Source organism: Acidimicrobiales bacterium, assembly GCA_016716005.1.
Taxonomy (GTDB): Bacteria; Actinomycetota; Acidimicrobiia; order Acidimicrobiales; family JADJXE01; genus JADJXE01.
Genome location: JADJXE010000001.1, coordinates 729896 through 960581, shown reverse-complemented (window position 1 = coordinate 960581; position 230686 = coordinate 729896). Strand labels below are relative to the sequence as shown.

211 protein-coding genes, 3 tRNA genes, 12 pseudogenes and 2 riboswitches (2 of these 228 cut by a window edge) are annotated in these 230686 nt (G+C 73.3%); of the genes and pseudogenes, 134 read left to right on the top strand and 92 right to left on the bottom strand.

The annotated features are described in order from the left end of the window. Positions 1-229: the start of an acetyl-CoA hydrolase/transferase family protein gene (locus tag IPM45_04655; protein ID MBK9178854.1), read on the bottom strand. The gene continues 1055 nt to the left of window position 1, outside the view; the window shows 229 of its 1284 coding nt (coding positions 1-229); its start codon is at positions 227-229; its stop codon lies beyond the left edge, outside the window. A 75-nt stretch (positions 230-304) separates the two neighbouring features. Between IPM45_04655 and IPM45_04650 the strand changes: the two genes are divergently transcribed. From IPM45_04650 to IPM45_04640, 3 genes are all read left to right on the top strand, one after another. Next, entirely contained in the window at positions 305-1126 is an 822-nt protein-coding gene (locus IPM45_04650; protein ID MBK9178853.1) for a 2,3,4,5-tetrahydropyridine-2,6-dicarboxylate N-succinyltransferase, read from the top strand. Positions 1127-1191: 65 nt separating this feature from the next. Next, on the top strand, positions 1192-2253 hold the full coding sequence (locus IPM45_04645) for a succinyl-diaminopimelate desuccinylase (GenBank protein MBK9178852.1): 1062 nt from the start codon (positions 1192-1194) through the stop codon (positions 2251-2253). 86 nt (positions 2254-2339) lie between these two features. Next, entirely contained in the window at positions 2340-2804 is a 465-nt protein-coding gene (locus IPM45_04640) for a peroxiredoxin (GenBank protein MBK9178851.1), read from the top strand. A gap of 11 nt (positions 2805-2815) precedes the next feature. Here the strand turns inward: IPM45_04640 and lexA are convergent, their stop codons facing one another. After that, a complete protein-coding gene (gene lexA, locus IPM45_04635; protein ID MBK9178850.1) occupies positions 2816-3448 on the bottom strand; it encodes a transcriptional repressor LexA in 633 nt (210 codons plus the stop codon). A gap of 214 nt (positions 3449-3662) precedes the next feature. On the opposite strand from lexA, the gene IPM45_04630 reads away from it, so the two are divergent. Continuing rightward, positions 3663-4040 (top strand): LysM peptidoglycan-binding domain-containing protein, encoded by a 378-nt coding sequence (locus tag IPM45_04630; protein MBK9178849.1) that lies wholly within the window; start codon positions 3663-3665, stop codon positions 4038-4040. A 54-nt stretch (positions 4041-4094) separates the two neighbouring features. After that, positions 4095-4556, top strand: a complete 462-nt coding sequence (gene nrdR, locus IPM45_04625; protein MBK9178848.1) for a transcriptional repressor NrdR — start codon at positions 4095-4097, stop codon at positions 4554-4556. Between the two features lie 43 nt (positions 4557-4599). Here nrdR and IPM45_04620 read toward each other — a convergent pair whose 3' ends face one another. The 4 genes from IPM45_04620 to IPM45_04605 all read right to left on the bottom strand — a co-directional run bounded on the left by IPM45_04620 (position 4600) and on the right by IPM45_04605 (position 9468). Then, positions 4600-7077, bottom strand: a complete 2478-nt coding sequence (locus IPM45_04620; GenBank protein ID MBK9178847.1) for an FtsX-like permease family protein — start codon at positions 7075-7077, stop codon at positions 4600-4602. Positions 7078-7086: 9 nt separating this feature from the next. Beyond that, a complete protein-coding gene (locus tag IPM45_04615) occupies positions 7087-7758 on the bottom strand; it encodes an ABC transporter ATP-binding protein (GenBank protein ID MBK9178846.1) in 672 nt (223 codons plus the stop codon). 146 nt (positions 7759-7904) lie between these two features. Then, a complete protein-coding gene (locus tag IPM45_04610; protein ID MBK9178845.1) occupies positions 7905-8597 on the bottom strand; it encodes a dihydrofolate reductase family protein in 693 nt (230 codons plus the stop codon). 4 nt (positions 8598-8601) lie between these two features. Beyond that, the gene (locus IPM45_04605; GenBank protein ID MBK9178844.1) at positions 8602-9468 is read right to left on the bottom strand and encodes an SDR family NAD(P)-dependent oxidoreductase; all 867 of its coding nucleotides are present in this window, start codon (positions 9466-9468) and stop codon (positions 8602-8604) included. Positions 9469-9576: 108 nt separating this feature from the next. Here IPM45_04605 and IPM45_04600 point away from each other — a divergent pair, with 108 nt between their 5' ends. Continuing rightward, a complete protein-coding gene (locus IPM45_04600; GenBank protein ID MBK9178843.1) occupies positions 9577-11835 on the top strand; it encodes a molybdopterin oxidoreductase family protein in 2259 nt (752 codons plus the stop codon). A gap of 63 nt (positions 11836-11898) precedes the next feature. On the opposite strand, the gene IPM45_04595 is transcribed toward IPM45_04600, so the two are convergent. From IPM45_04595 to IPM45_04585, 3 genes are read right to left on the bottom strand one after another with little or no spacing between them, the layout of a single operon-like run. Further along, on the bottom strand, positions 11899-13149 hold the full coding sequence (locus IPM45_04595; protein ID MBK9178842.1) for a flippase-like domain-containing protein: 1251 nt from the start codon (positions 13147-13149) through the stop codon (positions 11899-11901). A 7-nt stretch (positions 13150-13156) separates the two neighbouring features. Further along, positions 13157-13858 (bottom strand): VIT family protein, encoded by a 702-nt coding sequence (locus tag IPM45_04590; GenBank protein MBK9178841.1) that lies wholly within the window; start codon positions 13856-13858, stop codon positions 13157-13159. A gap of 50 nt (positions 13859-13908) precedes the next feature. Beyond that, positions 13909-14400 (bottom strand): MarR family transcriptional regulator, encoded by a 492-nt coding sequence (locus IPM45_04585; GenBank protein MBK9178840.1) that lies wholly within the window; start codon positions 14398-14400, stop codon positions 13909-13911. Between the two features lie 105 nt (positions 14401-14505). Here IPM45_04585 and IPM45_04580 point away from each other — a divergent pair, with 105 nt between their 5' ends. Next, complete coding sequence (locus tag IPM45_04580; GenBank protein MBK9178839.1) at positions 14506-15096, top strand: YceI family protein; 591 nt, start codon at positions 14506-14508, stop codon at positions 15094-15096. Positions 15097-15605: 509 nt separating this feature from the next. After that, positions 15606-20114: a hypothetical protein gene (locus IPM45_04575; protein MBK9178838.1), complete on the top strand. Its 4509-nt coding sequence runs from the start codon at positions 15606-15608 to the stop codon at positions 20112-20114. Between the two features lie 75 nt (positions 20115-20189). On the opposite strand, the gene IPM45_04570 is transcribed toward IPM45_04575, so the two are convergent. Continuing rightward, positions 20190-21431: a hypothetical protein gene (locus IPM45_04570; protein MBK9178837.1), complete on the bottom strand. Its 1242-nt coding sequence runs from the start codon at positions 21429-21431 to the stop codon at positions 20190-20192. A 238-nt stretch (positions 21432-21669) separates the two neighbouring features. On the opposite strand from IPM45_04570, the gene IPM45_04565 reads away from it, so the two are divergent. Continuing rightward, positions 21670-22302: a hypothetical protein gene (locus IPM45_04565; GenBank protein ID MBK9178836.1), complete on the top strand. Its 633-nt coding sequence runs from the start codon at positions 21670-21672 to the stop codon at positions 22300-22302. Between the two features lie 278 nt (positions 22303-22580). Here the strand turns inward: IPM45_04565 and IPM45_04560 are convergent, their stop codons facing one another. Further along, on the bottom strand, positions 22581-23318 hold the full coding sequence (locus IPM45_04560) for a hypothetical protein (protein MBK9178835.1): 738 nt from the start codon (positions 23316-23318) through the stop codon (positions 22581-22583). A 464-nt stretch (positions 23319-23782) separates the two neighbouring features. Here IPM45_04560 and IPM45_04555 point away from each other — a divergent pair, with 464 nt between their 5' ends. The 3 genes from IPM45_04555 to IPM45_04545 are packed head-to-tail and all read left to right on the top strand — an operon-like array spanning position 23783 to position 26143. Beyond that, positions 23783-24184, top strand: a complete 402-nt coding sequence (locus IPM45_04555; protein ID MBK9178834.1) for a YbjN domain-containing protein — start codon at positions 23783-23785, stop codon at positions 24182-24184. Continuing rightward, positions 24177-25145 (top strand): serine protease, encoded by a 969-nt coding sequence (locus IPM45_04550; GenBank protein MBK9178833.1) that lies wholly within the window; start codon positions 24177-24179, stop codon positions 25143-25145. Before IPM45_04555 ends, IPM45_04550 begins: the two co-directional genes overlap by 8 nt. A gap of 26 nt (positions 25146-25171) precedes the next feature. Further along, on the top strand, positions 25172-26143 hold the full coding sequence (locus tag IPM45_04545) for an NADPH:quinone oxidoreductase family protein (protein ID MBK9178832.1): 972 nt from the start codon (positions 25172-25174) through the stop codon (positions 26141-26143). Positions 26144-26182: 39 nt separating this feature from the next. Here IPM45_04545 and IPM45_04540 read toward each other — a convergent pair whose 3' ends face one another. Continuing rightward, the gene (locus tag IPM45_04540; GenBank protein MBK9178831.1) at positions 26183-26821 is read right to left on the bottom strand and encodes a TetR/AcrR family transcriptional regulator; all 639 of its coding nucleotides are present in this window, start codon (positions 26819-26821) and stop codon (positions 26183-26185) included. Positions 26822-26965: 144 nt separating this feature from the next. On the opposite strand from IPM45_04540, the gene IPM45_04535 reads away from it, so the two are divergent. Further along, entirely contained in the window at positions 26966-27676 is a 711-nt protein-coding gene (locus IPM45_04535) for a hypothetical protein (protein ID MBK9178830.1), read from the top strand. Positions 27677-27758: 82 nt separating this feature from the next. Here IPM45_04535 and IPM45_04530 read toward each other — a convergent pair whose 3' ends face one another. The 3 genes from IPM45_04530 to IPM45_04520 all read right to left on the bottom strand — a co-directional run bounded on the left by IPM45_04530 (position 27759) and on the right by IPM45_04520 (position 31076). Next, positions 27759-29036, bottom strand: coding sequence for an anaerobic sulfatase maturase (locus tag IPM45_04530; protein ID MBK9178829.1), 1278 nt, complete (start codon positions 29034-29036; stop codon positions 27759-27761). Between the two features lie 130 nt (positions 29037-29166). After that, positions 29167-30090, bottom strand: a complete 924-nt coding sequence (locus tag IPM45_04525) for a hypothetical protein (protein ID MBK9178828.1) — start codon at positions 30088-30090, stop codon at positions 29167-29169. Then, on the bottom strand, positions 30087-31076 hold the full coding sequence (locus IPM45_04520; protein ID MBK9178827.1) for a hypothetical protein: 990 nt from the start codon (positions 31074-31076) through the stop codon (positions 30087-30089). Before IPM45_04520 ends, IPM45_04525 begins: the two co-directional genes overlap by 4 nt. 120 nt (positions 31077-31196) lie before the next feature. Between IPM45_04520 and trxA the strand changes: the two genes are divergently transcribed. Continuing rightward, complete coding sequence (trxA, locus tag IPM45_04515; GenBank protein MBK9178826.1) at positions 31197-31580, top strand: thioredoxin; 384 nt, start codon at positions 31197-31199, stop codon at positions 31578-31580. Between the two features lie 64 nt (positions 31581-31644). Beyond that, on the top strand, positions 31645-32628 hold the full coding sequence (locus tag IPM45_04510) for a cell wall-binding repeat-containing protein (protein MBK9178825.1): 984 nt from the start codon (positions 31645-31647) through the stop codon (positions 32626-32628). A 22-nt stretch (positions 32629-32650) separates the two neighbouring features. On the opposite strand, the gene IPM45_04505 is transcribed toward IPM45_04510, so the two are convergent. Then, positions 32651-34273, bottom strand: a complete 1623-nt coding sequence (locus tag IPM45_04505) for a molybdopterin-dependent oxidoreductase (GenBank protein MBK9178824.1) — start codon at positions 34271-34273, stop codon at positions 32651-32653. Positions 34274-34438: 165 nt separating this feature from the next. Here IPM45_04505 and IPM45_04500 point away from each other — a divergent pair, with 165 nt between their 5' ends. Together IPM45_04500 and IPM45_04495 are read left to right on the top strand one after the other, a co-directional pair. Next, positions 34439-34903: a CoA-binding protein gene (locus IPM45_04500; protein MBK9178823.1), complete on the top strand. Its 465-nt coding sequence runs from the start codon at positions 34439-34441 to the stop codon at positions 34901-34903. A 42-nt stretch (positions 34904-34945) separates the two neighbouring features. Beyond that, a complete protein-coding gene (locus tag IPM45_04495) occupies positions 34946-35809 on the top strand; it encodes an aldo/keto reductase (protein ID MBK9178822.1) in 864 nt (287 codons plus the stop codon). Positions 35810-35812: 3 nt separating this feature from the next. Here the strand turns inward: IPM45_04495 and IPM45_04490 are convergent, their stop codons facing one another. Further along, positions 35813-37195, bottom strand: coding sequence for a carotenoid oxygenase family protein (locus IPM45_04490; protein ID MBK9178821.1), 1383 nt, complete (start codon positions 37193-37195; stop codon positions 35813-35815). Between the two features lie 65 nt (positions 37196-37260). Here IPM45_04490 and IPM45_04485 point away from each other — a divergent pair, with 65 nt between their 5' ends. Continuing rightward, positions 37261-37689: a YccF domain-containing protein gene (locus IPM45_04485; protein ID MBK9178820.1), complete on the top strand. Its 429-nt coding sequence runs from the start codon at positions 37261-37263 to the stop codon at positions 37687-37689. A gap of 3 nt (positions 37690-37692) precedes the next feature. After that, on the top strand, positions 37693-38376 hold the full coding sequence (locus IPM45_04480) for a hypothetical protein (GenBank protein ID MBK9178819.1): 684 nt from the start codon (positions 37693-37695) through the stop codon (positions 38374-38376). A gap of 24 nt (positions 38377-38400) precedes the next feature. On the opposite strand, the gene IPM45_04475 is transcribed toward IPM45_04480, so the two are convergent. Genes IPM45_04475 through IPM45_04465 form a run of 3 tightly spaced genes read right to left on the bottom strand, consistent with a single transcriptional unit; the run spans position 38401 to position 40918 of the window. Beyond that, positions 38401-38919, bottom strand: a complete 519-nt coding sequence (locus IPM45_04475; GenBank protein MBK9178818.1) for an adenylate/guanylate cyclase domain-containing protein — start codon at positions 38917-38919, stop codon at positions 38401-38403. Next, a complete protein-coding gene (locus tag IPM45_04470; GenBank protein ID MBK9178817.1) occupies positions 38916-39605 on the bottom strand; it encodes a DUF4097 family beta strand repeat protein in 690 nt (229 codons plus the stop codon). The genes IPM45_04475 and IPM45_04470 overlap by 4 nt, the downstream gene beginning before the upstream one ends. Before the next feature lie 59 nt (positions 39606-39664). Beyond that, complete coding sequence (locus IPM45_04465; GenBank protein MBK9178816.1) at positions 39665-40918, bottom strand: cytochrome P450; 1254 nt, start codon at positions 40916-40918, stop codon at positions 39665-39667. 107 nt (positions 40919-41025) lie between these two features. Here IPM45_04465 and IPM45_04460 point away from each other — a divergent pair, with 107 nt between their 5' ends. Continuing rightward, positions 41026-42210: an MFS transporter gene (locus IPM45_04460; GenBank protein ID MBK9178815.1), complete on the top strand. Its 1185-nt coding sequence runs from the start codon at positions 41026-41028 to the stop codon at positions 42208-42210. Then, positions 42207-43289, top strand: a complete 1083-nt coding sequence (locus IPM45_04455; GenBank protein MBK9178814.1) for a plasmid partitioning protein — start codon at positions 42207-42209, stop codon at positions 43287-43289. Before IPM45_04460 ends, IPM45_04455 begins: the two co-directional genes overlap by 4 nt. A gap of 116 nt (positions 43290-43405) precedes the next feature. Here IPM45_04455 and IPM45_04450 read toward each other — a convergent pair whose 3' ends face one another. Further along, positions 43406-43849 carry a VOC family protein gene (locus IPM45_04450; protein MBK9178813.1) on the bottom strand — a complete coding sequence of 148 codons (444 nt, stop codon included), beginning with the start codon at positions 43847-43849 and terminating at the stop codon, positions 43406-43408. Positions 43850-43888: 39 nt separating this feature from the next. Between IPM45_04450 and IPM45_04445 the strand changes: the two genes are divergently transcribed. Next, a complete protein-coding gene (locus IPM45_04445; protein ID MBK9178812.1) occupies positions 43889-44248 on the top strand; it encodes a hypothetical protein in 360 nt (119 codons plus the stop codon). Between the two features lie 137 nt (positions 44249-44385). Next, entirely contained in the window at positions 44386-45006 is a 621-nt protein-coding gene (locus IPM45_04440; GenBank protein ID MBK9178811.1) for a DsbA family protein, read from the top strand. A gap of 113 nt (positions 45007-45119) precedes the next feature. Here the strand turns inward: IPM45_04440 and IPM45_04435 are convergent, their stop codons facing one another. Continuing rightward, a complete protein-coding gene (locus IPM45_04435) occupies positions 45120-45761 on the bottom strand; it encodes a hypothetical protein (protein MBK9178810.1) in 642 nt (213 codons plus the stop codon). A gap of 97 nt (positions 45762-45858) precedes the next feature. Here IPM45_04435 and IPM45_04430 point away from each other — a divergent pair, with 97 nt between their 5' ends. The 4 genes from IPM45_04430 (at position 45859) to IPM45_04415 (ending at position 51011) form a co-directional block, all read left to right on the top strand. After that, positions 45859-47403, top strand: a complete 1545-nt coding sequence (locus IPM45_04430) for an alpha/beta fold hydrolase (GenBank protein ID MBK9178809.1) — start codon at positions 45859-45861, stop codon at positions 47401-47403. Between the two features lie 40 nt (positions 47404-47443). Continuing rightward, positions 47444-48661 carry a S49 family peptidase gene (locus IPM45_04425; protein MBK9178808.1) on the top strand — a complete coding sequence of 406 codons (1218 nt, stop codon included), beginning with the start codon at positions 47444-47446 and terminating at the stop codon, positions 48659-48661. A gap of 1444 nt (positions 48662-50105) precedes the next feature. Continuing rightward, on the top strand, positions 50106-50444 hold the full coding sequence (locus tag IPM45_04420) for a hypothetical protein (protein MBK9178807.1): 339 nt from the start codon (positions 50106-50108) through the stop codon (positions 50442-50444). Positions 50445-50522: 78 nt separating this feature from the next. After that, on the top strand, positions 50523-51011 hold the full coding sequence (locus IPM45_04415; GenBank protein MBK9178806.1) for a glutathione peroxidase: 489 nt from the start codon (positions 50523-50525) through the stop codon (positions 51009-51011). 75 nt (positions 51012-51086) lie between these two features. On the opposite strand, the gene IPM45_04410 is transcribed toward IPM45_04415, so the two are convergent. Both IPM45_04410 and IPM45_04405 read right to left on the bottom strand, forming a co-directional pair. Then, positions 51087-52652: a cell wall-binding repeat-containing protein gene (locus IPM45_04410; protein MBK9178805.1), complete on the bottom strand. Its 1566-nt coding sequence runs from the start codon at positions 52650-52652 to the stop codon at positions 51087-51089. Between the two features lie 167 nt (positions 52653-52819). After that, positions 52820-54655: a M3 family oligoendopeptidase gene (locus IPM45_04405; GenBank protein ID MBK9178804.1), complete on the bottom strand. Its 1836-nt coding sequence runs from the start codon at positions 54653-54655 to the stop codon at positions 52820-52822. A 632-nt stretch (positions 54656-55287) separates the two neighbouring features. Here IPM45_04405 and IPM45_04400 point away from each other — a divergent pair. Next, complete coding sequence (locus IPM45_04400; GenBank protein ID MBK9178803.1) at positions 55288-56544, top strand: cytochrome P450; 1257 nt, start codon at positions 55288-55290, stop codon at positions 56542-56544. Here the strand turns inward: IPM45_04400 and IPM45_04395 are convergent. Both IPM45_04395 and IPM45_04390 read right to left on the bottom strand, forming a co-directional pair. Next, complete coding sequence (locus IPM45_04395; protein ID MBK9178802.1) at positions 56531-56887, bottom strand: Rieske 2Fe-2S domain-containing protein; 357 nt, start codon at positions 56885-56887, stop codon at positions 56531-56533. The genes IPM45_04400 and IPM45_04395 overlap by 14 nt on opposite strands. Before the next feature lie 123 nt (positions 56888-57010). Continuing rightward, positions 57011-57646, bottom strand: a complete 636-nt coding sequence (locus IPM45_04390; GenBank protein MBK9178801.1) for a hypothetical protein — start codon at positions 57644-57646, stop codon at positions 57011-57013. 148 nt (positions 57647-57794) lie between these two features. On the opposite strand from IPM45_04390, the gene IPM45_04385 reads away from it, so the two are divergent. The 3 genes from IPM45_04385 to IPM45_04375 are packed head-to-tail and all read left to right on the top strand — an operon-like array spanning position 57795 to position 60294. After that, on the top strand, positions 57795-58481 hold the full coding sequence (locus tag IPM45_04385) for a response regulator transcription factor (protein MBK9178800.1): 687 nt from the start codon (positions 57795-57797) through the stop codon (positions 58479-58481). Beyond that, positions 58478-59869, top strand: coding sequence for a HAMP domain-containing protein (locus IPM45_04380; protein MBK9178799.1), 1392 nt, complete (start codon positions 58478-58480; stop codon positions 59867-59869). Before IPM45_04385 ends, IPM45_04380 begins: the two co-directional genes overlap by 4 nt. A 32-nt stretch (positions 59870-59901) precedes the next feature. Then, positions 59902-60294, top strand: a complete 393-nt coding sequence (locus IPM45_04375; protein MBK9178798.1) for a carboxymuconolactone decarboxylase family protein — start codon at positions 59902-59904, stop codon at positions 60292-60294. Between the two features lie 131 nt (positions 60295-60425). Here the strand turns inward: IPM45_04375 and IPM45_04370 are convergent, their stop codons facing one another. Then, entirely contained in the window at positions 60426-61247 is an 822-nt protein-coding gene (locus IPM45_04370; protein MBK9178797.1) for a beta-lactamase family protein, read from the bottom strand. 38 nt (positions 61248-61285) lie between these two features. On the opposite strand from IPM45_04370, the gene IPM45_04365 reads away from it, so the two are divergent. Continuing rightward, complete coding sequence (locus tag IPM45_04365; GenBank protein MBK9178796.1) at positions 61286-63397, top strand: S9 family peptidase; 2112 nt, start codon at positions 61286-61288, stop codon at positions 63395-63397. Positions 63398-63531: 134 nt separating this feature from the next. Then, complete coding sequence (locus IPM45_04360) at positions 63532-65046, top strand: hypothetical protein (GenBank protein ID MBK9178795.1); 1515 nt, start codon at positions 63532-63534, stop codon at positions 65044-65046. A gap of 10 nt (positions 65047-65056) precedes the next feature. Here IPM45_04360 and IPM45_04355 read toward each other — a convergent pair whose 3' ends face one another. The 4 genes and pseudogenes from IPM45_04355 to IPM45_04340 form a co-directional block, all read right to left on the bottom strand. After that, a complete protein-coding gene (locus IPM45_04355) occupies positions 65057-65284 on the bottom strand; it encodes a hypothetical protein (GenBank protein MBK9178794.1) in 228 nt (75 codons plus the stop codon). After that, positions 65281-66096 (bottom strand): SURF1 family protein, encoded by an 816-nt coding sequence (locus IPM45_04350; GenBank protein ID MBK9178793.1) that lies wholly within the window; start codon positions 66094-66096, stop codon positions 65281-65283. Before IPM45_04350 ends, IPM45_04355 begins: the two co-directional genes overlap by 4 nt. 40 nt (positions 66097-66136) lie before the next feature. Next, the gene (locus IPM45_04345) at positions 66137-67027 is read right to left on the bottom strand and encodes a hypothetical protein (GenBank protein MBK9178792.1); all 891 of its coding nucleotides are present in this window, start codon (positions 67025-67027) and stop codon (positions 66137-66139) included. 9 nt (positions 67028-67036) lie between these two features. Beyond that, positions 67037-67845: pseudogene (locus IPM45_04340) on the bottom strand (phytanoyl-CoA dioxygenase family protein). Between the two features lie 76 nt (positions 67846-67921). Here IPM45_04340 and IPM45_04335 point away from each other — a divergent pair. Genes IPM45_04335 through IPM45_04325 form a run of 3 tightly spaced genes read left to right on the top strand, consistent with a single transcriptional unit; the run spans position 67922 to position 68826 of the window. Then, entirely contained in the window at positions 67922-68116 is a 195-nt protein-coding gene (locus IPM45_04335) for a hypothetical protein (GenBank protein MBK9178791.1), read from the top strand. Then, complete coding sequence (locus tag IPM45_04330) at positions 68113-68625, top strand: hypothetical protein (protein ID MBK9178790.1); 513 nt, start codon at positions 68113-68115, stop codon at positions 68623-68625. The genes IPM45_04335 and IPM45_04330 overlap by 4 nt, the downstream gene beginning before the upstream one ends. Positions 68626-68661: 36 nt before the next feature. Next, positions 68662-68826 (top strand): hypothetical protein, encoded by a 165-nt coding sequence (locus IPM45_04325; GenBank protein MBK9178789.1) that lies wholly within the window; start codon positions 68662-68664, stop codon positions 68824-68826. A gap of 24 nt (positions 68827-68850) precedes the next feature. Here the strand turns inward: IPM45_04325 and IPM45_04320 are convergent, their stop codons facing one another. From IPM45_04320 to IPM45_04310, 3 genes are read right to left on the bottom strand one after another with little or no spacing between them, the layout of a single operon-like run. Then, complete coding sequence (locus IPM45_04320) at positions 68851-70059, bottom strand: hypothetical protein (GenBank protein ID MBK9178788.1); 1209 nt, start codon at positions 70057-70059, stop codon at positions 68851-68853. 4 nt (positions 70060-70063) lie between these two features. Continuing rightward, complete coding sequence (locus IPM45_04315) at positions 70064-71299, bottom strand: glycosyltransferase family 1 protein (protein MBK9178787.1); 1236 nt, start codon at positions 71297-71299, stop codon at positions 70064-70066. 11 nt (positions 71300-71310) lie between these two features. Beyond that, the gene (locus IPM45_04310) at positions 71311-71727 is read right to left on the bottom strand and encodes a PPOX class F420-dependent oxidoreductase (protein MBK9178786.1); all 417 of its coding nucleotides are present in this window, start codon (positions 71725-71727) and stop codon (positions 71311-71313) included. A 40-nt stretch (positions 71728-71767) separates the two neighbouring features. Here IPM45_04310 and IPM45_04305 point away from each other — a divergent pair, with 40 nt between their 5' ends. Both IPM45_04305 and IPM45_04300 read left to right on the top strand, forming a co-directional pair. Beyond that, on the top strand, positions 71768-72196 hold the full coding sequence (locus tag IPM45_04305) for a hypothetical protein (protein MBK9178785.1): 429 nt from the start codon (positions 71768-71770) through the stop codon (positions 72194-72196). Beyond that, on the top strand, positions 72193-73089 hold the full coding sequence (locus tag IPM45_04300; GenBank protein MBK9178784.1) for an MFS transporter permease: 897 nt from the start codon (positions 72193-72195) through the stop codon (positions 73087-73089). Before IPM45_04305 ends, IPM45_04300 begins: the two co-directional genes overlap by 4 nt. Here IPM45_04300 and IPM45_04295 read toward each other — a convergent pair. The 3 genes and pseudogenes from IPM45_04295 to IPM45_04285 form a co-directional block, all read right to left on the bottom strand. Further along, positions 73019-74479, bottom strand: coding sequence for a DUF885 family protein (locus tag IPM45_04295; protein MBK9178783.1), 1461 nt, complete (start codon positions 74477-74479; stop codon positions 73019-73021). The genes IPM45_04300 and IPM45_04295 overlap by 71 nt on opposite strands. A gap of 50 nt (positions 74480-74529) precedes the next feature. Then, a pseudogene (locus IPM45_04290) lies at positions 74530-75752 on the bottom strand (saccharopine dehydrogenase NADP-binding domain-containing protein). A 9-nt stretch (positions 75753-75761) separates the two neighbouring features. Beyond that, the gene (locus IPM45_04285) at positions 75762-76316 is read right to left on the bottom strand and encodes an SET domain-containing protein (protein MBK9178782.1); all 555 of its coding nucleotides are present in this window, start codon (positions 76314-76316) and stop codon (positions 75762-75764) included. 162 nt (positions 76317-76478) lie between these two features. On the opposite strand from IPM45_04285, the gene IPM45_04280 reads away from it, so the two are divergent. From IPM45_04280 to IPM45_04270, 3 genes are all read left to right on the top strand, one after another. Then, positions 76479-77681, top strand: a complete 1203-nt coding sequence (locus tag IPM45_04280) for a DEAD/DEAH box helicase (protein ID MBK9178781.1) — start codon at positions 76479-76481, stop codon at positions 77679-77681. A gap of 127 nt (positions 77682-77808) precedes the next feature. Then, complete coding sequence (locus IPM45_04275) at positions 77809-78744, top strand: ATP-binding cassette domain-containing protein (protein ID MBK9178780.1); 936 nt, start codon at positions 77809-77811, stop codon at positions 78742-78744. A gap of 76 nt (positions 78745-78820) precedes the next feature. Next, complete coding sequence (locus IPM45_04270) at positions 78821-79585, top strand: ABC transporter permease (protein MBK9178779.1); 765 nt, start codon at positions 78821-78823, stop codon at positions 79583-79585. Between the two features lie 24 nt (positions 79586-79609). Here IPM45_04270 and IPM45_04265 read toward each other — a convergent pair whose 3' ends face one another. Then, positions 79610-80203, bottom strand: a complete 594-nt coding sequence (locus IPM45_04265; protein MBK9178778.1) for a TetR/AcrR family transcriptional regulator — start codon at positions 80201-80203, stop codon at positions 79610-79612. A gap of 103 nt (positions 80204-80306) precedes the next feature. On the opposite strand from IPM45_04265, the gene IPM45_04260 reads away from it, so the two are divergent. The 5 genes from IPM45_04260 (at position 80307) to IPM45_04240 (ending at position 85632) form a co-directional block, all read left to right on the top strand. Then, positions 80307-81437: a peptide ABC transporter permease gene (locus IPM45_04260; GenBank protein MBK9178777.1), complete on the top strand. Its 1131-nt coding sequence runs from the start codon at positions 80307-80309 to the stop codon at positions 81435-81437. A gap of 2 nt (positions 81438-81439) precedes the next feature. After that, the gene (locus IPM45_04255) at positions 81440-82543 is read left to right on the top strand and encodes an ABC transporter permease (protein ID MBK9178776.1); all 1104 of its coding nucleotides are present in this window, start codon (positions 81440-81442) and stop codon (positions 82541-82543) included. Positions 82544-82557: 14 nt separating this feature from the next. Beyond that, positions 82558-83241 carry an ABC transporter ATP-binding protein gene (locus IPM45_04250; GenBank protein MBK9178775.1) on the top strand — a complete coding sequence of 228 codons (684 nt, stop codon included), beginning with the start codon at positions 82558-82560 and terminating at the stop codon, positions 83239-83241. An 11-nt stretch (positions 83242-83252) separates the two neighbouring features. Next, positions 83253-84287, top strand: coding sequence for an aminoglycoside phosphotransferase (locus tag IPM45_04245; protein MBK9178774.1), 1035 nt, complete (start codon positions 83253-83255; stop codon positions 84285-84287). Between the two features lie 580 nt (positions 84288-84867). Continuing rightward, positions 84868-85632, top strand: coding sequence for an SH3 domain-containing protein (locus tag IPM45_04240; protein ID MBK9178773.1), 765 nt, complete (start codon positions 84868-84870; stop codon positions 85630-85632). 137 nt (positions 85633-85769) lie between these two features. Here the strand turns inward: IPM45_04240 and IPM45_04235 are convergent, their stop codons facing one another. Next, positions 85770-85973 carry a hypothetical protein gene (locus tag IPM45_04235; GenBank protein ID MBK9178772.1) on the bottom strand — a complete coding sequence of 68 codons (204 nt, stop codon included), beginning with the start codon at positions 85971-85973 and terminating at the stop codon, positions 85770-85772. A 75-nt stretch (positions 85974-86048) separates the two neighbouring features. Here IPM45_04235 and IPM45_04230 point away from each other — a divergent pair, with 75 nt between their 5' ends. The 3 genes from IPM45_04230 (at position 86049) to IPM45_04220 (ending at position 87858) form a co-directional block, all read left to right on the top strand. After that, positions 86049-86753, top strand: a complete 705-nt coding sequence (locus IPM45_04230) for a DUF433 domain-containing protein (GenBank protein MBK9178771.1) — start codon at positions 86049-86051, stop codon at positions 86751-86753. Further along, positions 86728-87153, top strand: coding sequence for a hypothetical protein (locus IPM45_04225; protein MBK9178770.1), 426 nt, complete (start codon positions 86728-86730; stop codon positions 87151-87153). The genes IPM45_04230 and IPM45_04225 overlap by 26 nt, the downstream gene beginning before the upstream one ends. Before the next feature lie 249 nt (positions 87154-87402). Further along, the gene (locus tag IPM45_04220; protein MBK9178769.1) at positions 87403-87858 is read left to right on the top strand and encodes a hypothetical protein; all 456 of its coding nucleotides are present in this window, start codon (positions 87403-87405) and stop codon (positions 87856-87858) included. Here IPM45_04220 and IPM45_04215 read toward each other — a convergent pair. Continuing rightward, positions 87771-88583 (bottom strand): aminotransferase class V-fold PLP-dependent enzyme, encoded by an 813-nt coding sequence (locus IPM45_04215; GenBank protein ID MBK9178768.1) that lies wholly within the window; start codon positions 88581-88583, stop codon positions 87771-87773. The genes IPM45_04220 and IPM45_04215 overlap by 88 nt on opposite strands. 92 nt (positions 88584-88675) lie before the next feature. On the opposite strand from IPM45_04215, the gene IPM45_04210 reads away from it, so the two are divergent. The 7 genes from IPM45_04210 to IPM45_04180 all read left to right on the top strand — a co-directional run bounded on the left by IPM45_04210 (position 88676) and on the right by IPM45_04180 (position 97679). Beyond that, positions 88676-90292 (top strand): acyl-CoA synthetase, encoded by a 1617-nt coding sequence (locus IPM45_04210; GenBank protein MBK9178767.1) that lies wholly within the window; start codon positions 88676-88678, stop codon positions 90290-90292. A 68-nt stretch (positions 90293-90360) separates the two neighbouring features. Then, complete coding sequence (locus tag IPM45_04205; GenBank protein ID MBK9178766.1) at positions 90361-91170, top strand: isocitrate lyase/PEP mutase family protein; 810 nt, start codon at positions 90361-90363, stop codon at positions 91168-91170. An 84-nt stretch (positions 91171-91254) separates the two neighbouring features. After that, positions 91255-91376: riboswitch (SAM riboswitch) on the top strand. A gap of 102 nt (positions 91377-91478) precedes the next feature. After that, positions 91479-92666 (top strand): homoserine O-acetyltransferase, encoded by a 1188-nt coding sequence (locus IPM45_04200; GenBank protein ID MBK9178765.1) that lies wholly within the window; start codon positions 91479-91481, stop codon positions 92664-92666. Positions 92667-92692: 26 nt separating this feature from the next. Continuing rightward, positions 92693-93853: an aminotransferase class I/II-fold pyridoxal phosphate-dependent enzyme gene (locus IPM45_04195; protein MBK9178764.1), complete on the top strand. Its 1161-nt coding sequence runs from the start codon at positions 92693-92695 to the stop codon at positions 93851-93853. Positions 93854-93903: 50 nt separating this feature from the next. Then, a complete protein-coding gene (locus tag IPM45_04190) occupies positions 93904-95556 on the top strand; it encodes an amidohydrolase family protein (protein MBK9178763.1) in 1653 nt (550 codons plus the stop codon). Between the two features lie 45 nt (positions 95557-95601). Then, a complete protein-coding gene (locus IPM45_04185; protein ID MBK9178762.1) occupies positions 95602-96387 on the top strand; it encodes a formamidopyrimidine-DNA glycosylase in 786 nt (261 codons plus the stop codon). 155 nt (positions 96388-96542) lie between these two features. Then, positions 96543-97679 (top strand): hypothetical protein, encoded by a 1137-nt coding sequence (locus IPM45_04180; protein MBK9178761.1) that lies wholly within the window; start codon positions 96543-96545, stop codon positions 97677-97679. A 19-nt stretch (positions 97680-97698) separates the two neighbouring features. On the opposite strand, the gene IPM45_04175 is transcribed toward IPM45_04180, so the two are convergent. Continuing rightward, positions 97699-98985, bottom strand: coding sequence for an MFS transporter (locus IPM45_04175; GenBank protein MBK9178760.1), 1287 nt, complete (start codon positions 98983-98985; stop codon positions 97699-97701). 8 nt (positions 98986-98993) lie between these two features. Between IPM45_04175 and IPM45_04170 the strand changes: the two genes are divergently transcribed. The 14 genes and pseudogenes from IPM45_04170 (at position 98994) to IPM45_04105 (ending at position 110872) form a co-directional block, all read left to right on the top strand. After that, positions 98994-99233: a hypothetical protein gene (locus IPM45_04170; protein MBK9178759.1), complete on the top strand. Its 240-nt coding sequence runs from the start codon at positions 98994-98996 to the stop codon at positions 99231-99233. A 105-nt stretch (positions 99234-99338) separates the two neighbouring features. Further along, on the top strand, positions 99339-101003 hold the full coding sequence (locus tag IPM45_04165) for a wax ester/triacylglycerol synthase family O-acyltransferase (GenBank protein MBK9178758.1): 1665 nt from the start codon (positions 99339-99341) through the stop codon (positions 101001-101003). 271 nt (positions 101004-101274) lie between these two features. Continuing rightward, a complete protein-coding gene (locus IPM45_04160; GenBank protein ID MBK9178757.1) occupies positions 101275-101697 on the top strand; it encodes a PPOX class F420-dependent oxidoreductase in 423 nt (140 codons plus the stop codon). 55 nt (positions 101698-101752) lie between these two features. Continuing rightward, positions 101753-101828 (top strand) — tRNA-Gly (locus IPM45_04155). Positions 101829-102284: 456 nt separating this feature from the next. After that, positions 102285-102485, top strand: a complete 201-nt coding sequence (locus IPM45_04150) for a hypothetical protein (protein MBK9178756.1) — start codon at positions 102285-102287, stop codon at positions 102483-102485. Continuing rightward, complete coding sequence (locus tag IPM45_04145; GenBank protein MBK9178755.1) at positions 102482-103045, top strand: hypothetical protein; 564 nt, start codon at positions 102482-102484, stop codon at positions 103043-103045. The genes IPM45_04150 and IPM45_04145 overlap by 4 nt, the downstream gene beginning before the upstream one ends. A 73-nt stretch (positions 103046-103118) precedes the next feature. Then, a riboswitch (cyclic di-GMP riboswitch) is annotated at positions 103119-103200 on the top strand. Between the two features lie 89 nt (positions 103201-103289). After that, positions 103290-104468, top strand: a complete 1179-nt coding sequence (locus IPM45_04140; protein MBK9178754.1) for a hypothetical protein — start codon at positions 103290-103292, stop codon at positions 104466-104468. Between the two features lie 452 nt (positions 104469-104920). Further along, positions 104921-106486: pseudogene (locus tag IPM45_04135) on the top strand (IS21 family transposase). Next, complete coding sequence (locus IPM45_04130) at positions 106483-107295, top strand: ATP-binding protein (protein ID MBK9178753.1); 813 nt, start codon at positions 106483-106485, stop codon at positions 107293-107295. The pseudogene IPM45_04135 and the gene IPM45_04130 overlap by 4 nt, the downstream one beginning before the upstream one ends. 183 nt (positions 107296-107478) lie before the next feature. Continuing rightward, positions 107479-108054, top strand: coding sequence for a GNAT family N-acetyltransferase (locus IPM45_04125; protein ID MBK9178752.1), 576 nt, complete (start codon positions 107479-107481; stop codon positions 108052-108054). Positions 108055-108261: 207 nt separating this feature from the next. Beyond that, positions 108262-109365 carry an AAA family ATPase gene (locus IPM45_04120; protein ID MBK9178751.1) on the top strand — a complete coding sequence of 368 codons (1104 nt, stop codon included), beginning with the start codon at positions 108262-108264 and terminating at the stop codon, positions 109363-109365. After that, positions 109362-109856, top strand: coding sequence for a WhiB family transcriptional regulator (locus IPM45_04115; protein MBK9178750.1), 495 nt, complete (start codon positions 109362-109364; stop codon positions 109854-109856). The genes IPM45_04120 and IPM45_04115 overlap by 4 nt, the downstream gene beginning before the upstream one ends. Before the next feature lie 56 nt (positions 109857-109912). Continuing rightward, positions 109913-110317, top strand: coding sequence for a hypothetical protein (locus tag IPM45_04110; protein ID MBK9178749.1), 405 nt, complete (start codon positions 109913-109915; stop codon positions 110315-110317). A 15-nt stretch (positions 110318-110332) separates the two neighbouring features. After that, positions 110333-110872, top strand: a complete 540-nt coding sequence (locus IPM45_04105; GenBank protein MBK9178748.1) for a flavodoxin — start codon at positions 110333-110335, stop codon at positions 110870-110872. 49 nt (positions 110873-110921) lie between these two features. Here the strand turns inward: IPM45_04105 and IPM45_04100 are convergent, their stop codons facing one another. Beyond that, on the bottom strand, positions 110922-111611 hold the full coding sequence (locus IPM45_04100; GenBank protein MBK9178747.1) for a hypothetical protein: 690 nt from the start codon (positions 111609-111611) through the stop codon (positions 110922-110924). 199 nt (positions 111612-111810) lie between these two features. Here IPM45_04100 and IPM45_04095 point away from each other — a divergent pair, with 199 nt between their 5' ends. The 11 genes and pseudogenes from IPM45_04095 to IPM45_04045 all read left to right on the top strand — a co-directional run bounded on the left by IPM45_04095 (position 111811) and on the right by IPM45_04045 (position 119178). Next, on the top strand, positions 111811-112416 hold the full coding sequence (locus IPM45_04095; GenBank protein MBK9178746.1) for a ParB N-terminal domain-containing protein: 606 nt from the start codon (positions 111811-111813) through the stop codon (positions 112414-112416). Further along, the gene (locus IPM45_04090) at positions 112353-113090 is read left to right on the top strand and encodes a site-specific DNA-methyltransferase (GenBank protein ID MBK9178745.1); all 738 of its coding nucleotides are present in this window, start codon (positions 112353-112355) and stop codon (positions 113088-113090) included. The genes IPM45_04095 and IPM45_04090 overlap by 64 nt, the downstream gene beginning before the upstream one ends. Continuing rightward, positions 113087-113335: a hypothetical protein gene (locus tag IPM45_04085; GenBank protein MBK9178744.1), complete on the top strand. Its 249-nt coding sequence runs from the start codon at positions 113087-113089 to the stop codon at positions 113333-113335. Before IPM45_04090 ends, IPM45_04085 begins: the two co-directional genes overlap by 4 nt. A 56-nt stretch (positions 113336-113391) precedes the next feature. Beyond that, a pseudogene (locus IPM45_04080) lies at positions 113392-114520 on the top strand (IS3 family transposase). An 88-nt stretch (positions 114521-114608) separates the two neighbouring features. Continuing rightward, entirely contained in the window at positions 114609-114824 is a 216-nt protein-coding gene (locus tag IPM45_04075) for a WhiB family transcriptional regulator (GenBank protein MBK9178743.1), read from the top strand. Between the two features lie 708 nt (positions 114825-115532). Next, entirely contained in the window at positions 115533-115976 is a 444-nt protein-coding gene (locus tag IPM45_04070) for a hypothetical protein (GenBank protein MBK9178742.1), read from the top strand. Positions 115977-116085: 109 nt separating this feature from the next. After that, on the top strand, positions 116086-116691 hold the full coding sequence (locus tag IPM45_04065) for a ParB N-terminal domain-containing protein (protein ID MBK9178741.1): 606 nt from the start codon (positions 116086-116088) through the stop codon (positions 116689-116691). Next, positions 116646-116921, top strand: coding sequence for a site-specific DNA-methyltransferase (locus tag IPM45_04060; protein MBK9178740.1), 276 nt, complete (start codon positions 116646-116648; stop codon positions 116919-116921). The genes IPM45_04065 and IPM45_04060 overlap by 46 nt, the downstream gene beginning before the upstream one ends. Beyond that, positions 116903-117397: a site-specific DNA-methyltransferase gene (locus IPM45_04055; protein MBK9178739.1), complete on the top strand. Its 495-nt coding sequence runs from the start codon at positions 116903-116905 to the stop codon at positions 117395-117397. The genes IPM45_04060 and IPM45_04055 overlap by 19 nt, the downstream gene beginning before the upstream one ends. Continuing rightward, the gene (locus tag IPM45_04050) at positions 117378-117836 is read left to right on the top strand and encodes a hypothetical protein (protein MBK9178738.1); all 459 of its coding nucleotides are present in this window, start codon (positions 117378-117380) and stop codon (positions 117834-117836) included. The genes IPM45_04055 and IPM45_04050 overlap by 20 nt, the downstream gene beginning before the upstream one ends. Further along, positions 117829-119178 carry a DNA-packaging protein gene (locus IPM45_04045; GenBank protein MBK9178737.1) on the top strand — a complete coding sequence of 450 codons (1350 nt, stop codon included), beginning with the start codon at positions 117829-117831 and terminating at the stop codon, positions 119176-119178. Before IPM45_04050 ends, IPM45_04045 begins: the two co-directional genes overlap by 8 nt. A 360-nt stretch (positions 119179-119538) precedes the next feature. On the opposite strand, the gene IPM45_04040 is transcribed toward IPM45_04045, so the two are convergent. Further along, on the bottom strand, positions 119539-120747 hold the full coding sequence (locus IPM45_04040; GenBank protein ID MBK9178736.1) for an APC family permease: 1209 nt from the start codon (positions 120745-120747) through the stop codon (positions 119539-119541). A gap of 83 nt (positions 120748-120830) precedes the next feature. After that, entirely contained in the window at positions 120831-121124 is a 294-nt protein-coding gene (locus IPM45_04035; GenBank protein MBK9178735.1) for a helix-turn-helix transcriptional regulator, read from the bottom strand. 617 nt (positions 121125-121741) lie between these two features. On the opposite strand from IPM45_04035, the gene IPM45_04030 reads away from it, so the two are divergent. Both IPM45_04030 and IPM45_04025 read left to right on the top strand, forming a co-directional pair. Continuing rightward, positions 121742-121981: a hypothetical protein gene (locus IPM45_04030; protein ID MBK9178734.1), complete on the top strand. Its 240-nt coding sequence runs from the start codon at positions 121742-121744 to the stop codon at positions 121979-121981. Next, positions 121978-122292: a DUF1360 domain-containing protein gene (locus tag IPM45_04025; GenBank protein MBK9178733.1), complete on the top strand. Its 315-nt coding sequence runs from the start codon at positions 121978-121980 to the stop codon at positions 122290-122292. Before IPM45_04030 ends, IPM45_04025 begins: the two co-directional genes overlap by 4 nt. A gap of 141 nt (positions 122293-122433) precedes the next feature. On the opposite strand, the pseudogene IPM45_04020 reads toward IPM45_04025, so the two are convergent. The 3 genes and pseudogenes from IPM45_04020 to IPM45_04010 form a co-directional block, all read right to left on the bottom strand. Further along, positions 122434-123142 (bottom strand): annotated as a pseudogene (locus IPM45_04020) (ATP-binding protein). Further along, complete coding sequence (locus IPM45_04015) at positions 123139-124710, bottom strand: IS21 family transposase (GenBank protein ID MBK9178732.1); 1572 nt, start codon at positions 124708-124710, stop codon at positions 123139-123141. The pseudogene IPM45_04020 and the gene IPM45_04015 overlap by 4 nt, the downstream one beginning before the upstream one ends. A 105-nt stretch (positions 124711-124815) precedes the next feature. Continuing rightward, on the bottom strand, positions 124816-125037 hold the full coding sequence (locus IPM45_04010; GenBank protein ID MBK9178731.1) for a hypothetical protein: 222 nt from the start codon (positions 125035-125037) through the stop codon (positions 124816-124818). 541 nt (positions 125038-125578) lie between these two features. Between IPM45_04010 and IPM45_04005 the strand changes: the two are divergent. Together IPM45_04005 and IPM45_04000 are read left to right on the top strand one after the other, a co-directional pair. Next, positions 125579-126300: pseudogene (locus IPM45_04005) on the top strand (transposase family protein). A gap of 77 nt (positions 126301-126377) precedes the next feature. Then, complete coding sequence (locus IPM45_04000; GenBank protein ID MBK9178730.1) at positions 126378-127667, top strand: ISL3 family transposase; 1290 nt, start codon at positions 126378-126380, stop codon at positions 127665-127667. A 16-nt stretch (positions 127668-127683) separates the two neighbouring features. On the opposite strand, the gene IPM45_03995 is transcribed toward IPM45_04000, so the two are convergent. The 3 genes from IPM45_03995 to IPM45_03985 are packed head-to-tail and all read right to left on the bottom strand — an operon-like array spanning position 127684 to position 131340. Next, entirely contained in the window at positions 127684-129321 is a 1638-nt protein-coding gene (locus IPM45_03995; GenBank protein MBK9178729.1) for a SulP family inorganic anion transporter, read from the bottom strand. A 31-nt stretch (positions 129322-129352) separates the two neighbouring features. Continuing rightward, positions 129353-129745 (bottom strand): SHOCT domain-containing protein, encoded by a 393-nt coding sequence (locus IPM45_03990; protein ID MBK9178728.1) that lies wholly within the window; start codon positions 129743-129745, stop codon positions 129353-129355. Between the two features lie 53 nt (positions 129746-129798). Next, positions 129799-131340: an arylsulfatase gene (locus tag IPM45_03985; protein ID MBK9178727.1), complete on the bottom strand. Its 1542-nt coding sequence runs from the start codon at positions 131338-131340 to the stop codon at positions 129799-129801. Between the two features lie 106 nt (positions 131341-131446). Between IPM45_03985 and IPM45_03980 the strand changes: the two genes are divergently transcribed. Beyond that, positions 131447-131998, top strand: coding sequence for a hypothetical protein (locus tag IPM45_03980; GenBank protein ID MBK9178726.1), 552 nt, complete (start codon positions 131447-131449; stop codon positions 131996-131998). 36 nt (positions 131999-132034) lie between these two features. Here IPM45_03980 and IPM45_03975 read toward each other — a convergent pair whose 3' ends face one another. Both IPM45_03975 and IPM45_03970 read right to left on the bottom strand, forming a co-directional pair. Continuing rightward, the gene (locus IPM45_03975; protein ID MBK9178725.1) at positions 132035-132349 is read right to left on the bottom strand and encodes an SHOCT domain-containing protein; all 315 of its coding nucleotides are present in this window, start codon (positions 132347-132349) and stop codon (positions 132035-132037) included. After that, entirely contained in the window at positions 132346-132825 is a 480-nt protein-coding gene (locus IPM45_03970; GenBank protein ID MBK9178724.1) for a DUF1269 domain-containing protein, read from the bottom strand. The genes IPM45_03975 and IPM45_03970 overlap by 4 nt, the downstream gene beginning before the upstream one ends. Positions 132826-132984: 159 nt before the next feature. On the opposite strand from IPM45_03970, the gene IPM45_03965 reads away from it, so the two are divergent. The 8 genes and pseudogenes from IPM45_03965 (at position 132985) to IPM45_03930 (ending at position 141468) form a co-directional block, all read left to right on the top strand. Next, positions 132985-135585 (top strand): AAA family ATPase, encoded by a 2601-nt coding sequence (locus tag IPM45_03965; GenBank protein MBK9178723.1) that lies wholly within the window; start codon positions 132985-132987, stop codon positions 135583-135585. 93 nt (positions 135586-135678) lie between these two features. Beyond that, positions 135679-136401 carry a hypothetical protein gene (locus IPM45_03960; protein ID MBK9178722.1) on the top strand — a complete coding sequence of 241 codons (723 nt, stop codon included), beginning with the start codon at positions 135679-135681 and terminating at the stop codon, positions 136399-136401. A 67-nt stretch (positions 136402-136468) separates the two neighbouring features. After that, positions 136469-137719, top strand: a complete 1251-nt coding sequence (locus IPM45_03955) for an aspartate aminotransferase family protein (GenBank protein MBK9178721.1) — start codon at positions 136469-136471, stop codon at positions 137717-137719. A gap of 262 nt (positions 137720-137981) precedes the next feature. Further along, entirely contained in the window at positions 137982-138209 is a 228-nt protein-coding gene (locus IPM45_03950; protein ID MBK9178720.1) for a hypothetical protein, read from the top strand. Positions 138210-138335: 126 nt separating this feature from the next. Beyond that, positions 138336-139730 carry an IS1634 family transposase gene (locus tag IPM45_03945; protein MBK9178719.1) on the top strand — a complete coding sequence of 465 codons (1395 nt, stop codon included), beginning with the start codon at positions 138336-138338 and terminating at the stop codon, positions 139728-139730. A gap of 63 nt (positions 139731-139793) precedes the next feature. After that, positions 139794-140090, top strand: a complete 297-nt coding sequence (locus tag IPM45_03940; protein MBK9178718.1) for a helix-turn-helix domain-containing protein — start codon at positions 139794-139796, stop codon at positions 140088-140090. A 68-nt stretch (positions 140091-140158) separates the two neighbouring features. After that, positions 140159-141154: a transposase gene (locus tag IPM45_03935; protein MBK9178717.1), complete on the top strand. Its 996-nt coding sequence runs from the start codon at positions 140159-140161 to the stop codon at positions 141152-141154. 119 nt (positions 141155-141273) lie between these two features. Beyond that, positions 141274-141468, top strand: a pseudogene (locus IPM45_03930) (transposase). A 512-nt stretch (positions 141469-141980) separates the two neighbouring features. Here the strand turns inward: IPM45_03930 and IPM45_03925 are convergent. The 3 genes and pseudogenes from IPM45_03925 to IPM45_03915 all read right to left on the bottom strand — a co-directional run bounded on the left by IPM45_03925 (position 141981) and on the right by IPM45_03915 (position 143947). Further along, positions 141981-142505: a DUF1211 domain-containing protein gene (locus tag IPM45_03925; GenBank protein MBK9178716.1), complete on the bottom strand. Its 525-nt coding sequence runs from the start codon at positions 142503-142505 to the stop codon at positions 141981-141983. Between the two features lie 48 nt (positions 142506-142553). Further along, positions 142554-143683 (bottom strand): annotated as a pseudogene (locus tag IPM45_03920) (IS3 family transposase). 87 nt (positions 143684-143770) lie between these two features. Then, positions 143771-143947 (bottom strand): annotated as a pseudogene (locus tag IPM45_03915) (DUF1211 domain-containing protein). A 359-nt stretch (positions 143948-144306) separates the two neighbouring features. On the opposite strand from IPM45_03915, the gene IPM45_03910 reads away from it, so the two are divergent. The 3 genes from IPM45_03910 (at position 144307) to IPM45_03900 (ending at position 145960) form a co-directional block, all read left to right on the top strand. Beyond that, entirely contained in the window at positions 144307-144603 is a 297-nt protein-coding gene (locus IPM45_03910) for a ParB N-terminal domain-containing protein (protein MBK9178715.1), read from the top strand. A gap of 261 nt (positions 144604-144864) precedes the next feature. Continuing rightward, positions 144865-145317, top strand: a complete 453-nt coding sequence (locus tag IPM45_03905) for a hypothetical protein (protein MBK9178714.1) — start codon at positions 144865-144867, stop codon at positions 145315-145317. 109 nt (positions 145318-145426) lie between these two features. Continuing rightward, positions 145427-145960: a hypothetical protein gene (locus tag IPM45_03900; protein MBK9178713.1), complete on the top strand. Its 534-nt coding sequence runs from the start codon at positions 145427-145429 to the stop codon at positions 145958-145960. Positions 145961-146087: 127 nt separating this feature from the next. On the opposite strand, the gene IPM45_03895 is transcribed toward IPM45_03900, so the two are convergent. Next, complete coding sequence (locus IPM45_03895) at positions 146088-147557, bottom strand: hypothetical protein (GenBank protein ID MBK9178712.1); 1470 nt, start codon at positions 147555-147557, stop codon at positions 146088-146090. Positions 147558-147786: 229 nt separating this feature from the next. Here IPM45_03895 and IPM45_03890 point away from each other — a divergent pair, with 229 nt between their 5' ends. Further along, positions 147787-148134, top strand: a complete 348-nt coding sequence (locus tag IPM45_03890) for a DUF1801 domain-containing protein (protein ID MBK9178711.1) — start codon at positions 147787-147789, stop codon at positions 148132-148134. A 533-nt stretch (positions 148135-148667) separates the two neighbouring features. Here the strand turns inward: IPM45_03890 and IPM45_03885 are convergent. After that, positions 148668-149342, bottom strand: coding sequence for a DUF998 domain-containing protein (locus IPM45_03885; GenBank protein ID MBK9178710.1), 675 nt, complete (start codon positions 149340-149342; stop codon positions 148668-148670). A 49-nt stretch (positions 149343-149391) separates the two neighbouring features. Here IPM45_03885 and IPM45_03880 point away from each other — a divergent pair, with 49 nt between their 5' ends. Continuing rightward, positions 149392-150534 carry a methylglyoxal synthase gene (locus IPM45_03880; GenBank protein MBK9178709.1) on the top strand — a complete coding sequence of 381 codons (1143 nt, stop codon included), beginning with the start codon at positions 149392-149394 and terminating at the stop codon, positions 150532-150534. Positions 150535-150745: 211 nt separating this feature from the next. Then, positions 150746-152458: a SulP family inorganic anion transporter gene (locus tag IPM45_03875; GenBank protein ID MBK9178708.1), complete on the top strand. Its 1713-nt coding sequence runs from the start codon at positions 150746-150748 to the stop codon at positions 152456-152458. A gap of 84 nt (positions 152459-152542) precedes the next feature. On the opposite strand, the gene IPM45_03870 is transcribed toward IPM45_03875, so the two are convergent. After that, on the bottom strand, positions 152543-152932 hold the full coding sequence (locus tag IPM45_03870) for a VOC family protein (protein MBK9178707.1): 390 nt from the start codon (positions 152930-152932) through the stop codon (positions 152543-152545). A 416-nt stretch (positions 152933-153348) separates the two neighbouring features. Here IPM45_03870 and IPM45_03865 point away from each other — a divergent pair, with 416 nt between their 5' ends. From IPM45_03865 to IPM45_03850, 4 genes are all read left to right on the top strand, one after another. Next, positions 153349-154320 (top strand): NAD(P)-dependent alcohol dehydrogenase, encoded by a 972-nt coding sequence (locus IPM45_03865; GenBank protein ID MBK9178706.1) that lies wholly within the window; start codon positions 153349-153351, stop codon positions 154318-154320. A gap of 345 nt (positions 154321-154665) precedes the next feature. Beyond that, complete coding sequence (locus IPM45_03860; GenBank protein MBK9178705.1) at positions 154666-154968, top strand: antibiotic biosynthesis monooxygenase; 303 nt, start codon at positions 154666-154668, stop codon at positions 154966-154968. Further along, a complete protein-coding gene (locus tag IPM45_03855; GenBank protein ID MBK9178704.1) occupies positions 154961-155806 on the top strand; it encodes an RNA polymerase sigma factor in 846 nt (281 codons plus the stop codon). Before IPM45_03860 ends, IPM45_03855 begins: the two co-directional genes overlap by 8 nt. Beyond that, positions 155803-156540, top strand: a complete 738-nt coding sequence (locus tag IPM45_03850) for a DNA alkylation repair protein (GenBank protein MBK9178703.1) — start codon at positions 155803-155805, stop codon at positions 156538-156540. Before IPM45_03855 ends, IPM45_03850 begins: the two co-directional genes overlap by 4 nt. A gap of 173 nt (positions 156541-156713) precedes the next feature. On the opposite strand, the gene IPM45_03845 is transcribed toward IPM45_03850, so the two are convergent. From IPM45_03845 to heR, 3 genes are all read right to left on the bottom strand, one after another. Beyond that, the gene (locus IPM45_03845) at positions 156714-158288 is read right to left on the bottom strand and encodes a cation:proton antiporter (protein ID MBK9178702.1); all 1575 of its coding nucleotides are present in this window, start codon (positions 158286-158288) and stop codon (positions 156714-156716) included. Positions 158289-158461: 173 nt separating this feature from the next. Next, positions 158462-159313 carry a hypothetical protein gene (locus IPM45_03840; protein MBK9178701.1) on the bottom strand — a complete coding sequence of 284 codons (852 nt, stop codon included), beginning with the start codon at positions 159311-159313 and terminating at the stop codon, positions 158462-158464. Positions 159314-159370: 57 nt separating this feature from the next. Beyond that, positions 159371-160150 carry a heliorhodopsin HeR gene (gene heR / locus IPM45_03835; GenBank protein MBK9178700.1) on the bottom strand — a complete coding sequence of 260 codons (780 nt, stop codon included), beginning with the start codon at positions 160148-160150 and terminating at the stop codon, positions 159371-159373. 467 nt (positions 160151-160617) lie between these two features. On the opposite strand from heR, the gene IPM45_03830 reads away from it, so the two are divergent. The 4 genes from IPM45_03830 (at position 160618) to ppk2 (ending at position 167407) form a co-directional block, all read left to right on the top strand. Further along, positions 160618-162225, top strand: a complete 1608-nt coding sequence (locus IPM45_03830) for an MFS transporter (protein MBK9178699.1) — start codon at positions 160618-160620, stop codon at positions 162223-162225. A gap of 82 nt (positions 162226-162307) precedes the next feature. Beyond that, positions 162308-164023, top strand: coding sequence for a SulP family inorganic anion transporter (locus tag IPM45_03825; protein MBK9178698.1), 1716 nt, complete (start codon positions 162308-162310; stop codon positions 164021-164023). Positions 164024-164132: 109 nt separating this feature from the next. Beyond that, positions 164133-166418, top strand: coding sequence for a LuxR family transcriptional regulator (locus IPM45_03820; GenBank protein ID MBK9178697.1), 2286 nt, complete (start codon positions 164133-164135; stop codon positions 166416-166418). A 221-nt stretch (positions 166419-166639) separates the two neighbouring features. Then, positions 166640-167407 carry a polyphosphate kinase 2 gene (gene ppk2 / locus IPM45_03815; GenBank protein ID MBK9178696.1) on the top strand — a complete coding sequence of 256 codons (768 nt, stop codon included), beginning with the start codon at positions 166640-166642 and terminating at the stop codon, positions 167405-167407. Between the two features lie 54 nt (positions 167408-167461). On the opposite strand, the gene IPM45_03810 is transcribed toward ppk2, so the two are convergent. From IPM45_03810 to IPM45_03795, 4 genes are read right to left on the bottom strand one after another with little or no spacing between them, the layout of a single operon-like run. Next, on the bottom strand, positions 167462-170128 hold the full coding sequence (locus IPM45_03810; protein ID MBK9178695.1) for a glucosidase: 2667 nt from the start codon (positions 170126-170128) through the stop codon (positions 167462-167464). Positions 170129-170151: 23 nt separating this feature from the next. Beyond that, positions 170152-171087, bottom strand: coding sequence for an SMP-30/gluconolactonase/LRE family protein (locus tag IPM45_03805; GenBank protein ID MBK9178694.1), 936 nt, complete (start codon positions 171085-171087; stop codon positions 170152-170154). A gap of 2 nt (positions 171088-171089) precedes the next feature. Further along, complete coding sequence (locus IPM45_03800; GenBank protein MBK9178693.1) at positions 171090-172136, bottom strand: glucose 1-dehydrogenase; 1047 nt, start codon at positions 172134-172136, stop codon at positions 171090-171092. Beyond that, positions 172133-173884 (bottom strand): FAD-dependent oxidoreductase, encoded by a 1752-nt coding sequence (locus IPM45_03795; GenBank protein ID MBK9178692.1) that lies wholly within the window; start codon positions 173882-173884, stop codon positions 172133-172135. Before IPM45_03795 ends, IPM45_03800 begins: the two co-directional genes overlap by 4 nt. 75 nt (positions 173885-173959) lie before the next feature. On the opposite strand from IPM45_03795, the gene IPM45_03790 reads away from it, so the two are divergent. Beyond that, positions 173960-176242 (top strand): LuxR family transcriptional regulator, encoded by a 2283-nt coding sequence (locus IPM45_03790; GenBank protein MBK9178691.1) that lies wholly within the window; start codon positions 173960-173962, stop codon positions 176240-176242. Between the two features lie 121 nt (positions 176243-176363). Here the strand turns inward: IPM45_03790 and IPM45_03785 are convergent, their stop codons facing one another. Further along, positions 176364-177395 (bottom strand): alpha/beta hydrolase, encoded by a 1032-nt coding sequence (locus IPM45_03785; protein ID MBK9178690.1) that lies wholly within the window; start codon positions 177393-177395, stop codon positions 176364-176366. A 226-nt stretch (positions 177396-177621) separates the two neighbouring features. Between IPM45_03785 and IPM45_03780 the strand changes: the two genes are divergently transcribed. Then, positions 177622-178761 (top strand): hypothetical protein, encoded by a 1140-nt coding sequence (locus IPM45_03780; GenBank protein MBK9178689.1) that lies wholly within the window; start codon positions 177622-177624, stop codon positions 178759-178761. Between the two features lie 24 nt (positions 178762-178785). Here the strand turns inward: IPM45_03780 and IPM45_03775 are convergent, their stop codons facing one another. Beyond that, on the bottom strand, positions 178786-179382 hold the full coding sequence (locus IPM45_03775; protein ID MBK9178688.1) for an oleate hydratase: 597 nt from the start codon (positions 179380-179382) through the stop codon (positions 178786-178788). Between the two features lie 394 nt (positions 179383-179776). Here IPM45_03775 and IPM45_03770 point away from each other — a divergent pair, with 394 nt between their 5' ends. After that, on the top strand, positions 179777-180877 hold the full coding sequence (locus IPM45_03770) for a DUF222 domain-containing protein (GenBank protein MBK9178687.1): 1101 nt from the start codon (positions 179777-179779) through the stop codon (positions 180875-180877). Between the two features lie 70 nt (positions 180878-180947). Here the strand turns inward: IPM45_03770 and speB are convergent, their stop codons facing one another. The 3 genes from speB to IPM45_03755 all read right to left on the bottom strand — a co-directional run bounded on the left by speB (position 180948) and on the right by IPM45_03755 (position 184228). Next, complete coding sequence (gene speB, locus IPM45_03765) at positions 180948-182096, bottom strand: agmatinase (GenBank protein MBK9178686.1); 1149 nt, start codon at positions 182094-182096, stop codon at positions 180948-180950. Next, the gene (locus IPM45_03760; GenBank protein MBK9178685.1) at positions 181990-183189 is read right to left on the bottom strand and encodes a saccharopine dehydrogenase NADP-binding domain-containing protein; all 1200 of its coding nucleotides are present in this window, start codon (positions 183187-183189) and stop codon (positions 181990-181992) included. The genes speB and IPM45_03760 overlap by 107 nt, the downstream gene beginning before the upstream one ends. Before the next feature lie 271 nt (positions 183190-183460). Continuing rightward, entirely contained in the window at positions 183461-184228 is a 768-nt protein-coding gene (locus IPM45_03755) for a TetR/AcrR family transcriptional regulator (GenBank protein ID MBK9178684.1), read from the bottom strand. On the opposite strand from IPM45_03755, the gene IPM45_03750 reads away from it, so the two are divergent. Further along, the gene (locus tag IPM45_03750) at positions 184227-185468 is read left to right on the top strand and encodes an acyl-CoA dehydrogenase family protein (GenBank protein MBK9178683.1); all 1242 of its coding nucleotides are present in this window, start codon (positions 184227-184229) and stop codon (positions 185466-185468) included. The genes IPM45_03755 and IPM45_03750 overlap by 2 nt on opposite strands. A 20-nt stretch (positions 185469-185488) precedes the next feature. On the opposite strand, the gene IPM45_03745 is transcribed toward IPM45_03750, so the two are convergent. Beyond that, positions 185489-186127 (bottom strand): nucleoside monophosphate kinase, encoded by a 639-nt coding sequence (locus tag IPM45_03745; protein ID MBK9178682.1) that lies wholly within the window; start codon positions 186125-186127, stop codon positions 185489-185491. 113 nt (positions 186128-186240) lie between these two features. On the opposite strand from IPM45_03745, the gene IPM45_03740 reads away from it, so the two are divergent. The 5 genes from IPM45_03740 (at position 186241) to IPM45_03720 (ending at position 194547) form a co-directional block, all read left to right on the top strand. Next, positions 186241-187935, top strand: coding sequence for an alpha/beta-hydrolase family protein (locus IPM45_03740; GenBank protein MBK9178681.1), 1695 nt, complete (start codon positions 186241-186243; stop codon positions 187933-187935). Positions 187936-188078: 143 nt separating this feature from the next. Then, complete coding sequence (locus IPM45_03735) at positions 188079-188450, top strand: SRPBCC family protein (GenBank protein ID MBK9178680.1); 372 nt, start codon at positions 188079-188081, stop codon at positions 188448-188450. Continuing rightward, a complete protein-coding gene (locus tag IPM45_03730) occupies positions 188450-189994 on the top strand; it encodes a sulfatase-like hydrolase/transferase (GenBank protein ID MBK9178679.1) in 1545 nt (514 codons plus the stop codon). The genes IPM45_03735 and IPM45_03730 overlap by 1 nt, the downstream gene beginning before the upstream one ends. Beyond that, on the top strand, positions 189991-192252 hold the full coding sequence (locus IPM45_03725; GenBank protein ID MBK9178678.1) for an arylsulfatase: 2262 nt from the start codon (positions 189991-189993) through the stop codon (positions 192250-192252). Before IPM45_03730 ends, IPM45_03725 begins: the two co-directional genes overlap by 4 nt. Before the next feature lie 21 nt (positions 192253-192273). Then, positions 192274-194547, top strand: a complete 2274-nt coding sequence (locus IPM45_03720) for a molybdopterin-dependent oxidoreductase (GenBank protein MBK9178677.1) — start codon at positions 192274-192276, stop codon at positions 194545-194547. Positions 194548-194562: 15 nt separating this feature from the next. Here IPM45_03720 and IPM45_03715 read toward each other — a convergent pair whose 3' ends face one another. Continuing rightward, positions 194563-194865, bottom strand: coding sequence for a hypothetical protein (locus IPM45_03715; protein ID MBK9178676.1), 303 nt, complete (start codon positions 194863-194865; stop codon positions 194563-194565). Between the two features lie 59 nt (positions 194866-194924). On the opposite strand from IPM45_03715, the pseudogene IPM45_03710 reads away from it, so the two are divergent. Further along, a pseudogene (locus IPM45_03710) lies at positions 194925-196648 on the top strand (thiamine pyrophosphate-binding protein). Positions 196649-196742: 94 nt separating this feature from the next. On the opposite strand, the gene IPM45_03705 reads toward IPM45_03710, so the two are convergent. From IPM45_03705 to IPM45_03680, 6 genes are all read right to left on the bottom strand, one after another. Further along, positions 196743-197117, bottom strand: coding sequence for a hypothetical protein (locus IPM45_03705; protein MBK9178675.1), 375 nt, complete (start codon positions 197115-197117; stop codon positions 196743-196745). A gap of 99 nt (positions 197118-197216) precedes the next feature. Then, the gene (locus IPM45_03700; GenBank protein MBK9178674.1) at positions 197217-197723 is read right to left on the bottom strand and encodes a hypothetical protein; all 507 of its coding nucleotides are present in this window, start codon (positions 197721-197723) and stop codon (positions 197217-197219) included. A 52-nt stretch (positions 197724-197775) separates the two neighbouring features. Continuing rightward, positions 197776-198789, bottom strand: a complete 1014-nt coding sequence (locus IPM45_03695) for an acyl-CoA desaturase (GenBank protein MBK9178673.1) — start codon at positions 198787-198789, stop codon at positions 197776-197778. A 98-nt stretch (positions 198790-198887) separates the two neighbouring features. Then, complete coding sequence (locus IPM45_03690; GenBank protein MBK9178672.1) at positions 198888-199433, bottom strand: GNAT family N-acetyltransferase; 546 nt, start codon at positions 199431-199433, stop codon at positions 198888-198890. 11 nt (positions 199434-199444) lie between these two features. Then, the gene (locus IPM45_03685) at positions 199445-200440 is read right to left on the bottom strand and encodes an NAD(P)H-dependent glycerol-3-phosphate dehydrogenase (GenBank protein ID MBK9178671.1); all 996 of its coding nucleotides are present in this window, start codon (positions 200438-200440) and stop codon (positions 199445-199447) included. Between the two features lie 13 nt (positions 200441-200453). After that, positions 200454-201707, bottom strand: a complete 1254-nt coding sequence (locus IPM45_03680) for a hypothetical protein (protein ID MBK9178670.1) — start codon at positions 201705-201707, stop codon at positions 200454-200456. On the opposite strand from IPM45_03680, the gene IPM45_03675 reads away from it, so the two are divergent. Both IPM45_03675 and IPM45_03670 read left to right on the top strand, forming a co-directional pair. After that, positions 201706-202512 carry a PIG-L family deacetylase gene (locus IPM45_03675; GenBank protein MBK9178669.1) on the top strand — a complete coding sequence of 269 codons (807 nt, stop codon included), beginning with the start codon at positions 201706-201708 and terminating at the stop codon, positions 202510-202512. The two genes, IPM45_03680 and IPM45_03675, sit on opposite strands and share 2 nt — an antisense overlap. A gap of 51 nt (positions 202513-202563) precedes the next feature. Next, a complete protein-coding gene (locus IPM45_03670) occupies positions 202564-203475 on the top strand; it encodes a DNA-3-methyladenine glycosylase 2 family protein (protein MBK9178668.1) in 912 nt (303 codons plus the stop codon). Positions 203476-203485: 10 nt separating this feature from the next. On the opposite strand, the gene IPM45_03665 is transcribed toward IPM45_03670, so the two are convergent. Beyond that, complete coding sequence (locus tag IPM45_03665; protein ID MBK9178667.1) at positions 203486-204190, bottom strand: DsbA family oxidoreductase; 705 nt, start codon at positions 204188-204190, stop codon at positions 203486-203488. A gap of 114 nt (positions 204191-204304) precedes the next feature. Here IPM45_03665 and IPM45_03660 point away from each other — a divergent pair, with 114 nt between their 5' ends. Further along, complete coding sequence (locus IPM45_03660) at positions 204305-204751, top strand: DUF4214 domain-containing protein (protein MBK9178666.1); 447 nt, start codon at positions 204305-204307, stop codon at positions 204749-204751. Here the strand turns inward: IPM45_03660 and IPM45_03655 are convergent. Both IPM45_03655 and IPM45_03650 read right to left on the bottom strand, forming a co-directional pair. After that, positions 204723-205236 (bottom strand): annotated as a pseudogene (locus IPM45_03655) (LLM class flavin-dependent oxidoreductase). The gene IPM45_03660 and the pseudogene IPM45_03655 sit on opposite strands and share 29 nt — an antisense overlap. A 173-nt stretch (positions 205237-205409) precedes the next feature. After that, positions 205410-206243: a hypothetical protein gene (locus IPM45_03650; protein MBK9178665.1), complete on the bottom strand. Its 834-nt coding sequence runs from the start codon at positions 206241-206243 to the stop codon at positions 205410-205412. A gap of 163 nt (positions 206244-206406) precedes the next feature. Here IPM45_03650 and IPM45_03645 point away from each other — a divergent pair. Further along, positions 206407-206481 (top strand) — tRNA-Cys (locus IPM45_03645). A 210-nt stretch (positions 206482-206691) separates the two neighbouring features. After that, positions 206692-207483, top strand: coding sequence for an alpha/beta hydrolase (locus IPM45_03640; GenBank protein MBK9178664.1), 792 nt, complete (start codon positions 206692-206694; stop codon positions 207481-207483). 399 nt (positions 207484-207882) lie between these two features. On the opposite strand, the gene IPM45_03635 is transcribed toward IPM45_03640, so the two are convergent. Beyond that, on the bottom strand, positions 207883-208242 hold the full coding sequence (locus tag IPM45_03635; GenBank protein ID MBK9178663.1) for a hypothetical protein: 360 nt from the start codon (positions 208240-208242) through the stop codon (positions 207883-207885). Between the two features lie 100 nt (positions 208243-208342). On the opposite strand from IPM45_03635, the gene IPM45_03630 reads away from it, so the two are divergent. From IPM45_03630 to IPM45_03610, 5 genes are all read left to right on the top strand, one after another. Then, positions 208343-208543, top strand: a complete 201-nt coding sequence (locus IPM45_03630; protein MBK9178662.1) for a hypothetical protein — start codon at positions 208343-208345, stop codon at positions 208541-208543. A gap of 201 nt (positions 208544-208744) precedes the next feature. Beyond that, a tRNA-Val gene (locus IPM45_03625) sits at positions 208745-208817 on the top strand. Between the two features lie 262 nt (positions 208818-209079). Further along, positions 209080-210807 (top strand): acyl-CoA dehydrogenase, encoded by a 1728-nt coding sequence (locus tag IPM45_03620; protein MBK9178661.1) that lies wholly within the window; start codon positions 209080-209082, stop codon positions 210805-210807. Positions 210808-211165: 358 nt separating this feature from the next. Beyond that, positions 211166-211525 carry a nitroreductase family deazaflavin-dependent oxidoreductase gene (locus tag IPM45_03615; GenBank protein MBK9178660.1) on the top strand — a complete coding sequence of 120 codons (360 nt, stop codon included), beginning with the start codon at positions 211166-211168 and terminating at the stop codon, positions 211523-211525. Positions 211526-211787: 262 nt separating this feature from the next. Then, a complete protein-coding gene (locus tag IPM45_03610; GenBank protein ID MBK9178659.1) occupies positions 211788-213194 on the top strand; it encodes a hypothetical protein in 1407 nt (468 codons plus the stop codon). Between the two features lie 31 nt (positions 213195-213225). Here IPM45_03610 and IPM45_03605 read toward each other — a convergent pair whose 3' ends face one another. Beyond that, positions 213226-214179, bottom strand: coding sequence for a fatty acid desaturase family protein (locus IPM45_03605; protein MBK9178658.1), 954 nt, complete (start codon positions 214177-214179; stop codon positions 213226-213228). A gap of 31 nt (positions 214180-214210) precedes the next feature. Here IPM45_03605 and IPM45_03600 point away from each other — a divergent pair, with 31 nt between their 5' ends. Beyond that, positions 214211-215050: a PaaX domain-containing protein, C- domain protein gene (locus IPM45_03600; GenBank protein ID MBK9178657.1), complete on the top strand. Its 840-nt coding sequence runs from the start codon at positions 214211-214213 to the stop codon at positions 215048-215050. A gap of 21 nt (positions 215051-215071) precedes the next feature. On the opposite strand, the gene IPM45_03595 is transcribed toward IPM45_03600, so the two are convergent. After that, complete coding sequence (locus IPM45_03595) at positions 215072-215992, bottom strand: cation transporter (GenBank protein ID MBK9178656.1); 921 nt, start codon at positions 215990-215992, stop codon at positions 215072-215074. Between the two features lie 168 nt (positions 215993-216160). Here IPM45_03595 and IPM45_03590 point away from each other — a divergent pair, with 168 nt between their 5' ends. The 3 genes from IPM45_03590 to IPM45_03580 all read left to right on the top strand — a co-directional run bounded on the left by IPM45_03590 (position 216161) and on the right by IPM45_03580 (position 220412). Continuing rightward, the gene (locus IPM45_03590) at positions 216161-219067 is read left to right on the top strand and encodes an ATP-dependent DNA helicase UvrD2 (GenBank protein MBK9178655.1); all 2907 of its coding nucleotides are present in this window, start codon (positions 216161-216163) and stop codon (positions 219065-219067) included. Positions 219068-219173: 106 nt separating this feature from the next. Next, entirely contained in the window at positions 219174-220100 is a 927-nt protein-coding gene (locus tag IPM45_03585) for a hypothetical protein (GenBank protein MBK9178654.1), read from the top strand. Between the two features lie 57 nt (positions 220101-220157). Beyond that, entirely contained in the window at positions 220158-220412 is a 255-nt protein-coding gene (locus IPM45_03580; GenBank protein MBK9178653.1) for a hypothetical protein, read from the top strand. A gap of 15 nt (positions 220413-220427) precedes the next feature. On the opposite strand, the gene IPM45_03575 is transcribed toward IPM45_03580, so the two are convergent. Then, entirely contained in the window at positions 220428-220778 is a 351-nt protein-coding gene (locus tag IPM45_03575) for a hypothetical protein (protein MBK9178652.1), read from the bottom strand. A 115-nt stretch (positions 220779-220893) separates the two neighbouring features. Here IPM45_03575 and IPM45_03570 point away from each other — a divergent pair, with 115 nt between their 5' ends. After that, positions 220894-222192, top strand: a complete 1299-nt coding sequence (locus IPM45_03570; protein ID MBK9178651.1) for an alpha/beta hydrolase — start codon at positions 220894-220896, stop codon at positions 222190-222192. 6 nt (positions 222193-222198) lie between these two features. On the opposite strand, the gene amrA is transcribed toward IPM45_03570, so the two are convergent. The 3 genes from amrA to amrS are packed head-to-tail and all read right to left on the bottom strand — an operon-like array spanning position 222199 to position 224779. Further along, the gene (gene amrA, locus IPM45_03565; protein ID MBK9178650.1) at positions 222199-222798 is read right to left on the bottom strand and encodes an AmmeMemoRadiSam system protein A; all 600 of its coding nucleotides are present in this window, start codon (positions 222796-222798) and stop codon (positions 222199-222201) included. After that, positions 222795-223640 carry an AmmeMemoRadiSam system protein B gene (gene amrB, locus IPM45_03560; protein ID MBK9178649.1) on the bottom strand — a complete coding sequence of 282 codons (846 nt, stop codon included), beginning with the start codon at positions 223638-223640 and terminating at the stop codon, positions 222795-222797. The genes amrA and amrB overlap by 4 nt, the downstream gene beginning before the upstream one ends. Positions 223641-223681: 41 nt before the next feature. Beyond that, positions 223682-224779 (bottom strand): AmmeMemoRadiSam system radical SAM enzyme, encoded by a 1098-nt coding sequence (gene amrS, locus IPM45_03555; GenBank protein MBK9178648.1) that lies wholly within the window; start codon positions 224777-224779, stop codon positions 223682-223684. 111 nt (positions 224780-224890) lie between these two features. Between amrS and IPM45_03550 the strand changes: the two genes are divergently transcribed. Continuing rightward, positions 224891-225385: a DUF4395 domain-containing protein gene (locus IPM45_03550; protein MBK9178647.1), complete on the top strand. Its 495-nt coding sequence runs from the start codon at positions 224891-224893 to the stop codon at positions 225383-225385. A gap of 27 nt (positions 225386-225412) precedes the next feature. Here IPM45_03550 and IPM45_03545 read toward each other — a convergent pair whose 3' ends face one another. The 4 genes and pseudogenes from IPM45_03545 to IPM45_03530 all read right to left on the bottom strand — a co-directional run. Continuing rightward, a complete protein-coding gene (locus IPM45_03545; GenBank protein ID MBK9178646.1) occupies positions 225413-225598 on the bottom strand; it encodes a hypothetical protein in 186 nt (61 codons plus the stop codon). Positions 225599-225701: 103 nt separating this feature from the next. Then, complete coding sequence (locus IPM45_03540) at positions 225702-226073, bottom strand: hypothetical protein (protein MBK9178645.1); 372 nt, start codon at positions 226071-226073, stop codon at positions 225702-225704. A gap of 235 nt (positions 226074-226308) precedes the next feature. Beyond that, positions 226309-229599: pseudogene (locus IPM45_03535) on the bottom strand (UvrD-helicase domain-containing protein). Next, positions 229592-230686, bottom strand: the end of a protein-coding gene (locus tag IPM45_03530) for a PD-(D/E)XK nuclease family protein (GenBank protein ID MBK9178644.1). Its footprint extends 2076 nt past the window's final position; only the last 1095 of its 3171 coding nucleotides appear in the window; the start codon falls outside the window, past its right edge; the stop codon is at positions 229592-229594. The pseudogene IPM45_03535 and the gene IPM45_03530 overlap by 8 nt, the downstream one beginning before the upstream one ends.

Sequence of the window (230686 nt, the reverse complement as noted above, 5' to 3'; positions counted from 1 at the left end):
CCACGTAGCGGAGCTGGTCGCCGCACGTGCCGTGCAGGTAGGGCCGGTCGTGCAGGGCGTGCATCTGGTGGACCCGCACCCCGTGGAGCCGGTCTGCGTGGGCCTCGATCGCGTCCATGAGGGCCACCGGCTCGCCGTTGGCGAGCGGGATGACGATGTCGGCGCCGTCGCCGATGTGGCTCAGGACGTCGTCGGGGCTCGTCGCACGGATGGCGTGGATCCGTGTCATACCTCTCCTCGTGATGGGGCCGGCGGCCCGGTGCCCCCGGGGTCGCCCCCGCGCGGCCACGGTAGCCTGCCGCCCATGGCCGACCTCCAGTCGCAGCTCGAGGAGCTCTGGCAGCACCGCAACGAGCTCGAACCGGGCGACAGGCACGCGTCCGCCCTCGTCCACGAAGCCATCGACCTGCTCGACAACGGCGCGGCCCGGGTCGCCGAGGTCGTGGCCGGCCGGGTGGTCGTGCACGAGTGGCTGAAGCTGGCGATCCTGCTGCTGTTCCGGGTGTCGAAGATGAAGACCACCGAGCTCGGGCCGTTCGAGTTCGCCGACAAGATCCCCCTCAAGTCCGGCTTCAAGAAGGCGGGCGTGCGGGTGGTGCCGGGTGCGTCGGCGCGCTACGGCTCGTTCCTCGACCGGGGGGTCATCCTCATGCCGAGCTACGTGAACATCGGCGCGCGCGTCGGGGCCGGCACCATGGTCGACACCTGGGCCACCGTGGGCTCCTGCGCCCAGGTCGGCGCCAACGTGCACCTGTCCGGCGGCGTGGGCATCGGCGGCGTGCTGGAGCCCCCGCAGGCCGCGCCCGTGATCGTCGAGGACGACGCCTTCGTCGGGAGCCGGAGCATGGTGGTCGAGGGCGCTCGGGTCGGGCGGGGCAGCGTGCTCGGCGCCGGCTGCATCCTGTCGGGCTCGGTGCCCGTGATCGACGCGACCACCGGCGACGAGCTCAGCCGCGGGGTGGTGCCCCCCAACACCGTCGCCGTCACCGCCACCCGGCCCCGCGACTTCCCGGGCGGGCAGTACGGTCTGCCTTGCGTGCTGGTGATCCGGCATCTGCACGAGGGGGAGCGCCACGACAAGGCGCAGCTGGAGGCCGTCCTGCGCGAGCACGGCGCCACCACCTGAGGGCGGGCGGTCGTGGGGCGGCACCTGGTCGGCGTGCCCGGGCACGCGTCCCTGCCGTGAGCGATCTGCTCGAGCTCACCGCCGAGCTCGTCGACATCCCCTCGCCGTCGCACCACGAGGGCGCCATCGCCGACCACCTCGAGGCCCGGCTGCGGCGGGCGCCGTGGCTCACGCTCGAGCGCGTGGGCGACAACCTGGTCGCCCGGACGCGCCTCGGTCGCCCGCTGCGCCTCGTCCTCGCCGGCCACACCGACACGGTCCCGGCCAACGGCAACGAGCGGGCGCGGGTCGACGGCGAGGTGCTCTGGGGGCTGGGCTCGTCCGACATGAAGAGCGGCCTGGCGGTGATGCTCGAGCTGGCCACCACCCTGGCCGATCCCGCAATCGACGTCACCTACGTCTTCTACGTGGCCGAGGAGGTGGAGGCCCGCTTCAACGGGCTCGGCATCCTGGCCGCCGAGCGTCCCGACCTGCTGGCGGGGGACGCGGCCCTGCTGGGCGAGCCCACCGGGGGCGCGCTGGAGGCGGGCTGCCAGGGCAGCCTGCGCCTGGCCCTCACCCTCACGGGGGCGCGCGCCCACAGCGCCCGGCCGTGGACGGGGCGCAACGCCGTGCACCGCCTGGCCCCGGTGCTGGGACGCCTGCAGGCCTACGAGGAGCGCCGGCCGGTGATCCACGGCTGTGAGTTCCGTGAGGCCCTGCAGGCCGTCGGCGTCGAGGGAGGGGTCGCCGGCAACGTCGTGCCCGATCGGGTGCGGCTCACCCTCAACCACCGCTTCGCGCCAGACCGGTCGGCGGCCGACGCCGAGGCCCACGTGCGGGAGGCGCTGCGCCTGGCCGAGGTGCTCGAGGACGGCGACTCGCTGGAAGTGGTCGACGTCGCGGCCGGCGCCCCGCCGTCGTTGGACCACCCCCTGCTCGCCGAGCTCGTTCGGCGCAACCGGCTGGTGGTGCGGGCCAAGCTGGGCTGGACCGACGTGGCCCGCTTCGCGGCGCTCGGTGTGCCGGCCGCCAACCTGGGCCCGGGCGACCCCACCCTCGCCCACACCGCCGGCGAGCGGGTGGAGCGGGCGGCGATCGAGCGGGTGCACGGCGCCCTCGCCGAGCTGCTCACGTCCGGGGCCTGACGCCGGCGGGCGCCACGGCGCCGTCGCCGCCCGGGGCCGGTAGGCTCGCCGTACCCGAAGCCCAATACCAGAAAGGACGCCCACCCATGGCGATCGAGGCCGGTCGGCAAGCCCCCGATTTCGAGCTGAAGGACCAGGACGGCAACACCGTCACGCTGTCGGGCTTCCGCGGCGACAAGGCGGTGGTGCTGGTGTTCTACCCCTTCACCTTCACGTCGGTGTGCGAGGGGGAGCTGTGCCAGCTCCGCGACGACCTGTCCCGGTACGAGTCCGCGGGGGTGCAGGTGCTGGCCGTGTCGTGTGACAGCCGCTTCGCCCAGAAGGTGTGGGCCGAGCAGCAGGGCTACACCTTCCCGGTGCTGGCCGACAACTGGCCCCACGGTGCGGTGGCACAGGCGTACGGGGTGTTCAACGAGGCCCTCGGCTGTGCCAACCGGGGCACGTTCGTGATCGACTCGAGCGGCACGATCGTCGACGTGTTCGAGTCGCCGAACCTCGGCACCGCTCGCGACAAGGCCGCCTACGAGGCGGCACTGGCCAAGCTGGGCTGACGGGGCGCGGGTCAGAGGCGCCGCAGCACGCTCACGACCCGGCCGAAGATGGTGACGTCGGCCGGGTCGTAGACCATCGGCGACAGGCGCTCGTTGGCCGGCACCAGCACGACCTTGCCGCCCTTGCGGGTGAAGGTCTTGACGGTGGCCTCCTCGCCCGGGATCCCGGCCACCACGATCTGGCCGCTGCGGGCCTCGTCCTGCTGGCGGACGACGACGAAGTCGCCGTCGAGGATGCCGACGTCGACCATCGAGTCGCCGCGGACGCGCAGCATGAACAGGTCGCCGTCGCCGGTGAAGTCCTCGGGGAGGGGCAGCAGCTCCTCGACGTTCTCCTGGGCCAGCACGTCGCTGCCGGCGGCCACGTCGCCCACGAGGGGCACGTGGCGCACCGGCCGGCGCTCCACCGCGCCCCCCGACGACGGGTCGTAGCGAACCTCGATGGCGCGCGGCTTGGTGGGGTCGCGCCGGAGGTAGCCCAGCCGCTGGAGCGTGGCCAGGTGGCTGTGCACGGTGGAGGGGGAGGTGAGGCCGACCTCGTCGCCGATCTCGCGCACCGAAGGCGGGTAGCCGTGCTCGCGCATGTGGCGATCGATGACCTCGATGATCTCCCGCTGGCGGGCGGTGAGGTGCTGCTCGGTCATGAGGTGCCTCCGATCGGCCCCACGGGCCCGGCGGTGACCGGCCCGGGCCGCCCCGGACCGAACACGTGTTTGTCGACCTGACCGTACCGGGCCGGCCGCCGCCAGTCAAACATCTGTTCGATCCGGGCCTTGACATCGAACGGGCGTTCGTGGTCACATGGTTGCCGAACAGACGTTCGAGCTCATCCGTTCGACCTGATCGGAGCGCCCGCCAATGGCTGCCGTGGTCTGCGACCGCCGCTTCACCCGCCACCCGGACGAGCTGTCACCCTACGTGGGCGCCCCGGCTCCGGCCGCCCTGTACCGGCGGCGCCGGCTGGCGGCGGTGTTGGTGGCCGTCGTGGTGCTGCTGGCGCCCATCCTCGCCGTCCGCACCCTGGCGGCGACCCTCGGGGGCGTGCCCGCCTCCGCCCCCGAGGCACCCCTCGACGCGCCACGTGTCCACGTGGTGCAGCCCGGCGACACGTTGTGGGCCGTGGCGGCCGAGCTCACCCCGTCCGGGGGCGACGTTCGCGCCACCGTCGACCTGCTGGCCGACCTGAACGGCGGCGCCGCCACCCTCCAAGTAGGACAGCGCCTGCTGCTGCCCTGACCCGGCCCGGCGGTGGCGTCCGCGCCCGGCGCGGGCGGGCGGTACCGTCTCGGCGTGCGGTGCCCCGTGTGCGCGAGCCTCGACGACAAGGTGGTCGACTCGCGCCAGGCCGACGACGGCGACGCCATCCGTCGCCGTCGCGAGTGCCTCGGCTGCGGGCGGCGGTTCACCACCTACGAGCGGATCGAGGAGGCGCCGCTGCTGGTGGTGAAGAGCTCGGGCGAGCGCGAACCGTTCGAGCGGGCCAAGGTCGTGGCCGGGGTGAGGGCGGCGGCCAAGAACCGCCCGGTGACCGAGGAGCAGCTGGAGGAGCTGGCGGCCGAGGTCGAGGAGGAGATGCGCCTCGAGGCCCCGGAGGTCACGAGCGAACGGATCGGGCTGGCCGTGCTGCGGCGCCTGGCCCAGCTCGACCAGGTCGCCTACGTCCGCTTCGCCAGCGTGTACAAGGAGTTCGCGAGCCCCGGCGACTTCGAGCGCGAGGTCGGGCTCCTGCGCAAGGCCACCCCCTCCGGCTGACCGGTGGGCACCGACCCCGGGTCCGGCCACCGGGGTCCGGGCGCTACTCGACGACGCGCAGCGCGGAGGGCAGGTCGGTGCGGCGCAGCTTGCGGATCGTGAGCAGGGGCGCCACGGCCACGGCCAACACGCCGAGGACGACGGCGGTGGCGATGGTGACGGGCGTCAGGTGGGCGATCACGCCGAGATCGGGCATGGTGTCGCCGGTGAGGCCGTAGACGACCCAGCGCATCACGAGCGTGCCGAGCAGCAGCCCGAAGGCGGTGCCCAGCAGGCCCGTGGCGAGGCCCTCGGTCATCGACATGCCCACCACGGTGCGGACCCGCACGCCGAAGGCGAACATCGTGGCGTGCTCTCGGACCCGCTCGTCCACGCTGATGCTCGTGGCGTTGAAGGCGATGAGCAGCGCGAGCAGGAGGACGAGCGCGGCCGCCAGCTGCATCACGGCGATGATCTGGTCCATGGAGTCCTGCAGGTAGTCGGCGGTGGAGGCGACCGACCGCACGCTGCTCACTCCCGGCAGGCCGAACAGGGCCCGGAGGGTGTCGTCGGGCGTCGATCCCGGCGCGGGCTCCAGCTGGACGGCGTTGGCCACGCCCTCGGCGCCGAACAGGCTGGCGGCGGCGGTGTCCATGAAGGCGTAGGGCCGCAAGGGCAGCGGGTGGAGGCCGGCGACCACGACCGGGTCGTCGACGACCCGGATGCCGAGACCCTCGCGCCTCGGATGGCGCAGGGTGACGACGTCGCCGGGTTCGACGCCGAGGTCGCGGGCCGCCTTCTCGGCCAGGATGATGCCGGCCCGCCCGCCGAGGTCGGCGGGATCGACCGCGTCGACGATCCGCGGCTGCCAGCCGTCGCCCGACAGCGGGAGCACCTCGACCAGGGCCTCCAGCTCGTCGCCGCGGTCGTTGGTGAGCAGCGCCCCCACGTCGAGGATCGTCTGGGCGTCCGCCGCCGCAGGGGAGCCGGTGACCGCCCGGACCGTGGGCGAGTCGACCGGCTGGTAGCTGTCGAGCACCACGATGAGGCGGTCGGGCCGCCCGCCCAGCAGCTCGGTCTCGGCCGTGTCCAGGGTGAACACGAACGAGTCGATGGTCCCGAAGGTGGCCACCATCACGGTGATGGCCGCGCCGATGCCGAGGGCGGTGAGCAGCGTCCGCCGGGGCGACCGCAGCACGTTGCGGACCGGCATCTGGGCCAGGCTGCCGCCGGGCACCCGGATGCGCCGCAGCAGCCGGGACGGGCCCCGCGTGGCGAGATGGCCGGTGCGGATGGCGGCCACGGGCGGCACGCGCACGGCCCGCCACACCGGGTAGACGGTGGCCAGCACGGGCAGGAGCAGGCCGATGAGCGCGGCCTGGAGGAACACGTCCGGCTGGAACGTCGTGATCCACACGGGCATCGGGAGCAGGCTGACGAAGAGCTGCTTCATCGCCTGGGTGAGCAGGTAGCCCACCACCACCCCCAGCACCACGCCGAGCAGGGCCACCTCCACGCCCACGAGCATCGGCCGGATGGCCAGGCTCGCCCGGCGGGCGCCCAACGCCATGCCCACGCCGATCTCCCGCCGCTGGGACTCGACGATCCGGCTGATCAGGTTGAAGGCGGCGACAGCCGCGCCGGCCAGGATCAGGAAGGCGAAGACGTTCCAGAACCGCTGGTCGTTGGCGATGTCGTCGTAGAGGATCCGGCGCCCCTCGTCGTCGGCGATCGTGAGCACCGTGGCGCCGGCGTCCGGCAGTCGCGACGCGAAGGCGCGCTCGACGTCGGCCGCCAGGGCATCGACGTCGGTGCCCGGGGTGGCCCGCAGCACGAGGTCGTTGACCCCGTCGGGGTTCCCGGTGATCTCCTGGGCCGTGGCCAGCGGGACGAACACGATGGCGTAGTTGCCGGCCGAGAGGAGCTCCCGGCTCGACCCCAGCACGAGGAAGTACTCGGGCGTGATCGCCCACCCGACTGCCTCGAGCGCGCTGGCCCCGGCGCTGCCGCCGGTGAGCTCGATCGAGAGGGGCAGGGGGAGGTCGTGGGTGTCGGCGAACTTGGCCTCGACCAGCGCGACCGGCCGGCCGTCGTCGGCCTGGTCGAGCCCCCGACCCCCCTCCACCTCGATCAGGTCGACGTGTGGGCCCCCGTCGACCACGTCGACCCCGACGAGGCGGCCGGGCACGAGGATCGCCTCGTCGCCGGTGGAGGCGTCGAGCTGGGTGGGGAGGACCAGGCGCTCCTCGGCCACCGCCACCCGGTCCGGGTCGGCGATCGACCCGACCACCCCGAGCAGGTCGCCGGCCGGCACCACGCTGCCCTCGGCCAGGCTCACCTTCAGCTCGTGGGCGTCGAGGGCGGCGTAGCTGGCGTCGTTCGACCGGTACCGCCACTCGGCGGTGCTGCCCAGCCCGGCGTAGGCGCCGGTTCCGATGGCGATGATCAGGGCGATGGCGGCCACCAGCACCCAGCGCCGCCGCAGGTCGCGGAGCGACCAGCGGACCCAGAGGCGAACGCGGCGCGCGCGCGCACCGGCCATGGTGGCCTCCTACCAGTGCAGATCGGCGATGGCGGCCCGTCCCCCGGCGGGTGGGCCGTCGTGCACGATCCGGCCGCTCGACAGCTCGATCACGCGGTCGGCGATCCGCGAGATCTCCCGGTTGTGGGTGACCACCAGCACGCTCCGCCCGGCCTCGGCCTGCGCGGCGAGCAGCTCGAGGATCTGCACGCCGGTGCGGAAGTCGAGCTCGCCCGTCGGCTCGTCGGCGAGCAGGACGGGGTTCCCGGTGGCGAGGGCCCGGGCGATGGCCACTCGCTGCTGCTCGCCGCCGGACAGCTCGTGGGGGAAGTGCCGCAGCCGGTCGCCCAGGCCGACCTGGTCGAGCACGGACGCGGCCCACTGGTGGTCGTTGCCGCGTCCGGCCACGTCCGCCCCGAACTGCACGTTCTCCAGCGCGGTCAGCCCCGGGAAGAGGTTGAAGCTCTGGAAGATGAAGCTCACCGTCTCCCGCCGGATGCGGAACAGCTCGGAGCGCCTGGCGCCCGTGACCTCCCGTCCGGCGACGGTGATGCGGCCCTCGGTGGCGGTGTCGAGCGCCCCGATCAGGTTCAGCAGGGTCGTCTTGCCGCTGCCCGACGGCCCGAGCACAACGACCAACTCGCCGGGGTCGACCTCGAGGTCGACCCCCTCCAGCGCGACCACCGTCACCTCGCCGCCCATCGTGTAGCGCTTCGCGACCCCCTCCAGCAGGATCGTGGGGGTGCTGCCCGGCCGGTGACCGGGATGCGGCGGTGCGACGACGGCCGTGTCGCTCACGCCTCCAGGGAACGCCAAGGGCCGTGCCCGGGCCAGAGGCGAAGGTCCCCCTAGGGCGCGAGGTAGCGGAGGAACAGGACGCCGTCGGCGTCGAGCACCTGGTCGAGCCGCAGGGCCACCGGCGGGTCGATGGGGGGCCCGCGCACGACGCGCGGCGCGTCGCCCCCGGCCACCAGCGGGGCCACGGTGATGCACCACTCGTCGACCAGGCCGGCCGCCGCCAGCTGCCCGTTGAGCGTGGGGCCCCCCTCGCAGAGCACGATCCCGACGCCCCGGTCGAGCAGCGCGGCCAGGGCCAGGGAGCAGTCGACGCCGGTCGCGCCGGCTCGGATCACCTCGACCGGCGCGGCGTTCGGCACGGCCGCTCCGTCGGTGGTGACGAGGTAGGGAAGGGGGTCGTCGGTGAACATCGGGAGCGACCAGTCCACCGACAGGCGGCCGCTCACCACGGCGAGCCGGGGGCGCCGGCCGTCGGGGCCGGGCCGGGCCGGGCGGTACCCCTCGGCGTTGGCGGTGCCCGCGCCCACGAGCACGACGTCGGCGAGCGACCGCAGGGCGCGGAACACGGCGCGGTCGGCCGGACCGCCCAGCCCGCCCGACCGCCCGGCCACGGCGCTGGCACCGTCGAGGCTGGCGACCATGTTCACCAGGACCCACGGGCGCCCGTCGTGCGGGCCCCGCGCCGGGTCGGCGTAGGCGTCGGCCGCCTCCAGGGGCGTCGTCGGCGCCGCTCGCCGCAGCACCCGCTCAGCCCTCGTCGGCGAGCAGCCCCAGGAGGTCGGCCCGCTGGGGGTTGCGACCCTCCTCGACGAAGCGGTGGCGTGCGCGGATGACCGGCACGAAGGCGTCGTCGGTGTACAGGTAGAAGCGGTTCTCGAGCACGGCGTCGTGCACCAGGTCGGCCACCTCGGCGGGCGGCTTGGCCGCCTGGATGAGCTCTTTGAACACCTGGAGGCGCAGCTCGTCGTCGGGCGTCGGTTCCCACGAGCTGGTGCCGATGAGCCGCTCCGGGCGGTTGCGCTCCGACTCCATGATGCGGGTCGCCACCAGCCCGGGGCACAGCACCGTGACGCCGACGTTGGAGCCGGTGTCCTGCAGGTGCCAGTACACCGCCTCGGCCAGCGCGACCACGCCGAACTTGGAGACGGCGTAGGGCCCGCCCACGCCGCCCACCAGCCCCGCCACCGAGGCGGTCATCACCAGGTGACCCTCGTCCTGCTCGAGCAACGACGGGAGGAAGGCCCGCACCCCGTGGATGACACCCCACAGGTTCACGCCCAGGGTCCAGGCCCAGTCGTGCTCGGTGAGGTGCGGCAGGGGCACCATCGGGCCGCCCACCCCGGCGTTCAGGCACACCACGTGCGCACCGCCGAGCTCGTCACGGGCCCGCTGGGCGAGGGCGTCCATGGCGGCACCCTCGGACACGTCGGTGACCACGCCGATGGCGGTGGCCCCGCCGGCCTCCAGCTCGGTCACCGCCTGCCGCAGGGTCGGCTCCTCGACGTCGGCCAGGGCGACCTTCATGCCGGCCGCCGCGAACCTGGTGGCGAAGGCCCGGCCCATGCCGCTGGCGGCCCCGGTGATGACGGCGGTCTTCCCTACGAGCGAGTCCACGATTCCCCCTTGCGGTCGATGGCCGGCCCAGCCTGCCATCCCTGCGGGCGGGCGACCGTCGGGAGCAGGTGAGAGGATGGGCGGACGTCGCCACCGAGGGGGGCCACCGTGACCGTCGTCGACGAAACCAGCGCGGCCAGCCGCGTCGCCATCCGGACCTGCCCGCTCTGCGAGGCCGGGTGCGGCCTCGAGATCCAGGTGAGCGGCGAGCAGGTGGTGCGCATCCGCGGCGACCGCGACGACGTGTTCAGCCACGGCTACCTGTGCCCGAAGGGATCGTCGCTCAAGCAGCTCCACGAGGATCCCGACCGCCTGCGCGCCCCGCTCGTGAAGCGCGATGGGGTGTTCGTGGAGGTGACCTGGGACGAGGCCTTCGCCGAGGTCGAGCGCCGGCTCCTGCCGGTGCTGGAGCAGCACGGCCGCGACGCGGTGGCCACCTACCTGGGCAACCCAGGTGCCCACAACCTGTCGGCGATGCTGTTCAACCGGGTGCTCCTGAAGGCCCTCGGCACCCGCCAGCGCTACTCGGCGAGCACGGTCGACCAGCGTCCCAAGGAGCTCTCGTCGGGCTTCCTGTTCGGCACCGGCGGCACCATCCCCGTGCCCGACCTCGACCGCACCGACCACCTGCTGGTGCTGGGCGCCAACCCGTACGCGTCCAACGGCAGCATCTGCACCGCCCCCGACTTCCCCGGCCGGCTGGAGGCGTTGCGAGCCCGCGGCGGGCGGCTGGTGGTCGTCGATCCCCGCAGGAGCCGCACGGCCGAGGAGGCCGACGAGTGGGTCGCCATCCGACCCGGCACCGACGCCCTGCTGCTGATGGGCATCGTGCACGCCCTGTTCGAGCAGGATCTCGTGCGGCTGGGTGGGGCCGAGGGCCTGGTCGAGGGGCTCGAGCAGGTGCGCGACGTGGCCAAGCGGTTCCCGGCGGAGGTGGTCGCGCCGGCCTGCGGGATCGAGTCCGACACGGTCGGCCGGCTGGCGCGGGAGCTGGTCGAGGCCCCCACGGCTGCGGTCTACGGGCGGATCGGCACCTGCACGCAGGAGTTCGGCACCCTCGCCTCGTGGCTGGTCGACGTGGTCAACATCCTCACCGGCAACCTCGACCGTCCGGGCGGGGCCATGTTCAACCTCCCCGCTGCGGGCAGCGCCACCACCCGCGGCAAGCCGGGCACGGGCAAGCCGTTCGTGGTGGGGCGGAGCCACACGAGGGTGCGGGGCCTGCCCGAGACCCTCGGCGAGTACCCGGTGGCCGCGCTGGCCGAGGAGATCGACACGCCCGGTGAGGGCCGGATCCGGGCCCTGGTCACGGTGGCCGGCAACCCGGTGCTGTCGTGCCCGAACAGCGGCCGGCTCGATGCGGCCCTCGCGACGCTCGAGTGCATGGTGAGCGTCGACATCTACCTCAACGAGACCACCCGCCACGCCGACGTGATCCTGCCGCCCCCGTCGAGCCTGCAGCGCTCCCACTACGACCTGGCCCTGCTGGCCTTCGCCGTCCGCAACGTGGCCAACTACTCGCCCCCGGTGTTCCCCCTCGAGCCCGGCCAGCCCGACGAATGGGAGATCCTGGCCCGGCTGGCGCTGATCGCGCAGGGCCAGGGGGCCGCAGCCGATCCCGCTCTCGTCGACGACCTCACGATCGCGGGGATGGTGCAGGGGGCGGTGAGCGATCCGTACTCGCCGGTGCACGGCCGCAGCGCCGACGAGCTGCTGGCGGCGCTGGCGGGGCGCCGCGGCCCCGATCGCATCCTCGACCTCATGCTGCGGACCGGCCCGTACGGCGACGCCTTCGGGGTGGTGCCCGACGGGCTGTCCCTCGACGTGCTCGAGGCCAACCCGCACGGCGTCGACCTGGGGCCCCTCGCTCCCCGGCTGCCGGAGGTGCTGCGCACGCCGTCCGGCCGCATCGAGCTGGCCCGCCCGGAGCTGATCGACGACTGCGACCGGCTGGCCGAGGCGGCCGAGCGGGCCGGCGACGGCTTCGTGCTGGTGGGCCGGCGGCATCTCCGCTCGAACAACTCGTGGATGCACAACCTGCACGTGCTGGTGAAGGGCAAGGAGCGGTGCACGCTCCAGATCCACCCCGACGACGCCGGGCGCCTCGGCCTGACCGACGGGGCATCGGCGCTGGTGGCGTCGCGCGTGGGCCAGGTGGTGGCGCCGGTGGAGGTGACCGACGGCATCCTCCCGGGGGTCGTGAGCCTGCCGCACGGGTGGGGGCACGATCTCGACGGCGTCCGCCTGGGCGTCGCGTCGGGCCGGCCCGGCGTGAACTCGAACCTGCTGGCCGACGACGAGCTGATCGACGCGCTGTCGGGCAACGCGGTGCTCAACGGCATCCCGGTCACGGTCGCGCCGGCGTAGCCCTCGGCCCGCAGGGCCGCCGGGTCGTCCCGTGCCCGTCGTGGGCGCCTGGCAGCCCTGATCTCAGCCCGCAGGGCCGCCGGGTCGTCCCGTGCCCGCCGGGCCGGTGTTGCCGGCCGCGCCCGGGGTGTCACCGGGCCCGGCCCGGATGCCCACCCGCTCGGCCCACTCGGCCCGGGTCTCGGCCTCGGCCAGCGCCTCCTCGGCCAGGCGGCGCAGCTCGGCCCGGCGCTCCTCGCGGCGGCGGTGGCGGTCGATCGACACCGGCCCCACGTGCAGCGACAGGTAGGCCAGCGCGCCGAGGGGGATCGGCAGCCAGAAGCTGGCCAGGCGGAACGTGACCACCCCCAGCAGGGCCTCGCCGCGGGGGATGCCGAACCCGACGAGCGTCGAGGTCATCACCACCTCGACGATGCCGACCCCGCCGGGTGTGAGCGGGATGGCAGCGCTCACGTTGGCCAGCCCGAAGGCGATCACCAGCCCGTCGAGCGGGACCCGGTGGCCGTAGGCGGCCACGAACACCCACAGCGACGCCATGCTCAGCGCCCAGTTGAGCGACGACCACCCGATGGCCCGCCACAGGAGGGGCGGGTCGGCGGCCAGGGTCTGCAGCCGCTCGGCCAGGTGCCGGGCGATCCGCACCAGCGCCTCGGAGTCGACGAGGGGGATCCGGCGGCCCACGGCCCGAAGCCCCCGCTCGGCCCGGTCCTGGCCTCGCACCAGGAGCAGCACGGCGGCGGCGAAGCCGCCGATGAGGACGACGCCGACGATCGCCACCGTGCCCGACACCGGCTGGAAGCCCCGCAGCGGGATGGAGAGCAGGAGCCCGAGCCACAGCAGCACGTTGAGCACCACCGCCGAGCCGAGGCCGGCCGTGGCCAGGGCGAAGGTGGCGTCGGTGAGGGACACCCCGAGCCGGTTCAGGAGCCGCACGCCCAGGGCGCCGCCGGCGGCCGAGCCACCCGGTACCAGGTTCGTCACCGTGAGCGTCGACAGCTGGATCCGCAGCAGCGGGTCGACGCGGGGATGCGGCTCCGGCAGCAGCGACCGGGTGAAGAGCGTGTAGGTGACGATGGCCGCGGCCTGCAGCGCCAGGCCGAGCAGCACGAGCCAGGGGTTCAGGTCGACCAGCACGGTGGCGGCCTGGCGGGCACCCGCGACCTGGGGCAGGACCAGGTAGTTGAGGGCGAGCAGGAACACAAGCGCGAGGGCCGTGCGGCGCAGCGGCCGGGGCACCCGTTGCCGCCGCCGTCGACGGGGCGGGTCGGCGGCCGGGGCGTCGGCCGGCTCGGGCGAGGCCGGGTGGTCGCTCACGCGCCCGCTACACGGCCACCGACACGAGCCGCCCCACGAGGGCGGTGATGCCCATGGCCAGGGTGCCGCCGATGAGCACCCGGATGGCCGCCCGGCCCTTCGGGGCGCCACCGAGCTGGGCGCCGACGGCGCCGAGGATCCCGAGGGCGGCGAGCGCCACCGCCACGGTGACGACCACCCGGGCGGAGGCGCCGATCGCCAGCACGGTCAGGATCGGGAGGAGCGCGCCGATCGCGAAGCTGAGCGCCGACACCACCGCGGCCTGGACCGGCCGGGCCAGGACGTCGACGTCGAGGTTCAGCTCGTCCCGGGCGTGCACCGCCAGGGCGTCGCCCTGGGACAGCTCCCGCGCGACCTGACCGGCCAGCTCGGGGGACAGGCCGCGGTCCCGGTAGATGGCGGCGAGCTCGCGGAGCTCGGCCTCGGGGGCGGTGGCCAGCTCCTCGCGCTCTCGGGCCAGGTCGGCCAGCTCGGTGTCGCGCTGCGAGCTGACCGACACGTACTCGCCCGCAGCCATCGACAGGGCGCCGGCGGCCAGCCCGGCGACGCCGGCCGTGAGGATCGCGCTGCGGGCGCCGGCGGCCGCAGCCACACCCAGCATCAGGCTGGCCGTCGACACCAGCCCGTCGTTGGCGCCGAGCACGGCGGCGCGCAGCCAGGCGGCCCGACCGCTGAGGTGGCGTTCTCGGTGCCCGCGTCGGATGGCCATCGGCCTGCTTCCCCCGTGGTGGTCGGTGTCAGGCTAGGCCCGGGCCGGGATCAGGGCCGCTCCTGGTCGTCGTCGCCGACCTGGCGTCGGCCGTCGTCGCGCACCTTGCGCAGCGCGCCGGTCAGGTCGGCCAGCTCGCCGGGCGAGAGCAGCCCGGTGAGGTGCTCCTCGACGCCCCGGAGGTGGAGGGGGGTCGCCTCGCGCAGGCGCGCCTCGCCCTCGGGCGTGAGCACCGCGAACCATCCCCGGCGATCGGTGGGGCACGACTCGCGCCGCACCAGCCCGGCCGTCTCGATCCGGTCGATCAGGCGGGTCAGGCCGCTGGTGGAGATCGACATCTGCTCGGCCAGCTCGCTCATCCGGAGGTGGCGGCCCGGCGAGCGCCCCAGGCGGACGAGCACCCCGTACCACGACAGCGGGAGACCGGCACCCTCGAGCAGCTCGTGCTCGAGGACCCGCGACAGGTGGGCGTGGGCCTCGATCAGGAGGCCCAGCGCCGTCAGGCGCTCGTCGTCGAGCAGCTCGTCCACCGGTAGCAGGATAGGCGACTAGGCCGCGAGGTACGAGGTTGCGATGACAACCATCGTTGCTAGAGTGATTGCTGTTCACAACAACTCGCACCACAACGACACCGAGGAGCACGACCCATGAGCACGAGCACGAGCACGAGCGCAGCCACGAGGACGGTCGACGGGGTGGAGCTGCCCGTCGCCGGGACCTGGGCCATCGATCCGTCGCACTCCACCGTCGGCTTCGTGGTTCGCCACCTGATGGTGGGCCGGACCCGCGGTCGCTTCGGCGCCTTCGACGGCGTCGTCACGGTCGCCGAGGACCCGACGGCGTCGTCGGTGGAGGTGACGATCGACGCGGCCAGCATCGACACCCGTGACGAGACCCGCGACGGCCACCTGCGATCGCCCGACTTCTTCGACGTCGAACGGCACCCGTCGCTCACCTTCGAGAGCACCGGCGTGGTCCCGGTCGGTGCGGGCCGCTGGTCGGTGACGGGCACGCTGACCATCCGTGGTGAGGCCCGGCCGGTCACGCTCGACGTCGAGTACGAGGGGACCGAGGTCGATCCGTGGGGCAACCAGCGGGCGGCGTTCACCGCCCGTACCGAGGTCGACCGCGAAGCCTGGGGCCTCACCTGGAACCAAGCCCTGGAGACGGGAGGCGTGCTGGTCGGCAAGAAGGCCCGGATCGAGCTCGAGGTCGAGGCCGTCCTGCAGCAGGGCTGACCGGTGGGCCGGCGGTGCCCACCGCCCGGACGGGCAAGCGGCCCGGGGCTGTCCACAACCTGTGGAACGTTCGCCCGAAATCCACCGGCAATTCACAGGGTTGTTCCCCTTCCTCTCCACAGGGCGGGTCCCGTAGGTTCGCCTTCGTGCACCGGCCGCAGCGCCGGCGAGCGGATGGGTGGAGCGGCCCGGCCGTGGGCGGACGGGCGAGCCACGGGGGCGGCAGCCGGGGGAGGACCCAGGGCGCCCGCGAGGCCCCCTGACCTGCTCGCTGGCGCTGCGGTGTCAACCGCTCCGGGGCCCGGGACGACCCGGGGGCCGGAGCGGTTGACAGCGGTGTAATTCCGGTGGTGTAATCTGCAACATATTGTGGCCCGGAGGCGTTGCCCCGCTCCAACACCACGACATGTAGTGGCTAGCAGGTCGTGGGTTCAGGGGCGGCGCCCCGGGCCCTCCAACGTGTCGAGGCCGGGGTGGTGGCCGACGGTCAGCCCCGGGAGGAGGGTCCGATGGCACTGGCGCCCGAGCAGACCGGCATCGGCATCCGCCGACACTTCACGTCGCCGGGCGTCGACCCCTACGACGAGGTGACCTGGGAGCGCCGCGACGCCCGGCTCACCAACCTCCGCGACGGGACCGTGGCCTTCGAGCAGCTGGGGGTCGAGTTCCCCGCCACCTGGTCGCTGAACGCCACCAACATCGTGGCCCAGAAGTACTTCCGCGGTCACCTGGGCTCACCCGAGCGCGAGTCGAGCGTGCGCCAGATGATCGACCGGGTCGTCGGCACCATCGCCCGCTGGGGCGAGGCCGGCGGCTACTTCGTCGACGCGGCCGAGGCGCAGGCCTTCCGGGCCGAGCTCACCTACCTCGTCCTCACCCAGCGGGCGTCGTTCAACTCGCCGGTGTGGTTCAACATCGGCGTGGCGGGCCGCAGCCAGCAGGCCTCGGCCTGCTTCATCCTCTCCGTCGACGACACCATGGAGTCGATCCTCAACTGGTACGTCGAGGAGGGCACGATCTTTCGCGGAGGGTCCGGCTCGGGGGTGAACCTGAGCCGCATCCGCGCCTCCACCGAGGCGCTGCGCGGTGGCGGGACCGCGTCGGGGCCGGTGAGCTTCATGCGGGGCGCCGACGCCTCGGCCGGCACCATCAAGTCGGGTGGCACCACCCGGCGCGCGGCCAAGATGGTCATCCTCGACGTCGACCACCCCGACGTCGAGGAGTTCGTGTGGTGCAAGGCCGTCGAGGAGCGCAAGGCGAGGGTGCTGCGCGACGCCGGCTTCGACATGGACCTCGACGGCAAGGACAGCTTCTCGGTCCAGTACCAGAACGCCAACAACTCGGTGCGGGTGAGCGACGAGTTCATGCAGGCCGTCGAGCGCGACGAGGCCTGGGAGCTGCGAGCCCGCACCACCGGCGAGGTGGTGCGCACCGTGCGGGCCCGCGAGCTGTTCCGGGAGATCGCCGAGGCGGCGTGGGAGTGCGCCGACCCGGGCGTGCAGTTCGACACCACCATCAACCGCTGGAACACGGTGTCGAACACGGGCCGCATCAACGCCTCCAACCCGTGCTGCTTCGTGGGCGACACCCTGGTCGACACCTCCGACGGCCCGGTCCGCATGGAGCTGCTGTGCAAGGCGGGCGACGCCGGCGAGCGGCTGCCGCTCGCCCACTCGCTCGACCTCGACGCCGGCCGCTTCGGGCTCTACGAGATCACGCGGGTGTGGGTCGCCGGCCACGCCACCGAGCTGGTCGACGTGGTCACCGCTGGGGGGCTGCGGCTGCGCTGCACGCCCGAGCACCGCTTCCTCACCCTGGCCGGTGCGTGGGTCGAGGCCCGGGCGCTGCAGCCCGGCACGGCCGTGAAGGCCGTCGACGACCTGGGGCAGCCCGTCCACGACGCGGTCGCCGAGGTCCGCCGGGTCGTGCTCGACGAGCCCGTCGCGGTCTACGACCTCGAGGTCGAGGGGGCCCACAACTTCGTGGTCACGAGCGAGGGCGATCTCGAGCACGCCGTGGTGGTGCACAACAGCGAGTACATGCACCTCGACGACTCGGCCTGCAACCTGGCCAGCATCAACCTGCTGTCGTTCCTCGAGCGCGACGGCACCTTCGACGTCGACGGCTTCCGCCACGCCGTGGAGGTGGTGTTCGCCGCCCAGGAGATCCTGGTGGGCAAGGCCGACTACCCGACCGAGCGGATCGGCGAGACGTCGCGTCGCTTCCGCCAGCTCGGCCTGGGCTACACGAACCTGGGTGCTCTCCTGCTGGCCCTCGGCCTGCCCTACGACTCCGACGAGGGCCGGGCCCTGGCCGCCGCCATCACCGCGCTCATGACCGGCCACGCCTACGCCACGTCGGCGCGGATCGCGTCGCGCATGGGCCCCTTCGCCGGGTTCACCGAGAACCGCGAGCCGATGCTGCGGGTCCTGCGGATGCACCGGGACGCCGTCGCCGCCATCGACGAGGAGCGCGTGAGCCCCGAGCTGCTGGGCGCCGCCCAGGAGGCGTGGGACCGCGCGGTCGAATGGGGGTCGGCGTACGGCGTCCGCAACTCGCAGGCCACCGTTCTGGCCCCCACGGGCACCATCTCGTTCCTCCTCGACGCGGACACCACCGGCATCGAGCCCGACCTGGGCCTGGTGAAGACCAAGAAGCTGGTGGGTGGCGGCACCATGGCCATCGTCAACCAGACCGTGCCGCGGGCCCTGAGGCGCCTCGGCTACACCCCCGAGCAGGTCGACGACATCGTCGCCCACGTCGACGAGCACCACTCGATCATCGGTGCCCCGCACCTGGCCGCCGAGCACCTGCCGGTCTTCGCCTGCTCCATGGGCGACAACGTGATCGGCCACATGGGCCACGTGAAGATGATGGCTGCGGTGCAGCCCTTCATCTCCGGCGCCATCTCCAAGTGCGTCACCGGCGACACCCTGGTGCCCACCGCCGAGGGCTTGCTGCGCATCGGCAGCCTCCACCGGGGCGAGGAGCCGGACACGCTCCGCAGCGAGGTGATCGAGGTCGCCTCGCTCGGCGGCACCCAGAAGACCGACGCCTTCTACTACGGCGGCCCCAAGCCCACCCGGTCGGTGGTGCTGCGGTCGGGGCACCGCATCACGGGCACCCCCAACCACCGCCTGCTGGTGGCGACCGACGGCGGGTTCTCGTGGCGCCGCCTCGACGAGATCCAGCCCGGCGACGCCGTGGCGGTGCAGTACGGCGACGAGCTGTGGTCGTACCTGCCGGCCGAGCTCCCCCCGATGGCGGGCATGCCCGGCGAGATGAGCGCCGAGCTGGCCTTCCTGCTCGGCGCCCTGGCCGTGGCCGGCGAGGTCGACGCCGACACGGGCGGGGTGCGGATCTCCTCGGGGGTGCCTCAGGTGCGCGCCCGCCTGGCGGCCGCCTGGAGGGACCTGTTCGGGCTCGAGGCCGACCAGGTCGATGCCGGGCCCCACCCGGCCGTGCGCGTGGAGTCCGGCGCCGTCGTGGCGTTCCTCGCCGGGCTCGGCGCCGGGGCCCGGGGGAGCGCGGCGCGACTCCCCGACCCGGTGCTTCGCTCCCCACGCGAGGCCGTGCTGGCCTACGTCGAGGGCCTGGCCCTGGCCGCCCACGTGTCGCTCGGCGGCACCCCCCGCTGGTCGCTGTGCCTCGACGCCCCTGCGCTGCTCGACGACCTGCAGGCCGTGCTCACCAACCTGGGGGTGCGGCACAGCCGGCGTTCCACCGGCGCCTACGTCGAGGGCCACCCCTTCGACGAGCTGCGGGTGGAGGGCGAGCAGGCCTGGCGGCTGGTCGAGCTGGTGCCGCTGGCCGATCCCCTCGAGGCGGCCCACGCGGCCGAGCTGTCGGGCACGGCGGTGCTGGGCGGCGACGACCACGACCGCGTGCCCGGGATCGCCCCCGCCGAGCTGTACCGGCTGGTCCCCGAGGGCGAGCGCTCGCGCTTCGGCGCGCTGTGCGAGCCGGGCGCAGGTGCGGTCACCCGGCGCGACCTCGAGCGGGCCGCGGCGGTGCCCGGGGTGGTCCTGCCGCCCTGGGTGCACACCGTGCTCGACGACGACCTCCACTTCAGCGAGGTCGAGTCGGTCGCCGACGCCGGCTGGCGCGAGGTGTTCGACGTGTCGGTGCCCGCCACCCACGCCTTCGTGGCCAACGGCCTGGTCAACCACAACACGGTGAACCTGCCCGAGAGCGCCACCGTCGACGGCATCGAGGAGCTCCTCCTCGAGTCGTGGAAGCTCGGCCTCAAGGCGGTGGCCATCTACCGCGACAACTGCAAGGTCGGCCAGCCGCTCTCCACCGGGAAGAAGGCCGAGCCCGAGGCTGGGGGCGCCGAGCGGGCGCTGGCCCGCGAGGTGGAGCGCGTGGTGGAGACGATCGTGATGCGCGAGCCCGAGCGCGAGAAGCTGCCTCGCACCCGCTCGTCGAAGACGTTCTCGTTCCGCGTGGCCGACTGCCACGGCTACGTGACGGTGGGCGAGTACGCCGACGGCCGACCCGGCGAGATCTTCGTGCGGGTGTCGAAGCAGGGCTCCACGCTGGCCGGGGTCATGGACGCCTTCGCCATCTCGGTCAGCCACGGCCTGCAGTACGGCGTGCCCCTGCGGGCGTTCGTCGACATGTTCGTCAACATGCGCTTCGAACCGGCCGGCATCACCGACGACCCGGAGATCCGCTTCGCCTCGAGCCTCGTCGACTACATCTTCCGGCGCCTGGCCGTGGAGTACCTGCCCCATGGTGAGCGGGTGGACCTGGGCATCCTCACCACCGACGAGCGGCTGCAGCCCACCCTCCCGGGCGTGGAGGAGGCCGCCACCCGGAGCGTGAAGGGTCAGGACGTGGCCGCCCGCGACGAGCAGCTGCCGCTGACGGCGCCGGTGAGAGCCGTCGAGCCGGGTCCTGGCGTGGCCACCGCCGTCTCCGACGCGCCCTACTGCATGACCTGCGGCATCCGGATGGTGCGGGCCGGCAGCTGCTACGCGTGCCAGAGCTGCGGGAGCACCAGCGGCTGCAGCTGATGCGACGTCGCGCGACGAGCCGGGCTGATCAGGTGCCGATCGACCTGCCTCCGGGGCGCACGTCGGATCGGGCGGTCAGGCCGTGCCGACCCGTTGGGGGGTGGCCTCCCTTTCGGTGACGGTGCCGATGCCCAGCTGGCCTGCGGAGTTCTTCCCCCAGCAGTGCGCGGCGCCGGTGCTGCTGACCGCACACGTCGAGCCCTCCAGCGAGTGGATCGTCGTGGCCGGGGCGTCCAGGCCTTGCACCTCCACCGGCGTGGCGCGGTCGGTGGTGGTCCCGTCGCCGACCTGCCCGAACGCGTTGGCGCCCCAGCAGTAGGCGGCGCCGGCGGCGGTGAGCGCGCAGGTGGTGACGCCGCTGCTGATGGTGGTGGCCGGGCCGTCCAGGCCCGGCACGGGGGTCGGCGGGATCGCGTCGGGGGAAGTCGGGCCGGCGGGGTCGAGGCCCCAGCACCAGGCCGAGCCGGTGGTCGTGACCGCGCACGTGCTCACACCGAAGGTGCTGATGACGGCGACCGGGCCGTCCAGGCCTTGCACCTGCACCGGCGTGGCGCTCCCGATGGTGGTGCCGTCGCCGAGCTGGCCGTAGGCGTTGGCACCCCAGCACCAGGCCGAGCCGGTGGTCGTGACCGTGCACGTGGTGCCGTACCCGACGCTCACGGTGGACGCGCCGCCGATGCCCTCCACCCGCCGGGGGGTCGCCCTGTCGATCGTCGTGCCGTCGCCGACCTGGCCGGAGTCGTTCTTCCCCCAGCAGTAGGTGCTGCCGTCGGCCGTCACCGCGCAGGTCGTCTCCCCGCTCGTGCTGACGGCCGTGGCCGGGCCGTCGAGACCCTCGACCCGCACCGGAGTGCTCCGGTCGAGGGTGCTGCCGTCGCCGACCTGGCCGGTGCCGTTGGCGCCCCAGCAGTAAGCGGCGCCGGCGGCAGTGACGGCGCAGGCGGTCTCTCTTCCCGTGCTGACGGCCGTGGCCGGGCCCTCGAGACCCTCGACCCGCACCGGTGCCGACCGGTCGGTGTCCGTGCCGTCGCCGACCTGTCCCGCGGAGTTGGCGCCCCAGCAGTATGCCGTGCCGCCGGCGGTGACGGCGCAGGTCGTGATCCCCGCGCTGATGGCGGTGACCGGGCCGTCGAAGCTCGATGGCGGCGCGGTCGTCGGCGCGCTCGTGGGTGTGGTGGTGCGTGACGTGCTCGCTGTCGCGGCCGTCGTCGAGGGCGCCGTCGTCGTGGCCGCCGGCTCGTCGGGGTCGGCGCCGCAGCTCGCGGCGGCCATGGCGCAGAGCGCCAGCATCGTCGCGGACAGCGCCCGAATCCTCATGTCTCACGGCCTCCGGTCGCGCGCTCGTGGTGTCGGCTCCATGCTGAACGGTCGGCCGTGCGGTTGTGTAGGGCGGGCGTCACACCGCACCGGTCACGATCGGGCGCCTCGTTGGCAGATGGGCCGCCGGGCGCACATGCACACCGCGGATACCGGTCGACAGATGGGCCGACGGGTGCGACGGTGGCGGTTGCTTCGTGCCGGGGGGCCGAGGTGCACGAGAGCACCAGGGGGGGCGATGTTCCTGTTCAACCGTCTGACGACCCTGCAGGGCGACCTGCGTGGGGCGATGGGCTGGGCCAACGAGATCACGGGCTACGTCAACGCCAACAGCGACTTCGACGTCACGCTGTGGCAGGCCCAGTTCGGCTATCCCGTCGGCACGATGGTGTGGAGCACCTGGGTCGAGTCGCACGCCGCCCTGGAGGCCGGGTTCGCAGGGCTGCTCGCCGGCGACGGCTACTGGGACCTGATCGCACGGGGCCAGGAGTATGTGTCCGCACCCGCGCAGGACATGCTGCGTCAGGCGGTGTACGGCGGTCCCGGTGACGAGCCGCCGCCGCTGGGTGCGGCGACCACCGTCACCACCGCGGTGGCGGCGGGGGGGAAGCTCGTGGAGGTGATGGCGTGGGGAGCCGAGATGGCCGCCCACGTCGAGCAGGTCACCGGCCTGCCGACCATGTTCCTCGCCGACACCTACGGCACCTTCGGCCAGGTCACGTGGCTGAGCGGGGCGCCGGACATGGGGACCGCCGACCAGGCCGGCGAGGCGCTCAACGGCGACGCCGCGTACCTGGAGCGGCTCGGCGACATCGGTGAGCTGTTCGTGCCTGCGTCGGGCCATCGGGGCCTGGCGGTGCGCATCGCCTGATCGGCGCGCCGCCGACCCGGTCGAACCCGTGAGCTGAGCGGGGTGCACCCGCGCTCGGCGCGCCCCACCCGGGTGCGGTGTGCCATGGCGCCGTGCGCCCTGCGCCGTGAGGGCCCGAGCGCGGCCGACGACGTCGCCCTAGGTGTTCCTCGCCGGCGTCTTCGGCGCGGGCGTCGCCGGCCGGGCACGCTCGGCGGTTCTCCGTCCGAAATGGCCCGCAATGCGGGTCGATCGGGATGTAGAACCCAGGGAGCCGGACGGAGCGCACGGCGAACGGCCTACGTTGTGGCGGTCCCGGTGACGCCGACGTGTTCGTGCAGAGCTTCCGGCCCGGTGCGATCGATCGCATGGGGTTCGGCGACGCAGCGGTGCGGTCCGTGAACCCGGGGATCGTCTACCTGTCGATCAGCGGGTTCGGGCCGGACGGGCCGTACGCGGCCAAGCGGGTGTACGACCCGATCATCCAGGCGGTCACCGGCATCACCGACGTGCAGGGTGACGCCGATGGCTCGCCGGCCCTCCTCGAGACCATCGCCTGCGACAAGCTGAGCGCGGTCTACGCGGCCCAGGCGGTGACGGCCGCGCTGTTCGCCCGCGAGCGGGGTTCGGGGGGCCAGCACATCGAGCTGGCAATGATGGACGCGGCCATCGGGTGGCTGTGGCCCGAGGCCCTGTACAACCACGCCTTCGTCGACCACCCGGGGCAGATGCCCGAGTTCGCCAGCTTCTACCGGATGTGGCGGGCCGCCGACGGCTGGCTCTCGAGCATCATGATCCAGGACGCCGAGTTCGAGGGGGCCTGCCGGGCCGTCGGCCGCGACGACCTGCTCGCGGACCCGCGCTTCACCACGCTGTTCGACCGGCTGGTCAACTCGCAGGCCCTGGTGGAGATCCTCCAGGTCGAGCTGGCCCGGTGGCCGGTGGGCGAGCTGGTGGCGGCGCTCGAGGACCACGACGTGCCGGTTGCCAAGGTCAACCGGCGGGCAGACCTGGCCACCGACCCGCAGGTGGTGCACCGCGGCTCGGTGGTGGAGGTGGAGCACCCCGCCGGCGTGCGCGCCGGCCTGGGCCGGACGGCCGCGGAGATCGAGGCCCTCCGGGCCGACGGCGTGGTGCGGCGACCGGGAGCCACCACCCCGCCGGCGGGCGGAGGTAGCGTCCGGTGCCGGCGGACGGTGCCGGTGCCCGACAGTCGGGTGGAGGGGGTCGCGGGATGCAAGAGCCTCGACCGGCGTCGCAGTACCGGTTCTCGCTGGCGAACGTGCCCACGCCGATCGTCGACGCCATCCGGGGCGCGGCGTCGTTCAGCGAAGCGGTGCTCAACCAGCTGCAGGCGGGGATCGAGGAGGTGGACGGCGACGGGCGGGCGCCCGACGCGTCCGGCAACGGGGCCGCCTCGCCGCAGCCGCCCGTCCCGGGGGCGACGGGTCCGCCCGGTGGGCCGGCGATCCAGGAGCCGCTGGAGGGCTGGGTCGAGCGGGTGCTCTGCGCGGCGTTCGGGCTCGAGGCGCTCAGCCGGTCACCCGACGGCGACATCCCGATCCCCCGGGGCACGTCGCTCACCTGGGTGCGCGTCGAGGACGGCGAGTTCCCGTTCCTGCACCTGTACGCCCCCCTCGTCGTCGGCGTCGACCGTTCGCCCGAGCTCTACGAGGCGGTGAACCGGGTGAACCTGCAGGTGCCGATGGCGAAGGCGATGGTGGTCGGCGATGGTGCCACCGTGATCCTCGCCGCCGACCTGCCGGCCGACGCCCGATCCGAGAGCGAGCTGCTCTTCGCGGTCGACCTCCTCACCCGGGCCGCCGACCACTTCGACACCGCGCTGCAGGAGCGCTTCGGCGGCGCGACGTCGCTCGATCCCACTGGAGGCGGCGATTTCTGACGCGCTCGGGTCCGTGCTCACCGGGCTCAGCGACGAGCTCGCCGCGCTCGTCGCCCGGGTGCTGCCGTCGACGGCCACGGTCACCGGCCAGACCCGCGACCTCGACCGCACCAGCGGGTCCGCGTGGGTGGTCGACGAGGCCCACCTCGTCACCAACGAGCACGTGGTGGCCGGCCTGGAGGTGGTGTTCGTGCGGCGAGGGGGCGCGGCCGGCCCGGCCGGCGCCAGCGATGCCCGTCACCAGCGGGCGCGCCTGGTGGGTGCCGATCCGGTCACCGACCTGGCCGTGCTCGAGCTCGTGGACCACGGAGCCACGCCGCTCCCGCTGCGGGCGCAGCCACCCCGCCTGGGCGAGCTGTGCTTCGCGGTGGGCAGCCATCTCGGCACGTACCCGGAGACGGTCACCGCGGGTCTCGTCAGTGGCCTGCACCGCAGCATCCGCAGCCCGGCCGGCCGCCCGATCGACGACGTGGTCCAGACCGACGCGGCCATGAACCCCGGCTGCTCGGGGGGCCCGCTGCTCGACGCCGCCGGGCAGGTGCTCGGTGTCACCAGCGCGGGCGTCGACGTGGCCGCCAACGTCGGGTTCGCCATCCCGGCCGCCACGGTGGCCGACATCGTGCCCGAGCTGCTCGAGCACGGCGAGGTCGTGAGGCCGGCGCTGGGCATCACGGTCGCGGCCCACGCGGTGGAGCTCGACGGGGCGCCGCAGGCGCGCCTCGTGGTCACTGCAATCCGCACCCCGGCACCGGGCACGGCACCGGGCACGGCACCGCCGGACGGGTTCGCGGTGGGCGACGTGCTCCTGGCCGTCGCCGGCCGGCCGGTGCGCACCCGGGGCGATCTCGTCCGGCTCCTCCGTCGCGATCTGGTGGGTCGCGCCGTGCCGGTGGAGGTCCTCCGGCACGGCCAGCCCACCGAGCTGGCGCTCACGCTCCAGGCGGCCGGCCCGCGGGGGTGAGCCGGCCCATGCCGTAGCGTTCGGCCGTGCGAGCAGTCGTGTGCACGGCCTACGGGCCGCCGGAGGAGCTCGAGCTGCGGGACGTCGACGACCTGGAGCCCGGCCCGGGTCGGGTGGTGGTCGACGTCGAGGCGGCCGGGGTGAACTACGTCGACGCCCTCTTCGTGCAGGGCACGTACCAGATCAGGATCCCACCGCCGTTCACGCCGGGCGGCGAGGTGGCGGGTCGGGTCCGGGCCGTGGGTGAGGGGGTGCGAGGCGTGGCGCCCGGCGACCGGGTGATGGCGATGACGGGCCTGGGCGCCTTCGCCGAGCAGGTACAGGTGAGCGCGGGTGCGGTGGTGCCCCTGCCCGACGGGTTCGACATCGCCCGCGCCGCCGCCTTCATCCAGAGCTACTGCACGGTGTGGTTCTCGCTCACCCGCCGCACCCGCCTGGCGCCGGGGGAGACGCTCCTCGTGCTCGGTGGCGGTGGCGGCATCGGCCTGGCGGCCGCCGACGTGGGCAGGGCCCTCGGGGCCCGCGTGGTCGCGGCGGCGTCGTCGGCGGAGAAGCTCGCGGCCGCCCGAGCGGCCGGCGCGGCCGAGGTCGTCGACTACGAGCAGGAGGACCTCAAGACCCGGGTGCGCGAGCTCACCGAGGGCGGCGCCGACGTGGTGCTCGACCCGGTCGGGGGGCGCCACGCCGAAGCGGCCCTGCGCTCGACCCGCTGGTTCGGCCGCTACGTGGTCATCGGCTTCGCCGGGGGCTCCATCCCATCGCTGCCGCTCAACCACATCCTCCTGAACAACCGCACCGTGGTGGGCGTGGACTGGGGAGCGTGGGCCGGCCGCCACCCGGAGGAGAACCGCGGGCTGCTCGCCGAGCTGGTGGCCATGGTCGCGGATGGGCTCCTGCGGCCTCCGGCGCCGACCGTCGCTCCCCTCGCCGAGGCCGGACGGGTGCTCACCGACGCCCTCGACCGGCGGATCACCGGCAAGGTCGTGCTCGCCCCCTGACTCGCGGTGGCCCCGCCCGCCCCGGGTGGGCGAGGCCGGTCACCGCTCGGCGTCGGATGCGGGCCGACGCCGTCGGGGGGTGCGGGTCTCCAGCGGGGCCAGCGCCAGCCAGGCGGCGTCGGCCAGCACCGTGGCCGCACCGTCGAGGTCGTCGGGGCCGTGCCCGGCCAGCCAGTTGCGGGCCGCCTCCTGGGCCGGACCGAGCCAGAGCGGCTGGTAGAGGGCGACCGGCAGCGGCCGCAGGCGCCCGGCCGCCACCTGCGTCCGCACCCACGCCGCCAGCGGGCGGAGGAAGCGGCGGTTCTCGGCGACCAGGCCGTCCTGCCCCGCGCTGGCCACCTCTGGCTCGCGGGTGGCGAACAGGTAGCGGGCGAGGTCGCGGTGATCGGCCACCCAGGTCAGGTGGTAGCGCACCAGCGCCCGCACCCCGGCCCGGGCATCGTCGTCGTGGCGCCCGAGCAGCGCGAGGAAGCCGTCGTGGTAGGCGGTGAGGCCTTCCACGTAGAGGATGGCCGCCAGCTCGTCCTTGCTGGGGAAGTGGTGGTAGACGCTGCCGACGCTGGCGCCGCACTCGGCGCGGATGTCGGCGATGGTCGTGGCCGACACGCCCTTGTCGAGGAAGCACCGGAGCGCGGCCGCGAGGATCTCGTCGCGTCGGGAGTTCCGCCCCGCACCCATCCGGCCAGAATACCGTTCTAGAACCGCGTTCTGATCGCGCCGGGCGACCCCGAGCGGGAGCGAGCGCGAGCACGACCGGGTGGAGGCGGCGGGCCGTGCGGGGCCCCTGGGGATCGCGCCGGCCCCGCCCCTAGCCTGGCGGCGATGACCCGCCCGACCTGGCTCGACAACGTGGCCGTCGACGTCTCGGCCGCCGAGCGGCTGCCGACCTCGGTGCTCGACGCGTTCCTCCGGTCGTGGGACGGCGCCTACGGGTGCGCGGTCTGCACCCGTGCCGGCAACGCCCGCCGCGACCCCACCACGGTGGGGGCGGTGGCCGAGCCCGGCGGCCACCAGCTGTGGTTCGCCCACCGGGCCTGCCGCCCGCCGGACGAACCCGCACCGGTCGAGGGCCCACCGGTGGCGACCGGGGCCGAGCGGCTCCGGCTGGCGGTGTCGGGTTTCACCCGGCCGGGCGCGCCCCCGGCCTCGCTGGTGCTCACCGTGCGGGGCCTGGGGAGGCGCGACGCCGGTGGGGGCGACACGGTCGACGCCCTGGCCGCGACGCTCCTCGGCGCCGGCCTCGAGCTGGTGGCCAGCGACTGGTCGACGGTCGAGCTGTCCCCGGCCGCCGGGTGGGAGGTCGAGTGGGACGACACGTGGGTGGTGGTCCGGGCACCGGGGGGCGAGGCCTGGTACGACGGCCCCTGGGATCCACCCGCGGCCTGGGGCGAGCTGGCCGCCGGGGGTGCGGTCGCCCTGCTGGCCGCGGCCGACCTCGAGCTGCGGGCCCCGGTCGGCGCCCTCGACGAGGCCCTCGGGGCCGGCCGCCTCGTCGGCGGCGCGGTCGCGGTGCGGCGCCGGCCGCCTCACTGACGGCCGGCGCGGAACGGGGCCACGCCCCGACACGGCCGTGCCGGGGTCACCGGGGCCCCGGCGGGACAGGCGGCGCGCGAGGTCAGCGGGGGTGGCAGTGCTTGGCCTTGCGTCCGCTGCCGCAGGGGCACGGCCCGTTGCGGTCGGCGCGGGCGAACACCGCCATGACCTCGTCGGCGTAGCGGCCCCGGCGGAGCAGGTCGGCCATCAGCTGCATCGGGCCGTCGATGTGCCCGAAGAACGCCCGGTAGCCGGCGCACAGGTAGTTCAGCCCGGGCTCGCCGTCAGGGCTGAGCGTGAAGCGGTTCTTCGGGCACTCGCCGTTGCAGGCGAACCGCACGTCGCACCGCCGGCAGTACTCGGGCAGCGTGTCCCGCTTGGCCTGGCCGAAGGCCCGCTGCTGGGGCGAGGCGACCAGCTCCAGCAGGTGGGTCTCGGCGATGTTGCCGAGCAGGTGATCCGGCTCCACGAAGTGGTCGCAGGAGTACAGGTCGCCGTTGTGCTCGAGGGCCACGGCGTCGCCGCAGGTCTCGGCGAACACGCACACCGCTCCCGGCACCTGCAGCCAGGAGGCGAGGGCCGAGTCGAACGTCTGCACGAACACCGTGCCCACGTCGTGGCGGAGCCACTCGTCGAACACCGCGATCAGGAACCGCCCCCACGCCTCCGGGTCGACGGAGCGCTCGGTGACCGTGTCGCCCTCCTGGAACCCGGTGTCGTTGTCGCGCTCCACGATCGGTATCAGCTGCACGAAGCGGAAGCCGAGGTCGTCGCGGAGGTGCCGGTACACGTCGAGGGCGTGGTCCTGGTTGGCGGCGTGCACCGTGCAGAGGGCGTTGTGCTCGACGCCGTGGCGCTGCAGCAGCGCCAGGCCTCGGCGGACCCTCTCGTAGGTGGGGTTGCCGTGCTTGTCGACCCGGTACGCGTCGTGTTGGGCCGGCGGGCCGTCGATGCTGATGCCGACGAGGAAGCGGTGGGCGGCGAGCAGCTCGCACCACTCGTCGGTGAGGAGGGTGCCGTTCGTCTGGATCGTGTGCGCCACCACCTGGCCCGGCCGGCGGTGCCGCTCGACCGCCTCGAGCATCCGCCGGAAGAACGCCACCCCCATGAGGGTGGGCTCGCCACCCTGCCAGGCCAGCGTCACCTCGGGGCCTGTCTGCGACTCGAGGAGCTGGCGCACGTAGAGGTCGACCACGTCGTCGGACATCCGGAAGCGGTCGCCCGGGTAGAGCGCCTCCTTCGAGAGGAAGAAGCAGTACTGGCAGTCGAGGTTGCAGATGGGGCCCGACGGCTTGACCAGCACGTGGAAGGCGGGTGGCGCGGTGAGCGGGCGCGTGGCCGGCCGGGTCGGGCCGGCCACGGGCGCCGGCACGGTCGCGGCCTTGGTGGTGAGCGACACCCTGCTCGTGGTCACGCCGCCACGGTAGGCACGGCGCCCGCGCCCGCGCCCGCGTCCGCGCCCGCGCCCGTGGCCGGGGGCTCGGCGCGCGCTAGGGCTCCTCGGGGAGCAGGCCACCCCGCCGGCGTCCGGCCGGGCCGACGAGCCAAGCCTGGCCGGGGATGCAGTCGGCGGCCCGTGGGCAGTGGTGGCAGTGCGGGCCCGCTCGGGTGTCAGGGGGGGCGCCCTCGAGGGCCCCGGCCACCACGCCGACCAGCGCGATCCAGCGGTCGAGTGCGTCGCCGAGGAGATCGTCGTCCACGTCGAACGTCGTCCGCTCGCCGCTCTGGAGGTGCAGCACCGAGACGGCGACGGGAACGCTGCCCACGTCGAGCGTCGCCACCAGCGCCAGGTGCCCGGCCTCGAGCTCGGCCCGGGCCGGGTCGGGGGCGGCCCCCACGAACAGGGCCAGGCGCGAGTCGTCGCCGCCGGCGCGGGGGCGGCCGGCCCGCAGGTCGTAGGCCGCGCTGGCCCGCACCGGGCGGCCGCGGAGCAGCCACGACGGCGACCGGTCCCGCTCGGCGTACCAACGGGCGCGCGGGGGCCAGGGGTGGAGCTGGCCGGGTGCGGCGGCGACGATGGCGAGCACGGCCCGAGCCACGGCGCTGCGCCCGCCGGGGCCGAGGCCGCCCAGCCAGTCGCCGAGGTCCGTGCCCTCGGCGGCCTGCTGGTCGAGGGCGCGCCACACCGCCTCCGGCGCGGTGGCGGCCGACCCACCGGCCAGCTCGGCGAGGGCGGTACGGGCGAGGGTCGGCGCCGCGATCGCTGCGGTCCACCGGAAGCCGTCCCGACCCCGGGCCAGGTACCGCGCCGGGCAGGCCGAGGCCTCCCGGAGGTCGTAGGAGCGGATCGCCACGCGCTGGCGCTCGGGCGTGGACCAGTAGCCGCCCTCGGGCAAGGGCTGCGCCGCCGCCAGCAGCTCGACGCGCGCCCGGTCCCGCCAGGCCGTGGCCCGCTCGCGGGGGGTTGCCGTCACCACCCGTCCTCGGCGGCCGCCTCGGCGTCGTCGGCGTCGTCGTCCCACACCTCGCCCAGGCCGTAGGGGTCGGCGTCGGCGGCGTCGACCCACAGCGTGCCGGGGGTGCAACGTGGCAGCGCCCGGCACCACCGGCAGCGGCCCGACGGCGTCATGTCCGGCTCGCCCCCGGAGGCCAGGCGGGTCAGGCGCACCGCCGCGTCGATCACCCGCCGGGCCGCGGATTCGAGCACCCCCTCGGCGACCGGCGTGTCGACCACGGTGGCGTCGCCGCCCGACCAGGTGGCCACCACCGCCGGAGCCTCCCCGTCGCGCAGCGCGCACAGCAGGGCGTACCAGAACACGTCCTGGCGGTGCTCGGGACGGGTCGGGCCCGACTTGAGCTCGACCAGCACGGTCGGCCGGCCGGTCGGGCGGCCGCCGAGCACAAGGTCGAACGCGGCCCCGGCCACGATGCGACCCCCGGCGAAGGTCACGGTGGCCCGCGACTCGCAGCGGGGCCACCACGCCGGGTCGAGCACGCCGAGGCTCGCAGCCAGGCTCTCGGCGTGCCCGGCCAGGTTGGTGCGGACCCGCTCGCGGTCCGGGCCCCCGAGGCCGTCCACCCACGCCAGCAGCTCGGGGTCGTCCTCGGCGCAGAGCGCGTCACGGGCGACGCCGAGGGCGTCGCCGACGCCTCCCGGCTCGCCCAAGTCGCCCCCGAGCACCAGGTGGGCGGCCACCCGGTCGAGCAGCCGTCCGAGGCGGGCCGCCTCGGACACCGGTCGGGGCGCCAGGTTGGCGAGCACCGCCCGCTCGCAGGCCAGCACCTCGCTCACCCGACCCTTGGGGAGGCGCAGTGGGCCGGCGGCGGGGTCGAGGTCGTCGGCGACGGCGGTGAGGGCGTCGTCGAGGGCGGCGCGGATGGAGCGGAGCGCGTCCGGCGACACCGGGGGAGGGGGCGCCGCCAGCACGTCGGCGAGCACGTCGGAGAGGGTGCGGCCCACGGCCCCCATGGTGCCCGCAGCCGCCCGAGGAGCCGTGCACCCCGGCGGGAATACGCGGGGGGCGAGCCCCGTTCATACCCCCGAGGGTATAGAGCCCTCAGGACCGAGCCAGGAGGACTCATGCCCACCGTCGCCCTCACCAAGGACAACTTCGAGCAGGTCGTCAACGACAGCGACATCGTCCTGGTCGACTTCTGGGCGAGCTGGTGCGGCCCCTGCCGGATGTTCGGCCCGGTCTTCGAGGAGGCCTCGGCCGAGCACCCCGACATCGTGTTCGGCAAGGTCGACACCGAGGCCGAGCAGGAGCTCGCCGGGGCCTTCGGGATCATGTCGATCCCCACACTGATGGTGCTGCGCGACAACGTGATCCTGTTCTCGCAGCCCGGCGCCCTGCCCAAGGCGACCCTCGACGACCTGATCGGCCAGGTCCGCGCCGTCGACATGGACGAGGTGCACCGCACGATCGCCGGGGAGCGCGCCGCCGGAGCCGGGCCCACCGGCTGAGCGCGGCGTGCCCGGGGGCGCCCGATGCCGCGGGGCCCGTCGCCGCGCTGACTAGCGTCTCGCCATGGCACGCCGCGGTACCGCCGCGCTGATCGCAGCGCTGTTGGTCGTGACCGCGCCGGGGTTGGCCCGGGCGCAGTCCGAGCCGGCGGCACGAACCGAGCGGGTGGCGGGAGCCAACCGCTACGACACGGCGGCCCGCCTGGCCGAGCGGTTCGTGGCCCCGGTGCCCGCGGTGTGGGTCACCACGGGCGCCGACTACCCCGACGCCCTGGCCGCGGCGCCGGGGGCCTCCGGGTCGCTCGGTCCGATCCTGCTGGTGCAGCGCGATGCCGTGCCGGCCGAGACCGCCGCCGCGCTGGCCCGGCTGCGACCAGAGCGGATCGTGATCGTGGGGGGCGTCGCCGCGGTGAGCGCGTCGGTGGCGGCCACGCTGGCCGACATCGCCCCCACGTCCCGGGTGGCCGGCCCCGATCGCTTCGCCACCGCCGCCGCCGTCAGCCGCCTCGTGCTGCCGGAGGGGCTCAACCCCGACCGCTCGGTGGTGTACCTGGCTTCGGGCCAGGGATTCGCCGACGCCCTCGGCGGCGGCGCCGCGGCCGCCGCCACCCCGCAGACGCCCCTGCTGCTGGTGCGGCGAGACAGCGTGCCCCTGGCCACGGCCGACGAGCTGGCCCGGCTCCGGCCCGAGACGATCGTGCTGGTCGGTGGGTCCGCGGCGGTGTCGGGCGCGGTGGAGCAGCAGCTCCAGGGCCTGGCCGAGGTCATCCGCATGGCCGGGCCCGACCGCTACGGCACCGCGGCCGAGCTGATGCGGCGCACCTTCGGCCCCGGCGATCCGCTGTGGGTGGCGACCGGGACCACCTTTCCCGATGCCCTGGCTGCAGGGGCGTGCGGCTGCCCGCTCCTCCTGGTCCCCGCCGCCGGGGTGCCCGACTCGGTGGCCGCCGCCATCGGGGCCCTGCGGCCCAGCCGAGCGACGGTGGTGGGTGGCACCGCCGCGGTGCCCCCGGCCACGTTCGATCGCATCGCCAGCCTGGTGGGCTGAGCGACGCCGTCGTGCTCGGCCCCTACGCCGACTCGATCGTCACGCGCCGCTCGTGCCAGCCGGTGGCCCCGTCGGGTGCCGGGGGACGCCGCTCGGGGGTCTGCGTCCGGCCGCTGGCATCGGTGGCCCGCACCCGGATGGCGTGCACGCCGGGCGGGGCGTCCCACACCCATGACCACTGACGCCAGGCGTCGTCGGAGATCGGCGCCGACAGGTCGGCCGGCCGCCACGGGCCGTCGTCCACCTGGACCTCCACGCGCTCCACGCCCACGTGCGGGGCCCACGCCACACCGGCGACCGCCAGCGGGCCGGGTGCCGGCCGCGAGCCCTGCCGGGGTACGTCGATGCGCGACTGCGTCTTGATCGGCGCCTCCTCGGCCCAGCCGCGCGGGATCCAGTAGGCGTCGAAGGCGTCCCACGTCGTGAGCTCGATCGACTCGAGCCACTTGGTGGCCGAGACGTAGCCGTACAGGCCGGGCACGATCAGCCGGGCCGGGAAGCCGTGCCTGCGGGGGAGGGGCTCGCCGTTCATGCCGATCGCCACCATGGCGGCCCGGCCGTCGAGCGCCGCCTCGGTGGGGAAGCCGACGGTGAACCCGTCGACCGAGCGGCCCACCAGCTGCGTGGCGGTGGCCGGATCGACCCCGGCCCGATCGAGGATCCGGGCGAGCGGCACGCCCAGCCACCGGGCGTTGCCCACCAGGCCTCCTCCGACCTCGTTGGAGACGCAGGCGATGGTGACGTGCTCGTCCAGCGTGGCCTGGTCGACGAGATCGTCGTACGTGAGCGAGAACGGGTGCTCGACCAGCCCGGTGACGTCGAGGCGCCACCGGGCCGGGTCGACGTCGGGCACGAGCAGGGCCGTGTCGATGCGGTAGAAGTCGCCGGTCGGGGTGACGATGGGGCTGATGCCGGGCACCGCCAGCTCGGCGCCCGGCGGCAGCGCGGCGCCGGCCCGGCTCGGCAGCACGATCCGCCTGCGGGCCTCCTCGGCGACCGACGGCCACGGGCCGAACCGCCCCGTCACCCCAGCCGCGACGGCCAGGCCGGACAGCCCGCCGGCCAGGGCCAGGAACGAGCGCCGGTCGCCCTCGCGATCGAAGGCCGTCGGCGCCTGCGCCGGGGCCGGGGCCGGGCGGTCGCTCCCGGCGGCGACACCCCCCGGCGTGCCCCCGTGCCCGGCGGCGCGCAGGAGCACGAGCAGCGCGACGGTTCCGGCGGCGGACCCGAGGCCGGCGGCGGCGAGGGCCGAGCCGAGGCGCCCCTGGGTGTCGGCCGTCGCAGCCCACACGCCGAGGGCGGCGGCCGCGGCGAACCCGACGGGAGCGGCCCAGCGGTGACGGGCGGCGGCCTGGCCGAGCACGGCGCCGAGCAGCAGGCACACGCCCAGGATGCCCACGAGCAGCACCAGCTTGTCGGCGGTGCCGAACGCGTCGATGGCGACGCGTGTGACCGCCTCCGGCGAGGCGTCCACGACGGCGTCGCCCACCGCCGCCGGCAGCGGGCGCCGGCCGGGGAGGACGGCTCCGGCCAGCTCGACGACGCCGAGGGCGAGCCCGGCAGAGACCACGCCGGCCAGCCGCGCGTCGCGGCGATCGACGACCGGCGAGGCGGCGGGCTCGGTGGGCGGGTTGTCGATGCGCATCCGGGCCCTCTACGGTGCCCGCCCGGCCCGCGGATTGCCGGCGCGTGCGAGGCGGGGGTCGACGGGACGGGCACCGCCGGCCCTGGAGGCCCGGGTCCTTGGGCCCTGGCGGCCGGGGGGGAGGAGTGGCGCGATGGGTCCCAGGGGCCCACCGAGGAGGCAGCCATGCCCAGACGTGCCGACATCGACGACTTCCTCGACCAGCACACGATCGCCTTCGTGGGGGTGTCGAGGGACCCGAAGCAGTTCGCCAACTCCGTGTACCGGGCCATGCGCGACCACGGCTACCACGTCGTGCCGGTCAACCCGAACGCCGAGGAGATCGAGGGCGATCACGCCTACCCGACGGTCGAGGCCATCCCGGAGGCGGTCGACGGGGCGCTGGTCATGGTGCCGGCGGGCGCGGCCGCGGGCGTCGTGCGCTCGTGCGACCGGGCGGGCGTGCGCCGCGTGTGGCTCCACAAGGGCGCCGGCCCCAGCTCGGTGTCCGACGAGGCGGTGGCCTACTGCCGCGACCACGGCCTGGCCGTCGTCGACGGTGCCTGCCCCATGATGTGGATGGAGCCCGCCGGGGGCGTGCACCGCTTCCACCGCGGCTGGCGGAGGCTCACCGGGCGCGGCCCCCGCTGACCGCAGCCGGGCGCCCTGCGCCCGACTGGGGCAGGATGCGGCATGGAACGACGGCGGCTCGGTCGGACCGGGCACGAGAGCACGGTGGCGATCCTGGGGGGTGCCGCCTTCGCCCGCGTGAGCCCGGCCGAGGCCGACGCCGGCTTCCGGCTGGCCCTGGAGCGGGGCGTGAACCACCTCGACGTGGCGCCGAGCTACGGCGATGCCGAGGTGCTCCTGGGCCCACTGGTCGCCCCGGTGCGCGACCGGCTCTTCGTGGCGGGCAAGACCCTCCGCCGGAACCCCGACGGTGTCCGCGCCCAGCTGGAGGAGACCCTCCGGCGCCTGGGCACCGATCACCTCGACCTGTACCAGCTGCACGCCGTCACCTCGCCGGCCGAGCTCGACGACCGCGCCGCTGCCGTCGAGGTGATCCTGCGGGCCCGCGACGAGGGGCTGGTGCGGTTCGTGGGCGTGACCGGGCACGATCTGGGTGCGCCGGCGGCCCACCTCGAGGCGCTCCGGCGCTGGGACCTCGACACCGTGATGTTCCCCGTCTACCCGAGGGTGTGGGCCGACCAGGGCTACCGCGACGACGCCCAGGCGCTGATCGAGGCCTGCGCCCGGCGCGACGTGGGGGTGATGGCGATCAAGGCCGTGGCCCGCCGGCCCTGGGGAGGGGCGGCCCGGACCGCCGACACGTGGTACGAGCCGTGGAGCGACCCGGCCCACGTCGCCCTCGGGGTGCGGTTCGCCCTGTCCACACCCGGCGTCGACGCGCTCTGCACGCCCGGCGACCTGCAGGTGCTGGCCCTCACGCTCGACGCGGCCGAGGCCTACGAGCCGCTGGCCGACGACGAGCGGCGGGACGCGGTGATGGGGGCCGCCGCGACGGAGGTCATCTTCCCGCTGGCGGAGAAGGCCTGAGCGCTACAGGCGGCTGTCGGGCACCCAGCTGCCGTGGAACCCGAAGGGCACCCGGCGGGGGAGGGGCACCACCGCCACGGGCGGGGCGGCCATGTCGCCGGCATCGAGCACCACGAAGTCGCTGGCGTCGCGCGAGCGGTCGTAGGTGAAGGTGAGCACCCAGCCCTCGTCCTCGCCGGCGTCGTCCGAGGCGGGGACGAAGACGGGCTCGCCGGCCGAGGCAGCGGGGCCGAAGTCGTGGGTGCTGGACGTGCCGGCGGCCAGGTCGTACTTCACGATGACCGAAGCCGACTCCAGGCTGGGCGCGCCGCCCAGCTCCCAGGAGACGCCCGGGCGGGGCGCCACCGCCCAGCCGTAGCGGTTGTCGAAGCCGGCCTTGCGATCGTCGACGCGGGGGAAGCCGTGCTCGATGTCATCGAGCTGCTCCTCGTGGACCGTCCCCGACACCGGGTCGAAGGTCCAGCGGTAAAGGTAGGAGGGCTTGAAGTCGGTGGAGCTGGTGCGCCACATGTCCTCGTGGCGGCCCACGTCGACCACCACACGCCCGTCGGGCAGGTCGAACGCGTTCATGGTGTGGAACACGTAGCAGGGGTCGACCTCGAACCAGCGCAGGTCGGCGGCCGTGCCGCCCCGGGGCATCAGGCCGACTCTGGCGCCGTAGGAGTCGCTCCAGTGGTACGGCATGCCGCTGCCCCTGGCCGCCTCCTCCAGGTCGAACACCACGGGGAGGTCGAGGAACACCACGTGGTTCCGGCTCACCGCGAAGTCGTGGATCATCGTGGATCCGGGCACGTCGATGACCTCGGTCTGCACCAGGTTCCCCTGGGCATCGGCCCGGTGGTACGTCAGGTACGGGGGGAGGAACCCGTACCCGAAGAAGTGCATCTCGCCCGTCTCCGGGCAGATCTTGGGGTGAGCGGTCATGGCGGTGGAGAGCCGGCCGTCGAAGTCCCAGGTGCCGATGGTGTCGAGCTCGGGTGTCAGCTCGGTGGGGAACGAGCTCTCGACGAGGGCGAAGATCCGCCCGGCGTGGCAGATCACGTGGGTGTTCGCCACGCCCAGGGTGTGGTCGAAGCGCCCGTCCTCGGTGAAGTACTCCTCCATCGCGACGTCGCGCCCGAGCAGCTCGGTGCGCACCCACCGGTTCCGGTACCACTCGGCCCGCCCGCCCTGCAGCCGGATGCCGTGGATCATGCCGTCGCCCGCGAACCAGTGCGGCGACCAGCCGCTCTTGGGGTTGGCCCCGTTGCGGAGGTAGCGGCCCTCGAGCTCGCGGGGGATGGCCCCCTGGGCCTCCAGATCGAAGGCGTCGATCTCGTCGGGCACCGGGGCGTAGTTGCCCTGCAGGTGCCAGGGCAGCGACTGGACGACGTCGGCGACGCTCATGGTTCCCCCCCGAGCTCGTGGTGCCCCCACGCTACCCGCGGCGCCTTGGCCTAGCCTTCGCCGCCGTGCGGGTCGTCGGCAACATCCTGTGGCTGATCCTCGCCGGCGTGTGGATGGCGATCGCCTACGTGCTCGCCGGCATCGTCACCTGCGCAACCGTCATCGGGATCCCCTGGGGCATCCAGTCGTTCAAGCTGGCGGGCTACGCCCTCTGGCCCTTCGGCCGGGTGGTGGTGGAGAGCCCGCGGGCGATGCCGGTGCTGGGGTGCCTCGGCAACGTCATCTGGTTCGTCACCGGCGGGATCTGGCTCGCCCTCGGTCACCTCGTCACCGGCGTGTTGCTCTGCATCACGATCATCGGCATCCCGTTCGGGGTCGCGAGCTTCAAGATGGCGGGGCTGGCCCTCGCTCCCTTCGGGAGGACCGTCGTGGCCGCCGACCGCGTCCCTGCGGGAGCCGTGGTGTACCTGCCGGCGCCCGCCACGAGGTCGTAGGCCGTGCGCCGCTGCTGTCTGGCCGTGCTGGGTCTCGGCGCTGCCGCTGCCGGCTACGCGGCGGTGGTCCGGCCCTGGTTCCTCCGATGGGGCGCCACCAGCGAGGAGCGGGCCGCCACCTACCCGGGCGACGAGCTGGTGCTGCGCGCCCGGGTGCGCTCCACCCGTGCCGTCACCATCGAGGCCCCGGCGGCCGACGTGTGGCCGTGGCTGGCCCAGATGGGCCAGGAGAAGGGCGGCCTCTACAGCTACGAGTGGCTCGAGAACCTGATCGGCTGCGGGCTCCACAACGCCGACCGGATCGTGCCCGAGTGGCAGGACGTGGACGAGGGCGACTCGTTCCGCCTGGTGCGGGAGGGCTACCCGGTCGACCTGGCCTTCGAGGTCGTGTGCGTGCAGCCGGGGCGAGCGCTGGTGCTCGGGGCCCGGAGCGACGACGACCCGGGCGAGCTCATGGCCAGGGGCCTGGCCTATCCGTCGTGGGCGTTCGTCCTCGAACCGATCGACGACGATCGCTGCCGGCTGGTGGTGCGGTGGCGGTCCGACTACCTCCCCACGGTGGCCGGGCGGCTGGGCAACCAGTACGCCCTGGAGCCCGTGCACTTCGTCATGGAGCGCAGGATGCTGCTCGGCATCAAGGAGCGGGCCGAGGCCCGCGTGCGCAGGCGGGGCGCGCCGCCCGGCTAGCGCCGCCCGGCCAGCGCGGCCCGGTCAGCCCTCGGCCACGGCGCGCACCAGGGGGACGGGCTCGTCGAAGCCCTTCACCACCACCGGGCCGAGGGGGTGGTAGCGGACGCCGGGCACCTCGCCGGCAGCCACCACGGTCGCCTCGGAGCAGAGGACCTCGCCCGGCCCCGCCAGGTCGGCGATGCGAGCCGCCAGGTTGACGTCGCGACCGATGATGTCGTCGCCCCGGCGGCGGGGGCGCCCCCAGTGCATCCCGATGCGCACCCACAGGGGTACGCCATCGGCCGACTCCTCCTCGAACCGGAGCTGCAGCGCGAGGCACGTCTCGACCGCGGCCGTCGGGTCGTCGAACCACAGGAGCAGGCCGTCGCCCAGCTCCTTCATCACCCTGCCCGACTGGGGGAGCGCGCGGCGCACCAGGTCGTCCTGGCGGTCGAGCAGGTGGAGGGCCACGTCGTCGCCCTCCACGTTCGTGAGCTCCGTGAACCCGACGATGTCGGTGAACACGATGGCACCGGTGGTGGGCGTCGCCGTCGTGCTCACCGGTTCGTGATCTGGATCCGCCCGCTCCCGGTCCGCACGTCGACGACGCCATCGGAGCCGGCGGGGAGGTCGCAGGAGATGCGGCCGCTGAGCGAGTGCAGCCGCGTGGCCGGTCGGCAGCCGGCGGGGACGGCCACCTCGACGGTGCCGGAGAGGCTGTGCACGTTCACGTGGGCCCCGACTGCCGGCTCCAGGGCGACCCGGCCGCTCACCGTGCGCACATCGGCCTGCTGCACCTCGGTGGCCTCGACCCGGCCCGACACCGATGCCACGTGCGCCCGGGCGGCCCGGTCGATCGTCACCTTGGCGCTCTTGGCGACCACCCGGCACTCGTCGCGGCACCACCCCACGTGGACGGACCCCGACCTCGACCGCACCTCGAGGTGCTCCGCCTGCTCCACGTCGACGCGGCCGCTGAACGTGGTGACGCGAACGTCGCCCAGGGCTCCCTTCAGCTCGACCCGACCCGAGGCGGTGCCGATGGAGAGCCGCGTGAGGGGCGGGCAGCGCACCTCGATGGTGCGGGAGCCCCGCTCGGCGTCGACCACAACGGTGCCGTCGGGGAGGGTGTGGACCCGCCCGCCCGTGACGGCCAGCGCGGCGCCGTCCTCGGCCACGACCGACACGGCCGCGCTGCGGCTCGCGATGTGGATCGCGATGTGGATCGGCGGCCCCCCTGACGCCATGCGCCCACTGTAGGAGCCGTCGCCGGGAAGGCCGTGCGCCGAGCGCGCCCCGCAGCCCGTCAGCGGGGTGTCCACGACGCGCGCATGCGCTTGATGCCGTGGATGAAAGCCGACTGCAGGTAGTCGGGCTCGGAGGTGACGGCGATGTCGGGCAGGCCGTGCAGCAGCTCGTCGAACATCACGGTGATCTCCCGCCGGGCCAGGTTCGCCCCGAGGCAGAAGTGCGGCCCGCCGGCGCCGAAGCCCGTCTGCTCGTTGGGCGTGCGCCGCACGTCGAAGCGGAAGGGGTCGGGGAACGCGGCCTCGTCGCGGTTGGCCGAGTTGTAGAACATCACGACCTTGTCGCCCTCCTTGATCGGCACGCCGCCGATCTCGGTGTCGGCCGTGGCCGTGCGCCGGAAGTGGATCACCGGTGTCGCCCAGCGGACGATCTCCTCGACCGCGGTGGGGATCACACTTTCGAAGTCGTCCACCAGGACCTGGCGCTGGTCGGGGTGGTCGGTGAGCGCCTTCATGCCGTGGCTGATGGCGTTGCGCGTGGTCTCGTTGCCTGCCACCACCAGGAGGATGAAGAACGAGCCGAACTCCTGGGCGGTGAGCCGGTCGCCGTCGACGTCGGCGTGCATCAGCGCCGAGGTGATGTCGTCGGTGGGGTCGGCCAGGCGGTCCCGGCCCAGCTCCTGCGCGTACTGGAACAGCTCCAGGCCGGCGGCCATCAGCTCCTGCAGCGAGGTGACGTACTCGGGGTCGCCCACGCCGAGGATCAGGTTCGTCAGCTCGAAGATCCGCTGGTAGTGGGCGGCCGGGATGCCCATCATGTCGCAGATCACCTGGAGGGGCAGCGCCGCGGCGATCTCGCTCACGAAGTCGCACTCGCCGCGGTCGGCGATGCCGGCGACGATCGCCTGGGCGCGCCGCCGGAGGTCCAGCTCGATCTGCTCGATGTGCCGGGGGGTGAAGCCCCGCTGGACGAGGCGGCGCAGTCGGGCGTGCTTGGGGTCGTCCATGTTGATCATCGAACCGAAGAACTCGTTGAGCTCGGTGGGCATGTCGCCGATGTTCGTGCCCCGGCCGGAGCAGAACAGCTGCGGGTTGCGGCTCACGTGCCAGATGTCGTCGTGCCGGGTGAGCGCCCAGTAGCCGGGTCCGGGCGGGATGTCCTCGAAGCCGAGCTCGGGGAAGAACGCGACGGGCCGCTCGGTCCGCAGCTTGGCGAAAGCCGCATCGCGCTCGTCGTGGGGGAGCAGCCAGAACTCGGGTGAGGAGAGGTTGATCTCCTCGACGGTGAGCGACGTGGTCGGTGCGTTCGGCATGGATCCCTCCGGGCGGTGCGAGCGTCCCGGCAGTCTGCCCCGTCGGGCGCCGGCCTGTGCGGGAAACGGGGGGGAGGGCGCCCCAGCGGTGGCGATACGGTTCGGGCATGGCCGTGCGCTCCCGTCCCACCACGGCCCGCGGCCTCACCCGCTCGGCGACGGTGCTCCTGGTGGGCGCCACGATCGTGCTCTCGGCGGGCAACGGCGTCGTGTTCCCGCTGCTCGCCGACCTGCAGGACGCCTTCGGGCTGCCCACGTGGGGGCTCGGCCTGCTCTCGGGGGTGTCCTTCCTGGCCGGCCTCGTGGCCCAGATCATGGTCGCGCCGCAGGCCGACCGCGGTCGGGCCCGGCTGCTCCTCATCGTCGGGCTCGTCCTCACGCTCGGCGGGCTGGCCTGGTTCGTGGTGGGCACCGAGCTGTGGCACTTCGTGGCCGCCCGGGCCCTCGAGGGCCTGGCGCTCGGCTGCTTCCTGCCGGCCGCCCGCTCGGTGGTGATCCGGGCCGACCCCGACAACGTGGGGCGGAACCTGGGTCGCCTGTCAGCGGCCGAGCTGGGCGGGTTCCTGCTCGGGCCGCTGGTCGGTGCGGTGTTGGCTGACCGGATCGGGCTCGACGCGCCCTTCGTGGCCCTCGGCGTCGCGGTGGCCGTCGCGCTCGTCGCCCTGCTGGTGCTCCCCCTCGACACCGGCGTGATCGGCGAGGGCTCGTCGGCGGGCCCGCTCGCGGTCTTCGAGCTGCTACGCCTCCGGACCGTGGTGGTCGCGGCGCTGATCGCGCTGGCCCTGACCCTCCCGGTCGGGGTGTACGACGCCCTCTGGGCCCGCTACCTGGACGACCGCGGGGCGAGCACCCTGTTCATCGGGGCCAGCCTGGCCCTCTACGGCGTCCCCTACGTGCTGCTGGCGCCGGCGGGAGGGCGCCTGGCCGACCGGTTCGGGCCGGTGAGCGTGGCCGTGCGCGTGATCCTGCTGATCGCCCCCTTGATCGTGCTCTACGGCCTGCTCCGGTCGCCCTGGCTCATCATGGCGGTGTCGATCTTGGAGGGGGCGGTTCAGGCCGCTGCGGTGCCGGCGATGCAGTCGGCCATGGCCCGGGCTGCGCCATCCGATCGGGTGGCCGCCGGGCAGGGGCTCGCCGGCGCGGTCGGCCTGGCCGGGGCCGGCCTCGCCGCCCTCGTCGCCGCACCCCTCTACGGCGTGACCGGCCCCGAGGTGGTGTTCGTCCTCGCTGGCGTGACCACGCTCGGGTTGGGGGTGGCCGTCGCCCGCCTCCGGGCACCGGGCCAGCGATGAGCGCCCGCCGCGGTGGCGCGCGGGCGCGGATCGCTGCGCCCGCGCTGGTGGTGCTGGCCGTGCTGCTCGCGGCCTGCAGCGGGGGAGACGGCGGCAGCGGGGCCGCGCCGACGTCGGGCCGGACGGGGTCCACGGTGCCGGCGTCGACGGCCGCCCCCGAGTCGAGCACCAGGTCGACGACGTCGAGCACCACGTCGACCACACCTGCCGCCAGGGCCGCCGCGCCGTCGCCGGGGTGCTCGAACCCGCAGCCCTTGGCCGACGGGCGCCACACCGTGCAGTCGGGTGGGCTGGAGCGCTCCTACCTGCTCAACGTGTCGACGCCTTCCGGCGCACCGGCCCCGCTCGTGCTCAGCTGGCACGGCTTCGGGTCGAACGCCGTCGAGGAGGTGCTCTACACCGGCCTCGGTGTGGCCGGGCCGGCGCGCGGCTTCGTGGTGGCGACGCCCGACGGCCTCGGCACCCCGGCTCGGTGGAACGTGCTCGGATCGCCGTCGCCGGGTTCGCCCGACGACCTGCGCTTCGCGGCCGACCTGCTCGACGAGCTCGCTGGCCGACTCTGCATCGACCTCGACCGCGTGTACTCGACGGGCATCTCCAACGGTGCGGTCGTGTCGTCTCGGCTGGCGTGCGTGCTCGGCGACCGGATCGCGGCCATCGCCCCCGTGGCCGGTGTGATCCCGCCGGTGGGCTGCGCGGGGCCGGTCCCGGTGCTCGCGTTCCACGGCACCGCCGACACCACCACGCCCTACGGGGGTGGCCCGGTGGGTGGCGATGCGGCGGTGGCCGCCGCCGGCGTGCAGTTCCCGGCCGTGGCCGACTCCATGGCCGCGTGGGCGGCACTCGACGGGTGCGAGCCCACCCCGGCCCCGGTGCAGGTGGCGCGGCAGGTGCAGCTGCTGCGGTTCGACTGCCCGGCCGGCACCGAGGTGGCCTGGTACGCGGTGGAGGGCGGCGGGCACACCTGGCCCGGCTCCTTCGAGGTGCCGTGGCTGGGCCCCGTCACCGACCAGATCAGCGCCACCGAGCTGATGCTCGACTTCTTCGACGCCCACCCCGCCGCGCACGGGGTGAGCTGAGCGCCTGTCCGGCGCCGGCGAGCCGGTGCGTGACCGTTCTGTGTGGACGAACCCGCATCCCATCCGGATACGTCCACACAGAACCGGACGGCCGGGCCGGTCAGGTCTCGGGCCGGTCAGGTCTCGGGGCGCTCCACCAGCTCCAGTCCGTTGCCCTCCGGGTCGGCCAGGAACACGATGCGCCCGGCGGGGCCGGCGTCGACCGGGTTGCTGGCCGACAGCACCGTGGCGCCGGCCTCGACCATGCGCCGGCACGTGCCCTCGAGGTCGTCCACGAAGAACGTGAGGTAGGCCCAGCCCCGCACGCTGGCCAGGTGCGAGCGCCGGGTGGGCGGCTGGGCTGGCTCCTGGGGGGAGAGCAGCTTCAGGCGCTCGCCCCACGGCGTCTCCAGCCACGAGACCTCCACGCCGTCGAGACCGAGCCCCGCCGGCCCGCTCAGCGCGGGGGGGATCACCGCCCGGTACACCTCGGTGCAGCCGACCCCCTCGACGTAGAAGCGGGCCAGGTGGTCGAGGTCGGCCACGCAGAGGCCCACCTCGAGCGGAGCGGTCATGCGCACGGCTGGGCAGCGTAGCGACGGCCGCCGTACCCTGCCCCGGTGACCTTCCGACGCCACCGCCCGCTCGCCGCACTGATGGCCGCCGTGGTCGCGCTGCTGGCCCTCACGGCCACTGCGGGGCCGGCCCTGGCGCAGGAGCCGCCCCCCGCGGGGGCGACGGTGACCGAGAGCACGGTTGCACCTCCCGACGGAGGGGTGCAGATCATCCCGCGCCCGGACTCGGGGAGGCAGCCCGAGACGCCGTTCGACCGGGGCGGCTGGGCCCAGCTGGCCCTGCTCGCCGGCATCCTGGCCGGCATGGGGGTGATCGTGGCGCTGATCGTGCGGGAGTCGCGCCGGCGGCGCAGGGCGGGGCCAGGCGCTACTGCTGGTCCTCGCCCGGGCCGAACATCTGCATGAGGAACCACACGAGCGGGATCACCAGCGCGACGACGACGGCGACGACGATGACGAGGGTCGTGGAATCCACGGCGCGGAGCCTACGGGCTCACCGCCGGGAGGAGCCAGACGCGGGCGGGCGGTAGGGTCGGAGGCCGATGCCGGTGGTCGAGGTGTTCGCCGACGTGGGGTGCCCGTTCACCCATGTCGGGCTGTGCCGGTTCGTGGCCCGGCGGGCCGTGCTGGGGCGCTCGGACGTGGTGCTGCGGGTCCGGGCCTGGCCGCTCGAGTTGGTGAACGGTCGGCCGCTCGACCCTGCGTTCATCGCCGAAGAGGTCGACGACCTGCGGTCCCAGCTCGTGCCGGACCTGTTCACCGGGTTCGACCCGGCGGCGTTCCCGTCCACGTCGCTGCCCGCCATGGCCCTCACGGCCACCGCGGCCGCCCGTGACCTGGTCCTGGGCGAGCGCGTCGCCCTGGCCGTGCGCCACGCTCTCTTCGAGGAGGGCCGCGACGTGGCCGACCCGTCGGTGCTGGCCGCCGTGGCCGCGGCGCACGGCCTGCCGGCGCCGGGCGAGCCGCCCGACCTGTCCGCGGTGCTGGCCGACCACGAGGAGGGCCGTCGGCGGGGGGTGATCGGCTCGCCGCACTTCTTCGTGGCCGATGGCGGCTTCTTCTGCCCGTCGCTCGACATCCAACGGGTCGACGGCCACCTGCAGATCACCGCCGACGAGGAGGGCTTCGCCCGCTTCCTCGACCGCTGCCTCACGGAGGGATGAGCGAGGCCGCCCCCACCGTCACCCCCTGTTCGAGCGCCGCCGACGCCGCCCGGACGCGCACGTGGGCCGCCCCTGCGGGCGACCCACGTCGGTGACGCTCGGAGCGGGGTGGATCAGGCAGGCACCGGGGCGACCGGCTCGCCGGACAGCACCCGGTAGGCGTAGCCGCCGGCGACCAGGGTCACCGGGTACGACACCAGCAGGCCGAGGCCGCACAGCAGAGCGCCGAGGATGTTGATGCCGATGAGCGCGAGGCCCAGCACGAACAGCGTGCCGCGCTGGCCCTTGGTGATCTCGGACGAGCGGCTGAACGATCCGCCGAGGTCGTCGTTGCGGTCGACGATGGCGAAGCCGTAGAAGCCGAAGATGATGCCCCAGATGATCCCCGGCACGATGCACAGCATCAACCCGACGGCCATCACGATGCCGAAGATGACCGAGGTCACGAGGTAGACGCCGTAGTTGTCGGTGATGAACAGGTCGCTCACCTGTGGTTCCTCGCCCCGCGTGACCTTCAGCGCCACGCGGATCAGACCGAGCGACAGCAGGATCGTGATCAGCCACCCGACGATCTGGATCACGGCCCGGAACGCCCAGGCGTCGCCCATGGCGGCACCGAGCCCGGAGAACACCACGTTCACGGCCCAGACCACCACCGAGATCAGGATCAGCGGCCCCGGGTACTTCGTGAAGGCCCGCCAGCCGTAGCCGATCGCGTCACCGACGCTGAGCGTGCCGCCTCCTTGCTGCTGCATCCCCTCCACCTCCAGGTCGAATGCCGCGAACCGTACCCTGCCGGGCCCGGCGATGGGTCGATGACCGCCAGCGCCGGGGGCGTGCCAGCATCGGGTGGTGCCGAGGGACCGCGCCGCCGTCGTGCTGCTCGCCGTGATGGCCCTGCTCGGGTCGGCGTGCTCGGGCTCCGACGGCGACGCGGCGAGCGGTGCCGACACCACCACGACTGCCGCCGCCAGCACCGCCGCCGGTGCCGCCGACCGCCTCCGGTGGGTCGCCTGCCCGGTCGAGGTGCCCGCCGGGGCCCGCGTCGACTGCGCGGTGCTGACCGTCCCCGAGGACCGCTCCGACCCCTCCGAGGGCGAGATCGAGCTGGCCGTGGCCGTGCTGCGCAGCACCGCCGAGAAGCCGGCTCCCGACCCGGTCGTCTACCTCGAGGGCGGCCCGGGCGGTAGCGCCCTCGACGGCCTCGACAGCTGGCTCGACCCCCCGTCGTGGTTCCTCGACCAGCGCGACGTGGTGCTGGTCGACCAGCGGGGCACCGGCTGGTCCGAGCCGTCGCTGAACTGCCCGGAGGTGGAGGAGGAGCCGACCGGTGAGGCCGAGGCCCTCCGAGACGCGCACGTGGCCTGCGCGGCCCGCCTCCGCGCCGGGGGCGTCGAGCTGGCCGCCTACGACAGCACCGCCAGCGCCGCCGACGTCGACGACCTGCGGCGGGCGCTCGGCCTGGAGCGATGGAACCTCCTCGGCGTCTCGTACGGCACCCGGCTGGCTCTCACCGTGCTCCGCGACCACCCCGCCGGGGTGCGCAGCGCCATCCTCGACTCGGTCTACCCGCCCGACGTCCCGGCGTACGAGCAGGAGGCCGCCAACGCCCGTGGTGCCATCGACGCCGTGTTCGCGGCCTGCGCGGCCGACCGGGCCTGCGACGCGGCCTACCCCGACCTGTGGGGCCAGCTCGATCTGGCGGGCCGGGCGCTCGACGACGCGCCCCAGGCCGTCACCGTCGTCGACCCGTACACGGGGGACACCTACGACGAGGACCTCGACGGGGCCTCGCTTGTGGCCTACCTGTTCGGGGCCCTGTACGACGCGGCCAACGTGCCGTGGGTGCCGGCAACCGTCGACGCCGCCGCCCGGGGCGACGCCCAGGGGGCGCTGGAGCTGCTGGGCGTGAGCGCGCCCGAGGGCGGCTTCGGCCGCCAGGTCGACGACCGCAGCGACGCCGAGCTCATGTACTACGCGGTGGAGTGCCGGGAGGAGGTGCCGTTCAACGACCCGGCCGAGGCCGAGGCCTCCATGGCCGGCGAGACCCTCGCCGTGGCCGACGGGCTCCTCGACGACGTGCGCACCGCCTTCCGAATGTGCGACGCCCTGGGTGTGCCCACCGCGCCGCAAGCCGTTCGCGCACCGGTTCGCGCCGACGTGCCCACCTTGTTGCTCGCCGGGCAGTTCGACCCCATCACCCCGCCCGCCTGGGCGGAGCGGGCGGCCAGCATCCTCGGCCGGTCGAGCGTGGTGGTGCTGCCGGGTCTGGGGCACGCGGTGATCGACAGCAGCGACTGCCCCCTCGCGCTCATGCTGGCGTTCCTCGACGATCCGGGGGCGCCGCTCGACACGTCGTGCGTGGCCGGCATGACGGTCGACTTCGAGCTCCCCTGATCCGCGGCTGCGGCGGCCGGCCCTGGTGGACTTGGGCCCCATGAGCGATGCCCCCGCCCCGCCGCCCCCGCTGCCTCCCTCGCCCTGGCCCCAGCAGGGCCACACCGCACCGCCCCAGCGCCGGCGCGACGGCCTGTCGTTCGGCCAGTTCCTCGGGCGGGTGGCGGTGGTGACGGTGGCCGCACCGATCGCTCTCACCCTGAGTGCCCTCGCCCTCCTGCTGCCGTTCATCGTGCTGATCGCGGTGGTCGCGGCCGCGGCCGGGTCGGCCACCGACGTAGGTGACAGCACCGACCGGGTCGGTGCCACGTCGCATCTCCACGGCGCCGACGGCGCCGACGACTGGGTCCTCGTCGTGCCGATGCGGGGCATCATCCTCGAGGACGGCGGCGGCGGCCTGTTCGCCTCTGCCGTCGTGGGCGGCTACGACGTGAAGCGCACCCTCGAGCGCGCCGCCCTCGACGACCGGGTCGCTGCCGTGGTGCTCGAGATCAACTCGCCGGGCGGCTCGGTGCCGGGCTCGGCCGCCATCGCCGACGGCGTCGAGCTCGTGCAGAAGGCCGGGAAGCCCGTGGTCGCCCACGTGGGCGGCATCTCGGCGTCGGGGGCGGTGTACGGCTCGGCGCCCGCCGACCGGATCATCGCCGACGAGGGCAGCCTGGTGGGCTCCATCGGGGTGATCTTCGGCCCGTGGCGCCAGTACACCGGGGTGGTCGCCGTCGACGACGGCCTCTTCACCGGCGGGGTCGACACCCAGGGAGGGGTCGAGGAGTTCTACGTCACCGCCGGAGCGGGCAAGGACCTGGGCAACCCGTACCGGCCCATGACGCCCGAGGAGCGGGCCTCCCTCCAGGCGGTCGTCGACCTGTCGTACCGCGGCTTCGTGGAGCGGGTGCGCGCCGGTCGCGGCCTCACCACCGAGCAGGTGCAGGCCCTGGGCGCGTACGTCTACGAGTCGGGCGAGGCCGTGGAGCGGGGTCTCGTCGACGAGGTCGGCTCCCGCGAGGTCGCCTACGCCGCCGCAGCCGAGCTGGCCGGCGTCACGAGCTACGACGTGCGGGAGGTCGACGCGGGGGGCGGCTTCTGGCGCGGCCTGTTCGGGCTGTTGGGTGGGGGCCCGTCGGCTCCGGCTCCGGCATCGGATCCGGCCGCGGTGGTGTCGCAGCTGTGCGGGCCCTCGCCGCGGGCGCTCGCCCTGCACGGCGACCCGCTGGCGGCGTGCGCCCACCTGGAGCGGCTCGCCGGCCTGACCGGCTGACCGCGTGGGCGGCGGCTCTCGGCCGGGCCGGGGCCGGCGGGGCCGAACGCCGGCGGGGGTCCAGGGCCACGACCAGCGCGCTCACGCCGATCGCCGCGCCCAGCACCGCGGCCGCGCCGCCCAGCGAGTCGAGCACGCCCGGCGCCACCAGCAGGACGCCCCCGAGCGCGAGCATCATCGTCCCGGACAGCAGGGTGAGCACTTGGCTCTCGACGGCGCTGAGCCGCCGGGAGCCGAGGGTGACGGCGAAGGCCACCACGATCGCCAGTAGCGGCAGCACGTTCACCACGTTGTAGGCGACGAGCCAGGCGTAGTAGCTGCCGGTGCCGAGCTCGTGGAGCGTCAGGGCCCGCGTGTAGATCATCGGGAAGCCCGACGTGCACAGCAGCTCGTAGCTGTTGGACGCCACCGCGAGGGTGACGGTGGCGCCCACGGCCGCAGGGATGCTCACCGCCGCCGTGAGCTCTCGCAGGTGGCGGTAGAGGCCGGGCTTGGCCGACTCGCTGATGTGCAGCGACGGGCCGACGCCAGGCAGCACGTAATCCTTGATGCTCACGGTGGCCGCGAGCACCGCCACCAGCCCGGCGACGAGCGTGACCCAGCGGACGGTGCCGGCCACGAGGAACAGGTTGAGCCAGGCGGCCATGAACAGCAGGTAGAGCGCGGCCGAGAAGAACACGAACACGCCCCCGATGAACAGCATCCGGCTGCGGCTCCGGGTGCGCACCCCCAGGCTGAGCACCACCAGCAGCACGAAGAAGTTGCAGGGGTTGAAGGCATCGAGGCCGGCCAGCACCACGGTGAGCAGCGGGAGCGACGTGACGCCGAGGTCGACGGTGCCGAAGCCGGGGATGGCGGCCTCACGGTCCTCGTCGCCGGCGGTGGCCGTCGTCGGGGTCGTCCCGGCCGTGAGGTCGGCGTGGCAGGCGTCGAGGGCATCGGCCAGCGCGGTGCCGGTGGTGTCCTGCGACCGCCAGCCCACCTCCATGCGGCCGCAGTAGAGGAACGCCGGCACGGCCTGGGCCTGTTGGCCCAGCGACGCCGCCAGCTCGGCGTAGCGGCGCGCCGCCTGCGGGTCGGTCGTGATCTCCCGGGCCCGAAGCTCCAGCCACGGGCGGGCGGCGGCCAGCTCGGCCAGGTGGGGCTCGGCCGCCCGGCAGTGCGGGCAGGTCCTCGACCAGAAGAACCACAGCACCACGGTGGGGTTGCCGTCGTCGGCGACGCCGTACCAGGGCTCACCCTGGTCGGCGGCTTCCGCCGGGCGCGCGGTCGCCAGCAGGGCGGTGACCACGAGGGCCAGGCATGCGATTCCTCGGAGCACGCGCATCCGCGCCTCCCGTCCGACGCCACCAGGGTCGCGCCGTGGGGGTGGTGCCACCAGGGCACGAGGTCCCGGGCTGGGCGGTCCGCGAGACTGGCGCTCCCGCGCTCGAGGGAGACCGCCGTGCCCAACCACCTCGCCCTGCTGCTCCTCACCGATCGCGACCGGGACGACCTCGCCGGTGCCGCCGCCCTGGCGGAGGAGCTCCGCCGCCACGTGGACGCGCCGGACGCGGCGGTCGTCCGGGCCTGGGCGGTGGCAGGCGCCGACGACCTCGTGCTCGTGCTCGACCTGCCCGACGACGAGGTCGCCCGGCGCCTGGCCGGGCTGCTCGGGCGGCTGGACCGCGTCCGGGCCGAGGCCCACCTGGTCGACGGGCATGCCGCGACGGGCAGGGTGATCGCCGTGCTCGACGCCGACGCCGACGCCGACGCCGCGTCCGGCGAGGGAGGCGCGCCGTAGGCGTTGGGCCGGGCGGGAAGGTCCCGGGCCCGGCAGGGGTTGTGGGTCCCGTAGTCGCCGACAGCCCGGGGGAGAGCCGTGTCCATCTTCGACGTCCCGATCAACACCCTGCAGGGCGAGCCCAGCTCGCTGGCCGAGCACCGGGGCAAGGCCCTGCTGCTCGTGAACGTGGCCTCCAAGTGCGGGCTGACGCCTCAGTACGCCGGGCTGGAGGAGCTGCACGAGCGCTTCGCCGACCGGGGGTTCGAGGTGCTCGGGTTCCCGTGCAACCAGTTCCTGGGCCAGGAGCCCGGCTCGGCCGAGGAGATCGCGACGTTCTGCAGCACCACCTACGGGGTGACCTTCCCCCTGTTCGAGAAGATCGACGTGAACGGTGAGGGCCGCCACCCGATCTACGCCGAGCTCACCGAGGTGGCCGACGCCGAGGGCAAGGCCGGCGACGTCCAGTGGAACTTCGAGAAGTTCCTGGTGTCGCCCGACGGCGAGATCGTGGCCCGGTTCCGGCCCATGACCGAGCCGCTCTCCGACGACGTCGTGGCCGCGGTGGAGGCGACCCTGCCGTCCTGAGATCCCGCCCCATCGGGTTCTGCGTCCCGGGTGGCCCGGATTGCGGGCTGTTCGGGACGCAGAACGTGGTGGGGGTCAGGCCGCGGCGGCGTCGAGGGCGGCGTCGATCTGCGTGTGGACGGTCTCGGAGACGGCGCGGGTGCCGCCGAAGATGGCGACGCTGCCGGGGTCGATGGTGGTGATGGCGGCGCGGACGCCGTCGGGGAGGGTGTCGGGGCGGGTGAGGAGCAGGGGCCAGCCGCCGGCGCCGGCGACGAGGGCGTCGGGGAAGTCCAGTCCGGTGGCCACCAGCAGGTAGCCGGGGCTGACGGCGCCGTTGTCGGTGACGGCCAGGGCGAGCTGGACGGCGGTGTCGTAGCGATCCGCTCCGGCGGCGCGGGCGATCTGGCCGTAGGCGGCCAGCTGTTGGGCGACGGCGTCGGAGATGGCGTTGGGGCCGCCCACGATGAGGATGTAGGTGGGCCTCAGGCGGGCGAGCTCGGCGGCGGTGGGGTCGGGGAGGCGGTCGCGGGCGACGAGCAGGAGGGGGTTCTGTTGGGGGATGGCGGCCAGGGCGCCACCGGCGAGGGCGTCGGCGAAGCCTTCGCCGGAGGCGATGACGACGACGGCGCCGGCGGGGAGGCCGTTGGGGAAGGCGTAGGCGGAGAGCTTGGCGGCGGTGGCGTAGCGGTCGGCGCCGGCCAGGCGGACGACCTGGCCGTACTGGGCGAGCTGGTCGGTGACGGTCTGGGGGATGGCGGCGGTGCCGCCGGCGACCACGATGCGTTGGGGTCGCAGGCGGGTGAGCTGGGTGGTGGTGGCCTCGGGGAGGCCGTCGGGTCGGGTGAGCAGCACGGGACCGCGGGCGACGGAGGCGGCGGGGCCGGCGGCCAGGGCGTCGGGGAAGTTGAGGCCGGTGGCGACGAAGGCGCTGGTGGTGCCGGTGGGCCAGTAGGCGGCGAAGGCGCCGGCGGTGCCGTAGCGGTCGGGCCCCGACACCCGGAAGGTCCGGTCGGTCGGCGGCTGCGGCCCCGGCCCCGGCTCCGGCGGCGGAGGCGGCGGAGGCTCCGGAGGGGTCTCGGTCTTGGTGTAGGTGAGGACGACGTCGCACACCTGTCCGGCGGTGCACTGGTAGAAGCGACGCGTCAGGTTCGGGTCGGTCGGGGGGAAGCCCGGGGCCATCAGCCCCGTGTCCGATGGCCACCACGTCATGAAGGCGACGCCCCTCCCCTGACGAACGACCCAGTCGTCGGGGTCGGCCGGGATGTCGACTGGTGCGCCGTTCACCGTGGCGCTCAGCGTGAAGCCGGGGGGGAGGCCCTGGGTGGTCTCGTTCGCATAGGGGACGAAGGCGGCGGCGATCGACCCCGTGTCGGTCGGGACCGGCAGGTCCCGGCTGCCGCCGGGCTGCAGGGTCACGGACTCGCGACCCACGCTGAAGTCGACGAAGATGTCGAGGTCGCCCGGAAGCGGGTTCGGATAGGCGTCGAGCATGATCTCCACCTTGAACGACTGCGTCACCGTGGCCGGGACTGCCTCGACGCGGATCCGCAGCATCGTGCCGGCGGCGGCCGCAGGCGGGGCCTGGGCGACGAACAGGGCGGACAGCAGCGCGAGGGCGACGGCGGCGCCGAGGGCGCGCCGACGGGTGGAGCGGACCATGGCCTTCCCTCCTTCGGGCGTCGTCGGAGGGTCGACGACTCGACGGTACGTCCGGGCCTGCCCGACGCGGTAGGGCCGTCGGTCCCGTCGTGGCTCGACGGTCGGGTTCTGCGTCCCGGGTGGCCCGGATTGCGGGCTGTTCGGGACACAGAACGGCGGGCTGGCGGTCAGGTGGCGGGAACCCGCCCTGCGGCCTCGGCGGCGGCCTCGGTGGCGACCAGCTGGCTCTCGACGATGTCGAGGCCGCCGTCCCAGAAGCCGGGGTCGGCGAGGTCGCAGCCCACGATGCGGCCGAGCTCCTCCGGCGGCATCGACCCGCCCGACGACAGCAGCTCGAGGTACCGGGGCACGAAGCCGGCCCCCTCCTCCGTGTAGCGCTTGTACACCGACAGGGCGAGCAGCTGGCCGTAGGCGTAGGCGTACACGTACCCCGGCGTGCCGATGAAGTGCGGGATGTAGCTCCACCAGGTGCGGTAGCCCTCGGTGACCTCGACCGTGTCGCCGAACAGCTCCGTCTGGGTCTCGGCCCACAGCTCGCCGAAGCGATCGACCGACAGCTCGCCCTCGTCTCGCCGGGCGGTGTGCGCCAGGTGCTCGAAGCGGTTCATGGCCGTCTGGCGGAACACGGTGGCGATGGCGCCCTCGATGCGCTCGGCCAGCAGGGCGAGCCGGTCGGCGGGGTCGTCGGTGGCGTCGAGGAGCCGCCCGAAGGTGACCGTCTCGCCGAACACCGAAGCGGTCTCGGCCAGGGTCAGGGGCGTCCACTGGTGGAAGCTGCCCTGCGGGCGGGCCAGGTAGCCGTGGAGGGCGTGGCCCAGCTCGTGGGCGAGGGTGAGGGCGTCGCTCCGGCGAGCCGTCCAGTTCAACAGCACGTACGGGTGGTGCGAGGGCACGGTGTACGAGCAGAAGGCGCCCGACCGCTTGCCGGGGCGCACCGGCGCGTCGATCCATGGCCTCGAGAGGTACTGGCGAACGATGTCGGCCAGCTCGCGGGAGAACGAGCCGTAGGCGTCGAGCACCAGGTCGGCGGCCTCGGTCCAACCGATTGTGGCCTCGCTCTCGGCCACCGACGCGGCCCGGTCGTAGTCGGCCAGGCGGGGCAGCCCGAGCATCCGGGCCTTCAGGGCGTACCAGCGCTGCGGGATGTCGAAGCGGGCCCGGACGGCGTCGACCAGGGCGTGCACGCTCTCGTCGCTGGCCTCGTTGGCCAGGTTCCGGCTGGCGAGCCAGGTGGGGTACGAGCGCAGGCGGTCGTCGACGGCCTTGTCGAGCAGGAGCGTGTTGAACACGAAGGCCCTGGTGCGCAGGCCGGGGGCCAGCCCGGCGGTGACAGCGGCTGCCGCGGCCTGGCGCGCCGAGCGGTCGGGGGACTGCAGCAGGGAGATCCCCTCCTCGAGACCGGCGGTGCGGGTGGTGCCGTCGGGCTGGGGGAGCTCCACCGTGATGGCGGCGTCGAGCTCGTTGAACAGGCGCACCCAGGCGCTGCGACCGGTCTGGTCCTTCTCCGCGGAGACGCGCTCCTCGGCCTCGCTGAGCAGGTGCGGGGTGTAGCGCCGGGCCGAGCGCAGGTGGTGGCGGCAGAAGGCCAGGCGCTCGTCGGCGAGCAGCCCGTCGACGCGCTCCTGGGGCACCGCCGCCCACTCCAGCTCGAAGAAGATCAGCTTGGTGCCGACGGCGGTCGAACGCTCCTGCACCTTCTGCAGGAGGGCGCCGTTGGCCGGGTCGGCGGTGTCGACCGCGAAGTGGAGGCTGGCGTAGCTGCCGGCCCGGCCCAACGCCTCGCTCAGGTCGGCCATGCGGTGCATGAACAGACCCAGCTCGCCCGCGTCCAGCTCGCCGATCCGGCCCTTGTGGCCCGCGAGCTCGTCGGCGATCCGGTCGGCGTCGTCGAGCAGGGCGTCGACGCCGGTCTCGCCCCGGCCGTCGACCAGTGGCTCGAGGTCCCACGCGACGTGGTCGGCGGTGTCGTCCGTAGGGGCGGTGGGGCTGGTGGTCGTCGACATGGGCGCGAGCCTACGGGCACCCCTGCGATCCCGGAGCCCGGGCGCTCCCAGCGGCGCTCGGCCCGCCGGCGCAGCATCCTGGTGGCCCGTCGACCGAGCGGGTGCCCAGCGGGTTCGCGCTCCCCGCAGCCCGGTCCATCCGGTCGGTGGCCGCCACCGCGGCCGAGCTCCAGGCCGTCGACGACGTCGCGGTGGCGGTGGGCAAGCGGCACGTGGGAGAGCAGGGCCGTGGTCGACGCCGCCATGGCCGACCCGAGAATCGACGTCGTCGACCTCCACCTGCACCCGCTCCGGAGTGCGTCCACGTCGTTGGCGGAGCGCCTGGTGGCCACCGCTGATCGGGCCCGCGACGCGGGCGAGTGGGTGGTCGTCGGCGAGCCGTGGCCCGGCAGGCTTCGGCCGCAGTGGTGGCCGACGGGGTGCCCTACGCCGGGGTCTGCAGGCGCGACCCGTACGCCTTCCGGGCGCCGCTCGACGCCCGCTCGATCCTCTCGACCACGGCCCTGGCCCGCTCCGCCGGCGCGGTGCCGGTCCCGTCCCTCTGGACCCGTGGAGCGCGACCGGGCCGGGTCGGCGTTGCGGCGGGCGGCACGAACGTAGGCTGCCGTGACCACCGGCACCGAGGGGGAGCCATGAGCGCGACCGAGCCCGCCACCTGGACCGAGTCGAGCGAGGCTCCGGTCGGCCTCGACCCGTTCGCTCCCGGCTACTTCGACGACCCGTACACGCAGTACGCCCGCGTTCGCGAGGTCGACCCGGTGCACCGCACCCCGTTCGACCAGTGGATGCTGTTCCGCCACGACGATGTGGTCCGGCTGCTCCGGGATCCGTCACTTTCGGTGTCGGAAGACCGGGCCACACCCACCGCGCGCATGCAGGCGTTCGAGGAGCTGGCCGGCCAGGAGCGGCGGGGCGGGCGATCGATCCTGAACGTCGACCCACCCGATCACACCCGGCTGCGCCGGCTGGTGCAGAAGGCCTTCACGCCCAGGATGGTCGAGGAGCTCCGGCCCCGGGTGCGCGCCCTGGTCGACGACGCGCTCGACCGCATGGCCGCCACCCCCGCCGGTGCCGAGGTGGACGTGATCGCCGAGCTGGCGTTCCCGCTCCCGTTCGCGGTGATCCACGGCCTGCTGGGCATGCCCGACCACGACCGCGACGAGGTGCGGGCCTGGTCGAGCGCCATGGCCAAGACCCTCGACCCGATCCTCACCGAGGACGAGGTGCGGGCCGCGGTCGCCTCGTCCGACCTGATGCGCGACCACGTGCTCTCCGCCATGGCCTGGAAGCGCCGGGAGCCTGCAGACGACCTGCTCACCGCCCTCATCCAGGCCGAGGACGAGGGCGACGTGCTCGACGAGGAGGAGCTCCTCGACCAGGTCGTCCTGCTGTACATCGCGGGCCACGAGACCACCGTGAACCTGATCGGCAACGGCACCCTCGCCCTGCTCCGCCACCGCGACCAGCTCGAACGCCTGGTCGCCGACCCGTCGCTCGACGCCAACGCCGTCGACGAGCTGCTGCGCTACGACAGCCCGGTGCAGTTCTCGCGGCGGGTCGCCACCGCCCAGCTCGAGTTCGGCGGCCGGGTGATCGCCGACGGGAGCTTCGTGCTCACCTGCCTCGGGTCGGCCAACCGCGATCCGGCCCGGTGGGGGGCCGGCGCCGACGAGCTCGACCTCGGGCGCCCCGGCGCGGCGCAGCACCTGTCGTTCGGCAGTGGCATCCACCACTGCCTCGGTGCCTCGCTGGCCCGCCTGGAGGGCCAGGAGGCCATCGGCCGGCTGGTGCGGCGGTTCCCGGGGATGGCCCTGGCGACCGACCGGCCGGTCTGGAACGGTCGGGTCGTGCTCCGTGGCCTCGCCGAGCTGCCCGTCACGCTGGGCTAGGCGGGGGCGGCAGCAGGGCCCAGATCCGCCCGCCCTCCTCGCGGCACGGGTAGACGCGGATCGGGCTCTTCTCGTCGCGGCGGCCGCTCATGGCGGCCTTGGTGCCGCGGCCGTCGCGGCCGAACCGCCAGAAGTGGGCGGTGCAGACCAGCTCGGGCCCGTCGACCACGCCCTCCGCCGCGAGGTGCGACCACTGGTGGGGGCAGCGGGCGTCCATCACGCACGGCTCGCCATCGGCGTCGCGCCACACCACCAGGTCGGCGTCGCCGCCGACGGCCTCGACCACCGACGCCGGCCCGACGGCGTCGGTGCCGACGAGAGGCACCCACCGCGCTCCGGTCATGAGCGTGCAGGGTAGGGGGACGCGCCGAGCCTGGTGCACCGATGATCGCTCAGCGACCATCGGCGCACCAGGCTACGGGGGCGGTGGGTCTCCCGGGGGCGGTGGGTCTCCCGGGAGACCGGGTCATGAGCCGGTGCCGCCGCCCATGCCGCCGCCCATGCCGCCGCCCGTGCCGCCACCCGGCCCGCGGCCGCCGTGGTGCTGGCGACCCTCGTTCACGAACCTGGTGACCCGTTCGGGCACGGCCGCCTTCAGGGTGTCGGCGCGCTCCTGGGTGATCCGACCGCCGGCCAGGGCCTGATCGACGCGGGCGTTGGCCTCGGCCACCAGGGCATCGATCACGGCCTGCGGGTCGACGCCCTGGGCCTGGGCGATCTGGGCGAGGGTCTCGCCGCCGCGGAGGCGTTCGACCACCTGCTCGGGCTCGAGCCCGAGCACGCCGGCGGCGGTCTCGACGCCCCGCACCATCCAGCCCCTCGGCCCGGGCAGGTCGCCCGCCTGGGCGCGCACCGCCCCACGGACGGCGTCGGCCTGCTCCTGGGTGAGGGTGCCGTCGGCGACCAGCTCGTCGAGGGCGGCGTCGAGCACGCCCGCCCCGCGGCCCGGGCGGCCCCCCGGCAGCTCCTCGGCGCTGGCCGGCGGCGCCTCCTGCGCACCCGACACCCCGGGCATGCCCCACGCCAGGCCGGCCAGGCCACCGGCGGCAAGCCCGCCGGCCACGGCGAGGCTGCCGATCAGGGTGGTCTTGGAGAGCTTCATCGGATCCTCCTCGGGGGCGTCCCTCGCCCCGCTGCACCGACAGGATGCGCCCGTGGCGCTGTGACCAGCCTGAGAGACCCGGCGCCACCACTGCGAACCTGAGAGGGTCTCAGCCGACCCGGCCGGCGTCGGTGCCACCATGGGTGCCGTGCGGCTGCTCGTGGTGGACGACGAGGAGCACCTCGCGGCCAGCGTGGCCCGCGGCCTCGAGGCCGAGGGATTCGACGTCGACGTGGTGCACGACGGCCTCGAAGGGCTGTGGCGGGCCCGCGAGGGCCGGTACGCGGCGATTGTCCTCGACCTCATGCTGCCCGGCATGAACGGCTTCCGGGTCTGCCGCACGCTGCGCGACGAAGGGGTGGCCACGCCGATCCTGATGCTGACGGCCAAGCACGGCGAGTACGACGAGGCGGAGGCCCTCGACACGGGCGCCGACGACTTCCTGTCGAAGCCCTTCTCGTTCGTGGTGCTCGTGGCCCGGCTGCGGGCGCTGCTGCGGCGGGCGCCACAGCTGCGGCCGGCCGTGCTCGAGGTCGGAGACCTGTCGCTCGACGTGGCCGCCCGGCGCTGCACCCGAGGCGGCCGGCCGGTCGAGCTCACCCCCCGCGAGCTGGCGCTGCTCGACGCCCTCATGCGCCGATCGCCCGACGTCGTGGCCAAGACCGAGCTGCTCGACGAGGTGTGGGGCATGGACTTCGCGGGCGATCCCAACATCGTCGAGGTGTACGTCGGGTACCTCCGCCGCAAGGTCGACCAGCCCTTCGGGCGTCACAGCCTCCAGACCGTGCGGGGCGCCGGCTACCGCGTCGCCGACGACGCCCCCGCCGAGGGATGAGCGACGCCGTGGCGGCGAGCCCGGCTCCGTCCCCGCCGGGGCCGACGGCACCGGGGCGCCTCTCGGTGCGGTGGCGCATCACCGTCGTCGCCGCCGCCGTGGTGGCCGTGGGCCTGGCCCTCGCCGGGGTGGTCGTGCTGCGGTCGGCCCGCTGGGTGCTCGAGGACCGGATCCGCAACGCGGACCAGGTCGCGGTGGACACCATCGCCCGGGCCCTGGAGCGGGGTGCGGACCCGGCACGCGCGGCGCGGGTCACGGGGCTCCGCCGGCTCCTGTTCGTCCAGATCGTCGACGCCCAGGGGCAGGTGGTCGCGGCATCGCCCGTGCTGCGCGACGTCGCCGCCCTGGGTGGGACGGCAGCCGGGCCCGGCATGCCAATCAGCGACCTGTTCGACGTGCCGGAGGCGGACTGGCTGACCACCGAGGCCACCGCCCAGCGGCCGAGCGGCCCCCTGACGGTGGTGGGCTTCAGCCCGAGCGGCGACGTCGACCGGGCCACGGCCGCCCTCCGGTCTGTGCTGGTCGTCACCGTGCCCGTGCTCATCGTGCTGGTCGGGCTGCTCACCTGGGTGCTGGTCGGCCGGGCCCTGCACCCGGTGGACGCGATCCGCTCCGAGGTCGACGAGATCTCGGGAACCTCGCTCGACCGGCGGGTGCCGGAGCCCGGCGGCGACGACGAGATCGCCCGCCTGGCCCGCACCATGAACGGCATGCTCGACCGTCTGGAGCGGGCGTCGCACCGCCAGCAGCGCTTCGTCTCCGACGCGTCGCACGAGCTGCGGAGCCCGCTGTCGGCGATCCGGACCGACCTGGAGGTGGCGCTGCGCGAGGGGGACGCCGCCGACTGGCCGGGGGTGGCGGGCGCAGCCCTGGGCGAGACCGAGCGGATGGAGCACCTGGTGGTCGACCTGCTGGAGCTGGCCCGCCTCGACGAGGTGCCGACACCCGTGCCCGCCACCCCGGTCGACCTCGACGAGCTGGTGCTGGCCGAGACGGCACGCCCGTCGGGTCGGATCGAGGTGGGCACCGCCGGCGTGTCGGGAGGGCGGGTGCGGGGCGACCGGGAGCAGCTGCGGCGAGTGGTGCGGAACCTCCTCGACAACGGGGTGCGGCACGCGCGGAGCCGGGTCGACGTGGTGGTCCGCACCGACGGGCCGGTGGTGGTGCTGGAGGTCGTCGACGACGGTCCGGGCGTGCCGCCGGCCGACCGTGAGCGGGTGTTCGAGCGCTTCGCCCGCCTCGACGAGGGTCGCATCCGCACGGGCGGCGGCTACGGGCTCGGCCTGGCCCTCACCCGGTCGCTCGTCGAGCGCCACGGCGGCACCGTCGGGGTGTCCGACGGCCCGGCCGGCGGGGCCCGGTTCGTGGTGCGGCTGCCCGCGGTCTGAGCGGGCTGCCCGCCGGCGCGATGCTGCCCCCCATGGGTCACTACAAGGACGTGCAGGACGAGCTCCGCGGCCAGGCCAAGCAGGTCCGCGAGCTGGCGCCCGAGGTCTGGTCGGCGTTCGCCGGCCTCCACCGGGCGGCCATGGCCGACGGGGCACTCCCGGCCAAGGTGAAGGAGCTGATCGCCCTGGCCATCGCCGTCACCCGCGAGTGCGACGGGTGCATCGCCTCGCACGCCCGCGCCGCGGCCAGGGCGGGCGCCACCGCGGAGGAGGTCGCCGACATGGTGAGCGTGTGCATCCTGATGAACGGCGGCCCCGGCACCGTGTACGGCCCGCGGGCGTTCGCGGCGTTCCAGGAGCTGGGCGGGGCCGCCGGCCAGCCCGCGGGCCCGCCCGCCTCGGTCGGGCCCGGGTTCTCTGGCTGATCGACCACCTTGGTGGTGGTGAACCGGCCAGGGAACGCCTGGCGGGGGAGCGCGCCGTGGCGGGGTCGGGGCACGCAGGTCGGACACGCAGGCCGGCCACGCAGGCCGGCCACACTCCCGAACGACCCGGCTCAGCCCGGGGGCCCGCCGGCCTCGGTCAGCACCGCGGCCGACAGCCGCGGCCAGGCGGCGGCGGCCCAGGGGCCGAACTCCAGGTCGGTGAGGCAGGCGCAGGCCAGGCCGGCATCGGGGTCGACCCAGCAGAACGTGCCGCTGCGGCCGAAGTGGCCGAAGGTGCGGGGCGACGCCGTCGGTGCGGTCCAGTGGGGTCGCTTGGCGTCGCGGCGCTCCACCCCGAGCCCCCAGTCGTTGGGGGCCTGGCGCCCGAAGCCGGGCAGCACCCCGTCGAGGCCCGGGAACGCCACGGCGGTGGCCTCGGCCAGGGTGGCCGGCGCCACCAACCTCGGGGCGAGCAGCTCGCGGCCGACCGCCAGCAGGTCGGCCACCGACGAGCGGGCGCCGTGCGCGGGGGAGCCCTCGAGCGTGGTCGCCGTGAGCCCGAGCGGCTCGCACACCGCTGCGTGCAGGTAGGCGGCGAAGGGCATGGCTGCGGCGGCCGCAACCACGTCGGCCAGCACCTCGAACCCGGCGTTGGAGTAGATGCGCCGGGTGCCGGGTGGGGCGATCGCGCGGCGCTCGTCGGGTGCCAGGCCCGACGCGTGGGCCAGCAGGTGGCGGATCGTCGAGCCCGGCGGCCCCGCCGGCGTGTCGAGGGCCACGGTGCCCTCCTCGACGGCGACCCAGACCGCCATCGAGGTGAGGATCTTCGTCACCGAGGCGAGCGGGAACCGGCGGTGGGCGTCGCCGCGGGTGGCGAGCGTCGCCCGGGCGTGGGTGACACCCACGGCCGTGGTGGTGGCCGGCCAGCGCTCGACCTGGGCGAGGGCGTCCACGAGCGCGGGACCCTACCGGGCGGGGCCAGGATGGTCGGGTGAGCGACCCCACCGAGTCCTTCCCGCGCCGTTCGGCCCGCAGCCAGCGGTTCACCCTCGGCGAGCCCCGCAACGTGGCCGTGGCCGCCGACGGCTCGCGGGTCGTGTTCGCCCGCTCGACGGCGGGCGACGACCCGGTGAACGCCCTGTGGGTGCTCGACGTGGCCGCGGGCGAGGAGCGCCTGGCGGCCGACCCCCGCGCCCTGCTGGCCGACCCGGGGGACGAGCGGCTGCCCCCTGCCGAGCGGGCCCGGCGGGAGCGGGCGCGAGAGGGCGCCGGCGGGGTGGTGGCCTTCGCGGTCGATCCGAAGGCGACGGTGGCCGCCTTCGCCCTCGGGGGCCGGCTGTTCGTCGCCGACCTGGTGACGGGCGGGGCCCGCGGGGTGGCGGTGACGGGCCCGGTGTTCGACCCGCGGCCCGACCCCACCGGGCGCCTGGTCGCCTACGTGGCCGGGCCGTCGCTGCGGGTCGTCGACCTGGGACCCGGCGGAGGTGACCGTGAGGTGGCCGGCGAAGCCGGGCCCGGGGCCACCACGGTGTCGTGGGGCTCGGCCGAGTTCGTCGCCGCCGAGGAGATGGGCCGGGCCCGCGGGTTCTGGTGGGCGCCGGACGGGGAGCGGCTCGCAGTGGCGCGAGTCGACGTCGCCCCGGTGGGCGTGTGGCACGTGGCCGACGCCGCCGACCCGGCCGCCGAGCCGGCGGTGCTGCGCTACCCGGCCGCGGGCACGGCCGACGCCGACGTGGCCCTGTGGGTCGTGGGCCTGGACGGCGGGCGGGCGGAGGTGGCGTGGGACCGCGCGGCGTTCCCCTACCTGGTGGAGGTCTCGTGGGGACCGGCCGGGCCCCTCACCGTGGTGGTGCAGGCTCGCGACCAGCGGCGGATGCAGGTGCTGCGAGCCGATCCGGACACCGGCGTCACCGACGTGATCCGCGACGACGCCGACCCGGCCTGGCTCGACATCGTGCCCGGCGTGCCGGGCCGGCTGGCCGACGGGCGGCTGGTGTGGACGGTCGATCGCGACGACACGCGGCGCCTGGTGCTGGGCGACGAGGCGGTCACCCCGGCCGGCCTGCAGGTGCGGTCGGTGCTGCACGTCGGCGACGACCACGTGCTGGTGGCCGCGACCGACGACCCCACCCAGCAGCGCGTGTGCCGGGTGGGTGCCGACGGCTCGCTGGTGGTCCTGACCGACGAGCCGGGCGTGCACACCGCCGTGGCCGGCGGCGACGTGGTGGTGGTGCGATCGGCGTCGCTGGCGTGGGACGGCGTCCGCTCGGTGGTGTGGCAGGGCGGCCGGCGGGTGGCCGAGCTGGCGTCGGCGGCGTGGAGCCCCGGCGAGGCGCCCCGGGTGGAGCTGCTGGAGCTGGGCGAGCGTCGGCTGCGGGCCGCCCTGGTGCTGCCGCGTGGCCGCGATCTCGACGCCGACGACCCCCTGCCGGTGCTCCTCGACCCGTACGGCGGGCCCCACGCCGCCCGGGTGGTGCGGACGCGGGCCGCGTTCCACGCCTGTCAGTGGCTGGCCGACCAGGGCTTCGCCGTGCTGGTGGTCGACGGCCGGGGTACCCCCGGGCGGGGGCCGGCCTGGGAGCGGGCGGTGGCCTTCGACCTGGCCGGCCCGGTGCTCGACGACCAGGTCGACGCCCTCCACGCCCTGGCTGCGGCGCGGCCCGGGCTGGACCTCACCCGGGTGGGGATCCGGGGGTGGTCCTTCGGCGGCTACCTGGCTGCGCTGGCCGTGCTGCGCCGCCCCGACGTGTTCCGGGCGGCCGTGGCCGGTGCGCCCGTCACCGAGTGGCGCCTCTACGACACGCACTACACCGAGCGCTACCTCGGCCACCCGGCCGAGCACGCCGAGGCATACGAGCGCACGTCGCTGTTGCCCCTGGCGGCCGGGCTGGAGCGTCCGCTCCTGCTCGTCCACGGGCTGGCCGACGACAACGTGGTGGCCGCCCACACCCTCCGGCTGTCACGGGCGCTGCTGGAGGCCGGGCGGCCGCACACGGTGCTGCCCCTGTCGGGTGTCACCCACATGACCCCCCAGGAGCAGGTGGCCGAGAACCTCCTGCTCCTGCAGGTCGCCTTCTTGAAGGACGCGCTGGGCGTCGGGTGACCGGGCGCCGCCGGGCGTCTGGCCATCGGGACGCGTCGGCGCGACGGTAGAGGTGGTGGAGCGCCCCGTCCTTGCGGACGTGGTTCGCGTCCGCGGGCCCGACGCCACCCTCGGTGTACCGAAGGGAGGCGGCCATGGAGGCAGCCGGTTCGACCTACGTGCCCCCGCCGGAGGGATCGCGCCGAAAGGGACTGCTGGTCGGGGTGCTGGTCGGTGGGGTGGTGGTGGCGCTGCTGGCGGCCTTGCTGGTGTGGTCGCCGTGGTCGAACGAGCCGGCGGCGCAGGCGGCGGAGCTGTGGTTGGAGCCGGCCACCAGCACCGGTGACGACCCCTTCACCGACTCGACCGACAACGACGTGATCGCCACGACCACGACGGTGGCGACGACCACGACGGCGCCGACGTCCACGACGGGGCCGGCGGCCTTGGAGACGGTGGCCGGCTCCACGCCGGCGCTGTACGGCGGGACCCAGAGCGACGTGGCCTGTGACGTGGAGCAGCAGATCGCCTTCCTGCAGGCCAACCCGGACAAGGCGGCGGCGTTCGCGTCGGTGCTCGGCATCGCGGTGATCGACATCCCGGACTACCTGCGGAACCTGCGCCCGGTGGTGCTCACCCGCGACACCCGGGTGACGAACCACGGGTTCGTGGACGGGGTCGCCACGCCCCGCCAGGCCGTGCTGCAGGCGGGGACGGCGGTGCTGATCGACCGCTACGGGATCCCGCGGGTGCGGTGCCGGTGCGGGAACCCGTTGTTGCCGCCGCTGCGTCTCGACGACGGGTGGGGCTACTACGGCGACGGGTGGGACGGCTTCAGGCTGGACGACACGATCGTGATCGACATCGACATCGAGATCGACATCCTGATCCTCCTCGACCTGGACGGCGACGGGACGCTGGAGTGGCCGTGGGACGACGACTGGTGGGACCACCACGACGGGTCCAGCACGACGACGAGCTCGTCGAGCACGACGACCTCCACGATCATCACCGAGCCGTTCTGCGCGGCCACGCCCGAGGGTGCCATCCAGCGGCTGCTCGAGTTCCGCCTGGCCGGCGACCGCACCGGCGCCATGCTGTGCGGCGCGCCCCCGGTGCTCGAGTACCTGTGGCGGCTCTCGACCGACTTCGTGGCCGGCCTCACCGTGACCGCCTGCGAGGAGCCGGCGATGAACCCGTACCCGGGTGGGGCGTTCCTCTGCACCCTGAGCAACGGGGTGCAGTTGGTGGTCGAGGCACCGGGGGGCGACCCCGCCATGGGGTTCATCGTCGTCGCGGTGATCGTGGTCGACGGCGGTGGCCGCACCGACGGCACCGGCGGCGGTACCACCGGCACCGGCGGCGGTTCGAGCTCCACCGCGGGGGGCACGGCCGAGCAGGCCGCCCGCGGCCTGTTCCAGGCCTGGCAGTCGAACTCCACGAACATCGCCGAGAACTGGGCGACCCAGCAGGCCACCGAGCAGCTGTTCGGGCTGGGCCGCACCGCGGACGGCTTCTCCAGCGAGCCCCGCTGCGAGGACCACGGTGACGGCAGCTGGTACTGCTCGTTCCCCGGGATCCCGCCCCAGGCGGGTGCCATCTACATGAAGGTCGAGCAGGCCAGCGGCATGTGGCTGGTGACCGAGGCCTTCTTCGGCGGCGGCGTCTGACGGGTCGGCGTCAGACCCCGCGGCGCGCCGGGCGCGCGGCGACGAACGCGGCCACGGCGCTCAGGACCACGAACGGGGCGATGCTCACCAGGTCGCCGGCGTGGATGCCGTGGTTGAACGACAGCGACAGGACGACCGGGCCCTGGAGCCCCTCGCCCGACAGCACCAGCGCGACCCCGGCCCCGAGCACCGCGACCGCGTAGAGGCCCAGCACGATCGAGCGCAGCGTCGGCCTCACGGCGAGACCCCGACGGCCCCGGCCCCGGCCCCGCGGGCGGCACGGCGCTCGTCGCGCTCGCGCCGCCGGGCCGACTGGCGCACCACGACGAACCACCCCACCGGCACGAGCAGCGTGAAGACGCCCCACTGGAGCGTGTAGCCGAGATGGGGACCCAGGTCGGGCGGTGCCGGGGGGACCGGGACGGGGAGGTCGCCGGGCTGGACCGGCTCCTGGGCGTCGAGCTGCACGATCACCGGGTACAGGTCGGCCGGGTACTGCTGCTGGATGCGTCCGACGTCGGCCCGGGCCAGCTCGGTGAGGGTGCCGCCGGCCGGGTCGCGCGGCCCGAAGGCGCCCCGCGTCTGGCCGGCCACGAGCACGCCCCGCACCGTCACCTCGCCCGCCGGCGGGGCCACGCTCGCCACCGGCCGCGGGGCGGGGACGTCGAGCGGGATCCAGCCCCGGTTGACCAGCACGGCGGCGTCGGAGCCCTCGGGGACCAGGGGGGTCAGCACCCAGTAGCCGGTGCGGCCGTCGAAGGTGCGCGACCGCACCAGCACCTCGGCGGCGGTGTCGTAGGTGCCGGAGACGGTGACCGGCGTGAAGCGCAGGTCGTCCGCCACGCCCGCATCGTCGTCGGGCGACACGACCCGGTCGAGGGGGACGGGTACCTGCTCGGCCCGCTCGGCGGCGAGCTGTCGGGCGTCGCGCTTGGTGGTGTGCCGTTGCCACTGCCACCGCCCCAGGCTGACGGTGGTGGCCATGAGCAGCAGGCACAGCAGGCCGAACAGGATCCAGCGCGGCGAGAGCAGGAAGCGGTAGCGGTGCACCGGTGGGCGAGGGTACCGCTGCACCGCGGCGCGACGGGCATCAGCGGCGCGAGTTCTCCAGCAGCTCGTAGATCCCGAACCCGTCCAGGCCGTCGGACGAGCGCAACCGCATCGGCACCTCGTGCACCACGGTGGCGCCCTCGTGGGGCCGCACGGGGACCTCCACGCCGCCCGCCTCGGCGCCGAGCTCGAGGCGGCTGCCGTCGGCCAGGGCCAGCACGAGCTCGTAGCCCTCGGGGGAGCGGCCGTCGCCCTCGCGCGTCGTGCGCTCGGCTCCAGCGATGGCGACGTCGCGGCCGTCGCGGTGCACGAACCCGTTCACGGTCCAGTCGCCTCCGGGCGTGCACACGTGGAAGAGGTTGAAGCTGCACCGCGTGCCGAAGAACCCGGTGATCCAGTGCCACTCGGCCAGGCCGCCCCAGTCGCGGTGGCCCCAGGAGTGGTCGCGCTGGCCGACGCCGTCGAAAGCGATGCGCCGGCCGGCCACGTGCAGGTCGCCCCGCACCGTGCACGTCTGCTCGTAGTGGCCCCAGGCCACGGCCCGCGGGAGGGGCTGCTCGTTGTCGGCGTAGTCGAACACGCCGGTGAAGCCGGCCCACGTGAGGTGCGCCCTGTCGTCGCCGTCGTCGAGGCGCACGAGCCACTCGCGGTTGGCCTGGAGCATGCGGTAGTCGAGACCGCCCACGCTCATGGCGTCCCAGTCGGTGGCCGGCAGCTCGCCCAGCTCCCGCCCGTAGCCGTACGCGGGCACGCCGTCGATCCAGCACAGCACCCCGCCCGTCACCCTGGGCTCGTTGGCCAGCACGGCCATGCGGGTCATGAGGAACGCCCCGGAGGCCGGGTCCCACGCGTTGAAGTAGAGCGAGTCGCTCCAGTGCGGGCTCGGGTCCTGCACCGGGTGGAGCCGCTCGTCCAGGTCGGTGACGGCCACGTCGGCGCCTCAGATCCGGTCCCAGACGATGGTCGCCCCGACGGGCTCGTCGAGGAGCACCTCGGCCGGGCTGCGCTTGTCGATGTGGCCGATGAGCCCGTGGTACACGCCGAAGCCCACCAGCTCGCGAAGGCGGGGGAGAACTGCCGGATCGTCTCGAGGGGGATGCCGAGCTGCTGGTTCTCCTGCTGCCGCACCCACCCCGCGCAGTAGTTCATGGCGATCCCGACCCGGCGGTGCGCGGTGGTGTTGGCCCCGCCGCCGTGCCAGAGGCTCCCGTGCCAGACCAGCACCGAGCCCCTCGGCATCTCGGCCGGCACCGAGTCGTAGGGCTGGCCGTAGTCGGGGGAGCGGTCGGCCAGGTGCGAGCCGGGGATGATCCGGGTGGCGCCGTTGGCCTCCGTGAAGTCGGTGAGCGCCCACATGCTGTTGCACACGGTGGCCACGTGCGGCTTCGGCAGTGGCATCACCTGGTCGTCGGCGTGGACGGGCTGGGCGGCCTCGCCCGGGCCGATCGCGATCGACGACACCGACGACACCAGGCAGCCGTGGTCGAGCACGCCCTCCACCACGGGCAGCACGTTCGGGTGCACCGGGATCTGCTCGTACAGCTCGCCGTGGGCCAGCAGGTTGTAGATCCGCCACGTCAGGGCGCCCTCGAAGCTGTTCCCGGCGGGGGTGACGCCGAGCTCGCGCTCGAGGCGGAGCAGGTCGTCGTGGAGGGCGTCGACCAGGTCGGCCTCGATGGCGTCCTCCACGATCGTGTAGCCGTCGCGCTCGATCGCCTCGAGGTGCCTGCGCCGGTCGGCTTCGTTCATGGCCGCGCACCGTACCGGACGCGCCCGTTCGGGGCGCGGGCCTCGCGATCGGCCGATCCGTGACGTGCTCCCACCGATGCTCCTGGTGCTGGTCGCCGGGACCACCGATGTCGGGGCCCGCCTGGCCGCTGCGGCAGCGCTGCTCACGCCGCGGGCGGGCAACGCCCAGGTGGTGAGCGTGTCGGTGCAGCCGGGCGCGATCCCCCAGCCCGACTCGCCGACCACCGTCCCCGTCGTGGTCGAGCCGGGCCCGGCATCGCCAGGATCGTGATCACCTTCAGCGGCCCCGACGGCGAGACCGTCACCGCCGTTTACGAGGGCAGCATCACCGAGGACGGCCAGGTTGTCCTGACGATGGTGCTTCCGGCGGGGGCGGCCCTGGGCGACTGGGTCGTCACCGGGGTGCAGCTCACCCTGCTCGACGGCACGTCGAGCCAGGTCACCGACCCGGTGGCGCTGGCATCGCTGCGCGGGTTCGAGGTGGTCGCCCCGCCGTCCCCGGACGACGGGCTGCACCTGCCCCCGCCGCCGGGTGTCGAGCCCGTCGAGGTTCCGTCGCCCGGCGACGTGCCCGAGGTCGGGTTCGAGAGCGACGAGTCGACCTCCTGCGAGCAGGTTCCGGCGGCTGGCGTGAAGCCGGAGGCCGTACCCCGAACCAACGGCAACGGCAACGGGTGCGAGTGGGAGCTCCCCTCCGACATCGTGGTGACACCGCCGCCTGCGCCCGGTGACATCTCCTTCACCATCGTGGTGTCCCAGTCCCCCCGAACCACGGGATGATGGCGATCACCGATCCCCCGTGCCTGAACGATCCCGGTGGCTGCCCCCCAGACGATCCCCGCAGGCGGATCGAGCCTCCCGTTCCCGGTGTCGGGTATCGGGGCGGGCTCGTTCGATCTCGAGATCACCGACCTCACCGGCGGCACGCCCGGCGACACCCTGGCGACCGGCACGGTCGAGGACGAGGACGATTGCGATTGACGAACCGCCGCCGCCGGGGGGCCCTCAGGTGAACACGCCGGCCACCGGCTCGCCGTCGCGAGCCAGCTGCTCCAGCACCGGCACCAGCGCGGCGGGCTCGGGCATCGCCGCGATGTCCTCGCCGATGCGTGCAGCGTTGGCCCGGTAGAGACGGTCGGCCAGCAGCACCCGCACGGCCGTCTGGACCGTCCGAGGAGTGACGACGCCGGGGCCGAGCAGGCGGCCGGCGCCGACGTTGCGCACGCGGATCGCCATCACACCCTGGTCGGCGGCCTGGGGCAGTGCCAGCGCCGGGACGCCGGCGGCCAGGCAGGCCAGGGCGGTGGCCGGGCCGCCGTGGTGGACCACGACGGCGGCGCGGGGGATCACCCGGTCGTTCGGAACCCACGGTGCGGCGTGCGTGTTGGGCGGGAGGTCGTCGAGCGGGAGCCCGCCGGTGGCGACGAGCACGGCGAGATCCTCGGCGGCCAGGCCGTCGACGACGGCGCGGATCACGTCGGCGGCCCGGTGGAACACGGTGCCGAGCGTGACGAGCACGAGGGGCCGGTCGTCGTCGAGGGCGTCGTCCACCACCGGATCAGCGGGGCCAGGGGGTGCGTACGCCACGGGCCGGATGGGTCGCCGCGTGGGCGCGAGCCACGAGGTGGCGCCGAAGTGCAGGCTCGCGGGCATCTGATCGAGGGTGAGGAATCGGCGGGTGGCCGCCTCCACCGGCGCAGGGGGGAGCTGCAGGCGCTGGCGCAGCAGGTGGTAGGGCACGGCGGTGGGGCCACGGGCGTCGACCCGCACCGATGGGCCGATGCCGGCCGCCGACGGGGTCGACGGCACGCTCACCGAGAGCTGGGCGTAGGGGACACCGGCCCGCTCGGCGGCCAGCGGACCGCCGAGCTCGGCCGTCTCGGCCACGACCAGCTCGGCTCCCCACCCCATGAGGGGACCATCGAGCGCCTGCACCATGGAGAGCGGCGACGCCGCGCTGAGGACGGCGTGGATCGCCGCGGACCGGGCCGGGGGGGCGAGGCCCGCCACCGCCGGCGCGAGCCGCTCGACCTCGCCCTCGAGCCAGTCGAGCCCGAGCGGGAGCGCCACCAGCCCGCACCGCTCCACGGTCGGGCAGAAGGAGGGGCTGGTGGCGACCCGGACCTCGTGGCCGGCGGCCACCAGGGCGTGCGCCAGCGGCACCATGGGGAGCAGGTGGCCGTGGCCCGGGATGGTGGTGAACAGCACCCGCACGGCGCTACCAGACACCGGGCAGGTCGGGCCGGCCCGCGATCGGGCGACCGGTCTCGACGAGCCGTTCGAGGAGGACGACGCCGTGCTCGGGCCCGGGCATGGTGGCGAGCTCGTCGCCGATCCGTGCTGCGTTGCGGCGGAGGAGGACGTCGTCGAGCAGCCGCCGGAGCTCGCGGCGCGCCGCGTCCTCGTCGACCGGGCCGACCGGGAGCGACCGGCCCGCGCCGCAGGCCTGGAGCCGGGCGGCGACGAGCGGCTGGTCCGCTCCGTGGGGCACCACGAGGGCGGGCCGGCGGTGCGCGACGGTGAGCAGGGTGGTCCCCCAGCCGCCGCGGTGGACCACGGCCGAACAGCGGGGGAGCAGCAGGTCGTGGGGCGCCCACCGCACCACCAGGACGCCGTCGGGGAGGGGGCCCAGCTCGGCGGCGGGGCCGGCGTGGGCGACGACCACGTACGCCCCCTCGGCGATCGCGGCGCGAGCGGTGGTGGCCGCCGCCGGCGGGTCGCGATCGAAGACGGTGCCAATGTTGACGTGGACGACCGGCCGATCGGTGGGGAGGCGGTCGAGCCACGGCGAGCCGTCGGGGTCGGGTGCGCTCCACGGCACGAGCCGCACGGCGTGGGCGGTCCGGGCGTGGAGCACTCGGTCGGCGGGGTGGAAGCTCGGCGGGGTGCCGTCGAGCACCAGGTACCGCCGAGCGAGCACGTGGTGCGGCGCGTCGGGTGAGGCGAGACCGAGCCGCCGGCGGAGCTCCGAGTAGGGGATCGCGGCGGGGCCGGTGGCCCGAGCCGGCGACGGTGGCCGCGACTGCCACGTGGGGACGACGAAGGGGATCCTGGTCGCGAGCAGGGCGTGGGGTGTCCGCAGGCGCTCGGCCGCCAGCAGCCCGCCCCATTCGCTGGGCTCGGAGACGACCACGTCGGGCCGCCACGCCTCTGCCATCCGGAGCAGGTCCTGCAGCATCCGCGCCGGCGCCACCTGGCTGACGATGGTGCCGACGGCCGACGACCGCTGCCGGGCGTTGGCACGGGCGAGGGCTGGGGCGATGCGGTCCGGGGCCGACTCCAGCCAGTCGAGCCCGGCCGGCACGCCGGCAAGCCCCGCTCGCTCGATCGTCGGCTGGAACGAGGCACTCGACGCCACCCGCAGCTCGTGACCGGCCTCGACGACCGCGCGGGCCAGCGGCACGACCTTGGCGAAGTGGCCGGTCCCCGGGATCGTGGTGAGCAGGACCCGCACGGGGGTCGGCGTCAGCGGCCGGGCGCGTGGGTGAACGGCAGCTCGGCGTACCGTGCCGAGTCGGGCTCGATCACCAGCACGATGCGGGTGGGGCCCGACCACGGGAAGTCGGCCCCCGTGTACCTGCGCGCGATCACGTTCATCACCGCGCAGTCGTGGTCGGGCCGCTGCTCGACGACGCGACCGCGGATCGTGGCGGTGCGGTACGGGTTCTCGAGGTCGACCACCGACAGCGCCACCCGTGGGTCGCGGGCGACGTTCCTCGCCTTCTGGGTGCCGGTGCCGCTGCCGACGAGGATCCGGTCGCCCTCGAGGCCCACCCACACCGGGATGCTGGTGGGCGAGCCGTCGGGCAGCAGGGTGCACAGGTGCACGTAGTTCGGCCGCTCCAGCAGGGCGCGGACGTCGTCGGGGAGGGCCGTGGCCATGGGTGGGAGCCTACGGCCAGCGGCGCGTAGGGTCGGGACGATGCTGTCGACGAATGCTCGGCGGTGGCGGGCCGTGGTCACCGCGGTGGCGCTCGTGCTGCTGCTCGCCGGGTCGCTGTGGGGCCAGGACGACCACTTCCCGTTCGGCCCGTTCCGGATGTACGCGCGCGCCTCGCAGCCCGATGGGCAGGTGTCGACCCCGTTCCTCGTGGCGGTGCGGGCCGACGGCACCCAGGAGCAGGTGCGCTCGGACGTGTTCGGCCTGCGGCCCGCCGAGCTGGAGGGCCAGTACCCACGCCTGCGCGCCCACCCGGAGCTGCTCGGCGCGCTGGCGGCCGAGTACGAGGCACGCACGCCCGGCCGGCCGCCGGTGGTCGAGCTGCGGCTCATGCGACGGGTGCGGGACCTGGTCGACTTCGAGGTGGTGGGCGAGACGGTGCGGGAGGTGGCGGTGTGGCGGCGGCCGTGACCCCCGCGGGCGCCGCCCCGGGCCAGGGCGCCCGCTCGGCCCTCGGTCGTTGGTGGTTCGCCCCGGTGCCGCTGGGGCGGGTGGCGGTGTTCCGCACCCTGGTGTACGGGTACGTGCTGGTCGACGTGCTGCTCACGTCGGCGTGGGTGCGCCAGCGGGCCGACACGCCCACGGTGTTCTACCGGCCCCTCCTCGTCGGGCGGCTGCTGCCCCTGCCCACACCCACCACGGCCGTGGTCACGGGCGTGCTCGTCGCCCTCCTGGCGGCGGCGGTGCTGGCGCTCACCGGGCGCTGGCCCCGCCTGGCCGGCGCGGCCGTCGCGGTGCTGTACCTCGAGTGGATGGTGATCGCGTTCTCGTACGGCAAGGTCGACCACGACCGCTTCGGCTTCCTCGTCGCCCTGGCGCTGCTGCCGACCGTGGGGCGGGCCCGCTGGGGCGACCGGTCGCCCAGCGAAGCGGCGGGTTGGGCGCTGCGGTGCGTGCAGGTGGGCGTGGTGGCCGCGTACCTGCTGGCCGCGGTGGCCAAGCTGCGCTTCGGCGGGCTGGCCTGGCTCGACAGCGCCACCCTGCTGCGGGCCGTGCTGCGGCGGGGCACCGCGCTCGGCGAGCCGCTCGCCGAGCACCCCGAGCTGCTCCACGTGTCGCAGTACGTGATCGTGCTCCTCGAGCTGGCCAGCCCGCTGCTGTTCGTGCGCGGGATCGTGGGGCGGGTGGCGCTGGGGGTCGCGTTCGCCTTCCACGTCGCGGTGTTCGCCACCGTCGCGATCCTCTTCACGCCGCACGTGGTGGCGCTGTGCTCGTTCCTCCCGCTGGAGCGGATCAGCCGGCGTCGATCGCAGCCGGGAGCAGACCCAGCGGCGGCGCGCCCCGCGCCAGCAGGGCCTCGTTGAACCGTCGGTGGGTGTAGCCGGTGCCCCAGCGGCGCCTGGCCTCGTCGCGCAGCCCCAGGATCGTGAGCTTCCCCCACGTGTAGGCGCCGTACATCGGGTCGAACGTGCCCCGGGCGGCCTCGGAGCGGGCGGCCGGGCCCTCGATCGAGGCGTCCTCCTCGAACCGGCGGGTGGCCTCGGCGACCGACATGGCGCCGGTGTGCAGGCCGATCGCCGCCGCCAGCCGCGTCACCCGGATCAGGGCCTCGATGGCCATCCCGGCCGCGTAGCGCGGGTCGCCACCGAGGAAGCCCTCCTCCCAGCACAGCTCCTCGGCGTAGTGGGCCCAGCCCTCGACCATGGCGTACGAGAGGAGGGTGCGGCCGGCGGGGCTCGCCACCCGCCGCAGCGCCCGGCCGTGGGCGTAGTGGCCCGGCGCCACCTCGTGGACCGTGATGGCGGCCAGCGACGACGTGTTGAACACCGACAGCCACGCGTCCTGCTCGGCGGCCGGCCAGGCCGGTGACGGCGGGGTGACGTAGTACCACGACGGGCCGTCGTCCTCCCACGGCGCGTTCCACGCCATGTGCGCCATCGCCCACGACAGCGCCGGCGGTGAGGACACCACGTCGAGCTCGCCGTCGAGCGGGCCGAGCAGGCCCCGCTCCACCGTGAAGGCGATGGCCTTGTCGCTGAGGGCCCTGGCGGCGGGGAGCACGCCGCCGGCGTCGGGGTGATCGGCGGCCAGGGCCCGCACCGTGTCGGCCACCGGGCGGTCGGGACACAGGGCCCGGCACGACTCGGTGAGTATCGAGCGCAGGCGGTCGCGCTCGGCGTCGGCAGCCACCGCCAGCCGGCCGAGGTCGACGTCGACGGCCTCGGCGGTGGACAGGAGCCGGACGAGGGCCGGCCCGCCGAGGGCGGCGTCGGGGTCGCCCTCGGTCGCGCAGCGCTCGACGTGCGCGGCGAAGCGGGCATGGGCCGCCGCGGCCGCGGCCTCGACCGCTCCGGCGTTGGCGTCGACGCCCTCGGCCAGCCCCTTCACGGCGGGGAGGAGGCCGGCGGCGACGGGCGCGGGCACGGCGTCGAGCGCCTCGATGGCGGCGTCGATCGCGTCGGGCCAGGCCGCCAAGTGGCGCCGACGGGCGGCCCGGCGCTCGTCGGCGGGCGCGTAGGGGCGCTGGTAGCCGGACACGTCCAGGTTCTCGAGGTGGAGCAGCGGGCTGCGCCGGTGCAGCGCCAGGTCGCCGAGCGTCACCCGCAGGTGGGCCTCGGCCGCGTCCAGCAGTGCGTCGTCGAACGGGTCGGCCTCGGCCGGTCCGCCGAGGGCCGCCAGGGCGGCGCGCACGCCCGACGGCGACAGGTCCTGCACGCGGCCGTCGTACTCGTGCAGGCCGACGTTCCCGCGCATGTGCGCGTGCCACACGTCGCACACGGCCCGGAGGCGCGCACCGATGGCGGTCACGGGCCGGAGGGGGTCCGCTCCTCCATGCCGTGGGGCGAGCCGTGGTCGGTGAGCAGGTCGAGGAACGGCACGGCATCGAAGGCCTCGGGGCCCAGCACCCCCTCACCCCGCCAGGCGCCGCTGTCGAGCAGCTCGAGGGCGACGACGGGGTTCAGCGCCGTCTGCCACACCACGGCCTGGTGGCCGTACTCGGCCATGGACCAGGCGTTGTCGACGGCGTGGTACAGGAACACGTCCCGCGGGCGGCCGTCGATGCCGGTGCCCGTCACCCACGTCCCCGCGCAGGTCACGCCGTGCATGCGGTCGCCGAGCAGCGCCGGGTTCGGGAGCACCGCGGCGACCACGTCGCGCGGCGCCACCCGCACGTCGCCCACCGGCACCGGGTGCTTGTCGTCGAGGCCGAGGAGGTGGATGGTCTTCAGAATCTCGATGAACCGGTCGCCGAGCCCGTACTTGAACGTGACCCGGCCGCAGTCGACCCATCGGGGGATGAGGAGCACCTCCTCGTGCTCCACGTTCACGCACTCGAGCGGGCCGATCCCCTCGGGGAACACGAACGTCTCGGGCTCCGAGAACGGCTCGGTCGTGTACCAACCCCGGCCGCGCTCCCAGATGACGGGCGGGTTCAGGCACTCCTCGATGGTCGTCCAGATCGAGAACGTGGAGCGAAGTCGTGGCCCTCGATCACCAGGCTGGAGCCGTCGCGCACGCCGCACTCGTCGATGGCGCCGAACAGGTGGTCGGCGGCGTAGCGGGCGAACACGTCGGACAGGCCGGGCTCGACCCCGATGCCGAGCAGGGCCAGCTGGCCCGCCTCGACCCACCGGTCGTGCTGGGCCAGCTGGGCGTCGCCGAGCTTCACGCCCGTGAGCTCGTAGGGCTTCTCGGGGTGCGGCTCCGACAAGGTGGCGGCCATGTCGAGGTACGTGCACCCGGCCTGGAAGGCCGCCTCGAAGATCGGCGGGTCGAATCGCGGGTCGCAGGCGTTGACCACCGCGTCGACGTGATGGTGCCGGGCCAGGGCGGCGATGTCGGCGGTGCTGGACGCGTCGACCCGGGCGGCCTGGAAGCGCCGGGGGTCGGCCAGCCGGTCGACCGTGGCCTGCGCCTTGCCCGCGTCGACGTCGGCGAGGACGAGGTGCTCGACGAACGGGCGGCGACGGGCGATCGACGCCAGCGCCGACCCCACGCCACCGGCTCCCACCACCAGCACGCGCATGGCCGCAGGCTAGGCCGGCTGGCGTGCCAGGCCGGCGATGCGCCGGGTCACGTACGACGAGAACCAGCCGTCGTAGCGCTGCTGCAGCTCGGGGAGCATCCAGTCGTCGGCGGTCACCCTCCCCCGGCACAGGCGCGACCCGCAGGCGCACTCGAACTCGTCGTAGTCGGCGGTGTCGCACATGGCGTAGTCGAAGGTGAGCTCCTCGCCGGGACGGATGTCGCGCCGGGCGACGATCAGCACGTTGCCGAGGATCCCGGCGGTGGGGTCGCAGGAGTGGTTGACCCAGTCGCCCGGCTCCGCGTCGGGCGGTCCCACCAGGAACAGGTGGTCGTCGATCTGGATCGACCGGGCCCGGCGGTCGTCGGAGAGGCGGTCGAGCTCGGTCCGCTCGCACACCCAGCCGCCGAAGGCCGCGACCGTCTCGCCGGCCGCGATCGGGGAGGTGGCGTAGCAGCCCATCCCCTTCGCGCCGGCCTGGCGGGGCTGCGCCTTCGGGTTCAGCCAGTTGACGAGCATCGACACCTCCCGCGCGCGCCAGCCCACCAGGGCACGGAGGACCATCCGACCATGCACGGCGGCGGCCTGTCCACCGAGGGGCGCCGCCGGCGCGCACCCGTCGGCGCTCCGCCGGTCGAGCCGGGTGCGCTGGTACCCTGGGGGCGACCGGCCGGCCACCGCGTTCGTGGCAGGGCCGGCGCTCCTCCGAACGACCCACGAGGGTGCATGACGACCTCGTTCTCCTCCCTCGGCGTGGCCCCCGACCTGGTCGAGGCGCTCGCGAGCCGAGGCATCAGCAGTCCCTTCGCCATCCAGGCGCTCGCCCTCCCCGACGGCCTCGCCGGGCGCGACGTGTGCGGCAAGGCCAAGACCGGCTCGGGCAAGACGCTCGCGTTCGGCCTCCCGATGCTCGAGCGGGTCGGGCGGGCCGAGCCCGGCCATCCCACCGGGCTCGTGCTCGTACCCACCCGCGAGCTGGCCGCGCAGGTGCGCGACGAGCTGGCCCCGCTCGGCCAGGTCCAGGGTGTCGCCGTCGTGGCGGTGTACGGCGGCGCACCGATGGAGCGCCAGATCAAGGATCTCGACGACGGCGCCGACGTGGTGATCGCCACGCCCGGCCGGCTCATCGACCTGCTCGAGCGCAAGGTGGTCGCCCTCGACGCGGTGAGCGTGCTCGTGATCGACGAGGCCGACCGCATGGCCGACATGGGGTTCCTCCCCCAGGTCACGTGGCTGCTGCGCCGCATGCGCCGCGACCGCCAGACGCTGCTGTTCTCGGCCACGCTCGACGGGGCCGTCGACCACCTCGTCCAGCGCCACATGCGCGCGCCGGTGTTCCACGAGGCCACCTCCGGCACCGTGATGGTCGAGTCCATGACGCACCGCTTCCTGCTGGTGCACCACATGGACAAGGTCCGGGTGTGCGCCGCCATCGTGCGCAGCCACCCCCGGACGCTGCTCTTCACCCGCACCAAGCGGGGTGCCGACCGGCTCGTGGCCGACCTCCGCAAGGAGGGCGTGGCGGTGGCGATCATCCACGGCGACCTGCCCCAGCGGGTGCGCGAGAAGGCGTTGCGCGACTTCTCCGAGGGCAGGCTCCCCGCGCTCGTGGCCACCGACGTGGCGGCGCGCGGGATCCATGTCGACGACGTGGGCGTGGTCGTGCACGTCGACCCGCCCGAGGACCACAAGGCGTACCTGCACCGCTCGGGGCGCACCGCCCGCGCCGGCGAGAGCGGGGTGGTCGTCACCCTGCTCCTTTGGGACGAGGAGCGCCACGTGCGGCTGCTGCACAAGCGCCTCGGGTTGGAGGCGCCGATCGTCGAGGTGTTCTCCAACGACCCGCGCCTGGCCGACCTGGTCGCCTTCGGCGAGGAGGCCGAGGGCGAGGGCGACGGCGGCGGGGGAGCGGCGCGCCGGCTGGCCTGAGGCCCCGGCACGACCCATCGCCCGGCGTCGCGTGCGCCGTCGCGGCTGCGAGCCGATCGCCCGGGCGGCGCACGCCAGCGTCGGTGCGGCTCCGCCGGGGCGGTCGTGCCATGCTCGGCCGGTGCCCGTGGCTCTGCGCGTCGAGCGCCTGGTGAAGGACTACGCCGGCCCACCGCCCGTCCGGGCCGTCGACGGGATCGACCTCGCCGTCGAGGAAGGCGAGGTCTTCGGCCTCCTCGGACCCAACGGAGCCGGCAAGACCACCACCGTCGGCATGTGCACCACTCGCGTGGTCCCCACCAGTGGCCAGGTGACGGTGGCCGGCGTCGACGTCGCCGCCGATCCCCCCGGGGCGCGCCGCCGGCTGGGCGTGGTGACCCAGTACAACACCCTCGACCGGTCGTGCACCGTGTTGGAGAACCTGGTGTTCCACTGCCGCTACTTCGGCTTTTCGTCGGCGGCCGCCAAGGCCCGGGCGGGCGAGCTGCTCGAGCGGTTCCGGCTGGCGGATCGGGCCCAGGCCATGCCCGACGCCCTCTCCGGCGGGATGGCGCAGCGGCTGCAGGTGGCCCGGGCCATGGCCCATCGCCCGGCCGTGCTGTTCCTCGACGAGCCCACCGCCGGGCTCGACCCCCAGAGCCGCATCGCGCTGTGGGAGGCGGTGGAGGAGCTCCACCGCGAGGGAACCACCGTGGTGCTCACCACCCACTACATGGAAGAGGCCGACCAGCTCTGCGACCGGCTGGCCATCGTCGACCACGGCAAGGTGCTGGTGCTCGACACGCCCGACAGCCTGAAGAAGAGCGCCGGGGGCGACACCATCGTGGCCCTGCTCCTCGACGGAGACCCGGCCGTGGCCATCGGCGCCCTCACCGACCTGGAGGGCGTGACGCGGGCCGAGGTCGTGCACGGCCAGGTCCGGCTGTTCGTCCACCAGCTCGAGGGCCTGCTGCCCCGCATCGTGGAGCGCTGCCAGCCCTGGGGGCTGCGCGACGTCGCCATTGAGGAGCCGTCGCTCGAGACCGTGTTCATCTCGCTCACCGGGAGGGCGCTGCGTGACTGACCTGGCCCTGGACGCCGCCGCGGGCGCACCGCCGGTCGCCCCGACCCGGCGGGGCTACCTCGTCGCCTTCTGGGGGATGATCCTGCGCGACACCCGCGTGCTGCGCCGGCAGTTCCTCATGTTCATCACCCGGACGCTGATGCAGCCGCTGCTCGTGGTGTTCGTGTTCGGCTACGTGTTCCCGCGGATCGGTCAGGGGTTCTCGAGCTCCGAGCCGGGGGTGGAGTTCACGACCATCCTGGTGCCCGGCCTCATGGGCTTCGCCATCATGTTCCAGGGCGTGTCGGCGGTGGCCCTGCCGCTGGTGACCGAGTTCAACATCAGCCGCGAGATCGAGGACCGGGCCATGGCCCCCCTCCCCACGGGGATGCTGGCCGTGGAGAAGGTGGTGTTCGGGGCCGTCCAGGGCCTGCTGGCGGCGGCCGCCGTGTACCCCTGCGCCTACCTGGTCTCCGGCGGAGACGTGCAGGTGAACGTCGACAACTGGGCCCTGCTGGTGGCCGCGCTGGTGCTCGGCTCGCTGGCGTCGTCGTCGCTCGGCCTGCTGATCGGCACGGCCTTCAAGCCGAACCAGGTGCCGCTGATCTTCTCGGTGATCGTGCTGCCCATCACCTTCCTCGGGTGCGTCTACTACCCGTGGCAGGCCCTCGAGCCGATCCGCTGGCTCCAGATCCTGTCGCTGGTGAACCCGCTCGTGTACCTCAACGAGGCGCTGCGCGCCGCCCTGACGCCGCAGGTCCCGCACATGAACCCGTGGGTGTCGCTCCTCGCGCTCACCGTCGCCACCGTCGTGATCGGCGGGGCGGGCGTGCGCGGGTTCCGCCGCCGCGTGCTGTCGTAGCCCGGCGGGGTCAGCCCGGCGGGGTCAGCCCGCCCGGAGGGCGTGGAGCAGGAAGTCGACCGTGCGGTCGGCCACCACGTCGGGGTCGGCCTCGCCCCGGGCCAGGGGGATGCGATCGGCCGACATGCAGGCGAAGGCCAGCGTGAGCGCGCTGTCGACGTCGATCGGGCGGAAGTCGCCCGACCCGATGCCCTCCTGGACGATGGCGGTGACCACCTGGCGCGCCGGTCGCAGGTGGGCCATCAGCGCCGAGTAGCGCTCGGCGCCGAGGAGCACGACGAGGTCGTGGCCGGCCGAGGGGCTGGTGGCGAAGTAGCGCACCTGGGCCCGTACGAACACCTCGAGGCGGCTCGGCGCGTCCGGGGCCGCGGCCACCGACGCCTCGACGTCCTCGAGGAACCGGCGCACCTCGCGGTCCATGTAGCCGTGGAGGAGCGACTCCTTGTCGGCCACGTAGTTGTAGACGGTGTTGCGGGCCATCCCCGAGCGGGCCGCGACGTCGGCCAGCGTGGTGTCGCCGTAGCCCTGCTCGGCGAGCAGCTCACCGAAGGCGTCGAGCAGGCGACCCTCCATGAGGGTGCGGTGCTCGGCCACCGAGCCGGCCTGGATGCGGGGCACGGCCCGAGTGTGCCAGAGCCGCTCGACGGGCCGTGACGCCTCCGCCCGCCGGGGGACGGGGGCCCACGCCGCGCCTTGACAGATGCGACGCCCCGTCGCAACCATGGCTCGCGTGTTCCTCGCCCTCCGCGAGATCCGCCGGGCCAAGGCCCGGTTCACCCTGCTCACCGGGGCCATCGGCCTGCTGGTGTTCCTCATCCTGTTCCAGCAGACGATCCTCGGCGACCTCGTCACCCAGTTCATCGGGGCCATCCGCAACCAGTCGGCCCAGGTGCTGGTGTACGGCGACCAGGCCCGGCGCAACGTGGAGGGCAGCCAGATCACGCCGGACCAGCAGGCCCAGGTGCTCGAGGTCGACGGCGTGGCCGAGGCGGGCCCGATCGGCGAGGGCACGTTCACCGTCACCGCCGGCGGCGAGCAGCGCGATGCGGTGATCTTCGGCTACCGGCTGGGCGGCCCGGGCGAGCCCACCACGCTGACGGCGGGCCGGCTGCCCGAGGCCGGCGGCGAGGCGGTGGCTGCCGACGGGGCCACCGCCGAGGGGTTCGCCATCGGCGACCAGGTCACGGTGGAGCCCGGGGGCGACACCATCACCATCGTGGGCATCGGCCGCGACCTGAACTACAGCGTCACCCCGACCCTGTTCGTCGACTTCGCCACCTACGAGTCGGCCCGACGCACCCGCAACCCCGACGCCCAGGACGTGTACCCGTCGCTGATCGGCGTGCAGCCCGAACCGGGGGTGTCCGCGTCCGAGCTGGCCCAGCGGATCACCGACGAGGTCGACGGCGTGGAGGCCCTCACCCGCCAGCAGGCGGTGGACGAGTCGCCGGGCGTGTCCGCGGTGCAGCAGTCGTTCGGCGTGATCCTGCTGCTCGCCTACATCGTGGTCACGCTGATCACCGGCTTCTTCTTCCTGATCATCACCACCCAGAAGGCGAGGGCGCTCACCCTGCTGCGCGCCGTGGGCGCCCCCAGCGGCTACCTGGTCCGGTCGCTGCTCGTGCAGGTCGTGCTCGTCATGGTCGCCGGGATCGCGGCCGGCTGGCTGCTGCTCGAGCTGGCCTCGGTGGGCGTCGGCACGGGCATCTCGCTGAACGCCGAGCCGTCGCTCGTCATCGGGACGGGCGTCGTGCTGCTCGTGCTCGCGGTGCTGGCCTCGCTGGGCGCGGTGCGCCGGGTGCTCAGGATCGACCCCATCGAGGCCACCACCGGCGCGGGGGTGGGTGCGTGAAGCTGGCCCTGCGCGAGCTGCGGCGGCGCCCGGGTCGCTTCGCCGTGGCCACCGGCGCCCTGGCCATCATCACCGTGCTCCTGCTGCTCCTCGGTGGCCTCACCGACGGCCTGTTCCTCGGCTCGACGGGTGCCATCCGCGCCCAGGACGCCGACGTGTTCGTGTACTCCGCCGACTCGCGCGACTCCTTCCTCCGCTCGCGCATCCCGCCCGAGCTGCGTGCCGAGGTGCAGGCGGTGACCGGCGTCGAGGCCGTCGGCGGCCTGGGCATCGCCCTCCTCGGCGCCCGGGTGCCGGGCGAGACCGAGCTGGCCGACGTGGCCGTCGTGGGCTACGAGCTGCCACCCGAGGGGGTGCCCGAGCCCCCGCCCCCGGGTCAGGCCTGGGCCGACGAGCGGTTGCGGGCGTCGGGGGTCGACAGGGGCGACACCCTGCTGGTGGGGCCGGCCGAGGTGCCCGTGGAGGTCATCGGGTTCGTGGACGACACGAACTACCTCCTGCAGGGCGCGCTCTGGGTCGAGCCGTCGACCTGGCGCGAGATCCAGAACTCGTCGCGCCCCGACGCGACCATCGGCGACGGCATCTTCCAGGCCCTGGTGGTGCAGGGCGCCGACGGGGTGAAGGGAGCGCAGGCCCTCGCCGACCTGATCGACACCGAGACCGGCGGCGCCACGTCGTCGCTCACGAAGGACCAGGCGGTCTTCTCGCTCCCGGGCACCCGCAGCCAGAACTCGACGTTCAACGCCATCATCGGCGTCACCTTCTTCGTCGCCGGTCTGGTGGTGGCCCTGTTCTTCGCCCTGCTCACGATCGAGCGCACCGGCCTGTACGGGGTGCTGAAGGCCATGGGCGCCTCGTCGTGGCAGCTGTTCGTGGGCCTGGTGGTCCAGGCGGTTGCGGTGGCCCTGGTCGCCTACACCATCGGGGGCGTCATCACGCTGGCCCTGGCCGCCGTGATCCCGCCCGGCATCCCCGTGCTGTTCGAGACGAGCCGGGCGGTGTCGATCGCCGTCGGCCTCGTGGCCACCGCCGTCATCGGCGGCGCGATCTCGCTCCGTCGCATCGTCCGGATCGACCCCGCCTCTGCCATCGGGCAGGCGGGCTGACAGGAGGAGCCGACGTGCTCGCCCTCGAGCTGCGTGACGTCCGCAAGGTGTACCAGTCGGGCGACGAGGACATCGTCGCTCTCGACCACGCCACGCTCGGCGTCGGCGACGACGAGATCGTCGCGCTCGTCGGGCCGTCGGGATCGGGCAAGACCACGCTGCTGTCGATCGCCGGCGGGCTGCTGTCCCCGACGACCGGCACGGTGGTGGTGGGCAGCCACGACATCACCGAGTACTCGTCGAAGGAGCTCACCCGCTTCCGGCGGGAAGAGGTCGGCTTCGTGTTCCAGCAGGTGAACCTGGTGCCCTTCCTGACGGCCAAGGAGAACCTGACCGTCGTGGCCGAGCTCGGCGGCGGCCGGAGGAAGGGCGACGGCGGCCATGCCGGCCGCCGGGCCGACCAGCTGCTCGGCGAGCTCGGCCTGGCGCACCGCACCAAGAACCTGCCGGGGCAGCTGTCCGGCGGCGAGCGCCAGCGGGTCGCCATCGGCCGCGCCCTGATGAACCAGCCCAAGCTGATCCTGGTCGACGAGCCGACCTCGTCGCTCGACACCAAGCTGGGCGAGCAGGTGATGGAGCTCATCGTGCGCGAGGTGAAGGGGCGGAGCACGGCCGCAGTGATCGTCACCCACGACGTGCGGATGACCCACTACGCCGACCGCACCGTGCACATCACCGACGGCCGCCTCGAGGCGTAGCCTCCCGGATCGTGCTCGGGCGGGGGGCCAGGCGGGAGGAGCTCCCGCACAACCGCGCCAACGGGGTCACGCTCGGCCTCTGGCGCGAGTGGTACCGAGGTTCCACCGCCGTGGTGAAGGCGATCGGTCGTCGTGCCGACGCGCCGGCGCACTGGGCGCCGTCGGACGACCCGCGGCACTGGAACTACTGGCGGCGGGAGATCCTGGCCTACCGCACCGGCCTCCCCGCCCGGCTGGGCCTGTGTGCGCCCGAGGTGCTGGACGTCGTCGCGGGGCCCGACGACTCCACGGAGCTGAGGCTCGAGGACGTCGAGGGCCGCCACGGGGCCGGGCTGACGATCGACGACGTGGCCGCGGCCGCCCACGGGCTCGGCGCCGGCCAGGGCGATCCCCGGCACCAGCCGGACCACCCCTGGTTGAGCCGGGGCTTCCTGCGGGCCTACACCGCCTCGAAGCCCTTCGACCGCTCGCTGCTCGACCGCGACGACCTGTGGGGGCAGCCGCTGATCGCCGAGCACCTCGAGGGACTCCGGGCGCCGCTCGTGGCCCTGCGCGACGAGCGTGACCGGCTCGTGGGCCTGGTGGAGGGCGCGCCGCGCGCCGTGTGCCACCTGGACGCGTGGATGAACAACGTCATCCGCCGCCCCGACGGCGAGGTGGTGTTCGTGGACTGGGCCTTCGTGGGCGACGGCGCCCTCGGCGAGGACCCGAGCAACCTGGTGATCGACAGCGTGATGGACCTGATGTGGCCGGTCGCGCGTCTCGACGAGCTCGATGCCGCCGTGTGGGAGGCGTACCGCGCCGGGCTCCACGCCGCCGGCTGGCGGGGCGACGACCGGCTCGTCCGCCTGGCCATGTGCGCGGCCGCGGTGAAGTACGAGTGGCTGCCGGTGGTCCTGCTGCTGCAGGCGGGCCAGGCCGAGCACCGGGCCTATGGCCGGCCCGCCGAGGCCGATGCCCTGTTCGCGGCCAGGGCGGCCGGGCTCGGGCTGGTGGTGCGCCATGCCGCCGAGGCCCGCCGGCTCGCCGGGCAGCTCGGCCGCTGACGGCCACTTCCCGCCCTCCCGGGGCAGGCGTACGGTGGGGCTGGATCCAGACGGGGAGGTGGCCATGCGCCGCGCCGTCCATCGCTCGAAGGGCCGTTCCACCGGCCTGCTCCTCACCGGCCTGCTCCTGGGCGCCGCTGGCGCGGCCACCCTCGGGGTGCTGCTCGTGGTCGCGCCCGCCGGCGCGGTGATCGACGGGCCCTGCCAGGTGTTCGTCGACACCAGGCGCGAGCAGGCGATCGACGTGGGCGCCAGGCCGGCCACGCCCAAGTCGGCCATCGTGGTCGACCAGAACGAGACCATCACGGTGCGGGCCGAGTCGAGCACCGGCTTCCGGTCCCACTCGGTGCAGCTGACGATCGCCGGCATCACCCGCACGGTCGATGAGCAGAGCGACGAGGGCCAGACCACGTGGTCCGCCAGCGTCGACGTGGGCGACTACGCCTGGATGGGGGTCGGCCTGTACCGGGTGTCGGGCACCTCGACCCTGTCCGACGGCAGCACCTGCACCGGTGCGGTGCTGGTGCGGGTGAACGGGATGCCCCTGGCCACCGTCGCCGGCGCGACAGCCACGGCCGCCATGCTTGGCGGTGGGGCGCTGGCCGTCGCCGGCGCCGTGCGGCCGGCCAAGCGGGCCCGGCGCACGCTGCGCCAGGGCGGCTTCACAGGGGGCGGTGCCGGTGGTGCCGGCGACCCGCGCTACCTCGCGGCCGCGGCCGAGGCCACGCGCCGCTGGGCGTACCTGTCGGCCGTGCCGGTCCCGGTCCCCGTGCCGGCGCCCATCGGGTTCCTTCCCGCCGTGAGCCTCACCGGCGCCCTCGGAGGCGCGCTCTGCGGGATCGGCGTGGCCGTGCTGCTCCAGCAGTTCGCGGTGGCCGAGCTCACGCAGAGCCTGCTGATCACGTCGGTCGTGATCGGCCTGCTCGTCGGTGGGCTGGTGCTGCCCTCCATCGGCCGGGCGGTCGCCGCCTCTCGCGTGAACCGCTTGCTGGTGGCCGCCAGCGGCCGGCTTCCGGGTGGGGCGCCGGCCGGCCCGGGCGTGGTCCCCGCCCCCTCGGCGGGCGCCGCCCCCGCAGGGGCCCCGGCCCCGGCCCAGGCCCCGGCTCCGGCTCCGGCTTCGGCTCCGGCCCCGGCGGCGCTGTGTCGGGTGCCGGCCAGCGGCCTGCCGGCCCGGCCGGGGCCCGACCCGTCGGCGCCCGTGGTGGCCCAGCTGGCCCCCGGGCTGGTGTTCGCCCTGGTCGAGCGGCGCGGCGACTGGGCCCACCTGCGCGCGCCCAACGGCTGGGAGGGCTGGGTCGACGGCCGGTTGCTGGAGCCCGCGGGGCTGGGTGGACCCGGGGCGTAGCGGCCGGCACGGTCAGCCCAGCGCGGCCACCGCCGTCAGGAGGCGCTCTACGTGGTCGGGGGTGCGGCCCGCCACCGTGAACAGCAGCTCACCGGCTCAACGCCGACGCTGCCGCTCAACCGGGCGATCCGGGTGCCTCAGCCATAGCCGGAACCCGCAGCACCGATCAGCGCGCCGTGACCAACCAGGTGGTCGGGTTTGATGGCCTCCTGGGCGAGCACGAGGTCGGGTCGCAGCGTCGCCGCGAGCGAGTCCCAGCTGGCCGGGTGCTCCTCGCCCCGGAAGGCAGCGTTCATGTTCCAGGTGACGATCCGCTCCCCACCACGCTGCGCAAAGCCCACCCCTCCGGTCGGCCCGAACGCTCCCAGGGCGGGAGCTGGCTGCCGGTACGCTCAGCGGGTCTACGAGGAGGTGGCGTGACGAAGACGAAGGATGAGCTCCGGTTCGAGACACCGCTCTACACCGTCGCCGAAGCGGCGCGGTTCCTCGACGTCCCGGTGTCGACCTTCACGACGTGGGCCCACGGCTACGAGGCTCACCCGAAGGGTCGCCCTGTCGTCAGGTGCGGCCCGATCCTCACCGCGAGCCGGACCCCTCGACGCCACCCTGAGGTCCCGTTCGTCGGCTTGGTCGAAGGCATGGCCGCTGCGGCCTTCCGTCGAGCCGGCGTGTCGATGCAGCACATCCGGCGCTCGCTGACGGTCCTTAGCGACGAGATCGGCGTCGACCACGCGCTCGCCTCGCGTCAGCTCTACACCGACGGTGCATCGATCCTGTTCGACTACGCCACGAGCGAGCAGGACCAGGAACTGCTCACTGTGGTCGTGACCGGCCAGCGTGTCTTCCACGACATCATCCGCGACTACCTCCAGCGGATCACCTACGCGAGCGACGGCTTCGCCGAGCGCCTGGTGCTGCCGCTCACGGATCGGCCGGTCGTCGAGTGCAACCCCCAGCGAGGCTTCGGGCGACCGCTGTTCATCCACGGCGGCGCGCCGATGGACGACGTCCTCGACCGGTTCCGCGCCGGAGAGGCCCTCAAGGACGTGGCGAAGGACTTCGACCTGCGCCCCGAGGACGTCGAAGACGTGATCCGTGCCTCGCTCCCGCACGCAGCCTGAGCCACCGGAGTTCTTCGTCGACCGCAGCCTGGGCCGGCACCTCCTGCCCGACGCGCTCCAGCAGGCAGGCTTCACGACCCACACGCTCGCGTCGGTCTACGGCGAGGAACGAGCACAGGAGGTGAGCGACGAGGAGTGGATCGCGCTCGCGGGTGAACTCGAGTGGGTCGTGTTCACCAAGGACGATGCCATCCGGCGCCGCGAGGCCGAGCTGGCAGCGGTCGAGGACTACGCGGTGAAGATGTTCTGCCTCACCAACGCCGGGCTCCGCGGCGAAGAGCAGCGCGAGCGCTTCCTCGCGAACATCAACCGGATCGTCCAGCGATCACGGAGGCCAGGGCCGTGGATCTGCGGTGTCTACGAGGGCCGTGTCGCCCAGATCTGGCCGACACCCGGGTAGTCGGTTACTCAGGCTGCGTTCAGCAACCGGTCGAGGCCGGCCTGCCAAGGGCCGGGTGGGCGAGAAGGCGGTCGGAGCCCAGTCTCACGGTCGCCTTCGATGTCGAAGAAGATGCGCACGTCGTTGTCGAGGTCAAGCACGGCGACCGCGTTTCGCGCCGTCAATGCAGACTGAAGCGATGACGGACGAGGCGTGGCGCGAATACGTCTCGAGGTCCGGCCCGATCCGGCCGTTCGCGAGGCGGTCGACATGCTCGGTGTGATCGACGAGACCCGCATCGCCATCGAGTTCGAGTACCTCGTGCGAGGTCTCAAGGCCGTCATCGACGGCGAGTACTTCCGGCTCCGCGACCAGGGCGCCCAGCCCCTCTCCCGGTACGACGTTGTGAAAGACGTAGGGCGACTCGAACGGTTCAGCGCGGACGATAGGGCCGACGTCGGATACGCCGTCGTGTTGTCGAATGACCCACAGGTCTGGTCACCCGGCCGTGCCGGGTCGATCGACGAGGCCTTCCGCATGCACGACGGGGCGACGCTCTCGGGCACGATCCGCTGGGCTCCTCATGCTGGTTCCGGCACCACGCGAGGGCGGGAGAAGGCCATCGTCCTGCGCGGCACCTACTCGGTGGGATGGCTGTCGTACCCCTCGACGAACGCTGACCTACGAACGGCCTGCAAGTACTTGATTGTCACGGTCGGGGCGTAGTCACACGGGGCGTGCCTACCGCCGCTCTCGGCGCTTGGGCTTGGCCTTGGCACCCCGACTCGGCGGCGGCCTGGGCCGACTCGACCTGCCCTTAGGAGCGGGAGGCATGGTGCTCGACAAGGCTTCTTCACGCGCTCGGCCTCGAGGTTCCTGGCGAGCGCGTTCGCCCCGCGAACGCCAGTCGTCGACCCGAGTTCCGAGGCGCTCGACCGTGCGCTCGAGCTCGAGCTCACGCTTCGATCGACGCTCGAGCTCTGCCTCGGCGCGGGCCGGATTGACTGCGCTCGACGTGCGCCAGCCGGCGGTCCCGATCGGCGACGCGGCGCTTCGTGTTTCGGAGCTCCCGGCGAAGACGTTCGGGCTCGGCGAGGTCGGCCGTGAGGCGCTCGCGGTAGGCGCGCTTCCGCTCGGCCGCGGTCGGCGCAGGCCAGCATCCAGGGGGAGACGTTGGCGTCGTGGTCGAGCGTGGTGCACACCACCGCGACGCCGTCGCCCAGGTCGCGCGCCACCGCCCGGGTGAACGCCAGCGTGAGGGTGGTCATGTTCGCCCCGAACGCCACGCCGCGCGGGTCGGCGCCGAGAAGCGTGCCCACCGTCGCCCGGGCGGCCTCCACCAGCGCCTCCGTGTCGCGGCTGGCGGCGACGTGCCCGCCCAGGTTCGCCGACGTGCCCCCGGCCAGGTGGCTGCGCATGGCCTCGATGGCCGTGAGGGTCGAGCGTGGCACGCAGGTGCCCGCCGCAGGCTGCTGGCCCCGGAAGGCTGGCTCCGGTCGGGGGGGTAACCTCGCCGGGCTCGCGCCGCACCACAGGGGGGAACATGGGCGACTGGAACTTCGCCGACGTCTACGAGGCGGTCGCGGCCGCCGTGCCGGATCGCCCGTGCCAGATCCAGGGCGACCGCATCGTGACGTGGGGCTCGTTCGACCGCCGGGCCAACGCCCTCGCCGCTGACCTGCTCGAGGCCGGCCTCGGGCGGCAGTCGAAGGTCGTGGCCTACCTCTACAACGGGCCCGAGTACCTCGAGGTGTACGCCGCTGCCTTCAAGGCCGGCCTGGCCCCGGTCAACACAAACTACCGCTACGGGCCCGACGAGATCCGCTACCTGTTCGACAACGCCGACGCCGAGGCCGTGGTGTTCCACGCCACCTTCGCCCCGCTGCTCGAGCAGGTGCGCGGCGAGCTTCCCTCGGTGCGACGCTGGTACGTGGTGGCCGACGGCGAGCCAGAGCCCGACTGGGCGGTGCCCTACGAGGCGGTGGTGGCCGGCGGCGCCGACCGGGCCGAGGGCCTGTGGGGCCGTTCGGGCGACGACCTGCTGCTGCTGTACACGGGCGGCACGACGGGCATGCCCAAGGGTGTGATGTGGCGCCAGGACGACCTGTTCAACGTGCTCGGCACCGGCGGGAACGCCCTGCTGGGCGTGCCGCCGGCCGGGAGCGTGGCCGAGATCGCCGAGCGGGCGGCGACCCGTCAGGGGCCCGTCGTGCTCTCCGCCTGCCCGCTGATGCACGGCACGGGGCAGTTCTCCTCGTTCATCGGGATGAACCTGGGTGGGGCCATCGCCACCCTCCCCAGCCGGCACTTCAGCGCCGCCGAGCTGTGGGACGAGGTCGAGCGCCACCGGGTGACCACGATCGTGATCGTCGGGGACGCCTTCGCCAAGCCGATGCTGCGCGAGCTCGACGCCTCGCTTGGTGCCCGCGACCTGTCGAGCCTGGTGTCGATGACGTCGTCGGGCGTGATGTGGAGCCAGGAGGTGAAGGACGGCCTGCTGCGACACCTGCCGCAGGTGGTCCTGTTCGACTCCTACGGCTCGTCCGAGGCGGTGGGCCTGGGCGGGTCGCTGTCGACGTCGGGGGCGGCGGCCAAGACGGCCAGGTTCGCCCTGGGGGAGCGGGTCAAGGTGCTCCTGGAGGACGGCACGCCGGTGCTGCCGGGGTCGCCCGACACGGGGATGGTGGCCATCACTGGCTACATCCCCGTCGGCTACTACAAGGACGAGGCCAAGACGGCGCAGACCTTCCGCACCTTCGACGGCGTGCGGTACTCGATCCCCGGCGACTGGGCCCAGGTGGCCGAGGACGGCACCCTCGTGCTGCTCGGCCGCGGCTCGGTGTGCATCAACACCGGCGGCGAGAAGGTCTTCCCCGAGGAGGTCGAGGAGGTGCTGAAGACGCACCCGGCCGTGCACGACGCGGTGTGCGTGGGCGTTCCCGACGAGCGCTTCGGCGAGGCCATCACCGCGATGATCGAGCGCATGCCGGGCGGGGGCGAGCTCGACGAGGCGTCGGTGGTGGAGCACGTGAAGGCCCACCTCGCCCACTTCAAGGCGCCCCGACACCTGATCACCGTGGACTCCATCGGCCGGGCGCCCAACGGCAAGGTCGACTACAAGGGCCTCAAGTCGCTGGCGCGCCAGCGACTGGGGGTGTGAGCGCCGTGTCCGGCCGGCTCACGGGCGACGATCTCCGGGCCCGCCTGGCCACCGGCGAGCCGGTGCTGATGCCCGGGGTGTGGGACGCCCTGTCGGCCCGGCTGGTGACCGACGCCGGGTTCGACGTGGCCTTCCTCTCCGGCTTCTGCGTGTCGGGCACGCTGCTCGGCCTGCCCGACTTCGGCTACGTCACCGGGGTCGAGATGGCCGACGCCGCCCGCCGGGCGTGCCGGGCCGCGCCCGGGCTGATGGTCGTGGCCGACGGCGACACCGGCTACGGCAACCCGCTCAACGTGATCCGCACCGTGCAGTCCTACGAGGCGGCCGGCGCCGTGGGCATCTTCCTCGAGGACCAGGTCTGGCCCAAGCGGTGCGGGCACATGGCCGGCAAGCAGGTGGTGCCGGCCGAGGAGTGGCTGGCCAAGCTGCGGGCCGCCGTCGACCACCGCGACCGGCTGTTCGTCACCGCTCGCACCGACGCCCGGTCGGCCGTCGGCCTCGACGAGGCGATCCGGCGGGCGCAGGCCGCCGCCGAGCTGGGCGTCGACGCCGTGTTCGTCGAGGCGCCGGAGTCGGTCGACGAGCTGCGGGCCGTGGCCGCGGCCCTTCCCGGTGTGGTGCGCGTGGCGAACATGGTCGAGACCGGCAGGACGCCGCTGCTGACGCCGGCCGAGCTGCACGACCTCGGCTTCGACCTCGTCGTGTCACCGCTCACCGTGCTGTTCGCGGCGGTGAAGGCCATGGGCGACACCCTCGCCGAGCTGCGCGGCAAGGGCACCCTGCGCGACGACCTGGGGCGTCTCGTGACCTTCGACGACTTCGGCGACGTCGTCGACCTGGGCTCCCACGTCGACCTCGACGAGCGCTACCGGACCTGAGCCGCCGCCGCCGGTGGCCGGCGGGCGGGCGACCGGCGCCGGCCGGCGTGCTTGACGGGCGAGGGGCGGCTGTGGTGCCATCGACCCCGACATCAGGAGCGGCTCGGAGCACATCCGGGTCCGGCAACCTGGGGCGGACAACCCAAGGTGCCTTCCCGCCGCGGCGGGGATGTGGCCGGCCGAGGCCGGCAACGAAGTGTCCGGCGTCGTGCCCTCCTGGTGGCGTGAGCGGAGCCGAGGAGCGAGGAGACGAGGTGAGCGACGCCAGCGGGCGGGCCGGGCTGTACGACCCTGCGGCCGACCTGTCGATCGACGAGCCTCCCCTCGGCACCGTGCTGCCCGTGTCGGGCGCGTGGCGGCCGGGCGACCCACCCGGCCGCCGCCGCTTCCTCACCCTCGCCACCGACCGGCCGCTGGCGCTCGAGGGCGGCGGGGTGCTCGGCCCCATCACGCTCGCCTACGAGACCTGGGGCACCCTCGACGCCACCGCCGGCAACGCCGTGCTGGTGTGCCACGCCCTCACCGGCGATGCCCACGCGGCCGGCGCCGCCGGCACCGGGCACCCCGGCCCCGGCTGGTGGGACGGGCTGATCGGGCCGGGCCGGGCTCTCGACACCGACCGCTGGTTCGTGGTGTGCGTCAACGTGCTGGGCGGCTGCCAGGGCACGACCGGTCCGGCGTCGATCGATGCCTCGACCGGCCGGCCCTTCGGCCCGCGGTTCCCGGTGGTGAGCGTCCGCGACATGGTCCGGACCCAGCGGGTGCTGGCCGACCACCTCGGCGTGCAGCAGTGGCTGACCGTGATCGGCGGCTCGATGGGCGGCATGCAGGTGCTGGAGTGGGGGGTCACGTTCCCGACGCGGGTGCGCTCGCTGATCCCCGTGGCGACCACCGCCCAGGCCACCGCCCAGCAGATCGCCCTGGGCGCCGTGGGCCGCAACGCCATCCGCCTCGACCCGGCCTGGCGGGGTGGCGACTACTACGCCGCCGAGCCCGGCGACGGCCCCCACCGCGGGCTCGCGATCGCCCGCATGCTCGCCCAGATCACGTACCGCAGCGACGACGTGCTCACCGACCGCTTCGGCCGGGAGATGGCCGACCTGCTCGACGGGTTCGCGCTGTGGCAGCGCTTCGAGGTCGAGCGCTACCTCGAGTACCACGGCGAGAAGCTGGTGCGTCGCTTCGACGCCAACTCCTACCTGGTCGTGTCGAAGGCCATGGACCTCCACGACGTCGGCCGGGGCCGGGGTGGCTTCGAGGCGGCCATGGCCCGGGTGCGCGTGCCCACCCTCGCCCTCGGCATCCGCTCCGACGAGCTGTACCCGCCCTACCAGCAGCGGGCGATCCGCGACGTGCTGGCCGCGCAGGGCGTGTGGTCGCGCTACGTGGAGGTCGACAGCCCGCACGGCCACGACGCGTTCCTCATCGAGCTCGACCAGGTGGGCTCGGCGGTCAGCGCATTCCTCGACGCGGTGGAGAAGGGTGACCCGCGGTGACGCGGCCCGATCCGAGCCTCGAGGGCCTGCATCCCGACACCGTCGCCATCCGGGCCGGGCGGGCCGACAACGCCGGCGCGCTGGCGCCGATCCTCTGGGCCACCAGCACGTTCACGTCCGAGACGCTCGACGACGCCCGACGGGCGTCCACCCTGCCCCGCGCCGAGCGCTTCTACAGCCGCTACGGCAACCCCACGGTGAAGGCCTTCGAGGACGCGGTGGCGGCCCTCGAGGGCGCCGACGCCGCGCTCGCCTTCGCGTCGGGCATGGGGGCGGTGAGCTCGGTGGTGCTCGCCCTGTGCTCGCAGGGCGACCACATCGTGGCCCAGCGCCAGCTCTACGCCGGTACCCAGCTGTTCCTGCAGGCCGTCTGCCCCCGCTTCGGGATCGACGTGACCCTGGTTGACGGCACGGAGCCGGGCGCCTTCGCGGCGGCGGTCCGGCCGGGCCGCACCATGCTGGTGCTGGCCGAGACGCCCGCCAACCCGCAGCTGGCGCTGGTCGACCTGGACGAGCTCGGCGCCGTCTCGGGCCCCTGGACCGTGGTCGACTCGACCTTCGCCACGCCGGTGGTGCAGCGGCCCCTCGACCACGGGGTCGACCTCGTCCTGCACTCGGCCACCAAGGGCATCGCCGGCCACAACGACGCCACCCTCGGGGTGGTCGCCGGCGACCGCGACCTGCTCGACGCCGTCTGGGGGTACGCGGTGCTGCACGGGGCCTGCGCCTCGCCCTTCGACGCGCTCAACGGGCTGCGCGGCATCCGCACGCTGCCGGTGCGGGTGGAGCGGCAGTCGGCCACGGCCCTGGCCCTGGCGGCCGCCCTCGAGGCCCATCCCGCGGTCGCCTCGGTGTCGTACCCCGGCCTGCCCAGCCACCCCCGGCACGAGCTGGCGACCCGGCAGATGCGCCTGGGCGGCGGGATCGTCGCCTTCGACCTGGTGGGCGGCCTCGACGCCGGCCGACGCTTCGTCGAGGGCGTGCGGGTGGCCCAGCTGGCGTCGTCGCTGGGCGGGCCGGAGACCCTGGTGACGCACCCGGCGTCGTCCACCCACGCCTCGCTCACCCCGGCGGAGCGGGCCGAGGCCGGCATCACCGAGGGGCTGGTGCGGATGTCGGTGGGCCTCGAGCACCCCGACGACGTGATCGCCGACGCCCTCGCGTCGCTCGACGCCCTCGGTCGGTAGCCTCCGCAGGGCGGCCCCCGCCCGCCAGGCCGGGTCGCCCAGGGGGAGCGATGGATCTGCTGCTGCGCAACGGCATCGTGGTCGACGGCACGGGCGCGCCGGCCCGCCCGGCCGACGTGGGCGTGGCTGGCGGCCGCGTCGTGGCCGTCACCGAGCCCGGCTCCGAGGTCGCGGCCGGCGCCGAGGTGGTCGACCTCGACGGGCTCGCCCTGGCGCCGGGGTTCGTCGACATCCACACCCACTACGACGCCCAGATCACGTGGGACCCCGACCTCAGCCCCTCGTGCTGGCACGGGGTGACGACCGTCGTGATGGGCAACTGCGGCTTCTCGGTGGCGCCCACCCGACCGGAGCACCGCGAGCTGGTGGCCCGCACCCTCGAGAACGTCGAGGGCATGTCGCTGGAGGCGCTCCGGGCCGGCATCCGGTGGGACTTCTCGAGCTTCGGCGAGTACCTCGACTCGATCGAGCGGCACCCGGTGCGGCTCAACGTGGGCGCCCTCGTCGGCCACACGGCGCTGCGCCTGTTCGTGATGGGCGACGACGCCACCGAGCGGGCCGCGACCCCGGCCGAGGTGGCGGCCATGCGCGTGCTGCTGGCTGGGGCCCTGTCCGCCGGCGCCCTGGGGTTCGCCACCTCGAAGCTCCACACGCACCACGGCGCGCACGGCCGCCCCGTGCCCAGCCGCCTGGCCGCGATGGACGAGCTGCTCGCCCTGGTGGCGGTGCTGGGGGAGCAGGGGCGCGGCGTGGTGCAGGCCACGTTCGGTCCCGGGTTCAACGTGCCCCAGTTCGCAGAGCTGGCCGCCGCCTCCGGACGGCCCGTCACCTGGACTGCGCTGCTCACCGGCATCGGCGGGCCGGGGAAGACCCGCGAGATCGTGGAGCAGACCGCGGCCGCCGGCGGCGAGGTGTGGCCCCAGGTGGCGTGCCGCCCGCTGGTGATGCAGATCACGCTCGAGGACCCGTTCCCCTTCGGGACGGTCCCTGCCTTCTCCGAGGTGTTGGCCGCGCCGCGGGAGCGGCGGGCCGACCTGTACGCCGACCCGGCCTGGCGCGACCGGGCCCGGCCGGTGATCACCGAGCAGTGGGGGCGGCGGTGGTCGAAGACGACCGTGCAGGAGACGGTGGTGCACGCCGTGCTGCGCGACGGGCCGAACCTGGCCGAGCTGGCCGCCGCCCGCGGCCTCGACCCGTTCGACCTGCTGTGCGACCTCGCCCTCGAGGAGGATCTGGCCACCCGCTTCCGGATCGTGCTGGCCAACGACGACGAGGACGAGCTGGCCGGGCTGCTGCGCGACCCACGCGTGGTGCTCGGGCTGTCCGACGCCGGCGCCCACGCCAGCCAGCTGTGCGACGCCTGCTTCTCCACCCACCTGCTCGGCCACTGGGTGCGCGAGCGCCAGGTCCTCACCCTCGAAGAGGCGGTGTGGCGCCTGTCGGGCCAGCCTGCACGGGTGTTCCGCGTGGCCGGGCGCGGAAGGATCGCCGAGGGGTTCGCCGCCGACCTGGTGGCCTTCGACCCGGCCACCGTGGGGCCGGGCCCGCTCGAGCGGGTCCACGACCTGCCCGGCGGCGCCGACCGCCTGGTGGCCCGCGGTGTGGGGGTCCACGACGTCTGGGTGAACGGCACCGCCATCCGCCGCCGCGGCGACGACCTCCCGGCCCGCCCCGGGGCCCTGGTGCGCGGCGTGCCGGGCTGACGACGTGGTGACCGCGGCCGGCGCGGGCCGGTGGGCCGCTCGCTGATGCCCGAGCTCCCCGAGGCGGAGGCCTACCGGCGCCTGGCCGAGGGCGCAGTGGGCCGTCGGATCGCCGGCGTGCACGCGCCCGACGCCTGGTGGCTGAAGGGTGGGCTCACCGCGTCCGGCGCCGAGGCGGCCCTCGTCGGCCGGGTCATCGAGGGTGCCCGGCGTCGGGGCAAGCTGCTGCTGCTCGAGACGTCGGGCGACGGCCCCGTGCTGGGCCTGCGCTTCGGGATGACCGGCCGGCTCCTGCTCGACGGCCGGGCCGGCGTCGACCGCCTGCTCCATGCGCCGCGCCGCGACGACGACGGGTGGGATCGCTTCGGGCTCGACCTGGCCGACGGCGGCCGGCTGGTCGTGCGGGATCCCCGCCGGCTCGGCGGCGCCGAGCTCGACCCCGACGAGGACGCCCTCGGCGTCGACGCCCTGGCGGTGCGCCCGGCCCAGCTGGCCGCCGCGCTGGCCGGCGGCGAGGTGGCCCTCAAGGCCCGCCTGCTCGACCAGCGGCGCCTGGCCGGCGTGGGCAACCTGATCGCCGACGAGACCCTGTGGCGGGCGGGCCTCGACCCGGCTCGTCCGGCGGCGTCGCTGTCGCCGGCCGAGGTGCGGCGGCTGCACCGCCACCTCCGGGCGACCATGTGGGAGCTCATCGACCGGGGCGGGAGCCACACCGGCGACCTGCAGCCGGCGCGGGTCCGGGGCGGCACCTGCCCGCGCGACGGCACGCCACTGCTCCGCCGGACGGTCGGCGGCCGCACCACGTACTCCTGTCCCCGACACCAGCGCTGACCGGGGTTCCGTGCACGCGCCCGGCCGCCGGAGCGTCGGTTCGGTGCACCGACCGGCGTGGGCGGCCCGGGGCGGGTGGTACCGGCTGTGGCGCCGGCCGCGCCTACGATCAGGCGGCCGCCCGACGTCGGGCAGGCGCGAGGAGGCCCCAGGGCGTGACCCCCCCGAGCGACCGGTCGACCGGCGGCAGCCGCCGTCGGCGCGCGACCGTGGGCCTGGCCGTGGCGGCCGGGTTCGTGGTGGCGCTGGCGCTGGCGGCGGCCCCGGCCGCGGCCGGGGCCGTGCCGGTGGGCCGCCAGACGGGGTCGACCCTGCCGCCCGAGCCGTCGGCGACCACCGCGCCCGACCTGCTGGTGCCCGGCCCGCCCACCGGGGGCACGGCGACCACGGCGGTGACGGCCCCGCCCAGCGGCGGCGACGCCATCGACGACGACGCCACCGGGATCTGGGGCCTCGAGCCCGACACCGTCCTCTACCTCGTGATCGGCGGCCTGCTGCTCGTTGCGCTGATCCTCACCGTGGTCACCGTCCGCTACTGGCGAGCCACCAAGCCGGTGCCGCCGAGCCTCCAGACCCTCCAGGACGTCGAGGGTCGGGGTCGGGGCCGTCGGTCCCGCTCACGCCGGCGTGGCCGGTCGGTGCCGGCCAGTCTCGAGCGGCTCGAGCAGCTCGATCAGCTGGTGCCCAAGCGCGGCAAGGGCGCGACGCCGCCGGCGGGTTCGGTGGGCGGCGCCGTCCCGATCGCCGCCGATGGCGACGGGGCTCCGCTCGCCCCGGCCGGCGCGTCCCCCGCCCCCGGCGCTGCGCCGGCGCCCGAGCCGGAGCCGGAGCCGTCGGTGGTGGGGGTGGTGCCGCCGGCGCCCGAGCCGGAGCCGGAGCCGTCGGTGGTGGGGGTGGTGCCGCCCGAGCCGGAGCCGGAGCCGGAGCCGTCGGTGCCGGTGGTGGGGGTGGTGCCGCCCGAGCCCGAGCCGGAGCCGTCGGTGCCGGTGGTGGGGGTGGTGCCGCCCGAGCCGGAGCCGTCGGCGGAGGCGCCGTCGGGCCCGGCGCAGGGCGCCACCCAACCGAGGGCGACCCCGGCCCCGTCCGTCCCCACGCCCTCCCTGCGCACCCGGCGCGTGTCGAGCGCCGAGGCCGCCTCGGTCTCGCGGCACCCGGCCAGCCGCTGGTTGTCGGCCCTCTCCGAGAGCCTGGGCCTCACGGCGGTCCCGGTGCCCGACACCCCCGGCTCCCGGCCTCCGTCGCACCGCCCGCCGGCCCGGCCTCCCTGGCCGAGCGGCGACCAGCCGGCCTGACCGGCCGGGGCCGCTGTCGTCAGGCCGGTTCGGTGCCGGCGACGGTGCCGGTGCCCACCCCCACGCCGGCGGGCGCCCCGGCGGGGCGGGCCATCAGCCGGACCACCAGCGCGAGGCCCCCGCAGGCGAGCAGCGCAGGCGTGCCGTAGGCCCAGGCGAAGCCGGCCCGGTCGGCCACGAACCCCACCAGGTAGCCGCCGGTCGCCGTGCCGATGTCCATGAAGGCGGTGAACGAGCCCAGGGCCTCGCCCCGCTCGTCCTCGTGCACCCGCGACACCGTGTACGCCGCCAGCGCGGGGAAGAGCAGCGCGAAGCCGACGCCGAAGATGGCCACCCCGAGGATGGCCGTGGCCGGGCGGGGGAACAGGGCCATCACGGCCAGCCCGGAGGCGGCCGCGATCATGCCGGGCAGGGCGACGTTGAGGAACCCGAAGCGGTCGGCGACGCCGCCGGCCACCAGGCGCACCGCCAGGATCGTGATCGCGAAGGTGGCGTAGAGCGTGCTCGACGAGGCCATCCCGATCTCCCGGGCGTACAGCGGTGAGAAGGTGGTGATCGAGGCGTAGCCCACGCCGGCGGTCATGAGGATGAGGCCGGGGGTGACGGCCTCGGGCTGGAGGAAGCGCCGGCGCTGGCCGGCGGCCCGGCGGGCGGCGGCCCGGGCCGCCAGCAGCGCCGGGTCGGGAGGACGGGTCTCGGGCAGCAGGGCGGCGAGCACGAGCCCCGCGCCGATGATCCCGAGGGCGATGGCCCAGGTCCACGCGAAGCCGTGGGTGCGGATGGACCACTCGCCGATCAGCGGCCCCAGCGCGAACCCGCCGTAGATGAACAGCGACAGCCGGGCCAGCGCCCCGGCCCGCTTCTCGGGGGGTGAGAGGTCGGTCGCGGCCGATGCCGCGGTGGTGTAGAAGCAGGCGCCGGCAACCCCCTGCACGAGGCGGAGCACCACGACCGCCGGGACGGCGTGCACCAGCTCGAAGCCCACCGCGGCGACCGCCTGCAGGAGGAGGCCCCCGATGAGGAAGGGGCGCCGCCCCCGGGCGTCGACGCCTCGTCCGACGAGCGGGCGCAGCAGCACGGCGCTGATCGCGAAGGAGCCCACGCTGATGCCGACGGCGGTGTTGGAGCCGCCCAGCTCGTCGCTGACGAACAGCGGGATGGCCGCCAGGAACAGGCCGAACGAGGTGAAGTTGGACAGCGTGGCGCCGTAGAGCAGCGCCGTGCGGGTGCGGGGCGAAGCGATGGGGCGAGGGTAGCGAGGGCGACCGGTCGCTCCCAACCGGATCCGCAGTGCCGGCCGTAGCATGGGCGCCCATGGACGACAGCCTCGACCTCGACGCCATGATCGAGCGGTTCCGAGACCGTGCGCACGCCGTGCGGAACCGTCCGCTCCCGCCGGTGGCGGGGGCCGAGCGCCAGAAGTTCCTGCAGCAGGCCCAGCTCGACTACCAGGACTTCGCCATCGTGGGCGACGCCGAGGGGACCATCGAGGACGGGTTCCTGGTGCTGCGGGTCGACCTCCGCCCGCCGGAGGCCCGGGGCGAGCCCACCTAGTCGCCGAGAGGGCGGGTCTGCCTGCCGGTGCAGGCCGCGCCGATTCCTGCGACCATGCGGCCTCACCCCCCGCCGGAAGGTCCCGCCGCACCTCGAGGAGCATCCATGCAGCGCCTGACCGGGCTCGACGCCAGCTTCCTCTACCTCGAGACGCCCACGGCGTACATGCACGTGGCGGGCCTGGCCGTCTACGACCCGTCGACGATGCCCGGCGGGTTCTCCATCGACGGCGTCAAGGCGCTGTGGCGCGACCGGCTCCACCTGGCGCCGCCGTTCCGCCGGCGGCTGGTGGAGGTGCCCTTCGGTCTCCACCACCCGCTGTGGATCGAGGATCCCAACTTCGACCTCGACTACCACATCCGCCACATCGCGGTTCCCCAGCCCGGTGGGGCCCGCGAGCTGGCGACGCTGGCGCAGGAGATCGTGGCCTGGCCGCTCGACCGCACCAAGCCGCTCTGGGAGATGTGGGTGATCGAGGGCCTCGAGCACGGGTACTTCGCCACCCTCACCAAGGTGCACCACGCGGCCATCGACGGCGTGTCCGGCAACCAGCTCATCGTGGCGGTGCTCGACCTCGAGCCCACGCCGGCACCGGTGCCGCCGCCGGACCCCCCGTGGGAGGCCGAGCGCATCCCCACCGACATGGAGCTGATCGGCTTCGCCATGTCGTCGCTCGCCCGCCAGCCGCTCCTGGCGGCCAGGGCCACGCAGCGCACCATCGAGACCGCGCTCAACGTGCGGCGGCAGAACCGCCAGTCGCGCCACGCCCCGCCGCCGGCGCCCTTCAGCGCGCCGCGGGCGTCGTGGAACGGCGCGCTGTCGCCCCACCGGGCGTACGCCACCACCACGCTGTCGATCGACGACGCCAAGGCGGTGAAGAACGCCTTCGGGACCACCCTGAACGACGTGATCATGGCGCTGTGCGCGGGTGCGCTCCGCCGCTACGTCGACGAGCGGGGCGAGCACTTCGACCGGGCGATGGTGTCGATGATCCCGGTGTCGGTGCGCGGCCAGGAGGAGGTGGGTGACGCCGGCAACCGGGTGTCGATGATGCTCGCCTCGCTGGCGACCGACCTCGACGATCCGGTCGAGCGGCTCGGCGCGATCAGCGAGGGGATGAGGGTGGCGAAGGGCCAGCAGGAGCTGATCGGCGCCAGCGCGCTCACCGACTGGACCGAGTTCGCGGCGCCGGCCCTGGCCGGCCGGGCGGCCCGTGTGTACTCGCGGATGCGGGCCGCCGACTGGCACCGCCCGGCGTTCAACCTCACGATCTCCAACGTGCCCGGCCCGCCGTTCCCGCTGTACTCGGCGGGGGCGAGGCTGGTTGCCCACTACCCGATGGGGCCGATCTTCGACGGCGCCGGCCTGAACATCACGGTGATGAGCTACCAGCACCAGCTCGACTTCGGGGTGGTCACCGACCGCGAGATGCTGCCCGACGCCTGGACGATCGCCGACGGGCTGGGCGACGCCCTGGCCGAGCTGAAGAAGCTGGCCGACCGGAAGGCCGGCGCCGAGCGACCGGCGGCGCCGCGGAAGACGTCGGCGAGGAAGGCGTCGGCGAGGGAGGCGCCGGCCACGAAGGCGGGCACCAGGAAGGCCCCGGCCACGAAGGCGCCGGCCGAGACGGCGGGCACCAGGAAGGCCCCGGCCACGAAGGCCCCGGCCAAGAAGGCGGGCAGCAAGAAGGCCCCGGCCACGAAGGCGGCGCCCGAGACGGCGCCGCCCGAGACGGCCTCCGCGCCGACGGACCCGCCTCGCGGCGCCTGATCTCCCTCTCTCTCCGCCCCCGCCCCCCCGGGGTCACGAACCAGATCACCGCCGCACTCCTGCGCGAGCCCGACCAGCCCTACTCGATCGGGCGGGTCGTGCCGGCGTGCGGGTGGTGGTCCCGGGCGACCACGTGGCGATGAGCTTCGACTCGTGCGGGGCGTGCCCCAACTGCCGTGCCGGCCAGCCCGCCTCCTGCGAGGCCTCCTCCCCGGCGGTCGAGGCCCGGGCGGGCCGGTAACGTCAGGCCAGCCCGACGAGGAGGTCCGCCATGGTCGCCCTGCCCGAGTCGGCCAGGGAGCTGCTGCGCACCGCGGCCCTCGGCCACGTCGTCACCATCAACCCCGACGGCAGCCCGCAGGTGACGTGCGTGTGGCTCGGCCTCGACGGTGACGACGTGGTGTTCGCCTCGCTGGGTCCCTGGAAGAAGCTGCAGAACCTGGCCCGCGACCAGCGCGTGGCCCTTTCGGTCGAGGCGCCCGGGCGGAACCCGGTGGGGATGCAGGAGTACCTGGTGCTCCACGGCACCGCCCGGATCACCGAGGGCGGCGCGCCCGAGCTGCTGCAGGCGCTGGCAGGCACGTACGCCGGGCCCGGCGTGAAGTTCCCGCCGATGGACGACCCGCCGCCCGGCTCGGTGGTGCACATCTCGGTCGAGCGAGTCGGCGGGATGGGCCCCTGGGTGGAGCGCTGACGGGGCGACCGGCTGGCCGGGCGCCAGGGGTCGTTTGCTAGAGTGTCGTCCTCACGCGGACGTGGCTCAGCTGGTAGAGCATCACCTTGCCAAGGTGAGGGTCGCGGGTTCGAATCCCGTCGTCCGCTCCAAGAAACACCAGGTCAGGCCCCCTGTTCGGAGGGGGCCTGATGCGTTCCCGGGGTCGGGATGGTGCACTTCGGTGCACACCGCTACACCGTGGTGCCATGGTCGTAGGCGTGCGGGGATCGATCCAACAGCGCGGTAGAGCCACATGGCGGTTGTTCGCCTAGACGGGTCGCGACCCGAGGACGGGTCGTCAGCGGCGGGTGACGAGAACCTTTCACGGCACACGCAGAGAAGCCGACCACGCCCTGGCTGAGCTCCTTGTCGAGGTCGGCCGTACCGACCACGTGGCCGGCGACGCCGCGATGCGCGTCCTCTTCGACGCGGTGCTCGACCGTGACCTATCGCCCTCGACCCGTCGGGATTGGGCGTCGGTGATCCGCCGGCACCTCGACCCGAGCTCGGTGCCTGGCCGGCGCCATCGACCGGCTCGCCGCCCGCGCCGGGCCCGGACGTTCTCCGTGCGCTGGCATCGCACCGAGACCGTCAACCCGGCCGCCGAGGTCGTCGCCGGCTGCGTCGAGCCGGGGGACCGGGTGAACGTGGTCATCGACGACGGCTGGGTGCAGGTCAACGGCGTCTACCGGGTGCTCGCGCTCACCGCCACCCCGGCGGACGACTCGGTGCAGGTCGAGGTCGGCCCGTGGGAGGCCGGCTCGTGATCCACGACCTGACCCTCCCCACCGTTTCCTCCGAACTGGCCTCCGTGCGCGACCGGCTGTTCGAGCTCGAACGCCGCACGATCAGTCCGCCGATCCGCCAGCTGGGCGACGCCGCCACCCTCGGCTGGTGCGCCTCGGTGCCGGGCGAGCAGTTCGTCACCGCCGGGGCGACGCTCACCGACGCCCTGCAGGTGACCTGCTCGGTGCCGGACCTGGGCGGCATCGACCTGCGCCTGGCCTGCACCGCGTCGCTGACCATCGAGTGGAACGACCAGGAGGACCTGGCCGGCACCGTCGACCTGCTCGTCGACGCCACCTGCCGGGCCCGCACCCAGGCCGCGATGCTCGCCCAGACCGGTCTGGCAACCGTCGGCCGGCTCCCCGCCGCGGTGACCGCCATGGTCGACGTCACCCCCGGCGAGGTCGACGTCGCCGTCGACGTCACCTTGCTGCTCGCCGTCGAGTCGATCAACGTCGTGAACGCCAGCCTGGCCGTCGCCCTGTGCTACCGCCCGTTCGGGGCCGTCGCCTGCGCGTCGGCGTGCGAGGCCGCCCACTAGCCGAACGGGCCGGCGGGCCGGTGGGCGCGCCAGGGCCGTTCGGCTCTAGCCGGGGGGGGTGGGGGTGTTCGCTGCCCGTAGGCGAGGCGTTGAGCCACGGGTCGTGTTCGGCCGCTGGGCCCGTGGGGAGCCACTGGCGAGACCGGCGCTGGAGTCGTCCTGCATGGTGGGAGGGCTGGTGGGCCGGTCGTGGGTGTGGACACCCGGGGCGGGTCGTGCCGCGCCTCGAGGCGAGGAGGGTGTGATGGGTTCGATGCGGTCGTTGCGCAGGCAGCTGAGCCGGGCGGGGGTGGCCGCGGGGGTGGTGTCGCTGGCCGGTGGGCTGGTGCTGGGTGCGGGCGCCCCGGCGGGGGCGGCGGGGTTGTCGGCGCCGGTGGGGCGGGCGGTGGCGGTGCGGTTGCCGGTGGTTCGGGCCGAGTTGGCGGCGCCGGCGGTGGCGGTGCGGTTGCCGGTGGTTCGGGCCGAGGTGGCGGCGCCGGTGGTGTCGGTGGCGGTGTCGGGGTCGGTGGCGGTGTTGTCGTGGGGGCCGGTGGCGGGGGCGGTGGCCTACGAGGTGTCCTGTGACGGCGCCGGGGTGGGGTCGACGGGGGCGACGTCGATGTCGTTGTCGCTCAGCCCGGGGGTGCACACGTGCACGGTGGTGGCGGTGGGCGGGGACGGTTCGCGTTCGGCGCCGGCCACGGTCGTGGTCGCCATCGTCGCCGCAGTGTTGCCGCTGGGGCCGGAGGTGGCGGCGCCGGGCGCGGACGGGTTCACGCCGCCGCCCGCTCCGAGCGGGCCGGCTGGACCGCCACCGCCGGCCGAGCCGGCCGTGCCCACCGACCCGGCCACCATCACCGGCACCCCCGGCAACAACGGCGGCTCCGACTGGAACGGGGTCTCCTCCGTGAACGACCCGGCACGGCCGCCCCTCCCGAACTACTCCTGGAGCTTCTCGTGCAACTGGGGTGGTTCTACCCCGGGGCTGCTGGGTGGGTCCGGAGCCGACGTGATCGACGGGCTCGGAGGCAACGACTGCTTGGGCGGCTACCCCGGCGACGACATCCTCCGTGGCGGTGCCGGCAACGACCGCATCCAGGGTCACTCCGGGAACGACGCCGTGTTCGGCGAGGACGGCAATGACCTGCTGAGCGGTGAGGACGGCAACGACGTGCTCGTGGGTGGTCCCGGACAGGACGCACTAATGGGCGATCCCGGCGACGACCAGCTGTTCGGCGGCGACGACAACGACTACCTTGACGGCTCCTCCGGTGACGACGTGCTGGTCGGCGGGGCCGGCAACGACATTCTCGACGGCGGCGCCGGGGTCGACGAGATCTGGGGTGGCCCCGGCACCGACTACTTCCGCCAGGCCGAGATCGACTCGGGCGAGGTGAAGGACTTCACGCCCGGCCCGCCCGACTTCGACGTCGCCCGTAGCTAGTCGAACGCGGCGAGCACCGCCGCGACACCGACCGAGCGGTCGCATCCCCGCGGCGGCGGACGCGGCCCAGCCAGCGCCGCCGCCACAGGGCCGGCCAGCGGACCCCACGGCACGTTGGCCCGGGCCGCCTGGTCGACGACGAGGGGACGCTCTACGAGGGCCGGCCGCTGCTCAACGGCCGGCCCAGCAGGGGGGCGGCAGCAAGGGGCGTCGAACAACGCGCACTGTCGCCGCAGCGTGGGTGCCGCCAACCACCGGAAGTCGGGCGGATCTGTCGCCCGCCAGCCGCATGGGACCACCTGGGAGCGTTGAGCGCCAGGAGCATGGGACCACCCCAGCGCCAGTGATGGGACCACCCCGCCGCCAGTGATGGGACCACTTGGGGTCCACCACCGTCGGTCCTGCTGAACGGTCCAGTTGCCGCCGTCGGATCAGCGGGCCGGGAGGCGGCGATGGCGTTCAGGGAGGTCCGGGTGTTCGAGGTTCGTGAGGTGCTGCGGCTGTGGCTGGCCGGTGAGGGCATCCGAGCGACGGAACGGCTGGTCGGCTTCGACCGCAAGACCGTGCGCCGCTATGTGGATGCCGCGGTCGGGTTGGGGCTGGTCCGCGACGGCGGCGACGAGCAGCTGACCGATGTGTTCATCGGGGTGGTGGTGGAAGCGGTCCGCCCGCACCGCCTCGACGGGCACGGCGAGGCGTGGCGGCTGCTCCAGGCCCACCACGACGAGATCGCCGGGTGGGTCGCCGACGACCTCACCGCGGTGAGGATCCACGAGCTGTTGGAGCGGCGCGGCGTGGGTGTGCCGTGCCGGACGGTGCAGCGCTACATCGCACAGGTCCTGGGGCGCACCCGCGGTCGGGGCCCGACGGTCCGGGTCAACGATGGCGAACCGGGCGACGAGCTCCAGGTCGACTTCGGTCGCATGGGCCTGATCTTCGACCCGGCGGCGGGCCGGGACCGGGTGGTGCGCGTTGATCTTCACCGCCTGCTTCTCCCGGCACTGCTTCGTGTGGTTGACCCACCGTCAGACCACCGACGCAGTGATCGCCGGGTGCGAGGCGGCGTGGGCGTTCTTTGGTGGCGTGTTCTCCACGTTGATCCCCGACAACCTCGCCGCGGTGGTCGAGGGCGCCGGCGCGTTGGAGCCCCGATTCAATCAGGCCTTCGTCGAGTACGCGCAGGCCCGCGGGTTCAAGATCGACCCGGCTCGGGTCCGCTCCCCGCAGGACAAGCCCCGGGTCGAGCGGCAGGTGCAGTTCGTGCGCGGCTCGTTCTTCGCCGGCGAGCGCTTCGTCGACCTGGCCGACGCCCAACGCCGCGTCGAGGTGTGGTGCCGGGAGCGGGCCGGGTTGCGGGTGCATGGCACGACCCAGCAGCGACCCGTCGAGGTGTTCGCCGTCGAAGAGCTGCCCTGGCTGGCGCCGGCGCCGACGGCGCCCTACGACGTGCCGATCTACGCGACAGCCAAGGTGCATAGGGATCATCACGTCGAGGTGGCCCGGTCGCTCTACTCGGTGCCGGGCGCCCTGATCGGGGCCCGGGTCGAGGTGCGCCGACCGGGCGCTGGTGCGGATCTTCCACCGCGGCCAGCTCGTCAAGGTTCATCCCCGCCAGCAACCAGGCCGCCGCTCAACCGACCCCGACGACCTCCCGGCCACCAAGACCGTCTACGCCATGCGGGACCTCGACCGGCTCCGGGCCATGGCCGCCGAGCACGGGCCGAACGTCGGCGCCTACGCCTCGGCGCTGCTGGACATCCCGTTGCCCTGGACCAAGATGCGCCAGGTCTACGCTGCTTGGACTCGTCAAGAAGTGGGGCGCCGAGCGGGTCGACACCGCCTGCGCCAGCGCCCTCGCTCACGAGCAGGTCAACGTCGGACTCATCGGCCGCATGCTCGAGCGCGGCACCGAACAGACAACGACGCCGACCACACCACCAGCAGGCATCGTGGTCGCCGGCCGGTTCGCCCGTGATCCCGGCCACTTCGCCGTCACCCGCACCGAGGCCGTCCGATGACCACCCCGACGGTCACCCCCGAACTGCGGGCCCTGCTGCGCCGCGTCAAGCTCGGCCGCTGCCTGGACACCCTCCCCGAACGACTCGCCCTCGCCGCCACCAGCCGCATGGGACACGCCGAGTTCCTCGAGCTCGTCCTGGCCGACGAGGTCACCCGTCGAGAGACAACCTCAGCCGACCTGCGATCACGAGCCGCCGGGCTCGACCCGTCGATGACCCTGGACCGTTGGGACGACACCGCCAAGGTCAACTACGACCGGGCTACTTGGACCGAACTGTGCTCACTGCGGTTCGTCGACGGCGGCCACAACGCCGTCATCATGGGACCCGTCGGGGTCGGCAAGACCTTCCTGGCCACCGCCCTCGGCCACGCCGCCATCCGCCGCCGCTACACCGTGCACTTCGAACGCTGCGACCGGCTCCTCAAACGGCTCCGCGCCAGCCGGCTCGACAACAGCCACGACACCGAGATCCGCAAGCTCCTCCGCGTGGACCTGCTGATCATCGACGACTTCGCCCTCCAGAGCCTCGACGCGCTCGACACCGCCGACGTCTACGAGCTCATCGTCGAACGCCACCGCGTGGCCGCCACCATCGTCACCTCGAACCGGGAACCGATCGAGTGGCTCGGCTACATGGCCGACCCGCTCCTGGCCCAGTCCGCCATCGACCGGCTCCAGTCCGCCGCCCACGAACTCGTCCTCGACGGCGAGTCCTACCGGCGCCGACAGAAGCCCGGAGTCACCGCCATCGATGACGCCCTTGACCCCACCCCAGCGGCCCGGCGATCATCCCGTCGCCGACGTTGACACCCCGACGAAGTGGTCCCATGCCACTGGCGCTCAGGTGGTCCCATCGAGCTGGCGCACGACAGATCTCTCCGGCACGAACCTGGGAGCGCGCCGTCCTTCGAGGCTGATCAGCCGCAACGTGCCGGCGGCGGGAAGACCCGCCATTGACACCGCGAGACGCCGACGAGCAGCGTGGTGACGATGGCGATCCGAGTGGTACCTGCGACCGTGTTCGACGACATGGCGACCATGTTGGGACCGAAGCGTCCCGACGCCAGTGTGTGCTGGTGTTTGAGCTATCGGTTGACCTCCTCGAAAGAGAATCGGGAACTCGTCGGCTCCGCCCGCGGCGAGCGAGTCCTCCAGCTGGTGTCCGAGACCCCGCCACCGGGAGTGCTCGCTTACGACGGCGACGAAGTGGTCGGCTGGGCAGCGGTGCACCCCCGGGCTGACACGAGCTTCTCCCGCAATCGGAAGATCCCCCACGTCGACGACCTGGACGTGTGGTCGGTGTGGTGCATCCGAGTGCGCCCAGGCCACCGCAAGCAGGGCATCTCGCACCACCTGCTCGCCGGCGCGGTGGAATTCGCCCGGACCAACGGCGCGCCCGCCATCGAGGGCTACCCCGTCGACAACAAGGGCGCCAAGGTTGACCTCACGATGGCCTACGTCGGCACGCAGAGCCTGTTCGAACAGGCGGGCTTCACCAAGGCCGCCGACACCGACTCCGTGCTCAACGGCTTCCCCCGCGTGGTCATGCGGCTCAACCTGCGCTGAAGGGGCAGCATCACCCACGGCGTAGTGGCTGAGCGGTGCGGTGGCTTCGTATTCGCCGAACACGGCATCGGGCGCGTTCACCATGATCTCCCACACGTCGGGATCGGCGAGGAGCGGCTCGAGCGGCCCGTAGCCCGCGAGGTTGCGAAAGGCCCGGTCGGCGACGGTCGGCGGGTCGGCGATGTCGAAGGGCCGCAGGCCCTGCCGGTGCTGCTCGCTCCAGGCGGCGACTTCGTCGCCGATCAGGGCACGCAGGTGGTCGAGGCCCCCCGGAGCCGCCAGGTCGAGGGCGCGGGCCTTGGCCCGCTCCTGCACGTGGCGCTCGATCTCGACCAGCGGCGAGGCGCCGACGTCGGTGGCGCTCATCGCCCACCCGCCCCGAGGCCCGTCAGGGCGCCCAGGCTGCCCGGGGCCACGGGCACCGGTGCCGGCACGGCGGTCGACCCGACCCGCGACCCGGCCGACACCCTCGACGAGGCCAAGGCGGCGCTGGCCGCCATCGAGGTGCCCACCGGCCGGCTGCCCGCCGACGTGTGGTCGGTCGACGAGTTCGTCGCCCGCGACACCGCCGACGTGGCCCCCTGGGTGGTGCCCGGCCTGCTGCGGGTCGGTTGGCGGTGCATGGTCGTCGCCCCCGAAGGGGTCGGGAAGAGCTGGGTCACCGGGCAGGTGGCCATGTGCGCCGCTCAGGGCATCCACCCGTTCAACTTCGAGCCGGCGCCTCCGGTGAACACGCTGATCGTCGATTTGGAGAACCCCGACGACGCGGTGATCGAACGCTGCAACCTGGTCCGCTCGCAGGCCATGCGGGTGAAAGGCGACCGGTACCGCGAGCACGCCGCCTGGCTGTGGCACCGGCCGGGCGGGATCGACCTGCGCAGCCGTGCCGGCCGTGGCGAGCTGGAGGCGGTCGTCGCCCACGTCGCCCCGGCGCTGGTGTGCCTGGGCCCGCTGTACAAGGCGTACCGGGTCGCCGCCAGCGAGAACGACGAGCTGGCCGCCGGCGAGGTGCAGCACGTCCTCGACGATCTGCGTACCCGCTACCGGTTCGCGTTGCTGGTGGAGCATCACGCCCCCAAGAGGCAGGCCGGGGTCCGCGAGCTCGCCCCCTACGGGTCGAGCCTGTGGCTGCGCTGGCCCGAGCTGGGGTTGAAGCTCATCCCCACCGACGACACCAACCGGGTCATGGACGTGGGCCGCTGGCGGGGCGACCGCCGCCAGTCCGGCTGGCCGGCCCGCCTCGAGCGGGGCACGCCGTGGCCGTGGGTCGGGGTGTGGCCCGACGGGTGGGAGCCGAGGAACCCCCGGTGAGCGTCGCCACCCGCCCCCGCCGACGCGCCTGGCATCCCCGACCGGTGCGGGTCCACCCGGCCCAGCAGACCCTGTGGCCGGCCCCGCCGTGGGGATGCTTCGCCCGCTACGCCAGCGAGCTCGGCGGCTACCAGATCGGCGGCCTCGACCCGGCCGACCTGGCCCTCACCCCCGCCGACATCGACACCCGCCCCGACCCCACCACCACCGCCAGCTCTGGCGCCGGCCCGCCGGCCGATGGGCCGCCCCCGCCGGGCCGGTGGCGCGACCTGGCCGTGTGCCGCGGCCTCGATACCAGCCTGTTCTTCCCGCCACGCGAAGGCGCCGCGGAGCTGGCAGCCGCCCGGGCCGTCTGCCACACGTGCCCCGCCCAGGCCGCCTGCGCCGAGTACGCCATCGTCAACCATGTCCGCCACGGCGTGTGGGGCGCCACCAGCGAACGCCAGCGGCGCCGCATCCGAGCCGCCCGACGCAAAGGCACCGCCGCGTGAGCTGGTCGCCCACGTCGTCGATCGAGCAGTAGGGCTCGACCCCGTCGCCGGCCCGGATGTCGGTGACGCTCAGCCACACCAGCACCGGGCCTTGGCGCACGAACATCTCGTGCGCCAAGGGATCTGGTGGCTGGTACGTGATGGAGGTGCTGCCCGGCGAGGCGCTGGTGTTGCAGGTCGGCGACGTTCGAGCGGGCCGTCCGATCCATCGGGACTCCCAGCTCCGCTGGGAGTTCTCGTGGAGCTTCGTCGTGCGGCCCGCCCCGGGTGGGCGCTCCCGGTTGTTGGTGCGTGAGCGGACGGGTTTCGGCTCCCGGCTCAGCGAGGTGGCCATGTCGCCGATCGGGATCATCAGTTTCGTGATGACCCAGAAGATGCTGCGCGAGATCAAGGTCCGCGCCGAGGCGGTCACCTGCACGGTGCCTGACGTCGATGCCGGTGCGGCTCGAGAGCGCCGGTGAGGTGGAGGAGCGGCGATGGACCGAGTGCTGGTGGCCTACGGGTCCAAGTACGGCGCCACGGCTGAGATCGCCGAAGCGATCGGCGCAGCGCTGAAGGCGAATGGGCTGGAAGTCGACGTGAAACGTGCCCGCTCGGCGCGCTCGCTGGCGGGGTACTGGGCGGCGGTGGTGGGTAGCGCCGTGTACGCCGGCCACTGGCGCGGCGACGCGTTGCGGTTCTTGGGCGATCACCGCGACTGGCTCGCCCAGCACCCGGTGTGGCTGTTCAGCAGCGGACCGGTCGGCGAGGATGACGAGGACGCAGACGTGGACGAAACCGAGCGCTGGACCAAACCGAAGAAGGTGCAGCAGCTCGCCGCGGAGATCGGTGCCCGGGACCATGTGGTCTTCGGCGGCAGAGTCGACGAGGAACGGGGGTTCATCCGCAAACGGATGGCCCGGAACATGCCCGAAGCGACGCGTGACCGGCGCGACTGGGACGAGATCGCTGCGTGGGCGGCTGGGATCGCCGCAGTACTCGCATCCGGTTCGCATCCTCCCACGGCCTCAGCTTGAACCCGCGAGTTCGCTGTCGAGGCACTGCCCGCGCAGTTCCGAGGAATCCCTACAGCAGCATAAGGAAGTACCCCGTCCCAAGGCTGAGGCAGATGAGCATGATGATCGCGCCACTCATGTCCAGGCCCAGCAACTTGGGCTGGATGGCCCCACGGATGACGTAGAAGGTTCCCATCATCACGATGACCGCCCGATGCAGCGAGTCATCGTTGCGTTCCCCTGCCAGCAGGAACGAGATCACCCCCCATGACAGCAGAATGGGGATGAACAGAATGACGGCCGCTTGGATCAGTCCCCTGTTGGCCGGGTTCATCTTGGGCAGTTCTTGCTGCCAGTTGAAATCCTTGTCCCTCCAGAACGTCAGGTGGAAGAGCGCCAGGAGAACGTTGATCACTCCAGCTATCGCAAAGAACACCAGATCCGCTCCTTCTGAATCACCCTGGGTTCCATAGAGGCGCGGGTTATTGGATTCCAACCCGAGGCAACCCGGCGGTCGCGGTGCATCGCACTCTGCTCGCCGGGCGGGAATCCGTTTCTGTCCCGCCACCAGCTCTGCAGCCACCGGCACCCGGCTGCCCACGGGTTGTCCCACTCGCGCCAGGAAGGGTCGTCCCAAGCTCGTGCTGATGGCATCAGGCCTCGATTGGTTGCGTTCGGTTGCAGGCGCCGTCTTGGCAGCGGTCGTGGCACCCCGCTCGGCGCCGACTGGCTGCGCGCCGAGCTTCTGCAGGATCGGCATCTCGTTCCGACGACCCGCCCACCTGTTCCGACATCCCGCCGTTCCTTCTCCTCGACGGTAGCGCCGCAGCCGGGTCGCCGACGGCGGGCACCGAACGGGCCAGGCCGTCGATGTGGACGCCCGCCGGTGAGTCGCCTGGGAGCCGCCCGGTGTGGGGCTGCCAACCGTGCGGGCAGGCCGGCCCGGCACCCTGCAACGGGTGTCCCAGCAACCCCCCGCAACCGGCAGCAACCCGGCCGCCGTGATCGCCCCGGACCTGGCCGAGCTGGCCGCCCCCACCGACACCCTCCTGCTGCTGGCCGGCAACCCGCGCCGCGGTGACGTCGACGCGGTCGCCCGGTCGCTGGCCACGTTCGGGCAGCGCAAGCCGATCGTGGCCCGCCGGTCGGACCGCACGGTGATCGCCGGGAACCACACGCTGCTGGCCGCCCGCCAGCTCGGCTGGCCGGCCATCGCGGTGGTGTGGGTGGACGACGACGACGTGACCGCCCGCGCCTACGCGCTGGCCGACAGCCGCACTTCGGATCTGGCAGCGACGACCCGGGTGATCTGGAGGCGATGGTGGGCTGGGTGGCCGAGCGGGACGAGGAGCTGCTGGCGGCGGCGTCGTGGTCGCTGGAGGCCTTGGAGGAGGAGCTGGCCGCCCTCGACCTCGGCGACGACGATCCCGGGCCGCCCGTGCCAGGCGAGGACGATGTGCCGGCGGCGGCGCCTCCGACGAGCACCACCGGTGATATGTGGGTGTTGGGGGAGCATCGGGTGCTGTGCGGCGACGCCACCCGGCTCGCCGACGTGGAGCGGGTGATGGCCGGCGGGCTGGCCGACATGGTGTGGACCGACCCGCCCTACGGGGTGGGCTACGTGGGCAAGACCCGCGACGCGCTGACCATCGCCAACGACCGCTTGGACGGCGCCGGCCTGGCCGGGCTGCTGGCCGCCGCGTTCGCCAACGTCGACACGGTGCTCACGCCGGGCGGGAGGGTGTACGTGGCCCACCCGGCCGGCCCCCAGCATCCGGTGTTCTCGGAGGCGGTGACCCAGCGGTGGCGGCTGCGCCAGTCGCTGGTGTGGGTGAAGTCACGGCTGCTGTTGGGCCACACCGACTACCACTACCAGCACGAGGCGGTCATGTACGCCTACAAGCCGGCAGCGGGCCGGTGGGGACGGGGCGGCGAGGTGCAGCACGTCCTCGACGATCTGCGTACCCGCTACCGGTTCGCGTTGCTGGTGGAGCATCACGCCCCCAAGAGGCAGGCCGGGGTCCGCGAGCTCGCCCCCTACGGGTCGAGCCTGTGGCTGCGCTGGCCCGAGCTGGGGTTGAAGCTCATCCCCACCGACGACACCAACCGGGTCATGGACGTGGGCCGCTGGCGGGGCGACCGCCGCCAGTCCGGCTGGCCGGCCCGCCTCGAGCGGGGCACGCCGTGGCCGTGGGTCGGGGTGTGGCCCGACGGGTGGGAGCCGAGGAACCCCCGGTGAGCGTCGCCACCCGCCCCCGCCGACGCGCCTGGCATCCCCGACTGGTGCGGGTCCACCCGGCCCAGCAGACCCTGTGGCCGGCCCCGCCGTGGGGATGCTTCGCCCGCTACGCCAGCGAGCTCGGCGGCTACCAGATCGGCGGCCTCGACCCGGCCGACCTGGCCCTCACCCCCGCCGACATCGACACCCGCCCCGACCCCACCACCACTACAGCCGCCAGCCCTGCTGAAGTGACCCCCCTGTAGTGGTCCGGGTGTTGTGCGAGTCCGTTGCCCCAAGATGGGGCAGGAGGACAGCACCCATGACCAAGCGTCGGCGGCACACGCCCGACCAGATCATCCGCAAGCTCGCCGAGGGCAACAAGCTCCTCGCCGGCGGGACCGAGCTCGACGAGGTCTGCCGGCATCTGCAGATCGCCGATTCGACCTGGCACCGGTGGGTCGCCAGTACGGCGGCATGAAGGCGAGCGATGCGAAGCGCTTGAAGGAGCTCGAGGGCGAGAACGCCCGGCTGAAGAAGCTCCTCGCCGAGGCCGAGCTCGACAAGTCGATGCTCAAGGAGCTGGCCGAGGGAAACTTCTGACCCCGAATCGTCGACGTGCAGCCGTGGTGATGCTGCAGGAACGGTTCAGGGTCCCCGAACGTCGAGCGTGCCGAGTCGTCGGTCAGCACCGGTCCACCCAGCGGCTCGACCCGCCGATACCGAGCGACGACGAGGTCGAGCTGCGCGCCTTCCTTCGCGCCTTCTCCAAGGAGCGGCCACGGTGGGGGTGGCGCCGGGCCGCCAAGGCTGCCCGCCGGGAAGGCCGCAAGGTCAACAACAAGCGGATCCAGCGCCTGTGGCGCGAGGAAGGACTCAGGGTGCCCTACCGCAAGCGCAAGAAGCCCCACCGCGGGATCGGCACCGCCGTCGGCGCCATGTGCCCCATCGCCCCGAACGCCCTGTGGGCGCTCGACTTCAGTTCGACACCACCGTCGACGGCCGCACCCTGAAGCTGTTGAACATCGTCGACGAGTACACCCGCGAGTGCCCCGCCATCGTCGTGGACCGCTCCATCGACGCCGACCGCGTCGTCGCGACCCTCGACCGGATCGCCCTGCAGCGCGGGTTCCCGCGTTCGTGCGCTTCGACAACGGTCCCGAGTTCATCGCCATCGCCGTCGCGGACTGGTGCCGGTTCAACCGGGTCGGGTCGATCTTCATCGACCCCGGCTCGCCCTGGCAGAACGCCTGGATCGAATCGTTCAACGGCCGGCTCCGCGACGAGTTCCTCAACGGCTGGCAGTTCGACAACCTCCTCGAAGCCCAGGTGCTCATCGAGGACTGGCGCATCGACTACAACGAGCACCGACCCACAGCGCCCACGGCGACCTCACACCCAGCGAGTTCGCCGAGGCCTGGACCACCCGACACCAACCAGCACTCGCATAGCGCCTGGACCACTCAACGGGGACCCCTCACTGCCGCCGGCCCGCCGGCCGATGGGCCGCCCCCGCCGGGCCGGTGGCGCGACCTGGCCGTGTGCCGCGGGCTCGATACCAGCCTGTTCTTCCCGCCACGCGAAGGCGCCGCGGAGCTGGCAGCCGCCCGGGCCATCTGCCACACCTGCCCCGCCCAGGCCGCCTGCGCCGAATACGCCATCGTCAACCATGTCCGCCACGGCGTGTGGGGCGCCACCAGCGAACGCCAGCGGCGCCGCATCCGAGCCGCCCGACGCAAAGGAACCGCCGCGTGAGCTGGTGGCGCTTCTCTACTCTGAGTCCAGAGAGGCGGGCACGGACCCAGGGGTGGTCGAGCCCTCTCTCCGATCGCCCATCGACTACGACAGGAGCGGCCGTGAACGAGCCGTCAGGCCCGACCCTCGGGAAGCTCGAAGAAGTGGACCCCGGCGACGTGTGGAAGGGCGAGGCCAGCGACTTCACCCCGTGGCTCCTCGACCACTGCGCCCCATCCGCCGATCGCTAGCGTGATCGGAGTGACAGACCCCCCGGACGGTCGACAGTCCTTCCCCCGTCTCGAGGGACGGGACCTGCAGCGTCGGGCCGTGTCACTCCCCGATGGCTTCGAGGGCGAGCGCAACGTCGTGATCGTGGCGTTTCGCCGCGAGCACCAGACACTGGTCGACTCATGGGTACCGTGGCTGGACGCACGCGCCAGCGTCGATCCGGGCCTGCGCTTCTACGAGATGCCCACGATCGGCACGCAATGGTCGCCCGCCCGACGCATGATCGACGGCGGGATGGCCACTGCCATCGGCGACCCTGTGGTGCTGCAACGCACGATCACCGTCTACACCGATGTGCGCCGGGTGACCGATGGTCTGAGCATCGACCGGACCGACACCGTGTGGCTGTTCCTGGTGGACGCCACGGGGGCCGTGCGCTGGCGGGGCCACGGCGCGTTCGACGACGACGTCGCCGCGAGCCTGGGTGCGGCCCTCGACCTGGCGGCCGGGGTCGCGGACGACACGCCAGCTGTCGCGCCACCGGAACGCGTCAGGCAGTTCGACTTCGCCTTCGACGGCCGCACCCGGCCGCTGCTGGCGCTGATCGGGGTGGTGCCGTCGACGGCCCACGTCACCCTCGACGGTGCCCGGCTGGTGGCCCGGTTCGGCCCGTGGTCGTGCGAGACGACGGTCGACAACGTCGTCTCGGTCGAGGTCACCGGCCCCTACCGTGCCCATCGGGCCATCGGGGCCAGGGCCTCGTTCGCCGACCGCGGTCTCACCTTCGGCAGCGCCACCGCCGGTGGGGTGTGCCTGTGCTTCCGCGAGCCGGTGCATGGACTGGACCCGTTCGGTGCCGTCGCCCACCCCTACCTCACCGTCACCGTGGCCGACCGGGAGGGATTCGCAGCGGCGGTGCGCACCGCTGCAGGGCTCACCTGAGTGCGCCAGGCAGGGCACAGAGAACCCGGACCCGCGTTGGCCTGCTGCGCCAGCTGGCTGCCGGGCGCTGCCAACCGCGCGGGCAGGTCGGCCCGGCACCCTGCAACGGGTGTCGCAGCAACCCGCCGCAACCGGTAGCAACCCGACCGCTGTGATCGCCCTGGACTTGGCCGAGCTGGCCGCCCCCATTGACACCCTCCTGCTGCTGGCCGGCAACCCGCGCCGCGGTGACGTCGACGCGGTCGCCCGGTCGCTGGCCACGTTCGGGCAGCGCAAGCCGATCGTGGCCCGCCGGTCGGACCGTACGGTGATCGCCGGGAACCACACGCTGCTGGCCGCCCGCCAGCTCGGCTGGCCCCACATTGCGGTGGTGTGGGTGGACGACGACGACGTGACCGCCCGCGCTTACGCGCTGGCCGACGACCGCACTTCGGATCTGGCAGCGACGACCCGGGTGATCTGGAGGCGATGGTGGGCTGGGTGGCCGAGCGGGACGAGGAGCTGTTGGCGGCGGCGTCGTGGTCGCTGGAGGCCTTGGAGGAGGAGCTGGCCGGCCTCGACCTCGGCGCCGACGATCCCGGGCCGCCCGTGCCAGGCGAGGACGATGTGCCGGCGGCGGCGCCTCCGACGAGCACCACCGGTGATCTGTGGGTGTTGGGGGAGCATCGGGTGCTGTGCGGCGACGCCACCCGGCTCGCCGACGTGGAGCGGGTGATGGCCGGCGGGCTGGCCGACATGGTGTGGACCGACCCGCCCTACGGGGTTGCCTATGTCGGCAAGACCCGCGACGCGCTGACCATCGCCAACGACGACCTCGATGGGGACGGCCTGGCGGGGCTGCTGCACGCGGCGTTCGCCAACGTGGACAGGGTGCTGGGCCCGGGGGGATGGTGTACGTGGCCTACCCGGCCGGCCCCCAGCATCCGGTGTTCTCGGAGGTGGTGACCCAGCGGTGGCGGCTGCGCCAGTCGCTGGTGTGGGTGAAGTCACGGCTGCTGTTGGGCCACACCGACTACCACTACCAGCACGAGGCGGTCATGTACGCCTACAAGCCGGCAGCGGGCCGGTGGGGGCGCGTCGGTGGGCGGGGCTGGTTCGGCGACCACGCCCAGGTGTCGGTGTTCCACGTCGACACCCCCAACGCGTCGCGGGAGCACCCGACCATGAAGCCGGTCGAGCTGATCGTCCCGATGGTGCGCAACAGCAGCCCGAAGGGCGGAGCGGTGTTGGACCCGTTCGGCGGGTCGGGGTCGACGCTCATCGCCTGCGAGCGCACCGGCCGGCGGGCCCGCCTGGTCGAAGTCGACCCGGCCTACGTGGATGTGATCTGCCGGCGCTGGCAGGACTACACCGGCCGGCTGCCCGTCCTGGAGGCCACCGGCGAGCCCTGCGACTTCGGCGATGACCGCACCGCGGCGTGACTGGGCGCTGGGCCGCCGCCTGTGGGGCGACGGGCAGACCGCCTCGCAGATCGCGGCGGCGTTGGGCTGCACCCGCCAGGCGGTCGACAAGCACGCCAAGGCCGAGCGGTGGGAGCGCACCACCGAAGCGGCCCGCCTGGCCGCCCACCAGCGCGCCGAGCAGACACGGGCCGCCGTCGAGACGGCGCACCGCCGCTGGGCGGAGCGCCGGGCCGGCGAAGCCGACGCCGCCGGCATCACCGCCGCGGTCGTCCGCCAGGCCATGCGCGACGCCGCCGCGGCGGCCAACGCGCCGATGCTGTCGGCCGCGGCCCGCGCCTACGACACTCTGATCCGCAACGCCCAGCTGCTCTCCGGGGGGGCCACCGAACGGGCCGAAGCCCTCGACGCCATCGACGCCGAGGTGGCCCGCCTTGTCGACCAGCTCCGCGGTGGCTGACCTGACAGGGCTGCCTGCCGGCGAGCTGCTGGCCCGGGCGTCGCCCCACGTGCGGGACCGCCTGGTCGGACTGGTCGCCTGGCACGCCACCCGCCACGCCCATCAGACGCCCCCCGACGGCGACTGGGGGGTGTGGGTGCTGTCGGGCGGGCGGGGCTCAGGCAAGACGCTGGGCGGCGCCCAATGGCTGGCCGACCAGGCCATGGCCCACCCTGACAGCCGCTGGGCGGTCATCGCCCCCACCTTCGCCGACGGCCGCGACACCTGCGTGGAAGGCGTGTCGGGGCTCCTGGCCGCCGTCCCGGCCACGTGGGTGGCCGCCTGGAACCGCAGCCTGGGCGAGCTGGTCCTCGTCAACCAGGCGCGCATCAAGCTGTTCTCGGCGGCCGAACCGGAACGGCTGCGCGGCCCCCAGCATCACGGCGCCTGGCTCGAGGAGCTCGGCGCGTGGGCCGACCGCGACGCCTGGGACCAAGCCATGTTCGGCCTGCGCCTCGGGGTGCGGCCCCGGGTGGTGGTGACCACCACCCCCCGCTCGACGCCGCTGCTGCGCGAGCTGTGGGAACGCGCCGGCCACCCGGACGGGGCGGTGCGGCTGGTGCGGACGTCGACGTGGGCCAACCGGGCGCACCTGTCGGCCGCGGCGCTGGCCGAGCTCGAAGCCCGCTACGGCGGCACCCGCCTGGGCCGCCAGGAGCTCGAAGGCGAGCTCCTCGACGACGTCGAAGGCGCCCTGTGGCAGCGAGCGTGGATCGACGGCCACCGCGACCCGAACGTCCCCGTGTTGCACCGGGCGGTGGTCGGGGTGGACCCGCCGGCCACCGCCGGCGGCGACGAATGCGGGATCGTCACCGTCGGGCTGGCCGGCGCCGACGCGTGGGTGCTGGGCGACGACAGCCTGCACGGCAGCCCGGAGCGGTGGGCCGCCCAGGCGGTCGGCGCCTACCACCGCTTCGCCGCCGACCGGGTGGTCGCCGAGGTGAACCAGGGCGGCGACATGGTGGTGTCGGTCATCAAGGCGGTGAACCCGATGGTGCCGGTGCAGGTGGTGCGAGCCACCGGCGGGAAGGCGGTGCGGGCCGAGCCGGTCGCCGCTCTCTACGAGCAGGGCTGGGTCCACCATGCCGGCGCGTTCCCCGCTCTGGAGGATCAGATGTGCCAGTGGGTGCCGGGCGAGGGGGGCAGCCCCGACCGGGTGGACGCGTGCGTGTGGGCGGTCACCGCGCTGTTCCCTCAGCTGGCCGCCGGCCCGGCCCGCACTAACGCCGAGCTGGCCCGGACGCGGCTGCCGTTGCGGCTGCCACCACGCCAGCCGGCCGGGCGGGCATGGTCGGCTCGGTGAGGTTCCCGTTCCCCGCCCGAGTCACCGTCGACGGTGCCGTGTACGAGCCGTGCCGGCTCGCGGACCACGACGGCACGGTCGAGGTGTGGTGGGCCGAGCACCGCACCGCCACCCCCTGACGGATCGCCGTCATCCCCGCCGGGCAGGTCACCTGCGACGGGCGCCGCTGGACAGCCCCCGGCCTGACGGTCGAAGCCGGCGGCGGCTGCGGCTGCGGGCAACCGGCGGCGTGCCATCGTCGGCGTTCCTTGCCGGTGAGTTGGTCGGTGCCGTAGGAGACGACGTAGAAGCGGTTCTGGCGTTGGATGATGTAGCTCATCGCCCCAGCGTGGACGACTTCGACGCCAACCCGAAGGGCTGTCATCCACGTTGGTCATCAGGGTGCTCGCTCGTTGGCGTGCGGCTCAGGCGGCGGCGTAACGCCCAGACCACGGCGCCAGATACGAGGAGGACGGTGCCGCCGATCACGCTGCTGGCGGGGAGCGCGACGGCGAGAGTGACGCAGCCGATCATGCCGGCGACGGCGAGCGGGCGGGGCCAGCGCCGTTCGCTTGCGGTGAGGGTGACCGCCGAGGCGTTGGCCACGGCGTAGTAGAAGAGCACCGCGAACGAGCTGAACCCGATGGCACCTCGGACGTCGGCGACGAGCACGACGGCGATGACCGCGGCGGCGACGACCGTCTCGGCGCGGTGGGGGATCCGGTGGACCGGATGCACGGCGTCGAGCCAGCGCGGCAGGTCGGCCTCGCCGGCCATGGCGAAGGTGGTGCGACTGACGCCGACCAACAACGACAACAGCACCCCGAGCGAGGCGACGGCGGCGCCGGCACGGACCACGGGTTCGGCCCAGGACCACCCGCTCGCCTCGGCCACGGTGGTGAGCGGCGCGCTCGTCGCCGCCAGCGCGGCGGGGCCAACAGCGCACAGCGACACGACAGCCACGGTCGTGTAGACGACGAGGGTGATGCCGAGCGCGATCGGGATGGCTCGGGGAATGGTGCGGGCGGGGTCGCGGACCTCTTCGCCCAGTGTGGCGATGCGGGCGTAGCCGGCGAACGCGAAGAACAGCAGCGCGCCCGCCTCGAGGACGCCCCGGACACCCCCGTCGGTGAGCGGCCCGATGTTCGCGGTCGTCGGCGACGACGACAATCCAGCGGTGACGACGACGGCGAGCGCCCCGAGCACCACCCCCACGAGGACGCGAGTCAGCAGCGCGGTCTTCTGCACACCCCGAAGGTTCACCGCCGTAAGCGCCACCACCGCGCCGATGCCGAGCGGACGCGCCAGGTCGGGTGCGACGTAGCTGCCGAAGGTGAGCGCCATCGCCGCGCAGCTCGCGGTCTTGCCGATCACGAACCCCCACCCGGCCAGGAACCCCCAGAGGTGCCCGAGCCGCTTGCGGCCATAGACATAGGTCCCACCTGACGCCGGGTAGAGCGCCGCGAGCTGCGCGGAGGAGGTGGCGTTGCAGTAGGCGACGACCGCCGCGAGCGCCAGGCCGATGAGGAGGCCGCCGCCCGCGACCGCGGCGGCCGGGCCGATAGCGGCGAACACCCCGGCGCCGATCATCGACCCCAGGCCGATCACCACCGCGTCGCGAGTGCCGAGGCGGCGAGCCAGCCGGGTGTCGGGCTGCGCGTCGTCGGCGCCGGTCACGGGAGCACCTCATCCGCGAGCTCCTGCAGGACCCGCCGGCCCTCAGCGAGCTCACGCCGACCGGCGGCGGTGATCCGGTAGACCCGTCGGGCCCGTCCCTCGACCACCACCTGGCGGGAGCGCAACAGACCCTGCGCCTCCATCCGGTGCAGCGTCGGGTACAGCGTCCCCGGACTGATCCGGTAGCCGTGATGGGCGAGCTCCTCGGCCATCCACGCCCCGTGCACCGCACCCTCATCCGCGTGGTGGAGCACATGCAATCGGATCGCGCCGCGAAGCAGTTCCTTCACGGGAACATGATGTCGGATACAGATATCGAGTGCCGATATCGGTTGTTCCAGTGGGCTGAGGCCCGCCGCTGGGAGTCGGGCCAAGCTCGTGGGAGGCTCACGTCCATTCTCCTCGACCGCCTTGACCCAATGGCGCAGCTCCGGGCTCGCCCGTCTCGCGGAGCTCGAAGCGGAGCACGCCAACCTGACCGGGACCGGCCCGGGCCGACGGTGGGGGACCACCCAGCTCAACCGGAGCCTGTTCCTCGCGCTGGTCGCCCAGTTCCAGAGCTACTGCCGGGACCTCCACGACCAGGTTGCGCAGGTGTTCATCGCCCAGGCCAGCCCGCGGCAGGCCGATGCGCTCGAGGTGCTGATCGTGCAGGGCCGCCGAACTCGACACGCACAACCCGAGGCGATCCACGCTCGGCCACGACTTGCCCCGACCGGGTGGACGCGTGCGTGTGGGCGGTCACCGCGTTGTTCCCTCAGCTGGCCGCCGGCCCGGCCCGCACCAACGCCGCCGAGCTGGCCCGGACGCGGCTGCCGTTGCGGCTGCCACCACGCCAGCCGGCCGGGCGGGCATGGTCGGCCCGGTGAGGTTCCCGTTCCCCGCCGGAGTCACCGTTGACGGTGCCGTGTTCGAACCGTGCCGGCTCGTCGACCACGACGGCACGGTCGAGGTGTGGTGGGCCGAGCACCGCACCGCCACCCCCCGGCGGATCGCCGTCATCCCCGCCGGGCAGGTCACCAGCGACGGGCGCCGCTGGACAGCCCCCGGCGTGACCGTCGAAGCCGGCTGCGGCTGCGGCCACCCGGTCAAGCGGCTCACCGAACGGCGCATGGCCCAGCTGCGAGCCACCGAGACGCCGGCGTGAGCGACCGGTGCGGCTACGGCCCGGCCCTCGCCGCCCTCGAGCTCGCCGCCAACCTGGCGGTGGACGTGGTCGCCGTGCACCGCCTCACCCGCCTCGTGACCAGCGACGAGCTCACCCGGCCGATCCGCGAACGGGTCGTCGACCGCAACCCTGACGGGCGTCTCGCCTACCTGGCCGGCTGCCCGTGGTGCGCGTCGGTGTGGGCCGGGCTCGCGGTGGCCGCCGCCCGCCGGGTCGCCCCCCGAGCCTGGCGGCCGCTGGGCTTCGCGCTCGCCGCGTCCACCGTCACCGGGCTCCTCGAGGGCGGCTGAAGACAGCGACGGATTCGGATTCGGCGCTGCCCACGGTGCGCCGATAGTCCCATGCCGCGAGGCGGCACCAGGTTGCGTGGAAACTGATGTGTATTCAGCGCCTCCTGACGTTGCGAACGTTGAGGTCTACGCCACGCGCGCCTACCTGTCGTCCTTGTAGTCAGGGAAGAGCGCTGCTCGGATGTCGGGGGGGGGTGTCGTGCGCCAGCTCGATGGGACCACCTGAGCGCCAGTGGCATGGGACCACTTCGTCGGGGTGTCAACGTCGGCGACGGGATGATCGCCGGGCCGCTGGGGTGCGGTGTCGAGCGCGTCGAGGCTCTGGAGGGCGAAGTCGTCGATGATCAGCAGGTCCACGCGGAGGAGCTTGCGGATCTCGGTGTCGTGGCTGTTGTCGAGCCGGCTGGCGCGGAGCCGTTTGAGGAGCCGGTCGCAGCGTTCGAAGTGCACGGTGTAGCGGCGGCGGATGGCGGCGTGGCCGAGGGCGGTGGCCAGGAAGGTCTTGCCGACCCCGACGGGTCCCATGATGACGGCGTTGTGGCCGCCGTCGACGAACCGCAGTGAGCACAGTTCGGTCCAAGTAGCCCGGTCGTAGTTGACCTTGGCGGTGTCGTCCCAACGGTCCAGGGTCATCGACGGGTCGAGCCCGGCGGCTCGTGATCGCAGGGCGGCTGGAGGTTGTCTCTCGACGGGTGACTTCGTCGGCCAGGACGAGCTCGAGGAACTCGGCATGTCCCATGCGGCTGGTGGATGCGAGGGCGAGTCGTTCGGGGAGGGTGTCCAGGCAGCGGCCGAGCTTGACGCGGCGCAGCAGGGCCCGCAGTTCGGGGGTGACCGTCGGGGTGGTCATCGGACGGCCTCGGTGCGGGTGACGGCGAAGTGGCCGGGATCACGGGCGAACCGGCCGGCGACCACGATGCCTGCTGGTGGTGTGGTCGGCGTCGTTGTCTGTTCGGTGCCGCGTTCGAGCATGCGGCCGATGAGCCCGACGTTGACCTGCTCGTGAGCGAGGGCGCTGGCGCAGGCGGTGTCGACCCGCTCGGCGCCCCACTTCTTGACGAGTCCAAGCAGCGCGTAGACCTGGCGCATCTTGGTCCAGGGCAACGGGATGTCCAGCAGCGCCGAGGCGTAGGCGCCGACGTTCGGCCCGTGCTCGGCGGCCATGGCCCGGAGCCGGTCGAGGTCCCGCATGGCGTAGACGGTCTTGGTGGCCGGGAGGTCGTCGGGGTCGGTTGAGCGGCGGCCTGGTTGCTGGCGGGGATGAACCTTGACGAGCTGGCCGCGGTGGAAGATCCGCACCAGCGCCCGGTCGGCGCGCACCTCGACCCGGGCCCCGATCAGGGCGCCCGGCACCGAGTAGAGCGACCGGGCCACCTCGACGTGATGATCCCTATGCACCTTGGCTGTCGCGTAGATCGGCACGTCGTAGGGCGCCGTCGGCGCCGGCGCCAGCCAGGGCAGCTCTTCGACGGCGAACACCTCGACGGGTCGCTGCTGGGTCGTGCCATGCACCCGCAACCCGGCCCGCTCCCGGCACCACACCTCGACGCGGCGTTGGGCGTCGGCCAGGTCGACGAAGCGCTCGCCGGCGAAGAACGAGCCGCGCACGAACTGCACCTGCCGCTCGACCCGGGGCTTGTCCTGCGGGGAGCGGACCCGAGCCGGGTCGATCTTGAACCCGCGGGCCTGCGCGTACTCGACGAAGGCCTGATTGAAGCGGGGCTCCAACGCGTCGGCGCCCTCGACCACCGCGGCGAGGTTGTCGGGGATCAACGTGGAGAACACGCCACCAAAGAACGCCCACGCCGCCTCGCACCCGGCGATCACTGCGTCGGTGGTCTGACGGTGGGTCAACCACACGAAGCAGTGCCGGGAGAAGCAGGCGGTGAAGATCAACGCGTGCACCACCCGGTCCCGGCCCGCCGCCGGGTCGAAGATCAGGCCCATGCGACCGAAGTCGACCTGGAGCTCGTCGCCCGGTTCGCCATCGTTGACCCGGACCGTCGGGCCCCGACCGCGGGTGCGCCCCAGGACCTGTGCGATGTAGCGCTGCACCGTCCGGCACGGCACACCCACGCCGCGCCGCTCCAACAGCTCGTGGATCCTCACCGCGGTGAGGTCGTCGGCGACCCACCCGGCGATCTCGTCGTGGTGGGCCTGGAGCAGCCGCCACGCCTCGCCGTGCCCGTCGAGGCGGTGCGGGCGGACCGCTTCCACCACCACCCCGATGAACACATCGGTCAGCTGCTCGTCGCCGCCGTCGCGGACCAGCCCCAACCCGACCGCGGCATCCACATAGCGGCGCACGGTCTTGCGGTCGAAGCCGACCAGCCGTTCCGTCGCTCGGATGCCCTCACCGGCCAGCCACAGCCGCAGCACCTCACGAACCTCGAACACCCGGACCTCCCTGAACGCCATCGCCGCCTCCCGGCCCGCTGATCCGACGGCGGCAACTGGACCGTTCAGCAGGACCGACGGTGGTGGACCCCAAGTGGTCCCATCACTGGCGGCGGGGTGGTCCCATCACTGGCGCTGGGGTGGTCCCATGCTCCTGGCGCTCAACGCTCCCAGGTGGTCCCATGCGGCTGGCGGGCGACAGGGGGAGTCCTCGGGGAAGATGCGGAGACGGCCCGACGGGATCTTGCGGGTGGGGATCTTCCCCTTCCTGATCCAGTCGTAGATCGTCCACATCGACACGTTGTAGCGGAGAGCCGCGGTTCGGGGGCTGATCGCCGGTGTCGACATGAGACCGACCGCAACAACTTCGTCGGGGAATGCTTGGGTTTTGTATGTCTTAGAGGGCGGTCCACACCCCAAGGATCGCCGGGGGAGCAGCGGGATCTGGGCCCGCCTCGCCGGCGGTGACACATGCGTGAACGGGTCTGCCCACCCTGCCGGTGCGCCGTCCGGCACCCTCATCGGGCGTGCCAACCCCAAGGACCCGCAAGGCCATGCCGCCGCAGGCGACCGGCCGGGTGATCACCGCGGCCGGCCAGCGCATCGACATCGGCGACCACACCACCGCCAGGCAGCTCCAGCAGCGCCGCCAGGACTGGCAGCCCCTCGCCTGGGCGTTCTACGAGTCCGTCGGCGAGGTCCGCTACCCGGTCGAGTCCCGCCGACGCGACGGAGCTGGTCCTCAAGACCGTCGACGCGGCCGTCGCCGACGGCTTCCCGCATGGGTGGGTGTGCTCGTTGTGGCAGGTGTCCGACGACCGGGTCCACCGGTGGCGGGCCCGCCGCCGCCACGAAGGCACCCTCGTGGACCAGGCCGGGCGGGCACCCGGTGCACGGGATCCTGCCCGGTGAGATCGACGCCATCTTGGCCGTGGCCGAGCGGTGGGGGCCGGTCGACCGGTCCCACCGCAAGCTCGCCCACCGCGGCTCCTACGAGGGCCTGGTGTGGGTCGCGCCGTCCACGTTTCGGCGCGTCCTGGCTGCTCACGGCCTCGTCCTGCCCGAACCGGTCACCCGTGCGCCGAGCGTGAAGAAGCCGTGGCCGGACTGGCTGGTGTGGGCACCGAACCGGATCTGGATCTACGACGCCACCCACTTCACCCGGTCCCGCCGGGTCGTGTTCGCCATCATCGACATGGTGTCGCGCAAGTGGATCGACACGCTTGTGTCGGTCGAGGAGACCGCCACCCAGGTCCAGGTGATCTTCGAGCACGCCCTCGAGGTCGAGGGCCTCCTCGAGCTGTTGACCGACACCCGGCTCGACCTCGCGGCCGACGACCCGGCCCGCCCGATCCTGCTCGCTGTGTCTGACAACGGGCCGCCGATGGCCGCCACCGACACGCGGGCGTTCATGACCCTCATGGCCATCGCCCAGCACCGCGGCCGCCCCCCACCCCGACCGACCAGGCGTGGATCGAGAGCTTCTTCGGGCACATCAAGGGCGAGTGGCCCCACCTCGAAGACCTCGACGATCCCGTCCAGCTCGAAGCGGAGCTCGCCCGCGTGCGGATCGAGTACAACGGCGCTTCGCGGATGAGCGGGGTCTTGTGATCAGCTGAGGTCCCGGGCGCGAGACAGGGGCTCGACGAATCTGGAGATGTCTGACGTCTCGAGATCGAGGAGCCCCTGTGTCCTTGGATGCTACGTGCAGCTGCGAGCTGCTGGTTGGTCTGCCCGATGTCGAGGTGCTCGAGGTGGTGGAGCGTGACGGGCAGCTGGTGGTCACCGTCGCGACGCGGGGGTCTCGTCCTGGGTGCGCGGAGTGTGGCGGCCCGGTGATGACCAAGGACCGTTCGGATGTGTCGCTCGCGGATCTGCCGTGCTTCGGACGCCCGACGACGCTGGTGTGGCGCAAGGTCCGCTGGTCGTGCCCCTCGCCGGCGTGTCCGGTGGGTTCGTTCACCGAACAGGCACCCGAGATCGCGGCGCCTCGCTTGGCGATCACGGATCGGGCGGGACGATGGGCGACGGTGCAGGTGGGCCGCCGCGGCCGTTCGGTGGCCGAGGTCGCCGGCGAGTTGGGGTGCGGGTGGCACGCGGTGATGGACGCGGTGGTCGGGTACGGCGAAGCGCTCATCGATGATCCCGACCGGTTCGCTGATGTCGAAGCCCTCGGGTTGGACGAGACGCTGCACGTCCGGCAAGGGCCGTGGCATACCCAGTCGTGGTCGACCCAGATCGTCGACGTCGGCAGCGGTCAGCTCCTCGATGTCGTCGCCGGCCGCTCATCGAGCGGCCCCTGTGCATGGCTCGCCGAACGGCCCGACGCCTGGCTCGACGGGGTGCGCTGGGGGGCGATGGACCTGTCGGGCCCCTACCGGAAGGTGTTCGACACGATGTTCCCCGACGCCACCCAGGTCGCCGATCCTTTCCACGTCGTGAAGCTGGCCAACACCAAGCTCGACGAGTGTCGGCGCCGGGTGCAGAACGAGACCATGGGCCACCGGGGCCGCAAGGACGATCCGCTGTATCGGTCCCGGCGGCTGCTCACCAAGGCTGATGAACGTCTCGACGACCGCGGACGCACCAAGCTCCTCGGGCTCCTCGACGCCGGCGACCCCCGCGGTGAGGTGCGCGCCGCGTGGCACGCCAAGGAGGTCGTGCGCTCCATCTACGACCACCACGACCCCGACCTGGCGCTCGAGTTCGTGTCCCGCCTCGCCACCGACCTCCAGCACGACTCGTGCCCGACCGAGGTCCGCTCCCTGGGCCGCACCCGCTCACGGTGGCGACACGAGATCGCCGCATGGCACCTCGCCCACGTGTCCAACGGCCCGACCGAAGCGGTCAACAACCTCGTGAAGCGCGTGAAACGAGTCGCGTTCGGGATCACCAACTTCCGCAACTACCGGATACGCGCCCTGCTCTACGCCGGCAAACCCAACTGGCACCTGCTCGCCACCATCACACCCCGCTGAAACGCGGAGCGCCCGATTACCGTCGGGCGTCCACCCAGGCAAGCGCGTCGTCATGCGCCCGTGTGAGGGTGGCTCCGACCCGTTCGGTGCCTGCGTACAGGTCGTCGGTGTCGATCACGTCGGTGATCCCGGCGATGCGCAGCTGCTCCAGCACGCGATCGCTGACCGACGCCAACTTGAGCTTGCTGCCGGCGGCGACGAGTGTGGTCGCGTAGCGATGGAGCATGTCCATGAACGTCGTGCCCAGGTCTGTGCGGCCGCGGAGTCGGAGGATGACGACCGATCCCGACGATTGGGGGCCGACCGCGGGCAGCATGGCCTCGATCACCGGAGCGGCCGCGAAGAACAGGCTTCCGTAGGGCTGCAGGATCACCACCGCGCCAGGCGGAAGCACCGCCGGCGGATCGGCCTCGACGAGGTGACCGTCGGCCTCGAGGACCTGCTGGCGCACGATGACCTGGTTGGACTGGCGGACGACGTGGAGCACGATCGAGAGCCCGACGCCGATCAGCACGGCGTACTGCAGCGGCACGAGCATCGTGAGACCGAACGTCACGGTCAGCACGACCTTCTGAACGGTGCCGACCTTCCACACGGTCGTCAGGTCGGCGGGCTTGATCGTCCGGATGCCGATGAGCATCAAGAGCCCAGCGAGCGCCGGCATGGCGATGTTCGCGACCGCGTCGCCGAAGGCCACGACGACCACGGCCATGACGACGGCCGCCGTCAGGAGCGAGGCCCGGGTCTGCGCACCGGCCTCTTTGTTGATTGCGGATGCCGACACCGATCCACCGACGGGCATGCCCTGCAGCACGCCGGACGCGAGGTTCGCGGCACCCTGCCCCACGAAGTCGCGTGACCCGTCCGGGTAGGTGCCGTCCGGGTTCGGGAACGTCGCAGAGATGCCGGCGCCCTGCACGAGCCCGACGAACGCCAGCGACACCGCCGGGATAATCAGCATGGGCACGGAGCGGAGCTGCGGGACTTCGAACGACGGGAGCGAGTCGAGTTCGATGCCGAGATCACCGAGGGTCGCAACCTGTTCCCAGCCGCCGATGTATGCCGCTGCCGAGGTCGCGATGACGGCGATCACCAGGCCGATGGCGCCGAGCCGGGTGCGGCCGAGCAGGATGATGATCGCAATCGTCGCGAGACCGACCGCCAGGGTCGGCGCATTCATCCGGTCCGGTCGTACGAGGGTGTTGACCGCCCTCACGACACGATTGGGGCCGTCGGCGCTGTAGCCCGTGAGGTTGGCCAGTTGGCCGAGCACGATGTTGACGCCGACCGCGTTGATGAACCCGACCATCACGGCGTTCGAGACGAACCGCAGGACGGCGCCGAGGCGCAGCAGCCCTGCCACGAGCATGACCGCTCCGGTCAAGACCGACAGTGTCGCCAGGGCCCGAGGCGCGCCCGCTCCATTGAGACCTGGGACGTCGGCGATCACCATCGCCATCGCGCCCGTACCCTGCACCGCCATGAACGTCGAACTCGTCACCAGGGCGCCGGTCGCCGTTCCGACCATGTAGCCGTAGAGACCTGCTGACGGGTTGAGCCCGGCCAACAGACCGGTCGCCAAACCATCGGGGACGGACTGGACGCCGAGCACGACCCCGGCGGTCAGGTCGCGGCGTGACGGTCGGGAACGCAGCAGCCGGCGGATCACGCTGAGGGTCGATCGCTCAGTCGAGCAGTCTGGCCTTCTGCTGGGCGAACTCGGCGTCGGTGATCACTCCCTGTGCTTGGAGCGCCGCGAGCTTGGAGATCTCGTCAGCCGTGCTGACCGAGCCCGCAGTCTGGCGGATGTAGGCCTGCACCGCTTCCTCGTGAGCGACGGCGTCGGCGTGGTCACGTTGGGCCATCGATCGGCCGCGAGCGATCAGGTACACCAACACGCCGAGCCAGGGGATCAGGATGACGAACAGGGCCCAGAATGCCTTGCCGACGCCGCCGAGGTTCTTGCTGCGGAAGATGTCGATGACGACGCGGAACACGAGCATGATCCACGCCACCCAGAGGAAGAAGAAGATCATGGTCCAGAACATGGCGAGCAGTGGGAAGTCGTAGGCGAGCATGGGTCTCTCTCTCGGTTGGTGGTGTGAGGTTTGACGGGACGCGATCTGGGTGGTCAGGCCCCGGATTTCAGGGCATCGGTGAGCATTTCGAGGGCTTGATCGACGGTGAACGTCGCCGCCTTCTGTCGCGGCGGGAACTCGAGGAACGTCAGGAGGAACTCACGCATCACGTGCTGTGACGCGGCGACGATGAATGCGTTCTCCATCAGCCACTGCCAGTACGTGTTCGAGGTGATGTCGGCGTTCTCGAAGGGGTCGATTCGCAGGTTGAACAGCTTCGGCACCCGAAGCTTGACGAACGGCTCGGCCCAGATCTGCAGGGTCCCGCGGCAGCGCTGCTCGAGGAACACGACCTTCCAGTTGTCGTAGCGCAGCGCGAGTACGTCACCGTCGTCGGAGAAGTAGACCAGGCTCGTCCGTGGAGACTTCTCCGCTTCGCCGGTGAGGTACGGCAGCAGGTTGTGACCGTCGAGGTGCACCTTGAACGTTCGGTCTCCGACCGTGTGGCCGGTCTTCAGTCTCGCCACGACGTCGTCGTCGCCGGCGACAGCGACGAATGTCGGCAGCCAGTCGGAGTGGTGCACCATCTCGTTGGAGATCGAGCCGGCCGGGATCCGTCCGGGCCACCGGATCACCTCGGGGACGCGGAAGGCACCCTCCCAGTTGCTCGCCTTCTCGCTACGGAACGGCGTGGTGCCCGCGTCGGGCCAGCTGTTCTCATGGGGCCCGTTGTCGGTCGAGTAGATGACGATCGTGTCATCGGTGATCCCGAGCTCGTCGAGCTTGTCGAGGATCTCGCCGACGTTTCGGTCGTGGTCGATCATCGTGTCGTGGTACTCGGACTGCCAGCGACCCGACTGGCCGACGCTCTCGGGCTTGGGGTGGGTGAACAGGTGCATGTGGGTCGTGTTGATCCACGTGAAGAACGGGGTGCCGCTGGCGTGCTGACGCTCGATGAAGTCCAGTGCGGCCGCGACGATGTCGTCGTCGATCGTCTCCATCCGCTTCGCGTCGAGCGGGCCGGTATCCTCGATGGTCTGCTTGCCGACACGCCCCCAACGCGGGTGCTCCGTCGGGTCGTCCTCGTCGGTCGCGAAGCACCTCAGCACACCACGCGGACCCCAGTTCTCCCGGAAGTTCGGGAAGTCGGCGGCCGGCGGATAGTTGGGACGCTCGGGCTCTTCCTCGGCGTTGAGGTGGTAGAGACTCCCGTAGAACTCGTCGAAGCCGTGCACGGTCGGCAGGAACCTGTTGAGGTCGCCGAGGTGGTTCTTGCCGAACTGGCCCGTGGCATAGCCGTGCGGTTTGAGGAGTTCGGCGATGGTGGGGTCTTCGGCCTGCAGGCCAATGGCGGCCCCGGGGAGCCCGACCTTGCTCAATCCGGTCCGGTAGACGGACTGGCCGGTGATGAAGGCCGAGCGGCCGGCGGTGCAGTTCTGCTCGGCGTAGGCGTCGGTGAACATCATGCCCTCGCGGGCGAGCCGGTCGATGTTCGGCGTCCGGTACCCCATGACGCCGTGGCTGTAGCAGCTGAGGTTCGTGATCCCGATGTCGTCGCCCCAGATCACCACGATGTTCGGCTGGCCGTTCGGCATGCGAAGCTCCCTTCGAGAACGCGGCCGTGACAGTCCAGTCGTCTGTGGGCGGAGCCACATCACCCCGGGCGGGGTGAGCCGGGCCCAGCTCATCCTCGACGGGGTGATGCGCATGGTGCTGCGGGTGCACGACTGTCGGCGGTCGATGACCCATCGATCGTCGTTCCATCGGAAGCTGCCGCGCATCGGTGAGGACAGCGCCCTGCGCCGGGAGGCCGTCACGATGGGCTTCTACACGTGCGTCACGCTGTTCGCCGCGCTCGCGGTCGGCGACGACTCCGCCGCTCCGCAGCCGGCCGAGCTGGTCGCGTTGATCTGGATCTCAACGGTCGGACTGGCACTCGCACACTGGTTCGCCGCCACGATCGCCATCCAACTGGTGCGAGATGAGCACGCTCACCACTCGACCGCCGAGTACGTGCTGGCTCACCTGCTCATCCCGGCAGTGGCGGCCGCGTCGACGAGCCTCGTGGTGCTCATCGTGCCCGACGACGTCAAGATGCTCAGCGGCCGCCTCACCGCAGCCGCACTCCTAGCGCTGCTCGTCCACAGCGAGTCGCGGCGAGGGGGTGCGTCGCCGTTGCGCAGCGTTCGCCTTGCCGTGCTGGCATTCGGGTGCGCCGCCGGGATCGCCGTCCTCAAGCGGCTGCTGTTCTGAACGTGAGTCTTCGCGTCGGCCGGGCAGACGACAGGCTCACAGCCCGAGGATCTGGGTCTTCTTCGCCTGGAATTCGTCGTCGGTGAGGATGCCTGCCTCTCGCAGCTCGCCCAGCTTCCTGAGCTGGTCGTAGACATCGTCGGACAGAGCCGCCGGCGCAGCGGTGGCAGGAGCACCAGTCGGCGCGACCTGAGGCGCCTGTGGTGCCGGCGCCGCGGCCTGTGCCTTGGCCGCCTGGTTCGACGCCGCCTTGTTGCTCACGGCGCTGGCGGTGCCGACGACGACGGCCGTTCTCGCTGCGGTGTTGACCAGACTCGGTTGTGCCGGCCGACCGACTCCTCTACGCCTCATGACGGGACCTCCTGCGACTCGATGCTCGAAATGATGTCGGTGACCACCTGATGTGGAAGTCGGCCACCGATCAGGACCTCACCCCCGGCGTTGCGGACCGCTCGCCCGAGGTCGGCGGCCCACAGGTCCTCCCAGACGATGAACAATGCCGAAGAACCCGCAGGGATGTCGGCTGCGAGGTCGCGCACGTCGTCGTCGCTCAGCACGTCGCCGGCATCGCCGTCGAGTGACGCGAAACCCCCCAGCTCGTCGAGTTGGTCGAACTCGAACGAGAGCACGCTGCCGTCGTCGTCCTTCTTGACGAAGACGAGGTCGAGGATGCGCACGGTGCGCTTGTCGACCAGATCGACCAAGGCCGGGATGATCGAACCGTCGAAGCGATTGCCCGGGAAGTCGATCACGATGTACTCCACCGGCGCGAGATCGGGCACCAGCCTTCGTCCCGTGTCGGTACGTGGAACGGTCGTCGGGGGCATCGTTGTCTCCTCAGGGCTGCCTGCCGGTCCGATGCACGGCGTCGGCTTCGCAGTCTCGACGAACCCGTACGGTGTCGAATCACCCCGGGGTGGGTGACTTCGAGCTCCCCACGCCGACGAACCACCGGATGACGTAGCCTCGCGGAGAGGACCCGACGCATGGCAACACCACCGCTCAAACCGCCGGTCTCCAAACTGACACCTCCCTCTCTGCGTTCGGGTCTGGTGCAGCGGCACCGGCTGTTCGACCGGCTCGACGCATCGAGCGCATCGTCGCTGACCCTGCTGCTCGGCTACGCAGGGGCGGGCAAGTCAGTGCTGCTCTCGTCATGGCTGGCAACGCGACCGGCAATGCGATGTGCGTGGATGTCGTGCGACAGCGGCGACGCCGACCCGCTGCGGTTCTGGACCACGCTGGTCACGTCGGTCCGCATCTGCGAACCGTCGTTCGGCGACGACACGCTCGACCGGATCGAACTCGACGGCCGGGTGGGTCTTACTGCCATCGGCGTCCTCAGCGACGAGCTTCGCGCTGTCACCGAGCCCCTCGTCATCATCGTCGACGACCTCCACGATGCTGCCGACGAGTCGTTGTGGCCGTTGCTCTCCGCCTTCATCGAGTGGCTACCCCCAGCCCATCGCGTGATACTGGCGAGTCGCAGTGAGCCGCCACTGCCGCTGCACCGCTGGCGCGTGGAAGGCCGACTCGCCGAGATCCGCAACGCACAGCTCGCCTTCGACGAGGACGAGGCAGCCGCACTGCTCGCGGGGCTGGGCGCTGTCCTCGACAGCGATGCTGTGTCGCTGCTCGCCCATCGAACCGAGGGGTGGGCAGCTGGGCTGCAGCTCGCAGGTCTGTCGCTTCGCGACCGCGACGACGCATCTGCCTACCTCGACGCGGTTGCGGCAACGGACCGGAGTCTCGCCGACTACCTGACCGCGGAAGTCCTGGAGCAGCAGCCCGATGACGTCACCGACTTCCTCCTTGCGACGTCGGTGCTCCGCGAGCTGGATGCTCGAGCGTGCCACGCGATCACCGGACGCCTCGATGCTCACCAACGACTTCGAGACATCGAGGCACGCGGACTCTTTCTCGTACCGCTCGACCATGAGCGCCGGCGCTACCGGTATCACCACCTGTTCGCGCAGCTCCTGCAGGCAGAGCTGCGCCTGCGCGACGAGCAACGGGAACTCCAACTGCACGAGACGGCGTCGGAGTGGTACGAGCGCGAGGGCGATCTCGACCTCGCCGTATATCACGCAGTCCGCGCTCGGGCGACCTCGCGCGCCGTCACGTTGCTTCGTGACCGCCTCGTCCGCATCTACTTCTCCGGGGTTCCGCTCCGGCCGACTCGATTGATCGACCTGCTCGATGACGCGACGCTGGGTCAGGAGCGGGAGCTCGCACTCGAGTTCGCCCTCACGGTCGGGATGAACGGTGCGCTCGACGAAGCCGGTCGGTGGTTGCGGCGCCTTGCACTGCTCGACGACACGCAGGTGGACCCCGTCTTTCGAGGTCGGCTCGCGGCGGCGCAGGCGTTCTGGGAAATGGCCCGGGGCGGCGCCCAACGGGCGATGTCGCACACCATCCGTGCTCGACAGCTGCTCGACCCATCCGAGGACATCGCGCGGCAGCTGACCGTCGCCGAATCCCGAATCAGGCACTACCTCGACGACCTCGACGGGGTCCGCCGACTCGCCGCCGCCGGAGCCGCGCAGGAACTGCCGCCGATGGCCGAGGTGGTCGTCACGGGCGCACACGGCGCCATCGAGGGCGATGCCGGTTACCTGGACACCGCCGATCGGCTCGGACGAGCCGCGCTCGAGCTCGCGGACGCAAGCGGGACTCGTCAGCACCATGCGGCCGGTGAGGCCCTCCGCGTCGTCGCTGCAGTGCACCTCGAACGCCTCGAACTCGACCTCGCCGAACCCCTGCTCGAGCAGGCGCTGTGCACGGTCGAGCGGGAACGGCCGGCCATCGAGCTGCTCTGCCTGGTGGACCAGGTCTGGCTCCTCGTCGAGCGACGCAGTATGGACGACGCCTTCGAGACCATCGCTCGAGCGGCGTCGCTCGCCGAGCAGGTGGACGCATCAGCGGCTCTGCTGTCGAGGGTCACTGCGACCAGTGCGCACCTCCATCTGCTGGCCGGTGAGATCGCTCGCGCGGAGGAACTCGTTCGCGCGACGCCCACGGGGACGCGGCGACAGCTCGAAGCGGCTCGACTCTCGATCGCACAACAGCGTCCCGAGGATGCGGCGGGCATCCTCGACAATGTCGAGACGCACCAGTGGCCTCGGTACGAGCTGGAGGTGCTGCTCCTTCGCTCACGGGCCACACTCGCACTCGGTCGATCGACCCGTGATGTCGAACACTTCATCGAGTCTGCGCTGACCATCGCCGAGGAGCATCGGTTCATGCGGTCGCTGCTCGTCGACGCCGGTCCGCTCGACGACGTGCTCCGCGAGACGCTGCGCCGAGCACCCAGCGGCACGTACCGAGACGAACTGGCGCAACGACTTCGCTCGCGAACGCCCGTTCCGAGAACGGTCGACAGCCCAGGTGCAACGTTCCTGCCGAGCAGTCGTGAGCTGGAGATCCTCCGACACCTCGCGACGGGCCTGTCCAACCGCGAGATCGCCGCGGGGCTGTACATCTCCCTCAACACGATGAAGACCCACGTTCGCAGCCTGTATCGCCGGCTGGGTGTGTCCTCACGTTCGCAAGCGGTCGCTGCGGGTCGGGCTCGTGGACTGCTGTAGCCCACAACCGATCCGGCCCGTCGATCTCATCGACGAACATCTGATCCACGCCGGGGTCCTGCTGGCTCCGGACCCACGTCCCCGGACACGCCGATGAGCCTGAACCAGCCGACCGATCCGCTCATCCCATCACAACGGATTCGCCGACGACTCGCATCGATCGAGGCTGCTGCGATCGCGGGGATCGTGTGTGCCGTCGGGTGGGCAATTGCCCTGCGTGGTCTGCTCAGCGTGCCGGGCATCGGTGCATCCGACAAGGAGATCAACGAGTACTACGCCGACACCTCGAACGCCACGGCCGCGATCGTGTGGCTGCAGATCCTTGTCGTGTCGACGATCGCCTTCCTCTGGTTCGTGGGAGTGGTGCGCGGACGCCTCGGCGACCGCGAACCGCGTCTGTTCGGCACCGTGTTCTTCGGTTCCAGCGTCCTCCTCGCAGGACTGCTGTTCGCAGGCACGGCACTCCTCGCTGCACCATCGGTGCTGCTCGCTGTCGGCGACCGAAGCCCTGACCCCGAAACGGTCTCGGTCTTCCGTGCCGGCGCAGCGGTCGTGCTGTCGGTCTTCGCGCCGCGCATCGCCACGCTGGTCATGCTCTCAACCGCCAGTTTGGGCCGAGCCACTGGTGCGCTTCCCGGCTGGTTGGTCGTGCTGACCTACGTCATCGGGGTGATCGCATTCGTCAATATCAGCATCGCGACACCGACCGTGTATGCCGTACCGGCCTGGATCGCGTTGGTGAGCATCGTGCTGCTGGTGCGGCGCCCACCACAAGGCTTCGGCCTCGAGCCGGTGTCCGGGCCGGCTGCTGGCTGATCGCCGCATCGATCACCCTGCCCGGGGTGATTCGATTGCCGGGAGCTTCGTCGACACTTCGAGACCGATGCCTGATCCGGACGCCTACTTCGCCGACGTGTTCGCCAACTACCGAGACCACGTCAATCCCTACCTGGCCGAGTACCTGGCGTTCGCCGGTTTCGGGGTCGAAGTACATGGCGAGGGCTGCTACATCGAAGATCACGCCGGTCGCCGGTACCTCGACTGCCTGGGCGGATACGGCACCTTCGCCCTGGGGCATCGTCATCCCGCGGTGGTGGCCGCAGTGAGAGAGCAGCTCGACTCGCTGGCCATGAGCGGCAAGGCATTCTTCAGCAAGCCTGCTGCCGATCTTGCAGCCGAGCTGGCCAGGATCGCGCCTGCGGGTCTGCAGTACACGTTCTTCAGCAATTCCGGCGCCGAAGCCGTCGAGGCCGCGCTCAAGTTCGCGAAGATCACCACAGGACGCAGCAAGATCATCTCGACGGACGGCGGCTACCACGGAAAGACCCTGGGTGCGCTCGCCACGACCGGACGCGAGAAGTACCGCACCCGCGTCGAGCCACTCATGCCCGGCGTGGAGTTCATCCCCTTCGGCAACACCGCAGCCGCTGTCGCCGCCATCGACGTCCAGACCGCCGCCTTCATCGTCGAACCGATCCAGGGTGAGGGAGGCATCCACGTACCTCCGGACGGGTACCTCCGAGCGATTCGCGACGCCTGCGACCGTACCGGCGCGCTCATGATCGCCGACGAAGTGCAAACCTGCATTGGGCGCACCGGTGCGATGTTCGCCTGCGACCACGAGGGCGTCGCCCCGGACATCATGACCCTCGCGAAGCAGCTCGGCGGTGGCGTCATGCCGATCGGCGCGACCATGGGCACGGCGGCGGTCTGGGAGGCCGTGTTCTGCGAGAACCCGTTGATGCACACGTCCACCTTCGGCGGAAACCCCCTGGCGTGCGCTGCCGGCCTCGCCGCCGTCCGGGTCGTACAGGACGAGAACCTCGTCGCCCGGTCACGCGACCGGGGTGCACTCATGCTCCAACTCCTACGGGAGATGCAGAACCGGCACCCGGACTTCATCGTCGATGTGCGCGGCAAGGGCCTCATGATCGGTGTCGAGTTCGCGACCGACGACGCCTGCGAGCTGACCGTCGGACAGATGCTGAAGCGCGGCATGTGCGCGGCCTACACCCTGAACAACCCACGCGTCATCCGACTGGAGCCGCCGCTGATCATCAGCGACGACGAAGTGCGCACAGCGGTTGAGATCCTCGAAGGAGCGCTCACAGACGTCCGCCAGCAGCTGGCGTAGTCGACATCCGGACAACCAGCAGCGAACCAAGTCGGAGCCGTCGCTTCCCCGGCAACTGCCGAGTGGATCGTCGAACGCGGATCGATCGACTGATGAGTGGCTCACCCGGGTTCCGCAGTTGATGGGCACATGAGGGGGGTTCGGCGCGCGAAAGTGGCGCTTCGCGGATGAGCGGGGTCTTGTGATCAGCTGAGGTCCCGGGCGCGAGACAGGGGCTCGACGAATCTGGAGATGTCTGACGTCTCGAGATCGAGGAGCCCCTGTGTCCTTGGATGCTACGCGCAGCTGCGAGCTGCTGGTTGGTCTGCCCGATGTCGAGGTGCTCGAGGTGGTGGAGCGTGACGGGCAGCTGGTGGTCACCGTCGCGACGCGGGGGTCTCGTCCTGGGTGCGCGGAGTGTGGCGGCCCGGTGATGACCAAGGACCGTTCGGATGTGTCGCTCGCGGATCTGCCGTGCTTCGTCCGGGTTCCGCAGTTGATGGGCACATGAGGGGGGTTCGGCGCGCGAAAGTGCTGGTCAGCGGGTTGCTGGTCGGCTGACGAGCCCGAAAACGTGGGCACACGACTTCGTCTGCCGATGCCTGCATCGATGCGGTAGAGCCGCGATGGTGTGGGCATGTACTTGCGGACCACGCAGCGCCGCAACACCGACGGGTCGGTGGTGCGGTACGTGCAGCTGGCCCACAACCGCCGCGTCGACGGCGTGACCCAGGCCGAGGTCCTGGTGAACCTGGGCCGCGAAGACCGCCTCGACCCCGACGGCCTGCGGCGCCTGGTCGGGTCGATCAACCGCTACCTCGGCGAACCCGACCCTCGTGGTGGTGGCGGGCCGGCCGACGCGCTCGAGGTCGTCTCGTCACGGCCCATGGGCACCGCCTGGTTGTTGGACGGCCTGTGGCGCCAGCTCGGCGTCGACCGCGCCCTGGCGGCGGTGCTGGGGGGCCGGCGGTTCACGACCGACGTCGAGCGGGTCCTGTTCGCCCTGGTCGCCAACCGGGCCGTCGACCCGACCTCCAAGCTGGCGGCGGCCGAGTGGGCATCGTGTGACGTGGCCATCCCCGGGCTGGACGCCATGGACGAGGATCAGGCCTATCGGGCCATGGACCTGCTCGTGGCGGCCGACGCGCAGGCCCAGGTGCAAGAAGCGGTGTTCTTCGCCGTCGCCGACCTGTTGAACCTCGAGGTCGATCTGTTGTTCTTCGACACCACGTCGACCTACTTCGAGACCGAAGATGTCGACGACCTGCGCCGCAAGGGGCACTCCAAGGACCACCGGCCCGACCTCCCGCAGATCATCATCGGCCTCGCCGTCACCCGCGAGGGGATACCGGTGCGCTGCTGGGTGTGGCCCGGCAACACCAACGACAACTCGATCCTGCCGGAGGTGAAAGACGGGCTGCGCGGCTGGCGGCTCGGCCGGGTCGTCACCGTGGTCGACCGCGGGTTCTCCTCCGACGCCAACCTCGCCTACCTGCGCCGCGCTGGCGGGCACTGGATCGCCGGCGAACGCATGCGCGACGGCTCCCCCGACGCCCAGACGGCGCTCGCTCGCCAGGGTCGTTACCAGACGGTGCGCGACAACCTGCGGGTCAAGGAAGTCCGCCTCGACGACGACAGCGCCAAGCGGTGGATCGTGTGCCACAACCCCCTCGAAGCCGAACGCGACAAGGCGCAGCGCGACGCCGCCCTCGAGCGGCTCGAGACCGAGCTCGAACGCATCCGCACCGCCCGCGAACGCGACCGGAAGAAGGCCAAGACCGCCAAGGACAAGGGCAAGGGGGATCCCGAGGCGGTCCACCGGGCCGCCGAGTGCGCCCTACGCGACCACCCGTCGCTGGGCCGGTGGCTACGACAGCTCCCGTCCGGGCGGCTCGTCATCGACCGATCCAAGACCACGGCCGAGGAACGCCTCGACGGCAAGTACCTGCTGTCCACCAGCGACCCCGACCTCTCGGCTGTGTTGCCGCTGACTTCGCGCGACAGGATCCGCGTTCTTTCAGACCGCATCTGAGAGGGTCGCTGGCCTTGCCTGAGGAGGGCCAGGATGACCTCGCCGAGAAGACCGAAGCGGTTCTTGTCGCCCGAGCAGAAGTACGACTTGTGGGTGCGCATGTTGTGCGGCCAGATCTCCCAGGCGGACGCGGCGGCCGAGGCGGGTGTGGACCGCACCACGATCGCGACGCTGCGGCGGGTGGCCAAGGATGGGGCCATCGCGGCGTTGACGGCGTCGACGCCGGGCCGCCGCAAGCAGACGCCGGCGGAGCTGTCGGAGCTGGCCAAGCTCCGGGCCGAGGTCGACCGTCTCGGCGGGGTGATCATCGAGCAGGCCGTCGAGCTGGCCGTCTTGCGGGGAAAAGCGAGCTGGGGTTGAGCGGCCCGATCCCGGCGCGTGTCGAGGAGGCCGCCAAGGGTCGCCTGCTCGAGCTGATCGACGACGCCATGGCGGCGGGCTGGTCGTGGGGTCGGGTGTGCGGCGCGCTGGAGCTGGACCGTCGCCGAGCGTGGTGCTGGCAGGCCCGAGCCGCCATCGGTGCCCTGGCCGACCGTTCGCCGGGCGGGAACCCGGTCCACGGGCTGCTGGGCTGGGAGGAGACGGCGATCGTGGCGCTGTTCGAGGAGTGGGGTCCGGTGGACCTGTCGCACCGCAAGCTGGCCCACCGCGGCTCCTACCTGGGCCGGGTGTGGGTGTCGCCCTCGACGGTGGACCGGGTGCTGGCCCGCCACGGCCTGGGGCTCACCGGAGGCCGCCGACCAGGGCGTTCGCACAAGCAGCCGTGGCCGGAGTGGACCGAATGGCGACCGAACCAGCTGTGGTGCTGGGACGGCTCCCAGTTCGAGCGGTGCGTGGCGTCCAAGTACGCCTACGCCATCGTCGACATCGTCTCCCGCAAGTGGATCGCCACCATCTTGGCCCCCGAACCGACCGGCACCCAGGTCAAGGTCCTGTTCTTGAAGGCCCTCGACGCCGAGGGGCTGCTCACCGACGCCCTCGTCGAGCGGCTCGCCGACTTGGACGACACCGTCCCCGACGACGACCTGCCCGACGTGCCGCTGCTGCTGGCCGTGTCCGATAACGGCACCGAGATGCGCTGCCGGGAGACCCGCCGGTTCCTGGCCATGTGCTCCATCGCCCAGCACTTCGGGCGGCCCTCCACACCGACCGACCAGGCATGGATCGAGACCCTGTGGGGTCACGTCAAGCACGAGCACCCCCACCTGCTCGCCATCACCGACCCCGCCGTGCTCGCCTCCGAGCTCCAACGGATCCAGGTTCACTACAACTCGGTCCGTCTCCACGAGGCCATCGGCTACGTCACCCCCAACGACGAGCACGAAGGACGCGGCGACACCATCCGCAAGGCCCGACGAGACGGACTCGAGCGGGCCGACCGCAAACGCCGCGTCTGGCATCGACAGCACCGGAACCGGCCATGACCTTGACCGCCGACTCGACCCCCGACACGATCACCACCAACCACCCGCCGGCCACCCCGCCATGCGGTCTGAATCAAGCGCCAACCGGTCGCGCGAAGTCAGAAACGGCTCACCCCGACCTCTCGGCCGAGGATGTGGCGCTCGGCTACAAGAACCTCCTCGAAGCCGAACGCGGGTTCCGGGACCTCAAGTCCACCCTCGAGCTGCGACCGGTCTTCCACCGCATCGAACCCCGCATCCGCGCCCACGTCCTGTTGTGCTGGCTCGCCCTGCTCCTCGTGCGCGTCGCCGAGCGCCGCACCGGGCACACGTGGCGGCGGATCAACACCGAACTGGGCCGGGTGCACACCGTCACGCTCCACGGGACCGCCGGGACCGTCGAACAGACCACCGCGCTCACCGACGTCCAAACGGGCATTCTTGGCGCCTGCGGCATCGCCCTGCCGCCCCGCGTCACCCACCTCCACCCCGCCTGAACAGGCCAAACACCCCTCACGCCTGCTTCAACGCGCGTGGACACACGCGGCCTTCGACGGAACAGACGCGTTCTCGCAGGTCACACCCCCGATCCGGGCCCCTCATGTGCCTGCCAACTGCGGAACCCGGGCCACACGGTCGTGGCACCATCGCAGCGGTGCGAGGGTCCATCACACCCCACGGGAACGGCAGCTGGCGCCTCTTCGTGTCCGCCGGCGTCGACCCGGTCACGGGGCGTCGGCGCCGAGTCACCAGAGTCGTGCACGGCCGCAAGCGCGACGCCGTCGACGAGCTCAACCGACGTCGACGCAGTCGGAGTACACGTCGACCATCGTGGGGCGGCTGCTCCTCAGGAGAACTCGTCGGCTTCGGCACGGGTGCGGGCCCGGTCCCGCAGCAGCGTGACGAGCAGGAAGTACAGCGCAGGGACCGAGAAGTAGAGCGCGGTGCTGGCGGAGGTCGAGAGATCGGCGAGGAGTATGGCGATGACGTAGACGACGAGAGGGGAGGCCCCGATCGCAAGACCGACTCCTGCCCGGTCGGGCGACAGCAGACCGGCTCTTGCCCGGTCGGTCGACAGCAGCATGGGGCGTCGGGCCACGTACCAGTACAGGACGAGCCGCATCAACGTCGCCGCGATCAGTACCACCCCGTAGAGGTGCAGGGCGATCGGCTCCTCCGAGTACTCGCCGAGCACCGACGCGGCGAAGGGGATCAGGCACACCGGGAGCAGGAACAGCAGGTTCAGCCAGACGAGGTCTCGGTTGACCACCCGGATGCGGGAGAACAGGTCGCGGTGCGCGACCCAGTACATGCCTGTGATGAGGAAGCTGATCACCCAGGCGACCAGCGTGGGCCGTAGCTCTTCGAGCACCTGGCGCAGGGACTGCCCCTGAGGGGTCCCCGTTGAGTGGTCCAGGCGCTATGCGAGTGCTGGTTGGTGTCGGGTGGTCCAGGCCTCGGCGAACTCGCTGGGTGTGAGGTCGCCGTGGGCGCTGTGGGGTCGGTGCTCGTTGTAGTCGATGCGCCAGTCCTCGATGAGCACCTGGGCTTCGAGGAGGTTGTCGAACTGCCAGCCGTTGAGGAACTCGTCGCGGAGCCGGCCGTTGAACGATTCGATCCAGGCGTTCTGCCAGGGCGAGCCGGGGTCGATGAAGATCGACCCGACCCGGTTGAACCGGCACCAGTCCGCGACGGCGATGGCGATGAACTCGGGACCGTTGTCGAAGCGCACGAACGCGGGGAACCCGCGCTGCAGGGCGATCCGGTCGAGGGTCGCGACGACGCGGTCGGCGTCGATGGAGCGGTCCACGACGATGGCGGGGCACTCGCGGGTGTACTCGTCGACGATGTTCAACAGCTTCAGGGTGCGGCCGTCGACGGTGGTGTCGAACTGGAAGTCGAGCGCCCACAGGGCGTTCGGGGCGATGGGGCACATGGCGCCGACGGCGGTGCCGATCCCGCGGTGGGGCTTCTTGCGCTTGCGGTAGGGCACCCTGAGTCCTTCCTCGCGCCACAGGCGCTGGATCCGCTTGTTGTTGACCTTGCGGCCTTCCCGGCGGGCAGCCTTGGCGGCCCGGCGCCACCCCACCGTGGCCGCTCCTTGGAGAAGCGCAGGAAGGCGCGCAGCTCGACCTCGTCGTCGCTCGGTATCGGCGGGTCGAGCCGCTGGGTGGACCGGTGCTGACCGACGACTCGGCACGCTCGACGTTCCGGGGACCCCGAACCGTTCCTGCAGCATCACCACGGCTGCACGTCGACGATTCGGGGTCAGAAGTTTCCCTCGGCCAGCTCCTTGAGCATCGACTTGTCGAGCTCGGCCTCGGCGAGGAGCTTCTTCAGCCGGGCGTTCTCGCCCTCGAGCTCCTTCAAGCGCTTCGCATCGCTCGCCTTCATGCCGCCGTACTGCGCGACCCACCGGTGCCAGGTCGAATCGGCGATCTGCAGATGCCGGCAGACCTCGTCGAGCTCGGTCCCGCCGGCGAGGAGCTTGTTGCCCTCGGCGAGCTTGCGGATGATCTGGTCGGGCGTGTGCCGCCGACGCTTGGTCATGGGTGCTGTCCTCCTGCCCCATCTTGGGGCAACGGACTCGCACAACACCCGGACCACTACAGGGGGGTCACTTCACCCCGACAAGCCCTCGGGGACGGCGATCTCGAGGACCAGGATCGTGATGACGATGGCGAACACCCCATCGGAGAGGGCGGTCAGCCGATCAGGGCTTGTGAGACGATCGTCATCGTGGTCGCGTTGGTTGCCGGCTGAAACGGCGGGTGTCGTGCCCGCGGCGCCGGCGGGCTCGGTTTCGTCTGTCACCGTGCCTCCACCGGTTCGAAATGCGACTGGGGCCTTCGGCGCACCCGCTGGCTTCGTTGTCGGCCGGGATGATCGGTCTGTAGCTATTGGTGATGGTCTACCAGGCGCCGACCTCGTCGCCGGGAGGCCCGGTGCGAGCATGGTCGATACGGTCACTCGGTGACCTGCTGATCAATGCGGAATCCAGCCGAGCCACGCAGCCGTTCATCCTCCGAGGAAGATGCGTGAGCGGCCCGAGATCTCGAGGGTCGGCGCGCTCGACTGGTCCGCACCACCCGAGCTGACGAGTCGGCGGACCGGCCACTCTGGCCGGCGCGCTGCCAACCGTGCGGGGAGTCGCGCCGGGCACCCTGAACGGCGTGTCGCAGCAACCCCCCGCAACCGGCAGCAACCCGACCGCCGTGATCGCCCCGGACCTGGCCGAGCTGGCCGCCCCCACCGACACCCTCCTGCTGCTGGCCGGCAACCCGCGCCGTGGTGACGTCGACGCGGTCGCCCGGTCGCTGGCCACGTTCGGGCAGCGCAAGCCGATCGTGGCCCGCCGATCGGACCGCATGGTGATCGCCGGGAACCACACGCTGCTGGCGGCCCGCCAGCTCGGCTGGCCGGAGATTGCGGTGGTGTGGGTGGACGACGACGTGACCGCCCGCGCCTAGGCGCTGGCCGACAACCGCACGTCGGATCTGGCGAGCGACGATCCGGGTGATCTGGAGGCGATGGTGCGCTGGGTGGCGAGCGGGACGAGGAGCTGTTGGCGGCGGCGTCGTGGTCGCTGGAGGCCTTGGAGGAGGAGCTGGCCGCCCTCGACACCGGCGACGACGATCCCGGGCCGCCCGTGCCAGGCGAGGACGATGTGCCCGCGGCAGCGCCTCCGACGAGCACCACGGGCGACCTGTGGGTGTATTGGGGAGCATCGGGTGCTGTGCGGCGACGCCACCCGGCTCGCCGACGTGGAGCGGGTGATGGCCGGCGGGCTGGCCGACATGGTGTCGACCGACCCGCCCTACGGGGTTGCCCATGTCGGCAAGACCCGCGACGCGCTGACCATCGCCAACGACGACCTCGATGGGGACGGCCTGGCGGGGCTGCCGCACGCCGCGTTCGCCAACGTGGACAGGGTGCTCACGCCGGGGGGGATGGTGTACGTGGCCTACCCGGCCGGCCCGCGGGGCGCCGTGTTCGTGGACGCCGTCACCGGCCGGTGGAAGCTCCGCCAGTCGCTGGTGTGCGTGAAGTCACGGCTGGTGTTGGGCCACACCGACTACCACTACCAGCACGAGGCGGTCATGTACGCCTACAAGCCGGCAGCGGGCCGGTGGGGGCGCGTCGGTGGGCGGGGCTGGTTCGGCGACCACGCTGCCTGCACCTGACCCAGGCGCTCGCCCCCTGTGCGCTGCGGCCGTGGGATGGCCCACCCTAGGCAGGTCCAACGGTCGGGCACATAGTGGGAGGTGGAGCATGGTTTCGAGGAGGTAGGCCATGGCACAGGAGATGTTGGACCGTCCCGAGAGCGGGGCCAGGAGCCGGCAGTCCAGGCGCTGGGTTCTCACCGCAGTGATCGCTGTCGCGCTGCTGATCGCAGGGGTTGCAGCGGGCTGGGTGCTGCGGGGCAGCGACGAGGCCGCATCGCCCCTCTACTACGGGCGGGTTGGCACCCAGGCGATCGGTGGGGAGCTGACCGAGCGACAGGCCGAGATGGTCGACGTGGCTGCCCAGTACGTCGAGGCGTGGATGGCCGAGGACGGCGAGGCCGTGGCGTCGTTCATGACCGCCGACGGCTACCTGGACATGCCCGAGCTCGGCCGCGTCGAGCGCGTCGACGACGGCTCGCTGCAGGAGTGGGTGTCCACGTTCGGCGAGATCCCGAACGAGCTGAACGATCCCATGGTGGTTTCCGGGAACCAGGTGGCCCTCATCGGGCACTTGGAGTCGTTCGGCGACTGGGTGATCGTCCTCGAGTTCACCGACAGCGGACCGGTGCAGATCGTCAGCGACACCCACGTGGCCTTCTGAGAGCAGCGACAACGCGAACGGCGGCTCCGAACTGGGCGCGGTGCCTGCGAGGGGCCGGTCACTCCCAGCGGACGAGGTCGCTCACCGGCCAGTGGGCCATGCGGGCCGAGTCGACGCCGCCGACAGATCAACCTGGGATGGTGACGCCAACAGGCGTCGGCCCGCCCTCGGGTGTCCATGCGATCGGGACCGGGGACGGATAGGCGTCGGACTCGAAGGTCGTGACTCGTCCACCTCCCCCCTGCTCGGCCATGGGGATGAGCACGAGTGCGGGAGCCCCTCCCGTGTAGATCGAGCACGCTGCGTAGGTCCCGTCCGTCGACCAGATGCACTCACGCGGCCCGTCGCCAGTGCGCACGCCACCGTCGGGTTCGGTCTCGGTGCCCGTTCGGGGGTCGAAGAGCCTCCATGTGCTCTCGCCCGCCATGAGGATGCGGCCGTCAGGAGCGAGGTGGGCCGGGTGATCGACCTGGCGGAGTTCGTATCGTCCGGCGAGCAGGTCCTCGACCGGAAGCCACCCATCCGTGAACTCGAAGCTTGCTGGGTCTTCGCCTTCGACGAGAGCAACACCGCCAGCGACGCCCAGCACGTCGTCGGTCGTCTCGATCTCTTGCAGGACCGATCCGTCAGAACGAAGCACGGCAATCGTGTCCGAGCCGACGGTGTCCCCGTATCCTTCGAGGTTCCCAGGCAGACCCCCACGCAAGTAGGAGAAGGCGAGGGTGTCGTCGTCGACCCAGGACGGACGCCCGACCTGACCGCACACCTCGGAGCCGCCTCCGCCCGTGGTGCTGTAGTAACTCGCGCACTCCACCGGGAGCACCGCCGTCGTCCTGCGAGTGGCAAGGTCGATGACGTACAGGCCGCTGATCGGCCCGTCCGCGATCCCCCTGACCGTGTGCGCGTACGCCAGCCGGTTGCCGCTCGGCGAGAACACGGCCACGCCTCGGACTCCGTCGACGGGCCCTTGCGGCACAGGCAGGGGGGCGGTCTGGCCGGTGCTCAGGTCGATGAGCAGGCCCGGCGAGACCACCACGAGGTGACCGTCCGGGGAAGCGCCGTGAACCGACGCGCCCGGCGGCAGCGTGATGAGCGGTTCGGGAGATCGGTCGTCAGAAGTCACCTGGAGCACGGCGGCGAGGCCGCTGTGGCCGAGGGAAACGTCGTCGTTCTGAGCGAGAACCAACCGCCCGGGGAACGCCCCGGCGTCGTCCAGCGACGAGAGACTGGAACCGAGGAAGGTGACGAGGAAGAAGCCCACCACCGCAAGACCACCCACGGCGACGACGACGCCGAACACCACGGCCGCGAGGGAAGCCTTCGGATGGCGCCGGCGAAGCCGGGCCATACCTCCACTCATGGTTGCCTCCCTCGCCAGTGTCGCGCCCGACCCGGCAAGTGAGAAGGCTGCGACCACCGGGCCGCCCGGTAGCTCGGCTGTGACGACACCCTGCACGGCAGCCCGGAGGCCTCTGTCGGCTCTTCGGAGGGGCGGCCGAAGTACAACGTCCCCGGCGGCAGTCGGTTGGCACTCGACGTCGCAGATGGCCGGTTCGGTGGTGTCGTTGACGATGGTGTCGGTCGTGCACCGGATCACTTGGCCAAGCGGTCGAGGATCTCGCGGATCCTGGTGGCGGGGGGCGCGCTGGTGGAGTGTTCCCCTACGCGGGTGCTGATCGCTGCTCGGGCCGGGTCAGGTGACAGCTGGCAGTCGGCTCGCGGCAGTCCGGCTTCGCGGTCGCCGGCTCATCGACAGGTGGGTCCCCAACAGACCAGGAGCAGACAGCGCCGGGGTCCTGGGCAGGCCCCGGGCTACCCTCCGCGACGTGCCCGACGCCTCGGAGTCCGTCGCCGCCTACGTCGCAGCGCTCGACGACGCCCACCTGGCACTGTTCGAGCGGCTCCAGGCCCTGGTCCTCGACGTGGTGCCGGACGCCGAGGTCCGGATCTCGTACCAGATCCCGATCTACAAGGTGGGCAGGCGCCACGTCGGATTGAACGCCGGCCTCCGCGACGGGGTCACCCTCACCACCACGTCGCCCGACCACATCGCCGCGTTCGTGGCCCGCCACCCCGGCTTCAAGACCGGCAAGGCCAGCATCCAGGTCCGGTTCGACGACGTCCTGCCCGAGGAGGACATCCGAGAGGTGGTGCGCCGCGCCACCACGGCCTGACCGGGCCCGGCCCGCTCAGCCGGCGGCGCGCCCTCGAACCAGGTCGGCCACCTGCTCCGGGCACTCCGAGGCAGGACCTGGCCAGCGCCGGTCAGCAGGTGCAGATCCACGCCGAGCGCCTCGGCCACCCGTCGACCCTGCTCCAGGGGGCAGCGGGTCGCGATCGCCCCGGGCGACGAACCGCGGGATGCGGATGGTCGCCAGATGCTCCCCGACCGGGCGGGCGTCCGGTCCTCGCGGACGGCCCCGAATCGGGCCTCGGCTACCGGCGTTCTGGCGGCGGCGCGCCCGTCGTGCCCCTGCGCGGCCTTGTCACCACGGCGACCGGAGCGGCCGCGCCTGTGACGAGATCAGTCGAGGCGCACGGGTGACGAGCCCCTCGGGCAGGTCGGCGAACACCTCGGGAGTCGAGGCAGGAAGTCGCGGTAGGCACTGGTGCGTCGCCAGCACATGCCGATCGTGCGGCTGGGCACGGGTTCGGCGAACTCGATGCCGCGCCGAGGCGCTGGAAGTCGGCGTAGCTGTCGGTCAGGTCACCCAGTTCCGTCCGCCGCTGAGGCGAGGGTGTGGAGCCGGACGGACACCGCCGACACCCACAGGAGCGCCGGCCACATGGCCAGACGCTGGACGAGGCCGTTCCACTCCGAGAACAGCTCGGCCTGGATCACCGGCCCCGACGCCAGCGCCAGCAGTCCTCCCCAGAACGACACCAGCTGCCACCCCGTACCGAAGCGCCCGTCGAGCCGGAACACCAGCGACGAGACGATCGCAGCAAGGGGAAGGCCGATCGCGCCCGGCGCGCTGAACACGCCGTGCAGCCTCCCGGTCACGGTCACGTCCACGCAGTCGGCATCGCAGGGGAAGAACCCGACCACGACCATGCCGGTGCCGGCGGCCACGATCAGGAGGAGGCCGAGCCACCTGGCCCATCGCCCGCGCAGCACCAGCCCGTACGCTCCCGCGAACGCAAGGATGCAGAGCCCGAGCCCCATGAACCCGGCCACGTTCATGACGGTGCCGTGCGGTGCGTTCACGGCGCCCAGCTCGCTCTGGGTGTCCCGGACCGGGTCGTACCCTTCCCAGGACACCCCGAGCACGATCGTGAGCGCGATGAAGGCGATGGGCCCGATCGCCGCGATCAACGCGAGCAGGCGAGCGCCCGACACCCGGGTCGTGCGGTGGTGAGGGCCTGGGACGTGCTCGGCCACGTGCCAAGTATCCCCGGTCGGCGACGCGCGACCGCTGGGCCCGCCCGCGATGTCGGGCAACACGAGGGTGGGGTGCCGGTGCTGGCAGGCCGAGGCCGGGCGAAGAGGACCTGGTTGTCCACGCGGGGTCCGCCGGACACCGCTCCACCGAGGTGGACGGTCACCAACATCAGGGCGATCCGCGACAGCACCGACGGGATCCTCGAGCTGCTGTCCGGCAAGGAGCAGGGTGCCGCCGAACCGGGGGACGCAGCGACCTGATGGGTGGGGCAGCGAGAGCCGGGTACCTGCCCAGGTCACGCCTGACCGTCGGTCGGCGGCGGCCGCACCCAGGACATCGTCGGAGCGCGCTCTCGGCCCGGCATGCGGACGGGTGCCACTCGGGCGGGGCGAGGTCGCCTGGTTGGCCGATCACGCAGCATCCGCCGACGCCGCTGCGCCCGACGCTCTGCGCCAGCATGGTGAGACACGCCCGTGCTCCACGCGCGAGGTGGCGGTCAGCTGGCATCGACGCATCCTGCGTGCATCCGCACGGCCGATCATCGTGACGCCGGTGGGGCCAATCCACGAACGGTGCCCGAGCCGATGGAACGGCCGCTGTCGTCGCAGCGTCGCCGGGGCGACATCGCGGCGAACGACGTGTGCCTCCGGCGCTCGCCGCAGCTGTCGCCGTGCGTTCCCCCCGGGTCCTCCCTCGGTTCACCGTGCGACCGTAGGGTCGCTGAGTGTCGATGGCCGCGCCACGGCAGACCACGGGAAGGTGATCGTGTTGCCTCACGCCAACCGACGACAGATCGCTCTCGTCGCCCATGACAACAAGAAGGCTGACCTCGTGGAGTGGGCCGCGTTCAACCGGGAGGTGCTGCGGCACCACGAGCTCGTCGCCACCGGCACCACGGGCCGGCTCCTTCAGGCCGAGGTCGGGCTCGAGGTCACCCGGCTGCAGAGCGGCCCGCTCGGCGGTGACCAGCAGCTCGGTGCACTCATCACGGCAGGGCACGTGGACCTCCTGCTGTTCTTCTGGGACCCGCTCGAGCCGCAGCCTCACGACCCGGACGTCCGAGCGCTGCTCCGGATCGCGGTGGTGTGGAACACGCCGACGGCCTGCAACCGCGCGACCGCCGACTACCTCATCTCGTCGCCGCTGTTCTCCGACCGTCACTACCCGAGGCCGGTGCGCGAGGCTGGGTGAACCTGAATCGGACCCGTCTCGACGCAGCGGGTCGCTCGGTTCGGGGCCGTGAGCGCGGACTAGGGGAGCATTCCCGAGCGCTTCGAGAGGTTCCTCGACAGGGCCTGTCCCGTGGTCGGCAGCTACGGCGCCAAGGACCCCACCCTGCGCGGCGCGGCGTGAGCGCAGGCGTCGGACCGCTACCCGGGAAGACGCCCCTATCGTGCGGCTCATGGCCTCGCCCCACCCCGCCGTGCGGCCGCCGGTCGAGGCCACGGCAGGCCTGGCCGTGCTCCGGCAGTACCGGCCCGCCTGGCTCCGGGGGGACCTGTTCGCCGGGCTCACCATCGGCGCGCTCCTCATCACCCAGTGCATGGCCTACGCGCCTCTCGCCGGCCTGCCGCCGAGCGCCGCCTTCCACGCCGTGCTGGTGGCCCTGCCCGTGTACGCCCTGGTCGGCACGTCCCGCCACCTCGTCGTCGGACCCGACCCGGGCACGGCGGCGGTGGCCGGCGCCGGCCTCGCTGCCGTCGCCACCGTCGGCAGCGACGACTACCTCGCAGCGGCCGCCGCCCTCGGCCTCATGGTCGGGGTCGTGCTCGTGCTCGCCGGCCTGCTCAGGCTCGGCCTCGTGGCCGACCTCCTCTCCCGTCCGGCCCTCATCGGCTACCTGACGGGGCTCGGCGTCATCCTCCTCGTCGGTCAGGTCCCCAAGCTGCTCGGCATCCCGGTGGACGCCGAGACCACGGTGGCCAAGGTGGGTGAGATCCTCACGAGCCTCGGCGAGATCGACCCGGCCACGGCGGCCATGGGGCTCGGGACCCTCGCCCTCATCCTCGGCCTGAAGTACTCGATGAAGGGGCTGCCGGCCGCCGTGATCGGCGTGGTGGCCGCGACCGTGGTCGCCTGGGTGTTCTCGCTGGACGAGCACGGCATCGGCCTCGTCGGCGACTTCGACGCCGACGTGGGCCTGCCGGCCCTTCCCGGGATCCCGATCCAGGACTGGGGCGCCCTCGTGCCGACGGCCATCGCCGTGGCCGTGCTCGGGTACGCCGACAGCTTCCTCACCGCCAAGGGCGTGGCCGGCAAGCAGGGCTACGACCTCGACGCCGACCGGGAGCTCACGGGGCTCGGCGCCGCCAACGTGGCCGCCGGGGCCTTCCAGGGGATGCCGGTCGCCTCCACCGGCAGCGGCACGGCCGCAGCGTCGGCCGCTGGGGGCGTCACCCAGGTCACCTTCCTCATCGCCGCCGCCTTGGTGCTGGCCGGCATCCTGTTCCTCGGCCCGGTGATCGAGCGCATCCCGTCGGCGGCCCTGGCCGCCGTCGTCACCAGCGCGGCCGTCGGCCTGTTCGAGATCCCTGGCTTCCGCCTGCTCTGGCGGGAGAGCCGCCTCGAGTTCCTCCTGGCCCTGGCCACCTTCGCCGCCGTCATCGTCTTCGGCGTGCTCGCCGGCATCCTCATCTCCATCGGCCTCGGCCTGCTCATCGCCCTGGTCCGGGTGGCCCGCCCCCACGACGCCATCCTCGGCCGCTCGGCCGACCTGGACGGCTGGGTGGACGCCGACGACTACGACACCACCGCCGAGGAAGGCCTGCTCGTCTACCGCTTCGACGCCCCGCTGTTCTTCGTCAACGCTTCTCGGTTCGCCGAGCGGGTGGAGGAGGTGCTCGAGGAGAACCCGGGCGAGGAGCGGTGGGTCGTGCTCGACTTCGAGGGGGTGGGGTCGGTCGACACCACCGCCACCGAGGTGCTGGCCGGGCTGGCCGACGACCTGCGCCGCCACGGGGTGGAGGTGGTGGGCCTGGCCCGGGCCAACGGCCACTCCCTCGACCGCCTTCGGCGGGCCGGGCTGCTCGAGCCCGGCGGCCCGTTCCGGGTTTTCCCGACGATCAACGGGGCCGTGCGGGCCTTCCAGGACGAGGGTGGCGGCCCGCCGACCTGACGTGCGTCAGTCCAGGTGGCCCGTGCGCTGGCGACCGAGGGCGTGCTCCTCTCCATCCTCCGCGGCCTGGTCGGGCGGGGACGCTCAGCCCATGGGGGAGGCGATACCGATCAGGACTCCGTAGGGGTCGCGAACGTACGAAACGGTCTGTCCCCAGGGTGTGGCGTGGGGAGCAGCGACCGCCTCGGCGCCAGCGTCGACGGCTCGCTGGTATGCCGTGGCGACATCGGGGTCGAGCAGGGTGAACTCGAATCCTGGGGGAGGGTCCTCTCGCTCGAGCTTGGTGTACGCGATCGGTACCGCGGTCTCGCCGAGTCGGTGACTGGTGAACGCCAGCGCCGTGTCCCCGGTCGCCATCTGGGCGAAATCGCCGGACTCGTGGACGAACGCGCGGGAGATCCCGAAGGCCCGTTCGTAGAAGTCGACGGCCTCCTCGACGTCGGGCACGTAGATGATCACATAGCCAAGACGCACGATGCCTCCTCCGCTCGTGGGCGTGGGGGGTCGCCCCCAGATCGCAGCGTCCACGACGTCGCAGCCCCCGGTGGCGCGTCCGTGACAACGGTGCCGGACGGATCATGCAGGGTCGCGGCAGCGCGCACGGGCACCATCCTGACCGCGTCTCGGTCGAGCTGCGGCCGGTAACCGCCAGTCGCCTCGCCGGCGCCCGACCGGCCGACCTGCTGCCCGGCTGGACGCGCCCTCCTCGGCCTTGGCCGCCACCTCGGCCACCCGCTTGGCCCGCGTGTCGGGGCGCTTCGCGCTCTGACCGCCCGTCGCCTTCTTCCACGAGGCCAGCCACACCCGCTTGGACGTGGCGTGGGCCCCGGCACCACCGGACCCGGCCGGGGCTACGGTTGGCCTCGTCACCGACGGCCGAGGAGCGTGCGGTGAGGGCGATCGTCTACCGCCAGTACGGCACACCCGACGTGCTGCACCTCGAGGAGGTCGAGACGCCGACCGTCGGTGACGACGAGGTGCTCGTGCGGGTCGAGGCCGCCTCGGTGAACTCCTGGGACTGGGACCTGCTGCGAGGCACGCCGTTCCTCGCCCGCCTGCCCGCCCTGACCAAGCCGAGCCATCCGGTGCTCGGGAGCGACGTCGCCGGGCGGGTCGAGGTGGTCGGCAGGAACGTCATCCGCCTCCGGCCGGGCGACGAGGTGTTCGGCGACCTCTCTGGCTGCGGGTTCGGTGCGTTCGCCGAGTACGCCCGCGCCGCGCCGGACGCGCTGGCGCCGATGCCGGCCGGGCTGAGCTTCCAGCAGGCTGCCGCCGCACCGCAGGCCGGGCTGCTCGCCCTCGCCGGGCTGCGCTTCAGGGGCTCCGTCCGCCCGGGCGACCGGGTGCTCGTCAACGGCGCCGGCGGCGGCGTGGGCACGATCGCCGTCCAGATCGCGAAGTCGCTCGGCGCCGAGGTGACCGGCGTCGACGTCGCCGCGAAGCTCGACGTGGTGCGATCGGTCGGGGCCGACCACGCCATCGACTACCAGCGCGAGGACTTCACCCGCGCCGGCGTTCGCTACGACCGGATCGTCGACGTGGCGGCTCATCGCTCGCCGCTCGACTACCGGCGGGCGCTGAGCCCCACCGGCGTCTACGCCGGCATCGGCGGGTCGCCGGCGCGCGTCCTCGAAGCGGCCTCGCTCGGGCTGTGGCTCCGGGTGACCGAGCGGCGCCGGATGGGTCTGGTCCTCTACGCCAAGCCGACGCTGCCCGACCTCATGGACCTGCGCCAGCTTCTCGAGGACGGCACGGTGGTGCCGGTCATCGACCGCACGTTCCCGCTGGCCGAGACGGCCGACGCCTTGCGGTGCTTCGGCGCCGGGCGGTTCGCCGGCAAGATCGTGATCGACTGCACCTGAGCGCAACCCCTACTGCTCGTCGCAGCGCTGCACGTCGATGACGACGTTTCCGACCTTCCGCCCTCTCGGCGTGGTGGGACGCCTCGACGATCTCCTCGAGCGGGTAGTGCCGGTCGAGCACCGGCCGGAACTGGCCCGACTGGCAGCAGCGGGGTGACCAGAGCGAGGAACGGGTTCTGTGCGAAGGGTCCCAGGTCGGTCGTCAGGTCCCGAGCCGGTTGAAGTCGGCTGACAACGTCGTCGTGGTTCGAGATGTCACAGTCGCGTCGCAGGATGCCTCTCACCTCCCGAGCGATCGGCAACCGGCCGGTTCGGCTCCGAACGGAGGATGAGACAATGGCTGAGATGGCCGTCGAGCTGGCGAGATTCGAGATCGGCCCGGCAGCAGAAACGGAGATGCTGGCTGCTCACCTCGATGCGGTGCGTTCGATTCGTGGTGCCTGCCCTGGCTTGATCGAAGCCCGACTGTTCCGGGGCGAGGAGCCGGGCACGTGGATCGACGTCTGGTTCTGGGCGAGTCTGGACGCGGCGAGAGCGGCCGCCGAGACGGCGATGACGCTGCCGGCGGCGAGCAGGTTCTTCTCGTTCATCGCCGCGGCGCCGACGATGATCCATGGCACCCTCGTCGCCGAGGATCTCGGTGCCTGAACCCGATCCCCTTGCGGCGCTCGCTCACCAAGCGGTCTCGGGCGACGCTGCTGCACTCGATGCTCTCTGCCGGGAGCTGCAGGATCCGATCTACCGGTTGGCGATGCGGATGTTCGCTCATCCCGAGGATGCGGCCGACGCAACGCAGGAGGCGCTGATCCGCATCGTCACCCATCTGGCTTCGTTCGAGGGGCGATCGAAAGTCACCACGTGGGCCCACACCGTTGCGTCGCGCCACTTCCTCAGGATGAGGACCCAGCGGCTCGAGCCCACCGTCGCAGGGCCGGAGGAGTTCGGCGACTGGATCGACCGGCATCGCTCGGAGCCGTCGGCGGAGACGGCGTCCCTGGTGGAGTTCGACGAGTTGTGTGGCGACGTTCGTATTGCGTGCACGTACGGGATGTTGTTGTGCCTCTCGCGTCCGGTACGGCTTGCGTACCTGTTGGGTGATGTCATCGGGTTGACCGACGTCGAGGGGGCGGAGGCGTGCGAGACAACGCCAGCAGCGTTCCGGCAGCGCCTGGCCCGGGCACGGCGAACGATGCGATCGATCATGGCGCAACGCTGCGGGCTGATCCGTTCCGAGAACCCGTGCCGATGTTCACACCTCGTCGACGCGAGCATCGAAGCAGGAATCCTCGATCCAGCTCAGCCCCTTCACGCCCATCACGCCGGCGCCGGTGCCTCGATCGACCATGGCGTCATCATGGCGGCAGCGGCAGAGCTGGACCTCGCTGAGGCGATCGCCGAGGTCTACCGCACCGATCCCGAGTGGACGGGACCGGACCGGATCATGTCGACGATCAGAGCCTCGCTCCCGACGCTGCTCCAGACATGACGGTCCTGGAGTTCGCTCGCGACCTCGACGGACTGCTCTCGGGCGCTGCTCGCATCCAGACCAAGGAGTGGTGGGAGCGGTATCTGAAGGGCGAAGCTGCGTTTCGGGGCGTCAAGATGGCCGACACGAGGCGAATCGTGAACGAGCTCGTCGTGCGTCACCGCCTCGACACCGACGATGCCGCGATGATGCTCGAGCACGCCCAGGCGTGTTTCGGGCAAGCCTGGTCGGAAGACAAGCTGGCCGGGGTACTGCTCCTCGCGGAACACGGTCTCTCCAGCCTCACGATCGACCATGTCGACGACCTTGCCGCACCCCTCGCAAGGGGTCACCTCGCCGACTGGAACACCGTCGACTGGTATTGCGTCAAGACCCTCGCACTCTTCCTCGTCGCCGGTGACGACGTCGAAGGCCGCTGTCGCAGCCTGGCGCGGTGGGTCCACGCCGGCCCGCTGTGGCAACGACGCGCCGGCGCGGTTGCTTTCGTCAACCATGCGGCGACACAGCCCGAGCTGTTCGACGGGTTCACCGACATGCTCTTGACGATCGCAGAGGTCAATGCCGGCGACCCCACACGATGGAGCCAGACGAGCGTGGGCTGGCTACTTCGTGAGCTGGCGAGCCGGTCCCCCCGTGAGGTGTTGGCCTTCACCGACGCGCACCCCGAACTCAGCAGCGAAGCGCGTGACAACGCGCTGAAACACCTTCGAGGCCGATCCGGCACACGCCACTGACGACCCCACCCGATGCGATCACTCCGGACCCGTCGCCAATGCCGGAACCGCAGCCATGCTCGCTCCAAGTGGTGCAGCACTCGGACAACGACACCCGCTATCGAGCACGCGGAATCCCCGGCCTCGACGAGCACCTCGCGCCGCGGCCACCTGGAGGATCTCGCGCGTGCCATTCACGGCGCGCTGGCTCTCCCGTCGCCCGAGGGCGGGATCCCGATGAGGCGCGGGGCCAACCGCTCGACCACCGGCTCGACGAATCGGGTCGCCAGGGGACCTGCGACGGCGAGCAGGAGCACGTAGGCGGCGGCCAGCGTGCCCAGCTCGGGTCGGGCGCCGCCAGCAACTGCGATGCCGGCGATCACGATGGAGAACTCACCTCGGGCGGTCATCACGGTGCCGGCGCGAAGGCGACCTCGGGGGCCGATGCCGGCGCGCGCCGCGGCCCACCAGGTCGTCGCCACCTTCAGCGCGCCAGAGGCAACGGCCAAGGCCAGTGCCGGGACCAGGACGCCGGGCAGGTCCCGCGGGTCGATCTGGAAGGTGAACACGATGAAGAAGGCTGCCGCGAACAGGTCGCGCAACGGCCGCACCAGCTCGGTGCCCTGACGTGCCACCGCCCCGGACACGGTGATGCCCACCAGGAACGCGCCGATGGCGCCCGACACGTTCACCAGCTCGGCGAGGCCGGCGATCAGCAGTCCCACACCCACGATCCCGAACAGCAGGACCTCGTCGGAACGGCTGGCCAGGACCCGGCTGACCGGCTCGCCGAAGCGCAAGGCGGCCGCCAGCACGACGACCACGGCGACGATGGCGACCGCTGTGGTCGCCGCGGTGTCGGCCGCCGATCGGTTCAGGCCGATCCCGACCAGCACGGGCAGGTAGAGCGCCATCACGAGGTCCTCGATCACCAGCAGCGACAGGACGGTCGGGGTCTCCCGGTTCCCCAAGCGCCCGAGATCGGCAAGCACCTTGGCGATGATCCCGGACGAGGACACGTAGGTGATACCGCCCAGGGCGATGACCTCTTCGAGCGACCAGCCGGCCAGCAGCCCGGCGGCCACCCCCGGCGCGACGTTGAGGAGGTCGACAGCACCTGCGGCCGCATTGGTGCGCAGGTTCGCCACCAGCTCGTCGCTCGAGTACTCGAGCCCGAGCATCAGCAGCAGCAGCACCACGCCGAGCGTGGCGGCGACGTCGAGGAAGCCCTCCGAGGCCGACAACCCGAACACCCCGCCCTCACCGAGCAGCAGACCGGCGACGAGGTAAAGGGGGATCGGGGACAAGCCGACGCGGCTCGACAGCCGCCCCAGGACAGCCAGGGCGAGCAGCAGCCCACCGAGCTCGATGAGGGCCGGGGCGGCTTCCTGGCCGGCGGCGAAGACCACCGGCTCAGATCCCCAGGAGCTCGGCGGCGGCTCGGAGTCCCTCGGCGGTACCCACCATGACGACCGTGTCGCCCGGGCGGAGCTCGTCCTCGGGCCCGGGGGCTGGCTGGGCCTCGCCGTCCCGCAGGATGGCCACGACCGAGACCCCGGTGCGGCGGCGCAGCTCCAGCTGCCCGATGGTGCGCACGGGTACGTCCCTCGGGAGTGGCAGCCAGTCGACGGCCAGACCGGCGATGAGGCTGGACAGGCGATCGAGCTGCCCGGCGACACCTTCGGCGCCGAGCGCCTCGGCCAGCGCAAGGGCCTCCTCGGCGGACAGGTCGACCCGGGAGGCGACGGCGTCAGGATCCCGTTCGTCATAGACGAGCAGCTCCCGACGCCCCGAAGTCCGGGCGATCACCCCCACCCTCGGACCTGACCGGCAGAGGAAGTCGAACCGCACACCGACCCCGGGCAACGGCGTCTGGTGGATCTCGGGCATGCCGGCATTCTGTTCGCTCGGCGCCTCAGCTGTCGGCCCTGAGGGGGCGGGATCAATCCTCGGCCATGTCGGCTCCGTCGAGGCGACGGCGGATGTCGCGCAGGTTCGCGATCCGCTGGAGCACGGTGGGGATCTGGTCGAAGCCCCCGATGTACGACCAGACATAGGCGATGGTGGCGAAGATGGCGCCCGCCTGCGCCTCGGTGCTGGTCGTGCTGACGAGGGCGAACACGGCGAGGCCGGCGGCGATCAGCTGGAACACCCCCCAGGTCGACGCCTCGGCATCGGAGAGCCGGATCCAGTGCGAGGCGAGGGTCCCGAAGTGACGGTGGACGTCGTCCACCGAGCCCTGCTCGATCACTGTGACCTCCACCTCGAGCACGTCGTTGAGCCGGCGATAGACGTGCCGCGACCGCCGGACGAGCCGGAGGTTGAGCATCGCGACCGGGGCCGCGACGGCGGCAGCAGCGAGCCCGAGGATCGGGTCGTAGAAGAAGATCATGACGAGCGACCCGACGACGGCGAACCCCGCGGTGATCGAGACGTCCACGTCGCGCTCCAGGAAGTCCACGTACTCGCCGGCCAGCGCGGCCCGGGCCACGACGGTCGACGTCGGGATGCCCAGGTCCCGGTGCTCTTCCACGAGATCGGTCGCCATGTCGGTGTAGAGGCGGTTGAACGAGCGAGTGTCGTAGCGCTGGCGGGCCACGCTCAGCACCGTGTGCGCCAGCCAGATCAGCGCGAACACGATGACGCCGCGCCACTCGTCGTCGAGCAGGTCGTCGACGGCGAGGCCGATGGCGAAGGGGTAGAGGAGCTCGAAGGTGTTCTCGAGCACCACGGCCACGTAGGTGACGGCCAGCTGGCCGCGGTGGCGGCGGAGGTGGGTCGACAGGAGGCTCACGGCAGGCAATCTCTCACCGGCGGCGTCGGCGCGACGCCCGACGCCGATGGGTCGGTGTCAGCTCAAGGTGCCGGCGAAGACCTGCCACGCCAGTGCGCTCTTCGCGACCAAGCTCAACACGAGGTACGCCTTCTCCCCGTAGAGGTAGGCGGCGAAGCGTCCGCGTCGGCGGTACTGCAGCCACTGGTTCAGTGCGAAGCAGTTGAACAGCACCAAGAGCGACACGAAGATCCCGTACACGAAGCCGGGTACGCCTTCGGCCTCCGTTGTCGCCAGGACGAGAGCGATCGTGATGCAGAGCCAGGGAACGACGCCGGCGACGCAGCCGAAGGCGAACGGCCACCAGGTGACGTCGTCCCGGTTCTGGTTGACCCGCTCCATGAGCAGGCCGAACAGGATCATCGCCGCGTTCACGGAGAACAGGCCGATGAGCGCGTAGACGTTCGTGATGCCGGGGAGCATGGCGATCAGGACGATCATCACGGAGGCACTGATCGAGTACTCGACCCACCGTGCGTAGTTGATGTTGCGCTGGAGGTTGCGCTCGTACCACCCGACGACGGCTGGGCTTGCCATGAGGAGATGGTCGACGGCGGCGAGCAGGAGAAACGCGGCGATGGCCCAGGAGAAGCGGACCTCGAAGAGGGTCTTCTCGACGGTGAGAGGGGTGCCGGGCGGACCTGTCTGGACGGGGGCGACGACAGGGATCGCGAAGCTGTTGCTGAGGAGCAGGATCAGTGCTGCTTGCCCGAGATGCACGAGCCCGACGCCGATGTTCCAGGTCCGCAGGTTCGCCAGCCGCCCGGTGTCTGGTGAGGGATCCGCGACCGAGGTCACACCCCGACCCTAGGCGGTGGCGTTGACCCCCTGCTGTGGACAGCACGTCCCAGGACACCGCCCGCGACCGGCTCTGATCCGCGGCGTGCGAGCGCAGCCCCCGGGATGATGACGCGCTCGGCACCTGCCCGATGGCGAAGCTGGCGATGCTTACGATGAGCCGCATGATCTCCGTCGGGTCGGCCAGCTCACCCTCGGCCGCCTGCCGGAGCGACGGGCCCTCGGTTCGTGGTCTTCGTCAGCCGGGCGCGCCGCGGTGTGGCGTCCAGCGTCTCGCCGGACGGTGCCGCAGGCTTCGCTCACATCGGGTGATGACCCTCGGTCCGTTCCGGGCTGGGATCGGGGCGACGGGAAGGAAGCCTCGCGGCGAGTGCCCAGCGACTCAGCAACGCAGCGCCGGCGTCCCTGATCGGAGGCAGAGGATGAGCCGATCGTCGGTCGGGACGCCGGCCCCGAGGAGGTGACGGATGACGACGGAACCCGGTCAGCCCGAGGTCGTCGACCCTGAGGAGGCCAGCGGCGACCCGCGCCTCGCCTTGTTGCTGGCGATGGCGATGTTCGTCCTCGTGGTGGACACGTCCATCATGAACGTGTCGATCACCGCCGTGGCGACTGATCTCGACACGTCGGTGAGCAGCGTCCAGTCGGCCATCGCGCTCGAGGCGCTGGTCTCGGCTGCATTCATCCTGATCAACAGCAAGGTCGGCGACCTCATCGGGCGCAAGCGCGCCTACGTGCTGGGGCTGCTGGCCTATGCGATCGGCGCATCGGCGATGACCTTGACCCAGAACATCGCTGCCGTCGTGGTCTGCTGGGCGATCATCGGTGGGCTCGGTGCCTCGCTGCTGCTGCCGGCGATGCAGTCGCTCATCCACGGCAACTTCGAGGGTGCGGCGCGCAAGAAGACGTACGCGCTCGTCGGGGCCTCGGCCGCGGTCGCCGCTGCGATCGGCCCGCTGCTCGGGGGCTTCGTCACGTCGTACCTGTCCTGGCGCGTCGGCTTCCTCCTCGAGGTCCTGGTCATCGCGATCGTGCTGCTCAACATCGGGCGCGTCGCCGACGTGCCGTTCACGGGTGACCGCAGGATCGACACGGTCGGTGCGGTGCTGTCCGTCGTCGGGATGGGTGGTGTGGTCCTCGGCATCCTGGTCTGGCAGGAAGGCGGCGAGTTCGTGGGGCTGCTGATGGCCATCGGTGCCCTTGCCCTCGCCGGGCTCGCTCGGTGGCTCGTGCGACGCAAGCGCGAGCGCAAGGTCACGCTGCTCGACCCGGACCTGTTCAAGATCGCCAACTTCCGGGTCGGTGCCCTGGCGATGGTCTTCCAGCAGACCGCCCTCGGCGGCGCGATGATCGCGCTGCCGCTCTACCTGCAGGTGACGCTCGAGTACGACGCCATGAAGGCCGGCCTGTCGCTCGCGCCGTTGTCGCTCACCATGTTCGCCGTTGCGGTGGTGGCGGGGAAGAAGGCGGGGGAGCGACGGTCGAGCAGCCTCATCCGGGCGGGGTTCGGGTTGGCGTTCGTCGGCATGGCGGCGATCATCCCGGTGATCCCCCGCGGCGAGTCCGGCTGGGCGCTCCTCGTCCCGCTGCTGATCGCCGGCAGCGGACTCGGCCTCCTGGTCTCGCAGCTCAACAACTACATCCTGGGCCCCATCGAGGAGGAGCGGGTCAGCGAGGCCGCCGGGGTCAACTCGGCCGGGCAGTCCTTCGGGCTGTCGTTCGGACTGGCGATGGCGGGTGGGATCCTGCTGGCCACGCTGTCGCTGAGCTTCGTCCACATGACCGAGGCGAGTGACGTGATCCCACCGCAGGATCAGGAGCGCATCGCCACCGCGCTCGAGGACAACGCCCAGCTCGTCAGCACCACGCAGCTCGAGGAGCTCCTCGCCGACGAGCCCGACGCGATCCAGGAGGAGATCATCGGCATCAACTCCGATGCCGGGAACCTCTCCCTCCAGGTGGCGATGCTGGTGCCGGTGCTGGCCTGCCTCCTCGGGCTCCTCAACTCGTTCCGCATGATGCGGCTGCCCGACTTCGAGCCGTCGGCCTCCGCGGAGGGGCTCCTCGGCGGCTGACGCCCGACTGCGGTCGTGCCGCGGCGACCGCCCCCCGGATCGGCCTCGTACCGATGACGACGCGAACAGCGGTGGTGGGTCCATGAGCCTCGAACGCAGCGATCCGCACCTCACCGGGCTGCAGGGTCACGTGCCCGGGATCGTCACCGTCCGGACGTACGAGCGGCGCTGGCTGCGTTCCGACATGGTGGCCGGGATCGTGCTGGCGGCCATCCTGGTGCCCCAAGGCATGGCGTATGCCGAGCTGGCCGGGTTGCCGCCGGTCAACGGCCTCTACACGACCATCGCCTGCCTGGTGGGCTACGCCCTCATGGGTCCGTCGAAGATCCTCGTGCTCGGTCCCGACTCGTCGCTCGGGCCCCTGATCTTCGCCGCCATCACCCCGCTGGTCGTGGCGGGTGACGATCCGGCCACCGCCATCGCCCTTGCCGGGATGCTCGCGATCCTGGTCGGCCTGATCGAGATCGGTCTGGGCGTCGGCAAGCTCGGCTTCGTCGCCGATCTGCTCTCCAGCGAGGTCCAGGTCGGGTACATGAACGGCCTGGCGATCACCATCATCGTGGGGCAGCTGCCCAAGCTGTGCGGGTTCTCCACGGATGCCGACACCTTCGTGGAGGAGGTGCGTGAGCTGGTGGCGAACCTCGACGAGCGCAACACCACGGCGCTCGCCGTGGGGCTGGCGACACTCGCCGTGCTGCTCGTGCTGCCTCGCTTCTCCCGCAAGGTCCCGGCGGTTCTCGTGGCCGTGGTCGGCGCCACCGCCGCCACCGCCATCTTCGACTTCGACATCGGTACGGTCGGCACCCTCCCCGGAGGGCTCCCCACGCCGGAGGTCCCGTGGACCGACCTCGGCGACGTGGCGTCGCTGCTCGTCGCGGCGGTCGGCATCACGCTCGTGTCGCTCACCGACACCATCGCGCTGTCCACCTCGTTCAACGCCCGACGCGGCGAGGAGGTGAAGCCGAACCAGGAGATGATCGGGATCGGGACGGCCAACATCGCGGCAGGCTTCTTCCAGGGGTTCGCCATCTCGTCCAGCAGCTCCCGCACGGCCGTGGCCGAGCAGTCGGGTGCCCGGACCCAGCTCACGGGGGTCGTGGGCGCTGGTGTCGTGGTGCTGCTGCTGGTGCTCTTCAACGGTCTCCTCGCCGACCTACCGAACTCGGCGCTGGCCGCCGTGGTCATCTCCGCTGCGATCTCGCTGGCCAACGTCCCGGTGCTCGTCCGCGTGTGGAAGGTGCGGCGCTCGGCGGTGGTGCTGTCGGTGGTGGCCAGCCTGGGCGTCGTCTTCTTCGGTGTCCTCGAGGGCATCCTCGTCGCGGTCGTGCTGTCGATCCTGCTGTTCTTCAAGCGGAACTGGTGGCCCCACGGCGAGGTGCTCGGCCGGGTGCCCGGCCGAGAGGGCTGGCACAGCGACAGCCGCGGCGACCGGTTGGTCGAGCACCCCGGTGTGCTCGTGTTCCGGTGGGAGGCGCCGCTGTTCTTCGCCAACTCGGGCATGTTCAGCCAGCAGGTGCGCCAGCTGGTGAAGGCGCGCCGGCCCACCTGGGTGATCCTGCAGTGCGAGGCCATCACCGACATCGACGTCACCGCAGCCGGGATGCTCCAGCGGCTCGACAGCCAGCTCAACGCCCAGGGCGTCCACCTCGCCTTCGCGGAGATGCGGAGCCGTCTGCACGACCTCGTGCGCGACTACGGGCTGTACGAGACCCTCGATCGGGGCCACTTCTACGGCTCGATCGAGGAGGCGCTCGCCGACATCGACCCCACACCGAGCGAAGGGGCGCCGGAGCCATGAGGGCCCCGGCTGCGCCGGCAGGACCACGCCCCGGTCCTCCGGGGCCCGCGTCCCACGCCGTCTGATCTCCGACGCGGTCACGAACCGGGCGGCGCTACGGTCGAAGCCGATGGGTCGCGTGGGAGGCAGGAGGCCCGCCGGCGACGACGGGTCGCCGGCACCCGAACCCGTCCCGGCTGACGTCACGCAGGTGCTGCTCGAGGCCAAGCTCGGTCCGCCGAGGGCCCGTGCGGGCACCATCCCACGCTCTCGCCTCATCGACGCCCTCCGGTCGAGCGTCGCCTGCCCGCTCGTCGTCATCAGCGCGCCCGCGGGGTTCGGCAAGACGACCGTCTTGGCGGACTGGGCCGAGCAGGACGACCGGACGTTCGTGTGGGTGTCCCTCGAGCGCGGCGACGGTGAGCCGGTCGCGCTGCTCACCCTGCTGGCAACGGCCGTCGCCCGGGTCCGTCACGTGGACCCTCGGCTCTTCGATCACCTCGGCTCACCGGGCATCTCGGTGCTCGGCCGCGTCGTCCCGCGCCTGGTCGCCGCCCTGCGTGCGCCGGGCGACCCCGTCGTGCTCGTCCTTCGCGGCGCCGAGGAGATCACGTCGCGGGTCAGCCAGGATGCCGTCGACCTGCTCGTCGACCAGCTGCCGGCCGGAGTACAGGTCGTCGTCACCGGTCGCCGGGCGGTCTGGCTGGCCTCCGGCACCCGACGGTCCGGAGGTGCTCTTCTCGAGCTCGGACCGGCCGACCTGGCGTTCGACGTCGAGGAGGCCTGCGCGCTGTTCGAGGCCTTGGGTGTGGGGCTTCCCGCGGCGGAGGTGGCCAGCTTGGTCACGGCCACCGAGGGATGGGCGGCCGGGCTCTACCTCACCGCGCTCGCGCTGCGGGCGGGGTGCGCCGACCAGATGTCGGCGCACCCGCCGCACCTCCACCCCTTCGTCTCCGAGTACGTCCGTACCGAGGTGCTGTCGCAGCTGGCGCCCGGCGCCGCTCGCTTCCTCCGACGTACGGCGGTGCTCGACGTGATGAGCGGGCCGCTGTGCGACGCCGTCCTGTGCTCGTCGGGCTCGGCCGGGCGCCTCGAGTCCACGTCGCGCTCGAACCTGTTCCTGGTGCCGCTCGACGACCGTCAGGACTGGTACCGGATGCACTCCCTCTTCCGTGCGGTGCTGCTCGACGATCTCGTGCGGCGCGAGCCGGGCCGGGTCTGCGAGCTCCACCGTCGCGCGGCCGACTGGTGGGAGGCGCACGGGTCCGTCGAGCGGGCGATCCACCACGCGCTCGCGAGCGGGGATCCCGAGCGCAGCGCCAGGCTCGTCGCGGACCAGATCGTGCCCGCGTACCTTGCCGGCCGCCTGCCGCTCGTCGAGACGTGGCTGCGCGAGATCGGGGAGTCGAGGATCGAGCGGGACGCGTCCCTCGCCGTCCTGGCCGGCTGGGTCGCGGCCCTCGACGGACGTCCCGTCGACGCCGCGCGCTGGGCCGATGTGGCGGACCGCGCCGAGCCGCCGGCCGAGAGGGCTGCCTGGTTCGAGTCCGTGCGGGCCATGCTCCGCGCCGCGATGTGCCCGAACGGCATCGCCGCGATGAAGGACGATGCGCAGACCGCGGTCCGGATCGAGCCCGTCGGGTCGGTGTGGCGGCAGGCGGCGGTCGGCCTCCTCGGCGTCGCTCACCTCCTCGGTGGTGACACGGCGACCGCGGAGCGGTACGTCGATCAGGCCGTCGACGCCGCCGAGGCGTCGGGTGCCCGTGTGCCGCTCGTCCGATGGCTTGCGCACCGGGCGCTGCTGCTGATGGACCGCGGCCACTGGTCGAGAGCGGCCGACGACGTCGAGCGTGCCCTGGCCGTCGTCGACGCGGACGGGCTCACCGAGTACGAGACGAGCGCACTCGCCTACGCGGCCGCCGCTCGTCTGGCCCTGCGCCGGCGCGACGCGGAGGGCGTGCGGGTGGCGCTCGGACATGCCATGCGTCTGCGACAGCTGACCATGTGGGCACTCCCGTGGCACGGCGCCCTGCTGCGCCTCGAGATGGCTCGCGTCCTCCTCGCCATCCCTGATCCAGGGGGTGCGAAGGTCCTCCTGCGAGAGCTGGACCAGATCCGGCGCCACCGACCCGATCTGGGCGTCCTGAACGTCCGGATGGAGGACCTCCGCGAGCGCCTCCGAGACCTCCGCGGCCACGGCACCGTGTCGACCCTCACGGCGGCGGAGCTCCGGCTCCTTCCCTACCTCCAGACGCACCTCACGCTCGCGGAAGCGGGGCAGCGCCTGTACGTGTCGCGGAACACCGTGGCATCCCAGGCCAGCTCGATCTACCGCAAGCTCGAGGTCTCGTCGCGGGGCGAGGCGGTGGCTCGGGCCCGCCAGATCGGGCTGCTCGAGCCGAGCTCGCTCGAGTGACGAGCCCTGGGCCGGCTCACCCACAACGAACGAGGCGGCCCGATGCAAAGGGAGGGACCCTCGAAGGGGCTCCGACCGCTCCACCGAGATCAACCGAGGTGAGTCCTGTGGCCAAGACCAAGAAGAAGGGCAGCAAGAGGGACAAGGAGCGCCCCGACCGGAAGGCCGCGGCCAGGGTCGGGTCTCCGACCGAACCGACCGACGCCGGACCACCCCCGAAGATGAAGGAGAAGGAGTACCAGAAGGAGCTGCGACGCCTCCACGGCGAGCTGGTCGCCCTTCAGGAGTGGGTGAAGGCCACCGGCGCCAAGATCTGCGTCGTCTTCGAGGGGCGAGACACCGCCGGCAAGGGCGGCACGATCAAGGCGATCACGGAGCGGGTCAGCCCTCGGGTCTTCCGGGTGGTGGCACTCCCGGCCCCGACCGATCGCGAGAAGTCCCAGATGTACGTCCAGCGGTACATGTCCCACTTCCCCGCCGCGGGCGAGGTCGTCATCTTCGACCGGAGCTGGTACAACCGGGCGGGTGTCGAGCGCGTGATGGGGTTCTGCACGCCCGAGCAGACGCAACGATTCCTCGACATGGCGCCAGCGGTCGAGAAGGCGATGGTCGACTCGGGGATCATCCTCGTGAAGTACTGGCTCGAGGTGAGCCCCGAGGAGCAGACCCGGCGGCTCGAGAGCCGCATCAACGACCCCCGGAAGGTCTGGAAGCTGTCCGACATGGACCTGCTGTCCTACAGCCGGTGGTTCGACTACTCGCGGGCCCGCGACGACATGTTCCGAGCCACCGACACCGCCTGGGCACCCTGGTACGTCGCCCGGACGGACGACAAGAAGCGCGGCCGGCTGAACATCGTCACCCACCTGCTGGGCCTCATCCCGTACGAGCCGCTCGCACCTCGGGACACCACGCTGCCCAAGCGCCAGAAGGCGGGTGGCTACGTCGAGCCCGAGCTGCCGCTCCGCCACATCGCCACGCCCTTCTGACGGAGAGCCAGACGGTCGGCGCGTCGATCCACAGCGCCTCGACCTCGACCGGGGTCACCGCTTCCTCCCGCCGGCGTCCGGGTCGAACGGGTCCGGCCGGCAGATCAGGTCGGCGACGAGCCCCGTCCAGCCGGTCTGGTGCATGGCCCCGAGTCCGGCGCCGTCGTCGCCGTGGAAGTACTCGTTGAAGAAGATGTTGTCCCGCCACCGGGGATCGTGCTGCAGCTTGTCGACCCAGCCGTGGCAGGGCCGTCGTCCGTCGGGGCCGCGCAGGAAGAGCGAGACGAGTCGCCGGCGCAGGTCCTCGGCGCAGTCGGCCAGCTCCAGCTCCTGGCCGCTGCCGGTGGGGTACTCGAACAGGGCGTCGTGGCCGAGGGCCCGGGCGTTGCGCTGCAGGCTGCGCAGGATCAGGTAGTTGGTGGGCATCCACACGGGGCCTCGCCAGTTCGAGTTGCCGCCGAACATGCGGGTGGTCGACTCGGCCGGCTCGTAGTCGACCGACACGATCGTGCCGGCGAGATCGGCAGACGCCGGGTGGTCGGCGTGGTACCTCGACAGCCCGCGCAGGCCATGGGGCGAGAGGAACTCGTCCGGGTCGAACACGCGGGTGAGCACGCGCCGCCCGTCGCCGGGCGGGATCACGCCGACCACGAGCACCTGGCCGTCGGGGCTGGCGACCACCCGCCCCCGACCGGTCACCATCGTCTCGGGGTCGAAGCGGTCGAGGTACCGGGCGAAGCGCTTCCGCAGCGTGCCGATGGGACCGAGGACGTCGGGGCCGAGGACGACCGTGGCGAGCAGCGGGAGAACGCCGACCAGGGACCGGACCCTGATCGGGATCTGCCGGCCGTCGTCGGTGTGGAACACGTCGTAGAAGAAGCCGTCGTCGTCGTCCCACAGGCCCTCGGAGTGCATGGCGTCGACGATCAGGACGAAGTGCTCGATGAACTTGATCTCGACGTCGGTCCAGGCGTCGTCGGTCTCGGCGAGGTACTTGGCCATCTGGAGGAGGGTGAGGGCGTAGAACGCCATCCAGCTGGTGCCGTCGGCCTGCTCGAGGCGCCCCCCCACGGGCAGGTGCGAGCGGTCGATGGCGCTGATGTTGTCGAGGCCCAGGAACCCGCCGGAGAAGACGTGGTCACCCTCGGGGTCGATGCGGTTGACCCACCACGTGAAGTTGAGGAGCAGCTTCGGCAGCAGGCGGGCCAGGAAGCGGTGGTCGCGCCGGCCGTCGACGTCCCAGACGTGGAGCGCCGCCCAGGCGTGCACCGGCGGGTTCACGTCGCCGAACTCCCACTCGTAGGCGGGCAGCGCGCCGTTGGGGTGCTGGAACCACTCCCGGCACAGGGCGATGAGCTGGTACTTGGCGAACGCCGGGTCGACGTGGGCGAGGGCGATGGTGTGGAAGGCGAGGTCCCAGGCGGCGAACCACGGGTACTCCCAGGGATCGGGCATGGACAGGATGTCCCTGGCGTCCATGTGTGCCCAGGCGGTGTTGCGCCCGGACCGCCGCTCGGGTGGGGATGGCGGCTGGGTGGGGTCTCCCTCCAGCCAGCGCTTCACGTCGTAGCAGTAGAACTGCTTGCCCCAGATCATCCCGGCGAAGGCCTGGCGGGCCACGAGCCGTTCGTCGTCGGAGACGCCGTCGGGGATCACCTCGGCGTAGAACTCGTCGGCCTCCTTGCGCCGGTCGGCGAGCACCTCGTCGAACCGCTCGCCGAACGGGGCGGTCGGTGACGGGGGCCGGAGGCGCACCCGCACCACGAGGGTCTCGCCCGGCCCGGCCTCGAGGCGGTACCAGGCCGCGCACTTCGTCCCCGTGCCGTCGGGGTCGACCGTCGGGGCGCCGCTCACCACGTGGTCGTTGATGCCGTCCTTCGGGTGCGCCGGCGACTGGTCCGATCCATGGAGGAGCCGCACGTTCGTCTCGTTGTCGCAGAAGAGGAGCGACGGTGCGGTGCCGTCAGGGGCGCGGTCGACCTCCCAGACGAGGTCGCCGAGCCTCGGGTGCTCGACGGCGACGCGATCGGATCCGGTGCCCCGCAGGGTCGGGCGTTCCCGTCCGGGGTCCCAGGCCCAGGTGTTCCTGAACCACAGGTGGGGGAGCACGTGCAGGGTGGCGGGCGCGGGACCGGCGTTGGTGACGCGGATCTCCATGAGCAGGTCGTACGGATCGGCCTTGGCGTGGGCCACGTCGACCACCCAGTACCGGTCGTCGTCGAACACACCCGTGTCCATGAGCTCGTACTCGGGCTGGTGCTGGTCGCGGCGGGCGCTCTCGGCGACCAGGTCGGCGTAGGGGAACTCGGCCTGGGGGTAGTGGTAGCGCCACTGCAGCCAGGCATGGCTGGGCAGTGCGTCGAGGTACCACCAGTACTCCTTCACGTCCTCGCCGTGGTTGCCCTCCGGGCCGCTCAGCCCGAACATGCGCTCCTTCAGGATCGGGTCCCGACCGTTCCACAGGGCGAGGGCCATGCACAGGCGCTGCTCCACGTCGCACACGCCGGCCATGCCGTCCTCGCCCCAGCGGTAGGCGCGCGAGCGGGCGTGGTCGTGCGGGAAGTACTCCCAGGCCGAGCCGTGTGCGCTGTAGTCCTCCCGCACGGTGCCCCACGCCCGCTCGGAGACGTAGGGGCCCCAGTGGTACCAGGGCGTGGCTTCGCGGAGCCCGTCCTCCGGATGCCCGAACGACTCGACCCTCGTCCGCTCGGCGCTCGGCATCGGGTGCTCCTTCCCGTGGTCTGTCAGGTGCTCGGACGGAGGACGTCGGACCACCAGGTGGGATCGGGGACGAAGGGCGCCGCCGGGACGCCGCGGGCGCGGGTCTCCATCCGGTACACCAGCCCCGCGGCCGGGTCGCCGCGACGCTCCTCGTCGCTCCAGCCCTCCGTGGCGGTGGTCACGTACAGCCGGTGGAGGCCACGTCCGGCGAGCGCGCAGCACGTGCTCTGGCGAGCCGGGACCGGGTACGTGTCCTGGAGCACGCCCTCGGGTGTGTAGCGCTGCACGCACCCGCCCCCGTAGATGGCCACCCACAGGTCGCCGGCGGCGTCGAGCAGCAGGCCGTCGGGCGCTCCGAGGCCTTCGGGCACGGTGATCAGGATGCGCCCGGCCGAGATCGCGCCGCGCTCGGGGTCGAAGGCGAAGGCGAGCACGACCCGCGGGCCGCTGTCGACGAGGTACATGGTCTGGCCGTCGGGGCTCCACCCGATGCCGTTGGGGATGGTGAGGCCGTCCAGCACCGTGTCGACGTGGCAGGTGCCGTCGAGCCGGTGGAGGGCGCCCCCTCCGGCGTGGTGGTCGTCGGCCAGCGTCCCGGCCCAGCACCGCCCCCGGGGGTCGCAGGCCGCGTCGTTCATCCGTGCGCCCGGCCCCACGACGTCGGCGACCGGCCGGGTGGTGCCGTCGGGTGCCAGGTGGACGAAGCCGGCGCCGGCGGCGAGCAGCCAGCCGTCGTCCCCCCGGATCGGGCTGATCGCCCCGACCGTGGTGGGCAGCTCGTAGCGGCGCACCGGGTGGAGCGCACCGTCGTCGTCGACGAGGTCCCGGTAGACGCGCCCGGCGAGGATGTCGACCCGGAGCAGCTCGCCGCGGCGGGCGTCCCAGCGGGCTCCCTCGCCGAGCTCGGTCTGCTCGGTGGTGCAGGCGACCGCCCGACGGTCGGGTGCCTCGCGGGGCATCGTCAGCCTCCGAAGTCGACGACGACCTTGATGTCGTCGGGCGAGCGCGTGAGCGCGTCGGTGATCTGCTCGGGCGGGACCCGACGGGTGATCAGCTGCGCCAACCACTGGGGGTCGGCGGCCGCGAGCGCCCGCGACGCCCGGTAGAAGTGCCGCCGGTTGGCGTTCACCGACCCGACGATCACGTTGTTCTGCAGGACCACCTCCCTGGCCAGGTCGGCCGGCGTCGTCCCACTGGTCGCGCCGCCGCTGCCGACCCCGGTGAGGCAGACCACGCCGCCCGCGCCCACCTGGCGGATCGAGTCGATGATCACCGGCCCGACGCCCGTGCACTCGATGATCACCTCGGGCTCGAGGTCGAGGTCGGCGACGCTGCCGGCGTGGTAGGTGGCGCCGAGCGCCCGCACGAGGTCCGGCTTGGCGCCCTCGGCCATCCGGTCGAGGACGTGGACGTCGAGGCCCAGCTCGGCGCCGATCATCGCGGCGAGCAGCCCGATCGGGCCGGCCCCGGTCACCAGGACGCGACGGGGGACCCAGAAGGCTCGTGCCCGCATCGCCAGGACGAGCTCCCACGCCTTGGTGACGACCGTCGTCGGTTCGAGCAGCACGCCGAGGATGCCGAGCGACGGGTCGACCTTCGTGAAGTACCCGGGCTCGATCCGCCACCGCTCGGACATGAAGCCGTCGATCTCCTTGATGCCGCGCTCCGTGTACAGGCCGTTGCGGCACATGTCCCACTCGCCGACGGCGCAGTTCGGGCAGGGCACGGGGTCGGGACGCCGGACGATGGCGACCACCAGGTCGCCGTCGTCGACACCGCTGTTCCCACCCGTGTCGACGACCCGCCCGAGCGACTCGTGGCCGAGGATCAGCCGGTCACGGCCGGGCGGCGCCCAGCCGTAGGCACCCGAGGCGATCTCGCCGTCGGTGCCGCAGACACCGACGGCGATGGCCTCGACGAGGATCGAGCCCGTGCGCTCGTCGGGCTCGGGGACCTGCTCGTAGCGGACGGAGCCCGCCACCCCCGGTTGGACGGTGACGGCCTTCACGGCGTCGCTCCCCGCGTCGACCCGGCGGGCGCCCCGACGAGGATGGCGCGGGAGAGCATCCCGCCCGAGCGCACCTTGGCGTCGAAGCCGTGCTGCCGCAGGATCCTGGTCGCGTAGTAGGCGCGCTGCCCGGAGCGGCACAGGACGTGGATCTCGCGGTCGGTGGGCAGCTCGGCGAGACGGGACCGGAGCTGAACGAGGGGGATGTGCACCGCCCCCGGCACCTGCTCCACCGCGAGCTCGGCCGCCTCGCGCACGTCCAGGACGAACTCGTCGTCGGCGCCCCAGTGGCTCACCGGCAGGTCGCCGCGCAGGACGCCGGCGGCAACCATGCCGGCGAAGTTGACCGGGTCCTTGGCGCTGCCGTACGGCGGCGAGTAGCACAGCTCCGCTTCCTCGAGGTCGTACACGCTCGCGCCGAGCTGGATGCCCAGGGCGAGGTCGCTGATGCGCTTGTCCACGCCGTCCTCGCCGACGGCCTGCGCTCCCAGGACGCGGCCGTCGGAGGCGCGGAACAGCACCTTCATGGCGATCGGCTTGGCACCCGGGTAGTAGCCGGCATGGGAGTTCGGGTACAGGTAGACCTTCTCGTGGTCGGTGTCGCCGAGCCGCTGGAGGGTCTTCTCGTTGACGCCCGTCCAGGCCACCGTGGCGCCGAAGAGCCCGACGATGGCGGTGCCCTGCGTGCCGCGGAAGCGCGAGTCGCGGCCGGCGATGACGTCCGCTGCGATGCGACCCTGGCGGTTCGCCGGCCCGGCGAGGGCCATCAGCGTCCACTCGCCGGTGACGGCGTCCCGGACCTCGACGGCGTCGCCGACGGCGAAGATGTCGGGGTCGCTCGTGCGCATGTGCTCGTCGACCCGGATGCCCCCGAGGCTGCCGATCTCGAGCCGGGCCGCCCGGGCCAGCGTGGTGTCGGGCCGGACGCCGAGGGCGAGGATCACGAGATCGGCGGCGTACCGGTTCCCGGCCTGCGTGGAGACGACGAGCGTCTCGTCGTCGGCCTGCTCGAACCCGGCGACCCCGTCGCCGAGGACGACCCGCACCCCGTGGAGGCCGAGGAAGTCCGCCACGAGGCGGCCGTACTCCTCGTCGAGCGGGGCGAGGACCTGGCTCGCCATCTCGATGATGATGACGTCGAAGCCGCGGTGCACGAGGTTCTCGGCCGTCTCCAGGCCGATGAACCCGCCACCCACCACCAACGCGTGCTTGCGGGGTCGCACCGTCTGGAAGCCGGAGTAGCGCTCCAGGCCGGCGAGGAAGCTCGTGCCCCGCTCGATCCACTCGCGGATCGCTCGGGCGTCGGGCACCGTCCGGACCTGGAAGATGCCGGGCAGGTCGATGCCGGGCAGCGGTGGCCGGATGGACGCGGCACCCGGTGACAGGACCAGCTTGTCGTACGTCGCCGTGCTCGTCTCGCCCGTCGCCACGTCTCGCAGCTGCACCGCCTTCTCCGCGGGCGAGATCCCGACGACCTCGCAACCGGTGCGGCAGTCGACGGCGAACTGCTCGCGGAACACCCGCTCGCTGGCCACCAGCAGGCTCGACTCGTGCTCGATCACCCCCCCGATGTGGTAGGGGAGCCCGCAGTTCGCGTACGACACGTACGGACCGCGCTCCACCATCAGGATCTCGGCCTGCTCGTCGAGCCGGCGCAGGCGCGCCGCACACGAGGCGCCGCCGGCCACTCCACCGACGATGATCACCTTCACGGGGTCCAGTGTCCGGCCGGCATCGGGCGGCCGCATCATGCGCGTCGTGTGACGTCGGCCGGCGGTCCGGGCCAGATGGCGCGGTGAGGTGGGAGTACCGTCCTGGGCCCGATGGACACCGACCGGGCGACGAGGAGCGTGTCACGGGGCGGCATCGGGGTGTCGGCCGACGTCACCGAGGCGCTGCGCGGGGCGAAGCTCAGCCCGCCGAGGGTACGGCCCGGCACCGTCAGCCGACCCAGGCTCGTGGACGCGCTCGTCTCGCGTGCCTCGCTGCCGCTCGTCGTCATCTCGGCGCCGGTCGGGTTCGGCAAGACCACCTTGCTCGCCGACTGGGCCGACGTCGACGACCGCGCGTTCGTGTGGGTCACCCTCGAGCCGGGCGACGGTGACCCGGTCTCGCTCCTCGCTCTGGTCGCTGCCGCCGTCGCCCGTGTCCGCCCGGTCGACCCGCGGCTGCTCGCCGACCTCCGCTCGCCCGGCGCCTCGGCGCTCGGTGGCACCGTCCCCCGCCTGATCGCCGCCGTCCGGTCGCCGGGTGAGCCGTTCGTGCTCGTGCTCCGCAACCTCCACGAGGCCACGGCGCGCCTCGGCCACGACGCGATCGACCTCCTCGTCGATCACCTGCCCTCTGGGGTGCAGGTCGTCGCGGTGAGCCGCCGGGCGGTGTGGCTGGCGTCGGCGGTGCGACGGTCGCGGGGCGAGCTCTTCGAGCTCGGACCCGCCGATCTCGCCTTCGACGAGGGTGAGGCCCGGCTCCTCGTCGACGCGGCCGGCGTCGACCTCGCAGCGGACGAGCTCCGGCGCCTCGTGCAGCTGACCGAGGGGTGGGCGGCCGGGATCCAGCTGAACGTCCTGGCGATGCGATCGGACCGTGCCAGCGGGCGGCGTCTCGATCTGTTGTCCCCGCATCCGTTCGTCTCCGGCTTCGTTCGCGCCGAGGTGCTGTCGCGGCTGCCGCGTGACACCGTGCGCTTCCTCCGGCGCACCGCCGTGCTCGACGTGATGACGGGGTCGCTGTGCGATGCCGTCCTCGACTCCACGGGCTCGGCCGGGTATCTCGCCTCGATCTCGCGTTCGAACCTCTTCCTCACGCCGTTCGACGACCGGCGGGACTGGTACCGGGTGCACTCCCTCTTCCGGGCCGTCCTGCTCGACGAGCTGGTCCGCCGTGAGCCGGATCTCGTCCCCGGGCTCCACCGCCGGGCTGCCGACTGGTGGGAGGCGAACGGGCCCGTGGACCGGGCCATCGCCCACGCTCGGGCGAGCGGCGATCTCGACCGCACCGCGCGGCTCGTCGCCGATGAGATCCTGCCCGCGTATCTCGCCGGTCGTCTGCCGCTCGTGGAGACCTGGCTTCGTGAGATCGGCGAGTCGACCATCGAGCGCGAGCCCTCGCTCGCCGTGCTGGCCGGCTGGATCGCAGCGCTCGGCGGCCGTGCGGTCGACGCGACGCGCTGGGCGGAAGCGGCCGGCCGGCTCGTGCCGCCCGGCGACGGCGGCGACGAGGCTGCCTGGCTCACCTCGGCTCGCGCCATGCTCCGCGCCGCGATGTGCCCGCACGGGGTCGCGGCGATGGCTGCCGACGCCGAGGTGGCCGTGGGGATCGAGCCGGTGTGGGGGGTGTGGCGCACCGTGGCGGTGGGCCTGCTCGCGGTTGCCCGGTGGCTCGATGGCGACGACGCCGGCGCCGAGCTGCTGCTCGGCGACGCCATCGAAGCCGCTGAGGCGTCCGGTGCCAGCGTCCCGCTCACCCGATGGCTCGCGCACCGGGGAGTCCTGCTCATGGATCGCGGTGACTGGACGACAGCCGGCGAGGACCTCGATCGAGCGCTGGCGGCCATCGACGCCACCGGTCTGACCGAGTACGGCGCGAGTGCGCTGGCGTATGCCGCGTCGGCTCGCTTCCACCTGCACCACCGCGACGTCGAGGCCGCTCGGGTGGCGCTCGAGCGCGGCATGCGCCTGCGGCCACTCGCCACGTGGGCAATCCCGTGGTTCGCGGTGCTCGTGCGTCTCGAGATGGCCGATGCCCAGCTCGCGCTCGCCGAACCGGGCGCAGTGAGCGTCCTGCTCCGGGAGCTCGACGACATCCTCCGTCACCGGCCCGACGTCGGGATCCTCGACGAGCGCGTCGAGTGGTTGCGCGAGCGGCTCCGGCACGTGCGTGGCGATCGCATCGTCTCGACCCTCACGGCGGCGGAGCTCCGGGTGCTTCCCCATCTCCAGACGCACCTGACGTTGGAGGAGATCGGCGAGCGGTTGTGCGTGTCGCGGAACACGGTCAGCTCGCAGGCCGGCTCGATCTACCGCAAGCTCGGCGTGGCCTCGCGGGGCGAAGCCGTCGCCCGGGCGCGCGAGATCGGCCTCCTGGCGCCGACCACCCTCTCGTGAGCGCTCCCACCGCCCGTGTGCGTCGTCGACATCGCCAGCCGGCCCTTGTCGCCGGCGGTCGACGATCGGGCCACAGGGGCGTGCAGCTCCGGCCACGAGAGGGGTCGCAGGTTCCCGAGCGTCAGCCGTCGAGCACGGTGCCGAGCCAGGCGATGGTCGGGGTGAGGAGCGTCCCGTCGAACTGGGCGTCGGCGTGTGCTGCGCCGGGAAGGATGGTGAGCTGCGGGCTGGCGCCGGCCTCCGAGAGGGCGTCGGCGAGGATCTGTGACTGCTGGTAGGCGACGTTGCAGTCGGCGTCGCCGTGCGCGATCGAGAACGCGGGGAGATCGGTCGCGGTGGCGATGTAGGTGATCGGGTTGGCCTGCGCGACGGTGTCGGGCACGGTCTGGATGGCGGCGCCCATCCAGGCGGACTCGGGCGAGCTGGCGGGATCGTGGCTCTCCGGGTCGGTGCAGCCGCCGCCCGAGGCGGCCTGGGCGTCCATCTGCAGGAAGTCGGTCGGCCCGTACCAGTCGACGACCGCCTGCACCGCGCTCGACACGTCGGCGTTGCCGAGGGCGGGGTCGTCGAGCACGGTGGTCTGGTCGCCGCTCGTGCCGATCAGGGCGACGAGGTTGCCTCCGGCCGATTCTCCCCAGGCCGCGAACCTGTTCGGGTCGAGGTTGTACGCGTCGGCACTGGCCCGCAGCCAGCGCACGGCCGCCTTCGAGTCCTGCGCGCCGGCCGGGAACAGCGCCTCGCCGGAGAGCCGGTAGTCGAGGCTCGCGACGGCGTAGCCGGCGTCGAGCAGTGGTTGCACCTTGCCGCCGACCATGGCCTTGTCGCCTCCCTTGAAGGCGCCACCATGGATGTAGATGACGAGGGGAGTGGCGGCGGTGGCGTCGGTCGGGAGCCACAGGTCGAGCACCTGCGACGCCGACGTCGAGGCGTAGGCGAGGTTCGCGTAGGTCGGCGTGGGGGCCGTGCCGAACGAGCCACCGCCCGGGTCGGGGCGGGACGGCTCAGGTGCGGTGGTCGCCGTCCCCGAGCTGGTATCGAGGGTGGCGGTCGTGTCGGCCGACCCGTCGTTGCCGGTGTCGTCGTCGCCGCAGGCGGCGAGCAGCAGGGTGGCCGCGAGGACGGCGGGGAGGAGGAGTCGGGAGGTCCGGTTCATGGGGGCGCTCCTGCCGGTTGGACGACGCCAGCATCCGCGAGAGGAGCAAGCGCCGTGCAAGGCGGAGGTTAGGACCGCGGAAGAACCTGCGTTCCGGACGGAGTCGCTGCAGGGCGCTCCTGTCGACCACCCTGACGGGACCTCGGCGGTCACGTGGCGAGCCGCGGGCTGGGGCTCACGGTGCGCCAGTTGGCCGCCGCGCCGGCTCCGGTGTTCCATGGGGCCCATGGCGAACGGCTTCCCGGTCATCCTCGTCCACGGCCTGTTCGGGTGGGGCCCGGGCGAGGTGGCGGACTTCCCGTACTGGGGTACCGCTCGGTCGGTGCCGTGCCCGCTCCCTCGCCGAGAAGCGAGCGTCGGGCCGATCAGCAGCCTGCACGACCGGGCCTGCGAGCTGGCCTTCCAGCTGAAGGGCGGGCGGGTCGACTACGGCGCCCGCCACGCCGCGCGCGCCGGCCACGACCGCTACGGCAGGACCTACGACGGCGATGCCGTGCTTCACCCCACCTGGTCGGCCCGCCAGCCGGTGCACCTGGTCGGCCACAGCATGGGCGCACCGACCATCGTGCTGCTGCAGCAGCTCTTGGAGGAGGACGCCTTCGGGTGGGGTTCGAGCCACCGTTGGATCGCCTCGATCAGCTCGATCTCCGGGGTGCTGAACGGCAGCACGGCCACCTACTTCCTGGGCTGCAGCGAACGCACCGGGCGGCTGCGGCCCGACACGGTGGGGGACTACCTGGCTCACGCCGTCGAGCTCACCCTGCGGGCCACCGGCAGCCTGTTCGACCGGTTCTACGACTTCGATCTCGACCATTGGGGGCTCGGCACCCACGATGGTGAGCCGTTGGACGCCTACGTGGCCCGCATCGCGTCGTCCCCGATGTTCCTGGGGAAGGACAACGCCGCGTACAGCGTGACCATCCAGGGTCTCCTCGAGCAGAACGCCCGCTGCGGCACCTACCGCGGCACCTACTACTTCGCGTACGCCACCGAGCAGACCTTCGACGGGTTGCTGACCGGGCACCACTACCCCGAGCCCGACATGAACCCGTTCCTCGTCCCGACGGCGTTCTACCAGGGACGCAAGCGCTTCGACCGGCCGTTCTACCCGGGGTTCCGCTCGGAGGACTGGTGGCCCAACGACGGCCTGGTGTCGGTGTACTCGCAGCTGTTCCCACGCACGGCCGGTCACCATCGCGTCGGTGGGGTCATCGGCGACGCGATCTCCTTCCGGCGTGGCCGCTGGTACCACCAGGTGCTCGACGACGTGGACCACATCGACATCGTCGCTCTGCCCCAGCTCGACCAGATCGGCCGGCAGAAGGCGTTCTACCGCGGCCTGTTCGCCAGGCTCGCCGCCCTCTGACACATCACGTGACGGTCGGCACCGCTACCCGAGGACGAACCTCATGGTGCCGACCAGGGCGTTGGGGTGGTCGAGTCCCTGGTACGTGGGTGGGATCGGCTCGGGGAGCCCCAGCAGGGTGTCGACGGCGATCCTCGCCGACTGGACCGCGTACTCGACGGTGTAGACGACGTTGTCGGGGATCTCGCAGTACTGGCCGACGAAGGCGAGGTTCGTGGTCCCGGCGGGGACGACGCTCGGGCGATCGCCCTCGGCTCGGGGCATGAACTGGCTCGTCGTGTACGGCAGCAGGCAGGGGATGCAGCTCGGCGTGGCGAGGAGCGCCGGGGTGTCGGCCTGGAAGCCGAGGTGCGAGAGCACCTCGACGAGGATCTCCTCGCCCGTGCACTGCCGCATCGTCTTGGGCACGTGGTCGCCGACGCGATCGGGGAACAGCCCGTAGCCCCACCACACGGAGACGCCCTCGGGCTCCCCGGCGTAGGCCGGCGGGTGGCAGAGGTGGAACGTCAGCAGCCAGCTCGAGCCCTTGAGGGTGCCCCGGCCGGCGTCCTCGTCCGTCGTGGTGCAGCCCGCAACGGCCGAGCACCCGACCAGCTGCTGCGTCGTCGTGAACCACCCCATGACGACGGTGCGCCGTCCCGGCGGCAGTCGGGAGGGGCCAACGGCCCTTCGGGGCCGGGCGAAGGGTGGTGCATCGCCGAGGGGCGGCTCGCTCCCTCCCGCTCAGAGCTGACCTGCCGGCCGCGGAGCAGGTGGCGTGGCCCGGGGGTTGGGTCTTGACATCGAACTGGTGTTCGATGTAGGATGTATGTACTTCCCTGATCGCCGGGTTCGCCTGGCCTGTCGTGCGGCGTCGGCGCGGGGAGGTGTGGCCATGCCGAGCGGGTTCGGTTCGAATGGGTCTGGTGTGGGCGGGTCCGGTGTGGGCGGGTCCGGTGTGTCGTCGGGTGGTCCGGGGGACGAGCGCCCGGAGGACCGGTGGGCTCGGTGCTCGCTCGACGAGCTGACCGATGCCGTGCGTCAGCTCGACGCAGCGGTGCAGGTGCTGCAGCGGGAGAAGCTGGCGGCGGTCGCCGAGCTGGCCCGGCGCGACGGGCACCGTCAGGACGGGTGTCTCACCGCGGCCGATTGGCTGGCAGGCATGACCCGTTGCGCACGGGCCTCGGCCGTGGAGCAGCTGCGGGTGGCAGAGCGGTTGGCCGAGCTGCCCCGGCTGGCCGACGCCCTCGCCGAGGGGCGAGTGAGCGTGGATCAGCTCGCCCAGCTGGTCCGGTTCGCGGCTCCGGAGACCGACGCCGACTGGGCGCGTGAGGCGCCCGGGCTCAGCGTGGAGCAGCTGGCCCGCCTGGCCGCGGCGGCCACGCCGGTGCCCCACCGGGAGCTGGTGGAGGTGCGCCGTCGCCGCCACCTGCGCCTGCGGCCCCGCGGCCAGGCGGTGGGGGTGAGCGGCCTGCTCACCGCTGATGCCGCGGCGGCGGTGGCGGCCGTCCTGGAGCGCCTGGCGGGTGAGGTGCCGGCGGAGGCGGTGGAGGGGTGCGTCGATCGGATGGGCGCCCGGTGGGCGGACGCCCTGACCGAGCTGGTCTCGCTGCGTGTCGCCGACGTGTCGGACGGGGCGAGGGCGACAGTGGTGGTGCACGGGTCGGCCGGGCTGCTGACCGGTGAGGGTGGCGGTGTGGCCACCCTGGAGGACGGCACCCCCGTGGCCGACGCCGTGTTCCGCCGGCTGGCCTGCGACGCCCACCTGGAGGTGTCCGCCGACGACGCCTGGGGCAACCCGGTCGGGTTGGGGCGGGCCAGTCGTCACCCCAGCCCGGAGCTGCGGCGGCGGGTCCGGCACCGTGACCAGGGCTGCCGGTTCTTCGGCTGCGGGCGGCGCCGGTGGGGCCAGCTCCACCACAACCGTCGGCTGTGGTCGCAGGGTGGGCTCACCAACGACGACGAGCTGATCTGGGTGTGTGGGCACCACCACCACCTGTGCCACGACGACGGCTGGCAGGTTCGCGGTGATCCCCGCGGGCCGGTCGAGACGGTCCGCCCCGACGGCACCGTCGTGGGCACCACCACCCCCGGGCTGCGCACCGACCTCAGGATGCAGCTGTTCGGCCAGCCATGAGCGGCCTCACCAGCCCACCCCGGCTCCGCCGCGGAGCCGGGGTACCGGCGCGCGCCCCCGGCCGCGAGCCTCAGGCTGCGCCGACGCGCTTCGTGTGGGCCATGGCCGCGAGCGCTTCGTAGATCACCCGGTGGGCGGCGTTCACGGTGAGGTCGGCCCAGTCGTAGGCGGGGGCCACCTCCATCACGTCGAGGGCGACCACCGGCGCGGCCAGCACCAGCCGGCGGATCGCTCGCAGCAGCTCCACCGTGGTCATGCCACCGGGTTCGGGGGTGCCGGTACCGGGCGCGAACGCCGGGTCGAGCACGTCGATGTCGACCGACACGTACAGGGCGTCGCAGTCGTCGAGCGCCTCGGCCACCGCGTCGTCGATCACGGCGTCGACGCCGCGCTCGGTGACCTCCTCCATCAGGTGCCAGCGCAGCCCCTGCTCGCGCATCCAGGCCAGCACCTCGGCGGGCGGCCAGTAGCCGCGCAGGCCGATCTGCACGAAGTTGCGTCCCCGCACCGCGCCGCTCTCGATGAGGCGCCGCATCGGGGTGCCGTGCGAGGCCAGGTTGCCCTCGATGGTGTCGGCGGTGTCGGCATGGGTGTCGAAGTGCACCATCCCGAGACGGCCGTACCCGACCACGTCGGCCACGGCGGTCGCAGCCGGCCAGGTGACGGAGTGGTCGCCGCCGACCACGATCGGTGTGATGCCCCGCCGCGCCACCTCCCGCACGCGTTCGCGGATGTTGGCGTGCGAGCGCTCCGTCTGGCCGTGGGGGCACCAGGCGTCGCCCGCGTCCACCACGTGCAGCCAGTCGAACACCTCGATGCCGAGGCCCAGGTGGTAGGTGCCGGGGTGGTAGGCGGCGGCCCGCAGGGCACGGGGCCCGAACCGGGCGCCGGGCCGGTTGGTCGTGGCCACGTCGAAGGGGGCACCCACGATCGCCACGTCCGGGCGCAGCGTGTCGAGCTCGGCCAGGTCGGCGACGAACCGGCGCTGGAAGAAGGTGCGCAGGGCGCCGATCTCGCGCTGGAGCTCGCCGGAATCGTCCTCGTGGGCCACGGGGGAACTGTAGGGCGGCGCGCCGGGCCGGAGGGTGGGCGCCGCGGGAGCGGTCGTCCGCTCAGCACGCCTCGTCGACCACGGGCGCCAGCTCGTCGGCCGACGCCGGGCTGGGCGTGCACCACGGCAGCAGGTCGGCGAGCAGCCGGCCGCCGTCGACGACGGCATCAGGAGGGTGCACGCCGGCCGGGGCCGGGTGGTCGAGCAGCTGGGCGACGGCCAGCACCGCAGGGATCGCCGTGGCGCCGTCCATCCCGGGCGGCGCGGCGGTGAGGTGGCAGCCGACCAGCCGGGGATGGCCGCCCCTCGTGCCGCGGAGCAGCGCGAAGAACGCGGGGAGCCGGCCGTGCGAGGCCGCCGTCGGGCTCGCGGCCAGGGCTCGCAGCGACCGGCCGACCGGGGGCCGCAGCACCAGCCCCGCCGCCGACTCGAGCCCCAGCCGCCCCCGGTCGAGGTCGTCGCGGATCCGGCGCAGGTACGGCACGGTCGCCCGCTTCATCAGCATCACGTTGGCGGCCCGTCCGGTGATCCCCAGCGTCGACACGAGGGTGAGCGGCTCCGGGTGGCCCACGGTGTAGGCCACCCCGTCACCCAGGCCCGGGTAGCGGAGCGGCACGGCCGCCAGCGGTGGGCGCTCCACCAGGCGGCCGTCCTCCACCACGGTGATGGATCCCGAGATCTGCTCCATCAGGTGCACGGCCGCAGCCGACACGCCGCCTCCGGCGGTGGCCCCCTCGTCCCTGGGGCTCGAGGTCTGGCCGGGCGCGGGGAGGTCGAGGGGCCAGCCGGTGAAGCAGTCGTGCACCTCATCCAGGCGAGCGGCGGCCCGCCGGGCGAGCAGGTTCGACAGGCCCGGGCTCGCGCCCATGCCGAGCACCGCCGCCACCCCGGCCTCGCGGGCCGCGCCGTCGAGCTCGAGCATGGCGCGGGTCGGATCGGGGTCGTCGCAGATGTCGACATAGGTCGTGCCGGTGGCGATGGCCGCCTGCAGCGTCGGCACACCGAGCCGGAAGAACGGCCCGGCGCAGCTGAGCACCAGGTCGGCGGGCTCGAGGAGCCGGCGCAGGGCGTCGCGGTCGAGCACGTCGACGACCGCGGTGGCGACCCGCGGGTGCGGGCCGACCAGCGAGGCGACGGTGCGGCCCAGGCCCGCGCCGTCGCGATCGGCCAGCACCAGCTCGTGGACCCCGTCGAGGCGGGCGAGGTGGCGGCCGGCGGTGGCACCCATCCCTCCGGCGGCACCCAGGCAGACGACCCTCATCCCCGCTCCTCGCCGCGGTCCGCCGCCCGGCACGCACGTACGGGAAGATCGTACGTTCGTGCGCTCGGCGCCCGTCGTCCACGTCCCCGTCGGTCCTGCCGACCCCGTTCGCCGGCGCATCCTGCTGGCCACGTGGCGGCTGATCGCCGACGAAGGGCTCGGCGGGGTCCGTCATCGCGGGGTCGCCGACCTGGCCGCCGTGCCGCTCGGCTCCACCTCGTGCCCCAGCGAGACGAGCGGGCCCGCCGGCTCGCCCCGAGGCCGGCCAGGCTCACACCGGCGCCCGGCCCGGCGCCGTGCGGGGCGGCCGCCGGGCGTCGCGCTCGTCGGCCAGCTCCACGGTCGCGGCCGAGGGCGGGGTGGCCAGGATGGCGGCGACCAGGTCGACCAGGTGGCTCACGAACAGGCGGTCGTCGGTGTGCGGGGCCGTCGCTGCTCGCCGCCCGAGCTCGGCCGCCGCGAACCGGATCGCCGTGAAGCGCCGGTGGAGGCGCATGGCGTTGGGCTCGAGCAGGGGCCCGACCAGGGCCCGCCAGCGGTGCACGCTGTCGGTGGGGTCGTCGGGCGCGGCAGGGTCGAAGCGGGGCCGGGGCCGGTTCACCAGCTCGGCGTGGATCCGCAGGTACGCCGGGCCCCCGTCGGGGTTGGCCAGCTCGGCTGCCTCGGGCTCGACCAGCGCCGCGGCGAGCTCGCGCAGCCGGGCGGGCGGGTGCGCCTCGATCCGGTCGAGCAGCTCGTGGCGCCGGGCGTCGACGGCCGGGCGGTGCGTGCCCACCACGGCCCGCACCACGTCGTCGCGGTCCTCGAAGTGGTAGTGGACGGCGGCGGTGTTCCTCGCCCCCGAGGCCCGGTTGATCTCCCGCAGGCTGACCGCGTCGATGCCACGCTCGGCGAAGAGCTGCTCGGCCGCGGCGATGAGGCGGGCCCGGGTGGTGTCGTCGGCTCGGCGGGGCGGGGCCACGTGGCGTAGGGTACGCGACGACTCAAGCACTTGCTTTACGCCTGCCCGCCCGGCAGAGAGGACCCTCAGCGTGGCCATGAACTGCAAGCCCGTCCCCACCCTCGACGAGCGCATCAACGACATCCGGATGCGCACCGCCCAGATCGTGAACGAGGACATCCTCCCCAACGAGGGCCGCCTGTGGGCCTACCGCCAGGAGGACCAGACCTGGACCGAGCGCACCGAGGTGCTGGAGCTGCGGGCCGCGATCAAGGAGAAGGTGAAGAAGGCCGGCCTGTGGGCACCGCACCTCCCCCAGGAGTACGGGGGCATGGGGCTCGACTTCCTCGCCCACGCCTACATGAACGAGGTCCTGGCCTATGCCATCGGCGCGGCGTCGCTGTTCGGTGTGGTGGCGCCCAACTCCGGCAACCAGTCGATCCTCGTGAAGTACGGGACCGAGGAGCAGAAGCAGCGCTGGCTCCTCCCCCTGATCGAGGGGACCATGGAGTCGGGCTTCTCCATGACCGAGCCCCACAACCCGGGCTCCGACCCCCGCTCGCTCGACGCCACCGCCGTGCTCGACGGCGACCACTGGGTGATCAACGGCCACAAGTGGTTCACGTCGAACGGCATCGACGCCGACGTCTTCATCGTGATGGCCCGTGCCACCGACCCGGCCAGCGAGCAGCCCGGCCAGATGGCGCAGTTCATCGTGCCCACCAGCACGGCCGGGGTGAACATCGTCCGGGGCATCGGCGTGTGGGGGCGGCGCGAGTCGGATCACTGCGAGGTGATCTACGAGAACGTCCGCGTCCCGGTCGAGAACATCCTCGGGCGGGTCGGCGAGGGCCACCAGGCCGCGCAGGATCGCCTCGGCGCCGGCCGCATCTACCACTGCATGAACTCGGTCGGTCAGATGTGGCGGGCGTTCGACCTGATGGTCGAGCGGGCCCAGAGCCGGCAGGTGCACGGCGGGCTGCTCGCCGACAAGCAGTTCGTCCAGGGCTTCATCGCCGACAGCTACATCGACATCCAGTCGGCCCGTCTCATGACCATCCACGCCGCCGAGAAGATCGACCAGGGGCTGCAGGCGGCCCGCACCGACATCTCGGCCATCAAGGTGTACGTGCCCGCGGCCTACTCCCGCGTGGTCGACCGGGCGATCCAGGTGTGGGGCGCGGCCGGCGTGTCCAACGACCTGCCGCTCGCCGGCATGTACATGGGCGCTCGCACCCTGCGGATCGCCGACGGGCCCGACGAGGTGCACAGGATCCTGATCGCCAAGAACGTGCTCGGCGCCTACGCCAAGGGCGACGGCTGGGACTTCGGCAACTGACCCCGGTCCGGGCCTGGGCGTCAGCCGGCCAGGCGGAGGGCGGCGCGGATGCCGGCCTGCACCTCGTCGATCGAGCGCGAGGCGTCGACGCGGGCCACGAACTCCTTGCGCTCGAACAGCTCGATGATCGGGCGGGTCTTGTCGTGGTACGTCCGCAGCCGGGCGGTCAGCGCCTCGCCCGTGTCGTCCTCGCGGGGCTCGAGGCGCCCGCCGCACACGTCGCACACGTCGGCGACCTTCGGGCGGTGGGCGATGAGGTTGTAGTCGACGCCGCATCGGGAGCAGAGGCGGCGAGCCAGCACCCGGCGGACGACCTCGTCGTCGTCGAGCTCGAGGAGGATCACGGCATCGAGGTCCCAGCTCTCGAGGAAGAACTCGGCCTGCCGGGCGTTGCGGGGGAAGCCGTCGACCACGAAGCCGTGGTTCCAGTCGTGCATGGCCAGCCGCTCCCGGACCACCGACTCGACGAGCTCGTCGCCCACCAGGTCGCCGGCGGCCATGATCCGGCGGACCTGGGCCCCCAGCTTGGTGTGGTGCTGCACGTTCCAGCGGAAGATGTCGCCCACGCTGATGTGCTCGAGGTCGAACGCGTCGGCCAGCAGCTTCGCCTGGGTGCCCTTGCCGCTGCCCTGGATGCCCATGATCACGTACTTGTGCACCGCCCACCTTCGCGCGGCGGGCGGGCGCGGCCGGTGACCCCCTGGTTGAAGGCGCTGGCGGCGCACGGCATGCTTCGGGCAGCTTGGGGGTCGGGTTGGACGAGTCGGGATCGATGACGGCGGCCGGAGACGTGCCGGAACACCGGCTCCGGCGCGCCCTGGTGGCCGGGCCCGACCTGATCGGCGCGGCCGCCGCGCTGCTGTTCTGGTTCGCCTCTCTCCGCCCCACGCTGCTCCCGCGGTCGTGGGTGTCGCAGGCCGCCGTCAGCGCCATCTCCCTCATGATCGGCTACGGCGTGGGCGTGCTGCTGGCGGTGCTGGGCCGGGCCGCGGCCCGATGGTCGGGGTCGGGGGGGCCGGGAGCGGGCACCGTGCGCCGCGCCTGGCAGGTGCTCGCGGCGGTCGCCGCGGCCGTGGTGGTGGTCGGCGTGGTCGTGTGGCAGATCTCGCAGGGCGACCAGCGCGACCTGGTGAGCCTGCCGCACCTGTCCCCGCTGCTGGTGCTCCCGATGCTGGTGCTCACGGCCGTGCTCTCGGGCGTCCTGCTCGCCGTCGCTCGGGTGATCGGCTTCGCGGTGAAGGGCCTCGACCGGCGGCTGGCCACCTCCGTCAACCGGGTGCTGGCCCTGGTGCTCACGGTGATCGTCGTGGTCGCGATCACCGTGACGCTCAGCAACGACGTGGTGGCCAAGCGCCTCATCGAGTTCGCCAACGACCGGTTCGGCACCCTCGACACCACCACCGCCGAGGGCGTCGAGCAGCCCACCAGCCCGCTGGTGTCCGGCAGCCCCGACTCGCTGGCGGCATGGGACACGCTGGGTCTGCAGGGTCGCAGCTTCGTGGCCGGGGCCACGAGCGTGGCCGACCTCGAGGCCTTCCACGGGCCGCAGGCGCGGGTGGACGAGCCGATCAGGGTCTATGCCGGGCTCCGCACCGCCGACACGCCCGAGGAGCGGGCCGACGTCGTCGTGCAGGAGCTGGAGCGAACCGGCGCCTTCGACCGCGAGGTGCTGTGCGTCGTCACCGTCACCGGCACCGGTTGGGTGAACCCCGTCGCGGCCAGCGCCCTCGAGTACCTGCACGCCGGCGACACCGCGATGGCCGCCATGCAGTACTCCTACCTGCCGAGCTGGATCTCGTTCCTCGTCGACAAGGACAAGGCGTCGGAGGCCGGCGTGGCCCTCATCGACGCCGTGCAGGAGCGGTGGGTGCAGCTGCCCGAGGCGTCCCGTCCCCGGCTGGTCCTGTACGGCGAGAGCCTGGGCTCGTTCGGCGCCGAGGCGGCCTTCGTCGGCCCCGATGCGGCCACCTCGGTGGCGGCCATGACCGCCGACGCCGTCGGGGTGCTCCTCGTCGGCCCCACGAACGGCAACGAGGTGTGGCGCCAGCTGGAGGCGGCCCGAGAGGCCGGCACCCCTTCCTGGCTGCCGGTGTTCGACGGCGGGCGAACGGTGCGGTTCATGAACCGGGCGAGCGACCTGCCGGACGCCCCGTGGAGCGGCCCGCGGGTGCTGTACATGCAGCACCCGTCCGACCCGGTGACGTGGTGGAACTGGGAGACGCTCTGGCGGCCGCAGCCGTGGAGCCACACGCCCACGGGCTTCGACGTGCCCGAGGACGTGGGCTGGTTCCCCGGCGTCACCTTCGTGCAGGTGGTCGCCGACCTCATCGCCGGCTTCAGCACCTCGCCTGGCCACGGGCACAACTACAACGACAGCTTCGTGACCGGCTGGTCAGCGGTCGCGCCGGCCGACGGCTGGACGGATTCCGACGGGGCCCGCCTGCAGGAGATCCTCGACCAGCTCTAGGGCACGGGGGCTCGCCAACTATGGACATGTTGACTGTCAGTACTTATGGTGAGGGGCCGATGGACGTCCTGCGAACCCCAGACGAGCGCTTCGAGCCGGCGGGCGAGGGGCGCTGAGGCGCGGTGGCCACCACCAGGAGCTCCGTGCGCATCGCCCGCTCGGCCGACGACGTGTGGGCGCTGGTGGGCGACGCCGCCGCGCTGGCAGGCTGGTTCCCCGGCATCACCTGGTCGACGGTCGACGGCGACGTCCGCCGGATCGGTCTGGCGTCGGGCCTCGAGCTGGTCGAGCAGATCGTCACGTGCGACCCGGAGCTGCGCCGGTTCCAGTACCGGATCACCGGCGGCGTGCCCGTCAGCCGGCACCTCGCCACCGTCGACGTCTTCGAGCTCGGGCCGGCCGACTCGCTCGTGGCCTACTCGACGGAGGTGGAGCCGGCGCCGCTGGTGCTGGTGCTCGGCGCGGCCGTCGCCGCCGCCCTCGCCAACCTCGAGACGATGCTGGAGACCGGGTGATGGGCCGCAAGATCCTGTTCGTGACCACCGACCAGCAGCGCTACGACAGCCTCGGCTGCAACGGCGGCACCGTGGCCCGCACCCCGGTCGTCGACCGCCTCGCGGCCCAGGGGATCGTCTACGACCGGGCCCACCCGGCCAGCGTCGTGTGCATGCCCTCGCGCGCCACCATGGTGACGGGGCAGGGGGTCAGCGCCCACGGCGTGTGGATGAACGGCGTCGCCCTGCCGCCCGACGCGCCCAGCGTCGCAACGGTGCTCCACGGCGCCGGCTACCGCACCGCCCTCATCGGCAAGTCGCACTTCGAGCCCTACTTCGACCCGTTCCTGCGGTTCCCCGAGAACCGACTGGCCCGCGACGGCGAGTTCGGCCCCCACCGCGGCTTCGACCACATGGAGCTGGCTGCCCACGGGGCCGTCGGGTTCACGCACTACGCCCGCTGGATGCAGTCGCTGCACGCGGAGCACGTGGGCGACTACTACCCCGTCATCAACGTCGGCCTGCAGGTCAACGAGATGGGCGGCGGCGACACCGGCGCCCCGCAGGTGAAGGTCAACCCCATCCCTCGGGACCTGTACCACACCGACTGGGTCGCCGAGCGGGCGCTGGCCTGGCTCGACTCGCTCCCCGACGACGCCGACTGGTTCTGCTGGGTGTCGTTCCCCGACCCCCACCACCCCTGGGACCCGCCCGCCTCCGAGCGTCACCGGGTGGGCTGGCGCGACCTCGACCTGCCGGCCGGCTACCCGCCCACGGCCGCCGAGCGCGAGCGGATCCTGTCGGCCAAGCCCCGCCACTGGATGGCCTGGTACGAGGGCCGGGTGGTGTCCAACTACGAGGCGCCCGAGGCGTGGGTGCCGGCCACGCTCACCCCCGACCAGGTGCGCGAGGTGAACGCCGCCGTCCACGTGGAGGTCGAGCTCCTCGACGAGGCGCTCGGGCGCATCCTCGGGTGCGTCGAGCAGCGGGGGTGGGGGGAGGACACCGACGTGATCGTCACCACCGACCACGGCGAGCTGCAGGGCGACTTCGGCCTGCTGTTCAAGGGCCCCTACCACGTCGACGGGCTGCTGCGGCTCCCGCTGGTCTGGCGGCCAGCGCCCTCGGCCGGCCCGGTGCCGGCCCGGGTGGCGGCGCCGGTGGGCCTCGTCGACCTGGCCCCGACGTTCTGCGCGGTGGCCGGCGTCGAGGTGCCCGGGTGGATGCAGGGGCGGCCCCTGCCGGTGTCGGAGGACGATGCCGCCGCCCAGCGGCGCGAGCAGGTGCTCACCGAGTGGGACAGCGTGCACCCCGCAGGCCACCGGGTCCACGCCCGCACGCTCTACCGGGAGGGGCTCCTGGCGACCACGTACCTGCCGGGCACCCTGCACGACGGCTCCGAGGGCGAGCTGTACGACCTCGACGACGACCCGCAGCAGCACGTGAACCGCTGGGACGACCCGGGGTGCCGGGCCCGGCGCGACGAGCTGGTGGCCGAGGCGCTCCGCCTCGCGCCGCCCCTGCCGCCCCTCGGGCGGCGCCGACCGCTGGAGGCACCCGTATGAGCCAGGACCGGGCCGAGGCCTTCGGCGGCACGATCGGCCGGACCCACCTCGAGTCGACGCCGTGGTGGCCGTCGCCGCCCCGGCCTCCGGGCGGCGCCCCGAACGTGCTGGTGGTGGTGCTCGACGACACGGGCTTCGGGCACCTCGGCTGCTACGGCTCCACCATCGACACGCCCACCATGGACCGGCTGGCCGCCGGCGGCCTGCGGTACACGGGCTTCCACACCACCGCCCTGTGCTCGCCGTCGCGCGCCTGCCTGCTGACCGGGCGCAACCACCACGCGGTGGGCATGCGGTCGGTGTCCAACTTCGACACCGGCTTCCCCCACATGCGCGGGGCGATCAGCCGCGACGCGGCCACCGTCGCCGAGCTGCTCGAGCCCTACGGCTACGCCACCTACGCGGTGGGGAAGTGGCACCTGGCGCCCATGATCGAGTGCTCGGCGGCCGGCCCGCACGACAACTGGCCCCTCGCCCGGGGCTTCGACCGCTTCTACGGGTTCCTGCAGGGCGAGACCGACCAGTTCCACCCCGAGCTCACCATCGACAACCACCACGTCGACCCGCCGGCCGGCCCCGACGACGGGTACCACCTCACCGAGGACCTGGTCGACCAGGCCATCGGCATGGTCCGCGACCTGCGGTCGGTGCGCGCCGACCGGCCCTGGCTGATGTACCTGTCCTTCGGCGCCACCCACGCCCCGCACCAGGCGCCCCCGGAGTACCTGGCCAAGTACCGGGGCCGCTTCGACGCCGGCTGGGACGTGGTGCGCGAGGAGTGGTTCGAGCGCCAGCAGGCCCTGGGCGTGGTCCCCGAGGGCACCGGCCTGGCGCCCCGCAACCCGGGGGTGCCGGCCTGGGACGACCTCACCCCAGCGCAGCAGCGCTTCGCGGCGCGGCTGCAGGAGGCCTTCGCCGCCTTCCTCGACCACACCGACCACCACCTCGGCCGGCTCGTCGACTTCCTCGCGGACATCGGCGAGCTCGACGACACCCTCGTGGTCCTCGTGTCCGACAACGGGGCCAGCCAGGAGGGCGGGCCCTACGGCGTGATGGACGAGTTCAGCTTCTTCAACCTGGTGGGCGAGGACATCGAGGCGATCGTCCGCGACCAGCTCGACGAGATCGGCGGGCCCCGCAGCCACTCGAACTACCCGTGGGGCTGGGCCCAGGCCGGCAACACGCCGCTCCGCTGGTACAAGCAGAACACCCACGGGGGCGGGGTGCGCGACCCTCTGATCGTGCACTGGCCCGCCCGCATCCACGACGGGGGCGGCATCCGGACGCAGTTCCACCACATCGTCGACATCGTCCCCACGATCCTCGAGGTGACGGGCATCGACGCGCCGGAGACGGTGGGCGGCCATCCCCAGCAGCCGATCCACGGCGTGAGCCTGGCCTACACCTGGGACGAGCCGGACGCGCCCAGCCGCAAGGGCGTGCAGTACTTCGAGCAGCTCGGGCACCGGGGCATCTGGCTCGACGGCTGGAAGGCGGTGACCCGCCACATGGCGGGCACGCCCTACGAGGACGACGCCTGGGAGCTCTACCACCTCGACGAGGACTTCTCGGAGCTGCACGACCTGGCCGCCGAGCGTCCCGACAAGCTCCGCGAGCTGGTGGACGCCTGGTGGGTCGAGGCGGGCCGCAACGGCGTGCTCCCCCTCGACGACCGCACCATCGAGCTGTTCGCCGGCCCACCCCGCCCGGGCACGCCGCACGTGTCCGGGCGCTACCGGTACCTGCCCCCGCTGTCGCACCTGCCGGCCGACGTGGCCCCCCGCCTCGGCGGCCGGTCGTGGCGGCTCGACGTGCGGCTGGAGCGGGCGGCCGGTGACGACGGCGTGCTCGTGGCGCACGGCAGCCACGGGGTGGGCTACGTGCTCTACGTGGCCGACGGCGCGGCCCGGTTCGAGTACAACGCGCTCGGCATCCGGACGAAGGTGGCGGCGCCCGCGATGCTGCCCGAGGGAGAGGCGGTCGTGTCGGTCCGGGTCGTGAGGGAAGAGAGCGCGGCCACGCTGGAGCTGATCGTCGACGGCGCCGTGGTGGCGTCGGCGTCGACGCCCCGCGTCGTGCGGATGCTCGGATCGGGCGGCCTCGACATCGGCCGCAACGGCCGGTCGCCCATCAGCGACGACTACGACGCCCCGTTCGCGTTCACCGGGCTGATCCGCGAGGTCGTCTACGAGATGTGGGGCCGCGACGGTCCGACCCAGGCGGCGGTCGAGCTGCGGGCCGAGATGGCCGGCGAGTAGGCGACCCGGGGGAGCGTTCCGATGGCGACGGACGACACCGGTTGGCGGCAGAGCGCGTGCATCCTCTGCGAGTGCAACTGCGGGATCGAGGTGCGCCTCGGTGGGCCCGACGGCCGCCGCTTCGAGCGCATCCGGGGTGACAAGGCCCACCCGGCCTCGGCCGGCTACACCTGCGAGAAGGCCCTCCGGCTCGATCACTACCAGAACGCGAGGGGCCGCCCGACGAGCCCGCTGCGGCGGCGGCCCGACGGCTCGTTCGAGGAGATCGGCTGGGACGCGGCCATCACCGAGATCGCCCAGCGGTTCCTCGAGATCCGCGACGCCCACGGCGGGGAGACGATCTTCTACTACGGCGGCGGCGGGCAGGGGAACCACCTCGGAGGCGCCTACAGCGGGGCCACCCTGCGGGCCCTCGGGGGCCGGTACCGCTCCAACGCCCTTGCCCAGGAGAAGACCGGCGAGTTCTGGGTGAACGCCCGCATGCTCGGCACCGGCGTGCGGGCCGACGTCGAGGGCTGCGAGGTGGCCCTGTTCGTGGGCAAGAACCCCTGGCAGACCCACGGGTTCCCGCACGCCCGCACCACCCTGAAGGAGATCGCTCGCGACCCCGGGCGCTGCCTGATCGTCGTCGACCCCCGGCGCAGCGAGACGGCCGAGCTGGCCGACGTGCACCTCCAGCTCCGGCCGGGTACCGACGCCTGGCTGATGGCCGCCCTCGGCGCCGTGCTGGTCGGGGAGGGGCTTGTCGACACGGCCTGGCTCGCCGAGCACGCCGACGGCGCCGACGAGGTGCTCGATGCGCTCGGCCGGGTGCCGGTGGCCGACTGCTGCGCCCGCTGCGGCCTCGACGAGGCCGAGGTGCGGGCCACCGCCCGCCGGATCGCCGCCGCGGCCGGCGTGGCCGTGCTCGAGGACCTGGGCGTGCAGATGAACCGGCACTCCACCTTGGTGAGCTACCTCGAGAAGCTGGTGTGGCTCCTGACCGGGAACCTCGCCCGCCCCGGCGCCCAGTACGCGCCGTCGAGCCTCGTGGCACTGGGCCGCGACTCGGGCGACGAGGCGGCGCGGCCCCGCAGCCCCGTCGCCGGCGCGCCGATCATCTCCGGCCTGGTCCCCTGCAACGTGATCGCCGACGAGATCCTCACCGATCACCCGGCGCGCTACCGGGCGATGCTCGTCGAGAGCGCCAACCCGGCGCACTCGCTGGCCGACTCGCGCCGGATGCGCGAGGCGCTCGCTGCTCTCGAGCTGGTCGTGGTGATCGACGTGGCCATGACCGAGACGGCCCGCCTCGCCCACTACGTGCTGCCGGTACCGACGCAGTACGAGAAGTGGGAGGCCACGTTCTTCAACTTCGACTTCCCCCGCAACGTCTTCCACCTGCGCCGGCCGCTGCTGGAGCCGCCCCCGGGCGTGCTGGCCGAGCCCGAGATCCACGCCCGGCTGGTGGAGGCCCTCGGCGCCCTCGGCGAGGACCGTGTGGCCCCGCTCCGCGAGGCGGCCGGCCGGGGCCGGGCCGCCTTCGCCGACGCCTTCTTCGCGGCCACGACGGCCGACCCGGAGCTCGGCCGGCTGGCACCCGTCGTGCTGTACCGCACCCTCGGGCCGACCCTGCCGGACGGCGCCGCCGCGGCCGCCGTCCTGTGGGGCGCGGCCCACCGCTGCGTCCTCGCCAACCCGGAGGGCACCCGGCGGGCGGGCTTCGACGGCGAGGGGCTCGAGGCCGGTGAGCGCCTGTTCGAGGCCATCCTCACCAGCCCGTCGGGCGTGGTGATCACCGACGACGAGCCCGACGCGACCTGGCGCCGGGTCCGGACGGCCGACGGGAAGGTCCAGCTGTGCCTGCCGGAGCTGCTCGACGAGCTGCGCGGGCTGGCGGTGGAGCCTCCGCCCGCTCCTGACCCCGAGTGGCCCCTGGTGCTCTCGGCCGGCGAGCGGCGCTCGTTCACGGCCAACACGATCATGCGCGACCCGGCGTGGCGGAAGCGCGACCCGGGCGGCGCGCTCAGGGTCAGTCCGGCCGACGCGGCGCGCCTCGGGCTCACCGACGGCGGGCGGGCCCGGGTGAGCACCCGCCGGGGAGCCCTCGAGGTGCTGGTGGAGGTGAGCGACACCATGCAGCCCGGGCACGTGTCGCTCCCCAACGGGATGGGCCTCGACCACCCGGGCGACGACGGATCGCTGGTGCCGAACGGCGCCGCACCCAACGAGCTCACCGCCAGCGAGGACCGCGACCCGTGGGCGGGGACACCGTGGCACAAGCACGTCCCGGCCCGGGTCGAGGCGCTCGCCTGACGGTCGACCCCCCGATCAGGTGCCGAGGCCCGGTGCCCCCAGCGTGAGCGAGGTCATCGACAGCGAGCCGTAGGCGTACCCGTCGACCAGCACCTCGGGCGGCTCGCCGGCGGCCTCGGCCAGGCCGGCCCGGTAGAGCAGCGGCAGCAGGCGCTCGGACGTGGGCGCGGCGAGGGCGTGGTCGGGATCGCGGTCGAGCGAGAGGAGCGCCTCCCACTCGCCCCCGAGCAGGAGCCGCCGCACCCGCTCGTCGAAGCGCACCGCCCAGTCGAAGCCGGCGTCGGGTCTGCCCCGGTCGAGCCGGTGCAGGTTGTGCATCGGTGTCAGGCTGGGGGGGCGGGCTCCCGGTGGGCGGGCGCCGCCGACGGGGGTGGCCGATGGCGCAGGTCGACGGCGGCGAGCTGCTCGCCCGATCGCTGGCGGACGCAGGGGTGACGGTGGCGTTCGCGCTCCACGGGGGCCACCTCGACGCCTTCTTCCAGGGGTGCCGGCGCCACGGCATCCGCCTGGTCGACACCCGCCACGAGGCCGCGGCCGGCCACGCGGCCGAGGGCTACGCGCGGTCGACCGGTGGGCTGGGGGTGGCCGTGGTCACCTCCGGCCCGGGGTTCGCCAACGGCTTCGCGGCGCTGGCCAACGCCTCGGCCGACCGGGTGCCGCTCCTCATGATCACCAGCTCGCCTCCGCTGGGGGAGGCCGAGACCAACGAGCTGCAGGGCGGCCTCGACCAGGCGGCGGTGGCCCGGCCCGTCACCCGGTGGGCGCACCGGGTGACGACGACGTCGCGCATCCCCGACCTGGTGGCCCTGGCCGCCAGGAAGGCGCGGGCGGCGCCGTCGGGGCCGGTGCTGCTCGACGTGCCGGTCGACGTGCTGTTCAGGCCCGTCGACGCGGCGGCGCTGGCCGCTCCCGGCTCGCTGGCGCTGGGCGAGCCGCCGGCGCCCTCGCCCGACGCCACCCGCCAGGCGCTCGCCCTGCTGCGGGCGGCCGAGCGGCCGGCGATCGTCGCCGGCGGAGGGGCGCGGTCGTCGGGGTGCGCCGACGCGCTGGCTCGCTTCGCCGAGCGCACCGGCATCCCGGTGTTCGCCAACAGCCGCGGGTACGGGCTGCTCGCGGCCGATCACCCGCTCAACGCCCACGGCAGCACGGGGCTCGCCGCGCTGGCGCACTTGGCCGGGGGGCGCCGGACGTGGTGCTGCTGCTCGGCGCCCGGCTCGGCCTGTTCACGGGCGGGCGCAGCGGGATGATGATCCCCCCGGCCACCCGGATCGTGCAGGTCGACCTGGACGCGGCCGAGATCGGGCGGCTGGGGCCGGTCGGGGTGCCCGTGGTGGCCGACTGCCGCCAGGCGCTGGAGGCGCTGCTGGCCGCCGACGCCGAGCCGTGGCCCGACTGGTCGGCCTGGGCCGCCCAGGCGGTGGCCGTGCACCGCATGGGCGAGGTGCTCTTCGGTGGGGAGTCGGCCGACGTCGGCGGCCGGCTCCACCCGTACCACGCCGTGCGGGAGGTGCTGCGCGCCGTGGAGCCGGGCTCGATCCTGGTGCTCGACGGCGGCGAGGCCGCCGCCTGGGCCGAGCTCTCGATGCACGAGGCCCGACCGTCGCAGGTGCTCGGACTCGGGTACCTGGGGTACCTCGGTGTGGGCCAGGGCACCGCCATCGGCGCGCAGGTCGCCCACCCCGGTCGCCCGGTCGTGCAGATCACCGGCGACGGGGCCATCGGGTTCCACGTGCAGGAGTTCGACACCATGGTGCGCCACGGACTCCCCATCGTCACCGTCGTGGTGAACAACGCCTGCTGGGGCATGTCGGTCCACGGACAGGACGCCATGTTCGGTGCCGAGGGCGAGGTGATCAGCCGGCTGGCCGACACCCGCTACGACCGGGTGGCGGCCGGCTTCGGTGCCCACGGCGAGCGGGTCACCTCCCCCGAGGAGGTCGGCTCCGCCGTCGAGCGGGCCCTCGCCGCCGGCGGGCCCGCCTGCATCGACCTGGCCGTGTCGGCGGACGTGGTCCACCCGGTCACGGTGGCGCTGCTGGGCGACCTGGCCGCGACCGACCAGATCGTCGTGCCCTACTACCAGAACCTCCCGCGGGCGTAGCCGGTGCGTTCGGGTTCTCCGGCCGATCGACCACCGTGGCGGTGGTGAACCGGTCGGAGAACGCGTGGCTGCGGGCCGTCCGGGACGCAGGGGATCAGGCGTCGAAGCCGACGCAGGCCCGGCAGGCGGCGTCGACGCCCACCCGCTCCTCGGCCAGCCGCTGGTCGTCGGCGCGCTCGTACTGGGGCGTGTCGCGTCGCTCGCCGCGCGCGTCGGCGCCGAGCGGGGTCGCGCGACCGGGCGCGGCCGCCCCCCCGCCGGCCACCGCGCTGGCACCCAGCAGGGGGTTCGCCCGCCAGTCGTCGTCGCCCCACGAGACGCCCAGGTCGACGATCGAGCCCGGACCGTCGAGCGACCCGAAGCAGCGGAGCGCGGCGCCCACGATCGCCCGCTGCTGCGGCCGGTCGTGGGGACGGCCGGTGGTGTGGCCGAGGGGGAGGTCGACGAAGGCCGCCCGGGGCGGCCGCACCGCAGCCGTGATCGACCACGCGCTGGTGAGCGACAGCGTCGGGATCCCCGCTGCTTCGACCTCTCGTGCGATCAGACCGACCGACTGGTGGCAGACGGGTCAGACGGGCACGAGGAGCACGACGTCGACGCCCGCGCCCAGCAGCCGGTCGCGCAGCTCCGGTGCCAGCTCCTCCCGGACCCGCCGCGACGAGTAGATGCCGCCCATGAACGTGTAGGCCTCGGGGGCGAGCGCGCCGATCTCGCCGTCGGCGGCCAGATCTCGCAGCGTGTCGATCGGGAACACGACGTTGATGTCGCTGCGGGCGTCGCGCAGGTCGTAGGCGAAGTGGGTGGCCCGCAGCTCGGCGGTGGGGGTGTCGGTCGCGATCACCCGGTACGAGGTGTCGTCGCGGTGGTGGAAGGCGATCTGGCCTGCCCGGTAGATCCCGCCCGACGCCACCAGGCCCACGGTGCAGGCGTCGAGGGGCTTGGTGACGGGCGCCCACGGCGGCGGGTCGGCGCTCTCGACCCACCGGTAGGGCGGGTAGCCGAGGGCGTCGTACGACGCGCGGGTGACGGCCACGTAGTCGACCGCCCGGGGCGGCGGGGTGCCGGCCGAGGTCACGCCGGCACCGTAGACCGGTGGCGACGACGACGGGCGCGGTCGGCCGCCGACGTCAGCTCGCCAGGCGCTCGGGCACGGCCACGCGACGGGCGAGGCTCTGGGTCTGGTCGGCGGTGTGGTCGAGCAGGCTGAGCACGTCGTCGGCGCCGCCCGACGCGGGGTGGGTGGCGACGACGGCTGCGGCCTGCGAGAGGTGGTACCGCACGAGCCCCACGTCGAGGTTGCCGTCGCGGATCCGCCGGGCCTCGAAGGCCGAGCGGGGGAGCGGCTTCAGGTCGCGGACGATCCCGACCCAGCTGAGCACCTTCAGCACGTAGAACGTCACGTCGACCTCGTACCAGCGGAAGCCCTGGCGGGCGCACGCCGGGTAGTGGTGGTGGTTGTTGTGCCAGCCCTCGCCGAGGGTGACGAGCGCGACCACCGGGTTGTTGCGGCTCGAGTCGCGGGTGGCGTAGCGGCGTCGCCCCACGATGTGGGCGAAGGAGTTCACCGAGAAGGTGGCGTGCCACAGCACCACGGTGGACAGGAAGAACCCGACCACCAGGCCGCTCCACCCGCCGATGAGGAAGCAGGCGATCCCGAGCGACCAGGGCCCGATCCAGTCGTGCCGGTTGAGGAACCGCAGCTCGGGGAACCGGGAGAAGTCGGCGATGGACTCGTAGTCGGTCGCGCCGTACCGGCCGCTCGTGATCCATCCGACGTGGCTCCACCAGAAGCCCCGCTGCGGGGAGTGCGGGTCGCGGTCGGTGTCGGCGTAGCGGTGGTGGTCACGGTGGTGCGACGCCCACCACAGCGGACCCTTCTGCACGGCCGTGAGGCCGCCGAAGGCGAGGAGGAGCTGGGGCACCCGGGCCAGCCGGTACGCCCGGTGGGCGAAGTAGCGGTGGTAGCCGCCCGTGATGCACAGCACCCGGACCAGGTACAGCACGACGCCCAGCACCACGGCGGTGGCCGTGATCCCCGTGAAGACGACCGCCAGCGGGATCAGGTTCATGAGGAGGAACGGGGCGGACGTCCGCCAGCTCGTGGGCGAGTAGGCCGGCGGCTCGGACCCGGGCAAGACCATCGACGCAACCTCCCTACCTACCGGTCGGTAGGGACCGTACCACCACCTCGGTGGCCCCCCGGCGCGCCGCTGCGCCGGCTCGCTCGACGCCTGCCGTGTCAGGCGGGGAGCCGGTACAGCACGTGGGGGAGGCCGGCGTGCTCGACCTGGCCCTCGCGCACGAACCCGGCCTTCTCCATCACCCGCTGCGACGCCAGGTTGGTGGTGAGGGTGAAGCACACCAGCCGGTCGCCCAGCCCGAGCCCGTTCACGGCCGCGTCCACCGCCGCCTCGGCCATCTCGGTGGCCAGACCCCGGCCCCACGCCGCCGGCGAGACCGCGTAGAGCACCTCGACGGACCCCGGTCCGCCCACCGCCGTCGGCGCCAGCCCGGCGTAGCCGACGTCGGTGCCGTCGTCACGCCGCGAGAACCACCAGACCCCCCAGCCCTCTCGGTCCCAGTGGGCGGCGATGCGGGCCACCGCGGTGCGCACCTGGTCGTCGGTGCGGATGCCGCCCAGGGTTGCCGCCACGTCGGGGTCCTGCCAGATGCCGCGGAACCGCTCGAGGTCGGCCGGGGTCACCCGCTCGCCCCGGAGGTGCTCGGTGAGCACCACGTCGACGGACCGTGCGTCGACGGGCCGTTCGTCGGTCGGCTCGGTCATCTCGTCGCCTGCTAGTCCGGCTCTTCCTCGTGGCCCGGCCGGTGCTTGAGCAGCCCCGTGTAGGCCTCGAGCGCCGTGCTCTCACCGCTCACCACCCCGTGGATCCAGCCGCAGATCGGCACGTCCACCCCGTGGCGCTCGGCCAGCTCCATCACCAGCCGGGCCGTCTTGACCCCCTCGGCCACCATGCTCATCTCGGCCAGGACGTCGTCGATGGTGCGCCCGAGCCCGAGCTGCTCGCCCACGTAGCGGTTGCGGCTCTGCGGGCTCATGCAGGTGGCCAGCAGGTCGCCCAACCCGGCCAGGCCCGCGAAGGTGGCGGGCTGGCCGCCCATGGCCACGCCCAGCCGGGTGAGCTCGGACAGGCCGCGGGAGATCACCGCGGCGCGGGTGTTGTCGCCGACGCTGAGGGCCTGCGCCATCCCGGCCGCGATGGCGATCACGTTCTTCAGCGCGCCCCCCACCTCGCACCCGACGACGTCGTCGTTCGTGTACAGCCGGAACAGCCCGAGGCGGAACACCCGCTGCAGCTCCGTCGCCACCGAGCGGTCGTCGGTGGCGATCACGCTGGCGGCGGCGTAGCCGGCCATGATCTCCTTGGCCAGGTTGGGGCCGGTGAGGGCGGCGGCCGGCCGGCCCGGCAGCACGTCCTTCACGACCTCGGTCATCCGGAGCAGCGAACCCTGTTCGAAGCCCTTCGACAGGCTCACCACGGGGATCCACGGCCGGATGAAGGGCTTGGCCTGCTCGAGCACGGCGCGGAACCCGTGGGTGGGTACGCCGACCACGAGGACGTCGGCCCCCGACACCGCCTCCTCGAGGCTCGCGGTCGACCGGAGGGTGTCGGGTAGCTCGAAGCCGGCCAGGTAGCGGGCGTTGGTGTGGTGCTCGTCGATCTCCCGGGCCAGGTCGGGGTCGCGGGCCCACAGCACGGTGGGGTTCTTGCGGGCCGCGATCGTGGCCACCGTCGTCCCCCACGAGCCGGCGCCCAGCACGGTCACCTGCATGCGTCGCCCTCCTTCACCCCCGTGCCGCCACCCGGGCCACGGTGGTGAACGACACCGTGTAGAGATCGCGGTCCCGACCCGGGGCCGGGAAGAGCACAGTCTGCACCGGGCTGCCGGTCGGGGCGCGCCCCAGCTCGTCGCCGGTGGCGACATCGAGCACGACGCAGTGGTCGGCGCCGGCGTCGTGGTCGTAGTGGAAGGTGGCGAGCTCGCCCGTGTCCGCGAACAGGAGCAGGTGGCCGGCCTGGTCCTGGGGTCGCTGCCAGAGGGGTTCGAGCGGCGTGCCCGGCGGGCCGAAGCGGAACCCGGCGAGCACGCCGTTGCCGCTGTCGTAGCCGACGGCGATCGAGCGGTGCTCGTCGACGATCGGGGGGTTGGCGATGATCCCGCCGGGCTCGCCGCACACCTCCGCGGCGTCGAGGGTCCGCCCGTCGAGGGTGATCCGCACCAGCTGCAGCGGCGCGGTGGACGGGCCGACGCCGCGGAACGAGCCGCGGTACCCCTCGGTCCCGGCCCCGTCGTCGAGGAACCACGACGAGCCGGCCGCGAGCACCGGGTCCCAGCCGAAGGTCTGGCCGGGGCGCGTCACGTAGGGCCGGGTCCGCTCCTCGTCGAGCACCAGTGCCGGCCGGCTCGGCTCCCAGCGCAGCACGAAGCGGGACGTGATCCCGACGACCACCACGCGGTCGCCATCGGCCGACAGGCGGGCGATCGACGCCTCCGGGAGCGGGGTGCGGGCGATGATCGACAGCGATCCGGGGTCGACCACGACCAGCTCGGTGGGCTCGAGGCCGAGCGAGAAGTCCTTCATGACGAGCGAGCCGTCGGCCAGCGCGACGAAGGAGTTGTAGGGGCGCTCGCGGGGCAGCTCGAGCGATCCCGCGAGCGCGCAGTCGGGGTCGAGGCGATGGCACCACCGGCCGTGCACCACGTAGAGGTGGCCGTCGGCGTGGGCCCCGATGCCACCTGCCCACCAGGGGCCACCGGGCAGGTCGCCCGACGCGGCCAGGGGCCGGAGGGTGTCGGGGTCGACCCGCTCCACCCACGACGACGACGCGCCCGGCACCGCACCCTGGAGGTAGAGCTGGTCGGGATCCCGCCACACGAGCATGTTGGCGCCGGGGACCTGGCGGCTCGTGGCGACGAGCCGGCCGCCGGTGGCGAGCCCCAGGCCGGCACCGCGCACGGTGGCGAGCCGCCGTGGCCCTCCGTCCTCGGCCGGCCACGGGCCCGGCCAGTAGCCGGCCAGCGCGGTGTCGATCGTCATGGCGTCCACGCTGCCTCCCCCCGGAGCGTCGGATGGTACCGGGCGGTGCGGTCCGGCGCCTCCCTCGCTAGCGTCGGGAGCCGTGCTGATCGATGACGCCGTGCCCGAGAGCGTGCTGGTGGTCACCGCCCACCCCGACGACGTCGACTTCGGAGCGGCCGGCACCGTCGCCCGGTGGACGGGCGGCGGAGCCAAGGTGACGTACTGCATCGTCACCGACGGCGACGCCGGGGGCTTCGACCCCGCCATCCCCCGGGACCGGGTCGGTCCGCTCCGTCGCCGGGAGCAGACCGCTGCCGCGGCCGCCGTCGGGGTGCACGAGCTCGTGTTCCTGGGCTTCCCCGACGGGGCGACCACCGCGAGCCTCGAGCTGCGGCGGGCCATCACCGCGGTGATCCGCAGCGTGCGGCCGGCCCGGGTGCTCACCCAGTCGCCGGAGCGGAACTACCAGCGGATCTTCGCCAGCCACCCCGATCACCTGGCCGTGGGCGAGGCCGCGCTGTGCGCCGTCTACCCGGACGCCCGCAACCCGTTCACGTTCCCCGAGCTGCGGGAGGTCGAGGGGCTCGAGCCCCACACCGTGCCCGAGGTGTGGCTGATGGCGGGGCCGCAGCCCGACCGGGTCGTCGACGTCACCGACACCTTCGACCGCAAGCTCGCGGCCCTGCTCTGCCACGAGAGCCAGCATCCCGATCCCGGCGGGCTGCCGCCGCGGATGCGGGCGTGGGGGGAAGCCCAGGCGACCCAGGCCGGCCTGCCTGCCGGCAGGCTGGCCGAGTCGTTCCAGCTGGTCGTCACCGGCTGATCACCGCGTCCGGCGCGGGCCACGCCCCGGGCGGCGGGCGAGACTGCGGGGGTGACGGTGCTGGGCTCGGGCAGCGAGCGGCGGTGGCCCCTCGACGGGATCGACCCGCTGGCCACCCTCCGCTCGATCAGCGTGTGGCCGACCGATCCCTCGACCCGCCTGGCACCGGGCCGATTCGAGTGGGCCGTCGTCACGCCGGCCGGCGCGGGGCGGATCACCGTCACGTGGAGCGCCGGTGAGGCCACGGCCGCGGCCTGGGGCGCCGGCGCGGGCTGGCTGCTCGACCACCTCCCCGACCTCCTCGGCGCGGCCGACGATCCCAGCGGCTTCACCCCCAGCGGGCGCCTGGTGGCGGGCCTGCACCGGCGCTTCCCGGGCCTGCGGATCCCGCGCACCGGCGTGGTGTGGCCGACCCTCGTGCAGGCCGTGCTCGGCCAGCGGGTCACCACCCGGGAGGCGTCGGCCTCGTGGGCGGGGCTGGTGCGGCGCTTCGGCCGGCCCGCCCCCGGCCCGCCCGGGCTGGTGCTGCCGCCCGGCCCGGAGGTACTGGCCGGTGTGCCGTACTGGGCGCTGCACCGGCTGGACGTGGAGCGCCGGCGCGCGGACACCATCCGCCTCGCCGCCCGCCGGGCCACCGGCCTCGAGGACGTGGTGCGGTTCGAGCCGGAGGCGGCCCGCCTGCGGCTGCAGGCCGTGCCCGGTATCGGGCTGTGGACGGCGGCCGAGGTGGTGGCCCGCTCGCACGGCGACGCCGACACCGTGCTGCTCGGCGACGCCGGCCTTCCCGGTGTCGTGGGGTGGGCGCTGGCCGGGGAGCCGGACGCCGACGACGAGCGGATGGTCGAGCTGCTCGAGCCCTACCGGGGCCACCGGTGGCGCGTGGTGCGCCTGCTGTACACCGGTGGGGTGGCGCCGCCGCGGCGCCGTCCGCTGCCACCCCCCGTTCGCCTGCGAGGGTGGTGAGGGGGGTGGCTCACACGCCGCAGACGTCGTCTTCGCAGGCGCCGGCCGCGGTCGCCTCGGCGCCCGGTCGGGCCGGCTCGAGGCGCGCCCGCACCCGCTCCAGCACCTGGAGGAACACGTCGGCGTCCTGCGCCCCCGGCACCGCCCACTGGCCCTCGAACACGAAGGTCGGAACCGCGGCCACGCCCAGGTCGAGCCCCCGGTCGAGCTCGGCGCGCACCGGCTCGCACCCCTCGTCGGAGGCGAGCAGCGCCTCCACGCGGGTCCGCTCCAGGCCGGCCTCGGTGGCGAGCCGGGCGAGCACCGACGGGTCGGCGACGTCGGCGCCCTCGGCGAAGTAGGCGCGGAACAACCGCTCCTGCAGCCGGTCCTGCACGCCGGGCGCACCCTCGACGCCGGCGAGCCACAGGAGCCGGTGCGCGTCGAAGGTGTTGGCCCGCCACGCGTCCTCCAGCCGGAGGTCGATGCCGGCGTCGCGGGCGACGTCGGTGAGATGGCCCACGATCTCCACCGCCCGGGCCGGCCCGCCGAACTTGCGCGCGTAGACGTCGAGCACGGGCTCGGGCCGACGGGGGGCGGTGGGATCGAGCTGGTACGCCCGCCACGTCACCTCGACCTCGTCGCGCCCCGCGAACCGCTCGAGGGCCGCCTCGAACCGACGCTTGCCGATGTAGCACCACGGGCAGACGACGTCGCTGAAGATCTCGACCTGCACGGGGCCACCCTACGGGCTACTCGGTCCGCCGCGACGAGGCCCGAGCGTGCCGCCGCTGGCGGCGCGGCCGCCGACGGGGTTGACTGGGGGGCGGAGCGGAGCAGGAGGGGCGCCATGAAGCGGGTGCTCGCCGTCGGGGTCGTCGTCATGACGCTCCTGGTCGGCGCCGTCGCGCTGTCGCCGGCCGCGGGTGCGGCGGCGACGGCAGCGCAGCGCGACCAGGCAGGCCGGATCTATCGGTCGGTGTTCCACCGCTGGCCCGACGCGGTCGGCCTCGCCCATTGGTCGGACCTGGCCGGCACGGGCGTGCCACCCGCGGCCCTGGCCGAGCAGATGCTCGCCAGCCCGGAGGGTCTGCTGCTGTACCCGAGCCTGACCAGCGGCGACCTGGTCAAGGTCGTGTACTTCCACACCTTCGACCGGGCGCCCGACCAGGCGGGCTACGACTACTGGGCGCCGCTGATCCAGAGCGGCCGGGTGACCCGCGGGCGGTTCGTGGCCGCCATCGCCGACTCACAGGAGAGCATCCGCCTCACGGGCACCCTGCAGCCGCCGGGCTAGGGCTCGGCCGCGGCCGGCAGCACCAGCTCGCCGAGCCGCTCGACCCAGGCCACCTGGTCGTCGGCGAGGGGCACGAGGAACGCCGTGCTGCCTCGCAATGGCGGTCGAGCACCCGCAGCTTGTGCGCGACCTCGGCAGGCGTGCCCATCACGTTGCAGGCGTCGGCGTAGCGAGCCACCAGCCGGAGCGTCTTGCGCTCTCCACCGCCGCCCACCAGGATCGGCGGGCGGGGCACCTGCAGCGGGCGGGGGGAGCAGATCGTCTCGGCCAGCCGACAGTGGTGCCCCTCGAAGGGGCCGTCGCGGTCGCTCCACATCTGCTCGACGATCCGGAGCGTCTCCTCGAGCCGCTCGAAGCGCTCGGCCAGCGGCGGGAACGGCACCCCGAGCCCGGCGTGCTCGCGCTCGTACCAGGCCGCGCCGATGCCGAGCAGGGCCCGACCCCCGGGGAGGACGTCAGCCGAGGGTCGTGCAGCCCTCGAGCATGGGGCCGCTCGCCGGCGCGAGGTCCTCCAGCTGGAACCAAGTGGTCCATGAGGAGCACGTGGGAGCAGCCGACCTCCTCGGCCGCCCGGGCCAGGCGCCCGAAGGCGCCGGGGATGGCCGCGGGGCCGCCCGGAACGGCGAAGGAGACGGGGTGGACGCCGATCCGCACGGCCTCAGGTGCAGACCGGCGACAGCCAGCCGGTGATGGTCTGGAGCGCGTCCTTCACGGCTTCGGGGGTGCCGTCGGCGTCGCTGGCCTGGATGGGGTTGTCGTCCAGGGTCTGGAGGGCGTCGTCGATCTCCGGCGGCAGCGGGTCGCCGAGCTCCTGCCGGAGGTCGTCGATCGCCTGCGAGCGCTGCTCGTTGGCGTCGTCGATGGCGCCCGACGAGCCGCCGGCGGTCGCCGTGCGCTGCAGCTCGGACTGCACCAGCGCCGTGTAGGCCGTGCACATGGCCTCCTGGTCGTCGACCTCCGGCGGTGGTGCCACGGTGGTGGTCGGCGCGGTGGTGCTGGAGGTCGCGGGAGGCGGGCACTCGCTGGGGAGGCCGAGGGCTGCGAGGGCGTCAGGTGGCACGATGCCGCAGCCCACGAAGGCGGTGCCCACGTCGGCGACGATCCAGCCGGTCGGCGCCTTCTCCAGCACGGCGACGGCGTCCTGGAACTGCGCGGCGGCCTCGGGGGTCGACACGAGGCGGGCGGTGGCGTACTGGGCGCCACTGACCTCGACGATGGTGATCCCCTCCACCGTGAAGTACCCGGCCGGGACGTCGCGGACGTCCGCCACCGCGGTGTCGCGGATCGCAGCCTCGATCGCCCCCTCCTCGGTCGTGGGTGCCGTGGTCGTGGTCGTGGGCTCGGTGGACGACGTGGTCGTCGCCTCGGCGGTCGTGGTGGTCTGCTCGTCATCGTCACCGCCACCGCCACCGCCACCGCAGGCGGTCAGCGATGCGGTGGCGACGAGCACGACCAGGGCCGCGAGGATCAGGCGTGGAGTGCGTCGGTGCATGACGGGGGACGCTACCGGCCCCGCTCGGCACGGTGGGCGCGCGGGGATCCGGCGCAGGTCCGGTGCTCGCTCGGTGGGGCGGAGGTGGCGGGTCGGTGGCGGGGCGGGGTGGTGCGCCGGGACGGGCCGCGAGCCGCGGGCGCTATCGTGAGCGGTCCGTCACGGCGGCGTGGCCGAGTGGTTTAGGCAAGGGCCTGCAAAGCCCTGTACGCCGGTTCGATTCCGGCCGCCGCCTCCATCACCTTCGTTGCGGGCTCGAGTGGCACCCACCCATCCGGGCTCCGTGCTCGAGGTGCAGGCCTGCTGCTGCGGACACGGCATCTGGCAGAGGCCACAGCCCTCAGCCACGTAGCGGTCGACGACCTCGGCGACCGCACAGTCCATCCCCGTCCACGGAGTGGTATCGAAGACCGAGTGCGGAGGTATCGAGATGACACCACATCCATCCGTGGGGTTCCTCCACGACGACATCCCCTACCTGAAGATCGGCGACGGTCCGCCGCTCGTGGCGGTGGCGGGCCTCACCCCCGAGCACGACGTCCCGAGGGGGTGGGAGCGCCGCATGACCCTCGCCTACGCCGCGCCGCTGGCGCGCCACTTCACGGTCTACGCCGTGAACCGCAAGCGGGGGCTCCGACCCGGCGAGTCGATGTCCGACATCGCCGGGCACCTGGTCAACGCCATCGAGCACGACCTGCGGCAACCGGTGTTCCTCCAGGGCATGAGCACGGGCGGGTCTGTCGCCCTGCAGCTGGCCGTCGACCGGCCGGACCTGGTCCGGCGCCTCGTGGTCGTGGCCTCGGCGTACCGACTGGGCCCCGGGCGCGCGCTCCAGGCCGAGATGGCCGGTCTCATCCGGGCCGGGGACACCGAGGCGGCGCTGGCCACCGCGTTCAAGGCGATGGTGCCCGGATGGGCGCGGGGCCCGGTTCGCCCGGTGGCCGCGCTGGCCGCGCGGGCCATGCGCCCCGACGACCCGATCGACATGCTGGTCACCCTCGACGCCGAGGACGCGTTCGACGTCGAGGCCGATCTGCCGCGCATCACCGCGCCCACCCTGGTGATCGGCGGCACCAAGGACGTCTTCTACACCCGCGAGCTCTTCGAGGGCACTGCCGCCGGTGTTCAGGACGGGCGGGTCCACCTGTTCGAGGGCTGGGGTCACGGGCGGACGTGTCAGTCGAGCGCGACGACGAACATCACCCTCGGCTTCCTGCTCGCCGGCCTCGACGGGGGCTGACCGCGGCGTCCGGATGGACCTCCTACAACGAGCTTGCGTGGACCGAGGACCTGCTGGCCGACCCATCGGCCTGCGAGGAGGAGGTCACGGCCTACGACGAGCTCATGCAGCGCCGCGCAGCGGGGCCGTTGCGCCGTCTGCTGCACCTCGGGAGCGGCGCCGGAACGTTCGACGCGGTGTTCGGCCGGCACTTCGAGGTCCCCGGGGTGGATCTCAGCCCTGGTCCTGGTGGTGGCGAAGCCGGCCGAGACCTCCAGGACAACGACTTCGCGTGCACAGGAGAGAAGGACGGCGTGCACGCCACGGTGCTGGTCCCGATGCCTCCGCCCCTGCGCTCCGTTCGGGTCGCCGAGCGGGCGGCTGGCCCGGCCTGGCTTCGGGCGCTCTGCGGGCGGCTGCCTAGCCCCGGCGCGCGGGCCGGCCTCGCGGGACGGCCTTCCACGCGGCGTGCTGAGCCTGCACCTCCGTCGACGAGCGAGGCACGTTCACGAGGAGCAGGTTCGTGGTGCCTCGCACCGCTCGGACCCACACGCTCTCGTCGCCGATCGCCTTGAGGTGGTTCTTGATGCTGATGCCGGCGGCGTCGCGAGACTTGCGGTCGGGGTAGGTGAGCAACGCCGCGCCCTGCCCCGACGCCAGGAACTCGTCGACGATCCGCCGGCCGAGGCTGACCCGGCCCGGTCCGCCGCCGCGCGGGCGCAGCAGCTCGAGGACCTGCTCGTCGTCGATGGGTTCGAGGGTGAAGTCCGGCTGGGGCATCTCGGTCGTCCTCGGCAGGGCGCTGACACGGTAGCGGGCGGGGCCTGGCGCCGGGGTGCCGAGCCTGCGGGTAACCTCGCTGGTCGTGGGATCGTCGGGGATGAAGGATCACAAGGGCCAGCACCTGCCGAAGGTGGGGAGCCCGCAGAACGAGAAGTGGGAGCAGCGCGAGGAGCGTCGCGACATCCTGCGGGTGATGGGGATCGACCCCGATCGCAAGCGGCCCGTCGTGATGATCGCCGGCATCGTGGTGGCGCTGTTCTTCGTCCTCGGCATCCTCGGCCTGATCATCTTCACCTGATCGGCGAGAAGGCCGCGCGGCGTGCGCGGTGGCCCCGGTCGAGCAGCGCGGGCCCGGCGGTCGTCGGCGTCCCACCGCGGCCGGGTCGGGCCCTCCCCGGTTGAGCGTGCTGTCTGGCGCGCTCGCCGCTGCCCGGGCCGGTTCCGGGCGCCCCGGCCCGGGTGGTCGCCCAGCCGGCGAGTGGTACCGTGATCGGCCTTCGGGCCGTTAGCTCAGTTGGTAGAGCACCTGCATGACGCGCAGGGGGTCAGGGGTTCGAGTCCCTTACGGCCCACCCGTTGTCAGATCCTCCGCACCTCAGCAGCCGGTCGCGCCCTTGTCGTGCCCGATCGTTCGGGCCGGTTCGAGCTCCCAGCGGCGCTACGTGCCCGGGCCCGACCGGGTGTGGCGTGCTCGGGCCCGGTGTGCTCTCTGTCGCGAGCGGTTGGCGCAGATGGCGGGGGACGCGACCGCGTCGACGCGGTCGCGGATCGGTGCGCGACCACCTGCAGCGTCACCTCTGATCCGATCTCGTCGAACCGAGGGAGGCCCCGACCATGAGCGATGTGCATCCAGGGATCCTGTTCAACCCGCACGCCTACTCGGCCGGTGAGCTGGACGCCGACTCGCGGAAGCTGATGGAGGCGACGATCGCCTACTTCGAGTCGCTGGGCAAGGGCCGGATCACGTCGGAGGACAACGCCGGGGTCTGGTACGAGGACTTCTGCCGCTTCCTCGGCGAGTCCCAGGCCTTCGCCACGCTCATGACCCCCGCGGGGTACGGCGGTGAGGGCGCCCGGTGGGACACGTGGCGCAACTGCCACTTCAGCGAGATCACCGCCTTCTACAGCCTCGGCTACTGGTATGCCTGGCAGGTCTCCATGCTCGGCCTGGGCCCCATCTTCATGGGTCGGAACGAGCCGCTGAAGGCCCGGACCGTGGAGCTGTTGCGCAACGGCGGCATCTTCGCGTTCGGCCTCTCCGAGAAGGAGCACGGCGCCGACATCTACTCGAGCGAGATGACCCTCACGCCCACCGGTGACGGCACGTACGTGGCCAACGGGTCGAAGTACTACATCGGCAACGGCAACGAGGCGGCCCTGGTCTCGGTGTTCGGCAAGGTGGCCGACGACGACCCCGAGGCCCAGGCCGAGTACGTGTTCTTCGTGGTGGAGTCGAAGCACCCGGCGTACGAGCTGGAGAAGAACACCGTGCACTCGCCGATGTTCGTCTCCGCCTTCTCCCTCCACGACTACCCGATCACCGACGCCGACATCGTGGTGCGGGGGCCCGAGGCGTGGAACGTGGCCCTCAACACCATCAACGTGTGCAAGTACAACCTGGGCTGGGCGTCCATCGGCATCTGCACCCACGCCTTCCACGAGGCCATCGACCACGCCGGCCACCGCAAGCTCTACGGAGGCCTGGTCACCGACTTCAGCCACGTCCGCCAGCTCTTCGTGGATGCGTACGCCCGCCTGACCGCCATGAAGCTCTTCGCCATGCGGGCCAACGACTACATGCGCTCGGCCTCCGACGACGACCGCCGCTACCTGCTCTACAACCCCCTCGTGAAGATGAAGGTCACGACCGAGGGCGAGCACGTGGTCGACGCCCTGTGGGACGTAATCGCGGCCAAGGGGTTCGAGGCCGACACCTACTTCAACATGGCGGCTCGCCACATCCGTGCGCTCCCCAAGCTCGAGGGCACGGTGCACGTGAACATCGCGCTGATCGTGAAGTTCATGCCCAACTACTTCTTCGCGCCCCAGGAGTACCCCGAGGTGCCGGTGCGCCACGACGCCACCAACGACGACTACCTCTTCCACCAGGCGCCCACGCGGGGCCTCGGCACGATCCGCTTCCACGACTGGGCCGTGACCTTCGATCGCGTCGGCTCGCCCAACGTGAACCTGTTCCGCGGCCAGGTCGAGACCTTCCGCTCGATGCTCGAGGCCGCGCCGCCCGACGGCGACCAGGCGCGAGACATCGACTTCCTGCTCGCCCTGGGCGAGCTGTTCTCGCTGGTGGTCTACGGGCAGCTCATCCTGGAGAGCGTGGAGCTGCACGGGATCAGCGACGCGGTGACCGAGCAGATCTTCGACGTGTTCGTGCGCGACTTCTCCGCGGGCGCCACCCGGCTCCACGGCAAGTCCTCCACGTCGGAGGCGCAGGCCGCCTTCGCCCTGCAGATGGTGGTGCGCCCCCACGTCGATTCCGACCGCTTCGCGACGGTGTGGGACGAGGCGTCAGGGCTCATGGACACCTACCGACTCGCGCCGTGACGGCCTCAGCGGGCGGGCCGAAGCCGGTGGTGCTCCACGAGGCGGACCGCCTCGGTGGAGGGCGGCGACGGCGGGGCCCTCGGTGCGCCTGGCGCACGCTCGTCAGCGCTGTTCGGGACCCCGACCGCCGGCGATCGAGGCACTCGACGCCGTCGACGGCCACGACGTCACGGGGCGGATCGCCATCGTGACCGGCGCATCCACGGGTGTCGGCTTGGAGACGGCTCGCGCCGGACGCCGCGGTCGACGTCGTCGAGCTCGACCTCGCCTCGCTCGACCCCGTCCAACGCCGCGACGGGGTGGGCCGTCCTGGAATGTCGGGCCGACATCTCGCGTTCCAGCCCCCGTGATCTCCTTCGTGAGCAGGAAGCGGGACCAGGTGCTCCGCGCCGGGTTCCGCGCCCTCAATGCCGTCGTCCGTCCCGCGGTGCGGGCCGGCATCGGCAACCCGCTGCCCCTCGGTGCCGGTGCGACGGTCGTCGAGACGCGGGGCCGCCGGAGCGGCCTGCCCCGTCAGGTGCCGCTGCTGTCGCTCCGCGCGATGGACGCCGTGGTGGTGAGCACCGTCCGGTCCGACTCCCAGTGGATCGCGAACCTCGAGGCGACGCCCCAGGCGCGGGTCTGGATCGGGGGACGGGCCCGGCCGGCGAGCGCGACCGTGCGGCGGGGGCCGGTGAACGTCGCCGTGCTGCACCTGACTGCCAACCGCGTGGGCTGAGCGCCGCCCGCAGGTCGGCGACCAGCGCGGGGTTACGTCGCCCCGCATCGCCACGTGCCCGGGTCGGAGCCAGCTGATCCGGTCGTGTGGATCGCGCTGGTCGGCGCTGAGGGGGCGTGGGCGCGATCAAGACCGGGGGGCGGGGTGGGGATCGCGCTGGTCGGCGCTGAGGGGGCGTGGGCGCGATCGAGACCGGGGGCAGTCCGGGGTCAAGGTGGGGCGGGCCGTTGCCGATAGCAGGGGCGTGGCGGATACGACCACGTTGCACGCGAGCACGAGCCTGCCCGCTCCGGTCGGACCACCGCCGGGCGCGCCTCCGCCGGTCCCGAACCCGCCGTTCACCGATGGGCGCCCCACCGACGGGCCATCCCCGCCGAAGCGGTCGCGGAGGGCTCGCCTGCTCGACACGCTGGCCAGGCCGTTCCGCCGGGCCCGGGGGGCGTCCACCAGCCGCCGGTCCCTGAAGTCCTTCTTCGCGTGGCAGGCGGAGCGTGAGCGCCTGGCGGCCGAGCTCGCACTGGCCGAGGCCGGCGGTGTCCCGGGAGCGGCGATGGTCGAGGGCAACGTGCCCCTCGGCCGGGGCGAGCGCGTCATCGCGGTGTTCACCTCGGTCGGGCTGGTCGAGACCAGGCGGCCGACGGGCGCGAGGGGAGCGGTGGCGGCCGGCCGCCACCGCCTCACCCGTGGCTCGGACGCCCCCGTCGAGACGCCGACCACCGTGGACTCGGGCGTCGTCACCCTCACCACGGCCAAGGTCGTGTTCGCAGGCGAGCAGAAGACGCGCACGTGGGCCATCTCGTCGCTCGCCGGGTGCGATCACCACGACCGGCCGCCGTGGACGGCGTTGCGCGAGCGCGACAAGGAGGCGGTGTCGGGGCTGTCGTACCCGACTGCGGTCGCGCCGGTGTTCCGCCGCCGGCTGCGGCTCGCGATGGCGGTCGCCCAGGGCAGCGCGCCTGCCGTCGTCGCCGAGCTGCGCGAGAAGCTGGCGGCCCTCGATGCCCAGCGCCCCGAGATCACCGCGACCGAGCCCGAGCGGGCATCGGCGTCGCCACCGTCGTCGCCTCCGCCAGGAGGGCACGAGGAGGGCCCGTCCCCGTCGTGGCGGCGGCGCCTGCCGGCCGTGGCGGTCGGTGCGGTCGGCCTGCTGCTCGTGGCCGGCGCCGTGGTGGTGGCCCGCAACCAGGGGGAGTCGAACGCCGGCGCGCCGGCCCCGCCGGGGACGACGGCCGGAGCCACGACCGTCCCGGGTGCCGCCACCTCGGTCCCCGACGGCGAGGCCACCACCGTGCCGTCGCTGCGGGACGCCACGACCGTCCCGGGCGTCGCCACTTCGGTTCCCGACGGCGCGGCCACGACGGTGCCGTCGCTGCGGGACGCCACGACCACGGTGCCGTCGGGCCCCACCACCACGGCGGTGCCCCGCGCCAACCGTGGCTGCACCGAGGCCCAGGGCGGCGAGGTGTGGGAGCCGCGCACGATCGGCGAGATCACCTGCGTCGCCTTCGAGGGCCAGTGGGTGTGGATCTGGACGCCGCCGGTGGCGGGTGACGTGTGCGAGCGGGCCGAGATCGGCCGCATCGCCTACGCCGGGGCGCCCGACCAGCTCACGTGCCGGCCCGAGGGCGGCGGCCAGACCTGGGTGCCGAGCGCCCCGCCCCCCGCCTGAGTCGGGATCCGGCCCTGACGGCGCCGGTCGGTCAGGACGGTCGCGAGGACAGCTTGCGCCACAGGGCCGGGTACGTCGGGTACTCGAGGCCCGGCGTGACGTAGCCGGAGGCGCGCAGCTCGCGGTGGTAGCGGGGCAGGTTGCGCCACGGAACGCCCGCGTCGCAGTGGTGGGCCAGGTGCCACCCGATGTGGTACGGCACCAACAGGAAGCGCGCCAGCGGGTGCTGCACCACGCTGTGGGTCGTGAGGCGCCGGTCGGGCGACGCGACCATGCCGCCGTGCTCGGCGATCGAGCGCAACCGGTTGATCACCCGCCACGCCGTCAGGTAGGGCAGGAACCACAGCACCAGGTACACCCAGGGGTGGCCGAGCAGCCAGCAGGTGGCGAGCAGCAGCGCCTGCACGCCGAGGATCGACCAGGTGACCCGGCGCACCTTGGCCTCGGGTGCCCACAGCCCGCGTGCCTGGGCGCGGAGCAGCTTGAGGCCGGTGCGGCCGGTGGCGTCGCGCCACAGCTTGCGACGGAGCGACGCCCGCGTGATGGGATAGCCGACGTAGAGCGCGAGGTCGGGCTCGTTGGGGCCGAACTCCTCGCGGTGGTGGGCCATGTGGGCGCGCCGGTACGCGTCGGTGGGGACGAAGGCCGGGTAGCCGACGAGCCACCGGCCCACCCAGTCGTTGAGGCGCCGGTTGCGGAACAGCGTGCGGTGCGCCGCCTCGTGCATGAGGGCGGCCAGCTGCGCGTGGGCCCGCCCCATGAGCACGAAGGCGAGGATCCAGGTGACGGGGTGGTCGAGCCACACGGCGGCGACGGCGATCGCGATCGTCTGGGTCCAGCACGAGGCCACGGCCAGGGCGTTGCGGGCCGACGGGATGCGGCGGAGCCGGGCCCGCAGCTCGGGCACGGCCCGGCCGTCGGGCAGGATCCGCCCGCCCGTGGGGGCCGTCAGCAGCTCGGACGTGGGCAACATGGTGAGCGCCATCAGCCCCGAGGTTACGATCTGAGATCACATGATGCAAGAACGTAAGGAGCGGGCGGGCCTCGTCGCCGGCGACGGGCTCCTGGAGCGGCCGCTCACCGCACGGTCGATCGTGGCCAGCCTGCTGCTGGGCATGCGGCCGCCCCGGTTGTCGAGCGCCCGCCTGGTGGCCTGGTGCGGCCTGCTGGGCGTGGCCGAGGGCACCACGCGTGTCGCGCTGAGCCGCATGGTGGAGCGGGGCGAGCTGCGCGTGCACGACGGCGTGTACGAGCTGGCCGGGCCGGTGCGCGAGCGCCAGGCCGGCCAGGACTTCAGCCTGGCACCCAGCCTGCGGCCGTGGCGGGGCCGGTGGGTGCTCGCGGTCGTGACGGCCGCCGACCGTACGGCGCCGGATCGGGTCTCGCTCCGCACGGCCGCGTCCCGCCTTCGCCTGGGCGAGCTGCGCGAGGGGCTGTGGGCGCGGCCTGACAACCTCCCGCCGACCGCGGCGCCGGCCGATGCCCGGGCGGTGGTCGCCGAGCAGTGCGCGTGGTGGCGGGGCCGGCCCGACGAACCCGCGGCCGAGCTGGCCGAGCGGCTGTTCGCCCCGGCGGCGTGGTCGAGCCGGGCCCGGTCGCTCCGGCAGCGGCTCGACGCGGTGACCGTGGCGCTGGAGAGCCGCGCCGGGGATCCCCGCCCGGCCGATCTGGCCGAGGGCTTCGTGGTGGGGGCGGCCACGCTGCAGCACCTGCGGCGTGACCCGCTCCTCCCGCCCGCCCTGCTGCCCGACGACCCCCCGGGGGAGGGCCTGCGGGCGGCCTACCGCACCTATCAGCAGGTGTACGGGCACGCGGTGGCGGCCTGGTTCAGGGCCGGGCCGGGCCGGCCCTCCTGACGTGCCACTCCCTCGGGTCGGTCAACCCGTGGGGTCGCGTCCCGCGGTGCGGTGGTCGGGTTCGTCGCAGGGGTGGCACTCGAGCTCGAGGGTCGAGTGCTCGATGCCGTAGCGGTCGTGCAGCAGCCCCTTCAGGGCGTCGCCGTGCTCTTGGGCCTGGTGGAGGGTGAGGCCGTCCCGGAGCACGACGTGGGCCGACAGCGCAGGCTGGTCCGAGGCGATGGCCCACAGGTGCAGGTGGTGGACGGCCACCACGCCGGGCTCGCCCCGCAGGGCGGCATCGATCTCGGCCGGGTCGAGCCCCGGCGGGGTGCCCTCGAGCAGCAGGTGGCTGGCCTGCCGCAGCAGCCGCACCGCCGACAGCGTCACGAGCACGGCGATGCCGATGGACACCACGGGGTCGACCCAGGTGGCGTCGGCCAGCGTGACGGCCAGGCCGGCCACGAGCACGCCGGCCGAGCCCGCCGCGTCGGAAACCAGGTGCACGATCGCGGAGCGCACGCCGAGGGTGCGGTCGCGGCCTCGGACCAGGGCAAAGGCGCTGCCCCCGTTGACGGCGAGGCCGGCCAGCGCCAGCACGACCACCCCGGGCCCGTCGATCTCCCCACCGTCGCCGAGCCGCCGGACGGCCTCGACGACGATCCACGCCGACGACACGAGCAGCAGCACCGCACTGGCCTGGGCGGCCAGGAGATCGGCGCGCTGCCAACCGAAGGTGCGGCGGGTGGACGGAGGACGGCGAGCCAGCACCTGGGCGACGAGCACCGTGGCCAGGGCGACCACGTCGACGACCTGGTGGGCGGCGTCGGCCAGCAGGGCCAGCGAGCCGAACGCCAGCCCGCCGACCACCTGGGCCGCGGCCAGCGCCGAGTTCAGCGCCAGGGCGACTCCGAGAGGCCGGCTCCCGCCGCCCCCGTGCCCGTGCCCGTGCCCGCTCCCCATCCCGACACGGTGCCCCACGCTCCCCGCAGCCTCAACTTCCGGCGATGGGAGCCGCTCCCGTTCACCGCCCGGCCCGGCGATGGGGGCGGGCTGGCTAGCCTCGACGCCATGCCCGGCGCGCGCCTCGGACCCACCGTCCGCGCCCGCGGCGGGTGACGGCGAGCGATCGTGGCCGTCCGGTGCGCGAGTTGCGGTGGGGAGCACGACTCCGTCGCCGAGGTCCGCCGGTGCCATGCCGGCGCCCCGCCCGGCCCTCGTCGGGGCGGCGGGGAGCCGGACCCCGAGCCGCCCGGGGAGTGGGACGACGCGGGTTGGGACGACGCGGGCTGGGACGACGCCGACGAGGGGTACGTCGACGGCGAGCCGTCGTGGCCGTCCGGCGGGGGCGAGCCGCCGCGGCCGGGGCCTCGACCGACGGCCCGCGAGGTCGTCGCCCGGGCCGGGCCGGAAGCCCTGGGGAGAGGGCTCGTCGTCGGTGCCGGCGCGTCCCCGGGCGGCCCCTGGTCGGGAGCCGAGCGGGTGGTCATCGACGAGGCGGTGCTGACGAGCCCCGCCGAGGTCCTCGCGACGGTGGAGGCGGCGTGGGTGGGTCGGCGGCGACTGGTCGTCGAGCTCCGGGTGCCGTTCGAGGCCCCTCCCGACGAGGTCGATCGCCGCCCGCCGTTCGCGGTCCCGCCGTCGTTCGCCTTCCCGCTGGAGCGGCTGCACCACCTCGTGTGGTCGAACGCCGTCGACGGGCGCGAACCGGGCCGGGACCGCTGGCGCTGGGCCGAGCTGGCCGTGGCGTCGGGGGCGACGCCCGGGGGCGAGGCCGACGTGCTGCTGCCCGACGGCACCCCCGCCTGGTGCGACGGCGGCCCCTTCCTGGTGGCGGGCCCAGGGTTGGCGGAGGCCGGCGCCGTCGTGCTGCCCCGGGTGAGCGTGGAGCGGGGCTCGCTGCGGCCGCCCGGGCCCGGCGCACCCGACGGGCTGGCCCCCGATCAGCTGGAGGCGGCCCTGCACCCGGGCGGCCCGGCCCGCATCATCGCCCCGGCCGGCTCGGGCAAGACCCGGGTGCTCGCCGAGCGGGCCCGCCAGCTCGTCCTGCGCTGGAACGTGCCCCCGGCCGCGGTGGCGCTGGTCGCCTACAACGTGCGGGCCCGGGAGGAGATGCAGCAGCGCACCACCGACCTGGCCGGGCTGCAGATCCGCACCCTCAACTCGCTCGCGCTCGCGGTGCTCAACGGCACCGGCCCCTTCCGGCGCCGGGGCGCGGCCGTGCGCACCGTCGACGAGCGCGAGGTGCGGGCAATCCTCGACCGGCTCGTCGAGCTCCCGAAGCGCCTCAACACCGACCCCGCGGCGGCCTGGCTCGACGCCCTCACCGGCGTGCGGCTGGGCCTGCGCTCCCCCGAGGAGGTCGAGGGCGCGTTCCAGGGCGACGTCGACGGCCTGGTGGCGGTGTTCCCACGCTTCAGGGAGGCGCTCGCCGCCCAGGGCGCGGTCGACTACGACGAGCAGATCTACCGGGCGATCGAGGTGCTGCTCACCGAGCCGGCCACCCGCCGCTCGGCCCAGCAGGCCTGCCGGCTCCTCCTCGTCGACGAGTTCCAGGACCTCACGCCCGCCCACCTGCTGCTGCTCCGACTCCTGTCCTCGCCCGAGCTGGCCGTGTTCGGCGTGGGCGACGACGACCAGACGATCTACGGGTACTCGGGGGCCTCGCCCCGCTGGCTGATCGACTACCCGGCGCTGTTCGCGGGCGCCGGCACCCACGCGCTGGAGGTGAACTACCGGTGTCCCCCCGCCGTCGTGGGTGCGGCAGCGACGCTCCTCGGCCACAACCGCCAACGGCTGGAGAAGGTGATCCGGCCCGCGCCCGGCCGGATGTCCGAGCCGGCCGCCCTCCGGGTGGAGGTGGCCTCGGATCCGGTGGCGACGACCCTCGACGAGGTGCAGCGGCTCGTGGACGGCGGCGCCGAGCCGGTGGCGGTGGCCGTGCTGGCCCGCGTGCGGGCGTCGCTGGCTCCCGTGCAGGTGGGGCTGGGCTTCCACGGCGTGCCGTGCACCGCGGCCGTGGGCGCGGGCTACCTGCAGCGGACGGGGGTGGCAGCGGCGCTGGCCTGGCTCCGGGTGGCGGCCGCGCCGGCCGCCCTGGCCGGCGCCGACATCGCCGCCAGCGCCCGTCGACCGCCCCGGAAGCTGTCGCCGCGCGTCGTCGAGTGGCTGGCCGAGCAGCGCACGGTGGCGTCGATCCGCCGGCTGGCGGCGCGGCTGGGGGAGCGCGACCGGGGCAAGATCGACGCCTACGCCGACGACGTCGAGCGACTGGCCGGCCTGGTGACCGGCGGGGCGAGGACGGCGGACGTCCTGACGCTGGTGCGCGACGAGCTGGGCCTGGGCGACTCGATCGCGGCTCTCGACGGCTCGCGGCGTGGCCTGGACGCGTCGCACGTGGACGACGTCGACGCCCTGATCGCACTGGGCCGGCTCCACCCGGAGCCCTCCACCTTCGGGCGGTGGCTCCGCGAGCAGCTCGAGCGGCCGGCCGCACCGGGGGGCGTGCAGCTGGCGACCATCCACGCCGTGAAGGGCCGCGAGTGGCCCCACGTGGTGGTCCACCACGTCACCGAGGGCCTGGTGCCGCACCGCCTGGCCGACGACGTGGAGGAGGAGCGCCGGGTCTTCCACGTGGCCCTCACCCGCTGCGCCCTCGACGTGGTGGTGGTGACGGGGACGCCGCCGTCGCCGTTCGTGGCCGAGCTGTCGAGCCCGTGGGTGCCGGGGGCCACCGGCCCGGTCGCGGCCCGGCCGCGCCGCGAACCGTCGGCACCGCCCCGCCGGGGCGGGCCGCAGGAGCCGGCCGACGGGGCGGCGGCCGCGGCCCGGGACGCGCTGCGGGCCTGGCGGCTGGAGCGGTCGAGGGCCGATGGCGTGCCCGCCTACGTGGTGTTCGACAACGCGACGCTGGACGCCCTCGTCGAGCGGCAGCCGTCGACCCTCGCCCAGCTCGCCCAGGTTCGGGGCATCGGCCCGGCCAAGCTCGAGCGCTACGGCGACGAGATCCTGGCGGTGCTCGACCAGGCCCGAGCGTGATCGGCGGGCCGCGGCCGGGCCGGCGGGTGCGGCGGGTGCGGCGGGTGCGGCGCGGCCAGCCCGTATCGTGCGGCCGAGCCCGTGCGTGGCCCCGACCGGAGGTGAGGTGGACCCGCAGCTGCCCGTGCCCGTGCCCGTGCCCGTGCCCCGCCGGGTCCCGGTGACCCTGGCCGACCTGCCGCCGACCCTCGCCGACCGCCTGCGCTTCGACGTGGCCGCCCCCCGGGCCGTCCGCCAGCCGGCCATCCCGCCCGAGGCCAGGCGGCAGTTCCGGGCGATCTGGGACTCGCTGGTGGCCGAGCTGGCCTGGCAGTACCAGCACACCGGGTACGCCGAGGCCCGCACGCCCAGGGACTTCGAGCGGCGCCTTCGCCGCATCACGCCGGTGATCGACCAGGCCGAGCGGGCCGTGATCTACGCCGGCACCCACTTCCCGATGCCGGGGGGCAACCCGTGGGCCCACATCGCCTACGCCGGCACCGCCTCGGGCGGCCTCACCGCCGTCGACCAGGTGCTCACCTACGGGAGCGCCGGCGCCGCGTTCGCCGTGGCGGCCGCCACCGCGGTCATCAGCGAGCTCTTCGACGTGTACGTCGCGGCATCGGCCCGCTCCCGCCAGTACCTGCGTGCCGGCCGCGACCCCGACGCCGAGATGGTCGCCGTCGACCTGGGCGAGGCCCTGGCCGGAGCGGGCGTCACCATCGCCGGCCGAGCCACCCGGCGGCGGGCGGCCGCACCGGCGCTGCTGGCCCTGGCCGAGCGGCTCGTCCGGCGTTCGGTCAGCCGCTTCGCCAAGGCGCTGCTGCTCGTGGCCGGCATCGGGTGGGCCGCGGCGTCCTCGGCCCGGGTGGTGCAGAAGGTCACGACACCGCCGCTCGCGCCGGTGGACCCCGACGAGGCCGCACGGCTGCTGCGCGACGCGGCCGCCGACTGGCTCTTCGAGCAGGGCGACGAGCCCGCGGGCACCACGGCGGGCTGGGTGCCGCCGCCCCTGCCGGCCATCGAGCCCGGTCGCCCGGGCCGCGACGGGTGACGGTCACCGGCTCGAAGGCCCCGGCCGTCGGCGTCGAACACGTGTACGATCCGGGTCGTGGACCTCGCCGACTCCTGGGAGGGGCTGGAGCTCCTCCGCCGCTCCGTCGCCATGCTCGGGCCGGGCACGCCCGCCCTCGATCGTGAGCAGGCCCTGTCGCTGCTGGCCGAGGTGCAGCGGCTCCGGACCGAGCTGACCTGGTTCGAGCACGGTCTGCGGCGGCTGCTCGACGAGCGGCCCGGGCCCGAGCGGTCGCCGCACCGGCCCCCCGGCGCGCGCGCCGACGGGGCCACGCGGGGCCCCGTCGGGTGAGTGGACGGCGAGCGGTCAGGCGGCCTTGGGCACCCCGGCCGGCGCAGCCGCAGGCTTGCGCGGCGCCCGCTTGCGGGCAGGCTTCGCCTCGATCTTGACCAGCACCGGGTGCATGGCCTTCACCAGGGCCTTGGCGTACTCGGTCTCGTGGGTGACCAGCTTGTGGGCGAACGACGAGCCGTTGTCGACGAGCTGCGTGAGGGTGGGCAGCTCGGAGAGGAACGGCCAGGCCGGCCGCTCGGGGATGTAGTCGGCCACGGCCTCGGCGACCGTGCCGACCACTGAGACGATGGGCTCCTCGACCCTGTCGAGCAGGTCGAGCAGCTCCTCCTCCATGTTCACCATGGACTGCATCAGCGGTGTCATGACTTCCTCCCGGGGCACGCATTCTCCGTACCCCACATCCAGTGGACGCCGGAGGGGTAACAAATGCAAGCGGTCGTTTGCCACAGTGAGCAGATCGGACCCGTAGCATGCCGGGGTGCGCGACCGCGACGACCCGGTGCCCGGCGACGGTGGTGACCAGGCGCCCGGCGACGGTGGTGACCAGGCGCCCGGCGCCCGGCGGGTCGCGACCTGGGTGGCCCTGGTCGGCATGCTCGTGGTGGCCACGCTGGCGGGTGTGGCCATCATCGGCGTGGCCGGGCGGCGCGCCGCCGAGGTCGACCGCCAGCAGGCCCTCGATCCCTTCTACGCCACCCCGTACGAGCTGCCACCGGGCGAGCCCGGGCAGCTGATCCGGGCCGAGCTGCTCGACGACCAGCCGTCCGACGGCACCGGCTGGCGGATCCTCTACCGCTCGGAGCTGCCGGACGGCACCGACGTGGCCGTCAGCGGGCTGATGTTCGTTCCCGACGGCGAGCCACCGGCCGGCGGCCGGCCCGTGGTGGCCTGGGCGCACCCCGCCGCCGGCATGGCCGACCGGTGCGCGCCCTCCCGGACGGAGCACCCGGAGCAGGTGATGCCGTGGCTCGACGGGATGCTCGACCGTGGCTGGGTGGTGGTCGGGACCGACTACGCGGGCCTCGGCACGGGCGGCGTGCTGCCCTATCTGATCGGCGAGAGCGCAGGGCGGGACGTCCTCAACTCGGTGCGTGCCGCGTCGGGGCTCACCGAGGCGGGCGCCGGCACCAGGTTCGCCACGTGGGGGCACTCCGAGGGCGGGCACGCGGCGCTCTGGGCGGCGGGTCTGGCGCCGAGCTACGCGCCCGAGCTGGGGCTGGTGGGTGCGGCGGCGGCGGCGCCGGCGGCGGAGCTCGAACCGCTGATCCGCACCCAGTGGGACACCGCCGCCGGCAACGCCCTCGGACCGCTGGTGGCGGCCACCTGGCCCACCTACTACCCCGAGCTGGACGCCGAGCAGGTGGCGACCTCGTCGGGCCTCCAGGCCATCCCGGGGCTGGTGACGCGCTGCGAGGACGGCCTGGCGGCCAGCGGGACCGTGCGGGCGGGCCTCGACGATCAGTTCTTCGCCGGTGACCCGATGGCGGTCGAGGCCTGGCGCGCCCGCGCCGAGGAGAACACGCCCGGGCCGCCGGGGGTCCCGGTGCTCGTGGCCCAGGGGACGGCCGACGACGTCGTCCCGCCCGAGACGACCCGGCTGCTCGCTCGCCGCTTCTGCCAGGCCGGCGTCGAGCTCGGCGTCGACTGGATGCCGGGCGTCACGCACGCCGAGGCGGGGCCTCGGGCCGGCCCGGCGGTGACCGAGTGGCTGGCCGAGCGGTTCGCCGGAGCGCCGGCCGGCTCCACCTGCGACGTCGGCCCGGCGGCGGGCGGCTAGCCGGGCTCAGCGCCCGTCGCCGGGGCGGCGCACCGCGATCTGGGTGGTGTAGCGGTGGGCCCGCACCCCGCCCGGCCACCGCCGGCCGAACCCGGCCTTCAGCTGCAGCGCCTCGACGAAGGCCGCCGCTGCCGGCACGTGGTGCCACACGGCCGGGAGCAGGGTGCCTCGCCGGTTGCCGGCTTCGACCAGCACGCCGTCGATCCCGGGTCGCAGGGCCGCGGCCAGCTCGGCCGGATCGCTTGCCGGCACCGGCTCCAGGGCGGAGAGCACCGACACGGTGATCGTGAGCTCGTCGACGTGGTGGGCCGCGAGGCCCGGTGATCGAGGGTCGCGGAAGGCCGCGGCGAGGGCATGGTCGGCGACGTCGACCACCAGGGGCCGTCGCGGGGTCAGGGTGCCCATGCAGCCGATCAGGCGCTCGTCGCGCTCGAGGGTGACGAAGGAGGCACCCGGCGCGGCCAGCGGCGCCGCGTGCGAGGCCGGATCGGGCGCCCAGCCGGCCACCCCGGCCACGGCTCGGCGCAGGGCGGTCTCGGCCACGCCGAGGAGGGACTCGAGGTGCTCGGTCGAGAGCACGTCGGCGGCTGCGGCGTGGCTGGTCACCGGAGCGCGAAGGCGCCGTAGCCGACCACCCGGTCGGGCGGACCCGCGGTGTCGTGGGACGTGCGCACATCGAGCTGCTCCACGGCCATCCCCCGGCGGCGGGCCGCCTCGAGCAGCCCTCGCAGCGGGGTGGCGCCACAGGCGTCGTCGGGCCCGATGGAGCCCCACTCGCCGGTGGCGATGGCGGCCGCGGTCCGCGCGTCGAGGGCGCGGGCCGTCGCGTGATCGTGGAAGTGGCTGAGGTCGGTGCTCACGACGACGAGGGTGGACGGACCGTCCCACACGAGGCCGAGGATGTCGGCCACCACGTCGGCGGGCGCGCGACCCGCGAGCAGTGGCAGGACCGTGAAGTCGCCCAGGATCCGCTGGAGGAAGGGCAGCTGCACCTCGAGGCAGTGCTCGGGCCCGTGGGAGAGGTCGTCGATCATCACCGCCGGGTGGGTCAGCAGGGCGTCGCGGCCGTGGGCGTCGACCGGCACCTCGCCCAGGGGGGTGGCCAGGGCGTCGACCCCGCTGACGGCCACCCCGCGCACGGGCACGTGATGGGCAGGACCGATGAGCACGACCCGCTCGACGGCGCGCGCGGCCGCCCGGTCTGCCGCGAGCAGCGCGTAGGCCCGTGCCGCCACCGGCCCGGAGTAGAGGTAGGCGGCGTGGGGCACGATCAGGGCCTTGGGAGCGACGGCCGGCAGGGAGGCGGGGCCGGTGGCGGCGGCAGGGGGAGCGGCCTCGGCCGCGGCCGCGAGCAGGCCGTCGACCTGGGCGGCCAGGGCGTCGGGGTCGGCCGGGTAGAAGCGACCGGCGACGGCCTCCGGACGGACGGTGAGCGACGGATCGGCCACGGCGTCGGAGCGCCGCCGCCGGGGGTGGGTCGGCTCGTGGCTCACGACCAGCGCTCCTCGTAGCTACGCAGGTGCACGGGCCGGCGCCGTGCCCCCCACTCGCCCGGTGGGCCGTCGAACACGCCCGGGCACGCCTGGCCGCAGCTCCGGCAGCGCCCGTCGGCGGTGAGGTGCCAGCGCCGCAGCACGTACCAGTCGCGCTCGACCAGCACCTCGCCGCACCCGGTGCACCGGGTGGACCCGCCGTCGGTGTCGTGCACGTTGCCCGTGTACGCGTGTCGGACCCCGTTGCCCAGAGCGATCCGGCGGGCCCGGGTGAGCGTGGCCGGCGGGGTGGGGGGGATGTCGCGCATCTTGAAGTCGGGGTGGAAGGCGGTGAAGTGCATGGGCACGTCGGGACCGAGGTGCTCGACGACCCACCGGGTCATGCGGTCGAGCTCGTCGTCGCCGTCGTTGTGGCCCGGGATCAGGAGGGTGGTGAGCTCCACCCACACGCCGAGCTCGTGCACCAGCACCTCGAGGGTGTCGAGCACCGGCTGGAGGCGAGAGGCCGTGACCCGACGGTAGAAGCCGTCGGTGAACGCCTTGAGGTCGACGTTGGCCGCGTCGATGCGGGAGAACAGCTCGCGCCGCGGCTCGGCGCACATGTAGCCGTTGGTGACGGCGACGGTGCGCACCTCGGCCGCGTGGCAGGCGTCGGCCACGTCGACGGCGTACTCCAGGAACACGATGGGGTCGTTGTAGGTGAAGGCGACGCTGGCGCACCCCAGCTCGCGGGCGGCCCGGGCGATCGTCTCGGGCATGGCCTCGTCGGCGAGCGCGTCGGTGCTGCGGGCCGCTGAGATGTCCCAGTTCTGGCAGAAGCGGCAGGCCAGGTTGCAGCCGGCGGTGCCGAAGCTGAGCACCGACGTGCCCGGCAGGAAGTGGTTGAGCGGCTTCTTCTCGATGGGGTCGATGCAGTAGCCGCTGGAGCGGCCGTAGGTGGTGAGCACGATCTCGTCCTGCTGGCGCTCGCGCACGAAGCACAGGCCCCGCTGGCCCTCGTGCAGCTTGCAGGCGCGCGGGCACACGTCGCACTGCACGCGCCCGTCGTCGAGGGCGTGCCAGAAGCGGGTGGGCACGGTGGTCGGTGCAGCCATCGACTCCAGGGTGCCCCATGTGGACCCCGCCGCCAACCATCGGCCGACAATGCCGACAATCCCGATCCAACTACTTGTATTTAGGGGCCCTTGTCCGGTACCGTGCCGCCCGTGGCCCGGCTCCTCCTGCGCTTCCCCAACCCGGTCGACGAGGTGAACGCCCGTCTGGTGGCCGGGGGCGTCGTCGTGCTCGCCGTCGCCACCCTGCTCACCCGGCAGCCCTGGCTGCTGGTGGTGCTGGCGACCGGGTTCGTGCTGCGGGTGCTGGCCGGCCCCCGATGGAGCCCGCTCGCGCTGGTGGCCACCCGGGTCGTGCGGCCCCGGCTGCGCGTGGCCCCCCGGTGGGTCGCGGGCCCGCCGAAGCGGTTCGCGCAGGGCATCGGCGCCACGCTGACGGTGATCGCCTCGGTCGCGGCCCTGGGGTTCGGGGTGACCGGCCCGGCGTGGGTGCTGACGGCGATGCTCCTGGCCGCCGCGTCCCTCGAGGCCTTCGTGGGGTTCTGCCTGGGCTGCACCCTGTTCGGTCTGGCCGTGCGCCTGGGGCTGGTGCCCCAGGAGGTCTGCGAGGCCTGCTCGAACCTCGACCTGCGCCACCAGGCGGCCTGAGCGGCCGCCCGGCGAGGACGGGCCCGATCAGTCCTTGGTGGCCACGAAGTTGGGCGTGACGTTCGCCTTCGGCTCGTAGGCGCGGGCCTCGACCTGGCGTCGCTCGCCTCCCAGGGCGCCGCGCAGCTCGGCCCGGCACGAATCGCAGGGCCCGTAGAAGCGCACCTCTGCCGTCGCCTGGCAGCGGGGGCACGTGATGGTGGTGGTCTCCATGGCGCTCCTCCTCGGGGTCCCACGACCCTGCCACGTGCCGGCCGGCGCCACAACGATCGACGTGAGCCTCCTGGGGGCCCGGTGAGCGGCCGGGGCGACTCGCTCAGGGGATGAAGTCGTGGGGGTTCACCAGCTTGGTCGGGCAGGCTCCGTGGCCGCCCAGCAGGTCGCTGTCCTGGTCGCCGACGTTGGCCACGATCGTGTGGCTCTGCGCCTCGATGTCGGCCCGGGCGCCCGTCTTGTCGGGGATGACCGACGCCTCGGCGTACGACGACGGGCGGAGGTGCCGCCGGGCAGAGGTGTCGTAGCCGGCGGTGAGGAGCTGGGCCTCGGTGATGGCCCGGAGCGCCTCGGGGCGGCCGGTGATGAAGAAGACGGCCACGCCGTTGGCACGGGCGGCGCGGTACAGCTCGAGTGCGCCCTGGTTCGCCGGGTAGCCGACGATGGTGCCGGCCGGGTCGCTGTTGGTGCCCAGCTCGCCCGCCGTCGCGCCCTGGTACGGGGCCGGGGCCGGGGGCGGGGGGCCGTCGTGGCGGGGGGGACGGTAGCCAGCGCGGCGGTCAGCCGCCGGCCGCGTCGATGGCGGGCTCGTCGGCCTCGAGCTCGGTGCGCAGGTCGGGGCGCCCCTCGAAGCCTGCCCGCTCGGCCCGGGCGGCCTCGCCGCTGGCGACCGCGGCCCGGGCCGCGTCCACCGCGCCGGAGAGGTCGGGGAGCTCGCGCTCGACCGCGCCTTGCCCGGTGAGGAACACGAACACCACCCGGTCGACCGGCTCGCCGGTCGACTCGGCCGCGGCCAGGGCGTAGGCGCCGCCCTGGAGCCGGTAGCGACCGAGGCGGCGGTCGATCTCGGCGGCGTCGGCCCCGACGGCCGTCTTGTAGTCGACGACCACCAGGCCGGCCCGGTCGCGGACGAGCAGGTCGAGGTAGCCCTCGAGGAGGGTGTCGCCGATCGGGACCGCGACGTAGGTCTCCCGCCAGAAGGGCAGGGTGGTGGCCTGCCGCACGGTGGGCGCCTGGAGCGCCTCGCGGGCGAGGGCCTCGATGGTGGCGTCGCGGCCCACCACCCCCTCGGCGGCTGCCTGGGCGGCTACGGCCTCGTGCAGCCCGTGGCCGGTGGCCAGGTCGACGGTCTGGAGCACGGCGTGCACCGCCCGCCCCACGGCGGAGCCGTAGCGCCCCTTGAGCCACGGGGGCAGGTCGAGGTCGCGCGGTCGCTTGTCGAGCCCCGGATCGGCCGGCGCGGTGGCGTCGAGGCCGGCTGGTGGCGCGAGCGCAGTGGCGGCGACCGTGTGGGGTCGGGTGCCGCCGTCGACGCTCCGCCGCAGCTCCGCTTCCCACTGGTCGAAGGGCGCGAGCGGGACCGCGTCGCGAGGGGCGGCGCTCGCCGCCGGGCGCGCCGCCGCCGGCGCCAGCTCCGGCCCGAGGTCGGCCCCTGCCGCGCCGAGCGCCCGGGCCAGCAGCTCGGCGGCGGTGCTCGAGGCGTCGTCCGCCTCCGCCCGCTCCGCCCGGTGGAGCGAGACGACCAGGTGGTCGCGGGCGCGGGTGCAGGCCACGTAGAGCAGACGGAGGCGCTCGTGGTGGTCGAGCTGCTCGTCGACGGGGGAGAGCCGGTCGTAGTCGGCGCTGCGGTTGCCGCCGAGCCGCAGGGAGACCGACCCCTCGAGCCAGCTGACCGAGACCTGGCTGGGGCGGCCACCGGGCCTCGAGCTGAGGCCCGACACCACCACGATCGGGAACTCGAGGCCCTTCGAGGCGTGGATGGTGAGGAGCCGGGCCGAGTCGTCGTCGGTCTCGGGGAGCACCGTCTCGGCCACCCGGCCGCCGTCGTCGGCCTGGCGGTCGACCCAGCGGAGCCAGTCGCGCACCGTGCCGTGCTCGGCCTCGCTCCAGGCCCGTGCCTGGTCGATCACGAAGCGCACGCGGCGCCACAGGTCGCGCGGCCGGCCGGTGGCGATCCCCGCTTCGAGCAGGCGCCGGTCGCGCACGACCTGGTCGAGGAGCTCGCTGGGCGACCGCCAGGCCCGCTCGCGGTGGAGGCCCCGGAGGTAGGCCAGGGCGGTGCCCACCGGATCGTCGGGTGGCACCCCGTCGGGAGGTGGGGCCTGGTGGTTCCAGCGGCCGCCCCGCTCGACCTTCCACCGGAACAGGTCGTCGTCGCCGCACCCGAACAGGGGGGAGCGCAGCGCCGCCACCAGGGCCAGCTCGTCGGTGGGATCGTCGATGGCCCGCACCGCCGCGACCAGGTCGCGGATCGCCCGGCTCGCGTACACCAGCGAGCTGGCTTCGGCCCGGTAGGGGATGCCGGCCTCGTCGAGCGCGTCCTCGAGGATGGGGAGCGAGGTGCGGGCCGGCAGGAGCACCGCGATGTCGCCGGGGCGGGCCGGCCGCCAGCGCTCGGTGCCGTCGGGCGCCTTGTCGGCGACCAGCCAGCCGCCGTCGAGAGCGGCGCAGACGGCCCGGGCCACGTCGGCCGCCTCGCCCGTGCGGATCTGGTCGGCCTTGGTGCCCTTGGGGTGGGGCACCCGCCCCACGGCGACGACGGGCGGCCCCGCTCCGGCCGCCAGGGCGCGCGTGGCCTGCAGGGGAACGAACGCCGGCTGGGCGTCGGGCGTGGCCGTGATGAGCCCGGCGAACACGGCGTTCACCCACGCGAGCACCGGCTCGACGGTGCGGAAGTTGGCGGTGAGCTCGACGGGCGGGTGGCCGAACGCGGCGCGGGCCTGCAGGAACAGGGCGATGTCGGCACGCCGGAACCGGTAGATCGACTGCTTGGGGTCGCCCACGAAGAAGAGGTGGCCCGGCTCGGTGGGCACGTCGGGCCAGTCGACGCCGTCGACGTCGGCCGCCGGGTCGGCGGCGATGAGGACCGCCAGCTCGATCTGGATCGGGTCGGTGTCCTGGAACTCGTCGAGCAGCAGCCGCTGGTAGCGGCGGTGCAGGGCGCCCCGGACCGCTCGGCCGTGGCGGGGATCGCGCAGCAGCCGGCGGGCCAGCACGAGCAGGTCGTGGAACTCGAGGTGGCCCAGGGCCCGCCGCTCGTCGGCGGCCTCGAGCGTGAACCGCGCCAGCGCTGCGCCGAGCTTGTCGAGCACAGCGCCGGTCACGGCATCGCGCCAACCGGCCAGGCCCGCCGCGGCCACCTCGACGGCGCCGCGCACGTCGGCCACCGGGATGTCCCAGCTTCCCGTCTTCCCCTTCCCCCCCACCTTGAGGCTGGGGGCGGAGCCGCTCTTGGGATGGCTGAGGGCGAGGGCGTCGGCCGCGTCGAAAGCGCTCCGGAGCCGCTCGACGAAGCCGGCGATCTCCCGGAGGCGGGCGAGGAGCTTGTCGGCGGGATCGGTGCAGTGCCGCCCGAGGGCGACGGCCTCGTCGAGCTGGCGGAGCACGTCGACCAGCCCGGAGGTGTCGGGCTCGACCGGCGCGAGCGACCCGAGCCGCTCGTCGACCAGGTCCCAGTTGTCGCCGAAGATGCGGGCGACGTGGCGGAGCTGGTCGATGGAGATCCCGGCGCCGACGGCGAGGTGCAGGGTGGCCTCGAGGGCGGGGTCGGCGAGGAGCCCGTCGCGGAAGCGGTCCCAGCGCCGGTCGAACGCCACCGCCGACGCCACCTCGTCGAGCACCTCCAGCCGCGGTGGCAGCCGGGCCTCGACGGGGTGCTCTCGCAGGATGCGCTGGGCGAAGCTGTGCAGGGTACCGATGGCGGCGCCGTCGAGCTGCTCCAGGGCCAGGCGCCACGTGGCCGACCGGGGGCCGCCGGCGGCCTCGCGCTCCTCCAGCCGCTGGCGCACGCGGTCGCGCAGCTCGGCCGCCGCCTTCTCGGTGAACGTGATGGCCGCGATGGCGCGCAGCTCGACCCCGTGCGCGACCAGCTCGACGATCCGGTCGACGAGCGCGGTGGTCTTGCCCGAGCCGGCGCCGGCCTCGACGAACTGGGTCTCGTCGAGCCTCGAGACGACGAGGTCGCGGGCGTCGTGGTCGGGGGGGAGGGGCCGGTCAGCCATCGTCGTCCTCGCCGTCGACGGCACGCCCCGGCTCGAGCAGGGCCACCAGCCGGGCCAGCTCGGGAGCGGTGCGGATCCGGCCCCACGCGCGGATGACGTCGCTCACGCCGAGCCCGTCCGGGTCGCAGAACGGGCAGCCTCCCTTGCCGGGGCGGGCGTCGTGCGGGGGGCGGGCCGGGAAGGCGCCCTGCTCGATCGACGCCACCAGGGTGTCGAGGACGGCCCGGAAGCGCTCGAGCACGGCCGGCGTCACCTCGTAGCCGACCTCTCGGAAGTCGGCCCGCGGGGTGATGAACCAGTACTCGGCGCGGACGGGCGCGTCGGGTCGTCCGTGCCAGGCCCGGGCGGCCAGCGAGTACACCGGCAGCTGCAGCAGGGTGGCACCCAGATCGGGGTCGTCCTCGCTCAACCCCCGGTAGCCGTCGATGCTGCCCGTCTTGTAGTCGACGACGAGGAGCCGCCCGCCGGCGCACACGTCGACGCGGTCGGCGGAGCCGCGGAAGCCGACCACGCGCCCGTCGGGGAGCTCGATCGGCACCGCCGGCTGCCCGCTGCTGCTGCGCCCGAAGGAGAGCTCGGCCGCGACCGGCGTGGCGCCGAGGACGGCCCGGCGACGGTCGTCCTCGTCGAGCAGCCGGTCGAGGTTGCGCAGGATCTGGCGGCGGTCGCGACGCCAGAAGACGGCGCGACCGGTGAGGCCCCTGGCCTCGTACCGGTCGCACGCCTCGTCGGCCAGCTCCCGGAGCCGGGCGCGCCGGACCGGCGGCCACGGCTCGTCGGGCCGGGGCGCGGCGCCCCCCGCGAGCACCTCGGTGAGGAACGCCTCGAGCGCCTGGTGGACGAGCGAGCCCTGCTCCAGCGGGCTGATGCGCAGCAGCTCCTCGGGCTCCTCCGGGACCGAGACCCGCAGGACGTGCTCGAGGAGGTAGCGGTGCGGGCACGTCGCGTAGGCCTGCATGGCCGTGGCCGACGTGGTGCTGGACACCGGCGACGGCACGGCGCACCCGGCGAGGTTGCCGTCGAAGCGGGTGAACCGCACGCTGCGGCGGGCCGTCGTCAGCTCGACGGCGGCGGCGAGGGCAGGGTC

Bases quoted from the DNA above. Each gene is read 5' to 3' on its own strand.
- IPM45_04650 (MBK9178853.1), top strand. From the start codon at position 305: ATGGCCGACCTCCAGTCGCAGCTCGAGGAGCTCTGGCAGCACCGCAAC.
- IPM45_04640 (MBK9178851.1), top strand. From the start codon at position 2,340: ATGGCGATCGAGGCCGGTCGGCAAGCCCCCGATTTCGAGCTGAAGGAC.
- lexA (MBK9178850.1), bottom strand. From the start codon at position 3,448: ATGACCGAGCAGCACCTCACCGCCCGCCAGCGGGAGATCATCGAGGTC.
- IPM45_04630 (MBK9178849.1), top strand. From the start codon at position 3,663: ATGGCTGCCGTGGTCTGCGACCGCCGCTTCACCCGCCACCCGGACGAG.
- IPM45_04620 (MBK9178847.1), bottom strand. From the start codon at position 7,077: ATGGCCGGTGCGCGCGCGCGCCGCGTTCGCCTCTGGGTCCGCTGGTCG.
- IPM45_04615 (MBK9178846.1), bottom strand. From the start codon at position 7,758: ATGGGCGGCGAGGTGACGGTGGTCGCGCTGGAGGGGGTCGACCTCGAG.
- IPM45_04590 (MBK9178841.1), bottom strand. From the start codon at position 13,858: ATGGCCATCCGACGCGGGCACCGAGAACGCCACCTCAGCGGTCGGGCC.
- IPM45_04580 (MBK9178839.1), top strand. From the start codon at position 14,506: ATGAGCACGAGCACGAGCACGAGCGCAGCCACGAGGACGGTCGACGGG.
- IPM45_04575 (MBK9178838.1), top strand. From the start codon at position 15,606: ATGGCACTGGCGCCCGAGCAGACCGGCATCGGCATCCGCCGACACTTC.
- IPM45_04570 (MBK9178837.1), bottom strand. From the start codon at position 21,431: ATGAGGATTCGGGCGCTGTCCGCGACGATGCTGGCGCTCTGCGCCATG.
- IPM45_04565 (MBK9178836.1), top strand. From the start codon at position 21,670: ATGTTCCTGTTCAACCGTCTGACGACCCTGCAGGGCGACCTGCGTGGG.
- IPM45_04540 (MBK9178831.1), bottom strand. From the start codon at position 26,821: ATGGGTGCGGGGCGGAACTCCCGACGCGACGAGATCCTCGCGGCCGCG.
- IPM45_04535 (MBK9178830.1), top strand. From the start codon at position 26,966: ATGACCCGCCCGACCTGGCTCGACAACGTGGCCGTCGACGTCTCGGCC.
- trxA (MBK9178826.1), top strand. From the start codon at position 31,197: ATGCCCACCGTCGCCCTCACCAAGGACAACTTCGAGCAGGTCGTCAAC.
- IPM45_04510 (MBK9178825.1), top strand. From the start codon at position 31,645: ATGGCACGCCGCGGTACCGCCGCGCTGATCGCAGCGCTGTTGGTCGTG.
- IPM45_04505 (MBK9178824.1), bottom strand. From the start codon at position 34,273: ATGCGCATCGACAACCCGCCCACCGAGCCCGCCGCCTCGCCGGTCGTC.
- IPM45_04500 (MBK9178823.1), top strand. From the start codon at position 34,439: ATGCCCAGACGTGCCGACATCGACGACTTCCTCGACCAGCACACGATC.
- IPM45_04495 (MBK9178822.1), top strand. From the start codon at position 34,946: ATGGAACGACGGCGGCTCGGTCGGACCGGGCACGAGAGCACGGTGGCG.
- IPM45_04490 (MBK9178821.1), bottom strand. From the start codon at position 37,195: ATGAGCGTCGCCGACGTCGTCCAGTCGCTGCCCTGGCACCTGCAGGGC.
- IPM45_04470 (MBK9178817.1), bottom strand. From the start codon at position 39,605: ATGGCGTCAGGGGGGCCGCCGATCCACATCGCGATCCACATCGCGAGC.
- IPM45_04465 (MBK9178816.1), bottom strand. From the start codon at position 40,918: ATGCCGAACGCACCGACCACGTCGCTCACCGTCGAGGAGATCAACCTC.
- IPM45_04460 (MBK9178815.1), top strand. From the start codon at position 41,026: ATGGCCGTGCGCTCCCGTCCCACCACGGCCCGCGGCCTCACCCGCTCG.
- IPM45_04455 (MBK9178814.1), top strand. From the start codon at position 42,207: ATGAGCGCCCGCCGCGGTGGCGCGCGGGCGCGGATCGCTGCGCCCGCG.
- IPM45_04440 (MBK9178811.1), top strand. From the start codon at position 44,386: ATGCCGGTGGTCGAGGTGTTCGCCGACGTGGGGTGCCCGTTCACCCAT.
- IPM45_04435 (MBK9178810.1), bottom strand. From the start codon at position 45,761: ATGCAGCAGCAAGGAGGCGGCACGCTCAGCGTCGGTGACGCGATCGGC.
- IPM45_04425 (MBK9178808.1), top strand. From the start codon at position 47,444: ATGAGCGATGCCCCCGCCCCGCCGCCCCCGCTGCCTCCCTCGCCCTGG.
- IPM45_04410 (MBK9178805.1), bottom strand. From the start codon at position 52,652: ATGGTCCGCTCCACCCGTCGGCGCGCCCTCGGCGCCGCCGTCGCCCTC.
- IPM45_04405 (MBK9178804.1), bottom strand. From the start codon at position 54,655: ATGTCGACGACCACCAGCCCCACCGCCCCTACGGACGACACCGCCGAC.
- IPM45_04400 (MBK9178803.1), top strand. From the start codon at position 55,288: ATGAGCGCGACCGAGCCCGCCACCTGGACCGAGTCGAGCGAGGCTCCG.
- IPM45_04395 (MBK9178802.1), bottom strand. From the start codon at position 56,887: ATGACCGGAGCGCGGTGGGTGCCTCTCGTCGGCACCGACGCCGTCGGG.
- IPM45_04390 (MBK9178801.1), bottom strand. From the start codon at position 57,646: ATGAAGCTCTCCAAGACCACCCTGATCGGCAGCCTCGCCGTGGCCGGC.
- IPM45_04380 (MBK9178799.1), top strand. From the start codon at position 58,478: ATGAGCGACGCCGTGGCGGCGAGCCCGGCTCCGTCCCCGCCGGGGCCG.
- IPM45_04375 (MBK9178798.1), top strand. From the start codon at position 59,902: ATGGGTCACTACAAGGACGTGCAGGACGAGCTCCGCGGCCAGGCCAAG.
- IPM45_04360 (MBK9178795.1), top strand. From the start codon at position 63,532: ATGGAGGCAGCCGGTTCGACCTACGTGCCCCCGCCGGAGGGATCGCGC.
- IPM45_04335 (MBK9178791.1), top strand. From the start codon at position 67,922: ATGCTCCTGGTGCTGGTCGCCGGGACCACCGATGTCGGGGCCCGCCTG.
- IPM45_04310 (MBK9178786.1), bottom strand. From the start codon at position 71,727: ATGGCCACGGCCCTCCCCGACGACGTCCGCGCCCTGCTGGAGCGGCCG.
- IPM45_04305 (MBK9178785.1), top strand. From the start codon at position 71,768: ATGCTGTCGACGAATGCTCGGCGGTGGCGGGCCGTGGTCACCGCGGTG.
- IPM45_04295 (MBK9178783.1), bottom strand. From the start codon at position 74,479: ATGCGCGGGAACGTCGGCCTGCACGAGTACGACGGCCGCGTGCAGGAC.
- IPM45_04285 (MBK9178782.1), bottom strand. From the start codon at position 76,316: ATGGTCCTCCGTGCCCTGGTGGGCTGGCGCGCGCGGGAGGTGTCGATG.
- IPM45_04280 (MBK9178781.1), top strand. From the start codon at position 76,479: ATGACGACCTCGTTCTCCTCCCTCGGCGTGGCCCCCGACCTGGTCGAG.
- IPM45_04270 (MBK9178779.1), top strand. From the start codon at position 78,821: ATGATCCTGCGCGACACCCGCGTGCTGCGCCGGCAGTTCCTCATGTTC.
- IPM45_04260 (MBK9178777.1), top strand. From the start codon at position 80,307: ATGGCTCGCGTGTTCCTCGCCCTCCGCGAGATCCGCCGGGCCAAGGCC.
- IPM45_04240 (MBK9178773.1), top strand. From the start codon at position 84,868: ATGCTTGGCGGTGGGGCGCTGGCCGTCGCCGGCGCCGTGCGGCCGGCC.
- IPM45_04220 (MBK9178769.1), top strand. From the start codon at position 87,403: ATGCTCGGTGTGATCGACGAGACCCGCATCGCCATCGAGTTCGAGTAC.
- IPM45_04210 (MBK9178767.1), top strand. From the start codon at position 88,676: ATGGGCGACTGGAACTTCGCCGACGTCTACGAGGCGGTCGCGGCCGCC.
- IPM45_04205 (MBK9178766.1), top strand. From the start codon at position 90,361: ATGCCCGGGGTGTGGGACGCCCTGTCGGCCCGGCTGGTGACCGACGCC.
- IPM45_04190 (MBK9178763.1), top strand. From the start codon at position 93,904: ATGGATCTGCTGCTGCGCAACGGCATCGTGGTCGACGGCACGGGCGCG.
- IPM45_04185 (MBK9178762.1), top strand. From the start codon at position 95,602: ATGCCCGAGCTCCCCGAGGCGGAGGCCTACCGGCGCCTGGCCGAGGGC.
- IPM45_04175 (MBK9178760.1), bottom strand. From the start codon at position 98,985: ATGCTACGGCCGGCACTGCGGATCCGGTTGGGAGCGACCGGTCGCCCT.
- IPM45_04170 (MBK9178759.1), top strand. From the start codon at position 98,994: ATGGACGACAGCCTCGACCTCGACGCCATGATCGAGCGGTTCCGAGAC.
- IPM45_04165 (MBK9178758.1), top strand. From the start codon at position 99,339: ATGCAGCGCCTGACCGGGCTCGACGCCAGCTTCCTCTACCTCGAGACG.
- IPM45_04160 (MBK9178757.1), top strand. From the start codon at position 101,275: ATGGTCGCCCTGCCCGAGTCGGCCAGGGAGCTGCTGCGCACCGCGGCC.
- IPM45_04140 (MBK9178754.1), top strand. From the start codon at position 103,290: ATGGGTTCGATGCGGTCGTTGCGCAGGCAGCTGAGCCGGGCGGGGGTG.
- IPM45_04130 (MBK9178753.1), top strand. From the start codon at position 106,483: ATGACCACCCCGACGGTCACCCCCGAACTGCGGGCCCTGCTGCGCCGC.
- IPM45_04125 (MBK9178752.1), top strand. From the start codon at position 107,479: ATGGCGATCCGAGTGGTACCTGCGACCGTGTTCGACGACATGGCGACC.
- IPM45_04110 (MBK9178749.1), top strand. From the start codon at position 109,913: ATGTCGGTGACGCTCAGCCACACCAGCACCGGGCCTTGGCGCACGAAC.
- IPM45_04105 (MBK9178748.1), top strand. From the start codon at position 110,333: ATGGACCGAGTGCTGGTGGCCTACGGGTCCAAGTACGGCGCCACGGCT.
- IPM45_04100 (MBK9178747.1), bottom strand. From the start codon at position 111,611: ATGCCGATCCTGCAGAAGCTCGGCGCGCAGCCAGTCGGCGCCGAGCGG.
- IPM45_04050 (MBK9178738.1), top strand. From the start codon at position 117,378: ATGACCGCACCGCGGCGTGACTGGGCGCTGGGCCGCCGCCTGTGGGGC.
- IPM45_04040 (MBK9178736.1), bottom strand. From the start codon at position 120,747: ATGATCGGCGCCGGGGTGTTCGCCGCTATCGGCCCGGCCGCCGCGGTC.
- IPM45_04015 (MBK9178732.1), bottom strand. From the start codon at position 124,710: ATGGCGTTCAGGGAGGTCCGGGTGTTCGAGGTTCGTGAGGTGCTGCGG.
- IPM45_04010 (MBK9178731.1), bottom strand. From the start codon at position 125,037: ATGTCGACACCGGCGATCAGCCCCCGAACCGCGGCTCTCCGCTACAAC.
- IPM45_03990 (MBK9178728.1), bottom strand. From the start codon at position 129,745: ATGCTCGCCTACGACTTCCCACTGCTCGCCATGTTCTGGACCATGATC.
- IPM45_03985 (MBK9178727.1), bottom strand. From the start codon at position 131,340: ATGCCGAACGGCCAGCCGAACATCGTGGTGATCTGGGGCGACGACATC.
- IPM45_03980 (MBK9178726.1), top strand. From the start codon at position 131,447: ATGCGCATGGTGCTGCGGGTGCACGACTGTCGGCGGTCGATGACCCAT.
- IPM45_03975 (MBK9178725.1), bottom strand. From the start codon at position 132,349: ATGAGGCGTAGAGGAGTCGGTCGGCCGGCACAACCGAGTCTGGTCAAC.
- IPM45_03970 (MBK9178724.1), bottom strand. From the start codon at position 132,825: ATGCCCCCGACGACCGTTCCACGTACCGACACGGGACGAAGGCTGGTG.
- IPM45_03965 (MBK9178723.1), top strand. From the start codon at position 132,985: ATGGCAACACCACCGCTCAAACCGCCGGTCTCCAAACTGACACCTCCC.
- IPM45_03960 (MBK9178722.1), top strand. From the start codon at position 135,679: ATGAGCCTGAACCAGCCGACCGATCCGCTCATCCCATCACAACGGATT.
- IPM45_03955 (MBK9178721.1), top strand. From the start codon at position 136,469: ATGCCTGATCCGGACGCCTACTTCGCCGACGTGTTCGCCAACTACCGA.
- IPM45_03945 (MBK9178719.1), top strand. From the start codon at position 138,336: ATGTACTTGCGGACCACGCAGCGCCGCAACACCGACGGGTCGGTGGTG.
- IPM45_03935 (MBK9178717.1), top strand. From the start codon at position 140,159: ATGGCGGCGGGCTGGTCGTGGGGTCGGGTGTGCGGCGCGCTGGAGCTG.
- IPM45_03900 (MBK9178713.1), top strand. From the start codon at position 145,427: ATGGCACAGGAGATGTTGGACCGTCCCGAGAGCGGGGCCAGGAGCCGG.
- IPM45_03880 (MBK9178709.1), top strand. From the start codon at position 149,392: ATGTCGGGCAACACGAGGGTGGGGTGCCGGTGCTGGCAGGCCGAGGCC.
- IPM45_03875 (MBK9178708.1), top strand. From the start codon at position 150,746: ATGGCCTCGCCCCACCCCGCCGTGCGGCCGCCGGTCGAGGCCACGGCA.
- IPM45_03860 (MBK9178705.1), top strand. From the start codon at position 154,666: ATGGCCGTCGAGCTGGCGAGATTCGAGATCGGCCCGGCAGCAGAAACG.
- IPM45_03850 (MBK9178703.1), top strand. From the start codon at position 155,803: ATGACGGTCCTGGAGTTCGCTCGCGACCTCGACGGACTGCTCTCGGGC.
- IPM45_03845 (MBK9178702.1), bottom strand. From the start codon at position 158,288: ATGACGAACGGGATCCTGACGCCGTCGCCTCCCGGGTCGACCTGTCCG.
- IPM45_03830 (MBK9178699.1), top strand. From the start codon at position 160,618: ATGACGACGGAACCCGGTCAGCCCGAGGTCGTCGACCCTGAGGAGGCC.
- IPM45_03825 (MBK9178698.1), top strand. From the start codon at position 162,308: ATGAGCCTCGAACGCAGCGATCCGCACCTCACCGGGCTGCAGGGTCAC.
- IPM45_03820 (MBK9178697.1), top strand. From the start codon at position 164,133: ATGGGTCGCGTGGGAGGCAGGAGGCCCGCCGGCGACGACGGGTCGCCG.
- ppk2 (MBK9178696.1), top strand. From the start codon at position 166,640: ATGAAGGAGAAGGAGTACCAGAAGGAGCTGCGACGCCTCCACGGCGAG.
- IPM45_03810 (MBK9178695.1), bottom strand. From the start codon at position 170,128: ATGCCGAGCGCCGAGCGGACGAGGGTCGAGTCGTTCGGGCATCCGGAG.
- IPM45_03805 (MBK9178694.1), bottom strand. From the start codon at position 171,087: ATGCCCCGCGAGGCACCCGACCGTCGGGCGGTCGCCTGCACCACCGAG.
- IPM45_03795 (MBK9178692.1), bottom strand. From the start codon at position 173,884: ATGCGGCCGCCCGATGCCGGCCGGACACTGGACCCCGTGAAGGTGATC.
- IPM45_03790 (MBK9178691.1), top strand. From the start codon at position 173,960: ATGGACACCGACCGGGCGACGAGGAGCGTGTCACGGGGCGGCATCGGG.
- IPM45_03785 (MBK9178690.1), bottom strand. From the start codon at position 177,395: ATGAACCGGACCTCCCGACTCCTCCTCCCCGCCGTCCTCGCGGCCACC.
- IPM45_03780 (MBK9178689.1), top strand. From the start codon at position 177,622: ATGGCGAACGGCTTCCCGGTCATCCTCGTCCACGGCCTGTTCGGGTGG.
- IPM45_03775 (MBK9178688.1), bottom strand. From the start codon at position 179,382: ATGGGGTGGTTCACGACGACGCAGCAGCTGGTCGGGTGCTCGGCCGTT.
- speB (MBK9178686.1), bottom strand. From the start codon at position 182,096: ATGCCGTCGTCGACGGCGGCCGGCTGCTCGCCGACCTGCTGCCGTGGT.
- IPM45_03760 (MBK9178685.1), bottom strand. From the start codon at position 183,189: ATGAGGGTCGTCTGCCTGGGTGCCGCCGGAGGGATGGGTGCCACCGCC.
- IPM45_03750 (MBK9178683.1), top strand. From the start codon at position 184,227: ATGAACTGCAAGCCCGTCCCCACCCTCGACGAGCGCATCAACGACATC.
- IPM45_03755 (MBK9178684.1), bottom strand. From the start codon at position 184,228: ATGGCCACGCTGAGGGTCCTCTCTGCCGGGCGGGCAGGCGTAAAGCAA.
- IPM45_03740 (MBK9178681.1), top strand. From the start codon at position 186,241: ATGACGGCGGCCGGAGACGTGCCGGAACACCGGCTCCGGCGCGCCCTG.
- IPM45_03730 (MBK9178679.1), top strand. From the start codon at position 188,450: ATGGGCCGCAAGATCCTGTTCGTGACCACCGACCAGCAGCGCTACGAC.
- IPM45_03725 (MBK9178678.1), top strand. From the start codon at position 189,991: ATGAGCCAGGACCGGGCCGAGGCCTTCGGCGGCACGATCGGCCGGACC.
- IPM45_03720 (MBK9178677.1), top strand. From the start codon at position 192,274: ATGGCGACGGACGACACCGGTTGGCGGCAGAGCGCGTGCATCCTCTGC.
- IPM45_03715 (MBK9178676.1), bottom strand. From the start codon at position 194,865: ATGCACAACCTGCACCGGCTCGACCGGGGCAGACCCGACGCCGGCTTC.
- IPM45_03695 (MBK9178673.1), bottom strand. From the start codon at position 198,789: ATGGTCTTGCCCGGGTCCGAGCCGCCGGCCTACTCGCCCACGAGCTGG.
- IPM45_03690 (MBK9178672.1), bottom strand. From the start codon at position 199,433: ATGACCGAGCCGACCGACGAACGGCCCGTCGACGCACGGTCCGTCGAC.
- IPM45_03685 (MBK9178671.1), bottom strand. From the start codon at position 200,440: ATGCAGGTGACCGTGCTGGGCGCCGGCTCGTGGGGGACGACGGTGGCC.
- IPM45_03675 (MBK9178669.1), top strand. From the start codon at position 201,706: ATGGCGTCCACGCTGCCTCCCCCCGGAGCGTCGGATGGTACCGGGCGG.
- IPM45_03680 (MBK9178670.1), bottom strand. From the start codon at position 201,707: ATGACGATCGACACCGCGCTGGCCGGCTACTGGCCGGGCCCGTGGCCG.
- IPM45_03660 (MBK9178666.1), top strand. From the start codon at position 204,305: ATGAAGCGGGTGCTCGCCGTCGGGGTCGTCGTCATGACGCTCCTGGTC.
- IPM45_03650 (MBK9178665.1), bottom strand. From the start codon at position 206,243: ATGCACCGACGCACTCCACGCCTGATCCTCGCGGCCCTGGTCGTGCTC.
- IPM45_03635 (MBK9178663.1), bottom strand. From the start codon at position 208,242: ATGCCCCAGCCGGACTTCACCCTCGAACCCATCGACGACGAGCAGGTC.
- IPM45_03630 (MBK9178662.1), top strand. From the start codon at position 208,343: ATGAAGGATCACAAGGGCCAGCACCTGCCGAAGGTGGGGAGCCCGCAG.
- IPM45_03620 (MBK9178661.1), top strand. From the start codon at position 209,080: ATGAGCGATGTGCATCCAGGGATCCTGTTCAACCCGCACGCCTACTCG.
- IPM45_03605 (MBK9178658.1), bottom strand. From the start codon at position 214,179: ATGGCGCTCACCATGTTGCCCACGTCCGAGCTGCTGACGGCCCCCACG.
- IPM45_03600 (MBK9178657.1), top strand. From the start codon at position 214,211: ATGCAAGAACGTAAGGAGCGGGCGGGCCTCGTCGCCGGCGACGGGCTC.
- IPM45_03595 (MBK9178656.1), bottom strand. From the start codon at position 215,992: ATGGGGAGCGGGCACGGGCACGGGCACGGGGGCGGCGGGAGCCGGCCT.
- IPM45_03575 (MBK9178652.1), bottom strand. From the start codon at position 220,778: ATGACACCGCTGATGCAGTCCATGGTGAACATGGAGGAGGAGCTGCTC.
- amrS (MBK9178648.1), bottom strand. From the start codon at position 224,779: ATGGCTGCACCGACCACCGTGCCCACCCGCTTCTGGCACGCCCTCGAC.
- IPM45_03545 (MBK9178646.1), bottom strand. From the start codon at position 225,598: ATGGAGACCACCACCATCACGTGCCCCCGCTGCCAGGCGACGGCAGAG.